Source organism: Paenarthrobacter histidinolovorans (genome assembly GCF_014647595.1).
GTDB classification, from domain to species: Bacteria; Actinomycetota; Actinomycetes; order Actinomycetales; family Micrococcaceae; genus Arthrobacter; species Arthrobacter histidinolovorans.
In genome coordinates this window covers 55,293-217,129 of record NZ_BMPM01000007.1, presented here as the reverse complement: position 1 = coordinate 217,129, position 161,837 = coordinate 55,293, and the positions used below count along the sequence as shown (strand labels likewise).

Below are 161,837 nucleotides of genomic sequence, written 5' to 3'. Positions count from 1 at the left end.
GGACGGGACGCACCGGGTTTCGTTGGATGAGGTGATCGTGACCATGCGTGAGACGGGCAAGGACATGTCCGATAAGTACAAGGAAACCGCGATGGGCGGCCTCGCCGTCAACGTCGTCGAATGCTGAAAATCAACGTTAGGGAATCTCATGACACTCGCCCCTGAAGGCCGTAAGTTGCTGCGCGTTGAGCAGCGTAACTCGGCGGTCCCGGTTGAACGTAAGCCTGAGTGGATCAAGGCCAAGGTCCAGATGGGTCCGGAGTTTGTCCAGCTTAAGAACCTGGTGAAGAAAGAGGGCCTGCACACGGTCTGTGAAGAGGCCGGTTGCCCGAACATTTTCGAGTGCTGGGAAGACAAGGAAGCGACGTTCCTGATCGGCGGGTCCGAGTGCACCCGGCGTTGTGATTTCTGCCAGATCGATACCGGCAAACCCTCCCCGGTGGACATGTTCGAACCCACCAAAGTCGCCCGCTCGGTCCAGGCGATGCAGTTGCGCTACGCCACCGTGACCGGGGTGGCCCGTGATGACCTGGCCGATGAGGGTGTCTGGTTGTACGCCGAAACGGTCCGGAAAATCCACGAACTGAACCCCGGCACCGGGGTGGAGCTGCTGATCCCGGACTTCTCCGGCAAGCCCGAACACATCGCAGCGATCTGCGATTCCAAGCCCGAGGTCTTCGCCCACAACGTCGAGACCGTGCCCAGGATTTTCAAGCGCATCCGTCCGGCGTTCCGGTACGAACGCTCCCTGGATGTCATCACCCAGGGCCGTGACTTGGGCATGGTGACCAAGTCCAACCTGATCCTGGGTATGGGCGAAACCCGGGAGGAAATCTCCGAGGCCCTGCGGGACCTGCACGCAGCCGGGTGTGACTTGATCACGATCACCCAGTACCTGCGCCCGTCCGAACGGCACCTGCCGGTGGACCGCTGGGTCAAGCCGCAGGAATTCGTGGACCTCCAACACGAGGCCGAGGAGATCGGTTTCCTCGGTGTCATGTCCGGGCCGTTGGTGCGTTCCTCGTACCGGGCCGGGCGTTTGTGGGCCACCGCCATGCGGAAGAAAGGCTGGGAAATCCCCGCCGCACTGGCCCACATCGAGTCCTCCGGCACCACCCGCCAGGAAGCCTCCACCATCCTCGCCGCCCACGGCTAGGCCCCAGCGACAAGACGCCCGACGGCGGTCAGGTCACCTTCCAAGGGCGACCGGGCCGCCGTCGAGGGTTAACCGGAAGGCTGGAAGCTTTCGAACACCAGCGCAGTTTTTGCTCAAGATGGGCACAATGTTGCCGCAGCAACGCCGGAGGACCGTCTTTTGCGGGCTTTAAGGTGGTGTCCACTCCTTGGACAGTGCGTCCGCGCATGAGTACCGCCGGCCCCGTCAGGGCTTCGATGACGGCTCGCCCGCCAAGTAGTTCGGGCGGAGAACGCGAGTACTAGCGTCACGCATGTGGGTATTTCCCAGCCTTTGTTCGAAAGGAAAAATGAGGTAGCCGGAATCCTAGCCACTCGACTCGCCATGGCTGAACCATTGGGTGCATCGCTTCATCCGCCAGCAACGGCCGGATGCTGGGGGTTGCGCTGCGGCTCCCCGGACCAGATCAACCAAGGAGTCACATCATGCGCAAGCTTTCCAAGAAGAGCAGGATCACCGCCGCAGTTGCCGGCGTCGCACTGGTTGCAGTCGGTGGCGGCGCCGCCTACGCCTACTGGACCACCACTGGTTCAGGCAGCGGCTCTGCCACCAACTCTTCCGGTGGCGGAACCGTCACCCTCCACGCCACCTTCGCCGGCGGCCTTGCTCCCGGCAACTCCGTCCCGGTGAGCTACACGGCTGACAACTCCACCACGTCCGGCACAGTGGTTGGAGCGTTGAGCGCGAACGTGACCACCAATGTGGCCGGCTGCCTGCCTGCATGGTTCGAGGTCACCGCCGTCACCTCGAACAGCCCGGTGGCAGCCAACAGCACCGGTACGTCCGTTGGCTCCGGCACGCTGAAGTTCAACGACAGCACCACCGTCAACCAGGACGCCTGCAAGGCGGCCATCGTGACGGTCAACGTCGGCAGCCTGTAAGACCTCGACGCCGGGGCCCGCCTGCCAGGGCGGACCCCGGCTCAGCGCTTTCAGCCGATTCATCAACGCACCGCAGCCGACGTCCGAAAAGAGCTTCCATGGACCACCGCCCAGAGCGCACCGCACCGTTCGTCCGGGGTGGGGTCCTGCGTGCGATTTTGCTGGCTCTGATGGTGGCCATATTGCCGATCGCGGCTCTTGGTGCGGGCAACGGCCAGGGTAGCTCTGCGAAAACGGCTGCGGGGATCACGGTGGCGTTGTCGCCTTCGAGCCGCACCCTGGATCAGGGCCAGTCCACAACGTTCACAGTGTCGGCGACATCGACCGGCGGCTTTACGGGACCGGTCACCTTCACCATCAGCGGGCTTCCGGCTGGAGCAACTGCCAGCGTCGCGCCGTCGTCGTTGAATCTCACTTCCGGCGGCTCCGCCCAAGCGGTCCTGACGGTGGGAACGGCCACCACGACACCGGCAGCGAAGACCGATTTCACGGTCAAAGCGGGCGGCGGATCGATCGTGTCCAACACGGCGCCGGGCCAGTTGCAGGTCCTGGAAGTCAAGCGGTCGTTCGGTGTAGCGGGGTCCGTGAATGGCTTGCTCGCGCCGGGCGTTTCCAGGTCCGTGGAACTGCAGATCTCCAATCCGGGAAACAAGAGCATCGCCGTGACCAACCTTTCCGTCTCCATCACCCAAGTGGTCCGGACCCAGGCGGCAATTGCGGCAAATTTGCCCTGCACCACAGCTGACTACAAGCTCACCCAATACTCCGGCGCCTATCCGCTGACCGTGGATCCCGGTGTCCGCACCCTCTCCTCGCTCGGTGTGCCGGAGTCGGGTTGGCCACGCATCACCATGTACGACACTCCGCAGCTCCAGGACGGTTGCAAAGGCGCCACTGTCCAGCTGACGTACTCCGGCACGGGACAAGGCAACTGAGATGAAGACCACAGCCCGGACACCCCGAACCCGCGCATCAGGCCGGCTCGCCAGAACCGCGGCGGCCACTGTTGCCCTCTGTGTGCTGGGCGGTGTGGGATCGGCCTACGCGTACTGGAGCGCTACCGGCCTCGGCGCCGGGGCATCAACGAACGGCACCATGCAGACCGTCACGGTGGACGCACTCGTCCCGGGCGACACCTTGCAAACCAGTTTGGTTCCCGGTGGAACTGCCGACGTCCTGGTCAGGGCCACGAACCCCAACCCCCACGCCGTCACCATCTACGGGTTTGCCGCCAACGGGCCCGCCACCGCCGACGCTTCCCATCCCGGTTGCACCACCACCGGCGTCACCTTTACACCGCCTGCCGCACCACTCGCCACTCCGATAACCATCGCGGCGAACACCTCCATCCTGGTGACGCTGCAGGGAGCGGCCAGCATGGATGCCACCTCGGTTTCCGCTTGCCAGGGCGCACAATTCGCCATCCCCGTGACGCTGGAGGTACGGAAGTGAGCCAGGGCCGTCAGGCTTCGCGCATCGGCATGGGGCGTTGGAACCGCATCATGGTGATTGTGCTGGGTATCGTCCTTGTTTCCTGTGCAGGACCGGCCGCCAGCGCGTTTTGGGGCTCCGTCAGCAGCGGTTTCGGAGCCGTAAAGGCCGATTCCGTAGCCCCGGGCGCCAAGCCGGGCACCAGCGTGACCGGTAGCACCGTGACGGTCACCTGGACGGCCAGTACGACGACGGCGGGCAGGTCAGTGACCGGCTACAGCATCGCCCGCTACAGTTCCGCCACCGGGGGTACGCGTGTGGCCGCAACCGGAACGTGCCAAGGCGCGGTCGCCGGTCTTTCGTGTGCTGAGGCCAACGTCCCGGCCGGGACCTGGTACTACACAGTGACGCCAATGTTGTCCCTGTGGCAGGGCGTCGAGAGCCTCCGCAGCACCGGGACTGCCCCGGTCACGGACACCACACCACCCAACGCGCCGGTGGTGACCGCGCCTGCGTCGGTCAACGCGGCCCTGGCGGACAAGGTCCCGGTCAGTGGCACCGCGGAAGCCAACTCCTCGGTCACGCTCACTGTTACGGGGACGGGTGCGCAGCCGATGTCCCAAACCATAGCTGTCGACAACGCTGGAAATTGGACTGCCGTGCCGGTCGACATCAGGAACTTCACCGACGGGACCATCACGTACTCCGCCAAGGCGACGGACGCGGCGGGCAATACCGGTGTGGCGGGAACGGCGACCTCATCCAAGGACGCAACGGCTCCGACGGTGACGAATATCCAGCTTGTAAATGGCGGCACTGCGGGGAAGATCGACAAGAACGACAGTGTCACCTTCACATTCTCGGAGTCACTGAAGGCCAGCACCATCTGCAACGCGTGGACAAGCAACACTGTCACGCAGACCATCGGCGGCAACGGACAGGTTACGGTAAATGTGAGCGCAGGGAACGTCCTCACCGTCACCAGCTCCGCGTGCACCTTGAACCTTGGCAGCCTGGCACTGAGCAGTGGCTACGCAGGGAGCGCCCTGAGCTTCGGAGGAAACGGCAGTAACGCTTCCTCGGTGACGTGGAACCCGGGGGCCGGGGCCAAGACGCTCACCCTCACACTGGGTGGAGCCACGGGAACTGCGAACACGTCGGTAGGAGCAGCTGCCGCAACTCTTACCGCCGCATCCACCCTCACGGACATCGCAGGCAACCCCCTCAATCCCGCGTCCTTCACCAGCGCATCGCCGGGCGGTTTCTAGACCCAGGCAGTCAGGCACCCAGGCACTCAGGAACTTCATGTTCGTGATGACGACCACTATCGGGCCCTGATCCCGCAGCGGGCCAGCGGCCGGAGCGTAACCTTGAGAGCGGACGCCAGCGCCGCCGTCGTACGTTTGATCCTGCGACGAAAGGCGAGCCGCCCCTTGAAGGCTGTAGCGGAAATGTTCACGATGGGTCCTGGCAACAAGGACCACCATCCCGCCCTCCGCTGCGCTGTAGGTGTGTTCGTTCCGCTGATCACGCTGACGTTGATCGGCCGGTTGGATCTGGCGGTGTTTGCGTCGTTTGGGGCGTTCACGGGTATCTATGGGCGCAATGAACCCCACAGCGTCCGTTTCCGGAGTCAGTTGCGTGCCGGCGGCTTCATGCTTTTCATCATTCTTTTGGCCACGTTGCTCGCCCGTTTTGCCCACGTCTGGGGCATCGAGGGTGCCGCATATTCGTGGCTTCTGACCGCTGCCACCACTGTGGTGGCGGGCGTTTGCTCGGTGGTGGTTGCTGCTTGGCGGCTGCGGCCCGGCGGCTCCTTGTTTCACATTTTTGCCTTCGCAGCCATAGCGTCGATCGCATCCCAAGCGCCCCTGTGGGAAGCCCTCCTGGTGGCCGTCGGGACCACCGTTTTCTGCCTCTTGATCGGCATGTCGGCCCGCGTGGTCAGGAGTCACCGGACTCCGTGGAAACGCCCCCCGCGAATCCGGCACACCGCCGCTGAGCGTCGGGCGATCTGGCTGGAAGGCGGCGGCTACCTGGTTGCTGCAGGCCTGGCGGGAACCATCGCCACGTTGGTGGGGGAGCGGCTTGGCTTCGGGCACACTTACTGGGCGATGGTGGCGGCGGTTGTTCCCCTCGTCGGGCATTCAACGCGCCACAGGGTCAGCCGGGGCATCCAAAGAATTGCCGGTACAGTGCTGGGGCTGGTGTTGCTGGCGGGTATTCTGTGGCTCAATCCCGCGCCCTGGGCCATGGTCCTGGTGATCGCCGCATGCCAGTTCGGCGCCGAGATGTTCATTGCCCGCCAGTATCTTGTGGCGCAGGTGTTCGTGACGCCGCTGGCACTGATTGCGACGCTCCTTGCCGCCCCTGTCGATCCTGGGCTGCTGCTACGGGACCGCATTGTCGAGACCGTCATTGGCGCCGCCGTCGGCGTTGCCGTGGTGGTTGCTCCGGCTGTTTGGCGTCGGCTGCGGAAGCGTCCACAAACAGCCTGAGAGTGCCGTCCTGATCACATTGTCAGCAAGTAAGCGGCAAATCGCCTAGTATCAATTGGTTAGACAAGCGAGATACATGTCTACCAAAGGACTGGTGATGATCGACAAAAGTGAACGTCAGGGCTATTGGTACGGGCTGGAGAGCCGCAAGCAGGTGGGCGCCGTGGACGTCCTGAACGCACTCAGGGACTACCGGACCGCCGAGGCGGAGATGCGGCGCCGCACGCGCACCTCCATGGGGATGGGGGAAACCGACCTTCTTGCCCTGCGGTACCTGCTTGAAGCCGAACGCGCAGGCCGTGAAGTGGGCCCCAAGGAGCTGGCTGTCCGCCTCGGCGTGACGTCGGCTTCCATGACGTCACTGGTGGATCGGCTCGTTAGGTCCGGTTATGTCACCAGGGAGCCGCACCCCACTGATCGGCGTGCGCTCATCCTTCGCCCGACTCCCGGCTCGGACCAGGAGGTGCGCAGCACCCTGGGAGACATGCACGCCCGGATGATGGAGGCGGCCGAAACCCTGAGCAGCGAGGACTCCGCTGTGGTGGTTGACTTCCTTCGGCGCATGCGAAAGGCCATTGACGGGATCGCGACCTCTTGAAGCGCGGGCGAAGGCCGGCCGGACTGGACATAATTCATAAGTACACATATAACTAGATAGCCAAGCTACTTACTAGGGAATGTGTGGGAGAGAACGATGACAGTCGCGCTGCGTGAACCAAGCTCCACACCAGTGGCTGAAAATACCGTGGATGTTCTCACGGAACAGGTAATTCCCATGGGACCCGTGCACTGCGGGTCACACATGGCCATCTCCGCCGGACCGGCGTACGACGCCATGAAGTGGGTCTCCGTGGAGCCCATCTGGCCCGAGTGGGCATGCGGATGCGGATTCCGGATGGACATCGACGCCCTGGATCCCGTGAGCTCCGTTTGGATCGCTGCCCTTCGCCGGCAGAGCCTCCAGCACGAGCTGGCGATCTCACAGAACACCCTCGCGCTCGCTTTCAAAAAGGCAGTTGACGCCGGAGTCAACCCCCATGCCCTCGCCGAGGTGGCCGGAGTGCCCGCGGCCGAGATCGAAACCCTCCTCGGGTGACAACGCTCGACGTTGCGGCTGTCCGCGCTGATCGCGGAGCCGCAAGTGCCGGCGGCGCGCCCCGGGACTGGGTTATTGCAGGCCGGTACCGCCTGGCAGGACCATTGGGCGGCGGCTCGGAAGCCAACGTCCAAAAGGCGATCGACCTCCGGAGCGGCGACGCTGTGGCAGTCAAGATCTTCAGGAGTTCCGACGCCGCCAACGACGCCCCTTTCCGTAGGGAAGTGGGTATCCATGGCCGGTTGAGGCACAAAAACATCGTCCGGGTCCTCGGCTCCGGAACCACAGGGCACCAAGGCGGCGGGGAGATCCGCAATTTCCTGGTCATGGAGCTGGTGGAAGGCATGGATCTGCGGACCCTCCTGCACCATCAGCCTGCCTCGCCCCGTGAGACGGCCGAGTGGATGAGCGGCATAGCCCGTGCTTTGGGGTACATCCACCGCAGGGGAATCGTGCACAACGACATCAAACCCGGCAACATCCTGGTCAACCTTGCGACAGGCCCGGTTGGCCCCGGCGTAGCGCAATTGACCGACTTTGGCATCGCCCTCACCGGCGGTCCCACCACGGCGGACTCGTCCTCGGGCACTCCGCATTACCTCAGTCCCGAAGAGGTGCGTGGCGAAACTTCCACAGCTGCCAGCGATATCTACTCGCTCGGTCTTGTTGCTCTTGAGTGCTTGACCGGAACGAAAGCATTTCCTGGCCCTCCGCTCGAGTCCATGGTTGCCAGGACTCTGGCGGAACCCCGGATTCCCGGCACGGTCCGGCGGCGCTGGTCCATGGTCCTTCATGCCATGACAGACGCCGACCCTGCCGGCAGGCCGTCTGCCGGCCAAGTCGTTGGAATGTTCCGACGACTCGGCTGGTAGCCAACAATCAGGTCAATAGCGGCATACGTTCCTATGCCGGACTAGGGCCTCTTCACGAAAGAGAGAATGAAAAATGGGTATCATCGGTTGGATTATTTTGGGATTGATTGCCGGCGCCATCGCCAAGGCGATTAAGCCCGGCCACCAGGGCGGCGGCTGGATCGCCACGCTGCTGCTCGGCATCGTAGGCGCCATCCTCGGCGGTTGGATCGGCAGCGCGCTCTTCAACGTCGGCATCAACGAGTTCTGGTCGCTTTCCACCTGGCTCCTCGCCATCGGCGGCGCTTTGCTGGTCCTCATCATCTGGGGTCTGCTGACCCGCAAGAAGGCCTAGCGTTCCGCAAAGGCCCTGTCCCCCCGGCCAACGCCGCGGGGACAGGGCCTTTTTTGCGTCTGCGGGCGGGGTTTTTCGGTCATAAATTCCCCGTACGGGGGCGACTGCGGGCCGCATCATGAGTTCAGCTACGCTGCTCGAAGCCACCACACTCCGCATGCCAAGGGCCACCAATGACGCACTCTGCAGCTGCCACGTCCACCGCCACTCCGCCGCCCGTGCCGGCGCTGGGGTCCAGTGCCACCGGCACGGCGTTGGGTGCGTTCGGCATGGCGGCTGCGGTGGGGCTGCTGTCACTCGTCCTGAACGTCGTGGGCGGGGTTTCGCCCGCGGCCGGACCGTCCTTCGAGGGCTGGGCCGGGGACGTCAATGACTCCCTGCTGGCCGGCCTGCGATGGTTCCTTGGGGACATGACCGAGCCTCTTTTCTACAAAGCGGAGCTGGCGGCGCTGGGATTGCTCGCCGGTACCGCGTTCGCCTGGCGCGTTGCCCGTGGCGGCAAGGCCTGGGCGGGTTCGCTTGCCTACGGCAGCGGGCTTTGGCCGTGGGTTCTGGCGTCGGCGTCGTTGAGCCTGCTGCTGTCCAACCTGGCGTTCGGATGGTTGCTCGACGACGGCTGGCAGCCGACGTTCGCGCCTTTCGTTTGCGCTGCGCCCGCCATGGTTCTGCTCTACGGTGCAGGATGGCGGACCTGCGTCACCGGAGCCGTCCTGGGGGCAGCTACAGTGACGCCTTTGGCCCTGCTCTTCATCCCAACTGTTTCTGTTCCCTTGGGCTTGCCGCCGGTTGTGGGCAGCGTCCTTGCGATGGCGGTTGGTTCCGGCATCACTTTCTCGATTGCCCGCCATCTGCCCTGGCTTGTCCTGCGGAAGCCGAACCCGCCCACGGCACCCCACCACCCGGCGTCGGGGGTTGGGCAGGGCGTCCGCCAGGATGCTTACCGGGCCGCGCGCCGCGTGCTCAAGGACTTCAGCGAGACGCACTTCCTGGCCAACGAAACCGCCAGCCTGGGGGTGATCCTGGGCGTGTCTTTGGCATTCGTGGTGAACCCCGGCCTGCCGTCGTATGGCTCGGGCTTGCTTCCCCACATCCTGTTCGCGCAGGCCCTCACATCGGCTGTCGGGGTGGTCCTGTGGCAACGCTGGTACAGGGAAGACGGGTGGGCGGCCACGTACGCATCCGTGGTGTCTGTCGCTCCCGCTGCCGTCCTTGCTTCAGGAGGTTCCTGGACCGGGATCATCGGCGGGGCTGTGATGGGCGCCGTGCTGGCTCCACCGCTTGCCCGGGCCATCTCAGGCTGCCTGCCGTCCGGTTATCACCCGGTGATCGGCAACACCGCCGCCATGGCACTTTCGACGGCGGTTGCCCTGCCGGTGCTGGGACTGCTGAGCCCCTAGCCTCCCACGTGGTGGATGGTGAAGGCGCTGAGGAAGCCGACGGCGGCCGTCAGGCCTGTGAGGTTGTGGTGCTCTTCGAAAGCCTCGGGGATCATGGTGTCGGCCAGCATGGCCAGGATCCCTCCGGCGGCGATGGCCGTGATGAAGGCGATGACCGATTCGGGTGCGTTTTCCAAGGCGGTGAAGCCAACAAGGGCGGCAAGCCCGCTGAACACCGCAATACCCACCCACGTGCCGAAGACGTAGGCAGGGGTGCGTCCTGATTTCTTCATTCCTGCCGTGCTGGACAGTCCCTCCGGAACGTTCGAGATGAACACGGCGGCGAGCATGGCCGGGCTGATGGCTCCCCCGGCCAGGAGTCCGACGCCGAGGACCACCGATTCGGGGATGCCGTCGATGAGCGCGCCTATGGCAATGGCCGTTCCGCTTCCGGGGGTGTCCTTCTCCGAGGGTTGGGCGCCGCCGGAGCGCTTACGATGCTTTGCCCCGGCGCGTGAGAGCAGGATATTGGAGCCCACGAAGATCAGGGCGCCCAGGAGGAAGCCCAGCGCGGTTGGCAGGAGTCCGCCGCCCTGCACGGCTTCATCCACCAGTTCGAACGCCAATGCCGAGATCAAGACACCCGCGCCAAAGGCCATCACCGTGGACACGAGTTTGGCGGGCACCTTCCAGATCCAGGCGATCCCGGCGCCGAGGACCAGGGCGCCCCCGGCCAGTGTTCCCCAGAGCAAGGCCTGCAACCACATCGGCATTTCTTCTGCCCTTTCATTGGCTGTTCAGGTGCACCCCAGAGTGTTTCACATGGTGCTGGTGGTGGTGCGGTTTTCTTGAGGTTTTCCTGAGGAAGTGTTGTGGGTTTGCAGGGTTGGTTCTTGATCCGGGCCCGGCAAAGTCGTTCTTGTCAGCCACACAGGCTGAGGAAACGGCCGGCCGGTCTCACGGTGGCCACACGAAAGGACACTGATCCCCATGGCCATCAGCCTCAAAACCACCTCCGGCAAAATCCTCGCCTCCGTCGCACTGGTCGGCACCGCAGCCGCCGTCGCCGGCATGGGAACCTACGGCGCGTTCACCTCCTCCACTTCCGCCTCCCAAGCCGTCACCGCAGGCACCGTCACCATCGCCCTGGGCGCCCCCGGACCAGCCAACACCCTCAACGTCCCCATCGCCGGGCTGCTCCCCGGAGACAAAGTCGAAAAACTCGTCACCCTGGCCAACACCGGCAACTCAGACCTGAACAACATCACCCTCACCACCTCCGCCGGCGCCACCGCCTCCCTCCTCACCACCGATGTGACCAACGGGCTGCAACTGACCATCGAAAACTGCTCAGTACCCTGGACCGGAGCCGCAGCCCCCTACACCTGCGCCGGAACCAAAACCACCGTCCTGGCCAACGGCCCGGTCATCGCAGCGAACAAAACCCTGAACAACCTCACCTCCCTCACCAACGCCAAAACCGACAACCTCAAAGTCACCACCGCGTTCCCCACCACCGCCAACGACACCTTCCAAGGCGCCACCTCAACCATCGCCTTCGCCTTCACCGGCACCCAACGCACCGAAACCACCAAATAACACCACCCCCCAAACCCGCCGGGCCTGATCGGTTTCCTTTCCCCCCAGCCCGATCAGGCCCGGCGAGCCCAAAACTCCAACGGCCCCGACACGCTTATGCAGATGGCGTATCGGGGCCGTTGGCCTGCCCAGGGCCCGGCAAGGGAAGGACTACGAGAAGCGTCCCGGCCGGAACGTCGAGAGCATCGGGTGCTTTTCTCCTGACAGGATCTCGCCGGACAGCAACTCACCGGCAATGAGCCCCAACGTCGCACCGGAATGCGTGAACGCAACAAAACAGCCCGGCACCTGGCCAAGTTCACCGAACACGGGTTCGCCGTCACCCGGAATGGGTTTGTAGCCGATTTTCCACGAGGCCGGTTTGAGTTCCGGGTTGCCGGCAATCAGTTTGGAGGACTCGTCGGCCAGCTCCTGGACCACGTCGTCCGGGATGGTGAACGTACCGTCGGCGTGCTCGGTGATTTGGTCCTCGTACCAGTCGTGATCCAGGGCGAAGGTATTGCCCGGGTTGGGGCGCACCGCTGCCCGCGGTGTGTTCAGCACGGCTGTGACGTTGTGCTCCACTGGCTTGGTCACCACGAGCATGGACACCGGGGAGCCGTTGGGAATGTCGACTCCCAAGGCTTTTACGACGGCGGGTGTTGCGGCGCCGCAGGCAACCAGGACGGCGTCCGCGGCGTAGGTATCGCCGGCCGCGGTTTCGACGCCGGTGGCCCGGCCGCCGTCGACCGTTACCGAGACTTTTCCAGCATTCAGGACGAGGTTGCCGCCCAAGGCGTGGAAGTCTTCCATCAGGAAGTTCACCAGATCCGGCAGGCTGACCCATCCTTCACCGGGGTTGAAGATGGCGTTCTCGGGGACGGCACTGGAATCGATGCCGGGGGTCACTGACGCTATTTCATCGGGGGCCAACAGCTTGGAGTCGTAACCGACGGATTTCTCGTAGGCGTGGCGGGCTTCGGTGACCGCACCCTGCCCGGCCACGTTCCACATGAGCCCTCCCCCGAACTGCAGCCACTCACGGCTGGGATCGGCGGCAAAGAGCGTGCGGTACCGGTCCACCCCGGCTACACGAAGCTGGTGGTAGGGCGTGGACCGTTCGCCGGCGGAGTTGAGCCAGGACAAGGAACGGCCCGTGGCTTCACTGGCCAGTCCCTGCTCGCTCAGGAGGGTCACAGCGGCACCTTGGCGGAGCAAGTGGACTGCGGTGGAGACACCCAGGATGCCGCCTCCGATAACGGCAACGTGCTTGGTGGAGGACATGGTTCTCCCTTTCTTTGTGTTGATGCGGTGAAACGCCGTTAGGCGTAGGCGTGAATGTTTTCGATGATCCTGAGGGTTTCCAGCGCTTCCCCAGCTTGCACGGGCAGCTGGCCCTGGCCCCTGAGCGAGACGGAAAGTTCCCTGTAGAACCGGGGGTAGTCGCCCTTTTCCGCCGGGACAGGCGTGGCCGAACCGTCGATTCCCAGAACGCCCCAAGACTCCTGGGACTCCACACCGTAGGACGGGTCCGACGGCGAAACACCGGCAGCGAGCGCGGGCTCCTGGCTGTCGAGTCCCCACTTGGTGTAGCCGGCTTTGGAGCCCAGGACGTGGAAGCGCGGACCCACTTGCGCGGCCATACCGTTCATCCACAGCCTCGAGCGGACGCCGGATTCGTGGAGCAGGGAGACGAAAGCTTCCGTATCCGCAGCCTCCGGGTGCGATCCGTGGTTGGCGACCTCGCCGTAGCTCTCCGCAACCGGCCCGAACAACTGGATCGCTTGGTCGATCAAGTGCGCCCCGAGGTCGTGGAGAATACCGCCGCCTTCGGCCAGCGTTGCCGAATCGCGCCAATTGCCGAAGCCTTCCGGACGCCACCATTCAAAGCGCGACTCGAAGGTCCGCACCTCGCCCAGGGCCCCTTCCCGCAACAGCTTCCGCAGCGTCAGGAAATCGGCGTCCCACCGGCGGTTCTGGAAAACCGTCAGCTGCACACCGGCGTCGGACGCGCGGGCAAGCAGTTCCTCGCCGTGCGCAACCGTGGACACGAAAGGCTTGTCCACCACCACATTCAAGCCATGGGCGATCGCCGTTGACCCGAGTTCCAGGTGGGTCAGCGGCGGGGTTCCCAGGACCACCAGGTCCAGCCCGCCGGCCAGGCCGAACATGTCCTCCGGTGTGGGCACGATCCTGGCCTGGGGGTAGAGGCGTGCGGCCTCGGCAGCCCGTTCCGGATCTGCCGTCACAATGACCTCCAGCGAGTAATCCGGGTCCGCTGCGATCAGCGGCGCGTGGAACACCTTGCCCGAGACGCCAAACCCGACGACGGCGGTCCGGATGGGTGCCGCTGTTACCGCACCCATCACAGGACCTCCGACAGGAACCGCTGCAGGCGTTCGCTGCGCGGGTTGTCGAAGAGCTCGGTGGGCGTGCCGATCTCCACCACTTCGCCCTCATCCATGAACACCACTTGGTCGGCCACCTTGCGGGCGAAGCCCATCTCGTGGGTGACCACCAACATGGTCATGCCGCGCCGGCCCAGGCCCGCCATGAGGTTCAGTACGCCCTTGACGAGTTCCGGATCCAAGGCGCTGGTGGCTTCATCGAAGAGCATGACTTCGGGTTCCATCGCCAGCGCCCGTGCGATGGCGACGCGTTGCTGCTGCCCGCCGGAGAGGTCCCGGGGCCGGTGGTCCGAGCGTTCGGCGAGGCCGACTTCCGCGAGTCGGCGCTGGGCGCGTTCCCTGGCCTCGGCTTTGGACATGCCCTTGACGCTCCACAGGGCGAGCGCGACGTTCTCCAGGGCCGTGTGGTCCGGGAAGAGGTTGAAGTGCTGGAACACCATGCCGATGCGGGCCCTCAGGATGTCCGGCTTCACTTTCAGTGCGCTTTCACCGGCCAGGAGCACGTCGCCGCTCTTGGGTTCGTGCAGGCGGTTGACGCCGCGCAGGAGCGTGGACTTGCCGGACCCGGACGGACCGATGATGCAGGTGGTGGTTCCCGGGGCCACGTTGAGGCTGACGTTACGGAGGACTTCCACATCCCCGTAGGCCATGGTCAGGTTCTGCAGTTCCAGGCTGGACCCGTGGAACTTTTCGATGTCCTGGCTGGTCTTGTTGGTGCTGGTTGCACTGCTGCTGGTGAGGTTCACGTGTTGCTCCCGGTGATGAGCGGCGAGGCCGCGTCGAGTTCCTTGACTTCCTTCAGCCCACTGGTGGGTGCCGTGGGACGACGGCGGCCGGTGCGGAACTTGTTGTCGAAGTAGTTGACCAGGTGGGTCAGGGGAACGGTGATGATCAGGTAGAAAATGCCCGCCATGACCAACGGCGAGAGGTTGCCGGAGAGCACTGCCGCGTCCTGGCCCACCCGGAACAGTTCACGCTCACTGACAAGGAGGCCCAGGAAGTAGACCAAGGAGGAATCCTTGACGATGGCGATGAACTGGTTCACCAGGGCCGGGAGCACCCGGCGAACGCCTTGCGGCACCACCACCAGGGCCATGGATTTGGTGTAGCTCATTCCCAGTGCGCGGCACGCTTCTCCTTGGCCTTTGTCCACGCTGAGGATGCCGGCACGGAAGATTTCTCCGATGTAGGCACTGGCGATGAGGCTCAGCGCAATGATTCCCAGGGGGTAGGGAGAGGGACCGAAGACCGACTGGCTCAACCGGGCGAATCCTTGACCGATCAGCAGGATGGTGAGGATGGCGGGGAGCCCGCGGAACAGGTCCGTGTAGATCCTTGCCGGGATCCGAAGCCACTTGGACCGCGAGATGCCCATGACCGCCACCACCATCCCCATCACTACGCCGAGGATGGTTGCTGCGATGGAGATGATGAGGGTGTTGAGGAGGCCAACTCCGAGGAGTTGGGGCAGCACTTCGACCATGGCGTCAAAGTCGAAGAACGTGCGGCTGATGGTATTGAGCCAATCCATTGAGTGCTCTCAGACGTGGTTGGTTGGACGGAACGGCTTACTTGGCGGCCGTGGGGGAAGGGCTGGAGGTCTGCTCGGCCTTGGGGAGGTACTGCTCGGGCATCGGTGAGCCCGGGAACCACTTCTGGTAGAGCTTCTTCCAGGTGCCGTCCTCCATAGCTGCGGCGAGTCCGTTGTTCAGCGCATCCTTGAAGGCGGGCTTGTCCTTGGCGATCGCGAATCCTGCGGGGGCATCGAAGGAGGGGATGTCGGCGGCACTGACCAGACCGAACTGCTCCTGGTAGGCCTTGGCGGCCTCGTAATCGAGGAAGTGCGCGTCCACTGACCCGCTGTTGACTGCGGCTATGGCGGTGTTGTTGTCAGGGAACTTCACCAGTTGTGCCGAGGTGAAGTTCTTCACCGCGTAGGCCTCCTGGAGGGTGCCTTGGACCACGCCCAGGCGCTTGCCGTTCAGGCCGTCCACATCCTTGATTCCTGAGGTCTTGGTGGTGATGACCGTCAGGTACCCGGCCAGGTATCCGTCGGAAAAGTCCACGGTTTCCTTGCGCTTGTCGGTGATGCCGATCGCGGCGACACCGACGTCGAACTGGCCGTTGGATACCGCTGCCAGAAGCCCGGAGAAGTCCTGGCCGGTGAAGACAACATTGTCCACGCCTGCCCGGTGGGCCACGTCCTTGAAGAGTTCAACGTCGAACCCCGTGAAGTTTCCGGTGCCGTCGGTGAAGGTGTACGGCTTGGAGTCGCCAAGGCTGGCAACGCGGATGGTGCCGGGCTGGATGAGTCCGTAGGGGTTGTCGGCTGACGGTGAGCTGCTTGCGGAGGATCCACCGCAGCCGGAAAGGGCGAGGATGGCTGCCAAGGCTGCTGCTGCGAGCGCTGCCGGGCGGAAGTTCATTTTGATCACAGCGTTGTCCAATCGTGGGAGGGGAAAGCGGTGCTGTCAGGAGCCGCTGGAGATATTGCTCGATGTCGGGTCTTGCTGAGTCCGGTCTCAGTCCCTAGGATTGAGACCGGACTCACATCGATTGATTGAAATGTAGCGGAACTCACAAAGCCGCGTCAACACCCTTTCGGAAAGGTGAACATGAGCACTGACGGATCCCGACGGCGGGACGTGACGGTTGCCGACGTCGCCAAAGCGGCGCAAGTGTCCAAAGCCCAGGCCGCACGGGCTCTTGGCAATTACGGCGCCGTCAGCGACGACGTCCGCGAGCGCGTGCTCGCCGCAGCCGAGGAACTTGAGTACCGCCCCAACGAGCTCGCCCGCAGCATGAACACCGGCAAATCGAACACCATCGGGGTAGTGGTGGGCGATATTGAAAACCCGCACTTCGGGCTCGCCACCCGGGGTATCACGGACACAGCCAAGAAGAGCGGCTACAACGTCATCCTCATCAACACCGACGAGGAACAGGCCGCGGAAGTGGACGCCATCCGGGTGTTGTTGGACAAACGGGTTGACGGGCTCATTGTTGCTCCGGCGTCCTCCGTGGAAACCGCGCATCTGCGTCAGGTCCGTGAATCCGGGCGCCCACTGGTCCTGCTGGACCGTGCCGCCGAAGGGCTGGATGCTGAAACATTCGCGGTGGACATGGGAGGTATCTCCTACGAATCCACAAAACACCTGATCGCGGCCGGACACCGACGGATTGCCTTCGTCTCCACCGTTCGCACCAATGCCCCGTACGCAGCCGGGATGAAGCTGGACTCCTCACAGATTTCAGACCGTCTGGACGGAATACACCGGGCCTTCGACGAAGCGGGCCTCCCGCAGCCTACAGACCTTGTCCGCCTCAATGCCGGCGACGCCGACTCCATCATGCGCATCACCCGCGAGCTGCTGCACGGGACGGATCCGGCCACAGCCATCATTGCCTCCGACGGCCTCATCGCGTTGAGCGTAGTTGAAGCCGTGCAGAACCTAGGCCTCTCCATCCCGGAAGATGTGTCGTTCCTGATGTACGACGATTTCGCGTGGACCCGGCTCACCACTCCCCCGCTCACGGTGATCGCGCAGCCTGTCTACGACATGGGAATGGCCGCAGCCTCAGCCCTGATCCGGCAGATTGAGGGCAGGAAACCGTCCTCCCCTGTACCCGAACTGGTGGCGAGCCTCATCCAGCGTGGATCCGTTGGGGCGCCGAAGAACGCCGACGCCCTCAGCCAGGCAGGCAGCTAAGGGCGCGATCCCGCCGGGTCACGCCCGGGCCTAGGACTGGACTAGGACTGGACGTCGCCTTCCTCAGGATCGTCGGCTGAACGGATGTCGCTCCGGATGATGCCCAACTCCTCGAGCCGGGCCGACATCCCTGCGCCGTCCGGGGCGTAGATCCAGGGGACGCCCGGAGTGGGTTGCCCGCCCGTCTTCGACCGACCGCCTGCGAGGACCGCCTCGCCGGCTGAGAGTTGGCGGATGGCGATGGCCCGGACATTCTCCGGATGGCGCTGGGCGAACTCCGAGTAAATCGCTTCGTCGTGCTGTCCGTCATCACCGACCAACAGCCACTTGACGTGGGGGAACTCCCCCGCGAGGCGCTCCAAAGAGGTCCGCTTATGTTCCTGGCCGCTGCGGAACCATCGATCAGGGGTGGGGCCCCAGTCAGTCAGCAGCTTGGGACCTGCCGGATACAGATTGCGGGACAGGAAACGCGACAGGGTCGGGGCCACGTTCCAGGCCCCGGTGGACAAGTACAGTACCGGCGCGGACGGTGCGGTCCTGGCGATCCGCTCATACAGCACCGCCATGCCCGGGGTAGGAGTCCGGGCGTGTTCGTTGAGGACGAACGTGTTCCAGGCAGCCAGGAAAGGGCGGGGCAGCGCAGTGACCATGACAGTGTCGTCAATATCCGAGACGACACCGAAGTCCGTGTCGTCCGCGACAATCCGCACGGGAGCTTCCACAACTTGGGATTCCCCGGACTGCAGCTCGATGGTATGCCACCCCGGGTTGAGGGCCACGGGGATCCGCGCGTCCACCACACCGCCGCGGTCTGCGACGACGTCATGAACGGTTCCGGCGATGGTCACTTTCACTGCGGCGTTGGCTACGGGAGCACTGGTGAAATTCCGCCAGCCGCGCATGCTTTCCTGCAACGGCTTGGCGTGCCCTGCAGCGTCGCGGGGATCACTCCGCACCACGCGGGCGAGCACCCGGACCCACGCCGTTGAGCCGTAGCCTGTGTAGGGAATCACCGTCTCCACCCGGCCACGCCGGATGGCAAGCCGGGTCTGCAAACCCAGCCACGCGTCGTCGAGCCTCATGGCGAGGTGGCGGCGACCCTTGCCCGCAGGCTTGGGACCATCACTCTCAACGGCGTCGGGCTGGGGGCGCGGTTTCATGGGACGGGAAGACATGGGTCCAGTCTTCCACGGCCCGCCCGCGGCGGCACCGCTTCCATCCAGCTCGTGACGCTTGATTGCTACCTGCGCTCCGGGCTCGCCTGCACAATGATGTTCTTCCCCCACAGATCCGCCGCGTAACAGGTGATGAGGATAAGACGGCCCGGAACCCTGTCCCAAATCTCACTGTCCCGCAGGGTGTCCTTGTACTCCGTCGCCACCGAGTCGACCCTGAACTCCAGCAGCCCCTCTGCAGTAGCGACCGTGATACTGTCACCGGGCCGCGCGAGGGTGCTGATGTTGTTGAAGGGAGACGGCTGCCCCTCCCAGCTGTGCCCCACCAGGTACGTGGTGTTGGTTGATCCCGCTCCGGGCATGCCATACGGATCGAGCCAATATGCATCGTGTGTATACGGCGGAATGATGGAACCCAGTTCCCGTTCGGCCTCTGTTGGAGCCAGGGGCACGATGGCCTGGTCCAACCCCACCGTTCGGTACGTTATGTGCAACGGCGGCGAACCGGCGGGCGCTGGAGCGGTCTCGCTGGGCACTTGCTGCTGCCCGGGCGACGCCGGTAGTGACGCCGCCGTTGACGCCGGTGGTGACGCCGAAGCGCTGCCGGAACTAAACGGGGTCACGGCGCTGCCTGCCGGGGACCGCTCACCTGCTGCCGCTGTCGACCCGGAGTAGGTGGCGGCCTGCGTTGACCACCACCCTGGAAGCATCACCGCCAACAGGATCACGCCCAGGAAGACGACAACCGCCGATCGCCGTGGCTCCCAGGGCCCCGGCGAACGGCGGTGTCTCCCTCGCAGTGCAGGTTCTCGCCGCAAGCTGCTACTCCTACCGGTTTTCCTTGCGAATACCCGTTACCAAGCGGATTCCCAAAGTCAGCATCCCTGCACCACCCAAGGCCACGAGGATCGTGCCGAGCACGGCCGTCCGGCTCATTGGTCCGGTGTTGGAAACCCTTGCTGCAGTATCCACATTGGTGCCCTGGTTCCTGCCCGTCCCGGCCAAGGGTACCGACTGGACCGGAACGGCACTGTCAGTGGAAGTGGCAGTGGCAGTCGCCGTCGCCGTTTGCGTCGCGGTAGCGGTCGTCGTCGGTGTGGCAGTCGCCGTCGCCGTTTGCGTCGCGGTAGCGGTCGCCGTCGGTGTGGCAGTCGCCGTTTCCGACGCAGTCACAGTCACCGTCGGGCTTGCAGTCGCCGTTTCAGTTGCGGTCGGCGTAGCGGTCGCCGTCGCCGTTTCAGTTTCGGTCGGCGTAGCGGTCGCCGTCGCAGTTTCCGACGCCGTTTCCGTTGCGGTAGGTGTGGCCGTCGCCGTCGCCGTCGCTGTTCCTGGTGGCGCGGAGGTGGTGGGTGCCGTGACGCAAGCCGGTGCGGTGATCACGTTGGTGTCCAGGGAAACCTGCCCGTTACGAGCCAGGAGCCGCCCCTCCACGATGGCGTTGGTCTGGGCTGTTATGGAGGTCAGGGCCAGTATGGTGCCCTTGAAACTCGATGCCGTTCCCAAGGTTGCCGAGCTGCCCACCTGCCAGAACACATTGCATGCTTGGGCGCCATTGGTGAAGATGATGCTGCTGGCGGAGGCCGTGATCAGCGTAGAGGCCACCTGGAATACGAACACTGAGGCCGGGTTGCCCTGGCCATCGAGTGTCAGCTGGCCACTGAGCGCCAGCGAGGATGTTGATTTGTAAACGCCTTCCGTCAGCGTCTGACCAACCAGGTCTCCGGAGACGCCCGCCGTCAAAGCTTGCCCCGCGGCACTGTTGTAGGCGGTGGTCAGATCCGATTGTGCCTGCAAGGCCACCGCGTCGGCCGCGTGAGTGGTACCAGCGGCGATGCCGGGCGGAAATCCGGTAATGGCGGTGCCTGGGCTCAGGCCAAGGTCTCCTTGAAGGGTGGTGGGACCGGTATTGGTCACCGTCGTGGCGGCAAGGACCGAATACGACCCCGCCGTGCCCAGGTTCACCGGCGTCGCGGCAAATGCCGGAGACTGTTGGAGCATGATCGCACCCGCCAGGAGAAGAACTCCGGAGGCGGCCCCCACTGATACCGTCTTACGCCGGTAGCTTGATCCCGCTGACTGTATCCGTGGATCTTTTCGCGCAGAGGTGTGTTGCATGGCAGTTCCTTCCCCCAGCGGGGCGACCGCCCCAAAGCAACTGCCCAACAGGATGCGGGGGAGCTATACAGCGGACTGTACGCCCGCAATCGTGGTGCGCCTAGGGCCAGCGATGGGGCAAAGTGCTGGCGCGGGAGCACCCCGGCAACCCCCGCGTCGCACCTTTTTGGGTATCGTCCCTGCTCAAACCCTCAGGGTGCTGATTATTCATGTTGAAAAAGTACTCCCCGGCGGCGGCTAATTACTCCAAAATATTTACAAAAGACGGCGACGGCGGCAACTGGGAAGCGGATCGACACCTAGACGGCAGTGGTGGGGGCCCGGCCCTCGTCACCGTGCTGCTTACGCGCTTCAGCAACGCGAAGGCGGTCCAACCGGTTCATCAGCGGCGCAGTGGTAGCCCCATGCACCACGATGGAAAGCGCCACTACCAGCCCGACTATTGCCCACAGGCTGCGGGCCTCGGCGTCGAAGTGGCCATGACTGATCGCAAAGGCAACGTAAAAGAGGGACCCGATCCCCCGAATTCCAAAGTACGAGATCGCCAGGCGCTCCCGGGGGCCGGTCTTCCCGCGCATCAGCCCGATCCACCCAGCCAAGGGCCGGACCAGCAGGAGGAAAGCCAGGACCACCAGCACTTCGGGCCAGCCAACGCCTTCCAGCAGCCCACGGGCAATGGCCCCGCCAAGGAGGACCAGGATCACCACGGTCATCAGCCGCTCCAACTGCTCCACGTAGCTGTGCAGGACCTGGTGATAGGCGTGGTTACGCTCGGCCGACCGGATGGTCAGGGCGCAGATGAAAACCGCGATGAAACCATATCCCGCCACCATTTCGGTGGCGCCGTAGGCCAGGAAAGTAGCCGCCAGGGCCACGAAGCCCTCGGAGTGCTCGGACAGGCGGAAGCTCTTTCCCTTGGCAGCGAAGAAGATCAGACTCAGCAGCTTGCCCGTGCCGAATCCGATCAGCACACCCGCAGCAATACGCCAGAGCAGGTCCACAGCCACCCACTCCCCGGACCACGCGGCCGGTGCGGCCCCCACCAGGCTGATGAGGATGGCCAGGTAGACAAACGGGAAAGCAAGCCCGTCGTTCAAGCCGGCTTCCGACGTCAAGGCAAAGCGGACCTCGTCCTCGTCCGGGTCTTCTTCGCTGTCCGCAGGTTTTCCCACCTGGACCTCGGAGGCCAGCACCGGGTCAGTGGGGGCGATCGCCGCGGCGATAAGGACGGCGGCTGCGAGCCCCAACCCCAACACCCACATTCCCAGGAGCGTCATCACCAGGATGCATAAGGGCATGACGATGCCGAGGAGCCGCCAGGTGGTTGACCACCCCCGCCAGCGGAAGGGGCGATCCAGGGCCAAGCCCGCACCCATCAAGGAAATGATGACGCAGATTTCAGTGAGGTGGGTTGTGAACTCCCCGTAGCGAACGGGGTCAGGGTCCGGCAAGTCCGGGAGCAAAGTAAAGGCCAGGATTCCACTGCCAAGAAAAACCATTGGCATGGACAACGGCATGCGTCGCAACAGTTTGGGCAGGACGGCGGCAGCCAACACCGCAAAGCCTGCTGAGAGGAACAAGATGCTGGGGGCTTCAAACACGGATCGTCTTCTTCCTGCCGCGCCGTTCGGCGCATTCAAGAAGCCTAGCCCCGCGCTGCCCGTTGGGGCCATCCCGCAACGCAGGCGGCCATTCCGCAACACAGAGGGCGCCTGCCCACTCCTGCGCCACCGTGCTACCGGCATCCGAGGCCGCAGTCCTCCGTTGACGTAACGCAGGTCACGTCATATGATTATGAATCGATTCAAGACGAGTTTTGTTCTTTGCCAACGACGCCAGAGGAGTACAGCGACGTGACCGTCATGCACCGGAGGGACACCCCTCCCGTCCCCAGCGACAGCACCGCCCGCAAGGACCCGAAGAAAGCCGCCATGAGCGGCTGGATCGGAAGTGCACTGGAGTACTACGACTTCGCCCTGTACTCGCTGGCAGCAACGCTCCTTTTTCCCACCATCTTCTTCCCCACCGGGAATCCCACCGTGGGAATCATCGCCTCACTGGCCACCTACGCGGTGGGATATGTTTCGCGGCCGCTGGGCGCAGTGATCCTGGGCGCGTATGGCGACCGGCACGGGCGCAAGAAGGTGCTCGTCTTCGCGATGCTGCTCATGGGGTTCGCCACCTTCGCTGTGGGCCTCCTGCCCACCTACGAACAGGTCGGCCTCCTGGCCCCCGCCCTGCTGGTGATCCTCCGCCTGATCCAGGGCTTCGCCGTCGCCGGCGAACTCGGTGGTGCAAGCGCGATGATCGTGGAACACTCCCCCGATGCCCGGCGCGGATTCTTTGCCAGCTTCAGCCTCCAGGGCACGCAGGTCGGTTCAATTCTGGCTACAGCCGTGCTGATTCCACTCGCTGCCATTCTGCCCGATGAAGAGTTCCATTCCTGGGGATGGCGGCTTCCCTTCCTGCTCAGCGCCGTGGTGATCGTGGCAGGTTATGTCATTCGCCGCCGGGTTCAGGAACCGCCCGCTTACTTGGCACAGTCCGAGGATTCACCCGCCAAGCGCCGGTTCCCGCTGGTTGACCTCCTGCGCACCCACCCTTGGGTCCTGGTCCGCTGCATTGCGATGACCTTCACCAACGTGATCGGCATGGCCACCCTGATCTTCGGGGTCTCCTTCGCCACTCAAAAGGGTTACGGGATCGGGTTCTCCAGCAGCGAGTTCCTGTGGGTGACCATGGCGGCCAACGTAACTGCTGTCTTGACCATTCCAGCGTTCGGGGCACTCTCCGACAAGATCGGCCGGCGCGCTCTGATGGTGGCGGGAGGCATGGCCGGAGGGTTGCTGACCGTGGGCTACCTCTGGGCCATCGAACAGCGAAGCCTGCCCCTGGTGTTCGTCTGCGTGGCGATCGTCCAGGGCATCCTGTTCCAGATGTGGAATGCCACCTTCGCCACCTTCTTCCAGGAGCAGTTCCCCATGCGGATGCGCGTCACCGGTTTCGCGGTGTCCCAGAACATCGGACTCATGATCGCCTCATTCTTCCCGAGCCTGTTCACCGCAATCGCTCCGCCAGGGTCCGCCAACATACCCATGGTCATCGGCCTGACGACGCTCGGCATCTGCCTCGTCTCCGCCGTAGCCACGCTCATGTCTTCCGACACCAAAGGCAAGACCCTGGACGACCTCGAGGCCCGCTGAAGGGGCTACTGAACGACTTATTGCACGACGGCGGCGGGAACCGTTGATGCGACGCGGCCCAACGCGGCTTGGATCAGCACTTCGGCGGCCTGCCGCGCTTGTCCCGCAGCCTCGGGCGAGCCGGCGATGGCCGCCGTCGTTTGCGCCCCCTCAGCCAGGATCGAAAGCTGGGGCGCCAGGTAAGGCGGGGCTCCGGCGTCGCCCGCGAGGCCGGCGACGTATTCCTGGAACGATTCCTTGTGCTTCCGCGCGTACTCCGCTACTTCGGGGCTGACGGCGCCCAACTCCGCGAAGCTGTTGATGAAACCGCAACCACGGAACGAATCCTGGCAGAACCATCCGGCCAGATAGTCAAAGATCGCCAGGAGTTTCGCCCGCGGCCCGGAGGCCTGGCGCACCGCAGCATCCAACCCGTCAGTCCAGGATTCATGCCGACGCTCCAGTACGGCCATGACAATGCTGCTTTTTGACGGAAATTCCTGGTAGAGCTTTTTCAGTGAGACACCGGCAGCAGTCCGCAGCTCGTCCATGCCCACCGACTGGATTCCTTTGGCGTTGTAGAGTTCGTCAGCTGTCGCGACGATGCGGTGCCGGACCTCGGAAATATCCATAGGCCAATACTACTTGAAATGAGAACGATCGTTCTATAGTATTTGTAAACAGAGAGAGAACGATCGTTCTCTACTTCGAGGAAAGGGAACAGAATCATGGGCTTCATCAAAGTCGGAACTGAAAACACCACGGACATCGAGCTCTACTACGAGGACCACGGCTCAGGCCAGCCGGTTGTCCTGATCCACGGCTACCCCCTCGACGGCGCCTCCTGGGAAAAGCAGACTGCCGCCCTCCTGAACGCCGGCTACCGCGTCATCACCTACGATCGCCGCGGGTTCGGCAAGTCCAGCAAGACCACCACCGGTTATGACTACGACACCTTCGCAGCGGACCTCAACACAGTCCTGGAAACCCTTGACCTGCATGACGCCGTCCTGGTCGGTTTCTCCATGGGCACCGGCGAAGTCGGGCGCTACATCGGCACCTACGGCGAGGCCCGCGTGGCCAAGGCTGTGTTCCTGGCATCGCTGGAACCGTTCCTCCTCCAGACCGACGACAACCCCGCGGGCGTTCCGTCCTCTGTGTTCGACGGCATCCGCAACGCCGCCATGGAAGACCGCTACGCCTGGTTCACCAACTTCTACAAGGACTTCTACAACACCGATAACTTCCTCGGAAACAGGCTCAGCGAAGAAGCACTGCGCAACTCCTGGAATGTCGCTGCAGGCTCGTCCTGGTATGCATCGTTCGCCGTGGTTGACACCTGGCTGACCGACTTCCGCTCCGACATCGAAAAGGTCACCGTTCCGTCCCTGATCGTCCACGGAACCGGCGACCGCATCCTGCCCATCGACTCCACCGGCCGCGAATTCACCAAGCGCCTGCCCTCAGCGGAGTACGTCGAAATCGAGGACGCACCGCACGGCTTCCTCTGGACCCACGGCGCCGAGATCAACGAAATCCTGCTGGGCTTCCTGGCCAAGTAGCGCCTTCCGGCCAACTGCCTAACAACGACGGCGGCAGCTCACCCAAGGTTCCGCAAGGAACCAAAGGTGGCTGCCGTCGTCGTGCCTGGTACTTGGAAAAGCTAGTACTTGGAGAAGAACGGGGAGTATTGCAGGTAGATTTTGAGTCCCCCGGCGTCACTGGAAATTCCGGTACAGGTCTTTCGCATGGTCCATAGGTTCATCGGTTCGCACCGTTCCTGCGTCAGCCCCATCTCCGCTGCAAGCGACTGTGATGTCTGAGGTGGTTTGACGTTTACGGTCATTACCCGTGAACAGCCTCCTGAACCACAGCGTGTGCTGATCGCCCCAGCTTCGCTGGGCGACGGAATGGCAAGGAACGACGAGTCGGCGGGCACCGCACCTTCGTCGATGGCAGTCCAGAAAATGGAGCCAACCCACGCCATCAATAATATTCCTGCCGCCACTACGGAAAAGCAGCCGCTGCGCTGACGAGTCACCATGAATTCCCCCAAATCGAAGTTCCCAGACTACATGGCACGCATCCTGCCTCAGGGTTCCGGAACCTACTTCCGGCACTTACGAAGGCAACTCCGTGAGTGACCCGTCACGGTCCAGGTTCAGCACAAGGTCCAGATCCAGACGGGCCAGGAAATCGTCGTCGTGGCTTACCAGGATCACGGCGCCGCGGTAGGCATTCAACGCTTCCACCAACTGGTCCACGCTCTGGATGTCCAGGTTGTTGGTGGGCTCATCAAGGATCAGTACCTGCGGTGGCGGATCGGCGAAGAGGAGCCGGGCCAGCGAAACCCTGAACCGTTCGCCACCGGACAGCGTATGAACGGGCCGGTAGACGCTGTCACCCCTCAACAGGAACCGCGCCAGCTGGTTCCGGATTTCACCTGCAGGGACATCCGGTGCGGCCGACTGGACGTTTTCCAGCGTGGTAGCAGCTTCGTCCAGGCCGTCCAGGCGCTGGCGCAGGTATCCCGCACGCCCAGTCAGGAGGCGGCCACCCGCAGTACCGGATTCGACGACGTCACTCACCTCGTCATTGTCGGCCAAGGGCTCACCGCAGACCACGCGTTCAAGCAGGGTGGTCTTCCCTGCCCCGTTCGCACCAACGATAGCCACCCGTTCCGGACCTTCCACCACGAAGGCGCGGTTGGTTCCCCGCAACTCGGCGATGCGCCGGCCCCGGGGAACATCGGGATCCGGAAGGTTCACGCCGATCCGTTCGTCTTCCCGGATCCTGGACGAGGCCGCATCCAGTGCGGCCTGGGCCGCGTTCACCTTGTCGTCCGAACCTGAACGCAGCTTGCCTGCCGATACCTGCGCATCGGAGGCCCGCTGGTTCATCAGAATCTTGGATCCCTTTTTGTTGTCATAACTGCTTTGACCGGTCCGGGCCCGCTTTGCCAGCTTCGCTTCAGCCTCCTGGCGTTGGCGTTTCTCAACCTTCACCGCCTGTTTCGCGGCCTGGGCCGCCTGGACTGCCGCGGCCTGCTGCTCATCCAGGTGTGATCGCCAAGCACTGTAGGGGCCACCGAAGACCGTGAGTTCCCCGGCATGAAGTTCCGCGGTGTTCTCCATCAACTCCAGCAAGCTGAGGTCGTGGCTGACCACCACCAGCGTTCCCGGCCAGGAAGTGATGAGACCGGAGAGTCTGGCGTGCGCTTCCCTGTCCAGATTGTTCGTTGGCTCGTCCAGCAGCGTGATTGCAGAGCGTTGGAGCCGAAGTCCCGTGATGGCGACCAGCATGGCTTCGCCACCCGAGATTTCGCCAACGTTCCGGTCCAGGTCCACCGCCGAAAAGCCGATGTGACGCAGGGACTCGTCCGCGCGGGTTTCGATGTCCCAGTCATCGCCTACGATCTCAAAATTCTCCACCGTGGCGTCGCCGGCTTCAATGGCATGCAGAGCCCTCAGCTTAGGGCCGATACCGAGCAAGTCCGCCACGGTCGAGCCTGTGCCGAGGGTCAGTGTCTGCGGAAGGTACCCGACGTCGCCGTTGGTGGTGATCCGGCCACTCGTCGGAGCCATGACCCCGGCAATGAGGCGTAACAGCGTGGATTTTCCGGCCCCGTTGGCTCCCACCAGGCCTGTGCGGCCCACTCCGAACGTTCCGGAAATTCCGGCGAGGGCAGGGGTTCCATCCGGCCAGTCAAGGCGGACGTCGGTCAGGGTAATGGACGGGTTTTTTGTAACAGGCATGATGTTTTCAGAACTCCAGTGATTTCAGCGAGTGCGCTGCAACCACCGGCCCGAAAAGGACATCAGGTGCGTGTCAGCGCTTGGTTTGCGTCGCGAAACCTTGAATGTCCGTCAAAACATCGGCCTAACACTGGGGAACAGAGGAGTCCAGTGTCACAAAAATGGCAAATGATGGCAAATTTATGCTTCCTGGATCTCGGCGCCCACCGTGACTACGATCTTGCCGCGCGTGTGGCCTTCCATGTTGAGGCGGAACGCCTCCGCTGCTTCAGCCAAGGGGAAAGTCTCCGCTACCTCCACCTGGAGTTTGTTCCCGTCCACCATCTCGGCCAGTTCCTGCAGCTCAGCGCCCACGGGGTTCACCCACATCCAGGTGCCGCCGTGCTCCTCAACATCGCTGTCGGCGATGGATGCGTGCCGGCCGTTTTCCTTCAGGACCGCCAGGGTGGTCGAAAGGTTGCCGCCCACAAAGTCCGCGACCACTTCCACGCCTTCGGGGCGAAGTGCCCGGACCCTCTCCGCAAGCCCTTCGCCATACGTCACGGGTTCAGCCCCGAGCGAGCGGAGGAAGTCATGGTTCTTCTCCGAAGCAGTGGCGATCACGTTCGCGCCAAGGGCCTTCGCAATCTGGATTCCGAGCGAACCAACGCCGCCCGAACCGCCGTGGATCAATACTGTCTCGCCCGCAGCCAGCTCCAGCCGCCGCAGTACCTGCAACGCCGTCAAACCGGCAAGGGGCAGGCCAGCGGATTCGTTCCAGTTCAGGGACTCCGGCTTGCGGGCCAGGAGCCGCTCGGGCAACGCAATGTACTCAGCAAAGCTGCCGCCGTGGACGTAGTCCTTGCGGCCGTAGGCGATGACCTCATCGCCTGGCTGGAAGTGCGGAGCGTCAATACCCGTGGACTCCACTACCCCAGCGACATCCCATCCCGGAATGGCCGGAAACTGAAGATCCATGAGGGGGTCCAAATACCCGGCCATGATCTTCCAGTCCACCGGATTCACTGACGCCGCCTTGACCTTGACCAGCACCATGCCCGGCCCTACTTTGGGCATTGGCTGCTCGGTGAATTCCAGGACGTCCGGGGTTCCGTACTTGCTATAGGTAATTGCCTTCATGTGAGCGTCAACTGCCACTTACGCGAAGCTATTCCTTCACCTGCTGCCTTAGTCGAAGAATCCCACGATATAACCGATGAAGTAGAGCATTGACAACAGCACGAAGACGCCGATGATCGACATCCACAGAACTTGGCTGCCCCTCCTCGGCCCGCCCTCATCGTGGCCCTGGGGGCCCGCCGTGGAAGACTCGCCGGGCGGGGTTTCGCCCGGGGGCACTCCCCCACCGGGTTCCAAGCCTGTGATCTTGTCCTCGTACGGGTCGGGATTGGGTCCTGACACGTTCACTCCCCTGCTAGCAGTGGTGTCGCTTTGACCCAGCGTATCGAACCCGCCCACCCAGAACCACAGCAACCTTATAAATTGGGGGCCGCCCTGGTCAGCGCTCCCACACAGCGTCACGCGTCCCCGTACCGAGACGGTACAAGGATGTGGTGGCCGTGATGTACAGGTCATGCCCGTCGGGACCACCGAAACACAGGTTGGAAACCTTCTCCGGAAGTTCGACGGCGGCAAGCAGCCCGCCGTCGGGCGCGTAGACCCGCACCGATGCGCCTGCCGAAGTCCACAACCGGCCTTCAACGTCAACGCGGAAACCGTCCGAAGCCCTGTCCTCCTCCAGTTCCACGAACGTCGTTCCGGACCCGCATTAGCCATCCTTTACTGGATAGACGGCCATCCGGAACGGGACTCCACGGGAAGGTCCGGCAGTGTCGGAAACGTACAGCAGCGATTCGTCCGGCGAGAATGCCAGCCCGTTCGGGTGGACCAGATCCGTGATGACCGGCGTCAGTTCATCCGTTGCCGGGTCGAACCGGAACACGTAGCAGCCACCGTATTCCTGCTCGCCTTCATGACCTTCAACGGTGCCCGGCAGGATTCCATAGGGAGGATCGGTGAACCACACCGTTCCATCCTTGGCGACCACCACATCGTTGGGCGAGTTGAGCCGATGCCCACCGAACGAGTCGACGATAGCCGTGACGTCGCCGTCGTGATCCCGCTCCACGCGCCTTCGGCCGTGACTGCACTGCACCACGCTCCCGTCGGGGTGGAGGGTCCGGCCGTTGGTGTACTCGACGGCGGTGGCGTACTCGCGCGTGCCGCCGGTTGCTGGGTTGAACTCAAGGATGCGGTTGTTGGGGATGTCGCTCCAGCGAACCGTCTGCGATCCCGGTATCCAGACCGGCCCCTCGGCCCATACTGTGCCTTCAAAGAGCTTTTCCAGAGTGCCGGTGATCAGTTCATTCATGCGTTTGAGACTAGTCCTCCACAGGTGCCGAGGTGGCCTTTGCGTCTGTCGGGGTGTTGCTGTCCGCCCGCTGCGCAGCGGGCATGGCGATCACGGCCACCACAGTGAGTACGGCGCTGACCAGCACGGCCACGAACACCGCTGCGGATGCGCTCACCGTGGTTTGCGGATCAGCTCCGCCGGATGGACCGTTGGCATAGATAGCGTTGGCGATCGCGCCAAAGACGGCCACTCCCAACGCGCTGCCGATGGAACGGGCAAAGAGGTTGGTTCCGGTGACTACTCCGCGTTCGTTCCATTCCACGCTTGACTGGGCGGCAATGAGGCTGGGGGTCGCCACCAGCCCAAGCCCCAGGCCAACAATGAAGCAGGCCAGTGCCACAAACACGACGTTGGGCGAGGTCGCCGTGGACGCGAGGACCGCCGCGCCCGCCACCGATATGGAGATCCCAATCAAGGCCGTCCGTTTGAACCCGATCCGGAGATAGAACCGGCCGGCCTGCGATGCACTGATCGGCCAGCCCACGGTCAAGGCAGCCAGGGCGAGACCGGCCAGGATGGGAGAAGTCTTCAAGGACCCTTCGAGGAACGTTGGGACGTACGAAGTAAGTCCCAGCATGACCGCGCCAACGCCGAAGGAGATGAATGCCGTGGTGGCGAGCAGCCGCCGCGACAGCACCCACGACGGGAGGATCGGCTCAGCGGCCCTCCGCTCAGCCAGGACAAAAGCACCCAACAGCAAAGTACCCACCGCGAAGACCGTGATGCTGACAGGTGAGTTCCAGGCCCACGCCTGGCCACCCTCAAGCGCACCGAGGATCAGCAGGCTCAAGGAAACGGTCAGCAGGGTGGCCCCCAGGTAGTCAATACGGTGCTTGGCCCGCTCGACGTTCTCATGGAAGGTACGCACCAACATCCAGCCCGCCAGGAAGCACAACGGGATGTTGATCAGGAAGATCCAGCGCCAGATCCCCAGAGAAGCAAAGACACCGCCCAACGTAGGGCCCACCACGGAAGAGATGGCCCACACGCTGGCCAGATAGCCTTGCACTTTGGCACGCTCGGCGAGGGTGTAGATGTCCCCTGCGATGGTGATTGACACCGGCTGCACGGCACCTGCCCCGAGGCCTTGAAGCACCCGGAAGGCAATCAGCGCCGGCATGCTCCATGCCAGCCCACACAGGATGGACCCCAGCAGGAAAAGGCCGATGCCGCTCAGGATGATGGGCTTCCTGCCCACGACATCGGAAAGCTTGGCGTAAATAGGCACCGAAACGGCCTGCGCCAGCAAGTACGCCGAGAAAAGCCAGGGGAAGGAACTGAAGCCGCCGATGTCTTCCACAATGGAGGGCACGGCCGTGGCGACGATCGTTGAATCGATGGCCACCAAGCCAGTGGAAAGCATGAGGGCAATGAGGATGGGTCCGCGCCGGGAACGGAATCCAACTCCGTCAGCAATCTCTGTAGTCATGTATCTCATCCCCGTCATCGTCTGGTTGCGTTCGTGTTCTGGGTTCAGCCCCAAAGGAGGTAACCGAACGCCTCCCGGAATTAGTCCCGGGCCCGGGCGCCTAGGGACGCGAGTAGTTGGGGATCAACACGAAGTCGTGGTTGGCAACAATGACAGCCCCCGCCATAGTCGTTGGCCAGGTCGTGAACCACGATCGTACGATCGCAGATCGACATAAAACTCATGGCCACGCCGTTCCCGACGACGTACTCAGCCACGTGCTGAGCACCTTTTTGAGGACACCGAGTCCGGCCGCTGACTCCTCTAGAGATCCGACAGCAGCGTCCGGGCGGACTCCAAGTAGGCAGCTTCCGCCTCTTCTCCTCCCAGCGCTGCCTGAATGGCAAAACCCTGGATCAGCCCCAGGATGGCGGGGGCGAGCCGGCGGGCCCGTTCAGCTGCTTCTTCGTCAGGCCCGGATCCGCGCAGCCAACCCTTCAAGTAGTTCTCGATGTGCCCCCGGATTTCACCAAGGATCTCCCGCGCCACGACACCCAATTTGTCATTCCGGACAGCCTCTCCCCAGACCTGCACCGCGACTCCCGGGAAGAAGTCCAGCTGTGCCAGTCCGGACATAAGTGCCAACACGGCCTCGACCGGGGGCGGCACGTCGTCCTGGCTACTGAGTCGTTCGAGCGAGGCCATGCGCTCGTGGAAGACCAACCGGCCGGTATCAACCATGAGTTCTTCTTTACTGCGGTAGTACACGTAGACCGCGCCCGCTGAAAGCCCCGCCTCGGCGATGATGTCCCCCATGGAAACGCTGGAAAAGCCCTTCTCCGCAACGCACGCCAGCGCGGCCCGTTGAATGCGTTCCCGCATGGCTCCGCGGTGTTCCTCGGTAACTTTCGGCATGCACCCACCGTACCCCGAAAAGAAAACGAATGATCATTCTTGACGGGGCCATCCAATGCATTCACAATGAAGAACGAACATTCTTTTTTGTAAAGCAACATGAGAGGACGCCCATGTCCACGACAACTGAGCTCACGCAGCCGAGGCGTCAGCCGGCATTGATGCCGAGCCCCCATACCCCTTGGCCACACGCGCTGCGTACAGCACTGCTCGCCGCCGTCGCCGTCTGTGCGGTGCTGCTGGCGTTCGCATGGCCGAGCGTCACCGCCAAAGTCCAGAACCTCCCCATTGCTGCCGTGGGCAACCCCGACCAGGTCTCCCAAATCGCTGCCAAAGGCCCTGCCGGCAGCTTGGATATCCGCACAGCGTCCAGCCGCGATGAAGCCGTAGAGCTCATCAAGCAGCGCCAGGTTTATGGGGCGATCGTCTTGGGGACATCGCCGGAGATCCTCGTCGCCAGCGCGGGCAGTCCGGTCGCATCGCAGGCGCTAACCCAAATGGGCGCCCAGCTGCAGTCCCAAATACAGGTTCAAGCTATCGGCAAACTCCAAAGTGCCCTCACCCAGGCAGCCCAGGCAGCCCAGGCGGCGCAGGCAGCCGCCAGCGGTCAGGCACCCGGGACCGGCCAAGCGGTCCAGGCCCCACAGGCCGCGCCGGCGGCCGCGGTTCCCGAGGTGACCATCACCGACGTCGTACCTCTTTCGTCCGATGACGCGCGCGGCACAGGACTGGCCGTCGCTGGTCTGCCGCTCGCGATGGGAGGCATGATCGGCGGCGTACTGATCTCGCTGTTCGTCTCCGGAACGTGGCGCCGATTCGGGGCCATTCTGGCTTATGGAGTGGTCGCTGGTCTGGGGCTCGCTGGCATTCTGCAGGGCTGGTTCCACACACTCCAAGGGAGTTTTTGGGCGAACGCCGGTGCCATCGGCCTGGGAGTCGTCGCGACAGCTGCGATCATCGTGGGCCTGAACGCGCTCATCGGGCGGGCCGGCATCGCCGTAGGCGCAATCATCACCCTTTTCATCGGCAACCCGCTCTCGTCGTTGACCCAGCCCAAGGAGTTCCTCCCCGCACCCTGGGGCGACGTAGGCCAGTGGCTTGTCCCCGGCGCCTCCGGAACACTGCTGCGCGACCTCTCCTATTTCCAGGACGCCTCCGCCGCATTTCCCTGGCTGGTTCTGGGCCTGTGGACGTTGGCCGGAGCGACGCTCATCGCCCTGGGCCACTTCCGAAACGCCCCGGCAGTAGCGGTTGCATAGCAGCACACCCACCAGGACAGCTGTTTTGTGACAACGGCCTGTGGTGCTCATCTGACAGGATGGCTGGATGAGAACAGGCGAATCAGCCCGGGATTCGATACTTTCCCGCAAGGGGCTGCCCGTCCCGGGGCCGGGGTTGGAGCTGGCTGTTCCCGTGCCCTCGGAGCGGCTGCAGAACCTGGTGGAGCTGGCCCGCACGGTGTGCGGACAACCAGTGACTGCCATCAACATCATCACCCAAGACCTGCAGTACCAGGTGGCCACCGCAGGGCTGGAGCCCTATCTGTGCAGCCGCGAGGATTCGATGTGTGCCGTCGGCTTCCAGAGCGGGACCTCCACCGTGGTGGAAGATGCATCGCTTGATTCGCGGTACAAGGACAACCCGTTTGTGGACGGCCGCCGCGGTGCGATCAGGTTCTACGCCTCAGTGCCGCTGGTCAGCGACGACGGGTTTGTTCTGGGGACGCTCTGCGCCGGGGCACGGGAAACCGGCCGGCTCAGCGACCGGCAACGCGAAGGCCTCGAAATCCTGGCAGCGGAGGTTGTCGAAGCCTTCGCCCTGGAACACCGTGCACGGGAACTGGCCGGCGCCCTGGCCGAGGCGCAGCGCAGCAATGCCCTGCTCGCCGAATTCGCCGGCCGCATCAGCCATGACCTGCGCAATCCCCTCACGTCCATCCTCGGATTCGTCGAACTCAGCCAGATGGAGGCCCAGGACGCCCCGGACGCGACCATCGCCCAGTACTTGGACGTGGTGGCGAATTCCGGGCAAAGGATGTTGAGCATGGTGGAAGACGTCCTTGCCTATGCGACCATCGGCGGCGATGTCCGGCCGGCCTCGGTCTCGCTCAAGGCGGTGGTGCAGGATGTGGTCCAGGATTTGGCCGCGAGCCTCAAGGCGAACGGCGCTTCAGTGGCTTGCGATGATCTTGTCTTCAGCGCGGACCCCGGCCAGATGAGGGTATTGCTCCAGAACCTGATCCATAACTCGGTCATGTACAGCCGGCCCGGAGTTCCGCCCGTCATCCGGATCACGGGCGAACGGACGGACGAGGGCGCAGCCTTCCGGGTGGCGGACAACGGCAAGGGAATCAGCGAAGCCGACCGTGACCGGGTACTCGATCCCCTGGTCCGTCTGCACAGGGAAGACGATCCTCCCGGAACCGGCCTTGGCCTGGCAACCTGCGCACGCATTGTGGCCGTGGCCGGTGGTCGGCTGGAGATCGGCTCCGCACAGGGCGGCGGCACCGTGGTAACCATCCACCTTGGCAGCGGCAGCTGAGGCGACCGTCAGGAACCGAGGCGACCCGCCGGTCGCCTCAGCGTCCCACGCGTTAACGACGACGGCGGGCACCCCGGCTTCCGTCAGGAACCGAGGCGACCCGCCGTCGTCGTAAATCAGGTGGTGATCAGTCGTTGATCAAGTCGTGGACCACGATTGTCTGGTCGCGGTCCGGGCCGACGCCGATGGCCGAGAAACGCGTGCCGGAGAGCTTCTCGAGGGCCAGCACGTAGTTGCGGGCGTTCTCCGGAAGGTCTTCCAGGGTGCGTGCACCGGTGATGTCCTCGGTCCAGCCGTCGAAGTACTCGAAGATCGGCACTGCGTGGTGGAACTCGGTCTGCGTCATGGGCATCTCATCGTGGCGGACACCGTCGACGTCGTAGGCAACGCAGACGGGGATCTGCTCGATGCCCGTGAGGACGTCCAGCTTGGTGACGAAGTAGTCCGTGAAACCGTTGACGCGGGAAGCGTGGCGGGCCAGGACGGCGTCGTACCAACCGCAGCGGCGGGGACGGCCGGTGTTGACACCGAACTCGCCACCGGTCTTCTGCAGGTAAACGCCCATCTCATCGAACAGCTCCGTGGGGAACGGACCGGCGCCAACACGCGTGGTGTACGCCTTGATGATGCCGATGGACCGGGAAATGCGGGTGGGGCCAATGCCCGAGCCCACGGAGGCGCCGCCAGCCGTGGGGTTGGAGGAGGTGACGAACGGGTAGGTGCCATGGTCAACGTCCAGGAACGTTGCCTGGCCACCTTCCATGAGGACCACCTTGCCTTCGTCCAAAGCGTTGTTGAGCTCCAGCGTGCTGTCGATGACCAGCGGGCGCAGCCGCTCGGCGAAGGACAGGAAGTAGTCCACGATCTCATCCACCACGATGTCGCGGCGGTTGTAGACCTTGACCAGGAGTTCGTTCTTCTGGCGCAGCGAACCTTCCACCTTCTGGCGGAGGATGGACTCGTCAAAGACGTCCTGGACACGGATGCCGAGGCGGGCCACCTTGTCCATGTAAGCCGGGCCGATGCCACGGCCTGTGGTGCCGATTGCGCGGCTGCCGAGGAAGCGTTCGGTCACCTTGTCCAGCACCTGGTGGTACGGGGCAACTAGGTGGGCGTTGGCGGAAACGCGCAGGCGGGACGTGTCCGCGCCGCGGGCTTCGAGGCCGTCGATTTCCTGGAACAGGGCCTCAAGGTTCACCACGCAGCCGTTGCCAATAATGGGAATTGCGTTGGGGCTCAGGATGCCCGCGGGAAGGAGCTTCAGCTCATACTTCTCACCGCCAACAACCACGGTGTGCCCGGCGTTGTTACCGCCATTGGGCTTGACCACGTAGTCAACGCGGCCACCGAGCAGATCGGTTGCTTTGCCTTTGCCTTCGTCGCCCCACTGGGCTCCGACGATCACGATAGCGGGCATGGGATCCTCCCCCATTCTTTCGGGCCCGTTTCCAGCCGGATGACCAGGACGGGACGCCGTACATGAGAACGCCCCGATGCTTACAGGTGCAGCCTCCCCGGAAGGAAGGCGTACGCAAGAGTTTCGGGGCTCTTACCAGCCAAGTTTAGCCGATGGCAACGGTTTCTCTGGTGTTAGGCCAACGTTCGCGTGCAGTTGTGGACAAAGTCAGGGAAGAACCAAGGCAGCAGGACCTGCCAACGAACTGCCCATCGACAAGCTCAGCAGACCGGCACTGTCCACCAGCCCCACGCGAATTGCGGAGACTTTGTATTCACCCGCCGCAGCTGTGACGTCCGCCGGTTTGCTGCCGGTCCAGCTTTGGTCCGGCTGAACGTTGACGTTGATGGCCACCAACGTACGGACAGCTGTCAGGACAGGCCCGACGGCGTTGATCACCGGCGTGATCAACAACTGCAGATTCGTGCCCAGGGTTGGGATCAGCCCGGCATTGAAGATGGTGGCGTTGAGGACGTTCTTCACCACGTTGTTGCTTCCGGTGAGGAGAGCCGATGTTATGGGGCCCAGCAGGGCCGCCACCACACCTCCAAGGTCAATCCCGAGGACATTGGGGGTTACCACGGGGGCTGCCGCGGTCCCGTCGAGGAACTGCCCCAAAGTGGACGGCCCCATCTTGACGCCGATGGTGGCCGCGTTGATACCCGCCAGCTTCAAGGTGATGTTGGTGGTGGCGTTCAGCGTGATGGAGCGAAGGGCCGTGGTGAGCGCGGCGAGCACCCGGTTCTTCCACGAATCCAGTAATGCCGTGACCCTGGAGGTCACCGCTGTTGTCATGGCCGCATCCAGGACCACGGCGTGATTGGGTTCCATGCCGTTCAAGCCGGTAGTCGTGCTTCCGGCCAGCGAGGCGATGTTAACCTTCACTGTGCCGGTCCCCAGGTTGATGGTGACTATCCCGTCGGTCATCGACTCGGTCATCATCGCGGTCACCCCGCTCAGATCCGGGGCAGACAACGTTGCCGTAGTACTGATGGACCCCAGGGACAGCGACCCCAGCAACGGATTGATGAGTGCCGAGATTCCGTCAGAGATCCCTGTAGTCAACCCGCCCGTCCCCAGCAATGCGTTCAGTTGCGTCGGAACAGCGCCAACCAATGACGCGCCCTGCGTGGACAACGTCCCGACGGCGGGAATCGCCGCTGTCAGGTCCAGCCCGGCTATCCCGTACTGGCGCTGCACGGTGGGCGTGGTGTCCAGCATCGGCCACCCGTTGGTCATGACACAGGAATCCAGCGCAGAAGAAGACGCGACTGCCCCCACGTCCAGGGTGACGCCGGCCAGCGAAGCCGGAACGATGTTGCCCAACGAAATACTGGCTGACTTCGGTGCGGTTGCCGCTCCGTTGGCTGTGCCGGCGACGTCCACGGCGCCGGTCTGATCGGACACAAGCCCGGCAGCTCCGTGCGCCTGTCCGCTCTTTTGCGAGCGCGCCCACTGCGTATACGTCCCCAAGCCGCCTACGGGAACACCCAGCCCCAACCCCACCGAGACCGGACTGCTGCCCAACGCGGTCACTGGGATCTTGGTGACGTAAGCGTCCGTGGTGCCGGGCACGAGAACTGCGGAGACAGGAGTGGGTGAAGCGGACGTGCCGTTGTTCAGCACGGTCAGTCCTTGGACGCCTGCCACGGTGTCCAGGTTGGTGTTCAGCACGGTGCCGTGCAGTTCCCTGGCCCAGGCCTGGTTGGTGAACATGGAGTTGGTACTGCAGTCGCCGGGCGAACTTACACCGACAGCGCTCTTCACCCATTCGCTGTCCGTCCATGCGGCCGTGGTGATGCTGGTGGTTGCGGCCAGGCTGATGGCGGCCGCTGCTGCCACGAGAATGGAGCGGCGTGGTCGGTTGAGGAATGCCCGACGCAGGGGTTGGCTCAGGGAGCTGCGGAGCGTCATGCGCTGTGCCCCTTGGCTTCACGCGGCTGTTTCAGAAACGCCAGCACCGCCGTTCCCAGGAGCAGCAGACCGCCGCCGGCGAACAGTGCCGGGAGGGACGAGGCACCCGTGCTGCCAAGGGGTTCCTTGGTTCCGCCGGTGGTGCCGGGTGGCAGCGAAGGTGCGCTGCCGCCGTCGTCGTCTCCCATGGCGGTCACCCCGATACCCAAGGTGAGCGCGGCGCCTTGGGTCGGAGCGGGGTCGGCGGGTCCGGCCAGGGTGAAACGGAGGTACGGCGCGGTTCCGGCCCGCAGGTTGCTGAGCGGCACACGGAGGCCTTGGTCCCAATCGTTGAGGCGGGTGGGTTGGATTCTGGGCGTTGAGCCCTCGGGGCAGGTCAGTTGCTGGTTCAAGCCACTGTCGCCCTGCCATGGGGACGGGCATTCATCCACGGCGATGCCATATCCATCAGCGGCAGCCAGGCTGCCTGTGGCCACGAGCTGCAAGGAGGAGGTGGCTTGGGGCTTTTCCAGCGACAACCCAATCTGCCACACGAACGAATCGCCGGGCGCCAGTTGCGGGAACTCCAGCGGATAGACGGAAGAGGAAAGCCACAGGGCTCCCGGGATCCCGTTCTCCGGTACCGGGATGAGGGGGTCGGCAGCTTGGGCGGGGACGGCACAGAACAGCACACCGACGACGACGGCGCACGCCGCCGCTGCAGGCCTCACCGCCCGGATCCACTGCTTCACTGCTCTTTCACCTCCCTGTTGACACCACACCTTTGTGTCGGGCAACCCGCTTGGGCCAATACGCCCACACCACGAGCGCGGCGACTGCCATGGTGGCAGCGCCGATGAAACCGGGCCCCCGCATGGCCATCACCCAGGAACCCACCGCGGGGACCGTTGCCAACACCTTCTGTGCGGTGTCCACCTGGTACGGCAGCGGATCCTCTGAACTGTTCGCGTCGCCCTTGAGCCGTAAGGAAGCACCGGATCCATCAGGCTCCACCGACACCACGCGGTGGGTGACCAGGACTCCGGATTCCGAGCGTTTGACCGAGACAACGTCACCCGGGACCAGTTCCGCGGCCGGGACCTGCACGGTAAGGGACAGCGCCCCCACCGGGTAGATGGGCTCCATGGATCCGGTCCGGAAGACCACGAACGACGCCTTGTAGACGAAGCCCAGGACCAACGCCACGATGCACACCAGGCCGAGCAAGGCCACCAACGTCAGGGCAATCTCACGGGAGACCTTGAGGACGCGGGACAAGACGGCCCAGAAGCCCGCCCCTCCTAGGGCAGGGGCCAAAGGGGGCAATGGGGACGAGCTTCTGGTCCGGATCAAGGGCTCTGTCACAGAGCTGTGTTACGAGCTGACGATGCTGGTGAACCTCCACAGCGGAATCGTCTGCTTTCCCTGCAGGGTCACGTCGGTCACGGCGGACGGGAGGGTGATGGCGAAGCAAACGTTCACCGCGGAGCCGGCCGTTGTGGCGTCGACACCCTTCGGCAGGGAGATGGGGGTTGCCGAAACGGTTGTCAGCGGGACACCGGCTGCTGCGGAACCTACGATGTCAGTGCCGCCGGTCAGCGTGCCTGCCGCGCAGTTGGCCGGCGTAACACCCTGGACCGCGCGGTAGGTCAGGGCGTTGTACAGGGCCAGGGAATTGGTGGCGGTGTCAGCTGCGGGTGCGGTTCCACCGAGTTTGACTGCCTCCGCCAAAGTTGCCGTGAGGGCTTCGGAACCTGCTGCGGCCCGGAGCTGCATGGGTGCATAGGCGGTATCGCCGGGCTTGAGGGCGGCCGAAATGGCGCCGAACGTCAGCGCGCCGTCGTTATCCCCGCCTGCGGACGAGTCCGGCACGGTAGGAATGTTCGGCTTGTCGCTCCACGCATCGGCGCCCGTACCGTTGGTGTTGCTGAAAGTGTTTTGCTCCATGTGGTAGGTCAGCGTGCCCGGGCCGTTATCCCCACCGGAATTACCGAAGACCCATTCATTATCAGTCCAGGCAGCCAAGGTGAACGCCGCTCCCACGCCCAGGACAAGCCCGCCGGCAAGGAGTGCACGAACTTTTGTTGCCTTGTTGGATGAAGTCTTTGCGACCATTGTGTAACCCCCACGGTTGATGATGCTGAGCTGGTGGGGAGGCCTCACGGTTTCCCCGAAACAGTAGTTTCACCGTCATTATCTGGGGAAGGAAAAGCCCCACCGGGCCCAGGTGCACTTTAGGGTTAACGGACGCGTTCGACGCCGGTGCGGAGCGCCTTGGGCAGCTTACCCGCCGGCCACGAAACGCAGCGCCGCTTCGGCAAAGGCGGGCCACTCGGTGTGCGAGCCGTAAGGAACTTCGACCCAGTCCTTGAAGGGACGATTCATACCGGATGGATCAAAAAGCACAGCCCCGGGAATGGCCAAAGCACGCGCGTGTTCAGCGGTGTCCTTGCCCAGCTTGAACACCACCTTGTCGCCGTTCAAACAGGCCAGCGCCTTCTTGTCCAGCATGAGCGAGCTGGCTCCGAACATCTTCCCCATCACCACTCCGGCAGATGCGAGCTCTGAACCCAGCTCCTGGAAAGCGGAAACGGCGGCAGCGGGCGACTCTTGTTTCTCCATACCGGGCATCTTGCCCGAAACGACGCACCGGCGTCGAGAGTTGCGCGGGTCCCGAACGTTCGCGGTCACCGAGATGCCGGACACTTTCCCGGGCAACACGCCGGGTCGCATTCGATGGCGCGCCGAACGGGCCCCCACTGGCGCACTAAGTCCGGTAAGGTTAGTTAGCCCCCAACAGCACCCTTTGAGGTTCGGCTGCGGCATGCCCGCGGCCCCTTGGAACGGTGCGCTGTAACACCTAGGAGACCTAACCCCTGATGCAAGAACTGGCGACTGAATCACCCGAAGAAATCCTCTGGAACCGCCGCTACGAACCGCACATCGCTGAGGTCAACGAGCTGTGCGACTCCATCAAGGAGCAGAAGCCAGGCAGCGAGGTCCTCTACATCGACCCCGCCCACAGCATGGATGACTGCCGCATCGTCAGCCTTTTCTCCAATCAGCGCACCACCACCGGTGAGGGCTTCATCACCCCCGGCGAGGAGGAAGCGGCCACCCGCATGCTCGGCATGCAGTGGCAGCTGGGCCTCCGTCCCGAGCTCATGATGCCGTGGAATGCGTACCCGTGGATCGAGCCCAACGAGGAACCGGGCAAGCTCACCCCTGCCAACATCACCGAGGGCCTCAAGCCTTTGCTTCGCCTCCTCCAGCTCCTGCCGCGCACCTCTGCCCTGGTGGCTCACGGAAACGAAGCCCACCGCCTGGCCGACCAGCTCATGAAGGCCGCACCGGCCAGCATCGCGCGCCGTGGCTTCAAGACGTTCAAGGTCCGCTCGCTCGGTGGCCGCTCCTTCGCCGGCACCCCGGCACGCCAGCAGGAATACCTGGACGCCATCCACGGCGCCTACGCCGAGGCCATGGCCCGCACGGGTATCCCCCGCAAGGCCTAGTTACCCCTTCGTTGTGGGGCCCGCTTTGCACCCCAATCCCCCGGGAATGCACGCAGACCGGGCCCCACAACACCCACACTTTCGTTGTGGGGCCAGCTTTGCACCCCAAACCCCCGGGAATGCACGCAGACCGGGCCCCACAACACCCACACGACGACGGCGACCCTCACCTTTTGGTGGGGGCCGCCGTCGTCGTTTGCTTTGATGCCTTAGCGGGCTTCGAGCGCTGCCTTGGCCTTCGGGTCCGAGTCGTTCAGGAACTTCTCGATCCGCTCCGGCTCCTCAGCCTCGCCAATGGCGGAGGCTGCACGGCCCAGTGCGTAGAGCGCGCGCAGGAAGCCCTGGTTGGGCTCGTGCTCCCATGGGATGGGTCCGACGCCGCGCCAACCGTTGCGGCGGAGGGAGTCCAAACCGCGGTGGTAGCCAACACGGGCGTAGGCGTAGGACTCGATGGTCCGGCCTTCAGCCCAGGCTTCCTCGGCGAGGATGGCCCACAGGAGTGACGAGGTGGGGTTCTGCGCTACGAGGTCCAGTGCTTCCTTGCCGAGGGCCAGGTGCTGGTAGATCTCGTTCTCGGCGGGCAGGAGCGTGGGCTCCGGCCCCATCAGGTTCTTCCGGAATTCGTCAGACATTAGAAGGTCTTGCCAACCGATCCGAGCTGCTGTGCGGCTTCGACGATGCGCGCGGCCATGCCGGCTTCGGCGGAAGCGCCCCAGACGCGGGGGTCGTAGGTCTTCTTGTTGCCCATTTCGCCGTCGACCTTCAGGACGCCGTCGTAGTTGGAGAACATGTGGCCGGCAACCGGGCGGGTGAACGCGTACTGGGTGTCGGTGTCGATGTTCATCTTGATGACACCGTAGGAAACGGCGTCAGCGATTTCCTGTTCCGTGGAGCCGGAGCCGCCGTGGAAGACGAGGTCGAACGGGTTTTCCTTGCCGATCTTGGCGCCAACCTCGGCCTGGATCTGCTTGAGCAGTTCGGGGCGGAGCTTCACGTTGCCCGGCTTGTACACGCCGTGCACGTTGCCGAAGGTCAGAGCGGTCAGGTAGCGGCCGTTTTCGCCGGCACCCAAGGCCTCGATGGTCGCGAGGGCGTCTTCGGTGGTGGTGTAGAGCTTCTCGTTGATTTCGTTCTCAACGCCGTCTTCTTCGCCACCGACGGTGCCGATTTCAACTTCGAGGATGATCTTGGCAGCAGCGGCGCGCTCCAGCAGTTCACGGCCGATGCGCAGGTTCTCGGAGAGGGTCTCGTGCGAGCCGTCCCACATGTGCGAGTTGAAGATCGGGTCCTTGCCGGCCTTGACGGCTTCCTCGGAAGCGGAGAGAAGCGGCAGAACGAAGTCTGCCAGCTTGTCCTGCGGGCAGTGGTCCGTGTGCAGGGCAATGTTGACGTTGTAGTTCTTGGCAACTTCGCGGGCGAACGCGGCGAAGCCGAGGGAACCGGCCACCATGTCCTTGACCGAAGCGCCCGACCAGTAGGCTGCGCCACCGGTGGAAACCTGGATGATGCCGTCGGATTCTGCCTCGGCGAAACCGCGGATCGCAGCGTTCAGAGTCTGCGACGACGTCACGTTGACCGCGGGGAAAGCGAATCCGCCAGCCTTTGCGCGGTCGATCATCTCGGAGTAAATCTCTGGGGTTGCAATGGGCATGGTGACTCCTATGCTGAATTCGTCTGTGGGTTGGTAACCCTGGAGTAGACCGCTTACGGCTAGCACCCATCCTAGCGATATCCGCCGGGCCGCCGTGTTTCGGGTCACTGGAGGCCCTTAACACTTCCGCTGGGTTGGCACTTAGTGCCAACCGGGGAGCTAAGAGACCGGCTGCTGGAAGACGTGGCGGCGGACCCAGGCGTGCATGGCGATGGCCGCAGCGGACGCCGCGTTCATGGATCGCGTGGAGCCGAACTGCTCAATGGACAGGGTTGCGACGGCGGCATCGTGCACCTCGGGCGTGAGGCCGGGGCCTTCCTGCCCGAATACCAGGACGCAGTTCCTGGGGAGGTCGTAGGTTTCCAGCGGCACGGAATCCGGGAAGATGTCGATGCCGATGACAGCCAGCCCCTCCCCCTCGGCCCACTGGACGAAATCCTCAACGGTGGGGTGGTGGCGGACGTGCTGATAGCGGTCGGTGACCATGGCTCCGCGACGGTTCCACCGCCGTCGGCCAATGATGTGGACCTCCTTGGCGAGGAACGCGTTGGCAGTCCGCACCACGGTCCCGATGTTGAGGTCGTGCTGCCAGTTCTCAATGGCGATGTGGAAGTCGTGGCGCTTAGAGTCGAGGTCGGCGACAATCGCTTCGTGCTTCCAATAGCGGTACTGGTCCACCACGTTGCGCCGGTCGCCGTCGCGCAGGAGGTCCGGATCCCAGTGCTCGCCAACGGGCCACTCGCCTTCCCAGGGTCCGACGCCGACCTCTGCCTTCGCTTCGGCCTCACCTTCCTCTGTGGTTCCCTCCGGGGATTCGACAGGGGTGGGCAGGGCTGTATCAGGGGGAAGGTCAGTCACCCCTCAACTTTAGCCCTGCCATTGAGGTTGCCTGTTCGCTGATGTCGAACGGCCGGCGGCGGCTCACCAGTAGTGTCTAGTCACTGTTTTTACGATGGCGAATGGTTGTAGCCGCCACAACAACGACGCCTAATGTCACGGTCGCGGTGATGAAGAACCTACCCGTCTCCTTCTTCTTTACCCGAACCCGGGCAACAAGCTCTTGTCCTTGTTGAATCAGCCAGACGTTGTTCAGGGTCTCACCCTGTTTGATGGCCATTTGAATCAACGGGTGCCGCTCGGCATCTTCTTTTGCCAAGCGCAAAGTGCTTTCGCTTTCCCTGATGGCTCGGACGACTTCCTCTTGACCGTCACGCAAGAGTGGAATCGGCTCCTCATTCTGAGGCATTTGCGCTCACTTTCCTTGTCTCGCAGTTGATCCCGGACCGCGTTTGCAGCGTTCCAGGAGCTGCCCGCTGATGACGCCCCGGGATGCGATATATACCGACTTCTTTCGCCCAAGCACGCACTCTTGCATTAAAGCCGCTCCGGCAGTCCCGTTACGACATATGACAGGGAAGCCGTCGCTGGATATCGCAGGTATCAAGCGGATTCGGTCTGCCCCACCCCGGCCTCAACCCGCGGAGCTGTGCGGCGCAATCGAGCGGTCCTTCCCCTACGTCCGCCCAGCCGTCGCGGCGACGATCATTCAGGACGATCATTCGTCGCGCTCGGCCAGCAGGGCGGCGACGTGGTAGGAGTGCCTTAGACGGAGCTGGTCCTGCCTTAGCCCATCTTCCACTTGTTGATGCGGTACGAGTTGGCCAGCTGTTCGAAGAGTCCGGGGTGTGCGTCCCAGTATTCTTTGTGTCCGCTGACGCCGAGCATCTGCGGCGTTCCCCAAGGCGTTACAGCGAACAGGTTGACTGCCTGGATGGCTTCTCCGCGGGCGTTGGTGCAGGTGAATCCGACAACCACGGCCGCACCGCGACGGAATTCACGGATTTCCGGCATGGAGGTTTTGAAGTCCGAGGCGCACTTGTGGCCAACCAGGTTCTGGGGCAGTTCGGTGGCCGTCATGCCCTTGTACCTGGCCTCGATGTCTTCCAGGGCCTTCTTGATCTCCGCCGGATCCTTGCCGAATTTACCTTCCTCCGACTCCGCGAAGAAGGCGTAGGCGAGCGCGATTCCGTCGCCGTCGGTTTCTGCGGTGCCTTGGGCCTTCTTCTGGATCTCTTCACCCGTAGTGGGATCCTTGGTGATGCCGAACGACTCGTCGTGGGTCCACTCCGCCAGGTATTGGAAGGACGATTCTCCCGTGACCCATTTGCTGAACAGGGGGTCGCCGTCGGCCGGAACGTTGCTGGGGCCGGCGAAGTTTTCCCACGCTGACGGCAGCGGGATTGCGCCGGCGGGGATGTCAGTGGACGACGAGGCCCCACCCGACGGCTCGGCCTCGGTGGAAGGTTGAGCCTCTGTGGAAGGTTCAGCCGCCGCGTCGGACGCCTCGTCCGAAGAAGTCACCGAGGGCGACGGCGAGTCAACGGCAATCGGCTTGGTCATCGACGGAATCAGCCACGTAAACGCCACCACCAGGGCAATAATCGCGACGACGGCGACCCCGCCGAGGATCAGGAACAGGGACTTCTTGTTGTGGTCACCCGGGTTCTGGCCGGGGCCTGAGGGCTGGTTTGGGTAGCCAGGCTGGCCCGGTCCCGTGGGCTGTCCAGGGTAACCGGCACATGGTGGCGGGAACCCGGGCTGGTTTGGGTAGCCGGGCTGGTTTGGGTAGCCGGGCTGGCCGGGCTGCGGCTGGCCCTGCTGCACGGGGAAGGCCTGGGTGGGGTTGTGCTGCGCAGGAAAGGCCTGCGTCGGAGCGTCCTGCGGCTGGCCAGGCTGCGGCGGGCCGGGCTGGCCCTGCTGCTGGGCTTCCGGCTGGTACATGGGCTGCGTCTGTCCGGGCTGGTACTGGCGGTATTGGTCTTTGCCAGTGTCATAGCGCGGTTGCGGGACGCCGTCCGGGTTGTAGGGAGGCTGCGGTATGCCGTTGTTGTTGCTCATAGCAAGGCCCTTTCACATGCAGTGGGCACCGGAACATCCTGGCGGACGTAACCGGTGGTCTATCCGGAACGAGGGACCTGCTGGGGCGCCAGCGGCACAAAAAATCCACCATGCCGATCCCCCGACCCACGGTGATGGCACGCCTGCGCCGCCACAAGCGTAGTGCAGTTCACCGCGGGCGACACAAGTCAAAGGCCTTATCCACATGGGCAGAACTACCCACACAAGGGGAATCGCAGGATGTCCAGCCGCCCGAATGATGAAAGACTGGGGAGCAGTGCATGAACAACCCCAGCCGGAGGCAAATATGGCAGAAGAAACCACGCCCCACCCGTCCACGTCGGTTTACCGTAATGGCCACGAGATCGAATGCTGGCTCACGGACATGGACGGCGTCCTCGTCCACGAAAACCAGGCCATCCCCGGCGCCGCTGAACTCATCCAGCGCTGGGTGGACACGTCCAAGCGCTTCCTGGTGCTGACCAACAACTCCATCTTCACGCCCCGCGACCTCGCAGCACGCCTCCGGGCATCCGGCCTTGAAGTCCCGGAAGAGAACATCTGGACCTCCGCACTGGCAACGGCACAGTTCCTCAAGGACCAGGTGCAGTCCTCCGATTCGGGCAACCGTGCGTACACCATCGGCGAGGCGGGCCTCACCACGGCCCTGCACGAAGCCGGATTCATCCTCACAGACACCGAGCCCGATTTCGTGGTCCTCGGCGAAACCCGCACGTATTCCTTCGAGGCGATCACCATGGCCGTCCGCCACATCCTGGCGGGGGCCCGCTTCATCGCCACCAACCCGGATGCCACCGGGCCTTCCAAGGACGGTCCCATGCCGGCCACCGGTGCCATCGCGGCCATGATCACCAAGGCCACGGGCCGCGAACCGTACATCGTGGGCAAACCGAACCCCATGATGTTCCGCTCAGCCATGAACCAGATCGATGCCCACTCGGAGACCACGGCCATGATCGGCGACCGCATGGACACCGACATCGTGGCAGGCATGGAAGCGGGCCTGCACACGGTCCTGGTGCTCAGCGGTATCACGCAGCGGGAGGAGATCGTGTCCTTCCCGTTCCGGCCCAACCAGATCCTGGACTCCGTGGCCGACCTCAAGAGCCAGATCTAGGAAGGAAAAGCGATGGCTGTGCTCAATCTGCGACCCCTGGCCGGGGGACGGATTCTCAGGGGGAGCCAGCCGTTCGGCTTGGACGCCGCAGCAACATCCGGGTTCCTGGCGGAGCACGGCATCCAAGCCATCGTTGACCTGCGCAGCGAGCTCGAGCGCTCCCTCGTTCCGTGGCTGGTCCACGACGGTCTGGTTCACGACGGCGACGGCGAGCCTGCCGCCGTCGCCGCCCCCGCCGTCGAACTCATCCATAACCCGCTGGACCCAAATGCCATTGCGGGGTCGCTCCAAGCGGTGGAGACGGCCGAGGACCTGGGCGAGCTGTACCTCGGCTGGGTCCGTTTGCGACCCGAATGGGTGGCAGATTCCCTGCGGCCCGTAGCCCGTGGCAAGCGCACACTGGTGCACTGTTCCTTGGGAAAGGACCGGACCGGAGTGGTTTCCGCGATCGGGCTTCTTGCCACAGGCGGGACCGAGGACGAGGTAGTGGCGGACTACGTGGCCACCACGGCCAACCTGCCGGACGTCCTGGAGGTCATGGCCGAAACGTGGCGACTCAGCGTCCCCTCCACCCCCGCAAAGTACTTCAGCCCTGACCTCATGATCCTGCAGAGCCCGGAAGCTGCCATGCGGCATTTCCTGGCCGGATTCGCCAAGGAATTCGGGGACGTTGGCGGCTTCCTGCGCGAGGCGGGCCTCACCGCCGTCGAGGTTGAAGCGCTGCGCTGAACTGGAGCGCACCGAACTGCAGGCGTCCTGCTTCAGGCGGGCCTGATGACCTTGCCATTAGGCTCCCGGTAGGAAGGCTCCTCCGGTTCCGGGGGCAGGGGCAGGAGCTCGTTCTGGACCTGTTCCAGCAATGGCCGGTACACGCTGGCGTTCCACTGCGGACTCGCATGGGCCGGCCGTGCGCCCTCCGTGCTCAGGGTGGGCAGGGCCATGTTGGCGCCGAACACCTTGCTCCACCCGGCACGCGCCGATTCATAGTCCACGGTGCCGTCCTTGGAGTTGCCCATGAACGCCATCTTGGCGCCGCCGATCTTGCCCGCGAACCGCAGCCCGTCAAAGTGGTAAATATAGGCCGACTCTGTCTGGATCAGCACACTGGACGGAGCAATGGGTGACAGTTGCTCCATGGTCTGATCCAGGATTTGCCGCCAGGTGCGCTCGTCCTTGTGAACCACACGCTCCCCCAGCTCATAGCCGCCGCGCAGCACCGAAGGAACGCGGAAGCCATTCTCATAGAGGAACACCACGCCGTCGAACCAGCTCTGGTCCAAGACGTCTGCGCGGCTGAACGGACTCGAGTCCAGCACGATCACCTGCGTTTCCACCCCATGGAGTTCCAGCAGACGCGCAGCAACCTGCGTGGCGAGCATCCCGCCGAAACTGTGGCCGTAGAAATACAGCTTCTCGAGTTCCAGCTCACGGACATGCAGGATGACTGCGCGGACTATTTCGTCGACGTCCAGGCCCAGGTTGGAATACCCGACGGCGGCCAGGCGGCCGCGCTGGTGCAGGGCAGGACGCAGCGAGTTGAGGATCCACTGGGCCTCTTCCCAGCTGGTTTTGTACCCGGGAAAGAGGATCCAGCTGGCCTTGGGAAAGTACAGGTCCGAGTACGGATCGGGGACGCGAAGGATCTTTGTGGCGCGGCGCTCGGCCTGAACACGCCGGGTGAAAAGCATGTCCCCGGCGAGCGCAGCGGAAATACCGGCGAAGGTAAGGAAATTACGGCGGGACGTCTTCTTGAGACGCGCAGCGTAAGGCAGGACCCGGGCCCAGGAGCCCGGATCCCCTGCCGTTTCCGGCTCCGGAGTTACCGGCGCCGGAGGGTTTTCAGTCACCTCCGGCGGCGCCGGGAGCTTGCCTACTTGCACGTCCACGCAGCAAGCATAGGCGTCACGGGCACTGCCTTACATCCCCGCGGTTTTTAGTCGAGGCCCAGTTCGTCCTTGCCGAAAGCGAAGAGGTACGGAACGCCGGTTTCGGCTTCGATTTTCTCTTTGGCACCGGTGTTGCGGTCCACGATCACGGCCACGGCCACCACGTTGCCGCCGGCCTTGCGGACACCTTCGACGGCGGTCAGCGCGGAGCCGCCGGTGGTGGACGTGTCCTCGAGGACCACTACGTTGCGGCCCTCCACTGAGGGACCTTCCACCTGGCGACCCATGCCGTAGGACTTCTGGGCTTTGCGGACGACGAAAGCGTCCACGGCACGGCCGGCATCGGCAGCGGCGTGCATCACCGCGGTACCGACGGGGTCGGCGCCCATGGTGAGTCCGCCTGCGCACTCAACTGAAACGCCGGCGTCGTCGATCATTGCCAACATGACCTGGCCCACCAGCTTGGAGGCCTCGTGGTGCAAGGTGATGCGGCGCAGGTCGATGTAGTAGTCAGCTTCCTTGCCGCTGGAGAGGATCACCTTGCCGCGGACCACCGCCAGTTCTTTGATGAGTTCAAGAAGGCGGGCACGGGCAGCAGCAGTGTCGACTGCAGGGGTACTGGTGGAAGTCATGGCTCCTAGTTTAGTGTGCCGCCGTAGAGTGTGCTGGCGCCGCCGTGGTTGCCCTGATGACCAAACGCGGATCCACAATCTGGTCCCGGGTTCCGGCCTGCCCCTCCAGCTGGTGCAGCATCTCTTCCATGGTCTTGCGTCCGAGTTCTTCGAAGTCCTGTTTGATGGTGGTCAAGGGAGGCATGAAGAACCCGGCCTCCGGCTGGTCGTCGTACCCCACCACGCTGATATCGCCGGGTACGTGGCGGCCCGCTTCCTGGAGTGCGCGGAGGACTCCGACGGCCATCTGGTCATTCGCCACGAACACAGCGGTCACGGAGCCGTAGTCGATGAGTTCCAGTCCGGCCTGGTAACCGGATGCGGCATCCCAGGCGCCCTGGAGCAGGACGTCCGCTTCGAGTCCGGCCGCGCCCATTGCCTCCCGCCAGCCCTCGATGCGTTCGGCGGCGTCAATCCAGTGTGTTGGCCCGGAAATATGCGCGATGCTGCGGTGTCCCAGTCCGATCAGGTGTTCCACGGCCAGCCGGGCCCCCAGACGCTGGTTGAGGGACGCCCCGGTGAGTTGGTTTCCCGCACCGGCCCCAACGGCCACGATGGGCACGGGTACTGAAACGTCGTCCAAGGCCGCAAGGACATCGGGATGTGGGACCAGAATGACGATGCCGTCCACGGATTGGCTGCGGAAGTGGCCCATGGCGTCGTTGATGCTGTCACTTGTCACTTCGCGAAGGTTCGCGATGCTGACGAAGTACCCTGCTTCCCTGCCCGCCTGCTCAACTCCGAGCAACGTGTTCGCCGGTCCGAACTGTCCAGTTTCGCAGGCAAGAACACCAATGGTCCGGGACCGCCGCGTCACCAGGCTGCGTGCGGCGGTGTTCCGGCGGTAGCCGAGGCGGGCTATCGCCGCTTCAACCCGTTGCCTGGTGTTGTGGCTGACGTTCGGGTGGTCGTTCAGGACACGGGAAACTGTTTGGTGCGAGACCCCGGCCATCTTGGCCACATCCCCCATCACCGGCGGCCGGCTCGGTGAATCGGGGGCGGCCCCGGGCAATACCCGGGGCCGCAGTGTGGGCGGCTGTTCACCGCGTGGCATCGGACGCTACTTCGCGTCGACGCCCACGGGCTCCGCCTTGGCTGCCGGAGCTGCCTCGGTTGCCGGGGGTGTGGTCTTCCACTTGAAACGGCGGCCCATGGAGGACCCTCCACCGGCACCGGTCCGGTTCTTGTTGAAGATGTCGAAGCCGACAGCCAGCAAAAGCACCAGGCCCTTGATGAGCTGCTGGTAATCGGTGCCCAGGCCAAGGATGGACATACCGTTGTTCAGGACGCCCATGATCAGGCCACCGATCATGGCTCCCGCCACGGTGCCGATGCCGCCTTGGACAGCTGCGCCGCCGATGAAGGCCGCAGCGATGGAGTCCAACTCGAAACCGGTGCCGCCGGCGGGCTGTGCCGAGTTCAGGCGGGCCGTGAAGACCAAGCCCGCCAGTGCAGCCAGGACGCCCATGTTGACGAAGAGCCGGAAGGTGACCTTCTTGGTCTTGATACCGGACAGCTCGGCGGCGTGGAGGTTGCCGCCAATGGCATAGGTGTGGCGGCCGAAGATGCTGTTGCTCATCAGGGCCGAGTACAGAATCACAAGGACTGCCAGGACAACCAGGACAATCGGGGTTCCACGGTAGCTGGCCAGGAGGAAGGTGATGATGAGCATCAGGAGCGCGATGAAACCGTTCTTGACGGCGAACCAAGCCATCGGTTCGTTCTCGAGATTGAACTTGCGGCGGACCCGGCGTTCCTTCAAAGCCTGGAAAAGGATGGCAGCCGTACCGCCAACACCCAGGATCACTGTCAACCATTCAAGGACGGACGTGCCGCCGGAGATGTCCGGCAGGAAGCCGCCACCGAGGGCGCGCAGTTCGTTCGGGAACGGGGTGATCTGCTGGTTCTTGAGGGTAATCAGGGTCAAACCACGGAAGATCAGCATTCCGGCCAGGGTGACGATGAATGCGGGGATGCCGACGTAGGCGATCCAGTAACCCTGCCATGCACCAACAAGGGCCCCCACCAGGAGGCACGCCGGGATGGCAAGCCACCAGGCCCAGCCCCAGTGCACGATCATCACACCTGCCACGGCGCCGATGAAGCCCGCGATCGAGCCGACGGAGAGGTCGATGTGGCCGGCGATGATGACCATCACCATGCCAATGGCAAGGATCAGGATGTAGCTGTTCTGGACCACCAGGTTGGTGACGTTCTGGGGTTCGAGGAGGATGCCGTCGGTGAGGACCTGGAAGAGGATGACGATCAGGATCAGGGCGACGAAGATGCCAACCTGGCGGAGGCGGCTTGTGAGGAAGCCAAGGGATTCTCGTAGGGCGGACATGGTGGCTATTCCTTCTCTTGAGTCATGTAGTGCATGAGGGTTTCCTGGGTGGCTTCGGCGATGGGGACCTCGCCGGTGATGCGCCCCGCTGAGAGCGTGTAGATCCTGTCGCAGATACCCAGGAGTTCCGGCAGTTCGGAGGAGATCACAATCACCGCTTTCCCCGAAGCCGCCAGCTCAGCGATGATCGTGTAGATCTCAAACTTGGCGCCGACGTCGATCCCGCGCGTGGGTTCGTCCAGGATCAGGACGTCGGGGTCGGAGAACATCCATTTACTGAGCACCACTTTTTGCTGGTTTCCGCCGGAGAGCTTGCCCGTGATCGCGGCAACCGAGGGGGCTTTGATGTTCATGCTCTTGCGGTAGTGGTTGGCCACCGTGGTTTCCTGGTTGCCGTCCACCCAACCACGTTTGGCCAGCTTGTTCAGGGCGGCCATGGAAATATTCCGCTTGATGTCTTCTATCAGGTTCAGGCCGTAGTGCTTCCGGTCCTCGGTGGCATAGGCAATGCCGTGCTCGATGGCATCCGAAACCGTGGACGTGTTGATCTCCTGGCCATACTTGTAAACCTTGCCGGAGACCGCGCGGCCGTAGGTGCGGCCGAAAACACTCATTGCGAGTTCGGTCCTGCCCGCACCCATCAGGCCGGCCAAACCAACAACCTCCCCCTTCCGGACCGTCAGGTTGGCGTTGCTGACCACCATGCGCGAGTGGTCCTGTGGATGCTGGACCGTCCAATCCTCGATGCGGAGGACTTCTTCGCCGATGTTGGGGGTCCGGTCCGGGTACAGGCTTTCGAGGTCGCGTCCCACCATGCCGCGGATGATGCGCTCCTGCGTGATCTGCCCCTGGTCCAGGCGCAGTGTCTCGATGGACTTGCCATCGCGGATGATGGTGACGGCGTCGGCCACCTTGCGGATCTCGTTGAGCTTGTGGCTGATGATGATGCTGGTGACGCCCTGGCCTTTGAGGTGCAGGATGAGGTCCAGCAGGTGGTCGGAGTCTTCGTCGTTCAGCGCTGCGGTGGGCTCATCCAGGATGAGCAGCTTCACCTCTTTGGAGAGTGCCTTGGCAATCTCCACGAGCTGCTGCTTGCCCACACTGATGTGCTGGATGGGCGTTACGGGATTTTCGCTCAGGCCCACGCGCGCCAGCAGCTTGGCGGCCTCCAGGTTGGTCTTGCGCCATTCCACCCAGCCATTCCTGGCCAGCTCGTTGCCGAGGTAAATGTTCTCCGCAATCGACAGGTAGGGGCTCAGCGCCAGTTCCTGGTGGATGATCACGATGCCGCGCTTCTCGCTGTCCGTGATGCTCGAAAATTCGCAGGCTTCATTCTCGAACAGAATGTCGCCGTCGAAAGTGTTGTGGGCGTAGACGCCGGACAACACTTTCATGAGGGTGGATTTCCCGGCTCCGTTCTCACCACAAATGGCGTGAACCTCACCTCGGTTGACGTCCAAGGTGACGTCCTGGAGGGCTTTTACACCGGGGAAAGTCTTGGTGATTCCTCGCATTTGAAGAATGGGTACGTTCATCGTCAATTCCCGCTGACTGGTTGAAACTTGGCCGGGCCGAGGACTCGACAGGCTCTGGGGATGCTGTGGCCCCACCGCTGCGCGTTGGAAATTGCGCGCTGCAGCACAGGTCGGTGGGGCCACAGATGGAGGAGGTGGTTACTTGACGTCGGCTTCGGTGTAGTAGCCCGAGTCGATGAGTTCCTTCTTGTAGTTGTCCTTGGTGATGATGACGGACTTCAGAAGGTAGGCCGGAACAACCTTGACCTTGTTGTTGTAGGTCTTGGTGTCGTTGGTTTCGGGCTCACTGCCCTTGAGTACTGCGTCAACCATTTTCACGGCCTGCGCGCCCAGCTGGCGGGTGTCCTTGAAGATGGTGGAGTATTGCTCGCCGGCGATGATGGACTTCACGGAACCCTTTTCGGCGTCCTGGCCGGTCACAACCGGGAGCTTGCCGGTGGAGTAGCCGCCGGTGCTGGTCAGGGCGGAAATGATGCCGATGGACAGGCCGTCATACGGGGACAGCACGCCATCCAGCTTGGTGCCGGAGCTGTAAGCCGAGGTAAGGATGTCTTCCATGCGCTTCTGGGCAACGGGTGCCTGCCAGCGGAGGATGGCTGCCTGCTCGAACTTGGTCTGGCCGCTGGGGACCTTCAAGGTGCCTGCATCCAGGTACGGCTTGAGGGTGTCCATTGCGCCGGTCCAGAAGAAGTTGGCGTTGTTGTCGTCCGGGCTGCCCGCGAACAATTCGACGTTGAACGGGCCCTTGCCCTCTACCTTCTTGCCGCTGGCATCAACGAGTCCCAGACCCGTCAGCAGTGATGTGGCCTGCTGGACGCCCACGGTGTAGTTGTCGAACGTGGTGTAGTAATCCACGTTCGGCGTTCCGTTGATGAGGCGGTCGTAAGCGATGACCTTGACGTTCTGTTCCTTGGCCTTCGCCAGGACGTCCGTCAGCGTGGTGCCGTCGATGGCTGCGATGATGAGTGCCTTCGCACCCTTGGTCAGCATGTTCTCAATCTGGGAAACCTGCGTGGGGATGTCATCGTTGGCGAACTGCAGGTCCGTCTTGTAGCCGAGGTCCTTCAGGGACTTCTCAACATTGGCACCATCTGCGATCCAACGCTCCGACGTCTGGGTCGGCATCGAAATGCCCACCAGCGAATCGCTGGGCTTTGCGCTGCTGGAAGACTCCGCCGCGCCTCCACGGCTGCCGCAGCCTGTGGCTCCGACGGTCAAGGTTAGGACAACCGCTACGGCGCCCAGGAGTTTTTTCAATCTCACGTTGCTCTCCTTCCGCGGCAGCAGTGCCGCGAACTCTGATGCAGCCGGAGCATCTGCGCGTCCGGCACGGTGAAGCTGGATGAGGCCTGCGTGCTGGGGGCTGCACAAGCCGTTCAAAAGGTATTGCGACTGCCATTGTGAACGCTAACAATACTCGCGGTCAAGTGCTGCAGATCACGAAATGGCTGCAGTGAACCACCCCTTGCCAAAGTCTTGATTTACAACGTTGTTAGCGTTCACAATGACCCGCGCCGCTCCCCGGACGACAAAACCCGGCACCGCCCTGTGGGCGATACCGGGTTTGAGGAGTACCTCAATGGAGGCGGGCGCAAACAACAGCGCTTCAGACGCGCTCCGTCGTTGCGTCCTTGAGTCCCGTCAGGGCCGCCCCCACATGATTCACGATGTCCTCGATGGGCTGTGCGATATCCACCACCACCCCGGTTTCGTCGTCCTGCAAAGGTTCCAGGGTGGCCAGTTGGGAGTCCAGCAACGACGCCGGCATGAAGTGTCCGGGCCGCGCCTTCATGCGGGCGTCCAACAGTTCGCGCGTCCCTTGCAGGTGTACGAACACCACGGACGGGTCGGCGCTGCGGATGATGTCCCGGTAGGAGCGCTTGAGCGCGCTGCACGCGATCACCAAGGAAGCGTCCGACGCCGGGAACCGCCTTCCGATTTCGGCCAGCCATGGGGCGCGGTCGTCGTCGTTCAGCGGAGTACCCGAGGCCATCTTGTCGATGTTCGCCTGCGGGTGCAGCGAATCGCCGTCGAGAAAGCCAGCGCCGAGCCGTTCGGCGAGGGCGGCACCCACCGTGCTCTTGCCGCAGCCGGCAACACCCATCACCACGATGTGGTGGCGAGCACCAGAACCCTCTTTACCAATCATGACCGCCTTACCAATCATGAACAGTGCCGTCCACGAGCCGGTTGTAGGGCAGGTAGGCCTGCTGGTACGGGAATGCGGCAGCGGCTTCCTCGTTGAATTCGACGCCGATACCGGGGTTCTCGCCGGGGTGCAGGTAGCCGTCCTTGAAGGTCATGGACTGCTGGAAGACTTCGTTGGTCTTGTCCGAGTGCTGCATGTACTCCTGGATGCCGTAGTTGTGGATGGCCAGGCCCACGTGCAGCTGGGCGGCAAAACCTACCGGGGAGATGTCCGTGGGGCCGTGGAAACCGGACTTGATCTGGTACTGCGCGGCGAAGTCCATGACCTTCTTCAACGGTGAAATACCACCGAAGTGGGTGGAGGCCGCACGGACGTAGTCGATCAGTTGCTCTTTGATGAGGGTCTGGAAGTCGAACACCGTGTTGAAGATTTCACCGATGGCCAGCGGGGTGGTGGTGTGCTGCCGGACCAGGCGCAGGCCTTCCTGGTTTTCGGCCGGGGTGCAGTCCTCCAACCAGAAGAGGTCATAGGGCTCCAGGGCTTTGCCGAGCTTGGCGGCCTGGATGGGGGTCATGCGGTGGTGGCCATCGTGCAGCAGCGGGATCTCGGGGCCGAACTCGTTGCGCACTGCTTCAAACACAGTGGGCAGGTGGCGCAGGTAGGCGCGGGTGTCCCAGTCCTCCTCCAGCGGGAAGGTACCGCGGCCGGCGGGTTCGTAGTCATAACGCTCGCCCGAGGCCTGTGCCTGGGCAGCCACACCGTACACGGCCTTGATCCCGGGGATCGCGGTCTGGATGCGGATGGACTTGTAGCCCAACTCCAAGTGCTCCCGGACAGAGTCGAACAACGACGGAATATCCGCACCCGAGGCGTGGCCGTAGGCGCGCAGGCCATTGCGGGAAGCACCGCCCAGCAACTGATAGACCGGCAGCCCGGCCACCTTGCCCTTGATATCCCACAAGGCCATGTCGACGGCGGCAATCGCCGCCATGGTCACGGGGCCACGGCGCCAGTAGGAGCTGCGGTACAGGAACTGCCAGGTGTCCTCGATCCGGTGCGGATCCTTACCGATCAGCAACTGCGCCACGTGCTCCTTCAGGTACGCGGCAACGGCGAGTTCACGGCCGTTGAGCGTCGCGTCACCAATGCCCGTCACACCGTCCTCCGTGGTGATACGCAAAGTAACAAAGTTACGGGACGGGCTGGTCACAAAGACTTCAGCAGCAATGATTTTCATGGTGTGGCAATCCTTCCAAGGGTCTATGCGTGGGTGCGGGGAGCGGCAATGGCGTCTTGCTGCCGGTGAATATGGGAAACCAAGGCACTGTCCTCGGCCAGCCCGGGGCTGATGAGCCCCAGCAGCGCAGCGGTGCGCTGCTCGCCGTCGAGCGTTTTTGCGGTTCTGATGTCATCTGCCAGGGGATCCTGGAAGTCTTCCGTGGCGGACAAGTACGCGATCCATGCCGCGATCATGCGCGCGGCGCCGTCTCCGGAACGGCCAAGGGCACGTTCAGCGGCCAGGACAGGCAGGGCGCGCATCCGCAACTTGGTTGTTCCATCCATGGCAATTTGCGTCAAATGGTGGGCGATCCGTGAGTTGCCGAACCGATCAAGCAGGGCTTTCCGGTAGCCGGGAATATCCAGCCCTTCATCTGGCAGATGGCGGGAGGCTTCGTCCCAAAACTCCTCCACGGCGGACCTGCAGACGTCGTCGGACAACGCTTCCGCCACGGTCGCGTGGCCCCGGACCAGGCCGGCGTAGGCAAGGATGGAGTGCGCCCCGTTGAGGAGCCAGAGTTTGCGGTTCTCATAGGGCTCGATGTCCTCCACGAAAATCGCGCCTGCCTCCTCCCACCGGGGACGCCCGCCGGGAAAGTCACCGCTGAGGATCCAGTTGTGGAACGGTTCAGCCACCACGGCAGCCTCATCCCGGTAGCCGCACTGTTCGGCGACTTCCACAAGGTCCTCAGGGGTGGTCCGCGGCGTGATCCGGTCCACGGAAGTGGACACGAAGCTCACGTTGGCGTTGATCCATTCGCCCAAGGCCGGGTCAGTCGCCTCCGCGAGGGCCTGCACCGCCTTCCGGGCCACCAGGCCGTTTTCGGCAAGGTTGTCGCAACTGACCACGGCGATCGGCCCGGCGTCGGCGTCCTTGCGGGCGGCGAGCGCCGTGACCAGGCGTGCCAGCGGGGTTCCCGCCCCGGCCGCCGCATACGCCGCTTCTGTGATGGTCAGCGTGACAACAACCGTACTGGGGGCCGCCACAAGCCCGGCCAACCGCCGGACGTCGGAACCATCCACGGCTTCGACAATGCTGCCGATGAGCTCGAAGCTGTCGCCCACGCCTGACCGCTCCACCACAGTGAAGACGCCGTCCTGCTCCGTCAGGATCTCCGCAGCGTCAGGCCGGCGCCCCGTGAAGGCCGCAATCCCCCAATCGGCAGCGTCTCCGGCGTGCTGGGTGTACCAGGCCTGGTGGGAACGGTGAAAAGCGCCCAGGCCCAGGTGCACCATCCTGACCGGCGGAGTGGCCTGCCCCGGAAACGCAGTGGCCCGGCTCAGCCTCGGGGGCGTCTGCCCGGCACTCACAGTTTGAAGACCCTTCGCGGGGAAGAATCGACGACGTCGACAATCAACTCGTGCGCGCGGTCCTCGCTGATGCGGTGCTCGGCAACCAGCCGCGCAAGGAACGAGGCTTCAATCCTGCGGGAGGCGTCGTGCCGTGCGGGAATGGAGCAGAAGGCCCGGGTGTCATCGATGAACCCTGACGACCTGGAAAAACCGGCGGTTTCCGTGACGGCCGAACGGAACCGGAGCATGGCATCGGGCGCATCCAGGAACCACCACGGGGCGCCGATGTAGACCGAGGGGTAAAAGCCTGCAAGTGGGGCGAGTTCGCGGGAGAAGACGGTCTCATCGAGGGTGAACAGCACCAGGTGGAAGTCCTTGGCGGTCCCGAAGTCCTGCAGCAACGGCCGGACAGCCTCGGTGTAGTTGGTGGCCACGGGGATGTCGTGGCCGGTGTCTGCTCCGAAGGCTTCGAAGGTGGGCTGGTGGTGGTTGCGGAAGGAGCCTGGGTGGATGGTCATCACCAGGCCGTCTTCCACCGACATCCGCGCCATCTGGTACATCATGTGGGCTTCGAACACGTCGCGGTCCAGGCTCGTGGCTTGGCCGGATCGCGCCTTGTTGAACAGCGCTTCCGCCTCGGCCTGGTCCAGTTTGAGGGTTGCCGGGGTCCTCACGCCGTGGTCGGCTGACACTGCTCCGTGGTCCACGAAATACCGGCGGCGATTCGCAAGGGCGGTGAGGTACCCCTGGTAGCCACTGCCGCCGTCGGACGCTTCCGCGATGAGACGCTCCACGTTGGGCGTCCACGCCGGGTGCGCGATGTTGATGTACGCGTCCGGGCGGAAGGTGGGCACCACGCGGCCGTGGAACGACGGGTCAGCGGCGAGCGCACGGTGGCTGTCCAGGCTGTCCAGGGGATCGTCCGTGGTGGCGAGGACCTCGATGTTGAAGTCCTTGAAGAGCTCACGAGGGCGGAACCCGGGCTCCGCGAGCTTGGCCGAAATGGCATCGAAGCTTGCCTCCGCGGTCTCTGCAGACAATTCACCCTGCCACCCGAAGACCGACTCGAACTGGGTCCGCAGCCAGTAGCCGGAGGCGGTGCCATCGAACAAGGGCCACGCCTCGCAGAAGGATCGCCAGATGTTGCGGGCCCCGGCCCCGGGTTGGAGCTGCGCCAGCGGAACGCCGGATGCATGGATCAGCCGCGTGACGTAGTGGTCCGGGGTGACCAGCAAGGCCGCGGGATCCGGGAAGGGCGTGTTCTGTTCGATCACTGCCGCGTCCACGTGCCCATGCGGGGAAATGATGGGCAGGTCCTGGACACGCTCCAACAAGGAACGCGCGATGCTGCGCGTCCCCGGGTCCGCTGGAAGGAGGCGGTCGGGGTGGGTGGCAAGGGAATGGGACATGGTCAGCCTTTCGGGATGGAACCGGCGGAGAGATCGGCACTGGCAGGAACTGACAGTCCGGCCAGCTCTGCTACCCGGCGCAGGTACTGGAGATTTCCGGCGGTGCGCTCGGCAAGGGGAAGGTCCGTGGAGAAGTCCTCCACCGTCACCCAGTCGTCATAACCGACCTTGGCCAAGGCTTTGAAGTACGCCAGGACACTCCCCTGCCCTTCGGCAAGCGGGGCCCACTGGTTCACCCACACAGCGGCTCCGGACTCGTCACGCTCGTCCGTGCGGACCCAGCGGGCATTCTTCACATGGATGTGTGACAGGTACGGGCCCAGCAACTCCAGGGCGGGCAACGGCGATTCCCAGCCTTCAATCAGCAGGTTGCCGAGGTCGTGGATGACGCCCACATGCTGGGGATCCAGGCCTTCCAGGAGCCGGCGGGCGGACGAGGCGGACGCGGTCACTGTCCCGTGGTGCAACTCCACAAGTGCCTTGACGCCATGGTGGGCAGCGCGTGCGGCCACCCACTCGTAGTGTTCCCGGGTAGCCGCGAACACTTCCGGGTAGGACAATCCGCTGGGCTCGCCGCCTCCCATGGTGGAATTGCCCAGCGGCAGGACGTTGACCCTGACCTGCCGCGCACCCAAGGCGGCCGTGGCGGCGAGAACGCGCTCCACGCCGTCGTGGTTGTCACAACGGGCGTAGCCGCCCAGGCCTGAGTATTCCAGGCCGGCATCCGCTGTGATCCGGGTAATCCCAGGCAGTGATTCCTCGAGACCGCTCATGGGCCAGGTGGCCTTATTCCCTGCCCAGAAGCCCGGTTCCGGCGATTCAGCCTGGTCCGTGACCCGCCATTCGATGCCGTGCCACCCCTGGGCCGCCAGCTCCGTGGCGGCTTCCTGCGGCGTCCATTCCGGTGTGGAGGCCGTGAAGACCGAGAATTTCATGCGGAAACCTCCTCGAAGTGGCCGTTGCCGGTGCGCACTTCAACGTCGTTGTACTTGCCGGCAACCACATCAGCAATGAGCACGGGGCGGCCCAGTGTGGCCGAAACGTACAGTGCCCGCACGGTGGCCAGTGCCCGCACAGCGTCCTCGATGGTGACCCCTGCGGGCCGCCCGTTCCGGATGGCATCCACTACGTCCCGGTATTGGCGGATGTGGCCGGCGGGATAAAGGGTGGGGTCCAGCTTTGATTGCGGCGCCGGGTCCGCGAACCTGGCGAGTTCTGTCTCGGCCTGGTTGCTGGCGCCGGGCATCCCCATGGGTCCGCTCTGTGTCTCTTCCTCAGTGGCGGCTGCGTGGAAGAACTGGAGGTTGTCGCTGTCGATCACGGCTGATCCCATGCTGCCCATAACCTGCAGCCGGACGCTCAGCCCCGGGTAGGCGGCGGTGGTGGCGTGGAGTACTGCCAGGGCGCCGGATTCGAACGTCACGGTGGCCACTGCGGTGTCCTCAACTTCAACACCGGTGTGCGCCAGAAGAGCCGTTTTGGCGCTGATTTCAACAGGGGTACCCAGGAACCACAGCAGCAGATCCACCGTGTGGACGCCCTGGTTCATGACCGCTCCGCCGCCGTCCATGGCCCAGGTGCCCCGCCACGCGCCGGAGTCGTAATAGCCCTGGCTGCGGTACCAGCTCACGGAAGCGATGGCCGACGTCAGGCGGCCGAAGCGTCCCGCCCGGCGGGCTTCGTCCACCACGATGCTCGCCGGATCGAAGCGGTGCTGGCTGATGACGCTTGCCACCAGTCCTTTCTCTTCTGCTGCTTTCGCTGCGGCAAGGATGTCGTCAGCGCGGTTGAGGTTCACGTCCAGTGGCTTTTCGATCACCACATGCTTGCCGGCGTTGAGTACTTCCAAGGCCTGCTCGATGTGCAGTCCGCTGGGCGTGGCGATGATGACAAGATCGACGTCGGCACCTGCGAACGCTTCGTCCACGCTCCGGAACGTGGCCGGCCGGGCCGCGCCTTGGTCTTCGATGTGCTGGGCCAACGCGTCTGCGGCTTCGGCGATCTCGTCCACCAGGGCCGTGACCTGCAAATCAGCAATCTCGGCAACCGATGCGGCGTGCGTGCGCCCGATGGTGCCGCAACCGGCAATGGCGACGTTGAGGATGGGGTTGGACGTTTCGGTGCTCACTTGGTTTCCACTCCTGCTTCGTTAACGACTTTGGCAAAGGCCCGGGCTGCCATCCCGAAAGCGGTCGGCCCGGAGAAGCCGCCCAGGCCGTGGGCTCCGGCCAAGTGTGGTTCGAGACTCGCGAATCCAACGAAGCCGTCGGCTTTCAACGCCTCCACGGTGCGGAGCAGATCGCCGTCGCCCTCACCGGCAGGAACCACGACGCCGTCCGCGAACCGTGCGTCCTTGACCTGCAGGTACTCGAGGTGGGGACGGAGCTTGGCGTAGCCTTCGTCGAACGGCTTCACGCCCACCTGGACGAAGTTGGCCGGATCCCACGCGACTTTCAGGGCCGGTGAATTCACGGACTCGATGATGTCGAGCACCCGTTCAGGGGTGTCTCCGAAGATATCTTTCTCATTCTCGTGGAGGAGGACCACACCGGACTCTTCGGCGACGTCGGCCAAGGCCCGCATCCGCTCGATGACGTCGTCCCGGATGCTGTGCACGTCCACGCCTTCTCCGTAATAGAAGGAGAAGATCCGGATGTAGCGGGAGCCAAGAACCTGGGCGGCGTTCGCTGCCCGGCGGAGGCGTTCGACCTCGTGCTCCACCGGAAGCGTGACATCCACCTTGCCGATGGGGGAAGCGATGGCGGAAACACCCATGCCCGCTGCGTCCAGGAGCTTCTTGAGTTCCGCCAACTGTTCAGGACCGAGATCCACGATGTTGGTCCCCCATGCGCTGCGGACTTCAATGTGGTTCGCCCCCAAAGCCTGAAGGACTGCGATCTGCAGGACCGGGTCGTCGTCGATCTCGTCTCCGAAGCCCGAAAGCGTCCACTGGACTGTTGCTGGACCGGTCATTGCTACTTAACTCCTCCGGCGGTCAGGCCGCCCACTAGGTAACGTTGGAAAATCAGGTAGAGAATCACGACGGGTGCCGCGCACACGAGCGAGGCCGCCATCATTTGCCCGTACAGGGGAATGGCTCCGCCTTCCTGCGAGGCTCCGAACACCTGGAGTGCCACTGCTGCCGTCTGGCTGTCGGGCCTGGTCATCACCGAGGCAAAGAGGACATCGTTCCAGCCGAGCAGGAAAGCAAAGATTCCCGAGACCACGATTCCGGGCCAGCTGAGCGGCAGGATGATCCGGACCAGGACGCCCAGGTTGCTGGCGCCGTCGATCCTTGCAGCCTCTTCCAGTTCGCGCGGAAGGCCGCGCAGATAGGTGACCATCACCCAGGTGGAGAACGGCATCGCGAACGTCAGGTAGGTGATGAACAGTCCCCACTGCGTGCCGATCACCTGGACGCCGAGGTAGCTGGCCGCCGAGGAGAAGAGCACGAAGACAGGAAGGACCATCAGGGTTCCCGGGACCGACTGCAGTGCAAGGAGGCCGCGGAGGATGGAGAGCCGACCGCGGAACTGGTAGCGGACAAGGACGTAGGCAATGGAGACGGACATCGCCGCTGAAACCACCGCGGTGGCCCCCGCTACCAGGACACTGTTGCCAAGGCCTTTCGCCAGACCGACGCTGGACCAGATCTTGGTGTAGTTCTCCAAGGAGAACGTGGAGGGCCAGAACTCGCCGTTGGCCACACCGATGTCAGAGTTGACCGAGGCCAGGAAGATGTACGCCACGGGGATCAGGACGATTGCGCTCAGGACTGTCAGGATGATCGCCAGCATGGGGCCGGGCAGGAGCCGGGTCACTTCGTGCTGCCGCCTGGAACCAGGCCTGAACGTGGTCCCGCCAGAACCGCTGCGGGCCGTGCCGCGGACGGAGGTGGTTGATGCGCTCACTTCTTGCCTCCCGGCGTCTCAGCGTCGTCCAGCTTGACGGCGCGCAGGTAGATGAACAGTGGAATGGCAATCAACACCAGGGAAACAAACGCCATGGCGGCACTGAGGCCGAAGCGGAAGCTTTGGAAGCTGGTGACGTAGGTGAGGATCGGAAGCACTTCGACGTCGGCCGGAGCCGGCACTCCGAACAGCACGAACGGGAGGGTGAAGTTGTTGATGTGGTGGAGCATGCCGATCAGGAAGGCCAGCGCCAGCGGTCCCTTGAGGTACGGGAAGACTACATACCGCAGCTTGTTCCACCACAGCGCACCGTCCAACGCCGATGCCTCATGGACTTCGTGGTCCACCGACTGCAGGCCGGAAAGGGCCAGCAGGTAAATGAACGGCCATGAAGCCCAGATCTGGACCAGGATCAGGGTCCAGTACGTTTGAGGTCCGTTGAGCCACAACCCGCCATCTATCCCGAAGACGTTCAGCGCCGAGTTGACTACTCCGTCCGGCTGGAACATGGTCCGCCATACCGTTGCCACCACAAAGGAGGGCAGCACGTAGGGGATCAGGAAGATCGAGCGGACCAGTGCGCGGCCCTTGAAGGCATTCTGTGTTGCAACAGCCGCGGCGATGCCCAACGGCAGGGTCACCAGCATGGCGATCAGTGAATAGCTGACACTCAGCCACACCGAGTGGAGCAGCGGCGAATTCGTCAGCGCTTCCACAAAGTTCTCGACACCAATGAACGGCGCGCTGACCCACTTGCGCAGCGAGTACTGGTCGAGGTTGAGGGCCGACATGTAGATACCCAGGAACAGCGGAACCACGATGATGACGAACATCAGGACGCCGCCGGGGATCAGCATCCACAGTGGACGGTTCCGCTCACTCAGGCCCTTGCGGCGGACGGGCTTCCGGCCACCGCCCGCCGGCTGGAGGGCTCCTGTGCCTGTGGTCGGCGAGGCACCGGCGTCGAGCGCTGGTTCCGGTGGCCCGGACCGGGCCAGCTGCCCATGGGCAGCCGGACCGGACACGGGTTTCATTTCCCTGAAGGAATCAGTGGACATGGGAGACCCTGCCTAGGACTTCGCGGCCCGGTCGAGGGAAGCCTGGCCCTTGGACTGTGCGTCCTTCAGCCGTGATTCCAGGGCGCTCTCGTCAACGGATCCCTTGGCCAGGTCCGGGATGGACTGGACCGTGACGTTGAGGAGACCCAACTGGATATCACCCCAGGCACCGGTAAAGGGAGTTGCCTTCGACTTGCCGGCGGCATCGGCGATGGGTTGCAGCTTCGGATCAGTCAGGGAGGCGAGCGCCTCGGCGTTGGCGGGAAGCTCGCCGAAGATCTTCTGGTAGTTCAGCTGCTCGTCCTTGGAAGTGATCAGCTCGATGTAGGCGAACGCCAGGTCCTTCTGCTGCGAGTAGTCGGCAACCACTACGTTGTCGCCGGAGAGGATGCTCGCGGCCTTGTCGCCATCGCCCTTCGGGGAAGATTCGCCCGGAGCCGTGGTGGGCATGATGGAGTAGGCGTACTTGCCGGCGACGGCTGACTTGTCCAGGGTGGGAATGGAGCTGGACGTGGTCATCATCAGGTATCCGGCCTTGCCGGACGCGAAGGCAGCTACCGCGTTGCTGTTGCTCCAGCCGATCGCTGCCGGATCCACCACCTTGTCCTTGGTGAGCCAGCCGAAGTAGGTTTCGTAGGCCTTCTTGACGGTGGGGTCATCCATCTTCAGCTTGTCGCCGTCCACCAGCGGGTTGCCTGCCTGAACGGACATGGCCCAAATGAACTTCCAGGGATCAAAGTTGTCCTTGTATCCGGTGGCCAGGCCGTAGGTTCCTGCGCCGGCGTTGGTCATCTTCTTGGCTTGCTCGGCGAGTTCGTCCCACGTGGTTGCCGGCTTTTCGATACCGGCCGCTGCCAAGAGGTCCTTGTTGTAGGCCATGACGAACGGACGGCTGACGAACGGGATGCCCGCCTGGTGCTCGGAATCCGGACCTGAAATGCCCAGCGCGGCAGGGTTGAACCGGTCCTTCCCGCCGACCTTCTTCCAGTCGTCGTCGGAAAGGGTCACGAAAGCTTTGGTGGCGTAGGCGGTGGGTGTGAAGGTGGTGCCCAGGCTGTAGACGTCCGGGCCCTGGCCGGAAACAACGGAAGTTTGGATACGGGTCAGTTCATCGTTGGCTGAGGCGAAGGTTTCGAACTTCACCTCAGCGCCGGTCTTTTCCTTGAATTTGGCGGCGATGTCACTCTGCCACTTCTTCTGCTCTTCCGGATACTGGTTGTTGACGCCGGTCAGGACATTCAATGTCTTCCCGGCCCCGTCGACGGCACCCCCGGAGCTGGCCGACGTGCTGCTGCCGCTCCCCCCACAGGCTGTCAGTGCCAAAGCAGCAGTCAGAGCGACGGCGGCAAGCTTGGCTGATGGTGCAAACCTCATTGTTTCCTCCTTGGATACACAGCCCAGTAGTGGTCTACGTCACAGGGGCTTCGGCATCGAGTCTATGAGTCCGGCAATGGTGCGGCAAGCGGTTGCCAAAAGTTGCCATGAATGGTGCAATCTTCCTATGGCTGAGACAAACGCACGGGGATCCGCACCCACCATCCGGGACGTCGCCGCGCTGGCGGGGGTGGCCACGTCCACCGTTTCCCGGGCCCTCTCCAACCCGGACCGCGTGAACAGAGCCACCCGCGAACGCATCGAAAAAGTGGCGGCTGAACTCAACTACGTGCCCAGCTCACAAGCCCGCGGGCTCAGCTCCGGCCGCACCAATGCCATCGCCCTCCTGGTTCCCGACGTCACCAACCCGTTCTACTTCGACATCATCCGGGGCACCCAGAACCAGCTCAAAGCAGCCGGCTACACGCAGTTGCTGGTGGACACTGAAGAGTCTGCCGAGATGGAAGCCGACACCCTCCAGAAGATGCAACGGACGGCCGACGGGTTCATCCTGGCCGCATCACGACTCACCGATGCCCAGATTCTCGAGGCGGCAAGCTCACAGGCGATCGTCACCATCAACAGGTCTTCGGCCAACGCCCCCACCGTGGTCATCGACACCCCTGGAGCTGTTGTCCAGGCCCTTGAACACCTGACATCACTGGGCCACACCAGGATCTGCTACGTCGGCGGGCCGGCGTCGTCATGGTCAAACGCCAAACGCTGGAAGACTTTCGAAGACGAAAGCCGCGATCGAGGGCTGACGACCTCCCGGGTGGGACCCTTCACCCCCAAAACGACGTCCGGAGCAGCAGCCGCCGACGCCGCGGCCCGGACCGGAGCAACAGCCTGCATCGTGTTCAACGACCTCCTGGCCATCGGCATGTTGCAGCGCCTCAGGGAACGCGGGATCCGCGTTCCCGAAGACATGAGCATTGTGGGCTGCGATGACATCTTCGGCGCCGACTTCTGCAATCCACCCCTCACCACCATGGCCTCCCCGATCGAGCAGGCCGGGCGCGTGGCCGTCTCCATGCTCCTGGCACAACTCGACCCCCTGCACGCGGGCTCCAGCCGGCGCCTGGCCGTCATGCCCACCCACCTCACCGTGCGGGGCTCAACCGGGCCGGTGTCCCCAACCAGCTGACACGTAGGCTGGAAGTGTGCAATATGGTTGAGCCTTCATCACCGGGCTGACTAGTGTGGAACACATGCGCGAACTCCAGGCCAAGATCATTGAGGAAATGGGCGTCCAGCCCCGGATCGATCCTGCGGAGGAGATCCGCAAACGGGTCACCTTCCTGAAGGATTACTTGAAGGCAACAGGAACCAAAGGCTTTGTCCTGGGCATTTCGGGCGGCATCGATTCGTCGCTGGCCGGCCGCCTCGCCCAACTGGCCGTTGAGGAACTGGAAGCCGAAGGCGTCGACGCGAACTTCGTGGCCGTCCGCCTCCCCTACGGCGTGCAACACGACGAGGACGACGCCCAGGCAGCGTTGGACTTCATCAAGGCCAAAACCGAGTGGACTTACAACATTTCCCGGGCTGTTGACGGCTTCGAGGACGAGTTCGAGAAAACCACCGGCGCCCCGATTTCCGACTTCCACAAGGGCAACACCAAGGCCCGCGCACGGATGATCGCCCAGTACGCACTGGCCGGCGAACACAACTACCTGGTGATCGGAACCGACCATGGGGCCGAGTCCGTGACCGGCTTCTTCACCAAATTCGGCGACGGCGGTGCGGACATCCTGCCGCTGTTCGGCCTCAACAAGCGCCAGAACCGCGCACTCCTGGCCGAACTCGGTGCTCCGTCACGCGTTTGGGAAAAGGTGCCCACAGCCGACCTCCTGGACGACAAGCCCGGCCGCACGGACGAGGACGAGCTCGGAATCACCTACGACCAGATTGACGACTACCTCGAAGGCCGCGAAGTCACCGAGGGCGCAGCGGAACTGATCGAGCAGAAGTACCTCCGGACGCGCCACAAGCGGACGGTGCCGGTCACGATCTTCGATACTTGGTGGAAGTAGGCGCGGTGGAAGTAGGCGCGGCCTAGCGGAACACCACTGAAGACACCCTCGACGGCGGGTGCGGACTTAGCGATAAGTCCGCACCCGCCGTCGTTGTTTTAACCCTCCCTCACATCCCGCGCCCTTCCACCAAACCTTCTTCCATAACCATTGACATGTAGATAGATACCGATATATCGTTAACTATCGCCGATACTCCTTCGGTGACAACTATCGAAAGGACGATGCTGTTATGAAAGGCATCCACAACCACGAAGAAAACACCTTCCCGGAACACGGCGAAGGTCCCCACGGACGCAACCGGTTCAACCGCGGCAAGGGTCGTCGCGGCCCGGGCGGCCACGGCGGAGGCGGCTTTGGGCCAGGGCGCGGCCCAGGCTTTGGCCCGGGATTCGGCCCCGGCGGATTCGGACCCAGGGGCTTCGGACCGGGCGGCCCACGCCGTAACCGCGGCGACGTCCGCGCGGCGATCCTCTCCCTGCTCGCCGAGGCCCCGTCCAACGGCTACGGCCTGATCAAGACCATCGCCGAGAAGACCTCCGGGGCATGGCGGCCCAGCCCCGGATCCGTCTACCCCACCCTCCAGCAGCTGGTCGATGAAGAGCTCATCACGGCAGTGGGCGAGGGGCGCCGGACTGAATTCACTCTCACCGACGACGGCCGGGCTTATGTGGCCGAGCATGAGGAAGAACTCGCCAATGCCTGGAATACCGAGGCGGACGGGAACATGCAGGAATTCCACCAAAGCATCGGCAAGCTCATGGGGGTGGTTCACCAGTTCCGCGGCGCGGCAACCGACGAACAACGCCGGGCAGCAATCGAAAAGCTCGACGAAACCCGCCGGGCGCTCTACCTGATCCTGGCCGACTAATGGCTGGCAGAATCCCCTTGACCTTGACGTAACGTCAACCTCTACTGTCGAAGAACAAGGAGGAGACGGAGGACAGATGGACTGGTCAATCCAGGAAACCGCAAGGATCGCGGGAACTACCAGCCGCACATTGCGTCACTACGACGACATTGGGCTGCTCAAGCCAAGCCGGACCGGCCATAACGGCTACCGCTATTATGACGGTCCGGCCTTGGTTCAGCTCCAGCGCATCCTCCTGCTCCGGGAACTGGGGCTCGGCCTGCCGGCCATCACCGAGGTGCTCCATCGCGAGACCGACACCGTCAAAGCACTGGGCAACCATCTGGAATGGCTTGGTCAGGAGCGGGACCGGCTGGCCCGGCAAATCGCCTCAGTCCGGCAAACAATCGACACTTTGCAAGGGGATGGAAAGTACATGGCACAGGACATGTTTGATGGCTTCGACCACACGCAGTACAAGGACGAAGTTGAGGAGCGCTGGGGCAAGGATACCTACGCCGCCGGCGATTCCTGGTGGCGCGGCATGAGCGCCGACGAAAAGCAGCAGTGGAAGGACCGCGTCCGGAAGCTCGGTTCAGACTGGATCGCCGCCGCCGGATCCGGTCTTTCGCCCGAAAGTGCAGAGGCACAGGATCTGGCCCGGCGTCACGTCGAGTGGTTGCGCGGCATTCCAGGAACCCCGACGGCGGCACCTGGCGGAGACGTGAAAGGTTACGTCACGGGACTGGGCGAAATGTACGTGGCGGATCCACGATTCGCTGCGAACTACGGCGGAGAATCAGGGGCTGCTTTTGTGCGGGATGCCCTACGTATCTACGCGGAACGAAACCTCTAGGCAGCCGGGATGCGCTGATCCAGGTTTGGCAATAGTCTGGCCAAATGGGTACAAGCACCGTTAGATCCGGCGAACAGGCTGACAGGCAGACACGCATCCTCGACGCGGCCCTGGAGCTGTTGTCCCGCCATGGAATTTCGGGCATCAACATGCGCGCAGTGGCACGTGAAGCCGGCGTCGCCCTGGGGCTCGTGAACTACTACTACGAAGACAAGCCGAGCCTGATCCGCGCAGTGCTGCACCAAATCGAGGAGCACGACCTCCTCTTGGTGGAACCGTCCCCGGCCGTTGGCCCCGAGGAACAGCTCCGGGAGTCCCTCCGGCGCGTTGCCGACCCCGACCTCCTGACCACCAGGTACCTCTCCCTTCGGCTTCACCTGTGGGCCCTCGCGCAGGCAGATGAAGAATTCGCACAGATCAACGCCGCAGCCTTTGACCGATACCTTCAAGGACTCGCGGCGCTGATCGGGAACGCAGTTCCCGGGCTCTCCCCCGATGAATGCAAGGCGCGGGCGGCCGACGTCGTGGTGGTGCAGAACGGTATGTGGCTCACTACGCTGTTGGGCATCGACAAGGCGGCCATCAAGCGAGGCATTTCCCGCACGGAAGACATTGCTTTTGGCCGGACCGTAGGGACCTGAGAAACAGCCACTGTTCCCTGAAGCCTCAGCCGGCAGACACCGGCTGACCCTATGCTGGACACCATGGATAGTCCCTTGGCACATTCTCCGGTTCAACCCGTCAAGTCGCTGCTTTACTGGCGAAAGAGCAAGGTGAACGGATCTGCGACCGTCCCGGTGATCCTGGCTCTCAATCCCTCCGGAATACTCACCATGAAGGATGCCGGGCAGGAGATGGTTTTCGCTGCGCCGGTGAACCAGGTTTCGGTCCGCTTTACGAGCTGGGGAACAATGGTGGTTCAGGCCCAAGGCCGGCAGCACGACATCGTCGGCGTCGGGGCCTCGTTGTCCCCCAGCCCTTCCCCAGCGCAGCTGGATGAACTTGCCGCAGCCCGGGGAGGAAACACCGGTAACGATGGAACTGTGACCCGGCTGGGTTCCTCAGGTGCAGCCCTGAGCGCGGTGGACGGGATGGGAACTGCCGCGGGCGTTGCCGGAGGTATCGCCATGGAATACGTCTACTTCCGGGGACTGGAAGCAATCAGGGCGTGGCAGGAAACCTTGCCCTTGGCCGGTGCCACTGTGAAGAAGAATTCCATGAAGGCCATGAAGTACTTCACGGTTGCTGTCCTCGCGGCCCTGGTCATCGCCCTGATGGTTGGCCTGTTCATCAAATAACGTCGGGCGTAATTACTCCACCGTCACCATCACCGACGGCCACCCGGAGGCGCCGTCAGGCACGGGATCGGCACGCTTTTCCGTCTGGACTTCGCCGGTGCCGTCGGTGGCCCGGGCCTTGACGTAGTGGATGCCGGGTGTGGCGTCCCATTCGTAGGACCACTGGCGCCAGGTGACGGTGGACGCCTCGGTGGAAAGGGTGGCTTCCACCCATTCGCCGTCGTCGATCTGAACCTCCACTTTGGTAATTCCCCGGGTCTGGGCCCAGGCGCTGCCACCCACTGCGACCTTTCCTGCAGGGAACTTCGCAAAGGACTTGGGTACATCCACGCGTGCCATGGTCTTGATGGGGCCACGTTCTGACCATCCGCGCTCAGTCCAGTAGGCCTTGGCGTCCGCGAAGCGGGTGACCTCCAGGTCCACCACCCATTTGGTGGCCGAAACAAAGCCATATAGCCCCGGAACCACCATCCGGACAGGGTATCCGTGCTCCACCGGAAGCGGCTCCCCGTTCATGCCGATCGCCAGCATGGCATCGCGGTCATCCTGCAGGACCTCGAGCGGAGTGGAGGCGCTGAAGCCGTCAATGGACTTGGAGAGCACCATGTCTGCGCCGTCCTTCGGTTTGGCCCTGGCCAGGACCTCACGGATGGGATAGCCCAACCACTTTGCGTTTCCTGCCAGCTTTCCGCCCACAGGGTTGGATACACAGGTGAGGGTGACGTGGGATTCGATCAGGTCCGCGTCGAGCAGGTCCTGGAAGGTCAAGGTGATTTCCTCTTCCACCATTCCGTGCACACGCAGCACCCAGTCTTTGACGTTGATCTCCGGGACGCTCAAGGCCGTGTCGATGCGGTAGAAGTCGTTGTTCGGTGTCAGCCACGGGAAGACTCCCTCCACCGGGGACTGAACTCCCGCCGGGACAGGGGGTGCAGCTTTGACCGGCGCAGGCAATCGGAGGGCGTCCCGGGCCTGGGCGATGTTGTTCCGCGCAGCGCCCAACAACCGCCCGCCGGTTGCGGCGATTCCTGCGGCCACCGCGGTGATCCCGGCAGCGGCAAAGAAACGACGGCGGCTGGTGCCGGCTCCTCCGGCCTTGTTATCGGCGTCGGCCGCTATGTCGGAGGGCGCTTCGGGCCATGCCTTCATCCCCCACAAGGGCACCATGAGGCGCCGCAGGACCAGAAGCCCGGCGATGGTTCCAAGGATCGACGGGATGGCGTCAGCCGGCCCCACTCCGGCGCGGGTCAGCACGCAGGCAACGATGACAGTGCCCATAAAGAGCACGCCCAGGACGCCAAGTGCCCACTTCTTGTAGGCCACGACGCCCAGAACGCAGGCCAGCACAGCGATGGTAAGGCCCATGCCCACAAACAATGCAGCCTTGTCGTTGGTGCCGAACGTGGCGATCGCAAAGTCCTTCATCCACGGTGGAGTGAAGTCGATGAACGTGGATCCCAGTGCGAACACCGGGGTTGCCCTGGCAGTGAAGAATGCGCCGATCAGCTCCGCGACGGCAAGCACGACGGCGGCCGACACCATGCCTGCCAGCGCTGCCATGGTTTCGGGGCCTTTGGTCCGGAGTCCGAGCTTTTTCATGTCAGTGATTCGTAGCGGCCGGGAAGAGGGATGGGTGCGTCACTTTGAACATCTGTTCATGATTTTCCTTGAACGGATGTTCAAAGTGAACTAACCTGCTTCGTATGACCCAAGCCACATTTTCTGATTCCGCATCCACTCTTTTCATCAACGGATCGTGGGAGCCGGCTGCATCCGGCGCGGTCCGCCACATCCACAACCCGGCCGACGGCGAGCTTGTCTCCACGGTATCCGAGGGCGGCCGCGAAGACGCCGAACGCGCGATTTCCGCCGCCCGCGCAGCCTTTGACTCGGGCGCCTGGTCCTCCGTCCCGGCACCTGAGCGGGGCGCGTTCCTGCTGAAGGTCGCAGCGCAACTGCGCGAACACCGGGAGAAATTCGCCCGCGCCGAATCACTCGACACGGGCAAGCGGATCATCGAAAGCCGCATCGACATGGACGACATCGCCGCCTGCTTCGAATACTTCGGAAGGCTGGCCGGACAGTCGGCAGGCCGGGTAGTCGACGCCGGGAACCCGGACGTTGTGAGCCGAATTGTCCACGAACCCGTGGGCGTCTGCGGCTTGATCACGCCGTGGAACTACCCGCTGCTGCAGGCAGCCTGGAAGATCGCCCCCGCGCTGGCCGCAGGCTGCACCTTCGTCCTCAAACCGGCCGAACTGACGCCGTCCACAGCCATCCTCACCATGCAGCTGCTGAAGGATCTTGGCCTGCCCGACGGCGTCGCGAACCTTCTCACCGGGCCCGGCACCAAGGTGGGTGCACCGCTCTCGGAACATCCCGACGTCGACCTCGTTTCCTTCACCGGCGGATTGGAAACCGGCAAGCGCATCGCCGCGGCCGCTGCCGCCACGGTCAAGAAGGTTGCGCTGGAGCTGGGCGGCAAGAACCCCAACGTCATCTTCGCTGACGCCGACTTCGACGCCGCCGTCGATAACGCCCTCAACGGCGCTTTCGTCCACTCCGGACAGGTCTGCTCCGCAGGCGCCCGCCTGGTGGTGGAGGAATCCATCGCCGAGCGCTTCGTTGACGAGTTGGTCCGCCGCGCCGAAGCCATCCGCCTGGGCGGCCCCTTCGACGAGGACGCCGAAACCGGCCCCCTGATCTCCGCCGAACACCGCGACAAGGTCCACGAGTACGTCCAGCGCGGCATCGAGGAGGGCGCCCGGCTCCGGACTGGCGGTGCGGCACCTGAAGGAGAGAAGTACGACGCCGGGTTCTACTACCAGCCGACCATCCTGGATCGCGTCACCCGTGGAATGTCCGTAGTGATCGACGAGGCATTCGGCCCGGTGGTCACGGTGGAGACGTTCCGCACCGAGGACGAGGCCGTGGCAACCGCGAACGACACCATCTACGGGCTGGCCGGAGCCGTGTGGACGCAGGACGCAGGCAAGGCACAGCGCGTGGCCGGCCGGCTTCGCCACGGCACCATCTGGATCAACGACTACCACCCCTACCTCCCCCAGGCGGAGTGGGGCGGCTTCGGCCAATCCGGCGTCGGCCGTGAACTCGGGCCCACAGGGCTGGCCGAATACCAGGAAGCCAAGCACATCTACCAGAACACCAGCCCCCAGGTGACCGGCTGGTTTGCAGACCACGGCAAGGAGAAATAGATGCACAGCGACAACATCGACAACCTCAGCGAACGCGCGTTCGACTACGTCGTCATCGGCGGCGGGTCTGCCGGCGCTGCGGTAGCCGCCCGGCTGAGCGAGGATCCGGATGTGACCGTTGCCCTCGTTGAAGCAGGCCCGGACGACCGCAACCTGCCCGAAATCCTGCAGCTGGACCGCTGGATGGAACTGCTGGAATCCGGCTACGACTGGGACTACCCGGTGGAACCGCAGGAAAACGGCAACTCCTTCATGCGCCACGCCCGCGCCAAGGTCATGGGTGGTTGCTCGAGCCACAACTCCTGCATTGCTTTCTGGGCTCCCCGCGAAGACCTGGACGAATGGGAATCCAAGTACGGCGCAACGGGGTGGAACGCTGCCGCCGCCTGGCCGCTGTACAAGCGGCTCGAAAGCAACGAGGACGCCGGACCGGACGCTCCCCACCATGGCGACTCAGGTCCGGTACACCTCATGAACGTGCCCCCGGTGGACCCCGCCGGAGTGGCCCTGCTTGATGCCTGCGAGCAGACTGGCATTCCCCGCACGAAGTTCAATACAGGCACCACCGTAGTGAACGGAGCCAACTTCTTCCAGATCAACCGCCGCTCGGACGGGACGCGTTCGTCCAGCTCGGTGTCGTACATCCACCCCATCGTGGACCGCCCCAACTTCACGCTGCTTACCGGCCTGCGTGCCCGGCAACTGGTGTTTGACGCGGACAAGCGCTGCACCGGCGTCGACGTTGTTGATTCGGCCTTCGGCCGTACCCACCGCCTCTCGGCGCATCGGGAGGTAGTCCTCTCCACCGGCGCCATCGACTCCCCGAAACTCCTCATGCTTTCCGGCATCGGGCCGGCCGCGCACCTCGAGCAGCACGGGATAGAGGTCCTGGTGGATTCTCCCGGCGTGGGCGAACATCTGCAGGACCACCCGGAAGGCGTCGTCCAGTTCGAAGCCAAGCAGCCGATGGTGCAAACCTCCACCCAGTGGTGGGAGATCGGCATCTTCACTCCCACCGAGGAGGGCTTGGACCGCCCGGACCTGATGATGCATTACGGCTCGGTGCCCTTCGACATGAACACCCTGCGGTACGGCTACCCCACCACGGAGAACGGCTTCAGCCTTACGCCGAACGTCACCCACGCCCGCTCCCGCGGGACCGTCCGGCTCCGCAGCCGGGACTTCCGCGACAAGCCCATGGTGGACCCCCGGTACTTCACCGACCCGGAAGGCCATGACATGCGGGTCATGGTGGCCGGAATCCGCAAGGCCCGGGAGATCGCAGCCCAGCCGGCCATGGCTGAATGGACTGGCCGGGAGCTCTCGCCGGGCATCGAAGCGCAGACTGACGGGGAACTGCAGGACTACATCCGCAAGACGCACAACACCGTCTACCACCCGGTCGGGACAGTCCGCATGGGGCCGGTGGGCGACGAGATGTCGCCCCTGGATCCCGAGCTGCGTGTCAAGGGCGTTACGGGACTTCGCGTGGCCGACGCCTCCGTCATGCCCGAACACGTCACCGTAAACCCCAACATTACGGTGATGATGATCGGCGAGCGGTGCGCTGATTTCATCAAGGCCGACCTCCGCGCCGGCCGCTCGGGCGAAACGACGACGTCGGAGGCGGACTTCAGCTTGTCTCTTGCCTGAGCAGGCAAGAGACATTGACCGAAACAAACGGTGAAGGGTGTGCGCGCCTTCTCCGGTGCTTCCGCGCACCCTTGCGGGCGCAAAGCTGTACGGAAAGGCGCGCACATTATTCTTGAACATTTGTTCATTCACAAGTCTTGAACGCCTGTTCAAACTGAACTAACCTGTTTTTTATGACCCACGCCACACCTAAGCGATTGTGGCCTGGCGGACCTGGCCTGGACGTCGACTACATCGACAGTACGGCCAGCCACGCAACATCAACGGGGGAAACAGCCTGAGGCACACCGCGGTGCCCGGCCTTTTGATTTCGACTGCGACCAATGGCGGCCGCAGGTCATCACCATTTGTGCATGTCTGAATTAGGAGTTCGAATGTCAGAACCCAGCAAATCAGGACCCTGCAAGAGCGATGCAAGCGGCATGGACGAGTTTGGCTATGCCCAAACCCTGGACCGCAGCATCGGTAAGTTCGCCAGCTTCGCCGCCGGCGTCAGCTATATCTCCATCCTCACCGGCGTCTTTCAACTGTTTTACTTTGGATTTTCGACGGCGGGACCCGCCTACGCCTGGTCGTGGCCCATCGTGTTCGTCGGGCAGCTCATGGTTGCCCTGTGCTTTGCTGAATTGGCCGGGCGCTACCCCGTGGCCGGTTCGGTCTACAACTGGGCCAAGAGGCTCTCAACAGGAACATGGGCCTGGCTGGCCGGATGGCTGTTGCTGCTCTCCTCCATCATGGCCCTGGGCTCCGTTGCGCTGGCCCTCCAGATCACGTTGCCGCAGATCTGGAGCGGCTTCCAATTGGTCGGCGACGGCACCGGTCCCTACGACTTCGCCGTCAACGGAGTCATCCTCGCCAGCATAATGATCGGCATCTCCACGCTCATCAATGCGTTCGGCGTAAAGCTCATGACCATGATCAACAGCGTTGGCGTGTTCGTGGAATTGGTGGCGGCCGTCCTGCTGATCGTGGCCCTCATCTGGCACTCCGTTCGCGGACCGGAAGTCCTCCTGGATACCGCCGGTTTCGGCCAGGAGCACCCCCTGGGATTCTTCGGTGTGTTCCTCATCGCCGCGATGGCTTCGGGCTACGTCATGTACGGATTCGATACCGCCAGTTCCCTGGGCGAAGAAACCAAAGACCCCAAGCGCACGGCACCCAAAGCGATCCTGCGTGCCGTCACAGCATCCTTCCTGCTGGGTGGTCTGCTCCTGCTGGGCGGAATCCTGGCAGCCCCGGACCTGTCCGATCCCAAGATCGGAGCGGCCGATGGCGGTTTGCAGTACATCGTGCTCTCGGTGCTCGGCGGCCCCTTCGGCAAGGCATTCCTGGTCTGTATCGTGGTTGCCGTAGTTGTCTGCACCCTGGCCGTCCACGCAGCCGCCATCCGGATGATGTTTGCCATGGCGAGGGACAATAACCTTCCCTTCAGCCGCCAACTCAGCAAAGTACACCCCACCCGGAAAACCCCTACGGTCGCTGCCATTGTTATCGGCGTAGTGGCAGTCATTCCGCTGATCGTCAACATCTCCCAGCCGGCAATCTTCACCATTCTGTCCAGCATCAGCATCGTCCTGATCTACCTCTCCTACCTTCTGGTCACCGTGCCGTTGCTGCGGCGCCGGTTCCTCAAGAAGTGGCCGTTGAAGGATGATGGATCAGAGCCCGGGTTCAGCCTCGGTAAGTGGGGGCTGCCAGTGAACATCCTGGCAGTCCTGTGGGGCGGCGCCATGACGCTGAACCTGGTGTGGCCGCGACCGGAGATTTACAACTCCGTCCCGCCGTTCGAGTGGTACCTGCAATGGGGCGGCGTGATGTTCGTTGCCGCGGTTGTCGTGGGTGGGACGCTCCTCTACCGCCTCCGCATCAGGCACAGGACAGGAGTCCTGGCCGAACACGCCGCGGCACCCGCAGCGGCAACGGCAGACCCAGCAACGGCAGACCCGTCGCAGGTAAGCCCGGCAACGGCAGACCCTTCCCTCGCTGCGGCCCGTAACTCCTAGCAATCACGAAGAAGGGCATCCCCTCGCCGGTTCCGCACCAGCGAGGGGATGCCCTTCTCGCCGTTAAACGAACGCCGACTTCCCCGTCACCGCACGGGCCACGATCATCGAGTTGATCTCATAGCTGCCCTCGTAGGTGTAGAGGATTTCGGCATCACCGAAGAGCTTGCCCATCTCGTAGTCCGTGGTGATTCCGTTCCCACCCAGGAGGGATCTGCCCATGGCCACCGATGAACGGGCCAGACGGGTGGTGGTGGCTTTGCACATGGCGGCCTGGACCATCTCCAGCTTTCCAGCCTGCTGGATCCGGGCGAGCTCCACCATCATGGACAGCGAAGCATTGGCGTTACCCAGGATGTCGGCGAGCTGCTGCTGTACCAACTGGAAGCGGGCGAGTTCCTTGCCGAACTGCTTCCGCTCCAAGGCGTAGGAGCGGGCAATATCAAAAGCAGCCAACTGGATGCCCGCAGCCTGCCAGCCCACCCACGCCCGGGAATCGCGCAGGAGATCGTTCGCCCGGGAGAACTCTGTTGCCCCGGGCAGGAGGTTCGACTCCGGGATCCGGACCTCGTCCAGGACGATGTCCGCATTCTGCATGATGCGGAGGCCTATTTTGTTGGAAATCTTGGTGGCTGAGTAACCCGGCCGGTCCGTCTCAACGATGTAGCCCTTAATATGGCCATCGGAGAGATCCCGCGCCCATACCAGGGCGAAGTCGGCAATTGTGCCGGCCCCGATCCAGCGCTTGGCACCGTTGATGACCCATTCGCCGCCGTCGCGCCGCGCCGTCGTCGAGAGCCCGCCGGCGATGTCCGAACCGTGGTCCGGTTCGGTGAGCGCGAAGGCGCCCAACTGAGTGAAGGCTTCCAGGCCGGGCAGCCATTTTCGCTTCTGCTCCGCTGAGCCGAGCTCGTGGATCATGCCGACGATCAGCTCGTTGTGGATGCCCACCAACGCCGAGAGGGACACATCGGCGCGGGCCACCTCGGTGTACATGAGCCCCTTGAACAACTGCGAGGAGCCGTCTGTTTGCAGCCCTCCCAGCCCGAACTGCGCCATTTCGGCGAGCAACCCAACCGGGAATTCTTCCCGGTTCCAGTAGTCGATACTGGCTGCGCGGATGCGTGACTGCAGGAACTCCCTGATCTGCAGGTACCGCTCCCGTTCCCGGACAGGGAGCAGATCGACCACATGCATGAGGTCCGCCTCCGGGTAAGGAGGGAGGACGCGTTCTGAAGCTGGACCGCTGGTAACGGTGCCGGCGGCTTTTTGCTCGAGCATTAGACCCCTTCGTCATGTCCCGGAAGGCTCTTCCAAACCCTTGGATGTCCTAGTATATTGCAAGGTGATGTGTATCACTAGGTGGGATGCCGGGCAAGGGTGCCCGTCATCCCCAAGCGAAAGGCTGACTTTGACAGTCACAGAAGACTTCCGTGCGGCCCGCGACCGGCTGCTGGAACTACGCGAGGACTATGCAACGGCACACGCTGAATTCCAGTGGCCACGCTTCGAGGAGTTCAACTTCGCCCTGGATTGGTTCGACCAACTGGCGGCAGACCCTCACAGAGGTGACCAGCCCGCACTGGTGATCGTCGAACAGGATGGCAGCTCCACGCGGCGCACGTTCAAGGAACTATCCGACAGGTCCTCGCAGCTCGCCACGTGGCTTCGCGGCGAGGGCGTCCGACGCGGCGACCACATGATCATCATGCTCGGCAACCAGGTGGAGCTCTGGGAACTCATGCTGGCCGGCATCAAGCTGGGCATCGTCATGATCCCCACCACCACGCTCATGGGAGCACGGGATCTCCAGGACCGCGTTGAGCGCGGCGGTGCGGCCTGGGTGGCGGTCGGAAGTGCCAACATTGGCAAGTTTGCCGCCGTCGAGGGCAACTACCGGCTCATTGAGGTGGGCGTCGAGCGCAGCAACCCAGACGCGAAACAGTACGCGGATTCGTACGACGCCGGCACGGACTTCACCCCCGATGCCCCTACCAAGGCGGACGAAACCCTCCTGCTCTACTTCACGTCGGGCACCACATCGCGCGCCAAGCTGGTGGAACATACCCACACGTCCTACCCTGTGGGCCACCTGTCCACCATGTACTGGATCGGCCTCGAGCCCGGGGACGTGCACCTGAACGTGGCCTCCCCGGGGTGGGCAAAACATGCCTGGTCCAACGTCTTCACTCCCTGGATCGCCGAGGCCACGGTCTTCATCTACAACTACGACCGCTTCAATGCAGCCGCCCTCATGGAGCAAATGGGGCGCGAGGGCGTGACAAGTTTCTGCGCGCCACCCACCGTGTGGCGCATGCTCATCCAGGCTGACCTCACGCAGCTCACCACTCCGCCAGGCAAAGTGGTTTCCGCTGGCGAACCGCTGAACGCCGAGGTCATCGGCCAGGTGGAGCAAGCTTGGGGCGTCACCATCCGCGACGGCTTCGGCCAGACAGAATCCACCGTCCAGATCGCCAACACGCCCGCCCAGCCGGTAAAAATCGGCTCCATGGGCAGGCCGCTTCCCGGGTACGACGTCGTCCTTGTTGACCCTGTTACCGGCCAGGAAGCCAACGACGGCGAACTTTGCTTGCGCTTGGACCCCCGGCCCGTGGGCCTCATGAAGGGCTACTTCGGTGACGAAGCCAAGACGGCCGATGCCTTCCGCGACGGCTATTACCACACCGGCGACATGGCCAGCCGGGACGCCGACGGCGTCATCACCTACGTCGGACGGGATGATGATGTCTTCAAATCCTCCGACTACCGGCTGTCACCGTTCGAGCTCGAAAGCGTCCTGATCGAGCATCCCGCAGTGGCGGAGGCCGCCGTCGTACCTTCGCCTGATGCCGTGAAGTTGTCGGTCCCGAAAGCGTTTGTGGTGCTGGCCGCCGGCTACGAAGCGGGCCCGGCGGTTGCGGAGGACATCCTCAGGTACTGCCGCGAGCACCTGGCACCCTTCAAACGGATCCGGAGGCTCGAATTCGGTGAGTTGCCCAAAACGATTTCAGGCAAGATCAGGCGGGTTGAACTGCGCGGGACGGAAGTTGCGCGGCACGGAGACGGTCCACTGCCCTCGGGTTTGGGCGTGGAATACAGCGAAGAAGAGTTCCCGAATCTGAAAGACTAAGCACCCGAGCAACCAAGGAGGCCCATGGGCACGCCACTCCCCCGCGACCCCATTGCCGATGCCCAGCGCAACTGGGAAAGGCATGGTTGGGGTGATGTTGCCGCGCCCATGGCGGCCATCACCGCGATCATGAGGACGCAGCAGATCCTCCTGGCGCGCATCGAAACAGTACTCAAACCATTCGAGCTGACCTTCGCGCGCTACGAACTCCTCGCCCTGTTAAGTTTCGCCCGCAGCGGTGCGCTGCCCATGAACAAAGCCAGTGCGCTCCTGCAGGTGCATCCGACGTCGGTGACCAACGCCGTCGACCGCCTTGAAAAGGCCGGCCTTGTGGCACGCTCACCGCACCCCACTGACGGCCGCACCACGCTGATCGAACTCACCGCCGAAGGCCGGACCCTCGCAAAGAAGGCGACGGCGGCCCTCAACGCGGAGGTTTTCAGCAACTCAGGTTTCGGTTCCGACGACGTCGATCACCTCATCCGCGTCCTGGGCACCTTCCGTAGGGACGCCGGGGATTTCACGGAGGAATAAGACGCTAAGCGAGCCTTCTACGTTCTGGAGGGTCGATGTCCGGGTAGTGACGGGGCTTTGGACAGGTAGCTGTGTCCGGTGGGCGTGCTGATTTCGAGCGTATGCACGTCGGCTTGCACGGCTCGGGTGGTCCAGCCGGGGCTTTCCTTGGTGTGATTGCACGCTTCGCATAGTCCTGCGCCGTTGCCGAGGTTGGTTTCCCCTCCGGAACGCCATGGCACCACATGGTCAATATGCCTGATGGGGGCATCGCAATACGGCGTCCGGCAGGTGTCGTCCCGCGTTTCGATGAACCGCCGGAGCCGACCAGTAAAGAGCCGCGCTTTGGAATCGGTGGCAAGGAGCTCTCCCGTGGCTGGCGCGGTGTAGAGCCGGCGAAGCCAGACAGTGAGCTCGTTGTCCCGGTTCTGGTCAGCTTGAACCTGGCCAGCTAAATTCTGGTCAGCTTGAACCTGGTCAGCTGAGTTCCGGTCCGTTGGATCCTGGTCAGCTTGCCCTTCGGCGAGCATTGTTCTGGCCCATTCGGCGGGGACGATTCCGTAGCCGTTGAGGCGTGCTGGTTCGCTGTCGCCTTGGAAGAGGGTGCGGTCGGTCATGACGAGATCCAGATTGATCCCTGTGATTCCGCCGGGCGTGCCGGTGATGCGCTCAACGAGCGTGTCGGCCATGAGCTGGCCGCGTGTCAGTACAACCCCAGATCCCGCACCACGGGCGCCCGGGCCACGGGCGCCCGCACCATCACTGGATCCCGAACGCCAGCCACCCGCACCCGGGCCGCCACTGGCGCGGGCCGAATCAGCAGCTCTGGTGAGGGCGGCGTAGACCGCCACGCCTTGGGCGACCGGAAGCAGCGCGGTCAGATAGGTCATGGTGTCCGGCGCCGGACGCAAGCTCACGGTCCGCTCCGCGGCGGCACGGCTGGCCCGCCCGAGCACCGACCGCGGATCCCGCCGGTACGCGGCCGTCTTCGCCGCTGCAATGATCGCGCGGTCGCCCTTACCCGTAAAAGCCCCGGTATCGGGGGCGAGTTCCTCATCCACCGCACGCCGGTCCTCAACAGACAAACACGCCGTCTCCTTTACCAGGAGTGTGGCCCGCCATTCATTCAGCTGCCCGGACTGCAGCACCGCCAAAGTCCGCGGCATCTCCGTCACAAGGGCCTTCGCCAAACCGAGCAGCCGGGAACCACGGTTCGGTGACTCCCGCCGAGCCAACGCAACCTGGGCACCAACCCCCTGGCCGCGTTCCGAGGCAGGGACACCGGCTTCGGCTTGTTCGGCACGCTGGGCAAGATCAAAAGCCACAGCAACCTGCGCCTGCAAACCGCAGATCGCCGACTTCATCTCCTCCAAAACACGCAACTGCTCCATCAGGTCTGCACTCACGGTGCTGGCCGGAACAGGACTCCGATGAACAGCGTCAGGGACATCGGGGGCTCGCCGGAGCGCCACTGCTGCGCCCGCTCCGCTCTCCCCAATTTCCTCCATGCCCTAACTTTGACAGCGGGCACCGACAATATAGCGTCGATGATCGAGGGCGGACTTATGGTTATCCGTGGTTGCGAATGCAACGCGCGTGGCAAGGGCGGGCAGAGCCTACGTTGCCAGGCTCCGAAAGCCGACAACTCAGGAGGAAACACCGTGGGCTTCGCCAATAAACTCAGGAACCAGTACGCCGAGGACTGGGACGCCGCCGTCAACCACCCGTTCGTGGACCAGTTGCTGGACGGGTCCCTCTCCGATGAGGACCTCCGCCGCTATCTCGTTCAGGACTACCAGTTCTGCGATGCCTTCACGGCCCTGTTGGGCCAGGCTGTGGCATCGGCGCCGTCGTTGCCTTCACGTCTGGTGTTTGCCGGAGTCCTTGGTGCCTTCGCTTCGGACGAGAATACGTACTTCCAGGATTCATTCAATGAACTCGACGTTCCCGAAGCAGATCGGACCGCACCGGAGCTAGAGCCCGCCACGCGGGATTTTGACGACCTGATGCGCAGCGCCCTCGCCACCCGCTCCTACCCGGAGGTCCTTGCCGTGCTGCTGGTTGCCGAGTGGCTTTACGGCGATTGGGCAGCACGCGCTGGCGACCCTGGTCAATGGCCCACCCACGCAAAGCACGCCGAATGGATCCGTCTCCACAACAACCCGGGGTACAACGCCTGGGTGACGTGGCTACGGGACGAGTTCGACGCCGTCGAGCCTTCCGACGCCGCCGCACGGGAACGCGTTGCCGCCACCTTCGCAGATGCCGTCAGGTTGGAGAGGGCGTTCTTCGACGCCGCACTAACCGGGTCCCGCTAAGGACATCGCGACGCTCCCGGTCGTTGCGCCGCAACGGCGCAGCAGGTTCGCAACCCGTCAGCGGTGCTTGAATTCCGGCTGGCGCTTCCCGCTGAACGCGGCCATGCCCTCTTTCTGGTCTTCGGTGGCGAAGAGCGAGTGGAAGATCCGGCGCTCGAAAAGCACGCCCTGCGCCAGCCCTGTTTCGAAGGCCGCGTTGACAGCTTCCTTGGCCATCATCGCCACGGGCTTGGACTTGGATGCTATGACTTCGGCGGCTTTGACGGCTTCCTCAATGACCTCTGCAGCGGGCACCACCCGTGATACCAGCCCTGAACGCTCAGCCTCTTCAGCATCCATGTACCGTCCGGTCAGCACCATGTCCATCGCTTTGGCCTTTCCGACGGCGCGTGTGAGCCGCTGCGAGCCGCCCATGCCCGGAATGACGCCGAGGTTGATTTCGGGCTGCCCGAACCGCGCGTTGTCACCGGCGATGATGAAGTCAGCCATCATGGCGAGCTCGCACCCTCCACCCAGGGCAAAACCGGAAACAGCCGCAATCACGGGGATCCTCAGGCGGGTGAGTTCTTCCCAGTGCCTGAACCAGTCCGCCGCGTACATCTCCATGTAGCTGTTGGAGGACATTTCCTTGATGTCGGCACCGGCCGCGAAGGCCTTGGCGGATCCCGTGATGACTACGGCCCCAACATCGGGGTCGGTGTCCATGGCGGACACGGCCTCCACGAGTTCGTTCATGAGGGCAGTGTTCAGCGCGTTCAGCGCCGACGGCCGGTCCAAGGTCACCAAGCCAACCCTGCCCCGCCGTTCCACCACAATGTTCTGGTACTGCTCCGTCATGCTCTCCCTCTCGTCAAAACCCTCATGGACACAGCTCAAACTCTCACACGGACTTGTCGCGGATATCGGTGATGATGCCGGAGAAGTCCCTCCCCGCGCCCTCCCCGGCTGCGAAAGCATCGTAGATCCGGGAAGCCAACGGGCCCATTTCTGCAGCAACCCCTGTGCTTTCCAAAGCGTTCAGTGCCAGGCGCAGGTCCTTGGCCATCAGGGCGCCGGCGAACCCGGGCTGGTAGTCACGGTTGGCAGGGCTGGTGGGAACCGGCCCGGGAACGGGGCAGTTTGTGGTCAATGCCCAGCACTGGCCGGAAGCGTTGGAGGCGACATCGAACAGGGCCTGGTGCGTGAGGCCCAGCTTTTCGCCGAGCACGAAGGCCTCGGCAACGGCGATCATGGACACCCCCAGGATCATGTTGTTGCAAACCTTCGCAGCTTGCCCGGCACCGTGGTCACCGCAGTGGACAATCCTCTTTCCCATGAGCTCCAAAATCGGCTTCACGGTGTCGAAGTCCTCCGGCAAGGCACCCACCATGAACGTCAGGGTGCCTGCCTCGGCACCCACCACGCCGCCGGAGACGGGGGCATCCACGGATCGGTGGCCAGCTTCCAAAGCAATCACGGCTGCTTGGCGGGCCTCGTCAACGTTGATGGTGGAACAGTCCAGGAACAAGGTGTCCGGCTTGGCAACCGAGAGCAACCCCGGCCCGTCCACGCCCCGGTACGCATCCAGGACATGCTTGCCGCTGGGCAGCATGGTCAACACCACGGCCGCCTCCGCGGCCGCTTCATGCGCGGAGGACGCCATGGGAATTCCGTGAGCCAAAGCGGCCTCAACGGCTGCCGGAACGGGGTCATAGCCGATCACCTGATGGCCGGCCTTGATCAGATTGGCGGCCATGGGCCCACCCATGTGACCCAGCCCGAGGAAAGCGATGAGTCCCGTTGCCGGGGCTTGGGTATCTGACATGGCTGCGTTCTCTGTCATGCTCGTCTCCTTCAATTCGACTGGACTGGACTGGCTGAAAGGCCAAGCTCGCGGTCACCAAGTGGCGCGAAGTAGCCCTCGACGTCGGATGCCTGGACGTCCGCGAGGGTTGCCGGTTTCCATTGCGGATTGCGGTCCTTGTCCACCACTTGCGCGCGGATGCCCTCACGGAAATCGGGGCCGGCCAGGCATCGGAGTCCTACGCGGTATTCCTGGTCCAGCGCTTCCTCAAGGGATAACCCCCGGACGCGCCGCAAGGATTCCAAGGCCACCTTCACTGAGGTGGGCGATTTCGCCTCGATGGTGTCTGCGGCGCCGGCGGCTTCCCCTCCCAGGGACCGCAGGCTCCGCACGATTTCCTCCGCATCCTCATGCGCATAGGCGGGATCGATCCACTCCCGCTTCGCCGCAAGCGCCGAGTCCGGTGCGGCTTGCGCAAAGCGCACGACGGCGGCCTCCGCCGTCGAGCTTTCCAACGCTTCCGCCAGCGCGGCGAGGCTATCGGAGGGCACAAAGTGATCCGCGAGTCCGAGGAACAGGGCGTCCGCACCGGAAAGGTGGGCGCCCGTCAACGCAGCATGGGTACCCGCTTCGCCTGGTGCGCGGGACAGCAGCAGGGTTCCGCCGACGTCGGGCACAAAGCCGATGGTGGTTTCCGGCATGCCGGTGCGCGTCCGCTCGGTGACCACCCGGACAGAGCCGTGCGCTGACACACCAACGCCTCCCCCCAAAACCAGCCCATCCATGAAGGCCACGTAGGGCTTGGGGTACTGCGAGATGAGCAGGTTCAGCCGGTACTCGTCGGCCCAAAACTCAGCCGTTTCCGTGCCGCCGTGCAGCATGTCCTTGTAGATGGCTACGATGTCGCCACCGGCACACAGCCCCCGGTCCCCGGCGCCGCGCACCAGCACTGTTTCCACCGAATCGTCGTCGGCCCAGGCAAGCAGCTGCTGGAGCATGGCTTTGACCATTCCGTGGTTCAGGGCATTGACCGCTTTGGGGCGGTTGAGCGTGACAATCCCCAGGTGCCCGCGACGCTCGAAAAGAACCTCGTCTTCCTGCAGCTCTCCCATCAGCTGCCCGCCGGCATCACGAAGCTGGCGCCCTGGCGGATGCCGGACGGCCACCGCGAGGTGACGGTCTTGGTCTTGGTGTAGAAGCGGAAGGCGTCGGCGCCGTGCTGGTTCAGGTCGCCAAAGCCGGAGGCCTTCCAGCCGCCGAAGGTGTAGTACGCGATTGGCACGGGGATGGGCACGTTGATGCCCACCATGCCCACCTCAACGCGGCTGGCGAAGTCGCGGGCGGAGTCGCCGTCGCGGGTGAAAATTGCGACGCCGTTGCCGAACTCGTGCTCGCTGCAGAGCCTCAGCGCTTCGTCGTAGTCAGCTGCGCGCAGCACGCTGAGGACGGGGCCGAAGATCTCTTCCTTGTAGATCTTCATGTCCTTGGTGACGTTGTCGAAGAGCGTTGGGCCAACCCAGAATCCGCCGTCGTAGCCTTCCACGGTGAGGCCGCGGCCGTCGGTGACCAACGTTGCTCCTTCGTCCACGCCGGACTGAATGTAGCCCTCGATCCGTTCCTTGGCGGATGCTGCCACCACGGGCCCGAAGTCCGAATCCTTGTCCAGGCTGTGGCCCACCTTCAGGTCCTTGACGCGTTCGGTCAGCTTGGCCACCAACGCATCGGCGGTTTCCTGGCCAACAGGCACCGCAACCGAGATGGCCATGCACCGCTCGCCGGCGGAACCGTACCCGGCACCAATCAGGGCGTCGGCGGCCATGTCCAGATCGGCGTCGGGCATGATCACCATGTGGTTCTTCGCCCCGCCAAAGCACTGCGCCCGTTTCCCGTGCGCGGCAGCAGTGGCGTAGATGTACTGGGCAATCGGGGTGGATCCCACAAAGCCGATCGCCTTGACACGCGGATCTTCGAGCAGCGCATCCACGGCTTCCTTGTCACCGTTGATGACGTTGAAAACACCGTTCGGCACGCCGGCTTCGCTGTACAGCTCGGCAAGGCGCAACGGCACAGAGGGATCCCGCTCCGAGGGCTTGAGGATGAAGGCGTTGCCTGCTGCGAGCGCCGGCCCGGACTTCCACAAAGGAATCATGGCCGGGAAGTTGAAGGGGGTGATGCCTGCAACGACACCGAGCGGCTGGCGGAGCGAGTGGACATCGATCCCCTGGCCGGCGTTGTCCGAGAATTCGCCCTTGAGCAGATGCGGGGCGCCGGCGGAGAATTCGACAACCTCGATGCCGCGCTGGATGTCTCCCTTGGCGTCGGCGAAGGTTTTGCCATGTTCGGAGGACAGGAGCTTGGCGAGTTCATCCATGTTCTCGTTGACCAGGTCAACGAACTTGAGCAGGATGCGTCCGCGGCGCTGCGGATTCATGGCCGCCCATTCGAGCTGGCCCTTTTCGGCGTTGGCGACGGCGTTGCGGACCTCGTCCGCGCTGGCCAGCGGGAGCCGGGCCTGGACTTCGCCCGTGCAGGGATCGTAGACATCGCTGAAGCGGCCGGATGTGCCGTCGATCCTCTGGCCGTCTACGTAGTGTGAAAGCTCGCGCACCATGGTGGAATGCTCCTTTGCATCGTGAATGACTACCGTGCCGCTCAGTGCTGGGAACACGGCGGGAACACGTGACCAACTGTGATCCAGGTCATCTCTGAATCCGAATATACTCGGACTTCCTACTAATTTCCAGAGGGCTGTTCTTTCGGTCCTGCAGCGCCGCCCACCATGTCCGTCCGGGCCGGCCAGTGCCCGGTGACCTGGTGGAAATCGATGGCACGCAAGAGCGGCGTCATGTCGTAGGTCCTGATATTCAAGCTGAGCTTGACGCCCTCTACCGACTTGACCGTCAAGTACGGCTGCCCCTTCAACGTCTGGAAGCTGTAGTTGGCAATGTCGCTGTAGCGAAGAAGGTGCTCTTTGCCGAAAACACTGCGGAAGGCCACCTCAAAGTCCCGGGGAGCCACATAAAAGTTGCGATACATGAACACGAAAACCAGGCCACCCGCGATGATCGCCACCGAAGCGATACGGAAAGCCAGGGGATCCCGGGCATGGTCGGAGGTGAAGGCAACCAGCCCCATGAGAAGACCCACCACAAGGAAAAGCCAGCCCACAATCGCCACGACCTTGGGCATGCGGACCTGCTCCGGGTACTCCTTGGAGCGGTTGGGGTGCTTACGGGCCCACCAGGCAATCGCAGCGATGAAAAGGGCCGCAAACGCCATGATGAGGATCTTCAGAACAAGCTCAGTCGACATGCGGCAAGCCTACTCAGTGAACCTCTCTCATCTCCTTGTACGCTTCCAACGCTTCCGCCCGGGTGGTTTTGAGGTCCACGATTTCCTCCGGGTATTCGGGGGTCCCGAACTCGGGAATCCAGTGGGCAATGTACTTCCCCTGGGGATCGAACTTCACGCGCTGGGCCTCCGGGTTGAAAATCCGGAAGAACGGCGAGGCGTCAGCCCCGGAACCTGCCACCCACTGCCAATTGGCAGGATTCGACGCCGGATCCGCGTCCACCAGGGTGTCCCAGAACCACTGCTCCCCCAGCTGCCAATGAATGCCCAGGTTCTTCACCAGGAAACTCGCGGCAACCATACGGACCCGGTTGTGCATCCAGCCGGAGTGCCACAGTTGGCGCTGCCCTGCATCCACCATGGGGAAGCCGGTGCGGCCCTGTTGCCAGGCGCGGAACTCCTCCGGCGCCGACTCATGGCCAGGATGCTTGCCGTTGCTGTTGTTGGCATCCCCAGCGCCGCCGCCCGGCCACGCCCACGGAAAACGGTCAAACTCCGGGCGAAGATTCGCGGTAGCAAGCTCCGGATTGTGGAAGTACTGGTGCCAGCAAAACTCCCGCCACCCCAACTCGGACGCGAAAATCGAGGCGCTTTCAGAACGTTTGGAACCCAGCGAATGCCACACCTCGAACGGGCTGAGCTCACCCCAGCGCAAGTATGGCGAGAGGCAACTGCTGCCATCAGTATCCGGACGGTTGCGGCCCTCGCTGTAGTTGGAGAGGCCGTCTGCCACGAAATCGGCCAACCTCTTGTGGCCGGCGGCAGCGCCGGGCGTCCACATCTCGGCGAGGCCGCCGGACCAGTCCGGCTTGCCCGGCAGGAGACCCCAGGAATCCAGCTCGTCGTAAGCCGGGAGTTCGCCGGTGAATCCATGGCCTTCTTCAGGTACGGCCAGCGGCTCACGAAAATCCTGCGCGGACACCGTCCGCCAAAACGGCGTGAACACCTTGTACTGGCCACCGGTCTTGGTGGTGACCTCCCAAGGCTCATGAAGGAGGGAAGCCTGGAAGCTGGCCACATGCAAACCGGCTTCACCCGCCCAGGCCTTGATCCCTGCGTCGACCGTACGCTCAGCCGCACCGTACCGCCGGTTCCAATACAAGCCGCCCGCTCCGAGCGACGTCGTGGTTTTTCGGACAATTGAGGCAGCGTCACCGCGGCGCAAGAGAAGGGGAATGCCCAACGCGGCGAGGTCTTCGCCAAGAGCGGCCAGCGAATGGTGCAGCCACCAGCGGGAGGCACCACCGTGGGCGCGGATGCCTTGGGATTCCTCGTCAAGGACGTAAAGGGCAACGGCAGCCCCATCATCGACGGCGGCCCGCAGGGCAGGATTATCAGCGACCCTCAGGTCGTCGCGAAACCAAACGATGGACGGTTTCATTGAAGCCTTTCCGCGGAAACCTCTGGAAACAGGAACAGCCCATGCCCCCTATGAATCCTAGGGGCATGGGCTGAATGCTTGCTGAACGGGATCAGGCGATGGAAGCCACGGCCTGCTGACGGACCTCTGCAGCCGGCAGGTCTGCGGCGGTTTCGCTCCACATGGGAACGCTGTTGACCACGTAGTCCCTTGCTGCAGGTCCCACCATGCTCATCCCGGGATAGAGCCGCAGGCCATTTACCTTGGTGGTTTTCAAGCCCTCACGTTCGAGGGCGGTTTTGAAGGCAGAGTCGGGAATGGGGATTTTGCGTCCAAGAACGCACCAGCTGATGTACAGGCCGTAGAAAGTGTCAAAATCCAAGCCGTTCTCAGTGTCGTCCTCAAACACCACACAGTCGCGGATAAAGCTGCCTATTTGGGTGTCGGTCATTACGGGGCCTCCGGCGTCGGAAGAAAATGCGGGCCGCCGGTCTGCATCAGCGAATGTCCTGTTCCCTCACTATAGACCCCTTCTGCTTACCCGGACGAGGAAATGAGATTAACTCTGGGTGACGGAGCAGGTCTTCCTGACGCCCGGTGGTCATAACGGGGGCTGCGCAGAGCGGCCGGGATCTGGCGCTGGTCCTTCGGTCGGCGTAGCGTCGTCTTCATCTCCACACGCGGCCGGACAGGCGGCAGCGGCTGCAGCTCAAGCGGATCGAAAAGGAGCCTCACGTGGCTGGATGGAACGCTGACACAGCAGCCGGGCCCCTGGGGGCCGGGACCGTGACCTTGGTGGAAGGCTCGTCCTTCTGCATCTCCTCCGCCAATGGAGACATCCATCCTGAATTGCCCCACGGCGTTTTCCATTTGGACACCCGGATCCTCTCCAAGTGGGAGCTCACCGTCAACGGACAGGTCATCGAAGCCTTGGCAGCGGAAACCAGGGAACCGTACCGTGCCTCGTTCGTCGGGAGGGTTCCCCGCCCGGACGGGCACGCCGACAGTCCCCTGTTGGTGGAGCGGCTCCGGGAAGTGGGAAACGGAATCCGCGAAGAAATCACCGTCCGGAATTACTCGAACCAGGCCACCCAATGCCGCATCCTGCTGTCCGCGGAATCGGATTTCGCCGACCTTTTCGAAGTCAAGGAAGCGCGGATCACGCGGCAATGGACGGAAACCCACCTGCCTGATGGCGATTCCCTGGAAATCCGCGGGAATTGGGAGGGAATCCGGAAAAACGTGGTGATCCGGGCCGATGGTGCCGGTGCAGGTTCCAGGGCATTGGGTTTCACAGCGAAAATTCCCGCGTTCGGGAGCTGGAGTACCCGCGCCAGCGTGGTGCCAAAGCAACAAAGCGCCGGGATCGCTTTCACCCACCAGGATCCGGTGGGGCTCTCGCCCAGCGATCAGCGCCGGCAGGATTGGGTTGCCCGGATCCCTGTTGTGCAGCTCAGCAACCGGTCGATCGAAGACACCCTCCGCCGCAGTTACGAGGACCTTGGGGCGCTCCGCATCCAGGATCCGGATCACCCCGAAAGGGTGGTTGTGGCCGCCGGGGCCCCGTGGTTCATGACGCTGTTCGGCCGGGATTCCCTGTGGGCGTCCGAGATGGCCCTTCCCGTGGACCCCTCCTTGGCTTTGGGCACTTTGCGTACGCTGGCCGACCGTCAGGGCACGGTGGTGGATGAGGCCACCGAGGAAGAGCCGGGAAAGATTCTTCACGAGGTCAGGCTGGGAGTGTCCGGGGGCCTGGCCCTGGGCGGCAAATCCGCTTACTACGGAAGCGTGGACGCCACGCCGCTGTTTGTGGTGGTGCTTGGCTCGGTGAGCCGCTGGGGCTTCGCCAAGGACGCGATCTCGGCACTCCTGCCGCACGCGGACCGGGCCTTGGAATGGATCCGGACCTACGGCGACCGTGACGGCGACGGTTTCGTGGAGTACGGGCGGCCCAACGAGCATGGGCTCATCAACCAGGGCTGGAAGGACTCCTGGGATGGCATCAATTTTGCGGACGGCACCCTGGCTGAACCGCCCCTGGCGCTGTGCGAGGTCCAGGCATACGTGCACGGCGCCTATGTGGCGCGTGCCTGGATGGCCTACGACGACGGCGACCTCGCCTTGGCGGAAAGCCTGCGGGAACGCGCGGAGGACCTGAAGAAGCGGTTCAACGAGCAGTTCTGGATGCCGGACAAGGGCTACTACGCTGTGGCACTGGACCGCAACAAGCGGCCCGTGGACGCGTGCGCTTCCAACATGGGGCACTGCCTGTGGTTTGGCTTGATCGACGAAGACAAAGCCCCCGCAGTGGTGGAGCGGCTGATGTCCCCCGAAATGTTCAGCGGATGGGGTGTCCGGACACTCGCCAAGAACATGGGTGCCTACAACCCCGCCAGCTATCACAACGGCTCCGTATGGCCGCACGACAATGCGCTGATTGTGTCCGGCCTGCTCCGATACGGCTTCGTGGAGGAAGCCCAACGGATAGCAACCGCAATGCTTGAAGCAGCCGAGATCTCAGGCGACCGGCTGCCCGAGCTCTTCTGCGGATTCGACCGCTCGCAATTCCGGGAACCTGTCCCCTATCCCACAGCTTGCTCACCCCAGGCGTGGGCCGCCACCACGCCCATCCACCTGGTCATGAGCCTGTTGCGCTACGACACACACATCTCCTTGGGCGGCATCTGGCTGGACCCGGTGCTGCCGGCTTCGTTCGGGGACCTGCACATCCGCAACGCGCCCATGGGCAGCGGGCGAATCACCATTGACGCCTCCGGCACGGAAGCGACGGTCCAGGGCATACCTGAAGGCCTGACGGTCCATCACGGGCAACGGCCCTGGATGTCGGACCTGGTGGAGCGGGCCCACCACCGGACTCCCGAGATCACCTAGGCACGGGAGCCCGCCGGAACAGCTGGCCACCGCCAGCAAGTAGCCCGGAAGAGCGTCCCCTCAAGGACGCTCTCCCGGGCTAACCCGACAAGCAACCGGAACGTTACTGGATGGCTGCTTTGAGTTCCTTTGCCGCCAGTTCCGGATCAGCTGCGCTGTAGATGGCGCTTCCGGCCACGGCTACGTCGGCACCGGCCAACTGGACTGCGGCAATGGTGGATGCGTTGACTCCGCCTGCCACGGAGAACGGCACGCGGGCTTCTTCTCCGGCGTTGAGGAGGCCCCGCAGGTCATAGCCCGGCTGGGCCTGCTCATCCAGGCCGGCGTGGAACTCGATGAACTTGGCTCCCAAGGACCTGGCTTCCTTGGCGCGGGAGACCTTGTCGGCCACGCCGATCAGGTCCACCACAATGCCCTTGTTGTGGGACTGTGCGGCCTTGACGGCACCGGCGATTGTGGAGTCATCGGCGGTTCCAAGGACCGATACCAAATCGGCCCCTGCCTTGAAGGCGATGTCGGCTTCAAGTTCACCGGCGTCCATGGTCTTCATGTCGGCGAACACGATCTTGTTGGGGTGGGCTTCCTTGATGGCAGTGACGGCCGAGAGGCCCTCGGCCTTGATCAGCGGCGTGCCCAGCTCGATGATGTCCACGTGCTCGGCCACTTTGCCGGCGAGGTCCAAGGCATCTTCGATGGTGAGGAGATCAAGGGCAACTTGCAGTTTCATGGTGTTCTACTTTCTTTTCCTGGGTGGCTTTTGAGGAGAGTTAAGCGGTCTATTCGAGGTTTGCGTGGCGCAACCAGAGCTTTTCGGCAGGTTCGGCGGTGACTTCCCAAAGGGATTGGAACACCGACTCGGTCACCAGGAGAACGGATTGTTCAAAGAGGCTGCCCGAGTATTGCCGGGAGAGGGTGGAGCCGTGGTCTGTCTTCCGGGCGGCCGGAACAACCACCAGCGCATCGGCGAAGCCCGCGACGGCGGAAGAAGGGTTGGTGGTTATTGCTGCCACCCGCGCCCCCGCTGCCAGTGCTGTCTGGGCTGCTTTGACCACACCGGACGTGGTCCCGGAACCGGAGGCCACCAGCAACAAGTCGCCGTCAGTGATGGCCGGAGTTGTGGTGTCGCCGGCCACGTGGACCGTCAACCCCAGATGCATCAGGCGCATCGCCGCCATGCGGAGCACCAGCCCGCTCCGGCCGGCTCCCGCCAGGAAGACCCGATCTGCTGAACGGACTTCCTCTGCAAGGCGGGCAACCTGGCCATAATCCAGATCGGAAGCAACGCCCGCAAGCTCTGCCAGGATCAGGGACGCGTTGCCGGCGACGCCGTCAGCCGTGGCTGTCGCAGTTTCTTCGGAGACGTTCACGTTTCACTCCTTCTTGGGTGGTCAATGGCGGCTTCGGACCTGAAAACTATTCTTCCGACTCGCTGGGGTGGGCATAACGCTGAAAAGGGACAGTCTTAGCCACCCTTTCGGGTAGGCAAGGCTGTAGTCGCTCCTCTACTCTTGGTACATGCCCGAGCCACTCCCCTGGCAGCTCCTCAGCGCCATCGAAGACATCACCCAAGCACCCCTTGCACGCATCGCGGAGAGCCTGTGGGCGGCCCTTTCGCCAGTCGTGCCCTCCAGCGCCCTGGTGATCTTCACGGAAGACTGCACAGGCCGGCCCCAGAAGAAGGCGGGCGACGAGGGGATTGTCAGCCGCGTCTCCATTCCCGAACTTGATGGCATCCGGGCGGCCATGGAGGGGAAAGGACCATGGCGGACGCACGCAAGGGTCGCAGGGCAGGAGCGCGACATCCTGGCCTTCACCTACCCGCCCAGCAACGCCCTTCTGGTCCTCACAGATCCGGAGCTTCCCGGGGACGCCGAAGCACTGCGCCTCGCATCGTACCTTTGGGGGCTCACGGCGGCCCGTATCCAGGAGAAGGTCAGCGACGCACCGCCGTCGTATCTTTTGGAATCCCGGGCCGCATCAGCGGAACGGATCCGCGTCACCGCAGAGCTGGTGGACCAGCACTCCACCACCCTTGAAACCCTGCTGGCCGCGCTGCGGTCCAGCTCCATGGACGATCACGCGGCCCGGATGTCCGTGACGGACCTCGCCGTCAAGGCATTGGTCGGACTCAGGACCCTGAACGACCGCACCAGCGACCTGGTGGAAGAACCTGTGAGCACAGCCTTCCAAAGGCTCCGGGAAGACCTCCGGCCGTTGATGCATTTCAGCAACATCGACATCCAGTTCATCGAGCCACCCGCCAATGGACGTGCCCTGCCCGGAGAGGTAGCCCACGCTGCCAGGGCTGTCGTCAGGGGCCTGGTCCTGGCCATCGCCGAGCAACCGGAAGTGCACCGTGTCCGGGCCCAATGGGACTGCGACGGGGAGAACCTGCTGATCAATGTCAGGGACGACGGACGCGGCGAACTGTCCCCCGACGCTTCCAACATGGAACGGCTCCGCCAAAAAGTGCAGGCCCTGAACGGCAAAATGAGCGTCGACGTCATGCACGGATGGGGAGCGGATATCTCTGTGGCGCTGCCCCTTGACCCACCGGCGGCGCCCGTGGGGAACGTTGCCGAGTGGGGGCTGGCAGCACGGGAATTGGAAGTTCTTCAGTTCCTGGCGTCCGGGCAACGCAACCGCGCCATCGCCGCCGAACTGAACATCAGTGAAAACACCGTGAAATTCCATCTCCGGAACCTGTTCCGGAAGCTGGACGTCCGGTCCCGCACTGAGGCCATTGCGCTGGCCCACAGTGCGGGACTCCGGTAGCAGCTAGGCGTCGATCACCATATCGGTGCGTGCCGTGGAGCAGCAGGGCAGGAACTTGCCGGCGTCGATTTCCCGCGCCCGGATTCCGCCCTGGTGGTTCATGTCGACCTCGCCCGAAAGCTTGACCACTTTGCAGGAGCCGCACATGCCTTCCTTGCAGTTGGCGCCGATCCTGACCCCGGCACGCTGGGCCACCCCGAGAATGTGTTCGTCGGGGTCGATACGGACGTTGACACCGGTGCGGAGGAAGGACAGGGTGAGGCTTCCCGTGCCGACCGTGTCAAAGCTCGAGGCATCAGGAATTACGGCCTCGGGCGCCTGGCCCTGACCGCCGTTGGACGCTTCGGAACCCGACTTATCCGGTTCGGAGGTTTCCAGCGGCAGTCCCGTGGCTTCCAGGGTCCCTTCGGCGTCGTAGCCGGGCTCGTAGAGCCCGAACGCCGCGGGCTGGCTTTCGTAGTAATCCTCGGCGGAATCGGCGATTTCTTCCGCGATTTCCTCGGCAATGTCTGCTGCCAGCGCCACCTCAGCCTGGTATTCAAGAAGGGTCTGGCGGTCGCCGGTAAAGAACTCCATGTAAATGGAGGTGTCGTCAACGCCTACCTTTTTGAGCAGCTCGGTGGCCGTGTTCAGGTAACCTTCCGGGCCGCAGGCATAGACCTGCCTGCCATTGGCATCGGGGGCCACCTCTTCGAGCATGGCCGCGGTCAACCGCCCGCTCAGACCCTCCCAGCCCTCGGGCTTGCTGCGGTCGCCCAGGGAATAGAAGACCCGGATCCGCGAGTCCACGGAAGCGATGTAGGCAAGCTCCCGGTGGAAAGCGAAACCTCCGGCTTCAGCTCCGTGGTAGAGGACAACCACATCGGCATGTCCCGGCAGGGAGTGCACGGTCCGCACCATCGACATGATGGGAGTGATGCCCGCCCCGGCCGCCAGCAACAGGTACCGGGCACGCCGGTCCGCATCGGGCAGGTGGAACGCACCAACGGGTCCGAGCATTTCCAGGACTGTCCCGGGCTTGACGTTCTCATGGACCCACGGTGAAACCAGGCCGCCGGCATCGCGTTTGACGCTGATGCTGAAGGTCCACGGCTCGGTGGGTGAACTGGACAGCGAGTAGCTGCGGTCCACAGGGTCCTGGTCCTCGCCGTTCACCGGGAACGCCACGTTGACGTACTGCCCTGCGCGGAACGCGAGGGGGGCGCCATCGCTCCGCCGGAAGACAAACGTCATGAGGCCGCCCGCTTCAGGAACGGTTTCCACGCATTCGGCCATGAACTCCTGCGGATGCCAGGGACCCAGGGCACGGGCAGCGCGGGCGGGTGCCTCGCTGCTGCCCATTACACGGTTCCAGGGCATCTCAAGCCCCCGGATGCGCTGTGGCTCCTGGATGGCTGTTTCGGTGAGGAGTTCAATCATGCCAAGTGCTCCTGCACGCGCTGGACGTACCAGTTGATGAATGCCTCCACCTGGTATTCGCTCTTCATGTAAGGGCCGGGCTCGTAGGCGGGGCTTCCGGCACCCGTCTGGCACAGCTCAACGAACGCCTTGTCCTGCAGGTTCGTCTGCTTCCAGGTGTAGGTGAGCTTTTCCAGGTCGTAGTCGACGCCTTCCACGGCGTCGTCAGCTACCAACCAGGTGGTGCGGACCAGCGACTGGTGTTCATTGATGGGGAAGACGCCGAACGTGATGACGTGGTCGCCCAGGAAGTGGAACCAGCTGTTGGGCTGCAGGTGCATGGAGCAACGGCCCAGGCGGAAGTCACGCAGGTCGCCGAGAAGCTTCTTGGAGAGCCGGCGGCCGTCGGCAGAGAACGACTCGCCTTCGCCGTCCAGGGATTCGCGCGAGATGCGGATGCCGGCAATACGGGTATCGAGTTCCTCAACCACCTCGTAGGGCAGTCCGTAGCGGCGGCAACGCTCCTCGAGGGAGGACTGGGCTTCCTTGTTACGGTCCCAAACCTCTTCAAGGTGGGCCGGGATCAGTCCCTCGGTCAGGCCCCAGGTGGGGAACAGCGAGCAGGCGAGTTCCGGGTGGCCATCACAGTGGTAGCACTCACGGTTGTTCTCCATGACGAGCTTCCAGTTGCCCTCTTCGATGATGTTCTGCTGGTAGGCAATCTTCGTCTTGGACAGATCGTGGGGCGCCAGGTAGGGCTCGAAGATCTTGGAGGTCTCGTCAAAGTCTGTGGGCGGCTCGTTGGCGATGCAGACAAAAATGAGTCCGGCAACCTCACGGCTGTGGGCACGCTTGAGGGCGAAGCAGTTCTTGTCGAACTTGGCCTCTCCCGGCGCCGAGGCGTGGATCAGGTTGCCTTCGGGCGAGTACGTCCAGGAGTGGTAGCCGCAGACCAGGTTGCCAGTGGAACCAGCGGACTCCGTCAGGACCCGGGCGCCGCGGTGGCGGCACACGTTGTGCATGACATTGATGCCGCCGTCGTCGTTGCGCAGCACGATCAGGGAGTAGGGGCCGTAGTCAACCGTGATGTAATCACCGGGTTCCGGCAGTTCGGCGACGCTTCCGGCGAAGATCCAGTGCTGGCCGAAGATGGCTTCCATGTCGATCTTGAAGATCGTGGGATCGGTGTAGAAGGGTGCATCCAGGGAGTAGCCGGTGCGGCGGAACTCGAAGAGGGCGCTGATCTCCGCCAGCTGCTCTGCAGGCAATGTTGAGGCGAGTTTTCCGCGTGAATTAAGGGGCACGTTCACTTGAGCAGTCATGGGTTTCCTCCCGGGAGGCTGGGTCAGTTGGGGGTTCTTGGGGGCCGCGGGTGCATCGTCGCAAGCGGCGTTGTCGAAGTCTTCGTAGTACGAGATTAGGGACGATTGCAGTGCAACAAAAGCGCAATATTTAGGAGATAACCATGCGCAATAGGTGCATGATAGGTCCATGATCGATCAGAGGCTGATAACACTTCGGGTGTTCGCCAGGTGCGGCACTGTGGGGGCGACGGCCGAGCTCACGGGATATTCCCCCTCCGCCGTCTCAGCGCAGTTGCGCGAGCTCCAGCGCGTCCTGGGCATGCAACTGCTCACCAAGGACGGCCGGGGCGTGCGACTGACCGCCACAGGGCGCTTTCTGGTGGCGGGCTCGGACACCCTTATTGCAGAGTGGGAAACGTTGCGTGCCGCAGCAATGGAGGCCGGCGACCAGGTGCAGTCGCACTTTGGCCTGGGCGGATTCTCGACGGCGGCCGCGCAGCTTCTCGCGCCACTGGCCGCCACGCTGCGGTCCACCCGCCCGTTGCTGGAGGTGCAGGTACTGGAGGCAAATCCGTCCCGCTGCTTCGACCTGCTGGTGGCTGAGCGCATCGACCTAGCAGTCATTGTTGCCATGCAGTCCGACACCTACGGCGAGGACGATCCCCGCTTTGAGCAGACGGTCCTGCTCGACGACCCATTGGACGTCATCCTTCCGGCGGATCATCCCCTGGCTGCACGGCAGACGGTAACGCTCGAGGAACTGGCGTCGGAGCCGTGGATCACGGAGGCTGCGGGGTCCACCTACCACTCCTTGTTCACTGCGGCATTCACGGCGGTGGGCGTGACGCCGCGGATCGCGCACGAAGCCGTTGAATGGGAGACCCAAATCGCGTTCGTGGGCGCCGGGCTGGGAGTGGGCCTGCTGCCCCGGCTGGCGCCCCTGCACAGCGCAGAGAACGTTGTGCGGCTGCGTATTACCGGCAAGGGGAAACCCGCGCGCCGCATTGTCGCAGCGGTTCGCAGGGGCAGCATCGCCTCGCCCTTGATCCAGGAGTCACTGGACATCCTGCAAAAAACGGCCCAACGGATCCTGACGACCCGGCCGGAGGATGAGGCCTGAGTTTGGCAGGCAGGTTGGCCCTCTAGGCCCAGACCTCGTACCCGGTGGACTGGTCAAAGAGCTTGCGCCGGTCAGCTCCGTTCGCTGCGATCCAGAGAACGGAGTCATCAGCAGCCGTCTGCTCCACAACCCCGGTGACTACCCGGTCGCCCTTGAGCCAGACTTCGACGACGTGTCCTGTCAGCTGGGCCCAGTCCTTGCGCAAGGCGCGCCCCTCCACCGTCCTGGCCGGCTTTGTCTGCACCATCTCCGTCACCATCCGCGTTCTGCGAGGCGGTGCGGTTGGGGGATGTCGTCGACGTTGATGCCGACCATGGCTTCGCCCAGGCCGCGGGAGACTTTTGCGATCACGTCAGGATCGTCGTAGTAGGCAGTAGCGTTTACGACGGCGGCCGCACGCTCTGCGGGGTTGCCGGACTTGAAGATACCCGAGCCAACGAACACGCCGTCGGCGCCGAGCTGCATCATCATCGCAGCATCAGCCGGGGTTGCGATGCCACCGGCAGTGAACAACACCACGGGAAGCTTGCCCGTGGCAGCGATCTCCTTGACCAGCTCGTACGGGGCCTGCAACTCCTTGGCCGCGACGTACAGCTCGTCCTCGGGGAGGGCGGCGAGCTTGGCGATCTCCGAACGGATCTTGCGCATGTGGCCGGTGGCGTTGGAAACATCGCCGGTGCCGGCTTCGCCCTTGGAGCGGATCATGGCCGCGCCCTCGTTGATGCGGCGCAGCGCCTCACCAAGGTTGGTGGCACCACAGACGAAGGGGACGGTGAAGTTCCACTTGTCGATGTGGTTGATGTAGTCCGCCGGGGTCAGGACCTCGGACTCGTCGATGTAGTCCACACCGAGGGACTGCAGGACCTGGGCCTCGACGAAGTGGCCGATGCGGGCCTTCGCCATGACCGGGATGGACACAGCGGCGATGATCTGATCAATCATGTCCGGATCGGACATCCGGGACACGCCACCCTGGGCGCGGATATCAGCCGGGACACGCTCAAGCGCCATGACGGCGACAGCACCGGCATCCTCGGCGATGCGGGCCTGCTCGACGTTAACGACGTCCATGATGACGCCGCCCTTGAGCATCTCAGCCATGCCCCGCTTAACGCGGCTGCTGCCCGTAAGCGGGATGTGTTCGAAAAGAGGGTGTCGTGTAGTCACGTGATACTCCGGGGACTTGGGGGGCTGTGATTCCATCACGAGCACCGGACCAGGACGCTGGCCAAGCATGCGTCCTAATATCCGAGTGATATATTAGTGAGGAGTCCAGTATGCAAGTGACCCGTCTCCGCGTCAACCACTCCTGAGGGTGGCCGCTCCGCCTAGGCTGCGAACAGTGCTTGGCGGACCGCCCGCTCAAAGCCGTTGACATGGACCCGGGCGAGCTCGGCAGCTTCTTCTTCATTGCCGTCTATGACTGCGCGCAGAAGGTCCAGGTGCTCACGGACGTGATGTTCAAGATCGGGCAAGCGGTCAAGCACCATGCACCAGATCCGCGTAGCCAGGTTGTCGTAGCGGATCAGAATGTCTTCCAGGTGCGGATTCGCGGCCGCGGCATAAATACCCTGATGGACACTTGCATCGAGGCGGAGCGTCTCAACCACCGACGCCGCGCTGACATCAAAATCTTCAACAGCCCGCATGACCTCCCGCAGGTGTTCCCTGGTGGATGCCGAGGCAACCCGGGCCGCGCGAGCTGCTGCCAAGGGCTCCAGCTGCGCCCGGATCTCGGAGATAAAGGCCAAGTCAGTCACCTCCACGCGGGTCGCGAACGTTCCGCGCCGTGGGTAGGTGATCACCAGTCGGTCCAGTTCCAGGCGCTTCAAGGCTTCCCGGACAGGAGTACGTCCGATTTCCAACTCCCTGGCGAGCTGGTCATCGTTAAGGATGTCCCCCGGCTTGATGTCCAGCATCAGCAGGCGGTCGCGCAAACGTTCATAGGCCACGTCAGCCAGAGATTTCCTGGTGGCATCGCCGATGCTTGCGAGAGTTCCAGTAGCCACTGCGCCAACCCCTTCTTCAAAACCGGGAAATCTATTGACCTGCCCCGGACACCAGTATACGCTGATTCCCAATCCTAATATATCAGTTCGTATTTCAGGAATATATCTAGGCAAACACCTAAGGAGGACACATGACCCTCGTGGCTTCAGACTCACACCTCAGCACCCTTCCGGCAGAACGCGGCCAGCTCAAGGACGAGCAGACGCAGAAGTTCGTACTCACACTGTCGTGCGTCGAACAGCCGGGCATTGTGCAGGCAGTCACCACTTTCCTCTTCGACCGCGGCTTCAACATCGAAGAACACCAGCAGTTCGACGACAGCCTGCGCCAGACACTGCACCTGCGCACTGCCTTTTCCGGCCCCCAGAGCTACTCGCCGGAACAGCTTGATGCAGAGTTCCGGTCAATCGCAGACCGCTTCGACATGCAGTTCAGCTTCCACGACCAGACCAAGCAGCGGGTCCTGGTGATGGTCTCCAAGTTTGGCCACTGCCTCAACGACCTCATCTTCCGCTGGCGCGGAGGCAGCCTTGGCGGCGAGCTTGTGGCAGTTGTCTCCAACCACGAGACCCACCGTGCCATGGCCGAGGCAGCCGGCCTGCCTTTCATCCACATCCCTGTCACCCCGGACACCAAGGCCGAAGCAGAGCAAAGGCTCCTGGAACTTGTGGACGAATACGAGGCAGACCTGGTGGTCCTGGCCCGCTACATGCAGGTCCTTTCGAACGACCTGTGCCGCAAGCTGGAAGGACGTGCGATCAACATCCACCATTCCTTCCTCCCCGGCTTCAAGGGTGCCCGCCCCTACCACCAGGCCTATGACCGCGGCGTGAAGCAGGTGGGTGCCACCGCCCACTACGTCACCGCGGACCTGGATGAGGGACCGATCATCGAGCAGGAGGTCATCCGCGTGGACCACAGCTACGGCCCCAACGCGCTTTCCACCGTTGGCCAGGACGCCGAAGCGCTGGCGCTTTCCCGTGCCGTTCGCTGGCACTGCGAACACCGCGTCCTTCTGGACCGGACCAGCACGGTCGTCTTCCGCTAACCAGCCCGTTCAAGCCCGCCCCACACGAACTTCTGCAGGAGAATCTTTCATGGCATCCACGCCCCGCATTGTCATCATCGGAGCCGGGATCGTCGGCACCAACCTCGCCGACGAACTGGTCACCCGTGGCTGGAACAACATCACCGTCCTGGACCAGGGCCCCCTGAACATGCCCGGGGGTTCCACCTCGCACGCACCGGGACTGGTTTTCCAGACCAACCCCTCAAAGTCCATGGCCCTTTTCGCCAAGTACACGGTGGAAAAGCTGCTGTCCCTGACGGAGGATGGCCAGAGCTGCTTCAACCAGGTGGGCGGCCTTGAAGTAGCCACCACCGAAACCCGTCTGGCAGACCTCAAGCGCAAGCTCGGTTACGCGCAGTCCTGGGGTATCGACGGCAAGATCCTCTCCCGCGAAGAGTGCAAGGAGCTTTACCCGCTCATCAACGAGGAAGACATCCTCGGCGGCCTCCATGTACCTACCGACGGCCTGGCCCTGGCTGCCCGCGCAGTCCAGTTGCTCATCAAGCGCACCGAAGCAGCCGGCGTGAAGTACATCGGCAACACTGAAGTGACCGGCATCGAACAGTCCAACCGCCGCGTGACCGGCGTCGAGACCGCCGACGGCGTGATCCCGGCGGACATCGTGGTTTCCTGCGCAGGCTTCTGGGGCGCCAAGGTTGGCGAGCTGATCGGGATGTCCGTCCCGCTCCTTCCGTTGGCCCACCAGTACGTCAAGACCACGCCGGTCCCGGCTCAGAAGGGCAAGAACGAACTGCCCAACGGCGCCCGGCTGCCCATCCTGCGCCACCAGGACCAGGACCTTTACTACCGCGAGCACGGCGAGCGCTACGGCATCGGCTCCTACGCACACCGCCCCATGCCCGTGGATCTGGATGAACTGGGCAGCTACGAGCCCAGCAGCATCAGCGAACACAACATGCCTTCCCGCCTGGACTTCACCCTGGAAGACTTCCTGCCAGCCTGGGAAGCAACCAAGCAGATCCTCCCGGCGCTGCGTGAAAGCGAAATCGAGGATGGCTTCAACGGCATCTTCTCCTTCACCCCGGACGGCGGCTCCCTGGTGGGCGAGTCCAAGGAAGTGGACGGGTTCTTCGTGGCCGAGGCCGTGTGGGTCACCCACTCCGCCGGCATCGCCCGTGCCGTGGCCGAGCTCCTTGTGGACGGCAAGTCGCAGATTGACCTGGGCGACTGCGACATCCACCGCTTCGAAGAAGTCCAGCTGACCCCTGAGTACGTCAGCGAGACCTCCCAGCAGAACTTCGTGGAAATCTACGATGTCCTGCACCCGCTCCAGCCCAAGCTCTCACCGCGCAACCTTCGCGTCAGCCCCTTCCACGCCCGCCACAAGCAGCTGGGTGGCTACTTCCTGGAAGGCGCCGGCTGGGAACGCCCGTACTGGTTCGAGGCCAACGCCGAACTGTTGAAGGAAATGCCGGACGAATGGCAGCCGCCGGCCCGCGATGCCTGGTCCGGAATGTTCAGCTCCCCCATCGCAGCGGCGGAGGCCTGGAAGACCCGTACGGCAGTTGCCATGTACGACATGACGCCGCTGAAGCGCCTGGAAGTTTCCGGCCCCGGAGCCCTGAAGCTCCTGCAGGAACTGACCACCGGCGATCTCGCCAAGAAGCCAGGCGCCGTCACCTACACCCTTCTCCTTGATGAGGCCGGTGGTATCCGAAGCGACATCACGGTTGCCCGCCTGGACGAGGAGACGTTCCAGCTTGGCGCCAACGGCAACATCGACACCGCCTACTTTGAGCGCGCGGCCCGCCACCAGACGGCCAATGGAAGCGCCGGCGACTGGGTCCAGGTCCGCGACACCACCGGCGGCACCTGCTGCATCGGCCTCTGGGGCCCCCTTGCCCGCGACCTCATCAGCACCGTCAGCAGCGACGACTTCACGAATGACGGCCTGAAGTACTTCCGCGCCAAGAAGGTCACCATCGGCGGCGTCACGGTCACCGCCATGCGTTTGTCCTACGTGGGCGAACTCGGCTGGGAGCTCTACACCAGCGCAGATAACGGCCAGCGCCTCTGGGACGCCTTGTGGAAGGCCGGCCAGCCGTTCGGCGTCATTGCCGCAGGCCGTGCCGCCTTCAGCTCGCTGCGCCTGGAAAAGGGCTACCGCTCCTGGGGCTCGGACATGACCACCGAGCACGATCCCTACGAGGCCGGCCTCGGTTTCGCAGTGAAGATGACCAAGGAAAACTTCGTCGGCAAGGCGGCCCTTGAAGGACGCACCGAGGAAGGCTCCGCCCGCCGCTTGCGCTGCTTGACGGTCGACGACGGCAGGAGCCTGGTGCTGGGCAAGGAACCGGTGTTCTACAAGGACCAGGCGGTGGGTTACGTCACCAGCGCCGCTTACGGTTACTCGGTCCGGAAGCCGATCGCCTACGCCTACCTTCCTGCAGCGGTTTCACTGGGTGACTCCGTTGAAATCGAGTACTTCGGCCGCCGCATCCAGGCCACCGTTACCGAAGATCCGCTGTACGACCCCACCATGAGCCGGCTCCGCGGCTAGGACGCCCCGCAATCATCAAATCAGGCGGCCCGGACCCTTTCCCCTCGAATTCCCCTCGGAATGGGCGGGCCCGGGCCGCTGCTTTCCCCTCTTCAGCCAGGACGGCACATGATCAGCTCAGAAACCATCAATGACTACCTCTCCAGGCTGGCCTCCCGCCAGCCCACACCGGGCGGCGGTGCTGCCGCTGCACTGCACGCGGCACAAGGAGCCGCGTTGGTTGCCATGGTGGCCCGCTACACCACAGGCGCAAAGTTCGAGCAGCATGCCGCGCTTGTAGCCCGGATCACCAGCGCCGCCGACCACCTGGTGGTGGAAGCCTTGCGCCTTGCCGACGCCGACGAACATGCGTTCCAGTCCGTAATCGATGCCTACAAGCTTCCCTCGGATACCGATGAACTCAAGGCAGCAAAGGCGGCAGCCATCCAGGATGCCCTGATCCAGGCAGCCCAAACTCCCGCTCAACTCATCGGGGTTGCCGGTGAGATAGTGGACCTCGCCGGCGATCTCCTGGATGCGGCAAACCCCAACGTCATCAGCGACGTCGCCGCAGCGGCAGATGCCGCCCGGGCTGCCGCTACAACAGCCCGCGTCAACATCGACATCAACGTCGTGGCCATCAAGGACAGTGCCGCCCGCACCCGCCTGGCCGGGCAGACGGACGGAATTGAGGACAAAGTGGTCCTCGCAGCTGATTCCCTGGTCAAGCGCGTCCGCGAAAGGATCCTCTCGTGAACACCCAAGTGCTTTCCGGCAAGCAACTGGCAACCCTCATTCAACAACGCGCCACGGAAGAAGTACGCGTCCTGGAAAACAGCGGCCGCCGTCCGGTCCTGGCCGTCGTGGTCGCCACCGACGACGAGTCGACGCTCTGGTACGTCCGCTCCATCGAACGTGCCGCTGAACGGCTGGGCATCGGCTGCAGGATCGTCGATCTGGGCCCCGAAGCCACCGAACAGGTACTGGCGAGCGTCCTCCGGGACCTGAGCGCCGAACCTTCGGTCAACGGAATCATCCTGCAAACGCCGCTGCCCGTGGGCGTGAAGGCTGATTCCCTGGTGGGCCTCATCGCTCCGGAAAAAGACATCGACGGCGCCAATCCCCTCAGCCTCGGCCGCCTGGCTGTCGGCCAGCCCGCTTTCGCCCCCGCCACGGCGCAGGCTGTAGTGGAACTCCTGGATCACTTCGAGGTGCCCGTCGCGGGCCGCAACGTGGCCGTCGTCGGGCGTTCCGCGGTGGTGGGCAAGCCGCTGGCGCTGCTGCTCCTGGAGCGCGACGCGACTGTCACCGTCTGCCATTCCAAGTCGGGGCCGCTGGAGCGATACACCCAACCCGCCGACGTCGTGGTTGTTGCCGCCGGCAGGACCGGCCTGCTCAAGGGCAGCCACCTCTCGCCGGAGACCGTAGTGATCGACGTCGGAACCAACGTCCTGCCCGACGGCTCACTGGTGGGGGACGTTGACGAGGCGAGCGTCACCGGTATCGCGGCCGGGTTGACCCCGGTGCCCGGCGGCGTAGGCTCGGTCACCACAGCACTGTTGCTCCTGCACACGGTTGAGGCCGCGCGCCAGCAGGAACCCGCTGAACTGGCCGCCGCCGCCACCTCCGCTGCCCGGATCTGAAGGGAAAACGCATGGCTACGAAAGCCCCTGACGGAAACATCGACGAGTCAAAGCTGACCGTCACCAAGCCCAAGACGAAGGCCGTGGGCATCCCGGCCGTCGCCAACGCGCTGAAGATCTCGTTGGAACAAATGGGTCCTGTGCGCAGCGTCCAGACCCTGCTGGCCGTGAACCAGCTGGACGGCTTCGACTGCATGGGCTGCGCCTGGCCGGAGCACGAAAAGCGCAACGCCGCGGAGTTCTGTGAGAACGGTGCCAAGGCGGTGGCCGAAGAAGCCACCCGCCGACGCGTCACACCGGAATTCTTCGCCAAGTATTCCGTGGAAGAACTGAAAACCCGCGACGATTACTGGCTTGGACAGCAGGGCCGCCTGACGCACCCCATGGTCCTGGAGGAAGGCGCCACCCACTACACACCCATCGACTGGGATGACGCCTACGAGCTGATGGCCCGGGAACTCAGGGAACTGGAAAGCCCGGACCAGGCAGTGTTCTACACCTCGGGGCGGACGTCCAACGAAGCCGCTTTCGTGTACCAGCTCCTGGTCCGCGGAATCGGCACGAACAACCTGCCGGACTGTTCCAACATGTGCCACGAGTCCTCCGGATCCGCGCTGGTGGAGACAATCGGCATCGGCAAGGGCTCCGTCAGCCTGACGGACCTGGAAACGGCGTCATTGATTTTCGTCGCCGGGCAGAACCCGGGAACCAACCATCCCCGCATGCTCAGTGCTTTGGAGAAGGCCAAGAAGAACGGCGCAATCATTGTGTCCGTTAATCCGCTTCCTGAAGCGGGCCTACTGCACTTCGAAAACCCGCAGCATGTGGCCGGCATGATCCAGGGAACCCAGCTGACCGACGATTTCCTCCAGATCCGCGCCGGCGGCGACCAAGCCCTCTTCCAAGGCCTGGGCAAGTACCTGCTGGAAGCCGAGGCTGCGGGGCGGAACACTCCGGGACTGGAAACGGTGCTCGACCACAACTTCATCGAAAACCACACAGTAGGTCTCAATGACTACCTGCGGTTCCTCGAAAAGGTGGAGTGGGCGGACATCGTCGAAGCCACGGGCCTGACGTTGGAGCAGATCCACTCCACAGGTGAACGGCTGCTCGCATCCAACGCCACCATTGTGTGCTGGGCCATGGGACTTACCCAGCACAAGCACTCCGTGTCGACGCTACGGGACGTAGTGAACGTCCTGCTGCTCCAGGGAAACATTGGCAAGACCGGCGCCGGTGTCTGCCCCGTGCGCGGCCACTCCAATGTCCAGGGCGACCGCACCATGGGCATCTTCGAGAAGATGCCGGAAGCATTCCACGACCGCCTGGACCAGGAATTCGAATTCCGTTCGCCCCGGGACCACGGCTTTGACACCGTGGCAGCCATCCGCGCCATGCGCGACGGGAAGGTCCGTTTCTTCATGGGAATGGGTGGCAACTTCGTCCGGGCCGCCCCGGATTCGGAAGTCACCGAGCACGCCCTGGCCAACACCCGGCTGACCGTCCAGATCTCCACCAAACTGAACCACTCACACCTGTCCACAGGTCGCCGGGCACTGATCCTGCCTACCCTCGGACGAACCGAAAAAGACACCCAGCGCACAGGCGATCAACGGGTCACCGTGGAAGACTCCATGAGTGCCGTCCACGCCTCACGGGGCCGGCTCAAGCCTGCCAGCGAGCACCTCCACTCCGAAGTAGCGATCGTGTGCAACCTCGCCCACAAGCTCTTCACCGAGGGCAACCACCGCCTGCCGAACACCCCCAAAGCCTCCTGGCTCGCCATGAGGGACGACTACACCCTGATCAGGAAACACATCGAGGCGGTCTTTGACGGCTTTGAAGACTTCGAAGCCCGGATCCAGCACCCCGGGGGCTTTGTGTTGCCACACCCGCCCCGCGATGCCAGGAAATTCGACACCGCTTCGGGCAAAGCCCACTTCACAGGCAATGAGCTGGAATACATCAAGGTTCCGCCGGGAAAGCTTGTCCTTCAAACGCTGCGCTCCCACGACCAGTACAACACCACCATCTACGGCAAGGACGACCGGTACCGCGGCATCCACGGTGGCCGCCGGGTGGTGCTCATCAACGCCCGTGACATCAGCGAACTCGGATTTTCCGACGGGGACATGGTCCACCTCATCTCCGAATTCCAAGGGATCGATCGCCGGGCCGAAAACTTCCGCATCGTGTCGTATTCGACGCCGACGGGTTGCGCCGCCGCCTACTACCCCGAGACCAACGTCCTGGTGCCGCTGGATTCCGTGGCAGACACCAGCGGTACTCCAACGTCGAAGTCCGTGATCATCCGGCTGGAAAGGGCCTGAATCACCACAAAGTTGTCCGATTGTCCATAAATCCGCTCGTCCAACGGTTCGTAAATGGTGCTTCGGTGGCCTGAAACCTGGGGAGGTATTCCTCATCGAAGCACCGCTTTCGGACCGTTGGACAGGCAGTTCAACAACAGCAAGGAACAGGGAGTGACCATGTCAGGAAACAGAGCAGTCGCCTACAAGGAACCCGGTGTCGTCGAAATCATCGACACCGACTACCCAACGTTTGAACTCAAGGACGGACCGGGCGTCAACCCGGCCAATGTCGGGAGGAAAGTACCTCATGGTGCCATCCTGCGGACAGTGACCACCAACATCTGCGGTTCGGACCAGCACATGGTCCGCGGACGCACCACCGCGCCGCAGAACCTGGTCCTCGGCCACGAAATCACCGGCGAAGTGGTGGAAGTGGGACCCGACGTCGAATTCATCAAGGTAGGCGACATCGTCTCGGTGCCGTTCAACATCTCCTGTGGCCGCTGCCGGAACTGCAAGGAACAGAAGACCGGCATCTGCCTCAACGTCAACCCCGACCGCCCCGGCAGCGCATACGGTTACGTGGACATGGGAGGCTGGGTGGGCGGACAGGCAGAGTACGTCCTGGTCCCCTACGCGGACTGGAACCTCCTGCGCTTCCCGGACCGCGACCAGGCCCTGGAGAAGATCATGGACCTGACCATGCTCTCGGATATCTTCCCCACCGGCTTCCACGGCGCTGTCACAGCCGGCGTCGGTGTCGGCTCCACTGTGTACGTTGCCGGTGCCGGTCCCGTGGGTATCGCTGCCGCCGTCGGCGCCCAACTGCTGGGGGCCGCCGTCGTGATCGTGGGCGACATGAATGAGGACCGCCTGGCCCAGGCGCGCTCCTTCGGCTGCGAAACGGTCAACGTCTCCCAAGGCGACCCGAAGGACCAGATAGAGCAGATCCTTGGCGTGCCGGAAGTGGACTGCGGTGTTGACGCCGTGGGCTTCGAAGCCCGCGGACACGGCAAGGACGCCTCCCACGAGGCCCCGGCCACCGTGTTGAACTCACTGATGGACATCACTGCGGCCGGCGGCGCCCTGGGCATCCCGGGCCTTTACGTGACCGGCGATCCGGGCGGAATCGACGACGCCGCCAAACACGGCTCCCTCTCCCTCTCCTTGGGGACGGGCTGGGCCAAATCGTTGTCCTTCACCACGGGCCAATGCCCCGTAATGAAGTACAACCGCCAATTGATGATGGCCATCCTCCACGACAAGGTCCAGATCGCCAAGGCGGTCAACGCCCAGGCCATCCCGCTCGAGGACGCGCCCCGCGGCTACGCCGAATTCGACGCCGGAGCCGCAACGAAGTTCGTACTGAACCCCAACGGCTACGTGAAGGCCTGACAACAGCTACCGGGGACTGCGCGGCAGTAATTACGGGAAGGCCGTGCAGTCCCCGGTGCCTTCCACAACGGAAGCACCACCCCAGGAAGCGAACACCCATGCTTGCACAAGAGGAGCTGACAGCCGTCCTCCATCCGCACCACGCCATGACGTGGGCCGAAGCACGGCAGCTGGCGTACCGCTGCGCCGCTCCCCTCCCGCCGGGGCCAACAAGCCTCGGCACAGCGATCGGCTGCACCTTGGCCCGCGATGTCCTTGCCCGGCAGGACCTTCCCCACTACGCGTCATCGGCCATGGACGGCTGGGCCATCACTGGCGAAGGCCCCTGGGCACTCACCGGACCCGGGCGGGGCCTTGCTGCCGGAGAAGCCAGTGTCATAGCCACCGGCGGCCTCATACCAGCCGGGGCCACCGCCGTGCTCCGCAAGGAAAGCGGACAGGTATCGGGGGACGGGTACCTTTCGCTGAGGCCGGAGGCGAAACCGGGCGAGACACTTCCCGGCCGCCACATCCGTCCCGCCGGTGAAGAAGCCACCGCAGGGGACATCCTCATACCCGCCGGAACCCTGCTCAATCCGGCACACCTCGCCCTGGCCGCCGTGGCCGGCCATGACCAGCTGCAGGTGCAGCGCAAGCCGAGGGTCGCCGTCGTCATGACCGGCTCTGAAGTGGTCACCTCAGGTGAGCCGGCGCCCGGACAGGTGCGCGACGCTTTCGGTCCGCAGCTCGATGCCGTCATTCCGCAACTGGGCGGGGTGCCGGGCGGGCAGCTACGGATCGGCGACTCATACGGAGAGTGGCTGGCGGCTCTGGATGGCGCCGGTGACGGCAAGCGGCCCGAAGTGACGATTACCACCGGTGGAACGGGCAAATCCGGAACAGACCACTTCCGTGCAGCCGTTGCGGCGCTCGGCGGACGGCTCCTGCTGGACGGGGTTGCCATGCGCCCCGGCCATCCCGCAGTGCTGGCTGAACTACCGGACGGCCACTTCATCCTTGGGCTGCCCGGCAATCCGCTTGCAGCCATGCTGGCCCTCATGACCTTGGGCGAACCGCTGCTCGCCGCCTTGGGAAACCGCCCCTTCCAGGAAGCCACTCCCCTGCTCTCCGGCGCCGATGTCGAAGCCTCCCCGGGAAAGACCCGGCTCATACCCTGCAGGATCGTCCACGGGCTTGTGTTTCCGGCCGACCACGCGGGTCCCGGGATGATGCGCGGGCTCGCCTGGGCCGATGCGTACATGGCGGTGCCTCCTGAAGGTGCATCGGCCGGCGATCGGGTACCCGTGCTGCCCCTGCCGTGGACAGCGCCCATCGGCACCCCGGCCCCACTTTCCACCGAGTCGCTCCAGAGGGGAAGGCAGACCGGATGGCCCGCATGACGCAGCGCAGGAAAATCCACCGTTTCCAGCTGGACGGGACGGGCGCCGAAAATCCAGTTCGTTACAAAGAGGACGTCCTGGCTGCCGAGGAACCACTGGAAATCAGGATCGGGGGAACCTCTTTCGCCGTGACAATGCGGACGCCCGGGGATGACTTCGATCTCGTGGCCGGGTTCCTGGTCTCCGAAGGCATCATCCGCGAGCAAGCGGAGCTGGTCTCGCTGCGGTTCTGTTCCGGCGAAAAGGACGGGATACAGACCTTCAACGTAGTGGACGCCCAACTGCGCCCGGATGTCCCGCTGCCGGACACCAAACGCCACGTCTACACCTCCAGCTCGTGCGGCATTTGTGGCACGGACTCGATTGACGCCGTGCGCAAGACCATCCACTACGACGTCTCCCTGGATGGGCTGTGGGTTCCCGTCGATCTCCTGGCCGGGCTGCCGGACCGCCTCCGTGAGGCCCAGGCCGTTTTTGACAGGACGGGCGGCGTCCATGCTGCGGGGCTCTTCAGGATGGATGGTTCCGAACCGGAGCTCCTGTGCCTCCGCGAAGATGTTGGCCGCCACAACGCCGTCGACAAGGTGGTGGGGTGGGCGCTCCGCCAGGACCTGTTGCCGCTGACGGGCCTGGTTCTGCAGGTCTCCGGCAGGGCATCGTTCGAACTCGTCCAGAAGGCCGCCCTTGCGGGAATACCCGTCTTGTCAGCGGTCAGCGCACCCTCAAGCCTGGCAGTGGATCTTGCCGTGGGAACCGGCCTGACCCTGGTGGGCTTCAGCCGTGGCCACAGCCTGAACGTCTACGCGGGCAGGGAACGCGTGATCGGTCCACGGGCTCGTGTCCCGAAGGTAGCCGCCAGCGCCTGAGTTACGTGTGTCCCATGGAGTGAAAGAGTCCGTGCAAAACTCCGTCTAGGATGAGGAAAGACGAGGGTGCAGGCCGTTCAGGGCTACGGAAGCCACGGACCGCCTGCCTGGACAACGACACGAGGCAGCATGGCCGCACGCAACAACCCGGACTTCGACAAGGACGCGGACGCCCAGGGCGGAGGCGTCCAGTCAGTGGACCGCGCCCTCCAGATCCTGGAGATCCTGGCCCGGGAAGGCGACGCCGGAGTGAGCGAGATCGCGGAGGAAATGGGTGTCCATAAATCCACCGTGTCACGGTTGGTGGGCTCGCTGGTTGGCCGCGACCTGGTCCGGCAGAACAGCGAACGTGGCAAGTACCAGTTGGGCTTTGGCATCCTCCGCCTGGCATCGTCCATCCCCGGCAGGCTGAGCGTCGTGCATGAGGCCCGGGAAGTGCTGGAAGCCCTGGCCCACGAGTACAAGGAGACGGTCAACCTCGCCGTCCTGAGGTCCAATTATGCCGTCAACGTGGACCAGGCGATGGGGCCATCAACACTGGCCACCTACGACTGGGTGGGAAGCCTGACGCCGTTGCACGCCACTTCCAGCGGCAAGGTCCTCCTGGCCGCATTGACTGCAGACGAAAGAACCCAGGTCTTCAAGGCGGTAGGGCTGCCCGCACGAACGCCCCGCACGGTGACGAACCGTGGACAGCTGGAGAAGCAGTTGCTTGACGTCGCCCGCAATGGATATGCCACTGTCCACGAAGAGTTTGAAATCGGCCTTACGGCCGTCGCCGTACCCATTTTCAACCACGTGGGCAGTGTCATCGCGGCTGTGAGCATTTCCGGTCCGGCGTTCCGCTTTTCGCCCGAGGACCAGCCTGGGCTCATCGACGGACTTCGCGAGGCCGGGCTGACCATCAGCGCCCGGATGGGCTACAGGGCCCGCTAGGCCGGGACACAGCCAGCACTTCCATTGGCGCTCTCTGCGCAACAGTGATCATAATAAGCAACACCCCACGTCAAGGCCAATTGATATATCAAGTGGCCGTCAAAGACGGAAAAAACCTTGACTTTGAGGTGTGACGGGGCGCACTCTGTTGCTTAGCGCGAATGTTGTTGATTCATGCGGAACGTTCCCCACCCTTCTCCGAACGCACACCCCAGGGCCGTGCATCACCACAAAACCCATGACTCGCCGAGCAAAGGACCCGCTCATGGCTACAAATAGTGACACAAAACCCTTAACACCAGAGGACTTACCTGCCGACGATCCCTTGGCAGAGAAGTCAGCAACCAACCCCGTCCACGTGGAGATCCCTGAAGAAGTCATCAGCCTCTCCCCCAACGCCACCAACCCTGAAGACCTCAACGACGAGGACGGGGGTGCAGAGACTCTCCCCGATTCTGAGGAATACGAACAGATCCTGGTGGAACTGCGAAACGCCAAGACTGAGCAGGCCGTCTCCGCCCGCCGGAACCAGAAACTTACCCTCGACAAAGTCACCTTCGGAATCACGGGCGCCATCGCCGTCGCCTTCGTGGTCTGGGGCTTTGTTGGACGCGACAGCCTTTCGGAAACCTCCAAAGGCGCCCTGAACTGGGTCATGGAATACACCGGTTGGTTGTTCATGGTCCTCGCCTCGTTGTTCGTTGTCTTCGTGCTGTGGCTGGCCCTGGGCAAATTCGGGAACATCCCGTTGGGCAAGGACGGCGAGAAGCCTGAATTCCGCACCGTCTCCTGGGTGGCCATGATGTTCGCCGCAGGCATGGGCATCGGCCTCATGTTCTACGGTGTTGCCGAGCCGCTTTACCACTACATCTCGCCCCCGCCGGGAACCGTGGACGGCCGCACGCCCGCTGCCATCCAGACCGCCATGGCCACCTCGATCTTCCACTGGACCCTCCACCCGTGGGCCATGTACGCAGTGGTTGGCATCGCGATGGCCTACGGGACCTACCGCCTCGGCCGCAAGCAGCTGGTCTCCGCAGCGTTCACTTCGCTGTTCGGCATCCGGATGGTTGAAGGGCCGATCGGGAAGTTCATCAACATCCTGGCCATCTTTGCCACGCTCTTCGGAACCGCTGCCTCCCTGGGCCTCGGCGCCCTGCAGATCGGCAGCGGCATGACGTCCAACGGCTGGATGGGCGAGATCGGCACACCTGTACTGGTGGTCATCGTAGCCATCCTGACCTTCTGTTTCGTGGCCTCCGCCGTTTCCGGCATCAGCCGCGGCATCCAGTGGCTGTCCAACATCAACATGGTGCTGGCCGTGGTGCTGGCCCTCATCGTCTTTGTTGCCGGCCCCACCCTGTTCATCCTCAACCTGATCCCCTCGGCGATCGGCGATTACGCCCGCGACCTCGCTGAGATGTCGTCCCGGACTGAAGCCGTGGGCGACGAGGCATTGCGCAGCTGGATGACCAGCTGGACCATCTTCTACTGGGCCTGGTGGATCTCCTGGACGCCCTTCGTCGGCCTGTTCATCGCACGCATCAGCCGCGGCCGCACCATCCGCCAGTTTGTTACCGGTGTCCTGCTGGTGCCCAGCGTTGTCAGCGTCATCTGGTTCGGCATCTTCGGCGGAGCAGCGTTCCAGGTCCAGCAGGAAGCGGACAAGGCAGGCACACCCGGCCTGGTGACCACCACCAACGGCGTGGCCTCCGTCAACTTCGACGGTGCACTCTTCGACCTGGTCAAGAACCTGGGAATGCCCGGCTGGCTCACGGCAGCGGTCATCGTCCTGGCCATGGTCCTGGTGGCAATCTTCTTCATCACCGGCGCCGACGCGGCTTCCATCGTCATGGGCTCCCTCAGCTCCAATGGGGCAGAGCACCCGCGGCGCGCCGTCGTCATCTTCTGGGGAAGCCTCACCGGTGCGGTAGCCGCCGTCATGCTCTTGGCCGGTGGTGACGAACCATCGGAAGCCTTGGCCGGCTTGCAAAGAGTAACCATCGTTGCGGCGCTGCCGTTCGTGATCGTCATGCTGCTGCTCTGTTTCGCCCTGACCAAGGACCTGAGGCGCGATCCCCTGTCGCTGCATAGGCGCCTGGCGACCTCGGTGGTGGAACGCGCCATCCGCACCGGCGTCGAGCAACATGGCGGCGTCCAGTTCGACCTCGTCACCAAGCACGAGTGCGCCGGGAAATGCAACGACTCCGATTGCCCGGGAGGAACAGCTACCGGGACCATCCCGCTGGTTGGCAAACCTCCCTTGGACTCCAGCGACAAGTAGCCCACCGAACCGTTCACCTTGCCCGATTGACCCCAACAGTTAGGTCCCCCATGTCCTACGTATCCACCACCGAAGGAACCCTCCGGCTCAGCAAGCAGTCAAACGACGTGACCCTTACTCTGGACGCATCCAAGCCCATGACTGTCCGCATCGAGGTTGACCACTGCCCCTGCGGCTCGGCACACAACCGGCCGGGCTCCTACGTCGACAGCGACCTGAACAACTAGCACCGCAACTTAACAGCAAAGCAGGCGCCGGATTCCCGGCGCCTGCTTTTGTTGGTGCTGTTGTGGAGGCCAAGGCCTACTTGGGCATCAGCACCGAGTCGACCAGGTAAACCGTGGCGTTGGCGGTCTGGACGCCACCGCAGATGACGTTGGCACCGTCAACCGTGAGGGCATCCTTGGTGCCGGCAACCGTTACCTCGCCACCCTGGACAGTCTTGTGGGTGCCGACGATCTGGTCCGGGGACAGCTGGCCGGGGACTACGTGGTAGGTGAGGATCTTGCTCAGCAGGGCGTCATCGGTCTTGAGCGTTTCGATGGTGGCCGGGTCGATCTTTGCGAAAGCGTCATCAACCGGTGCGAAGACCGTGAATTCGCTGCCGTTCAGGGTGGAGACCAGGTCAACCTTGGGGTTGAGCTTGCCCGAGACCGCGGCGGTGAGGGTCTTGAGCAGCGGGTTGTTGGAAGCAGCGGTTGCTACCGGGTCCTTGGCCATTCCTGAGACCGAACCGGCACCATCCGGAACCTGTGCGGCGTAGCCGGCGCAGCCGGGGCCTACAAGGTTGGCGGCGGGATCCATGGCCGCGCTGCTCATGGGGGACGACGACGGCGACGGTGCCATCGACGACGGAGCCGCAGAGGAACTCATCGGGGCGGGTGATGAAGAAGAGGGCGAGCTGGAGGTGCTGGATCCACCACAGGCAGTAAGCCCGAGAAGGGTGGCTGCAGTGAGGCCAACGAAGGCGAGGGCGGGGCGCTTTGTGGACAACATGTCATTCTCCTTGTTTTTGGAACCAGGGCGTTGGGTCCATTGGGTGGTGGGACACGGGCTGCAGATGCGGCTTTTGCTGCACCTCCGGTTTGTGTCTCACTACCTATTCGGAGGATGGGGCGGGGTGGATGGGTGCGGATTGAAAAAGTTTTTTATCCACCCCGCGTTGTTCTAGAAGTACGGCTTGGTGATCAGCTCCAGGGCGTGGCCCGAGGGGTCCTTGAAGTAGACCCCGCGACCACCGTGCTCCGTGTTTGTCTCGCCCGGGCGGGTCATCTGCGGATCGGCCCAGTGTTCGACGCCGGCACTCACCAGCCGCTCATAGGCGCGGTCAAAGTGCTGGTCGTCAACCAGGAACGCGTAGTGCTGCATCTGGATCTCGACCGGGGGCTCGGCGAACTGAAGCATGACCCCGCCGCCCAGCGTGAGGTTGGTGAAGGGACCCCAGTTGGGAGCGTCGTCGGCTTCAAGGATGGCCTGGTAGAACGCAGCAGAAACTGCGCGGTCGAGGGAGGCAATGATGGTGTGGTTGAAAAGTGCGGGCATGGAAACTCCTTTGAAAGTGGATTTCATTTCGATGGTCTGAAGTTCATCTATCCACAAGGAGGTGCCCGCGGGGTGCCCACTGTGAGGGTCCCACAGCGCGTCAGAGGTCGGCCGGGTAGCCGATCCGTGCAGGGCTGAAGCCCGATCCGGTCATCACGTCCGCTAGTCTAGCCGACCACCCGCGCACGGTGGCAGGATGGGCGGCATGGCTATCGAGGTGAGGCCGGCGACGGTGTTCGATGACGTAAAGACCATGGTCGGTCCCAAGCGCCCCGATTCCAACGTGTGCTGGTGCCTGAGTTACAGGGTCCCGTCCAGGCTCAACCAGAGCCTTCAAAAGCAGGAACGCGGCAAGTACGTTCAGAAGTTGGTGGCCGAAGACCCGCCGCCCGGGGTTTTGGCGTACGACGGCGACGAGGTAGTTGGGTGGGCGGCCGTGCACCCGCGCGCGGACACCAGTTTCGCGACGAACCGGAAGATCCCGAACGTGGACGAGGCCGAGGTGTGGTCCGTGTGGTGCCTCCGGGTGCGGCCCGGGCATCGCGGCAAGGGTATCTCCCACGAGTTGCTGCGCGGGGCCATCGACTTCGCCAGGAGCCATGGCGCGCCCGCCATAGAGGGCTACCCGGTGGACAACAAGGGCGGCAAAGTGGACCTGACCATGGCTTATGTGGGCACGCGAAGGCTCTTTGAGAAGGCCGGCTTCAAGAAGGTAGCCGAAACGACGTCGGTCCTCAACGGTTTTCCCCGGGTGCTCATGCGCCTGGACCTCCGCCAACCCAACTAGGTAGCAGATCACGCCGTTCCCAGCGCTGGGAACGACCTGATCTGCTACCTAGATGGGTCAGGCGCCCTGTAACCGTGCCGTCATCCTGTGCGCCTCCTCGAGCAACAACTTTCCCAGGAACTCCTGCCTGTCCGGACGAAATCGTGGTTCGATCCCGGTCAGGGACAAAGCCCACGCCGGTCTGCCCTGCGGGTCAAACACCGCCGCCCCCATTCCCCAGCTGCCCTCCAGAATGAGCCCCGGGTTCACGGAGTACCCTGCCAAACGGGTTTGCTCCAGGTTGCCCCGCACCACCTCTTCGGGGTGTCCGGAAGCGAAGCCGCCCGCATGTGCCGGCCACTCCGCCAGCAGGGACTCCTGCTCGTCGGGAGGCAGGAAAGCCATGATCGCCGTTCCTGCCGATGCGATGCCCAGCGGAAAGCGGACGCCTTCGTGCAGCACAAACGACCTCACAGGGAACGAACCTTCTTCGCGCAGCACGCACACGGTTTCGTTGCCCCGGCGGATGGAGAAAAACGCACTCTCCCCTGTTTCGGCGGCCAAACGGCGCAATGACGGCCGGGCAACTTCTTCCATGGGAAAGCGCGCCGCCGCCACCGAGCCCAACAGGAAGATTTCGGGGCCCAGGACCCATTTCCCGGACGTCGAATCGTGCTCCAACAACCCCTCGGCAGCCAGGGACGTCAACAGGCGATGCACGGTTGGACGCGTCAGCCCCGATTCGCGCACCAATCCCGCGAGCGAGGTCCCTTCCGGCTTTCGCCCCACCAGCCGCAGCAGCAGCGCCACGCGGCCCACCACTTGGGCTCCTTGTACTGCCACAGCACCCTCCCGGAGATTTCATCCACAATATGGACACCTCAAACGGTACCGTCCACACCGTGAGTAGCCAAGGCACTTGGTCATTGACCGTTCTCTGCGAGAAATCTAGGCTCGACTGCAAGGACCGAGAAGTCCACAAAGTGGATGCCACTCACTATCACGCAAACTCAATGAGGAGTCCAACATGACCAAGATCCGTGCGGGCGCGGCCCAAGCGCTCCATGACCTGATGGCAGACGGCCTGACCATCGCCGTCGGAGGTTTCGGCATCAGCGGCATTCCTGCCGACCTGATCGACGCCGTCCGGGACTCGGGCGTCAAGGACCTCACCATCGTTTCGAACAACATGGGCGTGGATGGCAAGGGCTTGGGCGTTCTCATCGAGGCTGGCCAGGTTCGCAAAGTCATCGCTTCCTACATTGGCGAGAACAAGCTCTTCGCCGAGCAGTACCTCGCCGGCAAGCTCGAGGTGGAGTTCGCACCGCAGGGCACGCTGGCTGAGCGCCTTCGCGCAGGCGGAGCCGGCATCCCCGCCTTCTACACGCGAACCGGCGTGGGCACCTTGATCGCCGAAGGCAAGCCACTGGAAGAGTTCGACGGCGTCACGTACGTCCGCGAGCGCGCCATCACCGCCGACGTCGCACTGGTCCACGCCCACACCGCCGATACGGACGGCAACCTGATCTACCGTTACACCGCACGGAACTTCAACCCCGTAGTGGCCACGGCAGGCACAGTGACCATTGCCGAAGCCGAGGTGATTGTGGAGCCGGGCGAGTTGGATCCCAACCACATCGTCACCCCGGGCGTTTACGTCCAGCGGCTGGTCAAGGCAAGCAATCGGGTCAAGGACATCGAACAGCGCACGGTCCGCCCCCGCCCGGAAACACAGCGCGCCCAAGCGCTGACGGTCTGAAGCAAAGGAGCACACATCATGGCTTGGACACGAGACCAAATGGCTGCCATCGCGGCCGAAGAACTGAACGACGGCGACTACGTCAACCTCGGCATCGGCATCCCCACGTTGGTGGCCAACAACCTGCCCGACGGCGTGCGGGTGATCCTTCAGAGCGAGAACGGGCTGCTCGGCATGGGCCCGTTTCCCTATGAGGGCGAGGAAGACGCCGACCTTATTAACGCCGGCAAGCAGACCGTCACCATCACGCCCGGCGGGAGCATCTTCGACTCGGCAGCCTCGTTCGGCATGATCCGCGGCGGACACGTCAAGGTCGCCATCCTGGGCGCCATGCAGGTGTCCGGCAGCGGCGACCTCGCCAACTGGACCATCCCCGGCAAGATGGTCAAGGGCATGGGCGGTGCCATGGACCTGGTAGCCGGCACACCGCGCGTCGTGGTCCTTACCGAGCACAATGCCAAGGACGGTTCCGCGAAGATCGTCACCGAATGCACGCTCCCGCTCACGGGTCTCAAGTGCGTGGACCGGATCATCACGGACCTCGCAGTCTTCGACGTCGAGGAAACCCCACCCACGGCAGAAACGCCCGACGGCGGCACCCGGCTGCTGCTGACCCGCCTCGCCCCGGGCGTCACCGTGGAAGAGCTCCTCGAAAAGACGGGGGCCGCGTTCGATGTCCAGCTCGAAGCCACTTCCCCCGCAACGGAAGAACACACCCTCGAAGGAGCCACCGCATGAGCCTCAAAGACCAGTTCGGCAAAGACATCCTGCTCACCGGATGGGGCCACAGCAAGTTCGGCAAACTGACCGATGACACGTTGGAGTCACTGATCGTCCAGGTGGCCGGGGAAGCCATCAGCAACTCGGGCCTGGACCCCAAGGACATCGACGAGATCTACCTGGGCCAATTCAACTCCGGCATGCAGCCGCTGGGCTTCACGTCGTCCCTGGCCCTCCAGCTCTCCGCAGATTTGGCCAACGTTCCTGCCACCCGCACAGAGAACGCCTGTGCCTCCGGCTCTGCTGCGTTCCAGCAAGGCGTCAAAGCCGTGCTGGCCGGGACTGCCCGGAACGTGCTGGTGATCGGTGCGGAGAAAATGACCGACGCCGGAGCCGACGTCGTGGGGGCAGCGCTGCTCGGCGCTTCCTACGAGATGGCCGGCAAGGCATCTTCCACCGGATTCACTGGCCTGTTCGCCGAGGTCGCCAAGCACTACGACAAGCGCTACGGGGCAGCCATCACCGGTCCCGGCATCCAGGGCCTCGGCGACGTCCTGGGTTCGATCGCCGCCAAGAACCACCGCAACGGCATGGACAACCCCTATGCCCAGATGCACCGCGACTTCGGCGAGGAGTTCTGCCGGACCATTTCCGACAAGAACCCCATGGTGGCCGAGCCCTTGCGCCGCACGGACTGTTCGCCGGTCTCCGACGGTGCTGCCGCCGTCGTGCTGTCAACATCCGCAACCGGCGGCGCGACCGCGCCCGTGCGCCTTGCAGGTTTCGGCCACGCGAACGACTTCTTCCCGGCGGAGAAGCGCGATCCCACCGAGTTCGCCGCCACCAGGGCATCATGGGAGCGCGCATTCGCCATGGCCGGTGTTGGCTTGGAGGGGTTGGACTTCGCGGAGGTGCACGACTGCTTCACCATCGCCGAACTCATCATGTATGAGGCCATGGGCCTGACTCCGCGCGGCGAAGGCTCGCGTGCCATCACCGAAGGCTGGGTCTATAAGGACGGGAAGCTGCCCGTGAACGTCTCCGGCGGCCTGAAGGCGAAGGGCCACCCGGTCGGAGCTACGGGTGTGTCGCAGCACGTCATCGCGGCCATGCAGCTCAGTGGCACCGCGGGCGACATGCAGCTCCCCAACGCCCGCCGAGGAGCCGTGCAGAACATGGGTGGTGTGGGCATCGCCAACTACGTGAGCGTGCTGGAAGCCCTGTAGCTAGCGGTTCCGGATCAGCGCCGCGATCTCCGCAAAACCGAGCCGCTCTGCGTTCTGCAGGGCGGTTCGGCCTTGCGGGTCGCGGATGTCCGGGTTGGCTCCGGCTGCGAGCAGTTGCCGGACCACGTCCTGCTGATTTGGGCCGCCATTGTTGAGCAGGATGGCTTCCTGCATGGCGGTCCAGCCCAGGTTGTTGACGTGGTCCACGGGCACGCCGGCCGCGATGAGGATCCGAACGGTCTCGACGTGCCCATGCTCGCTGGCCGGGATCAGGGCCGTGCCGCCGTAGCGGTTGATGCTGCGCACGTCTGCTCCGGCCTCAAGGGTCAGCTGCAGCACGTCATTGAAACCCTCCGCCCCGGCGTAGAGGAACGCGGAGTCCTGGATGTCGTCCTTGGCGTTGACGTTGCCGCCGGCCGCGATCAGCTCGCGGACCCGGGTGGGATCGTTGGCTTTGGCCGCGAGGATCAAGAGCCTGTCGGTTTCGATTTGGGCCTCCGGTGACAGTTGGGACGGCACAGCAGCCGACGACGCCGGGCCCGGACCCGTGCTCGACGGCGCGGCTGCGGTGGGGGCTGCTTGACCCGGCGCCGGGCTGGAAGGTGCCGGGCTGGAAGGTGAGGCGTCCGCCGTCGAACTCCGGGTAGCCGACGGTTCGGACGGCGACGACGGCGCGCAGCCGGCCGCGAGCCCGACGACCAGCAAACCCGCGCCGATCACCGAACCCGCCGCACGGCCCTGCACCCTCATGAAACCCATACCTTCGAGGCTACTTCGCTGCCAAGGCGTCGGCACCGGCCGTTGCGCAGGCTTCGTCGAGAGCGCCGTCCGGAGCGCCGCCGACGCCAATGCCTGCCACAGAAACGCCGTTGACCTTCAGCGGAACGCCACCGGCCAGGAAGAGGGTGCCGGGGAGGTCGGCGATGGAGGGCCCGTTGCCGTTGATGCGCTTGGCCAGCTCGCTGGTGGGGGCGCCGAACGCGGCAGCCGTGTAAGCCTTCTGCTTGGCGGCTTCGATGGTGTGCTCAGCGGCGTTGTCACCGCGGAGGATCGCCTGAACGGTGCCGAAGCGGTCCACCAAGGCAACGGTGACGAACGGCAACTTGTCCGCCTGGCACTTGGCCAGTGCAGCATTCACGGCTTTGCTGGAGGCGCCCACGGTGATGCGGTTCTGTGCCACCACGTTTTCGGGGGCGGGCTGGACGTCGGCGGCTACCTTAGCGGACGCAGCTGCGGGTGCGGCTTCCGGTGCCGCGGCGGGCGACACAGCATTGGCCACGGCAGTGACACCGCCGGTGAGCAGCAGTGCTCCGGCAGCGGCGGCAGCAATCATCTTGTTGGACTTCTTCATGGGCTTCTCCTTCAGGACTGCATGGACTTTCCGGGTACACCTCCATGCTTCCCGGACGGTCCCGGCACCACATCGGCCCAAGGCAGTCCCCGGCCTCATCCTTTCCGCGGGCCGTATCAGCCAAAAGGTGGAGAGACCAGTATCCGCCGGGGATCTAGCATGGAAAGAACGCCTTCCACCAAAACCCGGAACGGGAACCACCCATGCCAACTGCTCCTCCACAGCCGCCGCCAAGCAGCCGTTTCGATGGCCGCATCGACGCCGTGGTGCATGCGGGCTTCGCTGTCCTGATGGTCGCTTCCGGGGTCCGGTACGTCATGCGGCACTCCCCCGCAGACAACCTGTGGACAGTGGCTCTGGCGGCGGCAGTGTGCGCCCTCTACGCCCTGACCGCCCTCCTGGCCCACCAACAACCGGCCCGCGGCCGCCACTGGATCCCCTGGATGATCGCCCTCGTGGCGGCGTGGGCGGCGCTGGTCATCCTTGCCCCGAGCTTTGCGTGGTGCTCCTTCGCCATCTTCTTCCTGACGCGCCGGGCCTTCCGCGGCTGGGCCGGATACGCGGCCAGCGGCGTGACCGCAGCGGCCACCGCCGTCGGGCTCTTCCGGATGAGCGGCTGGACGGACGTCGCCATGCTGCTCGGCCCGCTGGCCGCCGGCGCACTGCTCACGCTGATCTACGACAAGATCGAACGCGACCAGGAGCGGCTGGCCGCCACCGAACGGGAGGCCGGGATCGCAACGGAACGCGAGCGCGTCTCCCGCGAAATCCACGACACCGTGACCCAGGGCCTTGCCAGCAGCCTGCTTCTCCTGGAAGCCGCGCAGCGCTCCTGGCCCGACCACTCCGCCCAGCGGGACGTTGCCAAGGCATCAAGCCTGCTGCGGAGGAACCTCGCCGACACCCGCAGCCTGGTGCACGAACTTTCCGCGCCGGGCCTCGAATCCGGGCCGTTGACGGAAGCGTTGCAGCACGCTGCGCACCAATACGTGGATGCCATCCAGATCCAGGTCACCGGGGACCCACGTCCGCTCCCGCCCGAAGTCCGCCACGCCTTGCTGCGCGTGACCCAGAGCGCGGCAGCCAACATCAAACTTCACGCGCACGCGGACCACGCCAGCGTGACGCTCGGGTACCTCCCGGAGGCGGTCACCCTGGACGTGTACGACGACGGACGCGGCTTTGATCCCGGAGCGGTACCTTCGCCGTCGGAAACCGGAGGATACGGCCTGCGGGCCATGCGGCAACGGGTGGAGCAGCTGGGTGGAGAATTGTCCGTGGAGAGCTCTCCGGGTGAGGGCACCATCATCGCGGCGCAGCTCCCCCTCAGCCAGCCAGCCCAGTCGTCAAAGGAGGGCCTGTGACCACCATTTCCGTTGTGCTCGTTGACGACCACACCGTGGTCCGGAGCGGACTCAAGGCGCTGTTGGGCACCCAAGCCGATCTCGTCGTCGTCGGTGAAGCCTCCTCGGGCGAAGAAGCGCTGGTCGCTGCGGCGCAGCACTCACCCGGCGTGGTTCTGATGGACCTGGCCATGGGTGCCGGAATGGACGGAATCGAAGCCATCAAGCAACTGCGGCAACGCAACCCCAAGCAGGCGGTGATCGTGTTCACCACCTACGACTCCGACGCCGATATCGTCCGCGCCGTGGATGCCGGCGCCATGGGGTACCTGCTCAAAGACGCTGCGCCGGAGGAAATCTTCGCAGCCGTCCGCGGCGCTGTGCAGGGCAAGAGCGTGATGAGCGCACCGGTAGCCTCACGGCTGTTCCAGCAATTGCGGAATCCGGACGAAATCCTCACGCCACGGGAAGCCGAGCTGCTCAGCCTGCTGACCGAGGGCCTCAGTAACCGGGACCTCGGAAAACGCCTCTTCATCTCCGAGGCAACGGTCAAAACGCACCTGGCCCACATCTACGCCAAGCTGGGGGTCGAGACCCGGGCCGCTGCAATTGCCACAGCTATCCGGCGCGAGGGGATGCGGTAAAGGCACGCGGTTGGTTACGCTGACCATATGTCGGACACAACGGGTCGCAGAATGTTCACCACTCCAGGGACGGCTTTGTTGGTCCGTGGAGCCCTCGCCATCGTTTTCGGACTCCTGGTCCTCGTCTTGCCCAGCGCCACAGCATTCGCGGTGGTGGTGGTGTTCGGCTTCTTCGCCATCATTGACGGCATCACCAGCGTGGCCCACTACTTTTACGACCCCGCCGGCCGCTCACGCTGGAGCGTTGTGGGCGGATTCATCTCCATCGCCGCCGGCATCCTGGCCATTGCGTGGCCCGGCATCACTGCGGCCGTCATTGGCGTCATCATCGGTTTGTGGGCCCTGGTGTTGGGGATCTCGCAAATCATCCTGGCCCTCGCCGCCCGCAGCTTCATCCGCAGCTGGGGCCTGTGGCTGCTCACCGGCCTCATCACCACGGTGTTCGGGATTGTGGTCCTGGTCAACCCCGGCATCGGACTCCTGGGCCTCATGGGAATGCTGTCCGCCTTTGCCATTCTGACGGGTTTGCTCCTGATCGCATCAGGTATCGGGCTACGCAAGCTGGCCACCACACAGCGGCTGTACGGTCACTAGGTCCGGCTCGGTAAAAAGCCGCAGGGGGATGCACTCAGCCCCAAGTTCGGTAAGTTAGTTGCTGTGAAGATAGCTACCTGGAATGTGAACTCCCTCCGTGCCCGAGCCGACCGCGTAGAAGCCTGGCTTGAGCGCAGCGACTGCGATGTCCTGGCCATCCAGGAGACCAAGTGCAAGGACGAGAACTTCCCCTGGGAACTCTTTGAGCGCATGGGTTACGAGGTCGCGCACTTCGGCGTCAACCAGTGGAATGGCGTGGCCATCGCCTCCCGTGTGGGCCTGGACGACGTTGAGCGCACCTTCGTGGACCAGCCTGCTTTCGGCAAAGCCGGCAAGGACCCGGCCCAGGAGGCCCGCGCCATAGCTGCCACCTGCGGCGGCATCCGCGTCTGGAGCCTGTACGTTCCGAACGGCCGCTCCCTGGACGACGAACACATGCCCTACAAGATCAAGTGGCTCGAAGTCCTCCGGGGCCAGGCCGCCGAATGGGTCCAGGCCGACCCCAACGCGCAGATCGCCCTCATGGGTGACTGGAACATCGCGCCGTTCGACGACGACGTCTGGGACATCCAGCTCTTCCGCGACAACAACTACACCCACGTCAGCGAACCCGAGCGGGCAGCGTTCCACGCGTTCGAAACCGCCGGATTCACCGACGTCGTGCGTCCTTATACTCCGGGCCCGGGGGTCTACACGTACTGGGATTACACGCAGCTGCGTTTCCCCAAGAAGGAAGGCATGCGGATCGACTTCTGCCTGGCCTCCCCTGCGCTGGCTTCCCGCGTCACGGGCGCGTCCATTGACCGCGAGGAACGCAAGGGGAAGGGCGCCTCTGATCACGCGCCCGTGATCGTGGAGCTCGCTGACTGAGCACTGCACCTGATGATTCATTGACGAAAGGGGTGTCTGGAGATGGCGGGTAGCCTGTACCGGGGCCAGGCGGGATTGCCGTTCTCTTCGTCGCTGCGCATTTACGAACCGCTCGAGGCGTTCCCTCCCGAGCAGCAGCGCCAGCTGGTGGCGGAGAGCAGCAAGGCAGGGTCCCGGGCCGCCGTCGAAAACGCGGAGCTCCAGGCCTCGCTGGGGCGCATCACGCGCTCCGGCGGCGATCCGTTCCCCACCGGCCGCACCGATCTTGTGCGGATGACGCGGGTCCCCACAGGACGGCACGCCGCGCCAGGAAAAGACGAGGACGACGCCGGCCGGCTGCTTTACTGCCCCAGCCAGCTGGTGATTCGGGCCGGCTTGGCAGCCAACGCGCTCATGGACGGCGTCCACAGCCCGCTGGCCGACCTGCTCATTCCGGTCTCGCAGAGGGACAAACACCAGATGCGGATTGACCGGATCAACGCCCGCGAAGACGCCAAACGCGTCCACACCCGGGCCTCCACCTGGGGTATCCCGTTCAGCTGGTTCTCGCTGTTTGCCGAGTCGGACCGCAAAGACGTGGTGGAATCCGACGGACGGATCCTGACGGTGCGGGTATGGACCCCGCTGACAGAAGCCTTGGAACGGGCCCGGTTTTCCGTGGCCCACCTGGCCCTGGCCGCTCCGGACCTGGACATGCTTGATGACCTGACCCAGCTCACTGAGTGGTTGGAGCTGTTCCACGTTCAATCCATGGTCGAACTCGATTACGGCGCTGTGGCAGACAAGGTGTACCCGGACGATTCCCCCATGGATGTCCGCTTGGGTATCGAGTGCCTGGCCGAAGGCGATATGACAGGGGCGGCAGCCGCCTACCGGCGTCTGGCCTCCCGGTGGATTCCCATCCGGCAATTGGCGCGCGCTTCGTAGCTTCCCGGTTTGCAGCTTTCCGGTTAGCAGCTTTCCGGTTTGCAGCTTTCCGGTTTGCAGCTTTCCGGTTTGGGCCTAGTTTGGGCTGCTGGTGAACTTTCCGTTCGGCGGCGCTGTGGTCTCGCGGACGATCAACTGGTGGGGCGCCACCGCAGAGTGCACGGCACCAATGTTGCCGTCGAGTTCGTCCAACAGCATCTTCGTAGCGAGCTCCGCTTGGTTGTCCGGGCGTTGGCCCACGGTAGTCAGGCCGAGCGAGGACGAGAAATCGTGGTCATCGATGCCGATCACGGAAAGGTCCTCCGGGACCCTCACCCCGTGCCGGCCGGCTTCAAAAATCACTCCCATCGCCATCTCGTCCGAGGAACAGAAGATCGCGGTCGGTTTCCGGCCGGGCTGGCTCCACAGCCGGTTGAACGCCTGCTGCCCGCTGGCGACCGTGAAGTCACCCCACTGGTCCCATTCGGGGCGGACTTCCAACCCGGCGTCGGACATGACTTCCTGGAACGCCTGGATCCGGACACGGGGAACGTCGAAGTTCAGGTCTGTCTCGTCGTCGCCGTGCAGCAAGGCAATGTCCTTGTGCCCCAGATCCAGCAGGTGCTTCACAGCCGTGGACGCGGCGTCATAATCGTTGATGCCGATGTAGGGGCAGTCTTCAACATGGCCGCCCACAACCACCAGGGGAATGTCGATCTTGTGGAGGTGCTCCAGTTCGTCCTCGGTCAAGGACATGCAGAGCACCAGCAGGGCGTCGATCTGCTTGTAAACCATGGTGGAACTGAAGAGCCGTTCACGGTTGCTGCCGTGGCCGCCCAGGTTGAACAACGAAAGGTTGTATTTCCTTGAATGCAGCTCCCGGTCGGCGCCTTCGATGGCCTTGGAGAAGAACCACCTGCTGACGAAGGGAGCCAGGACGCCAATGGTCCGGGTGCGGCCCGTCGCCAGCCCGGAAGCCGACGACGACGCCACATATCCCAATGAACTTGCTACTTGAAGGATCTTCTCGCGGGTTGCAGGAGATACCCGCGGCAGTCCCCGCACCGCCCGCGAGACGGTCGCCGTCGAGACGCCTGCTGCTGCGGCGACGTCCTCGATGCTGACGCCGGCGTGGCCGCCGCGCTGGGACCGCTCGTTCGTCTTTGCCACTCAAGCCCCCTTTTTGGTGCATGCCGAAAGCCGAGGGCTCGTTCCCGGACGGCACCTTACAGCCTATTCCGCCTGCCCGCTGTTCGCCGATTTCGCACAGGTTGTTGCGAAGCCGGTCAGCTACTGGTGTTCGCCGTGGGCCACCTCAACCAATCCGACGTGTAGTGCGCTGGGGTAGCTTGCGCCGCAAGCGAAGCATGCCCCAGAGCGCGAGGACAACAGCCAGCAGGCCCAACGCCCAGCCGAGGGCAGGCTGGCCTGTGACTTCCATCGAAACAGTGACCACCAGGAGCACCAGGCCCCAGAAGGCGAGGAACCCGATGATGATGTCGAAGTCCTCCGCAGACCGTACCCGTTTGGTTCCCGGGTCCGGCTTTGCTGCGGGGGACGCCCGACGTCGATCTCCGTAACTTGTCACTTGACAGCACCTGCCGTGAGGCCGGCCACGATCTTGCGCTGGAAGATCAGCACCAGGACAACCAACGGAATGGTCACCACGGTACCGGCGGCCATCACGGCTGTGTACGGTTCCTGGTGAGGTTGGGCACCGGCAAAGTATGCGATGGCCACTGTGACGGTCTTGGTTGAGTCATTCGACAACTGGCTGGCAATAAGGAATTCATTCCAGGACGCAATGAACGCCAGGATCGCTGTGGTGAACGTCGCCGGGGCTGCCAAAGGAAGGATCACCTTCCGGAAGGCCTGTCCCTGCGTGCAGCCATCAATCCTCGCCGCTTCTTCAAGCTCCCACGGCATCTCCCGGAAGAAGGAGGTCAGCGTGTAGACCGTCAGCGGAAGAACGAAGGAGATGTTCGGAATGATCAGCGCCTGGTAGGTGCCGAACCAACCGATGTTGGTGAACAACTGGAACAGCGGGGTAACCAAGGCGACGCCCGGGAACATCGATGCACCCAGGATGAAACCGAGGACTACGAACTTGAACCGGAAATTCAGCCGGGCCAGGGCGTAGGCCGCGAAAACACCAACAAGCAGCGCGACGACTGTGGTCACGGCGCCGACGATCAGGCTGTTCAACAGGTTGCGACCAAAGTGGTTGCCAAGGCTCTCGTCGAACACCGTCGCGAAGTTATCCCACGTGACGTGGGTAAAGAACGGGGTGGTGTCGAACGTGTATCCCACATCGCGGAAGGCGGTGACCAGCATCCAGTAGAAGGGCGCCATGCACCAGATGAGGATGATGACGGCGCTGATGTAGGTGCGCAGCGACCCCCAATTGAAGGGCCGTTTAGGCCGTTCCACGGAGCTGGTGGAGGTCTTCGAAGCTGTGGCTGTGCTCATCTCACTTGGCCTTTCCGGAAGATGTGGCTGCATCCACGGCATTCGCCCCGAGGAAGCGGACGAAGATAAAGGCCACAAGGAAGATCACCAGGAATGTAATGGTCGATAGCGCCGCCGCTGTATTGAACCCTTGCCTGATTTGTTGGACAACCAGGATGGACAGCGTGGTGGTGCCGTTCGCGCCCTGGGTCATGATGGCGGGGAGATCGTACATGCGCAGTGCGTCCAAAACTCGGAACAGGATGGCCACCATCAGCGCCGGCTTCACCAGCGGCAGGGTGATCAGGCGGAACCGCTGCCAGGTGGACGCCCCATCAACCTTGGCGGCTTCATAGACTTCGTCCGGAATCAACTGCAGGCCTGCCAGGATAAGGAGGGCCATGAAGGGAGTGGTCTTCCAGACGTCGGCAATGATGATGGCCCACTTGGCAGGCCATTCCGAGCCGGTCCACAGGATCTGGGTCCCGAACAGCTTGTTGGCGATGCCTTCGAAGGCGAAGATGAAGAACCAAAGCTTGGCAGTAACAGCCGTGGGGATGGCCCAGGGCACCAGGACAGCTGCACGGATCAGGCTGCGTCCGCGGAAGGCGCGGGCCATGATGACAGCCATCCAGAAGCCAAGAACGGTCTCAAATGCCACGGTAACCACCGTGAAGAAGAAGGTAGTGCCCATGGAGTCCCAGAACTGGGCTCCGAGTGTGCCCGGAGGGCAGGCAAGCGAGCCGCCACCGGGGGCCGTGCATTGCTGCAGCAGCCAGTGCGTGTAGTTTTCAAAGCCCGCCGGCCCGCCCTCGGAGAAGAAACCCGTGGCCGGATCGAGGCCGGAGTCCTTCTGGAAGGACATGATGATGGCGTTGAGCACCGGGTAGATGATCACAATCGCCAGCAGGATGAGCGACGGCGCCAGGAGGGTGTACGCCCAGCGGCCCTGCGTGAGTTGCTTTCGATCGGCGCTTTCGCGGCTCGGCATCGTGTGTCCGGTAGCCGCCGTCGCGTCTGGTTTTTGTAATTCTGTTGACATGTCAAGACTCCTGTCAGGGAGAAGGCCGTGGCCGGCAGTCCGGCTGCCCGCCCCTCAGGGACAGGCAGCCGGACTGAAGCCCGGGTGGTTACTTAGCTCCGGCCGACTCAATAGCCGCTTGCATGTCGGAGATCGCCGAGTCCACGGTCTTCTCTCCCTTGAGGGCGGCGTAGGCGTTATCCTGCACAGCCTTGGTGACGGCGGGGTAGAACGGCGTCACGGGACGCGGAACCGCGTTCTCGATGGACGTTTTCAGCACCGGGAGGTACGGCAGCTTGGTCACGAGTTCCTGATCGTCATACAGCTTGGTCAGGACAGGGGCCAGCGAACCCTGGGTGGCGTAGAAACGCTGGGTTTCCTCGCTGGTGATGAACTTGATGAAGTCCGCAACCGTTGCCTTGTTCTTGGAGTACACGCTCATGGCGATGTTGTGGCCACCAAGCGAAGATGCGCCAGGGCCGTCCTTGCCCGGGAGGGGAGCCATCTTGAACGTGTCCTTCACAGTGGACGAACCATCAGTCTTGGCCAGGTTGTACACGTACGGCCAGTTGCGGTGGAACAGCAGCTTGCCGGCTTCGAAGGCCTGGCGTCCCTGCTCTTCCTGGAAGGTGATTGCCTCTGTGGGGATGTTGCCATCCTTGTATGCGTTCACCAGGTTGGTCAGGCCTGCCTTGGCTTCAGCGGAGTTCACAGCTGCCTTGCCGGAATCGTCAACGATCTTGCCACCGGCGGAGTTGATGGCTTCAGCCGCGTTGACCGTGAGGCCTTCATACTTCTGGAACTGGCCTGCGTAGCAGCCGATGTTGTTCTGCTTGGCGATCTCGCACATTCCCATCATCTCGTCCCAGGTCTTGGGCGGGTTGGGAACCAGGTCACCACGGTAGTAGAGGATGCCACCGTCCGAGCTCTGCGGAGCTGCGTAGAGGGTGTTGTTGTACGTCGCGCTCTTGACGGTGGACTCAAGCATGCCGTCTGTGGAGATTGCGGTCTTGTCCTTGAGCGGCTGCAGCCAGCCCTTGGCAGCAAATTCTGCCACCCAGATCAGGTCTACGCTCATGACGTCGTAGTTGGCGTTCTTTGCCTGGAAGTTCTGGACCAGATCATCGTGCTGCTGGTCGGCCTGGTCCGACTGCTCCTTGAACGTTACTTTCTCGTCCGGATGGGCTGCGTTCCACTTTTCGATGAGCGGCCGGACAACGTTGCTGTTGTCCTTGCCTTGGACGTAGGTGATCGGCCCGCGGCCGTCAAGGTTGTTGGCTGCGTCGCCGCTGGCACCGCCGGAACTGGTGCCGCCGCCACCCCCGCCGCCACCACAGGCGGTCAGGGACAGAGCCAGGACTCCGGCTACAGCTGCCGGAAGCAGGAACTTTTTGGATTTCATGCTGGGAACTCCTCGGTGAGTGGACCAGGTTTTTCCGCGGTGCGGTTGATGTGGTGAGGCTCACAATAGTCACGGGGTGAGGCAAAATGCAAGCGCTTACACGCGTCGTGACCACAACGATACAAAGTAGCCTGATTATTGTTGTCGAACACCCGCGAAAAGGGTGGTCTTCCAGCAGATATCGGAGCGCTTAGGGAAGGCTGCGGCGCGGGGTCGATTTGATTGCCTAGTATTGCCTATGGAACAGTGGGAAGCGTGGATGAACTCGAAGCACTGCAGACCATTGGACGGCTGATCAAGGAAGAACGCCTCGCCCAAGGTTTGAGTCAGGTGCAGCTGGCCAAACAAGCAGGAACCGCCATCAAGACAGTGCGGACACTGGAATCAGGCACCCGGCGCACGCAGGAAATCAACCAACGCAAACTTGAGCACGCCCTGGGCTGGCGGGCAGGCTCGGTGTCCGAAGTCCTTAAAGGCAAGTCTAACTTCGCGCCCGACATGATCACGCCGGATGACATGCGCTCCGGTGACGACTCGCGGCAGGGACCACCACGCGTCGCCGTTCCCGCGGCACCCGTCGCCCGGGCCTCGCACCTTTCCGACGAGGAACTCCTCGCAGAACTCACCTACCGGATGATGCACCGCAACAGGGGCTGAGCGGCCCATTCACTGCCGGCGCACCGTCACTGCCGGGCACCTTCACTGCCGGCGTATCTTCACTGCCGGCGCATCGGACGGTTGGCCAGTTGCCGCAGGTATGCGTTGTAGGCGTCCAGCTCAGGGTCTCCTGCCACGGCAGACCTGCGGTCAGCCCTGGCCCATCCCCGGGTCTCGTCCCGCTGCCAGCGCACCAGGATGAACATGAGCAACAGCACTCCCGGCAGCTCGCCGTAGGACCAGGCCAGTCCACCGGCAATGCCCTGGTCCTGCATCGGGTCCAGGCTCCAACCCGCCGGTGGTGTGGCGAAGAATTTAACCATCGGAGCGGTGGCCATCATGATGACCACGCCAAAGAAGGCGTGCAGCGGCATCTCAGCGAAGATATCCAGCATCCGGCCGAAGTGGGTCTGCCGGGTCGGCAGCGGGTCCGCAGAGATCAGGGGCACTGTGAACAGGATGCCGGCCGCAAGAAACAGCACTTCCAGCCCCACGTGGCCATACCAGTTAGGCAGCAGCAGATCGGCGAGGCCGGAAAAATAGACGCCGTAGAAGCTCAACAGGAACAGCGGCACCATGAAGGCCGGATGGATGGCCAACCGGCCCCACCGGGAACGCAGGCCCCAGATGGCCGCTCTCAACGCCGGCCGACCGAAGCGGCCATGCGGGGTTGACCGTAGCAGCAAGGTGCCAGGAGATCCGATGACCAGCAGCGGAGGCACGGCCATCATCAGTGTCAGCTGCTGGAACATGAAGATGGAGAACATTCGCAGCCCGTACCCCTCGATGCCCGCCCCCATCACGATGATGATGGCCAGGCAGCCGAGCAGGAAGGATGCTGTTCTGACCGGCGACCAGCGCCGGCCCTTGCGCCAGAGACTGATGGCGCCGGCAAGGTAGAAGGCCGCTGCGAGCAGCGTCAGGGCTGGAATCAGCGGAACCGGCTGAATGTTCGGGGCGAGGTACTCCCCCAGCGAGGGTGGCAGCAATGGAAGCCAGACGGGGCCGTCGATTCCGGGCTCGCCCAACTCAGTACACCCTTCTGGTGAACGCGCGCTGTTCCGGTGTGGCCGTTAGCTGTTGCTGACCGCTTGGAGTCGTCCTTGGCCAGCGTGTCCGACGTGCGTGAGCCCCAGATCGAGCAGCATCCGCACGTGCGAGTCCGCCAGGGAGTAGTAAGCCATCCGACCAGCGCGACGGACCTGCACCACGCGCGGTCCGCGCAGCAGCCGGAGTGCATGGGAAACCGCGGACTCGCTCAGTCCTGTGGTGGCAGCCAGATCGCACACGCACATTTCGCCGTCGAGCAAGGCGATGAGGATCCTCACTCGCCCAGGGTCCGAGAGTAGCCCGAAGATTACGGCAAGATCGCCCACGTCCGACTCGGCCGGCATCCGCGCTCTGACCGCCTCGACCCGGTCGGCGTCGACCAAGCGGACTGCGCAATCGGCGCCGGCCCGACGGGGCGTCGTCCGCAGTGCCCGTGCTGTTCCAGTCATTCATCAAGACTACCCCTACCTGCTAATGCGTCGCATTTGTCTTGTCCTGGCGGCCGCCTAAAGAACGGCAGACCCAGGAAGCCCGGCTGCGCCTTGGATTGGCCACGAATTAACGTCTGAACAACTCTACATATATTCTGTGATGGTGCCGGACTGTCTGGCACGTCCCAATTCCGGGCCGATCGGGGCCGGGCCCGGGACCAGCGCCAAGGAGCCATTGTGACTTTGAAAGCCTTCCTTGCCAGCAGCGGGAGCCCTGCCATAACACTTGAATTGCGGCAGCTGGGCATGACGGGCGCGACTCCCAGGATGGCCGGAGGTGCCATCATCTCCCTGGCCATCCGGGAGGCCCGGGCATGAGCGGTCACGGGCACGACCACGCCGCCGAAGCCAGCACCCGGCGCAGCAAATTAATCACGGTCTTCGCCATCACCTTTACCGTGATGATTGCCGAAATCATCGGCGCCGTCCTGACCGGGAGCCTTGCGCTGCTGGCGGATGCCGGGCACATGTTCACCGATTCTGCCGGGCTGTTGATAGCACTCGTCGCCGCGTCCCTGGCCATGAAGCCCGCCACGATGAAACGGACCTGGGGTTACAAGCGCGCCGAAATCATCGCCGCTGCCGGGCAGGCGGCTTTGCTGCTCGCCGTCGGCGGTTTCGTGATCGTCGAGGGCATCCGCAGGCTGTTCGAACCACCCGAAATCGGAGGGTCCACGATGCTCTGGTTCGGCATCATTGGCCTGGCCGGCAACGCCGTGGGCCTGGTGATCCTGGCGTCCGGCCGGAACCACAACTTCAACATGAAAGCCGCCTTTCTTGAGGTCCTCAACGACGCTCTCGGATCCGTGGCGGTCATCATCGCAGCCATCGTCATTGCCGTCACCGGCTGGCTTCAGGCCGACGCCCTGGTGTCCTTGCTTATCGGCGTCCTGATCATCCCCCGGACCCTGAAGTTGCTGCGCGATACCGTGAACGTGCTGATGGAATCCACCCCCGACGGCCTGGACCTGGCCAAGGTGCGCGAGCACATCCTGGCCCTCCCCCACGTCATCGACGTGCACGACCTGCACGCTTCGCTTGTGGCCTCCGGAACCCCGGTGCTCTCGGCCCATGTCTCAGTGGAAGACAAATGCCTCACCGACGGACACGCTGCCGGCATCCTCTCCGAGCTGCAGGCATGCCTCGCCCAGCACTTCGACATCAGCGTCGAACACTCCACCTTCCAGATCGAACCAGCCTCCCACCGCGACCAGGAAAGCATCCACCACTGATGACGCAAAGCAAAACGCCCCCGCCCTTGGACAATGCCAGGAAAGTCCGGGTCTTCATCTGGGTCCTGCTCGCTGTCGTCGTTGCCGTCGGCGTGATCTGGTACACCGTATTCACGCTGAACAAACCCGCGCCGTCGGAACCCACACCGGCCGCCGAAGCCCGGGTAGTCCGCGAAGACAGCCATCGGCTCACCTCACCGGCCGTCGAAAAGGCCCAGCTGGTGGAGTTCCTGGACTTCGAATGCGAAGCATGCCTTGCCGCGCAGCCGGTGGTCGAGGAACTGAAGAAGGAATTCGGAGACCGGGTCACCTTTGTGCACCGTTACTTCCCGTTGCCGGCCCACCGTAATTCGGCCACCGCAGCCCTTGCCGTGGAAGCAGCCGCCCAGCAGGGCAAGTACGAACAGATGTCCGCGAAATTGTTTGAAACCCAGCCGCAGTGGGGCGAGAAGACGGAGTCCCAAGCACCTCTTTTCCGCACTTTCGCCGGGGAACTGGGCCTCGATCTTGGCGCCTACGACGCCGCGGTGGCCGACGACAAGACCAAGGAACGAATCAAGAAAGACATCGCCGACGGTACGGGCCTGGGCGTCAAGGGCACACCGACGTTTTTCCTCAACGGTGAAATGCTCACCCTCGACACCAAGGAACAGTTCCGCCAACTCGTGGCCGAAGCCGCAAAATAACTGACCCTCCGCCAACCGGGCCGGTTCAGTGCCCGGCAGCGCTCCGGGCAGATGCTACGGAGCGGCTTCGCCACCCAGCGGCCCCTGGCCGAACAGCAGAATTGCAGAACATCCAATGAAACTCTCCACTGCTTGCTTCCTCCGCACCCGCCTGGCCCTTGGCGCCGCCGTTCTTGTCCTTGCCGTCGCCGCGGGCCCAGCGCAGGCTCACAACGCCTTGGAAGCGACGGTTCCGGCCAAGGAGACCACCACCGTCACCGTTCAAACCCCGGCCCAAACCGGCAGCGCCACACCTTCACCGGCGCCCGACGCGTCTCAGCCATCCAGCACACCTGCTCCGGCAACTTCAACCACGCCGGAACAGGTCAAACCCAACGATGACAACGCACCCATGGCCGTTGGCATCGCTGCAGCAATCCTGGTTGTCGCTGCCGTTGTCCTTTTCATCGCTCAAAAGCGCAGGGACAAGAACACCCGGGCATAGTGCCCCAAAACTGTTCGAGCGCTAGGTTCCGGCTTGGCGTTTGACCATTTCATTGATCCAGGCCGGGGCGAACGGAGAGGTGCAGTTGGGTGGCGTTGGATAATCCTTCAGCACTTCCAACCGCTCGCCAATATCCAACGCACGGGAACGATACCCGGGGTGTTCGATGCCGATTTGTGCCAGACAATTATTCATGGCCCACTGCAGACGGTCCGGAGCGTCCTTCATTTCTGCTTCGATAATGTCCAGCAGTTTCTCCAGGTTCAGGCCCTCGGGCCTTTTAATCACGCGCTCGGCGGTGAGGGCCCACCCGGCACTCGCCACCACGGGGTCAGGGTCAGCAAACCACGCCACCCTCAGCTCCTCAGCGAACGGGCTTTTCTTGACTACGTAGTTGACGAACCAGTCATGGACTTTGGGGCGATTGGCTTCCCTGAGCATGGCGTCCAGTTCGTTCTTTCCGAAGTCCTTGGGACGGCAAACCAAAAGTGACAGAAGACGTGCAGCAGTGTCACCTGTGGACCACAGTTCACGGGACAGATCCTGCTGGATTTTGAGCCGCTTGGCCACGGCACGAAGCTTGCTGAGGTTAACCCCGTGATCGTCGCCGTGCTTCTCGTTCACCTCACGGGCACGGGGATCCTCCAGTGCAGCAAGCTCAGCCAGGACCGCATCCAAGGAAGATTCCGGCGCATTTGATCCGGCCATTTATGTCTCCTGTACCCGGGTGGCAGAAACTATTGCTGCTTCCCGTCCTTGAAAAGTCCGGCAATCTTCGCACCGAGGTCTTTCACGTTCTCCGCTACGTCGCCGGCGATTTCCTTCGACTTCTCCGCTACGTCACCGGCCAATTCCTTGGCGTTCTCTCCAACATCCCCGGAGAAGAACTCCTTCACGTTCTCCGCGGCATCGCCGGCGAATTCCTTGACATTCTCTACAGCCTCACCAGCAAATTCCTTGGCATTTTCCAGGGCATCGCCGGCGGCGTTCTTCGCGTTCGATGCCGCGTCGTTCACGGCGTCTGCTCCAGTGTTTTCCTCAGTCATGACTAACTCCTCTGTCAGGTTGTGGCTTTGTGCATCAAAGGAGGTTTCCCCTCTGGCTTCAAACTATTTGCAGCGGCGGAATTCCGCAACGTCAGCGCACCCGTTCGGCTTTGGTGAATCGTGAGCGCGCCCCTGAGACCATGTGCACCAGCACGGGCGTCTTCTGGCCGATGACGAGGTCCAGCGCTTCGACCAGTTGCGAGACCTCGGCAGCAAGGAGGTGGGGTGCCACGCCCTGGCGGGGTTGGATGCGTATCCGCAGACCCGGTTGCCCTTTGAACTCGTAGGTTGCCACTGACACCCCTGTGAGGTCGGGTCTTTCCGTCAACGCGGCCCTCAGCGCCTGCTCGGCGACGCCTCCGCCAATCCTGACTTCGCCGTCCACGGTGCTGTCGTCATCACTGGCCACCAGGAGGTTGGCCCGTCCTTTGCCTTGCTGTGACAGCCAGGCGATCATGGCGACGATGATGGCCACCAGGACCACACCCGCCACAATCCACAGCCAACTTTCTTCACGTCCGGGGAATCGCGTCTGCCGGAAGGCATTTTCAGCTCCGGCCCAGGCACCGGCGGCCCATCCATGCCACCAGTCGGCCACCGCGGGAACAGTCGCCAGCAGCAGGAGCAGAAGGCCTACCGCCAGGAGTTTGATCCCGATGATGAAGAGCAAAACACGGTTGAGTGCCCGAGGTGTCCCGTTCACGCCCCAATCACCCCCGACGACGCCAGGTTGACCCGCACAGTGGGCATGGGGACCGGCGACATCTCTTCAAGTTCGGCCTGCACGGCGGCGAGCACGGCGTCGTGGCTCACCCGGCTCCCGGATGTTGGCCGTACATTGACCACCACTGTCTGCCGGGAAACCACCACCATCACCTGCTCCTGGGTAACATTCGCTGCCATCCGGGCACGACGGGCAAGGGCCGAGGCCAGGACTTCGTCATCAACCACGACGGCGGTCCGCGGGTCCCGGAGCAGATGGCGGGCCCGCCTGCCAGGCAGCACTGCATGGAGCAGGAAGAACAAACCCGCCATGGCGATCACGGCACCGCTCGCCCCCAGCAGGAGGGATGAAATGCCCCCGGGAAGGGCGATGATGCGTTCGGCAGCAGTGGTGGGATCAACCAGCCAAGGAGGTTGGCCGACAGCCCGGACTCCGGCTTCCAGCAACGCGTAGACGCAGAGAATGATGACAAGTACCGCGGCAATCACGGCCGCGCCGGCCCGCGATGAATGGGTCTCGCGACGGAGGATACGGCTCATTGCGGGGTCCTCCCCCGCCACTGGCGCCGCGCCGTTGTCCGGGCCGGCGGCCATGAACTCCGCGGTTTCCTGATCCTGTGTCATTGAACGCGGCCTCCCTCCCTGACCTGGGCACCACTGATCCTGATATCCACCCTGCTTAACTGGGAACCGCTGAGCCGTGTCACGGTCTCAAGCACCCTGGCTTTCGCAGCTACGGCGCGGTCCCAGATGGAACCGCCAAAACCTTGGACGCGCCTGGGATCCCGGAGCACTTCCGTCAAAGCCGGGACGCTGATGGGTGCGACGATCGACAAAGCCAGCAGGCCGTCGTCGTCCGTCCAATCTGCGCGGATGTCGCTGGCCTCAACACCGAGCGCCTCGGCGGCAGCGGCACGGGCCAGGGAAGTCAAAGCCTGGGTACTGATCCGGTTATGGCCGGCCAGGCTGGTGGTGGTGTACTCCACAGCCTCAGCCACGCTCATGACGAAGAGCGCCGGCCCGTAATGGCGTCAAGGACGCTTCGAAGATCCAGTTTCCCCTCCGCGGCCCGCCCCAACAGCGCCCCGATTCCCATGAAAAGCAGCGAGATCAGGAAACCCCACAGCCCGAACGAGAACGACATGAACGCCACGAAGGCTCCGATCGCGATTCCCACAACGGTCATGCTCACTGGAGTGCCTCCCTTTCCACCACGACGGTCTTGGCTCCGGGCTGTTTTGCCGGCGGCGCAATGAAGACGTCGGTAATCTCTACGTTCACTTCGATCACCTGGAGGCCCACGAGCTCTTCGACGGCGCGGTACACTGCGGCCCGGACCTGGTTGGCGACGCCGTGCAGAGGATGGCCGTAGAGGGCAACCAAGGTGATGTCCACTGCCACTTGGGTTTCGCCCACCTCGGCGCGGACGCCCGCTGCGTGGTCTGAACTGCCGACGGCGTCACGGATCGCGCCCAGAGCGCGGGAAGGACCCGAACCAAGAGAGTAAACACCGGGGACTGTGCGGGCGGCGATCCCCGCCACCTTCGCCACGGCCGCCTCGGAGATGATGGTGCGTCCGGTACCGGGAATCTCGCCCCCAGGCACAGGATCCGGCTGTACATTCTGGACTTCCATGGAGCACTCCCCTTCTCTTGAGTACCACCCTAGCGTCTAGCCACGACGCTTTGGAGACAAGGGGTACGCGCGGCGGCGCCCTAGGAGCAGTTCTTCTCCGTCCACGTCTGGATGGGCTTCATGAGTTCCTCGAACTGGCCATCGCCGTACTTGCTGAAGTCCGACCCCGCAGACTCAGTGAAGGCCCTCAGTTTCTCGAACGACGGCTTCAGCTCTTCGGGCACCTTGCCCTGCATCTTCGACAACTCGTCCTTGGCCTTCTGGATGTCTTCAGCATTTCCGCCGGTCATGGCCGCCAAGGGGAGGATGGTGACGCTCAGCATCGTGGCGCTGACAGACAGGCAAGCCTCCGACATCGAGGTGAATTGGCCGTATACACCGCCGGTTCCAGCTGTGCCGTCCGGGCTGGGTGCCGTGGCGGAAGCAGAGCTTGAACCGACTTCCGCGGCGGGAGCCTCGGACGAGGCCGCCGGGGTGTTTTGAGCCGCTGGTGATGGTGAGGAGCAGGCGCTGAGCGTCAACATTGCGACGAGACCGGCAGCTGCTGCCAGACGACCGGAAATGGACAAGCGTGAACGTTCCATGGCGACCATGATTTCCCCCATAAAGATGCATGCGATGACAAGCTGGCAGGCCAAGAATACTTCGGCCACCGCCCCGAGGCCAGAGATGAGTTATCCACAAGGCCCATTTTCAGACTGGGAGGCGGCTGAAGACCCTGCCTAGACTGGCCGACACATCACCCGAAACAGCTGCTGGGGAGCTTCGCCATGCCACGTCTTTCGTCTGCCTTTTCGTTTTTACATGCGCGGACTTTGGGGGTCCTGGTTGGGCTGGCGGTGCTTCTCACCGGTTGCCAAGGCGGGTCGTCCACTGCGGGCACCTCGGAACCACAGACGACGACGGCGTCCCCAACCTCCAGCGTTTCAGTTCCGGCTGCGTCGGCTGCTCCCGCGTCTTCCGGGGCCTACAAGCCTGCCGACGCCAAGGGAAAAGCGCAGAACGTGCCTGTCCCAGTGATGCCGGAGCTGGCGAAGGAGAACTCGAAGGCGGGGCTGGAGGCGTTTATTGGGTACTACTACGCAATCAAGAACTATGCGAATGAAACTGGGGAAACTACGACACTTGCCTCCCTGAACTCTTCGGAGTGCGTCTCTTGCAGCAAGCTCCTCGATGGAACGAACGATAGTTACGTTAACGGACGGTGGATGGCTGGGGGAAGGATTCAAGTTCCAACGGTAGATCTCGACTGGAACACGGATGACTCATCCCATTTGGCAAAAGTTCAGCTGATCCAAGATGCCATCTCGTACTACAACGCTGACGGCACCGAAGGTCGACCGCCAAGTGCCGCGACAAATAGCGCCTTTGTCTTTGTCGCGCGTTTCCAGACAACCTGGAGGGTGGTGGAAATCGGTGTCATCCGCTAGCCGCTTTCCAGGCATAATCGTTTGTCTCCTCTTCTTGTTACATCCCACGGTGGCGATAGCTCTAGATCAGCCGAGCGGTTCATCATCATGGGGAACCGGAAATGAGGAAGAGGGAACGATAGAAGCCGGGGTCATCTGGGAGTTCGACCCGATAAAGGGCGAAGCCTCTCCCCGTGGCGCCGATTCGGTTCCGGTTGCTGAGGACCCCTACCAATACAAGGCCGACCTTCGGTGCAGTCTCGGTGGTCCCGGAGCCCGTGAAATGGGCTGCCTGACCCTTGAATGCCCACCTAAAACACCCGATGGCGAGAAAGGCTCACCAGTCATCTGGCTGAAAGCACCAAAGGCCATCACCAACCCAACTTTCACGGATTGGCAGCCCGTCGACGGTAAGCCTGCCTGCCTCTACGACGCCGAACCCGGCAACGTCCTGGCCGACATCGCCGCCCGCATCCTCAACGACTTCCGCCAACTCCCCATCAACCCAGGAACCCTCGAAGCCCAACCCTTCCCCCACACCCTCAAAGGCGGACCCACCAACTTCTACACCACCGCCACCCACCAGGCTTTCGACCTCACCATCCTCGACCAAACCGTCCACCTCACCGCCACACCAACCAGCCACACCTACACCTTCGGAGACGGCACCACCCTCGGCCCCACCCCCACCACCGGATACCCCATCCCCGAAACCGAATGGCTCACCACCAACACCCGCACCAGCCACGCCTACACCGAAACCGGCAACTACCAAGCCACCATCACCACCAACTTCACCGGCACCTACTCCGTCAACAACGGCCCACCCCTACCCATCAACGGAACCCTCAACCTCACCACCCCGCCCAAAACAATCCACGTCTGGAAAACCGAACGAGCACTCGTCGCCGACACCTGCCAACAAAACCCCAACTCCTGGGGCTGCCCCGGCACGGCACCCCAATAGCCAGCCGCACCACCTGTACCGCCACCACCCACTTTGACCGCGGATAACCCGGCGACACACCATGCAGACGGCGTGTCCAGCCCCTCCAGAAATCAAAGTGGGTGGCGGCCGTACTCGCCCGGTGGCCGCCATTTTGACCACAAGGGGCTGGTTACGCCGTAGCTCCGGATCCGAGGAGGGGCAGTGATATGGGGCGGGAGGGAGGTAGCGCCATACCCTGACCCGCCAACGTCTCGTGAGCCAACGCAATGTCGTTGACGCACACACCATCGACCCTAAGTTCCAGGGCTTCCAGAATCTCATCGGCCGTAACCAGGGTCCACGGATAGACCTTGAGTCCTGCCAAATGCGCCTCCGTCACCAGTTGGGCATTGAGGATTCCAAATTCCGGCGCAATGGCTGACGCTCCGGTTGCCAAAGCGGTACTTATGAGCGAATCGGGTGCCGAGGGATAGAGTCCCGGTAACTGACCGGTGTTCGCTCTGCTGAGGGCTATCACGGGGACATCAGGCAGCATGGCTGTCATTGCCCGAACGATCTGAGGATCGAAGCTGCGGACACGCAGGGCCTGTTCGTGCTGGTGGGCTTTCAGAACTTTGGAGAGAGCGGACACGATTGCCTGTCCATATTCATCCCAAGCCGTGCCCTCCGTCTTGACTTCGATATCCAAAACTACTGCGGTGGCGTTGGCAAAACGCATGAGAGCGAGCGTTTCGGCCAACGTGGGGGTCCGCGTTTCGACGTCGACATCAGTGGTCGTCGCCGGATGTTTCTCAACCACTGCATCACGCAAGAAGCCAAGCCTGATGTCGGCGTCGCGAATTACCGCATCATGGCGCAGGGCGAGCTGTCCATCCGACGTGAGCCAAACATCTACCTCGATGGCATCGGCTCCCAGGCGAAGGGCTTCCACGAAGCTCGCCAGAGTGTTGCCATGCCGCGTGGCCAGCACCCCACGGTGGCCTTGAATTTCGATCATCTCTTCTTCCTTTACTGGCTATTTACGGGATTAGTCGGCGTCATCAACGACGGAAACTTCAGTGACCGCGGTGAGTTGGGAGAGCTTACCGACAATGTCGGAGGCAGGGGCGGTGCCAACAACCTCGAGCTCAATTTCAATGAAGTCCGGGATGACCATTCCATCAGGAGACCCTTGCATCAACCGGTTCATGATTCCCTTAGCATCGGCGGCGACCTGGGTGTTCGCGAATCCCTGAATGCGAAAGCCTTGCTCGGTGCACGTGCGCAGGATATCCCGCAGCGCCCCAACCCCATCCAGATAACTGACCCGGAGCAACCATTGGTCCGGCAAGCCGAAGCGAAACTTTCCCGTCAGTACCGGATAAAGGTAGACGATGACGAAGTGCGCAGCCGTGACAAAGACTGCCGGCAGCACCAGCCCGGCGCCAGCCGAGGTGCCCACCGCCGCCGTAACCCAAATCGACGCCGCAGTGGTTAATCCGCGGACTTGGTTTCGTCGAACGAAGACGAGGCCCGCCCCAATGAAGCCGATCCCGGACACAACCTGGGCCGCCAGACGGGAGGGGTCCAGCCTCACCAGATCCACCATCAAGACATCACTGAAGCCGTATTTGCTGACAACCATAAAAAGCGCAGCCCCCAGGCCCACCATTGCATGAGTCCGCATCCCCGCCGATTTGTTCCTGCTTTGCCGTTCAAAGCCAATGGCTGTGGACAGCACCAACGCCACTGCCAGTGCCACACACATCTGCCACCACTGGGTATTAAGGGTGAAAATCACTTATTGCTCCCGCTTCTTTCAGACCCCCTTTTCGGTGTGGTTCGGCAGAACATTCCAGTCCGATAGCGGAAGTCCAAGCCGGAAAAATCATCAAAAAGCAGAACGCCGCGAGCGGCGGTTCCCGTTCTTGTGTCCGGGCCAGGGAACGATTCCATCACCCAGTGTGCCCACCTGTGCGTGAGAAGTAAAGTATTTTGTAAGTTTGTCAGAACATAAAGTATCAATGGCTTACTATGCCCGCGGAAGCCTACTGCTATATGGGAAGCCCTGTTATCCACATAGCGCAAAGCAGGTCTTGCGGATGGCCAAAGTTATCGGATACGTTGTCCATGACCTGAAGTTAGGTTGTCAGGTCAAACTTGAAATACTTGCTTTTCATATTGTCAGAATCGCCCGGACAGCGATGACGTGGGGGTCAACGTGAGGTTTCTCCATGGGCAGATCAGACATTGGTGCCGCAACTCAGCGCACCCCAACCACAACACGGTCAAATCCAGCGCGGCTTGCCACTGCGGACGCTGTGCTTCCGCCGGGCGAGGCCGCTCTTCCCAGGCCACCCCGACCAGGACTTGAAGCGCGGCGTTGGAACAAGCGGTCCCGAAGGGATGCCTTGGTTTTCGTCGCTTTCGCGGCGCCCAACGTCCTGCTTATCCTCCTGTTTACCTACAGGCCGCTCATAACAAACATCTACTATTCGACACTGGACTGGACGCTGGGCGCCGCAAGTGCAACCAGCGTTGGGCTTGGCAACTACGTGGAGTTCTTCGATTCCCCCGATGCATCCGCTGTTCTAGGCGTTACGGCGATCTTTACCGTCACAACAGTCGGTGGGGCAATGGCACTAGGCCTCCTGGTTGCCTTGACGCTCAACCAAAGACTGAAGGGCCGCACCTTTGCCCGGGCAGTTGTCTTTGCCCCGTACGTCTTGTCGGGTGTTGGCGTCGGATTGGTATGGCTCTTCATCTTCGACCCTACCTATGGGGTTCTGTCCTGGATGTTGAGGGGGATCGGACAACTCAGTCCGCAGTGGGTGAACGACCCCAAGCTTGCCTTGGTGATGGTCATCCTTGTCTATATATGGAAGAACCTCGGCTACTGCGCCGTGGTGTATCTTGCAGGCCTTCAGTCAGTTCCACCCCAACTTCTGGAGGCGGCCTCGCTGGACGGCGCCAGCAGTGCGCGGCGGTTCGTGTCAATTGTGGTCCCGCTCCTGTCTCCCACAACGTTCTTCCTGCTGATCACTACATTGCTGAGTTCCCTGCAGGCCTTCGACATCATCCGAATCATGACGCCTTCGGGAAATGGAACCAGCACCCTCATCTTTGATTCCTACCTTCAGGCGTTCGGTTCCTATAACCGCGCAGGATACTCGGCAGCCATTTCAGTCGTCCTGTTCCTTGCGCTACTCATCATGACCGCCGTCCAGTTGCGGTTCGTGGAACGAAAGGTTCATTACTCATGAGCGGGACCCTTACAAATAGTTCCACCGGGCGAGGCCGCCCCTTGTCCTGGCAGAATCTGGGCCGGACAGTTGCTGGCGGCTACCTACCCCTTGCCATGGCCACACTCGTAGTTTTTCTTCCACTGCTCTGGATGTTGCTGTCGTCGCTCAAGGCGCCTGGTGAGATCGTCACAACCGACCTGGCCCTATGGCCCAGGAATCCAAGTCTGCAGAACTACGCAGATGCTGCATCCACCGTCCCCTTCGCCAGGTTCTTCCTCAACAGCGTCATCGTCACTGTTGTCGGCTCAAGCATCAAGTGCATTCTGGCAATCTTCACGGCGTACGCATTGGTGTTCGTGCGGTTTCCCTTCAAGAGAGTCATATTCCTGCTGATTCTGGTCGCCCTCATGGTTCCGCCACAGGTGTCAGTTCTCCCGAACTACGTGCTGATTGCGGGCATGGGAGGGCTTAACACGTACTGGGGAATCATTCTCCCGGGCTTGGGGACGGCCTTTGGCACGTTTCTCCTCCGCCAGCATTTCCTCACATTGCCCCAGGCCATCCTGGAGTCGGCGGAGATTGACGGCGCCGGCCACTGGCGAAAGCTGTGGAAGATCGTGGTTCCCGTCTCCATACCCAGCATCGCGACAGTGGCCCTGGTAACCATCGTTTCCGAGTGGAACGAATATATCTGGCCTCTGATTGTGACCGATCACCCCGACATGATGACTCTTCCAGTCGGCTTGACCCAATTAGTCAACAGCGATGGTGGAACACAGAACTGGGGAATGCTCATGGCCGGAGCAGTCATTGTGCTGCTACCCATTCTGATCATCTTCGCTGCCTTGCAGCGGTATATCGTCTCCGGGCTAACCCAAGGGTCGGTTACGGGATGAATTTTCCCACTCACAGGCCCGCACGCCGGGCGTCCATCCATCAGAAAGGCACGTCCCCGATGTCCGCACCACTTTCAAGGAAGAGCTTCCTCACTTTGACCGGCGCAAGCCTTGGGGCCGCGGCCCTTGCGGCCTGCGCAGGACCGTCAACCAGCGGCGGCGGAACAACTGACAAATCGACGTCGATCGACTGGTCCAAGATCAAACCCGCAGCGACCATAAGTTTCATGTCCAGCCATCCCGGCAAGTCCCGTGAAACGGAACTGAAGCTGATCGAGGCCTTCCACGCTGCCAACCCGGACATAACAGTGAACCTCATTACGGGTGGTTCGAACTACGAGGAGGTGGCTCAAAAATTCCAGACTGCCCAGGCGGGAACTGAAGTACCTGACGTCGTGGTCGCATCCGACGTCTGGTGGTTCCGGTACGCCGTCTCCGGTACAGTCCTGGCACTGGATGAGCTCCTCAATGCAGTCGGGGTCAGCACCTCGGACTATGCCCCCGGCCTCATCAGCGACTATGAGTACAACAACAAGCAGTGGGCTGTTCCCTACGCCCGCTCAACACCGCTGTTCTACTTCAACAAGGACCATTTCAAGGCCGCAGGCGTCCCCGAAAGGGCGCCGGCCACCTGGTCAGAGTTTTCAGAATGGGCTCCAAAAATCAAGGCAGCCCAGAACTCGGCATCCGGATACCAGAACGCTTACCAGTATCCGGCAATTGCCGGATACGCCGGGTGGACGCTCCAGAATGTGTTGTGGGGCATGGGCGGAAGCTGGTCAAAAGAATGGGAGATCACGGCCGATGCAGCTGCCTCGGTCTCAGCAATGCAGTGGGTCCAGGATTCCATCGTGAAGGACGGCTGGGCAGGGGTCTCCTCCAAGAATGCCATCACAGACCTGCAGGCCGGCGCGGTCAGCGCGACCATCAGCTCCTCAGCCGATCTGACAGCCACGCTTAAGGCTGCCAAGGAAGCGAACATGAGGATCGGAGTCGGTTTCCTGCCTGGCGGTCCGGTATCTGCCTCGCCAGTATGCCCTACAGGCGGTTCAGGATTGGTGGTAGCCAGTAAGACCGCACCGGAGAGGCAACTGGCGGCGGCAAAGTTCGTCACCTTTGTTACCAACGCGCAGAGCGCGGCCACGCTGTCTGCGGCGACTGGTTACATGCCGGTTGCCAAGGATGCAGACATCTCCGCGATCGTGGCACAGACGCCAGAGTTCGCCACTGTCGTAGATCAGCTGAAGGTCACCAGGACACAGGATTTTGCCAAGACCTTCCTACCCGGTGGCGACCAGGAACTTGCCAAGGCTGCCACCAAGATCATGAACGAAAAGGCAGAGGTCAAGGCCACACTTTCAGACCTCAGGGCAGCCTTGGAAACTATCTACACCAAGGATGTGAAGCCCAAGCTCAAGTCCTAGGGTGACCGGGCCAGGATAAAGACGGCGACGTCGGCACCCACCTGGGTGCCGACGTCGAACTTTGCGGAGAGTTGTACCGCCACCACCACGTTGACTCGGGCAACCCGGCGACACACCATGCAGACGGGAATGAAGAGCCGGCGGCTTAAAAGCGGCTTAAAAGAAGAAAAGCACCAGTTCCAAAGAACTGATGCTTCCCAGTGGTGGCTCCGACCGGCGTCGATCCGGTGACCTTTCGATTTTCAGTCGAACGCTCTACCAACTGAGCTACAGAGCCTAGGTGACATGTCACCTTGAGAACCGAATTTCTTCGGCGCTCAGAGCGACCCTGACGGGACTTGAACCCGCGACCTCCGCCGTGACAGGGCGGCGCGCTAACCAACTGCGCTACAGGGCCTTGCGTTTGCAGTATCTCTACCGCGTTTTTTTCAAGGCTTCTAGCTTACCAGACTTTTTTCATCCGATTTACCACTTCCTTGCGTACCCCCAACGGGATTCGAACCCGTGCCGCCGCCGTGAAAGGGCGGTGTCCTAGGCCGCTAGACGATGGGGGCCTGAACTCAATTCGGATTTTGCAAAGAAAAGGGACGCTTTACGCGTTCTTTCCGTGTCTCGCTCGTCCGAACTGGACTCTAAAACTTTAGAGCATAGATGCCGATATTCCCAAATCGAGGCTCGAGGGGCATCCCGGGGCCCCCGCTTGCGAGCACGCCGAAGGGTTGGATCTCGACCCTTTGCCCCTCGGAACAGCTCCGCAAACATTGGCAGGATCTTGTCCTGACGCGTCCGAAAACCGCCAGCGGTCCAAGCCGATACCCCGATAGATTTGGCACATGACAACCACTTCCCCGGCCGAACCCGGCCAGCCCTCCCCAGGCCTGCCCCCGCGCACCACCCCCGCGCCCGGAGCGGCCATCAGCAAGGCCGGCATCGCGGCCGTCGTCGTCACGGTCGTCCTTTGGGCTTCGGCCTTCGTGGGCATCCGTGCGGTCGGCCCCAGCTTCTCCCCCGGGTCCTTGACGCTCGGGCGTTTGGCGGTTGCCGCCGTCGTGCTTGGCATCGTGGTGCTGCCGACGCTGAAAGTGTGGCCGAAAGGCCGCGAGTGGCTGCCGATCGTGGCCTACGGGGTGATGTGGTTCGGCGGCTACAACGTCGCGCTGAACGCTGCGGAACACATGCTCGACGCCGGCACCAGCGCCATGCTCATCAACGTATCCCCCATCCTCATCGCCATCCTGGCCGGAATCTTCCTCAAAGAGGGCTTCCCCCGGTGGCTGCTGATCGGCAGCGGGGTGGCGTTCTGCGGCGTGGCGATGATCGCCCTGGGTTCGGGGCAACGTTCGACGGCGGACGTCGCCGGAGTGTTGTTGTGCCTCCTGGCCGCTGTGCTCGCCTCAGTCAGCGCAATCCTGCAAAAGCCCGTACTCCGGAAGTTCTCTGCAGGCCAGGCAACCTGGTTCGGCATCATGGTGGGCGCGCTTTGCTGCCTGCCGTGGGCTGGCCAGTTGGTCGCCGAGGTCCAGGCCGCGCCTCTTCCGGCCACGCTCGGCCTTGTGTACCTGGGCATCTTCCCCACCGCCATAGCGTTCACCACCTGGGCGTACGCCCTCTCGCTGATCTCGGCCGGCAAGCTGGCCGCCACGACGTATCTGGTGCCGGGAACAACAATCCTGATCTCCTGGGCGGTCCTGCAGGAAGTCCCCACCATCTGGGGACTGATCGGCGGCGTGGTGTGCTTGGTGGGCGTTGGACTCACGCGACGCCGGTCGAGCTAAGCCGCTAGCGGGCCATCTCCGCCAGAAGTTCCCGGTGCGTGGGCGGGTTGGCTCCCGGACGCCCAACCGTGATGGCAGCCGCCATCGAGGCGATGTTGCCGATCCGTTCCAGCACGGTCGGTGCAAGCCCGTCGCTGCCGCGCAGCAAGAGCCCCATGATGAGCGCCGACATGTAGGAATCGCCCGCGCCGATGGTGTCGGCCACCGTGGACGGCACGGCGCGGACACGGAGCTGTATGTGACGGGTGGCCATGAGCGAGCCTTTCGCGCCCTCCGTCATGACCGCCAACGTGGTACCCAGTGTCAGAAGATGGCTCGCGATATCCTCCAGCGCCTTGCCGGGATAAAGCCAGTGGGCGTCCGAGGCGCTCATCCTGACCACATCGGTCAACGGCACAATTTCCTCGAAGAGGGCGAGGGCCTCGTGGTGGCTGCCCAGGAGATCGGTGCGGATATTGGGATCGTAGGTAACCAGGCAGCCTCCCTGTGCCTGCTCCAACAAGCTGCGGACCACCCCTGCACCAGGCTCAAGGAACGTGGCAATGGAGCCGGTGTGAAGGATACGCGGCGCATACGGCAGGGCCAGGGGAGCCAGCGCCCACTCAATGTCGAAGGTGTACGCGGCCGAACCGTCGGCAGCTATCCGGGCTGTCGCCGTCGCGGTCTTTCCCATGGATTGGGACCCGGGCAACAGCACCACGCCGGCGCTCTGGAGGTGCGCCGCAATGGCGTCGCCCCGCTGGTCCCGGCCAATGGCCGTCAAAAGTCCGGCTTTCACGTCCAGCCGGCCAAGCCCGTAGGCGACGTTGGTTGGGGAGCCGCCCGGGTATTCGGCTTGGCCGTCGGGCGACTGCACGATGTCGATCAGCGCCTCACCCACAACGACGACGTCGAGGGGTTCAGACAGGGGGGAAGCGGTGGAAGTCATGCGGTTCCTGTGTCTATCGGAAAGGGACTGAGATCAGTATCCCTCATCACTTAGGGAGCCAATACAGCCATGGCGGACTAAAGTCGAGTCATGCCCGCGAATCTTCCTCCCGGACTTCCGATCGTTCCCGACGGCGAGCGCCCCTTTTCGCGCCTGCCTCAGCGAAGCGCGGCGCACCGCCCCCCGTTTGGGATGTCACCTGAGGAGTTTGAGGAAGCCGTCAGCGATGCTCTGCAGCTGATTCCAGCCAAAGCCGCCCGTGCGATGGACAATGTGGCAATTTTCATTGAGGACGATTACACCCCACAGCCGGGCGAAAACCCGGACACGGTGCTACTGGGGCTCTACGAGGGCGTGCCGCTCACGGAACGTGATTCCTGGTGGGATGCGGGCTCCCTGCCCGATCGGATCACCATCTTCCGCCAACCCATCCTGAACATCTGCAGCAGCCGCCAGGAAGTCATTGACGAGGTGGCCATCACGGTGGTTCACGAGATCGCACACCACTTCGGCATAGATGACGACCGCCTGCACGAACTCGGTTGGGGCTAGCCTTGAACCATGGGGCATGATCACAACCACTCGCACGGCGTCACGGCAACCGGCAAACACCGCAAACGCCTCATAGCCGTCCTGGGCATCACCCTGGGCGTGGTGGGCGTGCAGGTGATTGGTGCAATCGTTTCCGGCTCCCTGGCCCTGTTGGCCGATGCCGGACACATGCTCTCCGACGCCGCGGGTGTCTTCATTGCCCTCATGGCGGCGTGGATCGCAACGCGCCCGGCCAGCGACCAGCGGACGTACGGATACCAGCGCGCGGAGGTGCTGGCCGCGTTGGCCAACGCGCTGATCCTCATCGTCATCGCCGTGGTGATCATGATCGAAGCGATCCGGCGGTTCGGCGAAACCACCGAAATCCAGACCGGTGTGATGCTGTGGGCTGCCATCCTGGGCGCCGTCGCCAATCTCGTTTCCCTGCTGATCCTGCAGGGAGCCCAAAAGGAAAGCCTCAACGTCCGTGGCGCCTACCTTGAGGTCCTGGGCGATCTGCTGGGCTCCATCGCTGTCATTGTGGCAGCGATCGTGATCATGACCACCGGGTTCTCGGCAGCCGACCCCATCGCCTCGGTCCTCATCGCCCTGATGATCATTCCCCGTGCATGGCATCTGCTCCGCGACGTGGTGGACGTCCTACTTGAGGCCACCCCCAAGGGTGTGGACGTCAACATGATCCGCGAGCACATCATGGCCGTTGACGGGGTGGTGGAAGCGCACGATATCCACATCTGGACCATCACGTCCGGCGTACCGGTGTTCTCCGCCCACGTGGTGGTGCAGGACGAGGTACTCAACGCCAGCGGGGCGGACAGCATCCTGGACCAGCTGGGCTCCTGCCTTGGCCGCCACTTCGACACCGAACACTGCACGTTCCAGTTGGAGCCCGTCAGCCATTCCGAGCACGAATCACACCAACACGCCTAAGCGTCCCCGCCCTGCGCACCTTCTGCGCTGACCGTTCCGGCTGCGCCGTCCACGGTGATGAGCTGGCCTGTACGTAGCCGGGTGGTTGCATCCGGGACTCCGACGACTGCGGGGATCCCGTACTCCCGCGCCACCACGGCTCCGTGCGAGTTGGGCCCGCCCATCTCCATGACCAAGCCTCCAGCCGTGAGGAACAGCGGTGTCCAGCCGGGATCCGTGGACGGAGCCACGAGGATCTCGCCCGGCTCCAGATGGGCTCCCACGGGGTCCATGATGACCCGCGCAGGCGCCGTCACCAGACCCGCCGACGCCGGACTGCCGGACAAGGTGCCGGGGCGCTGTTCCGCGTTGGCCCCTGCAGTGGCCTCAGGTTCGGTGCCATCGGACAACAGCATCCGGGGAATGTGCCTGCGCCGGAGTTCTTGTTCGTAGGCCGCTCTGTGTTCGGCCACTGCGTCCCGCAGATCAGCGCCTGCCAACGCGTTTTCCACCGCGTCCAGGTCCAGGAAGAAAACATCCTCCGGGTGCTCGATCCGTTGTGACGCTGCCAGCTCCTTTCCAACCAGGAGCAGTTGTTCCCGGGCCGCAGCCAGTCCCAGGACGAGGTTGTACTTGGGTAACTCCCGCAGACCAGCGAATCTTCTGGTTCGATCCAAAGCCGTCCGCACTGCCATCGCGTGGAGCGGGCTGATGGCCCGGGCCCGCGCCACGAACTTCGCGACCTGCTCCTCGGCCTCGTCAACTGCCCTGCGGAACTGCTCGTCGGGAGCCCCTGCACCGGGCTGCAGCCTCAGGTAATTGGCAAGGACGCCAATAATGTGGGTGGGATCATCTCCCCACCGGGGCATGCCAAGGTCGATTTCGGCCACCGCCCGATGCCCGTAGGCGTGGAGGAATCCATCGAGGCCGGATTGGGCGACGGCAGGCAACTCAGCGTCCCGGTACCGTTCCAGCAGCGCCTCTGTCGATTGACCCGCCATGGAGGCAGCGGCGTCGTTATCTTCCCTGATCTGCGAGGCGAGCTGCCACAGCGCCAGGTCCATCTCCGTGGTGACGTTGTTGGGCAACCCGCGGATTACGGTCTGCATTTCATCGTGCGTCGCTTGCCCGCCGAGAATCCGCCCCACCAGGGCCAGCATGGCAAAGCCGAGCACCGGCAATGGCAGGATCTGCGGAACTGTGGCAAAGAGTTCCGAGCCCAGGATTCTTTGCACGTGGGCTAGCCGCTGATGGGCGGTAGCTTTCCCGGGGACGGCCAGGGCTTTCCGGAGTTCCGAGCTGAGGCGCTCCGCCCGTGCCATGGCAGCATCCGGGCGGAACAAGCCCCGGAGCAACGACTCCGGGACCCGGTACTTTGCAGCCACCGGAGCCACATGGCGGATCAGTCTCAAAGGCGTTTTGTTCGTCACCGAAAAACGGGGGTCATCGAACAAGCTCCGCATCAGCATGGCGGACCGGGCTTCCATGACGTCGAAGACCCGGGGCACTATCTTCCGCCCGACACGGCTCCGCAAGACAGACGTGAGGTCGAAGAAAATGCGCTGGCCGGCCTCGTAATAGGGCGACGGTCCGGATCGGGGATCCGGGACGGCAAAGCCCGCCGTTTTGGCGACACAGGACGCTATGAGCCGGATCCCCGCCAAACCCATGGGTGTCAGCGGCCGTGTGAGGCCCTGCGCGAGGCTGAAGTTCAGAAAGGAATGGACGCCCGGGGCCGGAGGGGTACGGGTGGTTTGCGGGTAGAGGGTGGTGATGGGCCTGGCCTGGGTCAACCACAGTTTTCCGTTGGAATCCATGGCCCATTCGGTGTCCTGTGGAGTTCCATAGTGTTTCTCCACCATGCGGCCCAGCTCAGCCAGATCCTTGATCTGCCGGTCACTAAGACACTGTTGGACAGCTGTAGCCGGGGTGTCTCCCGGATCACCTGGACTTTCCATGCGCGAACGCTGCGTCCTTTGCGTGCCGCCTCCTGGCAGGGCACGGATCTCCACCCGCCGGTCACCCAGAGTGCGTTTCACAATCGTGCCGCGGGCCTTATCAAGAACGTATTGATCCGGATTTACGGCGCCGGACACTACGGCCTCCCCCAGGCCCGGGCTCGCGTCGATCACCGTCTCGGACCTCTTGCCCGTCACGGGATTAGCCGTAAACATGACCCCGGCGGCCGCCGAATCCACCATCTCCTGGACAACGACGGCCAAGGCCGCAGAAGCATGCTCAATGCCGTTGGTAGCCCGATACGCCACCGCCCGGTCAGTCCACAGGGAAGCCCAGCAGCGACTCACGGCATCCAGGACGGAGTCGGCGCCCACTACGTTCAGGAAAGTGTCCTGTTGGCCGGCGAAACTGGCGAAGGGCAGGTCTTCAGCTGTTGCCGACGACCTGACAGCGACCGGGACGTTGTCTCCCAAACCTTCATAGGCAGACCGCACCGCTTCAGCGATGCCGGCCGGGACCCCGGCGTCGAGCACCAGGGAACGGGCCTGCCCGGCAAGCCCGTTCAGCCGGGCGAGGTCAACCGTGCTTGTCGATTCCAGGGCCGCGCAGACCTCATCCAGGCCGCTGGTGGACAGCGCACGCCGATAAGCATCCGTGGTGAGGCAAAAGCCCGGCGGCACGGGTAAGCCCGCGCCGGCAAGCTCGCCCAGGTTCGCTGCTTTGCCACCCACCCGGGGAAGCATGGGTCCACGAATATCCGTGAGCTGCAGCGTGAACACCAGTGGCTCTTTTCCTACACCGCGCCGAGCATCGGGCCAAACTTATCGCGGTCTGCCAGACGGGGATCCTCACGGTCCGGAACAACCAGCACCGGTCCCTTGGCATGGTGCAGGACGCCATCGGACGTCGATCCCAACAGCATGCCCGCAAACCCGCCACGGCCACGGGTGCCCAGGACCACCAGTTCCACGCTTCGGCTGGTCTCCACCAAAACGTCAACAGGCGAGCCATCCCTGAGGTCGGTCTCGATGGTCAACTGCGGGAAGTGGCTCTGCAACCAGGCAACCCCGGCGTCGAGCTGCACCTTGATGTCGGCAAACAAGGCGTCCCGGTCCAAGGGAGCGGGTACCCAGGCCAGGGAGCCGCTGTATTGCGGGACAGCGCATATGACCCGGAGCTTGGCTCCCCTGCGTTGAGCTTGCTCAGCTGCTTCGAGCACAGCCACCCGGGCTTGCTCGGAGCCGTCCACGCCCACCGCAACCACGTTTTCCACGATGCGGGGCCCGGCTTTGGCGTGCTCGGCCTTGATGTGTTTGTCCTCGGTATTCTCGCCGAGGCGGTCCGCGCAATAGAGCGGAACCGTTACGGTGGGGCACTTGGCATGGGCTGGCAAGGCGCTGCTGACTGAACCCAGCAGACGACCGACGAAACCGCCCCGGCCGCGGCTTCCGAAAACCAGGAGCGCTGCCTCTGCGGAAAGATCCAGCAGCACGCCTGCCGCGTCGCCGTTCTCCACGGAAGCATCAACGTCGATGGAGTAGGGGGATACCTTGTCCATGGCCTGCTGGACAATGGCTTCCGCGCCTTCGCGAATCACCGAATCGTCCACGGTGGCATATCCGCCGTCGAGTCCTGATGCAGCGAAGATAGGAACCGAGTAGGCCGTGACGATGTGCAGCGGAAGCTGCCTGCGTTCGGCCTCACGTGCGGCCCACACCAGGGCACACTGCCCGTGTTCTGAGCCGTCCACCCCAACGACGATGCCACCCGGTGCCACTGCTGGGGCCTCGCCGTCCTGTGGCTCTTCATTGTGCCTGCCGTGCTGGTCCATTTGGGGCCCGCCTCTCCACCTACTGCTTGATGTTCCGGCCATTCTGCCAGAGGTTTTCCGCATCGGATTCCTCGACGGCTCCATTGTCAATGGCCCGGGACAGGCAAATCCGGAATTTCCCCGTCCAATGCCCACTATTCTCGGTCGGCAGGGCCGAATCAAGGTGGCTCGGCGGTATGTGTATAACGGTCGGGGCTCGGTTTCCGGACCCCGTTTTTGTGCTGCTGATGAACACGCCGAACACGCTGTCCGGGAAGGCTATCCCTGCGCGAAAAAGTTCGGTAGTGTTCGAGTCACCGAATGGCCGGCGAACGTGTCCTACAGCACACTCCGGCCATTTATTTGCGGCCGCTTGGGGAACTCGGACGCGATCCCACGCGATGCCGCAAGGCACACACGTCAAGGAGGAACCAAGCAGTGTCATACGCGCCTGATTCCGGCACGGAACGCACCACCACCGTGGTCATAGGAGCCGGCTTGTCCGGTCTGGCAGTCGCCAGCGAACTCAGCCGCTACGGCGTGGGCTCCATAGTGGTGGATGGTTTCGGCGCCTTGTCGGCCACCGGTCCAGCGGTCCACACAGGCATGCTCCAACGCTGCGAGGTCACCGATCCCGCGTCCATCCAGGAACGCAACGAAATCCTCCGCCACTTACGCAACTACGCGGCCAGCCACCATCTGGACGTCCGCAACACCACCAGGGCCGTCCGCCTGGACTTCCTGGGCGCGGATCCAACCCAGCACATCGGGTACGGTCTCGCCGCGAGCATGACCCGGAGCGGGCTCCACGCCTCCGGTCCCCTCGAATCCACGCCGCGCCAGTGGGCTGTCCACACCGCCAACGGGATTCTCCTGGCAGACCATGTAGTGGTGACACGCTGCGCCCAGAGCCAGTTGCGCCGCATGCTGGCCGAACTTGGCATCGCCGTGGGGCAGAACCTGGTCTCCGCAATGCGGGCAGTGGGAATGCATCTGGTGGGCGTGGGCGAACTCATCACGCCCAGCCCCAAGGAAGTCCTGCGGCAAGCCAAGGCAGTGGGGCAGGCGATCTCCACCAAAGTAGCGCTCCCGGGCGGGCCCGGCATCGCCATCGCCTAGGCGTCCGCAAAGCGGTAGCTGCCGCAAACCTCCGTTAAAGCCCAAAGGCCGGTGTCCTCGAAGATGATCTTCGAAGACACCGGCCTTTTGCGTTGAAGCGTGAGGCTTATGCGCCAGCGCGTACGTACGTGATGGGACCAGTAGCGGTCAACCAGCTGATCGGGTGGATGCCCGTCTGGTTGCCGTTGATGCCACCGCTGATTGCCTGGCCGTTGCCGATGTAGATGGCAACGTGGCCGGACTGGACGATCATGTCGCCCGGCTGCGGGTCGCTGACAACCTTGCCGTAGTTCATGAACTGCATGGGAGCGAGGTCGCCTACCGGAATGCCGGCGGAGCCGAGGGCCCGCTCAACCATGGCGGTGCAGTCCTGCATGATGCCGATCTGGGCGTAAGCCGAGGCAACCATGGCAGCGTTGACGCCACCGGCAGCAGGAGCAGCAGCTACCGGAGCTGCAGCGGGGGCAACAGCGGCCGGAGCTGCAACTGCGGCCTGGGCGGCTACGGGAGCCGTGGCAGCGGAAGCGGTAACGGCGGCCGGCTTGGCGACGGGGGCTTCAACTACAGGAGCCGGCTTTTCGATGACCGGGGCTGCAACGGAAGCAACAGCCGGACGCTCGAAGTTGACCGTAGCCGTAGCAAGAGCGGTAACAACCTTGGTGGGAGCCTCGGAAGCGGTCTCGGCGACCGTGGCGGGGCTGGAGTCGCGCTGGATCGGAGCCTCTGCAGCGTGTGCAGCGACGGAGCCGGTCAGAACGAGTCCGGAAGCTGCTGCGATAACGGCTGCCTGGCGGCCAGCGCCGGAAGCGTTGCTGGCAACTGCCTTGGAGATGGAGATGAACGGATTAGGACGTACGCTGTCCGCCTTACGACGGCCGCGAAGAATGCGTGAAGACATGAAAGAGCCTCTCCCGATGCCTGCGAGGTTAGCTGTCGGATTCGGATGGGAGTCACCCGGCCACTATCCCCCGCTGTTCAGCGGAAGCTTCGTGACTTCACCCCAAGGCACGCTCGAAAGCGGCCCAAAATGGGTTCCCCGTCTCTGCCGTAGGTTTGTCTGCGAACGGATTCCGGACTGCGGCAGAGCTAGGCAATCAGGCCGGAAGTGCCCGCTACGTGGAACAGGCACAGGTACTACCGTACGCGATGATCTCGCCGAAGTCACATTTAAGTAACGAGAACTGCCGCCTTGGCGTGTCGCGGTAACCGAACCGAGATATTCGCAGCTACGTAGAAAAGCCCGCTATTCCGCGGATTCCCGGCCGTTTTCGTCATCCGATCCGGCAAGTTTCCTGCGGGCAGTAACGGCAAGGAAAATCACGAGAGCCACGGCAACAACCGCAATGACAACAATGCTCCATGGGAACGGCTGGGACGCATCCGCTGCGGGTTCACTGCCGACTGTTCCCGGAGGCGCCGTGCCTGCGGACGGCACCGTTCCCGAGGTCGCCGAAGCAGACGCCGAAGGCGCCGCGGAGCCGCTTGCCGCCGCAGAGCCACTTGCCGCCGTTGTGCTTCCTGCTGTTGCCGTGAACTTGAAGGTGCCCTCGATGGGGTGCGAATCGGAGCTCACAACGCGCCAGACAACGGTGTACTCCCCCGCCGGCGCGCCGGGCCGGAGCTTCTGCACAGCCTGGCTGTCGATGATTTCCACCGGTCCGTCTGCCCAATTCTCGCCACCGGAGGTCACGGAGACGCCCGATCCAATGGCCAGGGGACGGTTGTTGAACGTAATGGAGACCGACGCCGGCACTTCAGCCACGGTGGCACCGTTCGCCGGCGCTGTGGATTCGGCGACGTCGTGCGCGGACGCCGGAGCCGCGGAAAACAGCAGGGCAGACGCGAAGGCAAGGGCGGCGACGACGGCGGCCAGAAGCGGGCGGATGGTACGCATGGGGCGGTTTCTCCTAGTGTTGGCTTCCTTACAGACTAGGGGAATGGTCCGAAGCTCCCACATTCAACGGCATAGGATTTGAGAGCACACTCCCCCCAATACCCGGAGACCGTCATGCTTAAACAAGGTTCTGCAGTGGACCGCTATTTCAAGATTTCCGAACGTGGCTCCACGTACTCAAGGGAAATCCGCGGCGGCTTCGCGACATTCTTCGCCATGAGCTACATCGTTGTGCTGAACCCGTTGATCCTTTCGGGGGCGGACTCAAGTGGAGCTTCCCTGGGCTTTACCGCCGTGGCAGCCACCACGGCCTTCGTAGCGGGCATCCTGACCATCCTCATGGGCGCCTGGGCCAAGCACCCCTTCGCGGTGGCCACCGGGCTGGGCGTCAATGCGTTCGTCGCAGTGACCGTGGCCTCGCACCCGCAGCTGACCTGGCCGGACATGATGGGCCTGGTTGTCCTGTCCGGCGTCACGATGCTCATCCTGGTGCTCACCGGTTTCCGGACCGCCGTCTTCAAAGCTGTCCCGGAGGCGTTGAAGACGGCGATCGTGGTGGGTATCGGTTTGTTCATTGCCCTGATCGGTCTGGTCAATGCCGGATTCGTCCGGCGCATCCCGGACGCTGCAGGCACGACGGTTCCGCTGGGCCTCGGTGTTGACGGCAAGCTCATGGGCTGGCCCACCCTGGTGTTCGCCGTGGGCCTGATCCTGACCATTGCATTGGTGGTCCGCAAGGTCCGTGGTGCGATCCTGATCGGCATCGTGGTTTCTACCGCCTTGGCAGCGATCCTTGAGTTCACCCTCCACATCGGCCCCAGCTTTGACGGCAAGAACGTCAATCCCCGCGGCTGGTCACTTGTAGCTCCCACCTTGTCGGAATGGGGCGCTCCGGATCTGTCCCTGATCGGCAAGGCCAATCCGTTCGGCGCGTTCGAACACCTCGGCTTCATCGCCGCCGCGCTGCTGGCCTTCGTGATCCTGCTGAGCATCTTCTTCGACGCCATGGGCACCATGGTGGGCCTGGCCAACGAAGCCGGAACGGTGGACAAGGACGGCAACATCCCCAACGTTGACCGCGTCCTGCAGGTGGATGCCCTCGGCGCGATCGTGGGTGGCGGTGCCTCGGTTTCCTCCAACCAGATTTTCGTGGAGTCCGGCGCTGGCATCGGCGAAGGCGCACGCACGGGCCTCGCCTCGATCGTCACTGGCGTTCTCTTCCTCATTGCCATGTTCTTCACACCACTGATCAACCTGGTGCCGTTCGAAGCCGTAGCCCCCGCCCTGGTGGTGGTGGGCTTCATGATGGTCTCCCAGGTGGGCAAGATCGATTGGCAGGACTGGGGAGTCGGGATTCCGGCGTTCCTGACCATCGCCCTGATGCCTTTCACGTACTCCATCGCCAACGGCCTGGGCGCAGGGTTCATCTCCTTCGTGCTGATCCGCACATTCCAGGGCCGTGCCCGCGAAGTCCACCCCTTGATGTGGGCTGTGGCCGCGGCGTTCCTGCTGTTCTTTGGCATCGGAACCGTTGAGGAACTCCTGGGCGTCAAGTAAGCATTCCGGTATTTCAGACACCCCGGACCCGGAACCGCTGGTATTGGCAGTCCGGGTCCGGTCTGCTTTAAGCATGGAAACAAGCGTCACCACCGTAGATGTCAGCCCCACGCCATGGACCGGCCGCCTTGACGGCGACGGCGTCGCCCACCGCCGGTGGTGGCAGGCCATCACCGCACACACGCCCGCAGCGGCCAACGCTGCCTCGCGTCCCGCCGTCGTGCTTGGCTTTTGCAGTGACGCCGGCGTCC

162 protein-coding genes, 3 tRNA genes, 1 pseudogene and 1 riboswitch (1 of these 167 only partly in view) are annotated in these 161,837 nt (G+C 63.4%); of the genes and pseudogenes, 73 read left to right on the top strand and 93 right to left on the bottom strand.

Features of this window, described 5'->3' with window-relative positions:
• The 12 genes from IEY62_RS16820 to IEY62_RS16765 form a co-directional block, all read left to right on the top strand.
• On the top strand, positions 1 to 127 hold a 127-nt coding region (locus IEY62_RS16820), incomplete at its 5' end, for an L-serine ammonia-lyase, iron-sulfur-dependent, subunit alpha (protein WP_189015665.1).
• 21 nt (positions 128 to 148) lie between these two features.
• Positions 149 to 1,156: a lipoyl synthase gene (gene lipA / locus IEY62_RS16815; protein WP_011774451.1), complete on the top strand. Its 1,008-nt coding sequence runs from the start codon at positions 149 to 151 to the stop codon at positions 1,154 to 1,156.
• Between the two features lie 464 nt (positions 1,157 to 1,620).
• Positions 1,621 to 2,076: a hypothetical protein gene (locus IEY62_RS16810; RefSeq protein WP_189019897.1), complete on the top strand. Its 456-nt coding sequence runs from the start codon at positions 1,621 to 1,623 to the stop codon at positions 2,074 to 2,076.
• Positions 2,077 to 2,174: 98 nt separating this feature from the next.
• Positions 2,175 to 3,011: a hypothetical protein gene (locus tag IEY62_RS16805; RefSeq protein WP_189019895.1), complete on the top strand. Its 837-nt coding sequence runs from the start codon at positions 2,175 to 2,177 to the stop codon at positions 3,009 to 3,011.
• A gap of 1 nt (position 3,012) precedes the next feature.
• A complete protein-coding gene (locus IEY62_RS16800) occupies positions 3,013 to 3,528 on the top strand; it encodes a hypothetical protein (RefSeq protein ID WP_189019893.1) in 516 nt (171 codons plus the stop codon).
• A complete protein-coding gene (locus IEY62_RS16795; RefSeq protein WP_229785402.1) occupies positions 3,525 to 4,775 on the top strand; it encodes an Ig-like domain-containing protein in 1,251 nt (416 codons plus the stop codon). Before IEY62_RS16800 ends, IEY62_RS16795 begins: the two co-directional genes overlap by 4 nt.
• A 165-nt stretch (positions 4,776 to 4,940) precedes the next feature.
• The gene (locus IEY62_RS16790; protein ID WP_189019942.1) at positions 4,941 to 6,005 is read left to right on the top strand and encodes an FUSC family protein; all 1,065 of its coding nucleotides are present in this window, start codon (positions 4,941 to 4,943) and stop codon (positions 6,003 to 6,005) included.
• Between the two features lie 76 nt (positions 6,006 to 6,081).
• The gene (locus IEY62_RS16785) at positions 6,082 to 6,603 is read left to right on the top strand and encodes a MarR family winged helix-turn-helix transcriptional regulator (RefSeq protein ID WP_189019891.1); all 522 of its coding nucleotides are present in this window, start codon (positions 6,082 to 6,084) and stop codon (positions 6,601 to 6,603) included.
• Between the two features lie 132 nt (positions 6,604 to 6,735).
• The gene (locus tag IEY62_RS16780) at positions 6,736 to 7,101 is read left to right on the top strand and encodes a hypothetical protein (RefSeq protein WP_229785400.1); all 366 of its coding nucleotides are present in this window, start codon (positions 6,736 to 6,738) and stop codon (positions 7,099 to 7,101) included.
• Complete coding sequence (locus IEY62_RS16775) at positions 7,098 to 7,973, top strand: serine/threonine-protein kinase (RefSeq protein WP_189019887.1); 876 nt, start codon at positions 7,098 to 7,100, stop codon at positions 7,971 to 7,973. The genes IEY62_RS16780 and IEY62_RS16775 overlap by 4 nt, the downstream gene beginning before the upstream one ends.
• A 73-nt stretch (positions 7,974 to 8,046) precedes the next feature.
• Complete coding sequence (locus IEY62_RS16770; RefSeq protein ID WP_189019885.1) at positions 8,047 to 8,307, top strand: GlsB/YeaQ/YmgE family stress response membrane protein; 261 nt, start codon at positions 8,047 to 8,049, stop codon at positions 8,305 to 8,307.
• Between the two features lie 173 nt (positions 8,308 to 8,480).
• On the top strand, positions 8,481 to 9,704 hold the full coding sequence (locus tag IEY62_RS16765; RefSeq protein ID WP_189019883.1) for a hypothetical protein: 1,224 nt from the start codon (positions 8,481 to 8,483) through the stop codon (positions 9,702 to 9,704).
• Here the strand turns inward: IEY62_RS16765 and IEY62_RS16760 are convergent.
• Positions 9,701 to 10,456 (bottom strand): ZIP family metal transporter, encoded by a 756-nt coding sequence (locus tag IEY62_RS16760; protein ID WP_189019881.1) that lies wholly within the window; start codon positions 10,454 to 10,456, stop codon positions 9,701 to 9,703. The genes IEY62_RS16765 and IEY62_RS16760 overlap by 4 nt on opposite strands.
• 217 nt (positions 10,457 to 10,673) lie before the next feature.
• Here IEY62_RS16760 and IEY62_RS16755 point away from each other — a divergent pair, with 217 nt between their 5' ends.
• Complete coding sequence (locus IEY62_RS16755) at positions 10,674 to 11,282, top strand: TasA family protein (protein WP_189019879.1); 609 nt, start codon at positions 10,674 to 10,676, stop codon at positions 11,280 to 11,282.
• 150 nt (positions 11,283 to 11,432) lie between these two features.
• Here the strand turns inward: IEY62_RS16755 and IEY62_RS16750 are convergent, their stop codons facing one another.
• From IEY62_RS16750 to IEY62_RS16730, 5 genes are read right to left on the bottom strand one after another with little or no spacing between them, the layout of a single operon-like run.
• Positions 11,433 to 12,545, bottom strand: coding sequence for an NAD(P)/FAD-dependent oxidoreductase (locus tag IEY62_RS16750; RefSeq protein WP_189019877.1), 1,113 nt, complete (start codon positions 12,543 to 12,545; stop codon positions 11,433 to 11,435).
• Between the two features lie 38 nt (positions 12,546 to 12,583).
• The gene (locus IEY62_RS16745; RefSeq protein ID WP_189019875.1) at positions 12,584 to 13,627 is read right to left on the bottom strand and encodes a Gfo/Idh/MocA family protein; all 1,044 of its coding nucleotides are present in this window, start codon (positions 13,625 to 13,627) and stop codon (positions 12,584 to 12,586) included.
• Positions 13,627 to 14,415, bottom strand: coding sequence for an amino acid ABC transporter ATP-binding protein (locus tag IEY62_RS16740; protein WP_308424492.1), 789 nt, complete (start codon positions 14,413 to 14,415; stop codon positions 13,627 to 13,629). Before IEY62_RS16740 ends, IEY62_RS16745 begins: the two co-directional genes overlap by 1 nt.
• Complete coding sequence (locus tag IEY62_RS16735) at positions 14,412 to 15,200, bottom strand: amino acid ABC transporter permease (RefSeq protein WP_018780091.1); 789 nt, start codon at positions 15,198 to 15,200, stop codon at positions 14,412 to 14,414. Before IEY62_RS16735 ends, IEY62_RS16740 begins: the two co-directional genes overlap by 4 nt.
• 37 nt (positions 15,201 to 15,237) lie before the next feature.
• Positions 15,238 to 16,095: an ABC transporter substrate-binding protein gene (locus IEY62_RS16730; RefSeq protein ID WP_189019938.1), complete on the bottom strand. Its 858-nt coding sequence runs from the start codon at positions 16,093 to 16,095 to the stop codon at positions 15,238 to 15,240.
• Positions 16,096 to 16,284: 189 nt separating this feature from the next.
• Between IEY62_RS16730 and IEY62_RS16725 the strand changes: the two genes are divergently transcribed.
• The gene (locus IEY62_RS16725; protein ID WP_189019873.1) at positions 16,285 to 17,379 is read left to right on the top strand and encodes a LacI family DNA-binding transcriptional regulator; all 1,095 of its coding nucleotides are present in this window, start codon (positions 16,285 to 16,287) and stop codon (positions 17,377 to 17,379) included.
• Positions 17,380 to 17,420: 41 nt separating this feature from the next.
• On the opposite strand, the gene IEY62_RS16720 is transcribed toward IEY62_RS16725, so the two are convergent.
• Together IEY62_RS16720 and IEY62_RS21735 are read right to left on the bottom strand one after the other, a co-directional pair.
• On the bottom strand, positions 17,421 to 18,554 hold the full coding sequence (locus tag IEY62_RS16720) for an App1 family protein (RefSeq protein ID WP_189019871.1): 1,134 nt from the start codon (positions 18,552 to 18,554) through the stop codon (positions 17,421 to 17,423).
• Positions 18,555 to 18,619: 65 nt separating this feature from the next.
• Entirely contained in the window at positions 18,620 to 19,027 is a 408-nt protein-coding gene (locus IEY62_RS21735; RefSeq protein ID WP_229785398.1) for a class F sortase, read from the bottom strand.
• A gap of 13 nt (positions 19,028 to 19,040) precedes the next feature.
• On the opposite strand from IEY62_RS21735, the gene IEY62_RS21730 reads away from it, so the two are divergent.
• On the top strand, positions 19,041 to 19,229 hold the full coding sequence (locus IEY62_RS21730; protein ID WP_229785396.1) for a hypothetical protein: 189 nt from the start codon (positions 19,041 to 19,043) through the stop codon (positions 19,227 to 19,229).
• 153 nt (positions 19,230 to 19,382) lie between these two features.
• On the opposite strand, the gene IEY62_RS16710 is transcribed toward IEY62_RS21730, so the two are convergent.
• Together IEY62_RS16710 and IEY62_RS16705 are read right to left on the bottom strand one after the other, a co-directional pair.
• A complete protein-coding gene (locus IEY62_RS16710) occupies positions 19,383 to 20,669 on the bottom strand; it encodes an ice-binding family protein (RefSeq protein ID WP_189019869.1) in 1,287 nt (428 codons plus the stop codon).
• 299 nt (positions 20,670 to 20,968) lie between these two features.
• Positions 20,969 to 22,270, bottom strand: a complete 1,302-nt coding sequence (locus IEY62_RS16705; RefSeq protein ID WP_189019867.1) for a cation:proton antiporter — start codon at positions 22,268 to 22,270, stop codon at positions 20,969 to 20,971.
• A 252-nt stretch (positions 22,271 to 22,522) separates the two neighbouring features.
• Here IEY62_RS16705 and IEY62_RS16700 point away from each other — a divergent pair, with 252 nt between their 5' ends.
• A complete protein-coding gene (locus IEY62_RS16700) occupies positions 22,523 to 23,872 on the top strand; it encodes an MFS transporter (RefSeq protein ID WP_189019865.1) in 1,350 nt (449 codons plus the stop codon).
• 17 nt (positions 23,873 to 23,889) lie between these two features.
• Here the strand turns inward: IEY62_RS16700 and IEY62_RS16695 are convergent, their stop codons facing one another.
• Positions 23,890 to 24,483, bottom strand: coding sequence for a TetR/AcrR family transcriptional regulator (locus IEY62_RS16695; RefSeq protein WP_189019863.1), 594 nt, complete (start codon positions 24,481 to 24,483; stop codon positions 23,890 to 23,892).
• A gap of 96 nt (positions 24,484 to 24,579) precedes the next feature.
• On the opposite strand from IEY62_RS16695, the gene IEY62_RS16690 reads away from it, so the two are divergent.
• Complete coding sequence (locus IEY62_RS16690; protein ID WP_189019861.1) at positions 24,580 to 25,413, top strand: alpha/beta fold hydrolase; 834 nt, start codon at positions 24,580 to 24,582, stop codon at positions 25,411 to 25,413.
• A 101-nt stretch (positions 25,414 to 25,514) separates the two neighbouring features.
• Here the strand turns inward: IEY62_RS16690 and IEY62_RS16685 are convergent, their stop codons facing one another.
• The 7 genes and pseudogenes from IEY62_RS16685 to IEY62_RS16655 form a co-directional block, all read right to left on the bottom strand.
• Positions 25,515 to 25,895 carry a hypothetical protein gene (locus IEY62_RS16685; protein ID WP_229785394.1) on the bottom strand — a complete coding sequence of 127 codons (381 nt, stop codon included), beginning with the start codon at positions 25,893 to 25,895 and terminating at the stop codon, positions 25,515 to 25,517.
• A gap of 76 nt (positions 25,896 to 25,971) precedes the next feature.
• A complete protein-coding gene (locus IEY62_RS16680; RefSeq protein ID WP_189019859.1) occupies positions 25,972 to 27,606 on the bottom strand; it encodes an ABC-F family ATP-binding cassette domain-containing protein in 1,635 nt (544 codons plus the stop codon).
• A 180-nt stretch (positions 27,607 to 27,786) separates the two neighbouring features.
• Entirely contained in the window at positions 27,787 to 28,725 is a 939-nt protein-coding gene (locus IEY62_RS16675) for an NADP-dependent oxidoreductase (RefSeq protein ID WP_189019931.1), read from the bottom strand.
• A gap of 48 nt (positions 28,726 to 28,773) precedes the next feature.
• Positions 28,774 to 29,007, bottom strand: coding sequence for a DUF6480 family protein (locus IEY62_RS16670; RefSeq protein WP_189019857.1), 234 nt, complete (start codon positions 29,005 to 29,007; stop codon positions 28,774 to 28,776).
• 97 nt (positions 29,008 to 29,104) lie between these two features.
• A pseudogene (locus IEY62_RS16665) lies at positions 29,105 to 29,977 on the bottom strand (SMP-30/gluconolactonase/LRE family protein).
• A gap of 10 nt (positions 29,978 to 29,987) precedes the next feature.
• Entirely contained in the window at positions 29,988 to 31,448 is a 1,461-nt protein-coding gene (locus IEY62_RS16660; protein ID WP_189019855.1) for an MFS transporter, read from the bottom strand.
• Positions 31,449 to 31,751: 303 nt separating this feature from the next.
• Positions 31,752 to 32,342 (bottom strand): TetR/AcrR family transcriptional regulator, encoded by a 591-nt coding sequence (locus IEY62_RS16655; protein ID WP_189019853.1) that lies wholly within the window; start codon positions 32,340 to 32,342, stop codon positions 31,752 to 31,754.
• A 113-nt stretch (positions 32,343 to 32,455) separates the two neighbouring features.
• On the opposite strand from IEY62_RS16655, the gene IEY62_RS16650 reads away from it, so the two are divergent.
• Both IEY62_RS16650 and IEY62_RS16645 read left to right on the top strand, forming a co-directional pair.
• Positions 32,456 to 33,601, top strand: coding sequence for an ABC transporter permease (locus tag IEY62_RS16650; protein ID WP_189019851.1), 1,146 nt, complete (start codon positions 32,456 to 32,458; stop codon positions 33,599 to 33,601).
• Between the two features lie 67 nt (positions 33,602 to 33,668).
• Positions 33,669 to 34,883 carry a GAF domain-containing sensor histidine kinase gene (locus IEY62_RS16645; protein ID WP_189019849.1) on the top strand — a complete coding sequence of 405 codons (1,215 nt, stop codon included), beginning with the start codon at positions 33,669 to 33,671 and terminating at the stop codon, positions 34,881 to 34,883.
• Between the two features lie 127 nt (positions 34,884 to 35,010).
• Here the strand turns inward: IEY62_RS16645 and IEY62_RS16640 are convergent, their stop codons facing one another.
• The 6 genes from IEY62_RS16640 to IEY62_RS16615 form a co-directional block, all read right to left on the bottom strand.
• On the bottom strand, positions 35,011 to 36,300 hold the full coding sequence (locus IEY62_RS16640; protein WP_018780072.1) for an adenylosuccinate synthase: 1,290 nt from the start codon (positions 36,298 to 36,300) through the stop codon (positions 35,011 to 35,013).
• A 207-nt stretch (positions 36,301 to 36,507) separates the two neighbouring features.
• Complete coding sequence (locus tag IEY62_RS16635) at positions 36,508 to 38,253, bottom strand: choice-of-anchor G family protein (protein ID WP_189019847.1); 1,746 nt, start codon at positions 38,251 to 38,253, stop codon at positions 36,508 to 36,510.
• Positions 38,250 to 38,984 carry a hypothetical protein gene (locus IEY62_RS16630; RefSeq protein ID WP_189019845.1) on the bottom strand — a complete coding sequence of 245 codons (735 nt, stop codon included), beginning with the start codon at positions 38,982 to 38,984 and terminating at the stop codon, positions 38,250 to 38,252. The genes IEY62_RS16635 and IEY62_RS16630 overlap by 4 nt, the downstream gene beginning before the upstream one ends.
• Before the next feature lie 7 nt (positions 38,985 to 38,991).
• Complete coding sequence (locus tag IEY62_RS16625; protein ID WP_229785392.1) at positions 38,992 to 39,597, bottom strand: signal peptidase I; 606 nt, start codon at positions 39,595 to 39,597, stop codon at positions 38,992 to 38,994.
• A gap of 9 nt (positions 39,598 to 39,606) precedes the next feature.
• Entirely contained in the window at positions 39,607 to 40,347 is a 741-nt protein-coding gene (locus IEY62_RS16620) for a SipW-dependent-type signal peptide-containing protein (protein WP_189019843.1), read from the bottom strand.
• Between the two features lie 168 nt (positions 40,348 to 40,515).
• Positions 40,516 to 40,854: a hypothetical protein gene (locus tag IEY62_RS16615; RefSeq protein ID WP_189019841.1), complete on the bottom strand. Its 339-nt coding sequence runs from the start codon at positions 40,852 to 40,854 to the stop codon at positions 40,516 to 40,518.
• Between the two features lie 257 nt (positions 40,855 to 41,111).
• Here IEY62_RS16615 and IEY62_RS16610 point away from each other — a divergent pair, with 257 nt between their 5' ends.
• Positions 41,112 to 41,744, top strand: a complete 633-nt coding sequence (locus tag IEY62_RS16610; protein ID WP_189019839.1) for a uracil-DNA glycosylase family protein — start codon at positions 41,112 to 41,114, stop codon at positions 41,742 to 41,744.
• 209 nt (positions 41,745 to 41,953) lie between these two features.
• Here the strand turns inward: IEY62_RS16610 and IEY62_RS16605 are convergent, their stop codons facing one another.
• The 5 genes from IEY62_RS16605 to IEY62_RS16585 form a co-directional block, all read right to left on the bottom strand.
• Positions 41,954 to 42,376: a DUF3151 domain-containing protein gene (locus IEY62_RS16605; RefSeq protein WP_039239501.1), complete on the bottom strand. Its 423-nt coding sequence runs from the start codon at positions 42,374 to 42,376 to the stop codon at positions 41,954 to 41,956.
• Entirely contained in the window at positions 42,376 to 43,395 is a 1,020-nt protein-coding gene (gene fbaA / locus IEY62_RS16600) for a class II fructose-bisphosphate aldolase (RefSeq protein WP_189019837.1), read from the bottom strand. Before fbaA ends, IEY62_RS16605 begins: the two co-directional genes overlap by 1 nt.
• Before the next feature lie 159 nt (positions 43,396 to 43,554).
• On the bottom strand, positions 43,555 to 44,253 hold the full coding sequence (locus IEY62_RS16595) for a TrmH family RNA methyltransferase (protein ID WP_189019835.1): 699 nt from the start codon (positions 44,251 to 44,253) through the stop codon (positions 43,555 to 43,557).
• Positions 44,254 to 44,329: 76 nt separating this feature from the next.
• Positions 44,330 to 44,641, bottom strand: a complete 312-nt coding sequence (locus IEY62_RS16590; protein WP_189019833.1) for a hypothetical protein — start codon at positions 44,639 to 44,641, stop codon at positions 44,330 to 44,332.
• A gap of 377 nt (positions 44,642 to 45,018) precedes the next feature.
• Positions 45,019 to 46,293, bottom strand: coding sequence for a RodZ family helix-turn-helix domain-containing protein (locus tag IEY62_RS16585; RefSeq protein ID WP_189019831.1), 1,275 nt, complete (start codon positions 46,291 to 46,293; stop codon positions 45,019 to 45,021).
• 307 nt (positions 46,294 to 46,600) lie between these two features.
• On the opposite strand from IEY62_RS16585, the gene IEY62_RS16580 reads away from it, so the two are divergent.
• Together IEY62_RS16580 and IEY62_RS16575 are read left to right on the top strand one after the other, a co-directional pair.
• Entirely contained in the window at positions 46,601 to 47,431 is an 831-nt protein-coding gene (locus IEY62_RS16580; protein ID WP_189019829.1) for an HAD-IIA family hydrolase, read from the top strand.
• A 12-nt stretch (positions 47,432 to 47,443) separates the two neighbouring features.
• A complete protein-coding gene (locus IEY62_RS16575) occupies positions 47,444 to 48,160 on the top strand; it encodes a tyrosine-protein phosphatase (protein ID WP_189019827.1) in 717 nt (238 codons plus the stop codon).
• 32 nt (positions 48,161 to 48,192) lie between these two features.
• Here the strand turns inward: IEY62_RS16575 and IEY62_RS16570 are convergent, their stop codons facing one another.
• From IEY62_RS16570 to IEY62_RS16495, 16 genes are all read right to left on the bottom strand, one after another.
• Positions 48,193 to 49,317, bottom strand: coding sequence for an alpha/beta hydrolase (locus IEY62_RS16570; protein ID WP_189019825.1), 1,125 nt, complete (start codon positions 49,315 to 49,317; stop codon positions 48,193 to 48,195).
• 47 nt (positions 49,318 to 49,364) lie between these two features.
• Entirely contained in the window at positions 49,365 to 49,949 is a 585-nt protein-coding gene (gene pyrE / locus IEY62_RS16565) for an orotate phosphoribosyltransferase (protein ID WP_189019823.1), read from the bottom strand.
• A 10-nt stretch (positions 49,950 to 49,959) separates the two neighbouring features.
• Positions 49,960 to 50,958: a LacI family DNA-binding transcriptional regulator gene (locus IEY62_RS16560; RefSeq protein WP_189019927.1), complete on the bottom strand. Its 999-nt coding sequence runs from the start codon at positions 50,956 to 50,958 to the stop codon at positions 49,960 to 49,962.
• A 90-nt stretch (positions 50,959 to 51,048) separates the two neighbouring features.
• Positions 51,049 to 52,332 (bottom strand): multiple monosaccharide ABC transporter permease, encoded by a 1,284-nt coding sequence (gene mmsB / locus IEY62_RS16555; RefSeq protein ID WP_189019821.1) that lies wholly within the window; start codon positions 52,330 to 52,332, stop codon positions 51,049 to 51,051.
• Positions 52,333 to 52,337: 5 nt separating this feature from the next.
• Positions 52,338 to 53,867 carry a multiple monosaccharide ABC transporter ATP-binding protein gene (mmsA, locus tag IEY62_RS16550; protein ID WP_189019819.1) on the bottom strand — a complete coding sequence of 510 codons (1,530 nt, stop codon included), beginning with the start codon at positions 53,865 to 53,867 and terminating at the stop codon, positions 52,338 to 52,340.
• A 138-nt stretch (positions 53,868 to 54,005) separates the two neighbouring features.
• Complete coding sequence (chvE, locus tag IEY62_RS16545; RefSeq protein ID WP_229785390.1) at positions 54,006 to 55,130, bottom strand: multiple monosaccharide ABC transporter substrate-binding protein; 1,125 nt, start codon at positions 55,128 to 55,130, stop codon at positions 54,006 to 54,008.
• Between the two features lie 343 nt (positions 55,131 to 55,473).
• Positions 55,474 to 56,016, bottom strand: a complete 543-nt coding sequence (locus tag IEY62_RS16540) for a gluconokinase (protein ID WP_229785389.1) — start codon at positions 56,014 to 56,016, stop codon at positions 55,474 to 55,476.
• Between the two features lie 7 nt (positions 56,017 to 56,023).
• Positions 56,024 to 57,253, bottom strand: a complete 1,230-nt coding sequence (manD, locus tag IEY62_RS16535; protein ID WP_189019817.1) for a D-mannonate dehydratase ManD — start codon at positions 57,251 to 57,253, stop codon at positions 56,024 to 56,026.
• A 23-nt stretch (positions 57,254 to 57,276) separates the two neighbouring features.
• Positions 57,277 to 58,605, bottom strand: coding sequence for a mannitol dehydrogenase family protein (locus IEY62_RS16530; protein WP_189019815.1), 1,329 nt, complete (start codon positions 58,603 to 58,605; stop codon positions 57,277 to 57,279).
• Entirely contained in the window at positions 58,602 to 59,996 is a 1,395-nt protein-coding gene (uxaC, locus tag IEY62_RS16525; RefSeq protein ID WP_189019812.1) for a glucuronate isomerase, read from the bottom strand. Before uxaC ends, IEY62_RS16530 begins: the two co-directional genes overlap by 4 nt.
• Before the next feature lie 2 nt (positions 59,997 to 59,998).
• On the bottom strand, positions 59,999 to 60,931 hold the full coding sequence (locus IEY62_RS16520; RefSeq protein WP_189019810.1) for a sugar phosphate isomerase/epimerase family protein: 933 nt from the start codon (positions 60,929 to 60,931) through the stop codon (positions 59,999 to 60,001).
• The gene (locus IEY62_RS16515; protein WP_189019808.1) at positions 60,928 to 62,124 is read right to left on the bottom strand and encodes a Gfo/Idh/MocA family protein; all 1,197 of its coding nucleotides are present in this window, start codon (positions 62,122 to 62,124) and stop codon (positions 60,928 to 60,930) included. The genes IEY62_RS16520 and IEY62_RS16515 overlap by 4 nt, the downstream gene beginning before the upstream one ends.
• Entirely contained in the window at positions 62,121 to 62,969 is an 849-nt protein-coding gene (locus tag IEY62_RS16510) for a sugar phosphate isomerase/epimerase family protein (protein WP_189019806.1), read from the bottom strand. The genes IEY62_RS16515 and IEY62_RS16510 overlap by 4 nt, the downstream gene beginning before the upstream one ends.
• Positions 62,970 to 62,971: 2 nt before the next feature.
• Positions 62,972 to 63,907, bottom strand: a complete 936-nt coding sequence (locus IEY62_RS16505) for a carbohydrate ABC transporter permease (RefSeq protein WP_189019804.1) — start codon at positions 63,905 to 63,907, stop codon at positions 62,972 to 62,974.
• Positions 63,904 to 64,965 carry a carbohydrate ABC transporter permease gene (locus IEY62_RS16500; protein ID WP_189019802.1) on the bottom strand — a complete coding sequence of 354 codons (1,062 nt, stop codon included), beginning with the start codon at positions 64,963 to 64,965 and terminating at the stop codon, positions 63,904 to 63,906. The genes IEY62_RS16505 and IEY62_RS16500 overlap by 4 nt, the downstream gene beginning before the upstream one ends.
• A gap of 12 nt (positions 64,966 to 64,977) precedes the next feature.
• Positions 64,978 to 66,339, bottom strand: coding sequence for an ABC transporter substrate-binding protein (locus tag IEY62_RS16495; RefSeq protein ID WP_189019800.1), 1,362 nt, complete (start codon positions 66,337 to 66,339; stop codon positions 64,978 to 64,980).
• Between the two features lie 127 nt (positions 66,340 to 66,466).
• On the opposite strand from IEY62_RS16495, the gene IEY62_RS16490 reads away from it, so the two are divergent.
• From IEY62_RS16490 to IEY62_RS16465, 6 genes are all read left to right on the top strand, one after another.
• A complete protein-coding gene (locus tag IEY62_RS16490; protein ID WP_189019798.1) occupies positions 66,467 to 67,486 on the top strand; it encodes a LacI family DNA-binding transcriptional regulator in 1,020 nt (339 codons plus the stop codon).
• A gap of 64 nt (positions 67,487 to 67,550) precedes the next feature.
• Positions 67,551 to 68,372: an ammonia-dependent NAD(+) synthetase gene (gene nadE / locus IEY62_RS16485; protein WP_189019796.1), complete on the top strand. Its 822-nt coding sequence runs from the start codon at positions 67,551 to 67,553 to the stop codon at positions 68,370 to 68,372.
• A 232-nt stretch (positions 68,373 to 68,604) separates the two neighbouring features.
• Complete coding sequence (locus IEY62_RS16480; RefSeq protein WP_189019794.1) at positions 68,605 to 69,243, top strand: PadR family transcriptional regulator; 639 nt, start codon at positions 68,605 to 68,607, stop codon at positions 69,241 to 69,243.
• A gap of 76 nt (positions 69,244 to 69,319) precedes the next feature.
• The gene (locus IEY62_RS16475) at positions 69,320 to 70,078 is read left to right on the top strand and encodes a MerR family transcriptional regulator (protein ID WP_189019792.1); all 759 of its coding nucleotides are present in this window, start codon (positions 69,320 to 69,322) and stop codon (positions 70,076 to 70,078) included.
• Positions 70,079 to 70,122: 44 nt separating this feature from the next.
• Positions 70,123 to 70,719 carry a TetR/AcrR family transcriptional regulator gene (locus IEY62_RS16470; protein WP_189019790.1) on the top strand — a complete coding sequence of 199 codons (597 nt, stop codon included), beginning with the start codon at positions 70,123 to 70,125 and terminating at the stop codon, positions 70,717 to 70,719.
• A gap of 132 nt (positions 70,720 to 70,851) precedes the next feature.
• Complete coding sequence (locus tag IEY62_RS16465) at positions 70,852 to 71,376, top strand: hypothetical protein (protein ID WP_229785388.1); 525 nt, start codon at positions 70,852 to 70,854, stop codon at positions 71,374 to 71,376.
• Between the two features lie 12 nt (positions 71,377 to 71,388).
• Here the strand turns inward: IEY62_RS16465 and IEY62_RS16460 are convergent, their stop codons facing one another.
• Entirely contained in the window at positions 71,389 to 72,975 is a 1,587-nt protein-coding gene (locus IEY62_RS16460; protein WP_229785387.1) for a molybdopterin-dependent oxidoreductase, read from the bottom strand.
• 104 nt (positions 72,976 to 73,079) lie between these two features.
• Here IEY62_RS16460 and IEY62_RS16455 point away from each other — a divergent pair, with 104 nt between their 5' ends.
• From IEY62_RS16455 to IEY62_RS16445, 3 genes are all read left to right on the top strand, one after another.
• Entirely contained in the window at positions 73,080 to 74,591 is a 1,512-nt protein-coding gene (locus IEY62_RS16455) for an aldehyde dehydrogenase family protein (RefSeq protein ID WP_189019786.1), read from the top strand.
• On the top strand, positions 74,592 to 76,244 hold the full coding sequence (locus IEY62_RS16450) for a GMC family oxidoreductase (protein WP_189019784.1): 1,653 nt from the start codon (positions 74,592 to 74,594) through the stop codon (positions 76,242 to 76,244).
• A gap of 374 nt (positions 76,245 to 76,618) precedes the next feature.
• Positions 76,619 to 78,247 carry an APC family permease gene (locus tag IEY62_RS16445; RefSeq protein ID WP_189019782.1) on the top strand — a complete coding sequence of 543 codons (1,629 nt, stop codon included), beginning with the start codon at positions 76,619 to 76,621 and terminating at the stop codon, positions 78,245 to 78,247.
• A 63-nt stretch (positions 78,248 to 78,310) separates the two neighbouring features.
• On the opposite strand, the gene IEY62_RS16440 is transcribed toward IEY62_RS16445, so the two are convergent.
• Positions 78,311 to 79,528: an acyl-CoA dehydrogenase family protein gene (locus tag IEY62_RS16440; RefSeq protein WP_189019780.1), complete on the bottom strand. Its 1,218-nt coding sequence runs from the start codon at positions 79,526 to 79,528 to the stop codon at positions 78,311 to 78,313.
• Positions 79,529 to 79,658: 130 nt separating this feature from the next.
• On the opposite strand from IEY62_RS16440, the gene IEY62_RS16435 reads away from it, so the two are divergent.
• Together IEY62_RS16435 and IEY62_RS16430 are read left to right on the top strand one after the other, a co-directional pair.
• Entirely contained in the window at positions 79,659 to 81,377 is a 1,719-nt protein-coding gene (locus tag IEY62_RS16435) for an AMP-binding protein (protein WP_189019778.1), read from the top strand.
• 24 nt (positions 81,378 to 81,401) lie between these two features.
• Complete coding sequence (locus IEY62_RS16430; RefSeq protein ID WP_189019776.1) at positions 81,402 to 81,911, top strand: MarR family winged helix-turn-helix transcriptional regulator; 510 nt, start codon at positions 81,402 to 81,404, stop codon at positions 81,909 to 81,911.
• Positions 81,912 to 81,928: 17 nt separating this feature from the next.
• Here the strand turns inward: IEY62_RS16430 and IEY62_RS16425 are convergent, their stop codons facing one another.
• Positions 81,929 to 83,398, bottom strand: coding sequence for an HNH endonuclease (locus tag IEY62_RS16425; RefSeq protein WP_189019774.1), 1,470 nt, complete (start codon positions 83,396 to 83,398; stop codon positions 81,929 to 81,931).
• A gap of 153 nt (positions 83,399 to 83,551) precedes the next feature.
• On the opposite strand from IEY62_RS16425, the gene IEY62_RS16420 reads away from it, so the two are divergent.
• Positions 83,552 to 84,208 (top strand): TenA family protein, encoded by a 657-nt coding sequence (locus IEY62_RS16420; protein WP_189019772.1) that lies wholly within the window; start codon positions 83,552 to 83,554, stop codon positions 84,206 to 84,208.
• Between the two features lie 57 nt (positions 84,209 to 84,265).
• On the opposite strand, the gene IEY62_RS16415 is transcribed toward IEY62_RS16420, so the two are convergent.
• The 7 genes from IEY62_RS16415 to IEY62_RS16385 all read right to left on the bottom strand — a co-directional run bounded on the left by IEY62_RS16415 (position 84,266) and on the right by IEY62_RS16385 (position 91,153).
• Positions 84,266 to 85,045 carry an enoyl-CoA hydratase gene (locus IEY62_RS16415; protein WP_189019770.1) on the bottom strand — a complete coding sequence of 260 codons (780 nt, stop codon included), beginning with the start codon at positions 85,043 to 85,045 and terminating at the stop codon, positions 84,266 to 84,268.
• A gap of 43 nt (positions 85,046 to 85,088) precedes the next feature.
• The gene (gene mmsB, locus IEY62_RS16410; RefSeq protein ID WP_189019768.1) at positions 85,089 to 86,030 is read right to left on the bottom strand and encodes a 3-hydroxyisobutyrate dehydrogenase; all 942 of its coding nucleotides are present in this window, start codon (positions 86,028 to 86,030) and stop codon (positions 85,089 to 85,091) included.
• An 11-nt stretch (positions 86,031 to 86,041) separates the two neighbouring features.
• Complete coding sequence (locus IEY62_RS16405; protein ID WP_189019766.1) at positions 86,042 to 87,103, bottom strand: enoyl-CoA hydratase/isomerase family protein; 1,062 nt, start codon at positions 87,101 to 87,103, stop codon at positions 86,042 to 86,044.
• On the bottom strand, positions 87,103 to 88,602 hold the full coding sequence (locus IEY62_RS16400; RefSeq protein ID WP_189019764.1) for a CoA-acylating methylmalonate-semialdehyde dehydrogenase: 1,500 nt from the start codon (positions 88,600 to 88,602) through the stop codon (positions 87,103 to 87,105). Before IEY62_RS16400 ends, IEY62_RS16405 begins: the two co-directional genes overlap by 1 nt.
• Positions 88,603 to 88,724: 122 nt before the next feature.
• The gene (locus tag IEY62_RS16395) at positions 88,725 to 89,303 is read right to left on the bottom strand and encodes a hypothetical protein (protein ID WP_229785386.1); all 579 of its coding nucleotides are present in this window, start codon (positions 89,301 to 89,303) and stop codon (positions 88,725 to 88,727) included.
• 13 nt (positions 89,304 to 89,316) lie between these two features.
• Positions 89,317 to 90,723, bottom strand: coding sequence for a cryptochrome/photolyase family protein (locus tag IEY62_RS16390; RefSeq protein WP_189019762.1), 1,407 nt, complete (start codon positions 90,721 to 90,723; stop codon positions 89,317 to 89,319).
• A 91-nt stretch (positions 90,724 to 90,814) separates the two neighbouring features.
• The gene (locus IEY62_RS16385; protein WP_189019760.1) at positions 90,815 to 91,153 is read right to left on the bottom strand and encodes a hypothetical protein; all 339 of its coding nucleotides are present in this window, start codon (positions 91,151 to 91,153) and stop codon (positions 90,815 to 90,817) included.
• Positions 91,154 to 91,437: 284 nt separating this feature from the next.
• Here IEY62_RS16385 and IEY62_RS16380 point away from each other — a divergent pair, with 284 nt between their 5' ends.
• The gene (locus tag IEY62_RS16380; protein WP_189019759.1) at positions 91,438 to 93,594 is read left to right on the top strand and encodes an amylo-alpha-1,6-glucosidase; all 2,157 of its coding nucleotides are present in this window, start codon (positions 91,438 to 91,440) and stop codon (positions 93,592 to 93,594) included.
• Positions 93,595 to 93,697: 103 nt separating this feature from the next.
• Here IEY62_RS16380 and hxlA read toward each other — a convergent pair whose 3' ends face one another.
• Both hxlA and hxlB read right to left on the bottom strand, forming a co-directional pair.
• Positions 93,698 to 94,321, bottom strand: a complete 624-nt coding sequence (gene hxlA / locus IEY62_RS16375) for a 3-hexulose-6-phosphate synthase (RefSeq protein ID WP_189019757.1) — start codon at positions 94,319 to 94,321, stop codon at positions 93,698 to 93,700.
• 49 nt (positions 94,322 to 94,370) lie between these two features.
• A complete protein-coding gene (gene hxlB, locus IEY62_RS16370) occupies positions 94,371 to 94,961 on the bottom strand; it encodes a 6-phospho-3-hexuloisomerase (RefSeq protein ID WP_189019755.1) in 591 nt (196 codons plus the stop codon).
• A 148-nt stretch (positions 94,962 to 95,109) separates the two neighbouring features.
• Here hxlB and IEY62_RS16365 point away from each other — a divergent pair, with 148 nt between their 5' ends.
• Positions 95,110 to 96,369: a helix-turn-helix transcriptional regulator gene (locus IEY62_RS16365; protein ID WP_189019753.1), complete on the top strand. Its 1,260-nt coding sequence runs from the start codon at positions 95,110 to 95,112 to the stop codon at positions 96,367 to 96,369.
• A gap of 3 nt (positions 96,370 to 96,372) precedes the next feature.
• Here IEY62_RS16365 and IEY62_RS16360 read toward each other — a convergent pair whose 3' ends face one another.
• Both IEY62_RS16360 and IEY62_RS16355 read right to left on the bottom strand, forming a co-directional pair.
• Positions 96,373 to 97,788, bottom strand: a complete 1,416-nt coding sequence (locus IEY62_RS16360; RefSeq protein ID WP_189019751.1) for a ferredoxin reductase — start codon at positions 97,786 to 97,788, stop codon at positions 96,373 to 96,375.
• On the bottom strand, positions 97,785 to 99,089 hold the full coding sequence (locus IEY62_RS16355; protein ID WP_189019749.1) for an aromatic ring-hydroxylating oxygenase subunit alpha: 1,305 nt from the start codon (positions 99,087 to 99,089) through the stop codon (positions 97,785 to 97,787). Before IEY62_RS16355 ends, IEY62_RS16360 begins: the two co-directional genes overlap by 4 nt.
• A 169-nt stretch (positions 99,090 to 99,258) precedes the next feature.
• Here IEY62_RS16355 and IEY62_RS16350 point away from each other — a divergent pair, with 169 nt between their 5' ends.
• Positions 99,259 to 100,191: a LysR family transcriptional regulator gene (locus IEY62_RS16350; RefSeq protein WP_189019747.1), complete on the top strand. Its 933-nt coding sequence runs from the start codon at positions 99,259 to 99,261 to the stop codon at positions 100,189 to 100,191.
• A gap of 22 nt (positions 100,192 to 100,213) precedes the next feature.
• Here the strand turns inward: IEY62_RS16350 and IEY62_RS16345 are convergent, their stop codons facing one another.
• The 3 genes from IEY62_RS16345 to IEY62_RS16335 form a co-directional block, all read right to left on the bottom strand.
• Positions 100,214 to 100,438, bottom strand: coding sequence for a hypothetical protein (locus tag IEY62_RS16345; RefSeq protein ID WP_189019745.1), 225 nt, complete (start codon positions 100,436 to 100,438; stop codon positions 100,214 to 100,216).
• A gap of 5 nt (positions 100,439 to 100,443) precedes the next feature.
• A complete protein-coding gene (pdxS, locus tag IEY62_RS16340; RefSeq protein WP_189019743.1) occupies positions 100,444 to 101,358 on the bottom strand; it encodes a pyridoxal 5'-phosphate synthase lyase subunit PdxS in 915 nt (304 codons plus the stop codon).
• Between the two features lie 161 nt (positions 101,359 to 101,519).
• A complete protein-coding gene (locus IEY62_RS16335) occupies positions 101,520 to 102,200 on the bottom strand; it encodes a GntR family transcriptional regulator (protein WP_189019741.1) in 681 nt (226 codons plus the stop codon).
• A 131-nt stretch (positions 102,201 to 102,331) separates the two neighbouring features.
• On the opposite strand from IEY62_RS16335, the gene purU reads away from it, so the two are divergent.
• From purU to IEY62_RS16280, 11 genes are all read left to right on the top strand, one after another.
• Positions 102,332 to 103,249 carry a formyltetrahydrofolate deformylase gene (gene purU / locus IEY62_RS16330; protein WP_189019739.1) on the top strand — a complete coding sequence of 306 codons (918 nt, stop codon included), beginning with the start codon at positions 102,332 to 102,334 and terminating at the stop codon, positions 103,247 to 103,249.
• Positions 103,250 to 103,298: 49 nt separating this feature from the next.
• The gene (locus IEY62_RS16325) at positions 103,299 to 105,791 is read left to right on the top strand and encodes a GcvT family protein (RefSeq protein WP_189019737.1); all 2,493 of its coding nucleotides are present in this window, start codon (positions 103,299 to 103,301) and stop codon (positions 105,789 to 105,791) included.
• Between the two features lie 108 nt (positions 105,792 to 105,899).
• Complete coding sequence (locus tag IEY62_RS16320; RefSeq protein WP_189019735.1) at positions 105,900 to 106,526, top strand: cyclodeaminase/cyclohydrolase family protein; 627 nt, start codon at positions 105,900 to 105,902, stop codon at positions 106,524 to 106,526.
• Positions 106,523 to 107,413, top strand: a complete 891-nt coding sequence (locus tag IEY62_RS16315; RefSeq protein WP_189019733.1) for a bifunctional 5,10-methylenetetrahydrofolate dehydrogenase/5,10-methenyltetrahydrofolate cyclohydrolase — start codon at positions 106,523 to 106,525, stop codon at positions 107,411 to 107,413. The genes IEY62_RS16320 and IEY62_RS16315 overlap by 4 nt, the downstream gene beginning before the upstream one ends.
• 11 nt (positions 107,414 to 107,424) lie before the next feature.
• Complete coding sequence (locus tag IEY62_RS16310) at positions 107,425 to 109,743, top strand: FdhF/YdeP family oxidoreductase (protein ID WP_189019731.1); 2,319 nt, start codon at positions 107,425 to 107,427, stop codon at positions 109,741 to 109,743.
• A gap of 159 nt (positions 109,744 to 109,902) precedes the next feature.
• Positions 109,903 to 111,120 carry a formaldehyde dehydrogenase, glutathione-independent gene (fdhA, locus tag IEY62_RS16305; RefSeq protein ID WP_018779503.1) on the top strand — a complete coding sequence of 406 codons (1,218 nt, stop codon included), beginning with the start codon at positions 109,903 to 109,905 and terminating at the stop codon, positions 111,118 to 111,120.
• 98 nt (positions 111,121 to 111,218) lie between these two features.
• Positions 111,219 to 112,499, top strand: a complete 1,281-nt coding sequence (locus IEY62_RS16300) for a molybdopterin molybdotransferase MoeA (RefSeq protein WP_189019729.1) — start codon at positions 111,219 to 111,221, stop codon at positions 112,497 to 112,499.
• Positions 112,487 to 113,365, top strand: a complete 879-nt coding sequence (gene fdhD, locus IEY62_RS16295; protein WP_189019727.1) for a formate dehydrogenase accessory sulfurtransferase FdhD — start codon at positions 112,487 to 112,489, stop codon at positions 113,363 to 113,365. The genes IEY62_RS16300 and fdhD overlap by 13 nt, the downstream gene beginning before the upstream one ends.
• Before the next feature lie 129 nt (positions 113,366 to 113,494).
• Positions 113,495 to 114,301, top strand: coding sequence for an IclR family transcriptional regulator (locus IEY62_RS16290; RefSeq protein ID WP_189019725.1), 807 nt, complete (start codon positions 113,495 to 113,497; stop codon positions 114,299 to 114,301).
• Positions 114,302 to 114,566: 265 nt separating this feature from the next.
• The gene (locus tag IEY62_RS16285) at positions 114,567 to 116,585 is read left to right on the top strand and encodes a BCCT family transporter (protein ID WP_229785385.1); all 2,019 of its coding nucleotides are present in this window, start codon (positions 114,567 to 114,569) and stop codon (positions 116,583 to 116,585) included.
• A gap of 50 nt (positions 116,586 to 116,635) precedes the next feature.
• Positions 116,636 to 116,812 (top strand): hypothetical protein, encoded by a 177-nt coding sequence (locus tag IEY62_RS16280; protein WP_189019721.1) that lies wholly within the window; start codon positions 116,636 to 116,638, stop codon positions 116,810 to 116,812.
• Between the two features lie 76 nt (positions 116,813 to 116,888).
• Here the strand turns inward: IEY62_RS16280 and IEY62_RS16275 are convergent, their stop codons facing one another.
• Together IEY62_RS16275 and IEY62_RS16270 are read right to left on the bottom strand one after the other, a co-directional pair.
• Complete coding sequence (locus tag IEY62_RS16275; protein ID WP_189019719.1) at positions 116,889 to 117,581, bottom strand: fasciclin domain-containing protein; 693 nt, start codon at positions 117,579 to 117,581, stop codon at positions 116,889 to 116,891.
• A 171-nt stretch (positions 117,582 to 117,752) separates the two neighbouring features.
• Positions 117,753 to 118,127, bottom strand: a complete 375-nt coding sequence (locus IEY62_RS16270; protein ID WP_189019717.1) for a VOC family protein — start codon at positions 118,125 to 118,127, stop codon at positions 117,753 to 117,755.
• A 205-nt stretch (positions 118,128 to 118,332) separates the two neighbouring features.
• Here IEY62_RS16270 and IEY62_RS16265 point away from each other — a divergent pair, with 205 nt between their 5' ends.
• On the top strand, positions 118,333 to 118,914 hold the full coding sequence (locus tag IEY62_RS16265) for a GNAT family N-acetyltransferase (RefSeq protein ID WP_189019715.1): 582 nt from the start codon (positions 118,333 to 118,335) through the stop codon (positions 118,912 to 118,914).
• Positions 118,915 to 118,971: 57 nt separating this feature from the next.
• Here IEY62_RS16265 and IEY62_RS16260 read toward each other — a convergent pair whose 3' ends face one another.
• Entirely contained in the window at positions 118,972 to 119,736 is a 765-nt protein-coding gene (locus tag IEY62_RS16260) for an IclR family transcriptional regulator (protein WP_189019713.1), read from the bottom strand.
• Between the two features lie 184 nt (positions 119,737 to 119,920).
• Between IEY62_RS16260 and IEY62_RS16255 the strand changes: the two genes are divergently transcribed.
• From IEY62_RS16255 to IEY62_RS16245, 3 genes are read left to right on the top strand one after another with little or no spacing between them, the layout of a single operon-like run.
• Entirely contained in the window at positions 119,921 to 120,652 is a 732-nt protein-coding gene (locus tag IEY62_RS16255) for a CoA transferase subunit A (RefSeq protein WP_189019711.1), read from the top strand.
• Between the two features lie 18 nt (positions 120,653 to 120,670).
• The gene (locus tag IEY62_RS16250; RefSeq protein ID WP_189019709.1) at positions 120,671 to 121,390 is read left to right on the top strand and encodes a CoA transferase subunit B; all 720 of its coding nucleotides are present in this window, start codon (positions 120,671 to 120,673) and stop codon (positions 121,388 to 121,390) included.
• The gene (locus IEY62_RS16245; RefSeq protein WP_189019707.1) at positions 121,387 to 122,598 is read left to right on the top strand and encodes an acetyl-CoA acetyltransferase; all 1,212 of its coding nucleotides are present in this window, start codon (positions 121,387 to 121,389) and stop codon (positions 122,596 to 122,598) included. The genes IEY62_RS16250 and IEY62_RS16245 overlap by 4 nt, the downstream gene beginning before the upstream one ends.
• On the opposite strand, the gene IEY62_RS16240 is transcribed toward IEY62_RS16245, so the two are convergent.
• Together IEY62_RS16240 and IEY62_RS16235 are read right to left on the bottom strand one after the other, a co-directional pair.
• Entirely contained in the window at positions 122,599 to 123,348 is a 750-nt protein-coding gene (locus IEY62_RS16240; protein ID WP_189019917.1) for an ankyrin repeat domain-containing protein, read from the bottom strand.
• A gap of 19 nt (positions 123,349 to 123,367) precedes the next feature.
• Complete coding sequence (locus tag IEY62_RS16235) at positions 123,368 to 123,949, bottom strand: GlcG/HbpS family heme-binding protein (RefSeq protein ID WP_189019705.1); 582 nt, start codon at positions 123,947 to 123,949, stop codon at positions 123,368 to 123,370.
• A gap of 203 nt (positions 123,950 to 124,152) precedes the next feature.
• Between IEY62_RS16235 and IEY62_RS16230 the strand changes: the two genes are divergently transcribed.
• The 5 genes from IEY62_RS16230 (at position 124,153) to IEY62_RS16210 (ending at position 128,327) form a co-directional block, all read left to right on the top strand.
• Positions 124,153 to 125,313 (top strand): sensor histidine kinase, encoded by a 1,161-nt coding sequence (locus IEY62_RS16230; protein WP_189019703.1) that lies wholly within the window; start codon positions 124,153 to 124,155, stop codon positions 125,311 to 125,313.
• Positions 125,310 to 125,936: a response regulator gene (locus IEY62_RS16225; RefSeq protein WP_189019701.1), complete on the top strand. Its 627-nt coding sequence runs from the start codon at positions 125,310 to 125,312 to the stop codon at positions 125,934 to 125,936. The genes IEY62_RS16230 and IEY62_RS16225 overlap by 4 nt, the downstream gene beginning before the upstream one ends.
• A gap of 27 nt (positions 125,937 to 125,963) precedes the next feature.
• A complete protein-coding gene (locus tag IEY62_RS16220; RefSeq protein ID WP_189019699.1) occupies positions 125,964 to 126,530 on the top strand; it encodes an HdeD family acid-resistance protein in 567 nt (188 codons plus the stop codon).
• 63 nt (positions 126,531 to 126,593) lie between these two features.
• The gene (locus tag IEY62_RS16215; protein WP_189019697.1) at positions 126,594 to 127,400 is read left to right on the top strand and encodes an exodeoxyribonuclease III; all 807 of its coding nucleotides are present in this window, start codon (positions 126,594 to 126,596) and stop codon (positions 127,398 to 127,400) included.
• Positions 127,401 to 127,442: 42 nt separating this feature from the next.
• On the top strand, positions 127,443 to 128,327 hold the full coding sequence (locus IEY62_RS16210) for a hypothetical protein (RefSeq protein WP_189019695.1): 885 nt from the start codon (positions 127,443 to 127,445) through the stop codon (positions 128,325 to 128,327).
• Between the two features lie 75 nt (positions 128,328 to 128,402).
• Here the strand turns inward: IEY62_RS16210 and IEY62_RS16205 are convergent, their stop codons facing one another.
• The 5 genes from IEY62_RS16205 to IEY62_RS16185 form a co-directional block, all read right to left on the bottom strand.
• Positions 128,403 to 129,476 (bottom strand): LacI family DNA-binding transcriptional regulator, encoded by a 1,074-nt coding sequence (locus tag IEY62_RS16205; RefSeq protein WP_189019693.1) that lies wholly within the window; start codon positions 129,474 to 129,476, stop codon positions 128,403 to 128,405.
• A gap of 145 nt (positions 129,477 to 129,621) precedes the next feature.
• Positions 129,622 to 129,894, bottom strand: coding sequence for a hypothetical protein (locus tag IEY62_RS16200; RefSeq protein WP_189019691.1), 273 nt, complete (start codon positions 129,892 to 129,894; stop codon positions 129,622 to 129,624).
• Positions 129,891 to 130,775, bottom strand: coding sequence for a carbohydrate ABC transporter permease (locus IEY62_RS16195; RefSeq protein ID WP_189019689.1), 885 nt, complete (start codon positions 130,773 to 130,775; stop codon positions 129,891 to 129,893). The genes IEY62_RS16200 and IEY62_RS16195 overlap by 4 nt, the downstream gene beginning before the upstream one ends.
• A 1-nt stretch (position 130,776) precedes the next feature.
• Complete coding sequence (locus IEY62_RS16190) at positions 130,777 to 131,796, bottom strand: carbohydrate ABC transporter permease (RefSeq protein ID WP_404595345.1); 1,020 nt, start codon at positions 131,794 to 131,796, stop codon at positions 130,777 to 130,779.
• Between the two features lie 88 nt (positions 131,797 to 131,884).
• Positions 131,885 to 133,177: an ABC transporter substrate-binding protein gene (locus IEY62_RS16185; RefSeq protein WP_189019687.1), complete on the bottom strand. Its 1,293-nt coding sequence runs from the start codon at positions 133,175 to 133,177 to the stop codon at positions 131,885 to 131,887.
• Positions 133,178 to 133,432: 255 nt separating this feature from the next.
• Here IEY62_RS16185 and IEY62_RS16180 point away from each other — a divergent pair, with 255 nt between their 5' ends.
• Positions 133,433 to 133,834, top strand: coding sequence for a helix-turn-helix domain-containing protein (locus IEY62_RS16180; protein WP_055973941.1), 402 nt, complete (start codon positions 133,433 to 133,435; stop codon positions 133,832 to 133,834).
• Positions 133,835 to 133,893: 59 nt separating this feature from the next.
• On the opposite strand, the gene IEY62_RS16175 is transcribed toward IEY62_RS16180, so the two are convergent.
• Both IEY62_RS16175 and IEY62_RS16170 read right to left on the bottom strand, forming a co-directional pair.
• Entirely contained in the window at positions 133,894 to 134,862 is a 969-nt protein-coding gene (locus tag IEY62_RS16175) for a cytochrome c oxidase assembly protein (protein WP_189019684.1), read from the bottom strand.
• 45 nt (positions 134,863 to 134,907) lie between these two features.
• On the bottom strand, positions 134,908 to 135,333 hold the full coding sequence (locus tag IEY62_RS16170; protein ID WP_189019682.1) for an ArsR/SmtB family transcription factor: 426 nt from the start codon (positions 135,331 to 135,333) through the stop codon (positions 134,908 to 134,910).
• Positions 135,334 to 135,552: 219 nt separating this feature from the next.
• Here IEY62_RS16170 and IEY62_RS16165 point away from each other — a divergent pair, with 219 nt between their 5' ends.
• The 4 genes from IEY62_RS16165 to IEY62_RS16150 all read left to right on the top strand — a co-directional run bounded on the left by IEY62_RS16165 (position 135,553) and on the right by IEY62_RS16150 (position 137,777).
• Positions 135,553 to 135,693 carry a hypothetical protein gene (locus IEY62_RS16165; RefSeq protein WP_189019680.1) on the top strand — a complete coding sequence of 47 codons (141 nt, stop codon included), beginning with the start codon at positions 135,553 to 135,555 and terminating at the stop codon, positions 135,691 to 135,693.
• The gene (locus tag IEY62_RS16160; protein WP_189019678.1) at positions 135,690 to 136,607 is read left to right on the top strand and encodes a cation diffusion facilitator family transporter; all 918 of its coding nucleotides are present in this window, start codon (positions 135,690 to 135,692) and stop codon (positions 136,605 to 136,607) included. The genes IEY62_RS16165 and IEY62_RS16160 overlap by 4 nt, the downstream gene beginning before the upstream one ends.
• Entirely contained in the window at positions 136,607 to 137,293 is a 687-nt protein-coding gene (locus tag IEY62_RS16155) for a DsbA family protein (RefSeq protein WP_189019676.1), read from the top strand. The genes IEY62_RS16160 and IEY62_RS16155 overlap by 1 nt, the downstream gene beginning before the upstream one ends.
• A 115-nt stretch (positions 137,294 to 137,408) precedes the next feature.
• Positions 137,409 to 137,777 (top strand): hypothetical protein, encoded by a 369-nt coding sequence (locus IEY62_RS16150; RefSeq protein ID WP_189019674.1) that lies wholly within the window; start codon positions 137,409 to 137,411, stop codon positions 137,775 to 137,777.
• Between the two features lie 21 nt (positions 137,778 to 137,798).
• On the opposite strand, the gene IEY62_RS16145 is transcribed toward IEY62_RS16150, so the two are convergent.
• The 8 genes from IEY62_RS16145 to IEY62_RS16110 form a co-directional block, all read right to left on the bottom strand.
• Positions 137,799 to 138,485: a DNA alkylation repair protein gene (locus IEY62_RS16145; RefSeq protein ID WP_189019672.1), complete on the bottom strand. Its 687-nt coding sequence runs from the start codon at positions 138,483 to 138,485 to the stop codon at positions 137,799 to 137,801.
• A 29-nt stretch (positions 138,486 to 138,514) separates the two neighbouring features.
• Positions 138,515 to 138,823: a hypothetical protein gene (locus IEY62_RS16140; protein ID WP_189019670.1), complete on the bottom strand. Its 309-nt coding sequence runs from the start codon at positions 138,821 to 138,823 to the stop codon at positions 138,515 to 138,517.
• A gap of 91 nt (positions 138,824 to 138,914) precedes the next feature.
• Entirely contained in the window at positions 138,915 to 139,526 is a 612-nt protein-coding gene (locus IEY62_RS16135) for a hypothetical protein (RefSeq protein WP_189019668.1), read from the bottom strand.
• Positions 139,523 to 140,170, bottom strand: a complete 648-nt coding sequence (locus IEY62_RS16130; RefSeq protein WP_189019666.1) for a DUF6286 domain-containing protein — start codon at positions 140,168 to 140,170, stop codon at positions 139,523 to 139,525. The genes IEY62_RS16135 and IEY62_RS16130 overlap by 4 nt, the downstream gene beginning before the upstream one ends.
• Entirely contained in the window at positions 140,167 to 140,550 is a 384-nt protein-coding gene (locus IEY62_RS16125; RefSeq protein ID WP_189019664.1) for a hypothetical protein, read from the bottom strand. The genes IEY62_RS16130 and IEY62_RS16125 overlap by 4 nt, the downstream gene beginning before the upstream one ends.
• Positions 140,547 to 140,738, bottom strand: coding sequence for a DUF2273 domain-containing protein (locus tag IEY62_RS16120; RefSeq protein ID WP_018779541.1), 192 nt, complete (start codon positions 140,736 to 140,738; stop codon positions 140,547 to 140,549). The genes IEY62_RS16125 and IEY62_RS16120 overlap by 4 nt, the downstream gene beginning before the upstream one ends.
• Complete coding sequence (locus IEY62_RS16115; RefSeq protein WP_189019662.1) at positions 140,735 to 141,181, bottom strand: Asp23/Gls24 family envelope stress response protein; 447 nt, start codon at positions 141,179 to 141,181, stop codon at positions 140,735 to 140,737. The genes IEY62_RS16120 and IEY62_RS16115 overlap by 4 nt, the downstream gene beginning before the upstream one ends.
• Before the next feature lie 80 nt (positions 141,182 to 141,261).
• Positions 141,262 to 141,765, bottom strand: a complete 504-nt coding sequence (locus IEY62_RS16110) for a hypothetical protein (protein WP_229785383.1) — start codon at positions 141,763 to 141,765, stop codon at positions 141,262 to 141,264.
• 186 nt (positions 141,766 to 141,951) lie between these two features.
• Here IEY62_RS16110 and IEY62_RS16105 point away from each other — a divergent pair, with 186 nt between their 5' ends.
• On the top strand, positions 141,952 to 142,611 hold the full coding sequence (locus IEY62_RS16105) for a DUF6318 family protein (RefSeq protein ID WP_189019657.1): 660 nt from the start codon (positions 141,952 to 141,954) through the stop codon (positions 142,609 to 142,611).
• Positions 142,612 to 142,660: 49 nt separating this feature from the next.
• A complete protein-coding gene (locus IEY62_RS16100; protein WP_229785381.1) occupies positions 142,661 to 143,557 on the top strand; it encodes a hypothetical protein in 897 nt (298 codons plus the stop codon).
• 151 nt (positions 143,558 to 143,708) lie between these two features.
• Here IEY62_RS16100 and IEY62_RS16095 read toward each other — a convergent pair whose 3' ends face one another.
• Complete coding sequence (locus IEY62_RS16095; RefSeq protein WP_189019655.1) at positions 143,709 to 144,536, bottom strand: glycerophosphodiester phosphodiesterase; 828 nt, start codon at positions 144,534 to 144,536, stop codon at positions 143,709 to 143,711.
• Between the two features lie 30 nt (positions 144,537 to 144,566).
• On the bottom strand, positions 144,567 to 145,319 hold the full coding sequence (locus IEY62_RS16090; RefSeq protein ID WP_229785379.1) for an MgtC/SapB family protein: 753 nt from the start codon (positions 145,317 to 145,319) through the stop codon (positions 144,567 to 144,569).
• Positions 145,320 to 145,752: 433 nt separating this feature from the next.
• On the opposite strand from IEY62_RS16090, the gene IEY62_RS16085 reads away from it, so the two are divergent.
• From IEY62_RS16085 to IEY62_RS16075, 3 genes are read left to right on the top strand one after another with little or no spacing between them, the layout of a single operon-like run.
• Positions 145,753 to 146,781: a carbohydrate ABC transporter permease gene (locus IEY62_RS16085; protein WP_189019653.1), complete on the top strand. Its 1,029-nt coding sequence runs from the start codon at positions 145,753 to 145,755 to the stop codon at positions 146,779 to 146,781.
• Positions 146,778 to 147,659 carry a carbohydrate ABC transporter permease gene (locus tag IEY62_RS16080; protein ID WP_189019651.1) on the top strand — a complete coding sequence of 294 codons (882 nt, stop codon included), beginning with the start codon at positions 146,778 to 146,780 and terminating at the stop codon, positions 147,657 to 147,659. The genes IEY62_RS16085 and IEY62_RS16080 overlap by 4 nt, the downstream gene beginning before the upstream one ends.
• 59 nt (positions 147,660 to 147,718) lie before the next feature.
• Complete coding sequence (locus IEY62_RS16075) at positions 147,719 to 149,083, top strand: ABC transporter substrate-binding protein (protein ID WP_189019649.1); 1,365 nt, start codon at positions 147,719 to 147,721, stop codon at positions 149,081 to 149,083.
• On the opposite strand, the gene IEY62_RS21820 is transcribed toward IEY62_RS16075, so the two are convergent.
• From IEY62_RS21820 to IEY62_RS16060, 4 genes are all read right to left on the bottom strand, one after another.
• A complete protein-coding gene (locus tag IEY62_RS21820; protein ID WP_268241121.1) occupies positions 149,080 to 149,202 on the bottom strand; it encodes a hypothetical protein in 123 nt (40 codons plus the stop codon). The genes IEY62_RS16075 and IEY62_RS21820 overlap by 4 nt on opposite strands.
• An 82-nt stretch (positions 149,203 to 149,284) precedes the next feature.
• A tRNA-Phe gene (locus IEY62_RS16070) sits at positions 149,285 to 149,360 on the bottom strand.
• Positions 149,361 to 149,406: 46 nt separating this feature from the next.
• Positions 149,407 to 149,480, bottom strand: a tRNA-Asp gene (locus IEY62_RS16065).
• Between the two features lie 84 nt (positions 149,481 to 149,564).
• Positions 149,565 to 149,637: transfer RNA gene (locus IEY62_RS16060), tRNA-Glu, on the bottom strand.
• A gap of 279 nt (positions 149,638 to 149,916) precedes the next feature.
• On the opposite strand from IEY62_RS16060, the gene IEY62_RS16055 reads away from it, so the two are divergent.
• Positions 149,917 to 150,858: a DMT family transporter gene (locus IEY62_RS16055; RefSeq protein WP_189019646.1), complete on the top strand. Its 942-nt coding sequence runs from the start codon at positions 149,917 to 149,919 to the stop codon at positions 150,856 to 150,858.
• A 4-nt stretch (positions 150,859 to 150,862) separates the two neighbouring features.
• Here IEY62_RS16055 and IEY62_RS16050 read toward each other — a convergent pair whose 3' ends face one another.
• Complete coding sequence (locus IEY62_RS16050; RefSeq protein ID WP_189019644.1) at positions 150,863 to 151,786, bottom strand: PfkB family carbohydrate kinase; 924 nt, start codon at positions 151,784 to 151,786, stop codon at positions 150,863 to 150,865.
• A 90-nt stretch (positions 151,787 to 151,876) separates the two neighbouring features.
• On the opposite strand from IEY62_RS16050, the gene IEY62_RS16045 reads away from it, so the two are divergent.
• A complete protein-coding gene (locus IEY62_RS16045) occupies positions 151,877 to 152,338 on the top strand; it encodes a metallopeptidase family protein (RefSeq protein WP_189019642.1) in 462 nt (153 codons plus the stop codon).
• A 9-nt stretch (positions 152,339 to 152,347) separates the two neighbouring features.
• Positions 152,348 to 153,268 (top strand): cation diffusion facilitator family transporter, encoded by a 921-nt coding sequence (locus tag IEY62_RS16040; RefSeq protein ID WP_189019640.1) that lies wholly within the window; start codon positions 152,348 to 152,350, stop codon positions 153,266 to 153,268.
• Here IEY62_RS16040 and IEY62_RS16035 read toward each other — a convergent pair.
• Together IEY62_RS16035 and IEY62_RS16030 are read right to left on the bottom strand one after the other, a co-directional pair.
• Positions 153,265 to 155,949: a PEP/pyruvate-binding domain-containing protein gene (locus IEY62_RS16035; protein ID WP_189019909.1), complete on the bottom strand. Its 2,685-nt coding sequence runs from the start codon at positions 155,947 to 155,949 to the stop codon at positions 153,265 to 153,267. The two genes, IEY62_RS16040 and IEY62_RS16035, sit on opposite strands and share 4 nt — an antisense overlap.
• Positions 155,950 to 155,999: 50 nt before the next feature.
• A complete protein-coding gene (locus IEY62_RS16030) occupies positions 156,000 to 157,037 on the bottom strand; it encodes a universal stress protein (RefSeq protein ID WP_189019638.1) in 1,038 nt (345 codons plus the stop codon).
• Positions 157,038 to 157,454: 417 nt separating this feature from the next.
• Between IEY62_RS16030 and IEY62_RS16025 the strand changes: the two genes are divergently transcribed.
• Entirely contained in the window at positions 157,455 to 158,135 is a 681-nt protein-coding gene (locus tag IEY62_RS16025; RefSeq protein WP_189019637.1) for an NAD(P)/FAD-dependent oxidoreductase, read from the top strand.
• Between the two features lie 106 nt (positions 158,136 to 158,241).
• Here the strand turns inward: IEY62_RS16025 and IEY62_RS16020 are convergent, their stop codons facing one another.
• Both IEY62_RS16020 and IEY62_RS16015 read right to left on the bottom strand, forming a co-directional pair.
• On the bottom strand, positions 158,242 to 159,033 hold the full coding sequence (locus tag IEY62_RS16020; protein ID WP_189019635.1) for an NlpC/P60 family protein: 792 nt from the start codon (positions 159,031 to 159,033) through the stop codon (positions 158,242 to 158,244).
• A 3-nt stretch (positions 159,034 to 159,036) separates the two neighbouring features.
• A riboswitch (cyclic di-AMP (ydaO/yuaA leader) is annotated at positions 159,037 to 159,204 on the bottom strand.
• Positions 159,205 to 159,378: 174 nt separating this feature from the next.
• A complete protein-coding gene (locus IEY62_RS16015; RefSeq protein ID WP_189019632.1) occupies positions 159,379 to 160,029 on the bottom strand; it encodes a copper resistance CopC family protein in 651 nt (216 codons plus the stop codon).
• A 114-nt stretch (positions 160,030 to 160,143) separates the two neighbouring features.
• On the opposite strand from IEY62_RS16015, the gene IEY62_RS16010 reads away from it, so the two are divergent.
• The gene (locus IEY62_RS16010) at positions 160,144 to 161,586 is read left to right on the top strand and encodes an NCS2 family permease (protein ID WP_018780279.1); all 1,443 of its coding nucleotides are present in this window, start codon (positions 160,144 to 160,146) and stop codon (positions 161,584 to 161,586) included.
• Between the two features lie 73 nt (positions 161,587 to 161,659).
• Positions 161,660 to 161,837, top strand: partial view of a formimidoylglutamase gene (gene hutG / locus IEY62_RS16005; protein WP_189019630.1) — the start only. 770 nt of this gene lie beyond the right edge of the window; 178 of the gene's 948 nt are visible here — the first part of the coding sequence; its start codon is at positions 161,660 to 161,662; the stop codon falls past the right edge of the window.

What these genes read in the sequence shown, in the direction of transcription:
- lipA (WP_011774451.1), top strand. Translation starts at nt 149, where the DNA reads ATGACACTCGCCCCTGAAGGCCGTAAGTTGCTGCGCGTTGAGCAGCGT.
- IEY62_RS16810 (WP_189019897.1), top strand. Translation starts at nt 1,621, where the DNA reads ATGCGCAAGCTTTCCAAGAAGAGCAGGATCACCGCCGCAGTTGCCGGC.
- IEY62_RS16805 (WP_189019895.1), top strand. Translation starts at nt 2,175, where the DNA reads ATGGACCACCGCCCAGAGCGCACCGCACCGTTCGTCCGGGGTGGGGTC.
- IEY62_RS16800 (WP_189019893.1), top strand. Translation starts at nt 3,013, where the DNA reads ATGAAGACCACAGCCCGGACACCCCGAACCCGCGCATCAGGCCGGCTC.
- IEY62_RS16785 (WP_189019891.1), top strand. Translation starts at nt 6,082, where the DNA reads ATGTCTACCAAAGGACTGGTGATGATCGACAAAAGTGAACGTCAGGGC.
- IEY62_RS16770 (WP_189019885.1), top strand. Translation starts at nt 8,047, where the DNA reads ATGGGTATCATCGGTTGGATTATTTTGGGATTGATTGCCGGCGCCATC.
- IEY62_RS16765 (WP_189019883.1), top strand. Translation starts at nt 8,481, where the DNA reads ATGACGCACTCTGCAGCTGCCACGTCCACCGCCACTCCGCCGCCCGTG.
- IEY62_RS16760 (WP_189019881.1), bottom strand. Translation starts at nt 10,456, where the DNA reads ATGCCGATGTGGTTGCAGGCCTTGCTCTGGGGAACACTGGCCGGGGGC.
- IEY62_RS16755 (WP_189019879.1), top strand. Translation starts at nt 10,674, where the DNA reads ATGGCCATCAGCCTCAAAACCACCTCCGGCAAAATCCTCGCCTCCGTC.
- IEY62_RS16750 (WP_189019877.1), bottom strand. Translation starts at nt 12,545, where the DNA reads ATGTCCTCCACCAAGCACGTTGCCGTTATCGGAGGCGGCATCCTGGGT.
- IEY62_RS16745 (WP_189019875.1), bottom strand. Translation starts at nt 13,627, where the DNA reads ATGGGTGCGGTAACAGCGGCACCCATCCGGACCGCCGTCGTCGGGTTT.
- IEY62_RS16735 (WP_018780091.1), bottom strand. Translation starts at nt 15,200, where the DNA reads ATGGATTGGCTCAATACCATCAGCCGCACGTTCTTCGACTTTGACGCC.
- IEY62_RS16730 (WP_189019938.1), bottom strand. Translation starts at nt 16,095, where the DNA reads ATGAACTTCCGCCCGGCAGCGCTCGCAGCAGCAGCCTTGGCAGCCATC.
- IEY62_RS16725 (WP_189019873.1), top strand. Translation starts at nt 16,285, where the DNA reads ATGAGCACTGACGGATCCCGACGGCGGGACGTGACGGTTGCCGACGTC.
- IEY62_RS16720 (WP_189019871.1), bottom strand. Translation starts at nt 18,554, where the DNA reads ATGTCTTCCCGTCCCATGAAACCGCGCCCCCAGCCCGACGCCGTTGAG.
- IEY62_RS21730 (WP_229785396.1), top strand. Translation starts at nt 19,041, where the DNA reads ATGTGCAACGGCGGCGAACCGGCGGGCGCTGGAGCGGTCTCGCTGGGC.
- IEY62_RS16710 (WP_189019869.1), bottom strand. Translation starts at nt 20,669, where the DNA reads ATGCAACACACCTCTGCGCGAAAAGATCCACGGATACAGTCAGCGGGA.
- IEY62_RS16695 (WP_189019863.1), bottom strand. Translation starts at nt 24,483, where the DNA reads ATGGATATTTCCGAGGTCCGGCACCGCATCGTCGCGACAGCTGACGAA.
- IEY62_RS16690 (WP_189019861.1), top strand. Translation starts at nt 24,580, where the DNA reads ATGGGCTTCATCAAAGTCGGAACTGAAAACACCACGGACATCGAGCTC.
- IEY62_RS16685 (WP_229785394.1), bottom strand. Translation starts at nt 25,895, where the DNA reads ATGGTGACTCGTCAGCGCAGCGGCTGCTTTTCCGTAGTGGCGGCAGGA.
- IEY62_RS16680 (WP_189019859.1), bottom strand. Translation starts at nt 27,606, where the DNA reads ATGCCTGTTACAAAAAACCCGTCCATTACCCTGACCGACGTCCGCCTT.
- IEY62_RS16675 (WP_189019931.1), bottom strand. Translation starts at nt 28,725, where the DNA reads ATGAAGGCAATTACCTATAGCAAGTACGGAACCCCGGACGTCCTGGAA.
- IEY62_RS16660 (WP_189019855.1), bottom strand. Translation starts at nt 31,448, where the DNA reads ATGACTACAGAGATTGCTGACGGAGTTGGATTCCGTTCCCGGCGCGGA.
- IEY62_RS16655 (WP_189019853.1), bottom strand. Translation starts at nt 32,342, where the DNA reads ATGCCGAAAGTTACCGAGGAACACCGCGGAGCCATGCGGGAACGCATT.
- IEY62_RS16650 (WP_189019851.1), top strand. Translation starts at nt 32,456, where the DNA reads ATGTCCACGACAACTGAGCTCACGCAGCCGAGGCGTCAGCCGGCATTG.
- IEY62_RS16645 (WP_189019849.1), top strand. Translation starts at nt 33,669, where the DNA reads ATGAGAACAGGCGAATCAGCCCGGGATTCGATACTTTCCCGCAAGGGG.
- IEY62_RS16640 (WP_018780072.1), bottom strand. Translation starts at nt 36,300, where the DNA reads ATGCCCGCTATCGTGATCGTCGGAGCCCAGTGGGGCGACGAAGGCAAA.
- IEY62_RS16635 (WP_189019847.1), bottom strand. Translation starts at nt 38,253, where the DNA reads ATGACGCTCCGCAGCTCCCTGAGCCAACCCCTGCGTCGGGCATTCCTC.
- IEY62_RS16620 (WP_189019843.1), bottom strand. Translation starts at nt 40,347, where the DNA reads ATGGTCGCAAAGACTTCATCCAACAAGGCAACAAAAGTTCGTGCACTC.
- IEY62_RS16615 (WP_189019841.1), bottom strand. Translation starts at nt 40,854, where the DNA reads ATGGAGAAACAAGAGTCGCCCGCTGCCGCCGTTTCCGCTTTCCAGGAG.
- IEY62_RS16610 (WP_189019839.1), top strand. Translation starts at nt 41,112, where the DNA reads ATGCAAGAACTGGCGACTGAATCACCCGAAGAAATCCTCTGGAACCGC.
- IEY62_RS16605 (WP_039239501.1), bottom strand. Translation starts at nt 42,376, where the DNA reads ATGTCTGACGAATTCCGGAAGAACCTGATGGGGCCGGAGCCCACGCTC.
- fbaA (WP_189019837.1), bottom strand. Translation starts at nt 43,395, where the DNA reads ATGCCCATTGCAACCCCAGAGATTTACTCCGAGATGATCGACCGCGCA.
- IEY62_RS16590 (WP_189019833.1), bottom strand. Translation starts at nt 44,641, where the DNA reads ATGCCTCAGAATGAGGAGCCGATTCCACTCTTGCGTGACGGTCAAGAG.
- IEY62_RS16585 (WP_189019831.1), bottom strand. Translation starts at nt 46,293, where the DNA reads ATGAGCAACAACAACGGCATACCGCAGCCTCCCTACAACCCGGACGGC.
- IEY62_RS16580 (WP_189019829.1), top strand. Translation starts at nt 46,601, where the DNA reads ATGGCAGAAGAAACCACGCCCCACCCGTCCACGTCGGTTTACCGTAAT.
- IEY62_RS16575 (WP_189019827.1), top strand. Translation starts at nt 47,444, where the DNA reads ATGGCTGTGCTCAATCTGCGACCCCTGGCCGGGGGACGGATTCTCAGG.
- pyrE (WP_189019823.1), bottom strand. Translation starts at nt 49,949, where the DNA reads ATGACTTCCACCAGTACCCCTGCAGTCGACACTGCTGCTGCCCGTGCC.
- IEY62_RS16560 (WP_189019927.1), bottom strand. Translation starts at nt 50,958, where the DNA reads ATGGGGGATGTGGCCAAGATGGCCGGGGTCTCGCACCAAACAGTTTCC.
- mmsB (WP_189019821.1), bottom strand. Translation starts at nt 52,332, where the DNA reads ATGTCCGCCCTACGAGAATCCCTTGGCTTCCTCACAAGCCGCCTCCGC.
- mmsA (WP_189019819.1), bottom strand. Translation starts at nt 53,867, where the DNA reads ATGAACGTACCCATTCTTCAAATGCGAGGAATCACCAAGACTTTCCCC.
- IEY62_RS16540 (WP_229785389.1), bottom strand. Translation starts at nt 56,016, where the DNA reads ATGATTGGTAAAGAGGGTTCTGGTGCTCGCCACCACATCGTGGTGATG.
- manD (WP_189019817.1), bottom strand. Translation starts at nt 57,253, where the DNA reads ATGAAAATCATTGCTGCTGAAGTCTTTGTGACCAGCCCGTCCCGTAAC.
- uxaC (WP_189019812.1), bottom strand. Translation starts at nt 59,996, where the DNA reads ATGTCCCATTCCCTTGCCACCCACCCCGACCGCCTCCTTCCAGCGGAC.
- IEY62_RS16520 (WP_189019810.1), bottom strand. Translation starts at nt 60,931, where the DNA reads ATGAAATTCTCGGTCTTCACGGCCTCCACACCGGAATGGACGCCGCAG.
- IEY62_RS16510 (WP_189019806.1), bottom strand. Translation starts at nt 62,969, where the DNA reads ATGACCGGTCCAGCAACAGTCCAGTGGACGCTTTCGGGCTTCGGAGAC.
- IEY62_RS16500 (WP_189019802.1), bottom strand. Translation starts at nt 64,965, where the DNA reads ATGTCCACTGATTCCTTCAGGGAAATGAAACCCGTGTCCGGTCCGGCT.
- IEY62_RS16495 (WP_189019800.1), bottom strand. Translation starts at nt 66,339, where the DNA reads ATGAGGTTTGCACCATCAGCCAAGCTTGCCGCCGTCGCTCTGACTGCT.
- IEY62_RS16490 (WP_189019798.1), top strand. Translation starts at nt 66,467, where the DNA reads ATGGCTGAGACAAACGCACGGGGATCCGCACCCACCATCCGGGACGTC.
- nadE (WP_189019796.1), top strand. Translation starts at nt 67,551, where the DNA reads ATGCGCGAACTCCAGGCCAAGATCATTGAGGAAATGGGCGTCCAGCCC.
- IEY62_RS16480 (WP_189019794.1), top strand. Translation starts at nt 68,605, where the DNA reads ATGAAAGGCATCCACAACCACGAAGAAAACACCTTCCCGGAACACGGC.
- IEY62_RS16475 (WP_189019792.1), top strand. Translation starts at nt 69,320, where the DNA reads ATGGACTGGTCAATCCAGGAAACCGCAAGGATCGCGGGAACTACCAGC.
- IEY62_RS16470 (WP_189019790.1), top strand. Translation starts at nt 70,123, where the DNA reads ATGGGTACAAGCACCGTTAGATCCGGCGAACAGGCTGACAGGCAGACA.
- IEY62_RS16460 (WP_229785387.1), bottom strand. Translation starts at nt 72,975, where the DNA reads ATGAAAAAGCTCGGACTCCGGACCAAAGGCCCCGAAACCATGGCAGCG.
- IEY62_RS16455 (WP_189019786.1), top strand. Translation starts at nt 73,080, where the DNA reads ATGACCCAAGCCACATTTTCTGATTCCGCATCCACTCTTTTCATCAAC.
- IEY62_RS16450 (WP_189019784.1), top strand. Translation starts at nt 74,592, where the DNA reads ATGCACAGCGACAACATCGACAACCTCAGCGAACGCGCGTTCGACTAC.
- IEY62_RS16445 (WP_189019782.1), top strand. Translation starts at nt 76,619, where the DNA reads ATGTCAGAACCCAGCAAATCAGGACCCTGCAAGAGCGATGCAAGCGGC.
- IEY62_RS16440 (WP_189019780.1), bottom strand. Translation starts at nt 79,528, where the DNA reads ATGCTCGAGCAAAAAGCCGCCGGCACCGTTACCAGCGGTCCAGCTTCA.
- IEY62_RS16430 (WP_189019776.1), top strand. Translation starts at nt 81,402, where the DNA reads ATGGGCACGCCACTCCCCCGCGACCCCATTGCCGATGCCCAGCGCAAC.
- IEY62_RS16425 (WP_189019774.1), bottom strand. Translation starts at nt 83,398, where the DNA reads ATGGAGGAAATTGGGGAGAGCGGAGCGGGCGCAGCAGTGGCGCTCCGG.
- IEY62_RS16415 (WP_189019770.1), bottom strand. Translation starts at nt 85,045, where the DNA reads ATGACGGAGCAGTACCAGAACATTGTGGTGGAACGGCGGGGCAGGGTT.
- mmsB (WP_189019768.1), bottom strand. Translation starts at nt 86,030, where the DNA reads ATGACAGAGAACGCAGCCATGTCAGATACCCAAGCCCCGGCAACGGGA.
- IEY62_RS16405 (WP_189019766.1), bottom strand. Translation starts at nt 87,103, where the DNA reads ATGGGAGAGCTGCAGGAAGACGAGGTTCTTTTCGAGCGTCGCGGGCAC.
- IEY62_RS16400 (WP_189019764.1), bottom strand. Translation starts at nt 88,602, where the DNA reads ATGGTGCGCGAGCTTTCACACTACGTAGACGGCCAGAGGATCGACGGC.
- IEY62_RS16395 (WP_229785386.1), bottom strand. Translation starts at nt 89,303, where the DNA reads ATGTCGACTGAGCTTGTTCTGAAGATCCTCATCATGGCGTTTGCGGCC.
- IEY62_RS16390 (WP_189019762.1), bottom strand. Translation starts at nt 90,723, where the DNA reads ATGAAACCGTCCATCGTTTGGTTTCGCGACGACCTGAGGGTCGCTGAT.
- IEY62_RS16385 (WP_189019760.1), bottom strand. Translation starts at nt 91,153, where the DNA reads ATGACCGACACCCAAATAGGCAGCTTTATCCGCGACTGTGTGGTGTTT.
- hxlA (WP_189019757.1), bottom strand. Translation starts at nt 94,321, where the DNA reads ATGAAACTGCAAGTTGCCCTTGATCTCCTCACCATCGAAGATGCCTTG.
- IEY62_RS16365 (WP_189019753.1), top strand. Translation starts at nt 95,110, where the DNA reads ATGCCCGAGCCACTCCCCTGGCAGCTCCTCAGCGCCATCGAAGACATC.
- IEY62_RS16360 (WP_189019751.1), bottom strand. Translation starts at nt 97,788, where the DNA reads ATGATTGAACTCCTCACCGAAACAGCCATCCAGGAGCCACAGCGCATC.
- IEY62_RS16355 (WP_189019749.1), bottom strand. Translation starts at nt 99,089, where the DNA reads ATGACTGCTCAAGTGAACGTGCCCCTTAATTCACGCGGAAAACTCGCC.
- IEY62_RS16350 (WP_189019747.1), top strand. Translation starts at nt 99,259, where the DNA reads ATGATCGATCAGAGGCTGATAACACTTCGGGTGTTCGCCAGGTGCGGC.
- IEY62_RS16345 (WP_189019745.1), bottom strand. Translation starts at nt 100,438, where the DNA reads ATGGTGCAGACAAAGCCGGCCAGGACGGTGGAGGGGCGCGCCTTGCGC.
- purU (WP_189019739.1), top strand. Translation starts at nt 102,332, where the DNA reads ATGACCCTCGTGGCTTCAGACTCACACCTCAGCACCCTTCCGGCAGAA.
- IEY62_RS16325 (WP_189019737.1), top strand. Translation starts at nt 103,299, where the DNA reads ATGGCATCCACGCCCCGCATTGTCATCATCGGAGCCGGGATCGTCGGC.
- IEY62_RS16320 (WP_189019735.1), top strand. Translation starts at nt 105,900, where the DNA reads ATGATCAGCTCAGAAACCATCAATGACTACCTCTCCAGGCTGGCCTCC.
- IEY62_RS16310 (WP_189019731.1), top strand. Translation starts at nt 107,425, where the DNA reads ATGGCTACGAAAGCCCCTGACGGAAACATCGACGAGTCAAAGCTGACC.
- fdhA (WP_018779503.1), top strand. Translation starts at nt 109,903, where the DNA reads ATGTCAGGAAACAGAGCAGTCGCCTACAAGGAACCCGGTGTCGTCGAA.
- IEY62_RS16300 (WP_189019729.1), top strand. Translation starts at nt 111,219, where the DNA reads ATGCTTGCACAAGAGGAGCTGACAGCCGTCCTCCATCCGCACCACGCC.
- fdhD (WP_189019727.1), top strand. Translation starts at nt 112,487, where the DNA reads ATGGCCCGCATGACGCAGCGCAGGAAAATCCACCGTTTCCAGCTGGAC.
- IEY62_RS16290 (WP_189019725.1), top strand. Translation starts at nt 113,495, where the DNA reads ATGGCCGCACGCAACAACCCGGACTTCGACAAGGACGCGGACGCCCAG.
- IEY62_RS16285 (WP_229785385.1), top strand. Translation starts at nt 114,567, where the DNA reads ATGGCTACAAATAGTGACACAAAACCCTTAACACCAGAGGACTTACCT.
- IEY62_RS16280 (WP_189019721.1), top strand. Translation starts at nt 116,636, where the DNA reads ATGTCCTACGTATCCACCACCGAAGGAACCCTCCGGCTCAGCAAGCAG.
- IEY62_RS16275 (WP_189019719.1), bottom strand. Translation starts at nt 117,581, where the DNA reads ATGTTGTCCACAAAGCGCCCCGCCCTCGCCTTCGTTGGCCTCACTGCA.
- IEY62_RS16270 (WP_189019717.1), bottom strand. Translation starts at nt 118,127, where the DNA reads ATGCCCGCACTTTTCAACCACACCATCATTGCCTCCCTCGACCGCGCA.
- IEY62_RS16265 (WP_189019715.1), top strand. Translation starts at nt 118,333, where the DNA reads ATGGCTATCGAGGTGAGGCCGGCGACGGTGTTCGATGACGTAAAGACC.
- IEY62_RS16255 (WP_189019711.1), top strand. Translation starts at nt 119,921, where the DNA reads ATGACCAAGATCCGTGCGGGCGCGGCCCAAGCGCTCCATGACCTGATG.
- IEY62_RS16250 (WP_189019709.1), top strand. Translation starts at nt 120,671, where the DNA reads ATGGCTTGGACACGAGACCAAATGGCTGCCATCGCGGCCGAAGAACTG.
- IEY62_RS16245 (WP_189019707.1), top strand. Translation starts at nt 121,387, where the DNA reads ATGAGCCTCAAAGACCAGTTCGGCAAAGACATCCTGCTCACCGGATGG.
- IEY62_RS16240 (WP_189019917.1), bottom strand. Translation starts at nt 123,348, where the DNA reads ATGAGGGTGCAGGGCCGTGCGGCGGGTTCGGTGATCGGCGCGGGTTTG.
- IEY62_RS16235 (WP_189019705.1), bottom strand. Translation starts at nt 123,949, where the DNA reads ATGAAGAAGTCCAACAAGATGATTGCTGCCGCCGCTGCCGGAGCACTG.
- IEY62_RS16230 (WP_189019703.1), top strand. Translation starts at nt 124,153, where the DNA reads ATGCCAACTGCTCCTCCACAGCCGCCGCCAAGCAGCCGTTTCGATGGC.
- IEY62_RS16220 (WP_189019699.1), top strand. Translation starts at nt 125,964, where the DNA reads ATGTCGGACACAACGGGTCGCAGAATGTTCACCACTCCAGGGACGGCT.
- IEY62_RS16210 (WP_189019695.1), top strand. Translation starts at nt 127,443, where the DNA reads ATGGCGGGTAGCCTGTACCGGGGCCAGGCGGGATTGCCGTTCTCTTCG.
- IEY62_RS16195 (WP_189019689.1), bottom strand. Translation starts at nt 130,775, where the DNA reads ATGAGCACAGCCACAGCTTCGAAGACCTCCACCAGCTCCGTGGAACGG.
- IEY62_RS16190 (WP_404595345.1), bottom strand. Translation starts at nt 131,796, where the DNA reads ATGTCAACAGAATTACAAAAACCAGACGCGACGGCGGCTACCGGACAC.
- IEY62_RS16185 (WP_189019687.1), bottom strand. Translation starts at nt 133,177, where the DNA reads ATGAAATCCAAAAAGTTCCTGCTTCCGGCAGCTGTAGCCGGAGTCCTG.
- IEY62_RS16170 (WP_189019682.1), bottom strand. Translation starts at nt 135,333, where the DNA reads ATGACTGGAACAGCACGGGCACTGCGGACGACGCCCCGTCGGGCCGGC.
- IEY62_RS16160 (WP_189019678.1), top strand. Translation starts at nt 135,690, where the DNA reads ATGAGCGGTCACGGGCACGACCACGCCGCCGAAGCCAGCACCCGGCGC.
- IEY62_RS16155 (WP_189019676.1), top strand. Translation starts at nt 136,607, where the DNA reads ATGACGCAAAGCAAAACGCCCCCGCCCTTGGACAATGCCAGGAAAGTC.
- IEY62_RS16150 (WP_189019674.1), top strand. Translation starts at nt 137,409, where the DNA reads ATGAAACTCTCCACTGCTTGCTTCCTCCGCACCCGCCTGGCCCTTGGC.
- IEY62_RS16145 (WP_189019672.1), bottom strand. Translation starts at nt 138,485, where the DNA reads ATGGCCGGATCAAATGCGCCGGAATCTTCCTTGGATGCGGTCCTGGCT.
- IEY62_RS16140 (WP_189019670.1), bottom strand. Translation starts at nt 138,823, where the DNA reads ATGACTGAGGAAAACACTGGAGCAGACGCCGTGAACGACGCGGCATCG.
- IEY62_RS16130 (WP_189019666.1), bottom strand. Translation starts at nt 140,170, where the DNA reads ATGACACAGGATCAGGAAACCGCGGAGTTCATGGCCGCCGGCCCGGAC.
- IEY62_RS16125 (WP_189019664.1), bottom strand. Translation starts at nt 140,550, where the DNA reads ATGAGCGTGGCTGAGGCTGTGGAGTACACCACCACCAGCCTGGCCGGC.
- IEY62_RS16115 (WP_189019662.1), bottom strand. Translation starts at nt 141,181, where the DNA reads ATGGAAGTCCAGAATGTACAGCCGGATCCTGTGCCTGGGGGCGAGATT.
- IEY62_RS16110 (WP_229785383.1), bottom strand. Translation starts at nt 141,765, where the DNA reads ATGGAACGTTCACGCTTGTCCATTTCCGGTCGTCTGGCAGCAGCTGCC.
- IEY62_RS16105 (WP_189019657.1), top strand. Translation starts at nt 141,952, where the DNA reads ATGCCACGTCTTTCGTCTGCCTTTTCGTTTTTACATGCGCGGACTTTG.
- IEY62_RS16095 (WP_189019655.1), bottom strand. Translation starts at nt 144,536, where the DNA reads ATGATCGAAATTCAAGGCCACCGTGGGGTGCTGGCCACGCGGCATGGC.
- IEY62_RS16085 (WP_189019653.1), top strand. Translation starts at nt 145,753, where the DNA reads ATGGGCAGATCAGACATTGGTGCCGCAACTCAGCGCACCCCAACCACA.
- IEY62_RS16080 (WP_189019651.1), top strand. Translation starts at nt 146,778, where the DNA reads ATGAGCGGGACCCTTACAAATAGTTCCACCGGGCGAGGCCGCCCCTTG.
- IEY62_RS16075 (WP_189019649.1), top strand. Translation starts at nt 147,719, where the DNA reads ATGTCCGCACCACTTTCAAGGAAGAGCTTCCTCACTTTGACCGGCGCA.
- IEY62_RS21820 (WP_268241121.1), bottom strand. Translation starts at nt 149,202, where the DNA reads ATGGTGTGTCGCCGGGTTGCCCGAGTCAACGTGGTGGTGGCGGTACAA.
- IEY62_RS16055 (WP_189019646.1), top strand. Translation starts at nt 149,917, where the DNA reads ATGACAACCACTTCCCCGGCCGAACCCGGCCAGCCCTCCCCAGGCCTG.
- IEY62_RS16050 (WP_189019644.1), bottom strand. Translation starts at nt 151,786, where the DNA reads ATGACTTCCACCGCTTCCCCCCTGTCTGAACCCCTCGACGTCGTCGTT.
- IEY62_RS16045 (WP_189019642.1), top strand. Translation starts at nt 151,877, where the DNA reads ATGCCCGCGAATCTTCCTCCCGGACTTCCGATCGTTCCCGACGGCGAG.
- IEY62_RS16040 (WP_189019640.1), top strand. Translation starts at nt 152,348, where the DNA reads ATGGGGCATGATCACAACCACTCGCACGGCGTCACGGCAACCGGCAAA.
- IEY62_RS16035 (WP_189019909.1), bottom strand. Translation starts at nt 155,949, where the DNA reads ATGCTTCCCCGGGTGGGTGGCAAAGCAGCGAACCTGGGCGAGCTTGCC.
- IEY62_RS16030 (WP_189019638.1), bottom strand. Translation starts at nt 157,037, where the DNA reads ATGGACCAGCACGGCAGGCACAATGAAGAGCCACAGGACGGCGAGGCC.
- IEY62_RS16020 (WP_189019635.1), bottom strand. Translation starts at nt 159,033, where the DNA reads ATGTCTTCACGCATTCTTCGCGGCCGTCGTAAGGCGGACAGCGTACGT.
- IEY62_RS16015 (WP_189019632.1), bottom strand. Translation starts at nt 160,029, where the DNA reads ATGCGTACCATCCGCCCGCTTCTGGCCGCCGTCGTCGCCGCCCTTGCC.
- IEY62_RS16010 (WP_018780279.1), top strand. Translation starts at nt 160,144, where the DNA reads ATGCTTAAACAAGGTTCTGCAGTGGACCGCTATTTCAAGATTTCCGAA.